The sequence below is a fragment of the Pseudomonas sp. H1_D04 genome, assembly GCF_054683855.1.
Map to the genome: position 1 here is coordinate 5,647,123 of NZ_CP162826.1, position 224,908 is coordinate 5,872,030.

230 protein-coding genes and 9 pseudogenes (1 of these 239 cut by a window edge) are annotated in these 224,908 nt (G+C 59.0%); 124 read left to right on the top strand and 115 right to left on the bottom strand.

Annotated elements, in window-relative coordinates; genetic code table 11:
* On the bottom strand, positions 1-307 hold the start of the coding sequence (locus AB4N82_RS26115) for an aldehyde dehydrogenase (protein WP_032891356.1). 1,142 nt of this gene lie to the left of the window's left edge; 307 of the gene's 1,449 nt are visible here — the first part of the coding sequence; its start codon is at positions 305-307; its stop codon lies beyond the left edge, outside the window.
* A 76-nt stretch (positions 308-383) separates the two neighbouring features.
* Positions 384-1,214: a p-hydroxycinnamoyl CoA hydratase/lyase gene (locus AB4N82_RS26120; RefSeq protein WP_032891354.1), complete on the bottom strand. Its 831-nt coding sequence runs from the start codon at positions 1,212-1,214 to the stop codon at positions 384-386.
* A gap of 188 nt (positions 1,215-1,402) precedes the next feature.
* Here AB4N82_RS26120 and AB4N82_RS26125 point away from each other — a divergent pair, with 188 nt between their 5' ends.
* Positions 1,403-1,888: a MarR family winged helix-turn-helix transcriptional regulator gene (locus AB4N82_RS26125; protein ID WP_032891352.1), complete on the top strand. Its 486-nt coding sequence runs from the start codon at positions 1,403-1,405 to the stop codon at positions 1,886-1,888.
* Between the two features lie 9 nt (positions 1,889-1,897).
* Here the strand turns inward: AB4N82_RS26125 and AB4N82_RS26130 are convergent, their stop codons facing one another.
* Positions 1,898-3,214, bottom strand: coding sequence for an OprD family porin (locus tag AB4N82_RS26130; RefSeq protein ID WP_122765078.1), 1,317 nt, complete (start codon positions 3,212-3,214; stop codon positions 1,898-1,900).
* A 309-nt stretch (positions 3,215-3,523) separates the two neighbouring features.
* On the opposite strand from AB4N82_RS26130, the gene mhpT reads away from it, so the two are divergent.
* Positions 3,524-4,756 (top strand): 3-(3-hydroxy-phenyl)propionate transporter MhpT, encoded by a 1,233-nt coding sequence (gene mhpT, locus AB4N82_RS26135; protein ID WP_032891349.1) that lies wholly within the window; start codon positions 3,524-3,526, stop codon positions 4,754-4,756.
* On the opposite strand, the gene AB4N82_RS26140 is transcribed toward mhpT, so the two are convergent.
* The 3 genes from AB4N82_RS26140 to AB4N82_RS26150 all read right to left on the bottom strand — a co-directional run bounded on the left by AB4N82_RS26140 (position 4,734) and on the right by AB4N82_RS26150 (position 8,050).
* Positions 4,734-5,681 carry a SphA family protein gene (locus AB4N82_RS26140; protein ID WP_032891347.1) on the bottom strand — a complete coding sequence of 316 codons (948 nt, stop codon included), beginning with the start codon at positions 5,679-5,681 and terminating at the stop codon, positions 4,734-4,736. The two genes, mhpT and AB4N82_RS26140, sit on opposite strands and share 23 nt — an antisense overlap.
* 81 nt (positions 5,682-5,762) lie before the next feature.
* Complete coding sequence (locus tag AB4N82_RS26145) at positions 5,763-6,530, bottom strand: coniferyl-alcohol dehydrogenase (RefSeq protein WP_122765077.1); 768 nt, start codon at positions 6,528-6,530, stop codon at positions 5,763-5,765.
* Positions 6,531-6,574: 44 nt separating this feature from the next.
* The gene (locus AB4N82_RS26150) at positions 6,575-8,050 is read right to left on the bottom strand and encodes a benzaldehyde dehydrogenase (RefSeq protein WP_122753237.1); all 1,476 of its coding nucleotides are present in this window, start codon (positions 8,048-8,050) and stop codon (positions 6,575-6,577) included.
* 269 nt (positions 8,051-8,319) lie between these two features.
* Here AB4N82_RS26150 and AB4N82_RS26155 point away from each other — a divergent pair.
* Both AB4N82_RS26155 and AB4N82_RS26160 read left to right on the top strand, forming a co-directional pair.
* Positions 8,320-10,061: pseudogene (locus tag AB4N82_RS26155) on the top strand (sigma 54-interacting transcriptional regulator).
* Positions 10,062-10,156: 95 nt separating this feature from the next.
* Complete coding sequence (locus tag AB4N82_RS26160) at positions 10,157-10,768, top strand: TetR/AcrR family transcriptional regulator (RefSeq protein ID WP_032891341.1); 612 nt, start codon at positions 10,157-10,159, stop codon at positions 10,766-10,768.
* A gap of 183 nt (positions 10,769-10,951) precedes the next feature.
* On the opposite strand, the gene AB4N82_RS26165 is transcribed toward AB4N82_RS26160, so the two are convergent.
* The 9 genes from AB4N82_RS26165 to feaR all read right to left on the bottom strand — a co-directional run bounded on the left by AB4N82_RS26165 (position 10,952) and on the right by feaR (position 20,243).
* A complete protein-coding gene (locus AB4N82_RS26165; protein WP_460103781.1) occupies positions 10,952-11,275 on the bottom strand; it encodes a hypothetical protein in 324 nt (107 codons plus the stop codon).
* Positions 11,276-11,589: 314 nt separating this feature from the next.
* Positions 11,590-11,910, bottom strand: a complete 321-nt coding sequence (locus AB4N82_RS26170; RefSeq protein ID WP_460103783.1) for a DUF3237 domain-containing protein — start codon at positions 11,908-11,910, stop codon at positions 11,590-11,592.
* 14 nt (positions 11,911-11,924) lie between these two features.
* Complete coding sequence (locus tag AB4N82_RS26175) at positions 11,925-12,077, bottom strand: hypothetical protein (RefSeq protein ID WP_460103785.1); 153 nt, start codon at positions 12,075-12,077, stop codon at positions 11,925-11,927.
* 44 nt (positions 12,078-12,121) lie between these two features.
* Complete coding sequence (locus tag AB4N82_RS26180) at positions 12,122-13,225, bottom strand: polyamine ABC transporter substrate-binding protein (RefSeq protein ID WP_122753234.1); 1,104 nt, start codon at positions 13,223-13,225, stop codon at positions 12,122-12,124.
* A 39-nt stretch (positions 13,226-13,264) separates the two neighbouring features.
* The gene (locus AB4N82_RS26185; RefSeq protein WP_099602390.1) at positions 13,265-14,602 is read right to left on the bottom strand and encodes an alginate export family protein; all 1,338 of its coding nucleotides are present in this window, start codon (positions 14,600-14,602) and stop codon (positions 13,265-13,267) included.
* A gap of 117 nt (positions 14,603-14,719) precedes the next feature.
* On the bottom strand, positions 14,720-15,982 hold the full coding sequence (locus tag AB4N82_RS26190; RefSeq protein ID WP_122763658.1) for a serine hydrolase domain-containing protein: 1,263 nt from the start codon (positions 15,980-15,982) through the stop codon (positions 14,720-14,722).
* 132 nt (positions 15,983-16,114) lie between these two features.
* On the bottom strand, positions 16,115-16,969 hold the full coding sequence (locus tag AB4N82_RS26195) for a transporter (RefSeq protein WP_095184865.1): 855 nt from the start codon (positions 16,967-16,969) through the stop codon (positions 16,115-16,117).
* Between the two features lie 87 nt (positions 16,970-17,056).
* Positions 17,057-19,171 (bottom strand): PQQ-dependent dehydrogenase, methanol/ethanol family, encoded by a 2,115-nt coding sequence (locus tag AB4N82_RS26200; RefSeq protein ID WP_122753230.1) that lies wholly within the window; start codon positions 19,169-19,171, stop codon positions 17,057-17,059.
* Positions 19,172-19,301: 130 nt separating this feature from the next.
* Positions 19,302-20,243 carry a transcriptional regulator FeaR gene (feaR, locus tag AB4N82_RS26205; RefSeq protein ID WP_122763659.1) on the bottom strand — a complete coding sequence of 314 codons (942 nt, stop codon included), beginning with the start codon at positions 20,241-20,243 and terminating at the stop codon, positions 19,302-19,304.
* Between the two features lie 196 nt (positions 20,244-20,439).
* Between feaR and AB4N82_RS26210 the strand changes: the two genes are divergently transcribed.
* The 6 genes from AB4N82_RS26210 to AB4N82_RS26235 all read left to right on the top strand — a co-directional run bounded on the left by AB4N82_RS26210 (position 20,440) and on the right by AB4N82_RS26235 (position 28,618).
* Entirely contained in the window at positions 20,440-20,856 is a 417-nt protein-coding gene (locus AB4N82_RS26210) for a VOC family protein (RefSeq protein WP_032891323.1), read from the top strand.
* Positions 20,857-21,070: 214 nt separating this feature from the next.
* Positions 21,071-23,503: a TonB-dependent receptor plug domain-containing protein gene (locus tag AB4N82_RS26215; protein WP_095184868.1), complete on the top strand. Its 2,433-nt coding sequence runs from the start codon at positions 21,071-21,073 to the stop codon at positions 23,501-23,503.
* A gap of 44 nt (positions 23,504-23,547) precedes the next feature.
* A complete protein-coding gene (locus AB4N82_RS26220; RefSeq protein ID WP_122763660.1) occupies positions 23,548-25,161 on the top strand; it encodes an ABC transporter substrate-binding protein in 1,614 nt (537 codons plus the stop codon).
* Complete coding sequence (locus AB4N82_RS26225; protein WP_122763661.1) at positions 25,158-26,108, top strand: ABC transporter permease; 951 nt, start codon at positions 25,158-25,160, stop codon at positions 26,106-26,108. Before AB4N82_RS26220 ends, AB4N82_RS26225 begins: the two co-directional genes overlap by 4 nt.
* A gap of 3 nt (positions 26,109-26,111) precedes the next feature.
* Positions 26,112-26,996, top strand: coding sequence for an ABC transporter permease (locus tag AB4N82_RS26230; RefSeq protein ID WP_032891314.1), 885 nt, complete (start codon positions 26,112-26,114; stop codon positions 26,994-26,996).
* On the top strand, positions 26,993-28,618 hold the full coding sequence (locus AB4N82_RS26235; protein WP_460103790.1) for a dipeptide ABC transporter ATP-binding protein: 1,626 nt from the start codon (positions 26,993-26,995) through the stop codon (positions 28,616-28,618). The genes AB4N82_RS26230 and AB4N82_RS26235 overlap by 4 nt, the downstream gene beginning before the upstream one ends.
* A gap of 3 nt (positions 28,619-28,621) precedes the next feature.
* Here AB4N82_RS26235 and AB4N82_RS26240 read toward each other — a convergent pair whose 3' ends face one another.
* Positions 28,622-29,962 (bottom strand): ABC transporter substrate-binding protein, encoded by a 1,341-nt coding sequence (locus tag AB4N82_RS26240; RefSeq protein WP_460103792.1) that lies wholly within the window; start codon positions 29,960-29,962, stop codon positions 28,622-28,624.
* A 275-nt stretch (positions 29,963-30,237) separates the two neighbouring features.
* Here AB4N82_RS26240 and AB4N82_RS26245 point away from each other — a divergent pair, with 275 nt between their 5' ends.
* The gene (locus tag AB4N82_RS26245) at positions 30,238-30,627 is read left to right on the top strand and encodes a DUF2946 family protein (RefSeq protein WP_122753223.1); all 390 of its coding nucleotides are present in this window, start codon (positions 30,238-30,240) and stop codon (positions 30,625-30,627) included.
* A gap of 84 nt (positions 30,628-30,711) precedes the next feature.
* Complete coding sequence (locus AB4N82_RS26250) at positions 30,712-32,775, top strand: TonB-dependent receptor (protein ID WP_122763664.1); 2,064 nt, start codon at positions 30,712-30,714, stop codon at positions 32,773-32,775.
* Between the two features lie 244 nt (positions 32,776-33,019).
* On the opposite strand, the gene AB4N82_RS26255 is transcribed toward AB4N82_RS26250, so the two are convergent.
* Positions 33,020-33,517, bottom strand: a complete 498-nt coding sequence (locus AB4N82_RS26255; protein ID WP_122763665.1) for an SgcJ/EcaC family oxidoreductase — start codon at positions 33,515-33,517, stop codon at positions 33,020-33,022.
* 164 nt (positions 33,518-33,681) lie between these two features.
* On the opposite strand from AB4N82_RS26255, the gene AB4N82_RS26260 reads away from it, so the two are divergent.
* From AB4N82_RS26260 to AB4N82_RS26325, 14 genes and pseudogenes are all read left to right on the top strand, one after another.
* On the top strand, positions 33,682-34,848 hold the full coding sequence (locus AB4N82_RS26260; RefSeq protein ID WP_122763666.1) for a sensor histidine kinase: 1,167 nt from the start codon (positions 33,682-33,684) through the stop codon (positions 34,846-34,848).
* Positions 34,845-35,498, top strand: a complete 654-nt coding sequence (locus AB4N82_RS26265; protein WP_095184875.1) for a response regulator — start codon at positions 34,845-34,847, stop codon at positions 35,496-35,498. The genes AB4N82_RS26260 and AB4N82_RS26265 overlap by 4 nt, the downstream gene beginning before the upstream one ends.
* Positions 35,495-37,810 (top strand): ATP-binding protein, encoded by a 2,316-nt coding sequence (locus AB4N82_RS26270; protein WP_460103795.1) that lies wholly within the window; start codon positions 35,495-35,497, stop codon positions 37,808-37,810. Before AB4N82_RS26265 ends, AB4N82_RS26270 begins: the two co-directional genes overlap by 4 nt.
* Positions 37,807-38,295 (top strand): response regulator, encoded by a 489-nt coding sequence (locus AB4N82_RS26275; RefSeq protein ID WP_095184877.1) that lies wholly within the window; start codon positions 37,807-37,809, stop codon positions 38,293-38,295. Before AB4N82_RS26270 ends, AB4N82_RS26275 begins: the two co-directional genes overlap by 4 nt.
* 39 nt (positions 38,296-38,334) lie before the next feature.
* Positions 38,335-38,850, top strand: a complete 516-nt coding sequence (locus AB4N82_RS26280; protein WP_032891301.1) for a sterol desaturase family protein — start codon at positions 38,335-38,337, stop codon at positions 38,848-38,850.
* A gap of 156 nt (positions 38,851-39,006) precedes the next feature.
* A complete protein-coding gene (locus AB4N82_RS26285; protein WP_032891300.1) occupies positions 39,007-40,374 on the top strand; it encodes a hypothetical protein in 1,368 nt (455 codons plus the stop codon).
* Positions 40,371-40,883 carry a sorbitol dehydrogenase gene (locus AB4N82_RS26290; protein ID WP_032891299.1) on the top strand — a complete coding sequence of 171 codons (513 nt, stop codon included), beginning with the start codon at positions 40,371-40,373 and terminating at the stop codon, positions 40,881-40,883. Before AB4N82_RS26285 ends, AB4N82_RS26290 begins: the two co-directional genes overlap by 4 nt.
* Positions 40,880-43,094, top strand: a pseudogene (locus AB4N82_RS26295) (GMC family oxidoreductase). Before AB4N82_RS26290 ends, AB4N82_RS26295 begins: the two are co-directional and overlap by 4 nt.
* 300 nt (positions 43,095-43,394) lie before the next feature.
* Positions 43,395-44,636 carry a multidrug efflux RND transporter periplasmic adaptor subunit MexE gene (gene mexE, locus AB4N82_RS26300; RefSeq protein WP_032891296.1) on the top strand — a complete coding sequence of 414 codons (1,242 nt, stop codon included), beginning with the start codon at positions 43,395-43,397 and terminating at the stop codon, positions 44,634-44,636.
* 15 nt (positions 44,637-44,651) lie between these two features.
* Positions 44,652-47,831: an efflux RND transporter permease subunit gene (locus tag AB4N82_RS26305; RefSeq protein ID WP_032891294.1), complete on the top strand. Its 3,180-nt coding sequence runs from the start codon at positions 44,652-44,654 to the stop codon at positions 47,829-47,831.
* Positions 47,828-49,243 carry an efflux transporter outer membrane subunit gene (locus AB4N82_RS26310; protein WP_095184880.1) on the top strand — a complete coding sequence of 472 codons (1,416 nt, stop codon included), beginning with the start codon at positions 47,828-47,830 and terminating at the stop codon, positions 49,241-49,243. The genes AB4N82_RS26305 and AB4N82_RS26310 overlap by 4 nt, the downstream gene beginning before the upstream one ends.
* Before the next feature lie 1,490 nt (positions 49,244-50,733).
* Complete coding sequence (locus AB4N82_RS26315) at positions 50,734-51,519, top strand: MFS transporter (protein WP_241089569.1); 786 nt, start codon at positions 50,734-50,736, stop codon at positions 51,517-51,519.
* Positions 51,516-51,998, top strand: coding sequence for a hypothetical protein (locus AB4N82_RS26320; protein WP_241089570.1), 483 nt, complete (start codon positions 51,516-51,518; stop codon positions 51,996-51,998). The genes AB4N82_RS26315 and AB4N82_RS26320 overlap by 4 nt, the downstream gene beginning before the upstream one ends.
* Before the next feature lie 184 nt (positions 51,999-52,182).
* Positions 52,183-52,560 (top strand): hypothetical protein, encoded by a 378-nt coding sequence (locus AB4N82_RS26325; protein ID WP_460103799.1) that lies wholly within the window; start codon positions 52,183-52,185, stop codon positions 52,558-52,560.
* A 290-nt stretch (positions 52,561-52,850) separates the two neighbouring features.
* Here AB4N82_RS26325 and AB4N82_RS26330 read toward each other — a convergent pair whose 3' ends face one another.
* The gene (locus AB4N82_RS26330) at positions 52,851-53,873 is read right to left on the bottom strand and encodes an AraC family transcriptional regulator (RefSeq protein ID WP_122763671.1); all 1,023 of its coding nucleotides are present in this window, start codon (positions 53,871-53,873) and stop codon (positions 52,851-52,853) included.
* 129 nt (positions 53,874-54,002) lie between these two features.
* Here AB4N82_RS26330 and AB4N82_RS26335 point away from each other — a divergent pair, with 129 nt between their 5' ends.
* The 6 genes from AB4N82_RS26335 to efeO (AB4N82_RS26360) all read left to right on the top strand — a co-directional run bounded on the left by AB4N82_RS26335 (position 54,003) and on the right by efeO (AB4N82_RS26360) (position 60,934).
* Positions 54,003-55,601, top strand: coding sequence for a J domain-containing protein (locus tag AB4N82_RS26335; protein ID WP_122763672.1), 1,599 nt, complete (start codon positions 54,003-54,005; stop codon positions 55,599-55,601).
* Positions 55,598-56,590 (top strand): hypothetical protein, encoded by a 993-nt coding sequence (locus AB4N82_RS26340; protein WP_122763673.1) that lies wholly within the window; start codon positions 55,598-55,600, stop codon positions 56,588-56,590. Before AB4N82_RS26335 ends, AB4N82_RS26340 begins: the two co-directional genes overlap by 4 nt.
* Before the next feature lie 115 nt (positions 56,591-56,705).
* Positions 56,706-57,551: an iron uptake transporter permease EfeU gene (efeU, locus tag AB4N82_RS26345; RefSeq protein ID WP_122763674.1), complete on the top strand. Its 846-nt coding sequence runs from the start codon at positions 56,706-56,708 to the stop codon at positions 57,549-57,551.
* A 10-nt stretch (positions 57,552-57,561) separates the two neighbouring features.
* Positions 57,562-58,764, top strand: coding sequence for an iron uptake system protein EfeO (gene efeO / locus AB4N82_RS26350; protein ID WP_122681567.1), 1,203 nt, complete (start codon positions 57,562-57,564; stop codon positions 58,762-58,764).
* A gap of 15 nt (positions 58,765-58,779) precedes the next feature.
* Positions 58,780-60,084, top strand: coding sequence for an iron uptake transporter deferrochelatase/peroxidase subunit (efeB, locus tag AB4N82_RS26355; protein WP_099602372.1), 1,305 nt, complete (start codon positions 58,780-58,782; stop codon positions 60,082-60,084).
* Positions 60,085-60,112: 28 nt separating this feature from the next.
* Complete coding sequence (efeO, locus tag AB4N82_RS26360; RefSeq protein WP_095184888.1) at positions 60,113-60,934, top strand: iron uptake system protein EfeO; 822 nt, start codon at positions 60,113-60,115, stop codon at positions 60,932-60,934.
* Here the strand turns inward: efeO (AB4N82_RS26360) and AB4N82_RS26365 are convergent.
* Positions 60,832-63,726, bottom strand: coding sequence for a hypothetical protein (locus AB4N82_RS26365; protein WP_460103803.1), 2,895 nt, complete (start codon positions 63,724-63,726; stop codon positions 60,832-60,834). The two genes, efeO (AB4N82_RS26360) and AB4N82_RS26365, sit on opposite strands and share 103 nt — an antisense overlap.
* Before the next feature lie 122 nt (positions 63,727-63,848).
* Positions 63,849-65,192, bottom strand: a complete 1,344-nt coding sequence (gene pssA / locus AB4N82_RS26370; RefSeq protein ID WP_122763678.1) for a CDP-diacylglycerol--serine O-phosphatidyltransferase — start codon at positions 65,190-65,192, stop codon at positions 63,849-63,851.
* Positions 65,193-65,315: 123 nt separating this feature from the next.
* Here pssA and AB4N82_RS26375 point away from each other — a divergent pair, with 123 nt between their 5' ends.
* Together AB4N82_RS26375 and AB4N82_RS26380 are read left to right on the top strand one after the other, a co-directional pair.
* On the top strand, positions 65,316-65,879 hold the full coding sequence (locus AB4N82_RS26375; protein ID WP_095185029.1) for a TetR/AcrR family transcriptional regulator: 564 nt from the start codon (positions 65,316-65,318) through the stop codon (positions 65,877-65,879).
* 41 nt (positions 65,880-65,920) lie between these two features.
* The gene (locus AB4N82_RS26380; protein WP_095184891.1) at positions 65,921-66,400 is read left to right on the top strand and encodes a nuclear transport factor 2 family protein; all 480 of its coding nucleotides are present in this window, start codon (positions 65,921-65,923) and stop codon (positions 66,398-66,400) included.
* A gap of 55 nt (positions 66,401-66,455) precedes the next feature.
* Here the strand turns inward: AB4N82_RS26380 and AB4N82_RS26385 are convergent, their stop codons facing one another.
* Both AB4N82_RS26385 and AB4N82_RS26390 read right to left on the bottom strand, forming a co-directional pair.
* On the bottom strand, positions 66,456-67,604 hold the full coding sequence (locus tag AB4N82_RS26385; protein ID WP_460103806.1) for a PQQ-dependent sugar dehydrogenase: 1,149 nt from the start codon (positions 67,602-67,604) through the stop codon (positions 66,456-66,458).
* 11 nt (positions 67,605-67,615) lie between these two features.
* On the bottom strand, positions 67,616-67,930 hold the full coding sequence (locus AB4N82_RS26390; protein WP_032891269.1) for a hypothetical protein: 315 nt from the start codon (positions 67,928-67,930) through the stop codon (positions 67,616-67,618).
* Between the two features lie 184 nt (positions 67,931-68,114).
* On the opposite strand from AB4N82_RS26390, the gene ku reads away from it, so the two are divergent.
* A complete protein-coding gene (ku, locus tag AB4N82_RS26395) occupies positions 68,115-68,942 on the top strand; it encodes a non-homologous end joining protein Ku (protein WP_122763679.1) in 828 nt (275 codons plus the stop codon).
* A 24-nt stretch (positions 68,943-68,966) separates the two neighbouring features.
* The gene (ligD, locus tag AB4N82_RS26400) at positions 68,967-71,429 is read left to right on the top strand and encodes a DNA ligase D (RefSeq protein ID WP_122763680.1); all 2,463 of its coding nucleotides are present in this window, start codon (positions 68,967-68,969) and stop codon (positions 71,427-71,429) included.
* Positions 71,430-71,448: 19 nt separating this feature from the next.
* Here the strand turns inward: ligD and lpxO are convergent, their stop codons facing one another.
* Positions 71,449-72,348 carry a lipid A hydroxylase LpxO gene (gene lpxO / locus AB4N82_RS26405; RefSeq protein ID WP_122763681.1) on the bottom strand — a complete coding sequence of 300 codons (900 nt, stop codon included), beginning with the start codon at positions 72,346-72,348 and terminating at the stop codon, positions 71,449-71,451.
* A gap of 240 nt (positions 72,349-72,588) precedes the next feature.
* Between lpxO and AB4N82_RS26410 the strand changes: the two genes are divergently transcribed.
* Entirely contained in the window at positions 72,589-72,975 is a 387-nt protein-coding gene (locus AB4N82_RS26410) for a TIGR03067 domain-containing protein (protein WP_032891263.1), read from the top strand.
* Positions 72,976-73,112: 137 nt separating this feature from the next.
* On the opposite strand, the gene AB4N82_RS26415 is transcribed toward AB4N82_RS26410, so the two are convergent.
* Positions 73,113-73,925 carry a class I SAM-dependent methyltransferase gene (locus AB4N82_RS26415; RefSeq protein ID WP_122763682.1) on the bottom strand — a complete coding sequence of 271 codons (813 nt, stop codon included), beginning with the start codon at positions 73,923-73,925 and terminating at the stop codon, positions 73,113-73,115.
* 157 nt (positions 73,926-74,082) lie between these two features.
* Between AB4N82_RS26415 and AB4N82_RS26420 the strand changes: the two genes are divergently transcribed.
* On the top strand, positions 74,083-75,321 hold the full coding sequence (locus AB4N82_RS26420) for an MFS transporter (RefSeq protein WP_099602364.1): 1,239 nt from the start codon (positions 74,083-74,085) through the stop codon (positions 75,319-75,321).
* Positions 75,322-75,375: 54 nt separating this feature from the next.
* On the opposite strand, the gene AB4N82_RS26425 is transcribed toward AB4N82_RS26420, so the two are convergent.
* The 4 genes from AB4N82_RS26425 to AB4N82_RS26440 all read right to left on the bottom strand — a co-directional run bounded on the left by AB4N82_RS26425 (position 75,376) and on the right by AB4N82_RS26440 (position 77,460).
* Positions 75,376-75,573, bottom strand: coding sequence for a hypothetical protein (locus AB4N82_RS26425; protein WP_095184895.1), 198 nt, complete (start codon positions 75,571-75,573; stop codon positions 75,376-75,378).
* Between the two features lie 145 nt (positions 75,574-75,718).
* The gene (locus tag AB4N82_RS26430) at positions 75,719-76,072 is read right to left on the bottom strand and encodes a hypothetical protein (protein WP_032891258.1); all 354 of its coding nucleotides are present in this window, start codon (positions 76,070-76,072) and stop codon (positions 75,719-75,721) included.
* Between the two features lie 60 nt (positions 76,073-76,132).
* The gene (locus AB4N82_RS26435) at positions 76,133-76,765 is read right to left on the bottom strand and encodes a hypothetical protein (protein WP_163034970.1); all 633 of its coding nucleotides are present in this window, start codon (positions 76,763-76,765) and stop codon (positions 76,133-76,135) included.
* Positions 76,766-76,857: 92 nt separating this feature from the next.
* The gene (locus AB4N82_RS26440) at positions 76,858-77,460 is read right to left on the bottom strand and encodes a hypothetical protein (RefSeq protein WP_460103810.1); all 603 of its coding nucleotides are present in this window, start codon (positions 77,458-77,460) and stop codon (positions 76,858-76,860) included.
* Between the two features lie 214 nt (positions 77,461-77,674).
* Between AB4N82_RS26440 and AB4N82_RS26445 the strand changes: the two genes are divergently transcribed.
* Both AB4N82_RS26445 and AB4N82_RS26450 read left to right on the top strand, forming a co-directional pair.
* Positions 77,675-78,241: an isochorismatase family protein gene (locus AB4N82_RS26445; protein WP_122757235.1), complete on the top strand. Its 567-nt coding sequence runs from the start codon at positions 77,675-77,677 to the stop codon at positions 78,239-78,241.
* Between the two features lie 434 nt (positions 78,242-78,675).
* Complete coding sequence (locus tag AB4N82_RS26450) at positions 78,676-79,236, top strand: fasciclin domain-containing protein (RefSeq protein ID WP_095184899.1); 561 nt, start codon at positions 78,676-78,678, stop codon at positions 79,234-79,236.
* 90 nt (positions 79,237-79,326) lie between these two features.
* Here the strand turns inward: AB4N82_RS26450 and AB4N82_RS26455 are convergent.
* Positions 79,327-79,527 (bottom strand): annotated as a pseudogene (locus tag AB4N82_RS26455) (phage tail protein); the annotation flags it as partial.
* A gap of 68 nt (positions 79,528-79,595) precedes the next feature.
* Here AB4N82_RS26455 and AB4N82_RS26460 point away from each other — a divergent pair.
* Positions 79,596-79,850: a Pathogenicity locus gene (locus tag AB4N82_RS26460; RefSeq protein ID WP_032891253.1), complete on the top strand. Its 255-nt coding sequence runs from the start codon at positions 79,596-79,598 to the stop codon at positions 79,848-79,850.
* A gap of 36 nt (positions 79,851-79,886) precedes the next feature.
* On the opposite strand, the gene AB4N82_RS26465 is transcribed toward AB4N82_RS26460, so the two are convergent.
* Positions 79,887-80,018, bottom strand: coding sequence for a hypothetical protein (locus AB4N82_RS26465; RefSeq protein WP_256583473.1), 132 nt, complete (start codon positions 80,016-80,018; stop codon positions 79,887-79,889).
* Positions 80,019-80,136: 118 nt separating this feature from the next.
* Positions 80,137-80,784, bottom strand: a complete 648-nt coding sequence (locus AB4N82_RS26470; RefSeq protein WP_095184900.1) for a hypothetical protein — start codon at positions 80,782-80,784, stop codon at positions 80,137-80,139.
* A 456-nt stretch (positions 80,785-81,240) separates the two neighbouring features.
* Between AB4N82_RS26470 and AB4N82_RS26475 the strand changes: the two genes are divergently transcribed.
* A complete protein-coding gene (locus tag AB4N82_RS26475; RefSeq protein ID WP_032891251.1) occupies positions 81,241-81,468 on the top strand; it encodes a DUF6555 family protein in 228 nt (75 codons plus the stop codon).
* A gap of 888 nt (positions 81,469-82,356) precedes the next feature.
* A pseudogene (locus AB4N82_RS26480) lies at positions 82,357-82,542 on the top strand (site-specific integrase); the annotation flags it as partial.
* Here AB4N82_RS26480 and AB4N82_RS26485 read toward each other — a convergent pair.
* The 6 genes and pseudogenes from AB4N82_RS26485 to AB4N82_RS26510 all read right to left on the bottom strand — a co-directional run bounded on the left by AB4N82_RS26485 (position 82,526) and on the right by AB4N82_RS26510 (position 85,803).
* Positions 82,526-82,719, bottom strand: a pseudogene (locus AB4N82_RS26485) (hypothetical protein). The pseudogenes AB4N82_RS26480 and AB4N82_RS26485 overlap by 17 nt on opposite strands.
* A 53-nt stretch (positions 82,720-82,772) precedes the next feature.
* The gene (locus AB4N82_RS26490) at positions 82,773-83,018 is read right to left on the bottom strand and encodes a hypothetical protein (RefSeq protein ID WP_095184902.1); all 246 of its coding nucleotides are present in this window, start codon (positions 83,016-83,018) and stop codon (positions 82,773-82,775) included.
* Positions 83,015-83,293, bottom strand: coding sequence for a hypothetical protein (locus tag AB4N82_RS26495; protein ID WP_095184903.1), 279 nt, complete (start codon positions 83,291-83,293; stop codon positions 83,015-83,017). The genes AB4N82_RS26490 and AB4N82_RS26495 overlap by 4 nt, the downstream gene beginning before the upstream one ends.
* Positions 83,294-84,178: 885 nt before the next feature.
* Positions 84,179-84,532 carry a gamma-glutamylcyclotransferase family protein gene (locus AB4N82_RS26500; protein ID WP_460103814.1) on the bottom strand — a complete coding sequence of 118 codons (354 nt, stop codon included), beginning with the start codon at positions 84,530-84,532 and terminating at the stop codon, positions 84,179-84,181.
* Positions 84,533-84,549: 17 nt separating this feature from the next.
* The gene (locus tag AB4N82_RS26505; protein ID WP_460103816.1) at positions 84,550-85,215 is read right to left on the bottom strand and encodes a M24 family metallopeptidase; all 666 of its coding nucleotides are present in this window, start codon (positions 85,213-85,215) and stop codon (positions 84,550-84,552) included.
* Between the two features lie 273 nt (positions 85,216-85,488).
* Positions 85,489-85,803 carry a hypothetical protein gene (locus AB4N82_RS26510; RefSeq protein WP_099602350.1) on the bottom strand — a complete coding sequence of 105 codons (315 nt, stop codon included), beginning with the start codon at positions 85,801-85,803 and terminating at the stop codon, positions 85,489-85,491.
* Between the two features lie 344 nt (positions 85,804-86,147).
* Between AB4N82_RS26510 and AB4N82_RS26515 the strand changes: the two genes are divergently transcribed.
* The 3 genes from AB4N82_RS26515 (at position 86,148) to AB4N82_RS26525 (ending at position 87,643) form a co-directional block, all read left to right on the top strand.
* Positions 86,148-86,750, top strand: a complete 603-nt coding sequence (locus AB4N82_RS26515) for a hypothetical protein (protein ID WP_015371108.1) — start codon at positions 86,148-86,150, stop codon at positions 86,748-86,750.
* Between the two features lie 29 nt (positions 86,751-86,779).
* Positions 86,780-87,094: a hypothetical protein gene (locus tag AB4N82_RS26520; RefSeq protein ID WP_460103818.1), complete on the top strand. Its 315-nt coding sequence runs from the start codon at positions 86,780-86,782 to the stop codon at positions 87,092-87,094.
* Positions 87,095-87,433: 339 nt separating this feature from the next.
* Positions 87,434-87,643 (top strand): hypothetical protein, encoded by a 210-nt coding sequence (locus tag AB4N82_RS26525; RefSeq protein WP_095184905.1) that lies wholly within the window; start codon positions 87,434-87,436, stop codon positions 87,641-87,643.
* A gap of 3 nt (positions 87,644-87,646) precedes the next feature.
* Here AB4N82_RS26525 and umuC read toward each other — a convergent pair whose 3' ends face one another.
* Complete coding sequence (umuC, locus tag AB4N82_RS26530; protein WP_122822554.1) at positions 87,647-88,921, bottom strand: translesion error-prone DNA polymerase V subunit UmuC; 1,275 nt, start codon at positions 88,919-88,921, stop codon at positions 87,647-87,649.
* Positions 88,914-89,339 (bottom strand): LexA family protein, encoded by a 426-nt coding sequence (locus tag AB4N82_RS26535; protein ID WP_032891241.1) that lies wholly within the window; start codon positions 89,337-89,339, stop codon positions 88,914-88,916. The genes umuC and AB4N82_RS26535 overlap by 8 nt, the downstream gene beginning before the upstream one ends.
* A gap of 101 nt (positions 89,340-89,440) precedes the next feature.
* Between AB4N82_RS26535 and AB4N82_RS26540 the strand changes: the two genes are divergently transcribed.
* The 3 genes from AB4N82_RS26540 (at position 89,441) to AB4N82_RS26550 (ending at position 92,760) form a co-directional block, all read left to right on the top strand.
* Positions 89,441-90,163: an SOS response-associated peptidase family protein gene (locus AB4N82_RS26540; RefSeq protein ID WP_460103821.1), complete on the top strand. Its 723-nt coding sequence runs from the start codon at positions 89,441-89,443 to the stop codon at positions 90,161-90,163.
* Between the two features lie 375 nt (positions 90,164-90,538).
* The gene (locus AB4N82_RS26545) at positions 90,539-92,164 is read left to right on the top strand and encodes a methyl-accepting chemotaxis protein (protein WP_460105175.1); all 1,626 of its coding nucleotides are present in this window, start codon (positions 90,539-90,541) and stop codon (positions 92,162-92,164) included.
* An 86-nt stretch (positions 92,165-92,250) separates the two neighbouring features.
* Entirely contained in the window at positions 92,251-92,760 is a 510-nt protein-coding gene (locus AB4N82_RS26550) for a GAF domain-containing protein (protein ID WP_122753962.1), read from the top strand.
* Positions 92,761-92,790: 30 nt separating this feature from the next.
* Here AB4N82_RS26550 and AB4N82_RS26555 read toward each other — a convergent pair whose 3' ends face one another.
* The 8 genes from AB4N82_RS26555 to AB4N82_RS26590 all read right to left on the bottom strand — a co-directional run bounded on the left by AB4N82_RS26555 (position 92,791) and on the right by AB4N82_RS26590 (position 101,217).
* Positions 92,791-93,309: a lysis protein gene (locus AB4N82_RS26555; protein WP_460103823.1), complete on the bottom strand. Its 519-nt coding sequence runs from the start codon at positions 93,307-93,309 to the stop codon at positions 92,791-92,793.
* Complete coding sequence (locus tag AB4N82_RS26560) at positions 93,309-93,734, bottom strand: cell wall hydrolase (RefSeq protein WP_460103824.1); 426 nt, start codon at positions 93,732-93,734, stop codon at positions 93,309-93,311. Before AB4N82_RS26560 ends, AB4N82_RS26555 begins: the two co-directional genes overlap by 1 nt.
* A 58-nt stretch (positions 93,735-93,792) precedes the next feature.
* Positions 93,793-94,005: a hypothetical protein gene (locus AB4N82_RS26565; RefSeq protein ID WP_460103826.1), complete on the bottom strand. Its 213-nt coding sequence runs from the start codon at positions 94,003-94,005 to the stop codon at positions 93,793-93,795.
* Positions 93,983-94,366, bottom strand: coding sequence for a hypothetical protein (locus AB4N82_RS26570; protein ID WP_460103828.1), 384 nt, complete (start codon positions 94,364-94,366; stop codon positions 93,983-93,985). The genes AB4N82_RS26565 and AB4N82_RS26570 overlap by 23 nt, the downstream gene beginning before the upstream one ends.
* Positions 94,363-95,514, bottom strand: coding sequence for a pyocin knob domain-containing protein (locus AB4N82_RS26575; RefSeq protein ID WP_460103830.1), 1,152 nt, complete (start codon positions 95,512-95,514; stop codon positions 94,363-94,365). The genes AB4N82_RS26570 and AB4N82_RS26575 overlap by 4 nt, the downstream gene beginning before the upstream one ends.
* Positions 95,515-96,570: 1,056 nt before the next feature.
* A complete protein-coding gene (locus tag AB4N82_RS26580) occupies positions 96,571-100,137 on the bottom strand; it encodes a TipJ family phage tail tip protein (protein ID WP_460103832.1) in 3,567 nt (1,188 codons plus the stop codon).
* 59 nt (positions 100,138-100,196) lie between these two features.
* Entirely contained in the window at positions 100,197-100,808 is a 612-nt protein-coding gene (locus AB4N82_RS26585; protein ID WP_460105177.1) for a tail assembly protein, read from the bottom strand.
* 58 nt (positions 100,809-100,866) lie between these two features.
* Positions 100,867-101,217, bottom strand: a complete 351-nt coding sequence (locus AB4N82_RS26590; RefSeq protein ID WP_460103834.1) for a hypothetical protein — start codon at positions 101,215-101,217, stop codon at positions 100,867-100,869.
* Positions 101,218-101,350: 133 nt separating this feature from the next.
* On the opposite strand from AB4N82_RS26590, the gene AB4N82_RS26595 reads away from it, so the two are divergent.
* Positions 101,351-101,656: an NIPSNAP family protein gene (locus tag AB4N82_RS26595; RefSeq protein WP_122681605.1), complete on the top strand. Its 306-nt coding sequence runs from the start codon at positions 101,351-101,353 to the stop codon at positions 101,654-101,656.
* A 104-nt stretch (positions 101,657-101,760) separates the two neighbouring features.
* On the opposite strand, the gene AB4N82_RS26600 is transcribed toward AB4N82_RS26595, so the two are convergent.
* The gene (locus AB4N82_RS26600) at positions 101,761-102,324 is read right to left on the bottom strand and encodes a hypothetical protein (RefSeq protein WP_460103836.1); all 564 of its coding nucleotides are present in this window, start codon (positions 102,322-102,324) and stop codon (positions 101,761-101,763) included.
* 213 nt (positions 102,325-102,537) lie between these two features.
* Between AB4N82_RS26600 and AB4N82_RS26605 the strand changes: the two genes are divergently transcribed.
* Both AB4N82_RS26605 and AB4N82_RS26610 read left to right on the top strand, forming a co-directional pair.
* Entirely contained in the window at positions 102,538-103,098 is a 561-nt protein-coding gene (locus AB4N82_RS26605; protein WP_122526843.1) for a fasciclin domain-containing protein, read from the top strand.
* Between the two features lie 261 nt (positions 103,099-103,359).
* On the top strand, positions 103,360-103,947 hold the full coding sequence (locus tag AB4N82_RS26610; protein WP_460103839.1) for a hypothetical protein: 588 nt from the start codon (positions 103,360-103,362) through the stop codon (positions 103,945-103,947).
* A gap of 145 nt (positions 103,948-104,092) precedes the next feature.
* Here AB4N82_RS26610 and AB4N82_RS26615 read toward each other — a convergent pair whose 3' ends face one another.
* From AB4N82_RS26615 to AB4N82_RS26690, 16 genes and pseudogenes are all read right to left on the bottom strand, one after another.
* On the bottom strand, positions 104,093-104,857 hold the full coding sequence (locus AB4N82_RS26615) for a C40 family peptidase (protein WP_460103840.1): 765 nt from the start codon (positions 104,855-104,857) through the stop codon (positions 104,093-104,095).
* Positions 104,858-104,859: 2 nt separating this feature from the next.
* Positions 104,860-105,612, bottom strand: coding sequence for a phage minor tail protein L (locus AB4N82_RS26620; protein WP_460103842.1), 753 nt, complete (start codon positions 105,610-105,612; stop codon positions 104,860-104,862).
* Between the two features lie 11 nt (positions 105,613-105,623).
* Entirely contained in the window at positions 105,624-105,962 is a 339-nt protein-coding gene (locus tag AB4N82_RS26625) for a phage tail protein (protein ID WP_181640073.1), read from the bottom strand.
* On the bottom strand, positions 105,962-109,309 hold the full coding sequence (locus AB4N82_RS26630) for a phage tail tape measure protein (protein WP_460103844.1): 3,348 nt from the start codon (positions 109,307-109,309) through the stop codon (positions 105,962-105,964). The genes AB4N82_RS26625 and AB4N82_RS26630 overlap by 1 nt, the downstream gene beginning before the upstream one ends.
* Positions 109,306-109,575: a DUF1799 domain-containing protein gene (locus AB4N82_RS26635; protein WP_181640074.1), complete on the bottom strand. Its 270-nt coding sequence runs from the start codon at positions 109,573-109,575 to the stop codon at positions 109,306-109,308. The genes AB4N82_RS26630 and AB4N82_RS26635 overlap by 4 nt, the downstream gene beginning before the upstream one ends.
* A 47-nt stretch (positions 109,576-109,622) precedes the next feature.
* A complete protein-coding gene (locus AB4N82_RS26640) occupies positions 109,623-110,003 on the bottom strand; it encodes a phage tail assembly chaperone (protein ID WP_032877397.1) in 381 nt (126 codons plus the stop codon).
* A 3-nt stretch (positions 110,004-110,006) separates the two neighbouring features.
* Complete coding sequence (locus AB4N82_RS26645) at positions 110,007-110,663, bottom strand: phage tail protein (RefSeq protein WP_181640075.1); 657 nt, start codon at positions 110,661-110,663, stop codon at positions 110,007-110,009.
* A gap of 185 nt (positions 110,664-110,848) precedes the next feature.
* A pseudogene (locus AB4N82_RS26650) lies at positions 110,849-111,498 on the bottom strand (DUF2625 domain-containing protein).
* 83 nt (positions 111,499-111,581) lie between these two features.
* Positions 111,582-112,001, bottom strand: a complete 420-nt coding sequence (locus AB4N82_RS26655) for a phage tail terminator-like protein (protein WP_460103847.1) — start codon at positions 111,999-112,001, stop codon at positions 111,582-111,584.
* Complete coding sequence (locus tag AB4N82_RS26660) at positions 111,998-112,654, bottom strand: hypothetical protein (RefSeq protein WP_122763707.1); 657 nt, start codon at positions 112,652-112,654, stop codon at positions 111,998-112,000. The genes AB4N82_RS26655 and AB4N82_RS26660 overlap by 4 nt, the downstream gene beginning before the upstream one ends.
* Positions 112,651-113,019 (bottom strand): hypothetical protein, encoded by a 369-nt coding sequence (locus tag AB4N82_RS26665; RefSeq protein WP_179179076.1) that lies wholly within the window; start codon positions 113,017-113,019, stop codon positions 112,651-112,653. The genes AB4N82_RS26660 and AB4N82_RS26665 overlap by 4 nt, the downstream gene beginning before the upstream one ends.
* A gap of 46 nt (positions 113,020-113,065) precedes the next feature.
* Positions 113,066-113,263 (bottom strand): hypothetical protein, encoded by a 198-nt coding sequence (locus AB4N82_RS26670; protein ID WP_179179077.1) that lies wholly within the window; start codon positions 113,261-113,263, stop codon positions 113,066-113,068.
* Positions 113,264-113,299: 36 nt separating this feature from the next.
* Positions 113,300-113,803, bottom strand: coding sequence for a DnaT-like ssDNA-binding protein (locus AB4N82_RS26675; protein ID WP_179179078.1), 504 nt, complete (start codon positions 113,801-113,803; stop codon positions 113,300-113,302).
* A gap of 59 nt (positions 113,804-113,862) precedes the next feature.
* Entirely contained in the window at positions 113,863-114,447 is a 585-nt protein-coding gene (locus tag AB4N82_RS26680) for a hypothetical protein (protein WP_460103850.1), read from the bottom strand.
* Positions 114,448-114,494: 47 nt separating this feature from the next.
* Complete coding sequence (locus tag AB4N82_RS26685; protein ID WP_042572010.1) at positions 114,495-115,460, bottom strand: major capsid protein; 966 nt, start codon at positions 115,458-115,460, stop codon at positions 114,495-114,497.
* 12 nt (positions 115,461-115,472) lie between these two features.
* Positions 115,473-116,201 (bottom strand): hypothetical protein, encoded by a 729-nt coding sequence (locus tag AB4N82_RS26690; RefSeq protein ID WP_093546469.1) that lies wholly within the window; start codon positions 116,199-116,201, stop codon positions 115,473-115,475.
* Positions 116,202-116,333: 132 nt separating this feature from the next.
* Between AB4N82_RS26690 and AB4N82_RS26695 the strand changes: the two genes are divergently transcribed.
* Positions 116,334-116,852 (top strand): hypothetical protein, encoded by a 519-nt coding sequence (locus AB4N82_RS26695; protein ID WP_139238014.1) that lies wholly within the window; start codon positions 116,334-116,336, stop codon positions 116,850-116,852.
* Between the two features lie 2 nt (positions 116,853-116,854).
* On the opposite strand, the gene AB4N82_RS26700 is transcribed toward AB4N82_RS26695, so the two are convergent.
* The 7 genes and pseudogenes from AB4N82_RS26700 to AB4N82_RS26730 form a co-directional block, all read right to left on the bottom strand.
* Complete coding sequence (locus AB4N82_RS26700; protein WP_460103853.1) at positions 116,855-117,940, bottom strand: minor capsid protein; 1,086 nt, start codon at positions 117,938-117,940, stop codon at positions 116,855-116,857.
* The gene (locus AB4N82_RS26705) at positions 117,915-119,333 is read right to left on the bottom strand and encodes a DUF4055 domain-containing protein (protein ID WP_460103855.1); all 1,419 of its coding nucleotides are present in this window, start codon (positions 119,331-119,333) and stop codon (positions 117,915-117,917) included. The genes AB4N82_RS26700 and AB4N82_RS26705 overlap by 26 nt, the downstream gene beginning before the upstream one ends.
* Positions 119,330-120,631, bottom strand: a complete 1,302-nt coding sequence (locus tag AB4N82_RS26710; RefSeq protein ID WP_460103857.1) for a terminase large subunit domain-containing protein — start codon at positions 120,629-120,631, stop codon at positions 119,330-119,332. Before AB4N82_RS26710 ends, AB4N82_RS26705 begins: the two co-directional genes overlap by 4 nt.
* Entirely contained in the window at positions 120,618-121,079 is a 462-nt protein-coding gene (locus AB4N82_RS26715) for a DUF2280 domain-containing protein (RefSeq protein WP_122681617.1), read from the bottom strand. Before AB4N82_RS26715 ends, AB4N82_RS26710 begins: the two co-directional genes overlap by 14 nt.
* Positions 121,080-121,110: 31 nt before the next feature.
* A pseudogene (locus AB4N82_RS26720) lies at positions 121,111-121,191 on the bottom strand (putative metallopeptidase); the annotation flags it as partial.
* Positions 121,190-121,711 carry an HNH endonuclease gene (locus AB4N82_RS26725; protein WP_427584162.1) on the bottom strand — a complete coding sequence of 174 codons (522 nt, stop codon included), beginning with the start codon at positions 121,709-121,711 and terminating at the stop codon, positions 121,190-121,192. The pseudogene AB4N82_RS26720 and the gene AB4N82_RS26725, both read right to left, overlap by 2 nt.
* Positions 121,711-122,343, bottom strand: a complete 633-nt coding sequence (locus AB4N82_RS26730) for a putative metallopeptidase (protein WP_460103859.1) — start codon at positions 122,341-122,343, stop codon at positions 121,711-121,713. Before AB4N82_RS26730 ends, AB4N82_RS26725 begins: the two co-directional genes overlap by 1 nt.
* 73 nt (positions 122,344-122,416) lie before the next feature.
* Here AB4N82_RS26730 and AB4N82_RS26735 point away from each other — a divergent pair, with 73 nt between their 5' ends.
* Positions 122,417-122,626, top strand: coding sequence for a hypothetical protein (locus AB4N82_RS26735; protein WP_320399541.1), 210 nt, complete (start codon positions 122,417-122,419; stop codon positions 122,624-122,626).
* A 31-nt stretch (positions 122,627-122,657) separates the two neighbouring features.
* Here the strand turns inward: AB4N82_RS26735 and AB4N82_RS26740 are convergent, their stop codons facing one another.
* The 5 genes from AB4N82_RS26740 to AB4N82_RS26760 form a co-directional block, all read right to left on the bottom strand.
* Positions 122,658-122,912: a hypothetical protein gene (locus AB4N82_RS26740; protein ID WP_460103861.1), complete on the bottom strand. Its 255-nt coding sequence runs from the start codon at positions 122,910-122,912 to the stop codon at positions 122,658-122,660.
* Positions 122,909-123,100 (bottom strand): hypothetical protein, encoded by a 192-nt coding sequence (locus tag AB4N82_RS26745; protein ID WP_032891197.1) that lies wholly within the window; start codon positions 123,098-123,100, stop codon positions 122,909-122,911. The genes AB4N82_RS26740 and AB4N82_RS26745 overlap by 4 nt, the downstream gene beginning before the upstream one ends.
* Positions 123,101-123,149: 49 nt before the next feature.
* Complete coding sequence (locus AB4N82_RS26750) at positions 123,150-123,482, bottom strand: phage holin, lambda family (protein WP_032891196.1); 333 nt, start codon at positions 123,480-123,482, stop codon at positions 123,150-123,152.
* A 649-nt stretch (positions 123,483-124,131) separates the two neighbouring features.
* A complete protein-coding gene (locus tag AB4N82_RS26755; protein WP_099602853.1) occupies positions 124,132-124,329 on the bottom strand; it encodes a hypothetical protein in 198 nt (65 codons plus the stop codon).
* A gap of 132 nt (positions 124,330-124,461) precedes the next feature.
* A complete protein-coding gene (locus tag AB4N82_RS26760; protein ID WP_099602852.1) occupies positions 124,462-124,695 on the bottom strand; it encodes a hypothetical protein in 234 nt (77 codons plus the stop codon).
* A 387-nt stretch (positions 124,696-125,082) separates the two neighbouring features.
* Here AB4N82_RS26760 and AB4N82_RS26765 point away from each other — a divergent pair, with 387 nt between their 5' ends.
* Both AB4N82_RS26765 and AB4N82_RS26770 read left to right on the top strand, forming a co-directional pair.
* Positions 125,083-125,889, top strand: a complete 807-nt coding sequence (locus tag AB4N82_RS26765) for a GAF domain-containing protein (protein WP_460103864.1) — start codon at positions 125,083-125,085, stop codon at positions 125,887-125,889.
* Positions 125,890-125,929: 40 nt separating this feature from the next.
* Complete coding sequence (locus AB4N82_RS26770; RefSeq protein WP_460103866.1) at positions 125,930-126,859, top strand: putative bifunctional diguanylate cyclase/phosphodiesterase; 930 nt, start codon at positions 125,930-125,932, stop codon at positions 126,857-126,859.
* 138 nt (positions 126,860-126,997) lie between these two features.
* On the opposite strand, the gene AB4N82_RS26775 is transcribed toward AB4N82_RS26770, so the two are convergent.
* The 6 genes from AB4N82_RS26775 to AB4N82_RS26800 all read right to left on the bottom strand — a co-directional run bounded on the left by AB4N82_RS26775 (position 126,998) and on the right by AB4N82_RS26800 (position 130,921).
* Positions 126,998-127,543 (bottom strand): hypothetical protein, encoded by a 546-nt coding sequence (locus tag AB4N82_RS26775; RefSeq protein WP_122681622.1) that lies wholly within the window; start codon positions 127,541-127,543, stop codon positions 126,998-127,000.
* Entirely contained in the window at positions 127,540-128,151 is a 612-nt protein-coding gene (locus AB4N82_RS26780; protein WP_421560683.1) for a recombination protein NinG, read from the bottom strand. The genes AB4N82_RS26775 and AB4N82_RS26780 overlap by 4 nt, the downstream gene beginning before the upstream one ends.
* Positions 128,148-128,663, bottom strand: a complete 516-nt coding sequence (locus tag AB4N82_RS26785; RefSeq protein ID WP_122681624.1) for a hypothetical protein — start codon at positions 128,661-128,663, stop codon at positions 128,148-128,150. Before AB4N82_RS26785 ends, AB4N82_RS26780 begins: the two co-directional genes overlap by 4 nt.
* Positions 128,660-129,457 (bottom strand): hypothetical protein, encoded by a 798-nt coding sequence (locus tag AB4N82_RS26790; RefSeq protein ID WP_122753982.1) that lies wholly within the window; start codon positions 129,455-129,457, stop codon positions 128,660-128,662. The genes AB4N82_RS26785 and AB4N82_RS26790 overlap by 4 nt, the downstream gene beginning before the upstream one ends.
* Positions 129,444-130,421, bottom strand: a complete 978-nt coding sequence (locus AB4N82_RS26795; protein ID WP_460103869.1) for a phage replication protein — start codon at positions 130,419-130,421, stop codon at positions 129,444-129,446. Before AB4N82_RS26795 ends, AB4N82_RS26790 begins: the two co-directional genes overlap by 14 nt.
* Positions 130,422-130,741: 320 nt before the next feature.
* Complete coding sequence (locus tag AB4N82_RS26800; RefSeq protein WP_460103871.1) at positions 130,742-130,921, bottom strand: Cro/CI family transcriptional regulator; 180 nt, start codon at positions 130,919-130,921, stop codon at positions 130,742-130,744.
* A gap of 109 nt (positions 130,922-131,030) precedes the next feature.
* Between AB4N82_RS26800 and AB4N82_RS26805 the strand changes: the two genes are divergently transcribed.
* From AB4N82_RS26805 to AB4N82_RS26850, 10 genes are all read left to right on the top strand, one after another.
* Entirely contained in the window at positions 131,031-131,687 is a 657-nt protein-coding gene (locus AB4N82_RS26805; RefSeq protein ID WP_179179093.1) for a LexA family protein, read from the top strand.
* A gap of 18 nt (positions 131,688-131,705) precedes the next feature.
* On the top strand, positions 131,706-131,939 hold the full coding sequence (locus AB4N82_RS26810) for a hypothetical protein (RefSeq protein WP_460103873.1): 234 nt from the start codon (positions 131,706-131,708) through the stop codon (positions 131,937-131,939).
* A complete protein-coding gene (locus AB4N82_RS26815) occupies positions 131,936-132,154 on the top strand; it encodes a hypothetical protein (RefSeq protein ID WP_122753989.1) in 219 nt (72 codons plus the stop codon). The genes AB4N82_RS26810 and AB4N82_RS26815 overlap by 4 nt, the downstream gene beginning before the upstream one ends.
* Positions 132,155-132,260: 106 nt before the next feature.
* Positions 132,261-132,581, top strand: coding sequence for a hypothetical protein (locus AB4N82_RS26820; protein ID WP_460103875.1), 321 nt, complete (start codon positions 132,261-132,263; stop codon positions 132,579-132,581).
* Positions 132,582-132,672: 91 nt separating this feature from the next.
* Positions 132,673-133,140 carry a hypothetical protein gene (locus AB4N82_RS26825; protein WP_460105178.1) on the top strand — a complete coding sequence of 156 codons (468 nt, stop codon included), beginning with the start codon at positions 132,673-132,675 and terminating at the stop codon, positions 133,138-133,140.
* A gap of 257 nt (positions 133,141-133,397) precedes the next feature.
* On the top strand, positions 133,398-133,829 hold the full coding sequence (locus AB4N82_RS26830) for a hypothetical protein (protein ID WP_460103877.1): 432 nt from the start codon (positions 133,398-133,400) through the stop codon (positions 133,827-133,829).
* 257 nt (positions 133,830-134,086) lie between these two features.
* Positions 134,087-134,263 (top strand): DUF2388 domain-containing protein, encoded by a 177-nt coding sequence (locus AB4N82_RS26835; protein ID WP_460105179.1) that lies wholly within the window; start codon positions 134,087-134,089, stop codon positions 134,261-134,263.
* 216 nt (positions 134,264-134,479) lie between these two features.
* Positions 134,480-134,890 (top strand): VOC family protein, encoded by a 411-nt coding sequence (locus AB4N82_RS26840; protein ID WP_460103879.1) that lies wholly within the window; start codon positions 134,480-134,482, stop codon positions 134,888-134,890.
* Positions 134,891-135,061: 171 nt separating this feature from the next.
* Entirely contained in the window at positions 135,062-135,313 is a 252-nt protein-coding gene (locus tag AB4N82_RS26845) for a DUF1654 domain-containing protein (RefSeq protein ID WP_122681634.1), read from the top strand.
* A 670-nt stretch (positions 135,314-135,983) separates the two neighbouring features.
* Entirely contained in the window at positions 135,984-136,367 is a 384-nt protein-coding gene (locus AB4N82_RS26850; protein ID WP_099601549.1) for a response regulator transcription factor, read from the top strand.
* Between the two features lie 75 nt (positions 136,368-136,442).
* Here AB4N82_RS26850 and AB4N82_RS26855 read toward each other — a convergent pair whose 3' ends face one another.
* On the bottom strand, positions 136,443-136,739 hold the full coding sequence (locus AB4N82_RS26855; RefSeq protein ID WP_095184960.1) for a cupin domain-containing protein: 297 nt from the start codon (positions 136,737-136,739) through the stop codon (positions 136,443-136,445).
* A 138-nt stretch (positions 136,740-136,877) separates the two neighbouring features.
* On the opposite strand from AB4N82_RS26855, the gene AB4N82_RS26860 reads away from it, so the two are divergent.
* From AB4N82_RS26860 to AB4N82_RS26900, 9 genes are all read left to right on the top strand, one after another.
* Positions 136,878-137,174, top strand: coding sequence for a hypothetical protein (locus AB4N82_RS26860; RefSeq protein ID WP_095184961.1), 297 nt, complete (start codon positions 136,878-136,880; stop codon positions 137,172-137,174).
* Positions 137,175-137,431: 257 nt separating this feature from the next.
* Positions 137,432-137,752 (top strand): hypothetical protein, encoded by a 321-nt coding sequence (locus AB4N82_RS26865; RefSeq protein WP_158234794.1) that lies wholly within the window; start codon positions 137,432-137,434, stop codon positions 137,750-137,752.
* Between the two features lie 160 nt (positions 137,753-137,912).
* Entirely contained in the window at positions 137,913-138,350 is a 438-nt protein-coding gene (locus AB4N82_RS26870; protein ID WP_460103883.1) for a hypothetical protein, read from the top strand.
* Complete coding sequence (locus AB4N82_RS26875; protein WP_260367165.1) at positions 138,347-138,538, top strand: hypothetical protein; 192 nt, start codon at positions 138,347-138,349, stop codon at positions 138,536-138,538. The genes AB4N82_RS26870 and AB4N82_RS26875 overlap by 4 nt, the downstream gene beginning before the upstream one ends.
* A complete protein-coding gene (locus AB4N82_RS26880; protein WP_460103885.1) occupies positions 138,535-138,729 on the top strand; it encodes a hypothetical protein in 195 nt (64 codons plus the stop codon). The genes AB4N82_RS26875 and AB4N82_RS26880 overlap by 4 nt, the downstream gene beginning before the upstream one ends.
* A 153-nt stretch (positions 138,730-138,882) precedes the next feature.
* On the top strand, positions 138,883-139,620 hold the full coding sequence (locus AB4N82_RS26885) for a hypothetical protein (RefSeq protein WP_460103887.1): 738 nt from the start codon (positions 138,883-138,885) through the stop codon (positions 139,618-139,620).
* Positions 139,617-140,180 carry a siphovirus Gp157 family protein gene (locus AB4N82_RS26890; RefSeq protein ID WP_460103889.1) on the top strand — a complete coding sequence of 188 codons (564 nt, stop codon included), beginning with the start codon at positions 139,617-139,619 and terminating at the stop codon, positions 140,178-140,180. The genes AB4N82_RS26885 and AB4N82_RS26890 overlap by 4 nt, the downstream gene beginning before the upstream one ends.
* A gap of 7 nt (positions 140,181-140,187) precedes the next feature.
* Entirely contained in the window at positions 140,188-140,778 is a 591-nt protein-coding gene (locus AB4N82_RS26895; protein ID WP_460103891.1) for a hypothetical protein, read from the top strand.
* 69 nt (positions 140,779-140,847) lie between these two features.
* Complete coding sequence (locus tag AB4N82_RS26900; RefSeq protein ID WP_460103893.1) at positions 140,848-141,216, top strand: hypothetical protein; 369 nt, start codon at positions 140,848-140,850, stop codon at positions 141,214-141,216.
* Here the strand turns inward: AB4N82_RS26900 and AB4N82_RS26905 are convergent.
* Complete coding sequence (locus tag AB4N82_RS26905; protein ID WP_460103895.1) at positions 141,211-141,558, bottom strand: hypothetical protein; 348 nt, start codon at positions 141,556-141,558, stop codon at positions 141,211-141,213. The genes AB4N82_RS26900 and AB4N82_RS26905 overlap by 6 nt on opposite strands.
* Before the next feature lie 99 nt (positions 141,559-141,657).
* Between AB4N82_RS26905 and yejK the strand changes: the two genes are divergently transcribed.
* A complete protein-coding gene (yejK, locus tag AB4N82_RS26910) occupies positions 141,658-142,665 on the top strand; it encodes a nucleoid-associated protein YejK (protein WP_460103896.1) in 1,008 nt (335 codons plus the stop codon).
* A gap of 125 nt (positions 142,666-142,790) precedes the next feature.
* Here the strand turns inward: yejK and AB4N82_RS26915 are convergent, their stop codons facing one another.
* Positions 142,791-143,597 carry a hypothetical protein gene (locus AB4N82_RS26915; protein ID WP_460103898.1) on the bottom strand — a complete coding sequence of 269 codons (807 nt, stop codon included), beginning with the start codon at positions 143,595-143,597 and terminating at the stop codon, positions 142,791-142,793.
* A 341-nt stretch (positions 143,598-143,938) separates the two neighbouring features.
* Between AB4N82_RS26915 and AB4N82_RS26920 the strand changes: the two genes are divergently transcribed.
* On the top strand, positions 143,939-144,115 hold the full coding sequence (locus tag AB4N82_RS26920; protein WP_460103900.1) for a hypothetical protein: 177 nt from the start codon (positions 143,939-143,941) through the stop codon (positions 144,113-144,115).
* Between the two features lie 580 nt (positions 144,116-144,695).
* On the opposite strand, the gene AB4N82_RS26925 is transcribed toward AB4N82_RS26920, so the two are convergent.
* A complete protein-coding gene (locus AB4N82_RS26925) occupies positions 144,696-145,439 on the bottom strand; it encodes a hypothetical protein (RefSeq protein ID WP_460103902.1) in 744 nt (247 codons plus the stop codon).
* A gap of 73 nt (positions 145,440-145,512) precedes the next feature.
* Between AB4N82_RS26925 and AB4N82_RS26930 the strand changes: the two genes are divergently transcribed.
* Positions 145,513-147,234 (top strand): DNA cytosine methyltransferase, encoded by a 1,722-nt coding sequence (locus tag AB4N82_RS26930; protein WP_460103904.1) that lies wholly within the window; start codon positions 145,513-145,515, stop codon positions 147,232-147,234.
* Between the two features lie 345 nt (positions 147,235-147,579).
* Here the strand turns inward: AB4N82_RS26930 and AB4N82_RS26935 are convergent, their stop codons facing one another.
* Complete coding sequence (locus tag AB4N82_RS26935; protein WP_460103906.1) at positions 147,580-148,674, bottom strand: hypothetical protein; 1,095 nt, start codon at positions 148,672-148,674, stop codon at positions 147,580-147,582.
* Positions 148,675-148,801: 127 nt separating this feature from the next.
* Here AB4N82_RS26935 and AB4N82_RS26940 point away from each other — a divergent pair, with 127 nt between their 5' ends.
* The 6 genes from AB4N82_RS26940 (at position 148,802) to AB4N82_RS26965 (ending at position 154,542) form a co-directional block, all read left to right on the top strand.
* Positions 148,802-149,125 carry a hypothetical protein gene (locus tag AB4N82_RS26940; protein WP_460103907.1) on the top strand — a complete coding sequence of 108 codons (324 nt, stop codon included), beginning with the start codon at positions 148,802-148,804 and terminating at the stop codon, positions 149,123-149,125.
* A 49-nt stretch (positions 149,126-149,174) separates the two neighbouring features.
* Positions 149,175-149,441 (top strand): hypothetical protein, encoded by a 267-nt coding sequence (locus AB4N82_RS26945; protein WP_179179115.1) that lies wholly within the window; start codon positions 149,175-149,177, stop codon positions 149,439-149,441.
* 273 nt (positions 149,442-149,714) lie between these two features.
* Complete coding sequence (locus AB4N82_RS26950; RefSeq protein ID WP_460103909.1) at positions 149,715-150,185, top strand: hypothetical protein; 471 nt, start codon at positions 149,715-149,717, stop codon at positions 150,183-150,185.
* A gap of 222 nt (positions 150,186-150,407) precedes the next feature.
* Entirely contained in the window at positions 150,408-151,601 is a 1,194-nt protein-coding gene (locus AB4N82_RS26955) for a tyrosine-type recombinase/integrase (protein WP_460103911.1), read from the top strand.
* Positions 151,602-151,621: 20 nt separating this feature from the next.
* Positions 151,622-153,208: an ABC-F family ATPase gene (locus AB4N82_RS26960; protein WP_081797888.1), complete on the top strand. Its 1,587-nt coding sequence runs from the start codon at positions 151,622-151,624 to the stop codon at positions 153,206-153,208.
* Positions 153,209-153,366: 158 nt separating this feature from the next.
* A complete protein-coding gene (locus AB4N82_RS26965; RefSeq protein ID WP_122754007.1) occupies positions 153,367-154,542 on the top strand; it encodes an MFS transporter in 1,176 nt (391 codons plus the stop codon).
* Here AB4N82_RS26965 and AB4N82_RS26970 read toward each other — a convergent pair.
* Positions 154,536-155,573: an alpha/beta hydrolase family protein gene (locus AB4N82_RS26970; protein WP_032891141.1), complete on the bottom strand. Its 1,038-nt coding sequence runs from the start codon at positions 155,571-155,573 to the stop codon at positions 154,536-154,538. The genes AB4N82_RS26965 and AB4N82_RS26970 overlap by 7 nt on opposite strands.
* A 211-nt stretch (positions 155,574-155,784) precedes the next feature.
* Positions 155,785-156,397: pseudogene (locus tag AB4N82_RS26975) on the bottom strand (FMN-dependent NADH-azoreductase).
* 125 nt (positions 156,398-156,522) lie between these two features.
* Here AB4N82_RS26975 and AB4N82_RS26980 point away from each other — a divergent pair.
* Complete coding sequence (locus tag AB4N82_RS26980) at positions 156,523-157,431, top strand: LysR substrate-binding domain-containing protein (protein ID WP_122754008.1); 909 nt, start codon at positions 156,523-156,525, stop codon at positions 157,429-157,431.
* Positions 157,428-157,784: an MmcQ/YjbR family DNA-binding protein gene (locus AB4N82_RS26985; RefSeq protein WP_012723994.1), complete on the top strand. Its 357-nt coding sequence runs from the start codon at positions 157,428-157,430 to the stop codon at positions 157,782-157,784. Before AB4N82_RS26980 ends, AB4N82_RS26985 begins: the two co-directional genes overlap by 4 nt.
* Here AB4N82_RS26985 and AB4N82_RS26990 read toward each other — a convergent pair.
* On the bottom strand, positions 157,773-158,156 hold the full coding sequence (locus AB4N82_RS26990) for a DUF1294 domain-containing protein (RefSeq protein WP_460103914.1): 384 nt from the start codon (positions 158,154-158,156) through the stop codon (positions 157,773-157,775). The two genes, AB4N82_RS26985 and AB4N82_RS26990, sit on opposite strands and share 12 nt — an antisense overlap.
* On the bottom strand, positions 158,153-158,983 hold the full coding sequence (locus tag AB4N82_RS26995; RefSeq protein ID WP_032891138.1) for an undecaprenyl-diphosphate phosphatase: 831 nt from the start codon (positions 158,981-158,983) through the stop codon (positions 158,153-158,155). The genes AB4N82_RS26990 and AB4N82_RS26995 overlap by 4 nt, the downstream gene beginning before the upstream one ends.
* 232 nt (positions 158,984-159,215) lie before the next feature.
* Between AB4N82_RS26995 and AB4N82_RS27000 the strand changes: the two genes are divergently transcribed.
* The 3 genes from AB4N82_RS27000 to AB4N82_RS27010 all read left to right on the top strand — a co-directional run bounded on the left by AB4N82_RS27000 (position 159,216) and on the right by AB4N82_RS27010 (position 162,109).
* Positions 159,216-160,850, top strand: coding sequence for a methyl-accepting chemotaxis protein (locus AB4N82_RS27000; RefSeq protein ID WP_122754009.1), 1,635 nt, complete (start codon positions 159,216-159,218; stop codon positions 160,848-160,850).
* A 177-nt stretch (positions 160,851-161,027) separates the two neighbouring features.
* Positions 161,028-161,591: a nicotinamide riboside transporter PnuC gene (gene pnuC / locus AB4N82_RS27005; RefSeq protein ID WP_032891136.1), complete on the top strand. Its 564-nt coding sequence runs from the start codon at positions 161,028-161,030 to the stop codon at positions 161,589-161,591.
* Complete coding sequence (locus AB4N82_RS27010) at positions 161,588-162,109, top strand: AAA family ATPase (protein ID WP_032891135.1); 522 nt, start codon at positions 161,588-161,590, stop codon at positions 162,107-162,109. Before pnuC ends, AB4N82_RS27010 begins: the two co-directional genes overlap by 4 nt.
* 111 nt (positions 162,110-162,220) lie before the next feature.
* Here AB4N82_RS27010 and ggt read toward each other — a convergent pair whose 3' ends face one another.
* On the bottom strand, positions 162,221-163,945 hold the full coding sequence (ggt, locus tag AB4N82_RS27015) for a gamma-glutamyltransferase (RefSeq protein WP_032891134.1): 1,725 nt from the start codon (positions 163,943-163,945) through the stop codon (positions 162,221-162,223).
* A gap of 217 nt (positions 163,946-164,162) precedes the next feature.
* On the opposite strand from ggt, the pseudogene AB4N82_RS27020 reads away from it, so the two are divergent.
* The 5 genes and pseudogenes from AB4N82_RS27020 to AB4N82_RS27040 all read left to right on the top strand — a co-directional run.
* Positions 164,163-164,378, top strand: a pseudogene (locus AB4N82_RS27020) (cysteine hydrolase family protein); the annotation flags it as partial.
* Positions 164,379-164,400: 22 nt separating this feature from the next.
* Positions 164,401-165,711: an MFS transporter gene (locus tag AB4N82_RS27025; RefSeq protein ID WP_122763748.1), complete on the top strand. Its 1,311-nt coding sequence runs from the start codon at positions 164,401-164,403 to the stop codon at positions 165,709-165,711.
* Positions 165,712-165,959: 248 nt separating this feature from the next.
* The gene (locus AB4N82_RS27030) at positions 165,960-167,408 is read left to right on the top strand and encodes a hypothetical protein (protein ID WP_460103917.1); all 1,449 of its coding nucleotides are present in this window, start codon (positions 165,960-165,962) and stop codon (positions 167,406-167,408) included.
* A gap of 47 nt (positions 167,409-167,455) precedes the next feature.
* Positions 167,456-169,663, top strand: a complete 2,208-nt coding sequence (locus AB4N82_RS27035; RefSeq protein ID WP_460103919.1) for a hypothetical protein — start codon at positions 167,456-167,458, stop codon at positions 169,661-169,663.
* A 182-nt stretch (positions 169,664-169,845) separates the two neighbouring features.
* Complete coding sequence (locus tag AB4N82_RS27040) at positions 169,846-170,991, top strand: MalY/PatB family protein (RefSeq protein WP_122763750.1); 1,146 nt, start codon at positions 169,846-169,848, stop codon at positions 170,989-170,991.
* Positions 170,992-171,035: 44 nt separating this feature from the next.
* On the opposite strand, the gene AB4N82_RS27045 is transcribed toward AB4N82_RS27040, so the two are convergent.
* Positions 171,036-171,251 carry a TOBE domain-containing protein gene (locus AB4N82_RS27045; protein WP_003173733.1) on the bottom strand — a complete coding sequence of 72 codons (216 nt, stop codon included), beginning with the start codon at positions 171,249-171,251 and terminating at the stop codon, positions 171,036-171,038.
* A 319-nt stretch (positions 171,252-171,570) separates the two neighbouring features.
* Between AB4N82_RS27045 and AB4N82_RS27050 the strand changes: the two genes are divergently transcribed.
* The 3 genes from AB4N82_RS27050 to AB4N82_RS27060 are packed head-to-tail and all read left to right on the top strand — an operon-like array spanning position 171,571 to position 174,093.
* A complete protein-coding gene (locus AB4N82_RS27050) occupies positions 171,571-172,542 on the top strand; it encodes an aliphatic sulfonate ABC transporter substrate-binding protein (protein ID WP_095184988.1) in 972 nt (323 codons plus the stop codon).
* A gap of 10 nt (positions 172,543-172,552) precedes the next feature.
* A complete protein-coding gene (locus AB4N82_RS27055) occupies positions 172,553-173,380 on the top strand; it encodes an ABC transporter permease (RefSeq protein WP_095184989.1) in 828 nt (275 codons plus the stop codon).
* Positions 173,377-174,093 (top strand): ABC transporter ATP-binding protein, encoded by a 717-nt coding sequence (locus AB4N82_RS27060; RefSeq protein ID WP_122763751.1) that lies wholly within the window; start codon positions 173,377-173,379, stop codon positions 174,091-174,093. The genes AB4N82_RS27055 and AB4N82_RS27060 overlap by 4 nt, the downstream gene beginning before the upstream one ends.
* Before the next feature lie 79 nt (positions 174,094-174,172).
* Here AB4N82_RS27060 and AB4N82_RS27065 read toward each other — a convergent pair whose 3' ends face one another.
* The 3 genes from AB4N82_RS27065 to AB4N82_RS27075 all read right to left on the bottom strand — a co-directional run bounded on the left by AB4N82_RS27065 (position 174,173) and on the right by AB4N82_RS27075 (position 176,635).
* Positions 174,173-175,087, bottom strand: coding sequence for a FecR domain-containing protein (locus AB4N82_RS27065; protein ID WP_099602833.1), 915 nt, complete (start codon positions 175,085-175,087; stop codon positions 174,173-174,175).
* On the bottom strand, positions 175,084-175,602 hold the full coding sequence (locus AB4N82_RS27070) for a sigma-70 family RNA polymerase sigma factor (RefSeq protein ID WP_122681659.1): 519 nt from the start codon (positions 175,600-175,602) through the stop codon (positions 175,084-175,086). The genes AB4N82_RS27065 and AB4N82_RS27070 overlap by 4 nt, the downstream gene beginning before the upstream one ends.
* A gap of 91 nt (positions 175,603-175,693) precedes the next feature.
* Positions 175,694-176,635: a LysR family transcriptional regulator gene (locus AB4N82_RS27075; RefSeq protein ID WP_032891124.1), complete on the bottom strand. Its 942-nt coding sequence runs from the start codon at positions 176,633-176,635 to the stop codon at positions 175,694-175,696.
* 115 nt (positions 176,636-176,750) lie between these two features.
* Here AB4N82_RS27075 and AB4N82_RS27080 point away from each other — a divergent pair, with 115 nt between their 5' ends.
* The 9 genes from AB4N82_RS27080 to AB4N82_RS27120 all read left to right on the top strand — a co-directional run bounded on the left by AB4N82_RS27080 (position 176,751) and on the right by AB4N82_RS27120 (position 186,110).
* Positions 176,751-178,046 carry an MFS transporter gene (locus AB4N82_RS27080; RefSeq protein WP_095184993.1) on the top strand — a complete coding sequence of 432 codons (1,296 nt, stop codon included), beginning with the start codon at positions 176,751-176,753 and terminating at the stop codon, positions 178,044-178,046.
* Between the two features lie 16 nt (positions 178,047-178,062).
* Positions 178,063-179,247: an L-rhamnonate dehydratase gene (rhmD, locus tag AB4N82_RS27085; RefSeq protein ID WP_095184994.1), complete on the top strand. Its 1,185-nt coding sequence runs from the start codon at positions 178,063-178,065 to the stop codon at positions 179,245-179,247.
* 10 nt (positions 179,248-179,257) lie between these two features.
* Entirely contained in the window at positions 179,258-180,058 is an 801-nt protein-coding gene (locus AB4N82_RS27090) for an aldolase/citrate lyase family protein (protein ID WP_122763752.1), read from the top strand.
* Between the two features lie 10 nt (positions 180,059-180,068).
* Entirely contained in the window at positions 180,069-181,502 is a 1,434-nt protein-coding gene (gene aldA / locus AB4N82_RS27095) for an aldehyde dehydrogenase (protein ID WP_122763753.1), read from the top strand.
* A gap of 69 nt (positions 181,503-181,571) precedes the next feature.
* Positions 181,572-182,447, top strand: coding sequence for an amidohydrolase family protein (locus tag AB4N82_RS27100; protein ID WP_122754017.1), 876 nt, complete (start codon positions 181,572-181,574; stop codon positions 182,445-182,447).
* Positions 182,447-182,767, top strand: a complete 321-nt coding sequence (rhaM, locus tag AB4N82_RS27105) for an L-rhamnose mutarotase (RefSeq protein ID WP_177326465.1) — start codon at positions 182,447-182,449, stop codon at positions 182,765-182,767. The genes AB4N82_RS27100 and rhaM overlap by 1 nt, the downstream gene beginning before the upstream one ends.
* A 39-nt stretch (positions 182,768-182,806) precedes the next feature.
* The gene (gene rhaT, locus AB4N82_RS27110) at positions 182,807-183,865 is read left to right on the top strand and encodes an L-rhamnose/proton symporter RhaT (RefSeq protein ID WP_032891118.1); all 1,059 of its coding nucleotides are present in this window, start codon (positions 182,807-182,809) and stop codon (positions 183,863-183,865) included.
* Between the two features lie 28 nt (positions 183,866-183,893).
* Complete coding sequence (locus AB4N82_RS27115) at positions 183,894-184,664, top strand: SDR family NAD(P)-dependent oxidoreductase (protein ID WP_032891117.1); 771 nt, start codon at positions 183,894-183,896, stop codon at positions 184,662-184,664.
* Between the two features lie 123 nt (positions 184,665-184,787).
* A complete protein-coding gene (locus tag AB4N82_RS27120) occupies positions 184,788-186,110 on the top strand; it encodes a carbohydrate porin (RefSeq protein WP_122763754.1) in 1,323 nt (440 codons plus the stop codon).
* A 21-nt stretch (positions 186,111-186,131) separates the two neighbouring features.
* Here AB4N82_RS27120 and AB4N82_RS27125 read toward each other — a convergent pair whose 3' ends face one another.
* Together AB4N82_RS27125 and AB4N82_RS27130 are read right to left on the bottom strand one after the other, a co-directional pair.
* Positions 186,132-187,577: a mechanosensitive ion channel family protein gene (locus AB4N82_RS27125; RefSeq protein ID WP_032891115.1), complete on the bottom strand. Its 1,446-nt coding sequence runs from the start codon at positions 187,575-187,577 to the stop codon at positions 186,132-186,134.
* A 169-nt stretch (positions 187,578-187,746) separates the two neighbouring features.
* Positions 187,747-188,613: a pirin family protein gene (locus tag AB4N82_RS27130; protein ID WP_122763755.1), complete on the bottom strand. Its 867-nt coding sequence runs from the start codon at positions 188,611-188,613 to the stop codon at positions 187,747-187,749.
* A 180-nt stretch (positions 188,614-188,793) separates the two neighbouring features.
* On the opposite strand from AB4N82_RS27130, the gene AB4N82_RS27135 reads away from it, so the two are divergent.
* Positions 188,794-189,537 (top strand): response regulator, encoded by a 744-nt coding sequence (locus tag AB4N82_RS27135; RefSeq protein ID WP_122763756.1) that lies wholly within the window; start codon positions 188,794-188,796, stop codon positions 189,535-189,537.
* 20 nt (positions 189,538-189,557) lie between these two features.
* The gene (locus AB4N82_RS27140; protein WP_032891494.1) at positions 189,558-190,877 is read left to right on the top strand and encodes an ATP-binding protein; all 1,320 of its coding nucleotides are present in this window, start codon (positions 189,558-189,560) and stop codon (positions 190,875-190,877) included.
* On the opposite strand, the gene AB4N82_RS27145 is transcribed toward AB4N82_RS27140, so the two are convergent.
* Both AB4N82_RS27145 and AB4N82_RS27150 read right to left on the bottom strand, forming a co-directional pair.
* A complete protein-coding gene (locus tag AB4N82_RS27145) occupies positions 190,874-192,811 on the bottom strand; it encodes a TonB-dependent receptor domain-containing protein (protein ID WP_122763757.1) in 1,938 nt (645 codons plus the stop codon). The two genes, AB4N82_RS27140 and AB4N82_RS27145, sit on opposite strands and share 4 nt — an antisense overlap.
* 78 nt (positions 192,812-192,889) lie before the next feature.
* On the bottom strand, positions 192,890-194,095 hold the full coding sequence (locus AB4N82_RS27150) for an MFS transporter (protein WP_122763758.1): 1,206 nt from the start codon (positions 194,093-194,095) through the stop codon (positions 192,890-192,892).
* A gap of 101 nt (positions 194,096-194,196) precedes the next feature.
* On the opposite strand from AB4N82_RS27150, the gene AB4N82_RS27155 reads away from it, so the two are divergent.
* The 4 genes from AB4N82_RS27155 (at position 194,197) to AB4N82_RS27170 (ending at position 199,642) form a co-directional block, all read left to right on the top strand.
* A complete protein-coding gene (locus tag AB4N82_RS27155) occupies positions 194,197-195,303 on the top strand; it encodes an efflux RND transporter periplasmic adaptor subunit (protein ID WP_122763759.1) in 1,107 nt (368 codons plus the stop codon).
* Positions 195,304-195,305: 2 nt separating this feature from the next.
* Positions 195,306-198,389 (top strand): efflux RND transporter permease subunit, encoded by a 3,084-nt coding sequence (locus AB4N82_RS27160; RefSeq protein ID WP_122763760.1) that lies wholly within the window; start codon positions 195,306-195,308, stop codon positions 198,387-198,389.
* A gap of 151 nt (positions 198,390-198,540) precedes the next feature.
* Positions 198,541-198,927, top strand: coding sequence for a hypothetical protein (locus tag AB4N82_RS27165; protein WP_032891106.1), 387 nt, complete (start codon positions 198,541-198,543; stop codon positions 198,925-198,927).
* Between the two features lie 301 nt (positions 198,928-199,228).
* Positions 199,229-199,642, top strand: coding sequence for a hypothetical protein (locus AB4N82_RS27170; protein WP_122763761.1), 414 nt, complete (start codon positions 199,229-199,231; stop codon positions 199,640-199,642).
* Positions 199,643-199,738: 96 nt separating this feature from the next.
* On the opposite strand, the gene AB4N82_RS27175 is transcribed toward AB4N82_RS27170, so the two are convergent.
* From AB4N82_RS27175 to AB4N82_RS27195, 5 genes are all read right to left on the bottom strand, one after another.
* The gene (locus tag AB4N82_RS27175; RefSeq protein WP_032891104.1) at positions 199,739-200,968 is read right to left on the bottom strand and encodes a M20/M25/M40 family metallo-hydrolase; all 1,230 of its coding nucleotides are present in this window, start codon (positions 200,966-200,968) and stop codon (positions 199,739-199,741) included.
* A 44-nt stretch (positions 200,969-201,012) separates the two neighbouring features.
* A complete protein-coding gene (locus AB4N82_RS27180) occupies positions 201,013-202,071 on the bottom strand; it encodes a diguanylate cyclase (RefSeq protein WP_460103927.1) in 1,059 nt (352 codons plus the stop codon).
* A 107-nt stretch (positions 202,072-202,178) separates the two neighbouring features.
* Positions 202,179-202,811, bottom strand: a complete 633-nt coding sequence (locus AB4N82_RS27185) for a LysE family translocator (RefSeq protein ID WP_032891099.1) — start codon at positions 202,809-202,811, stop codon at positions 202,179-202,181.
* Positions 202,812-202,881: 70 nt separating this feature from the next.
* Positions 202,882-203,751, bottom strand: a complete 870-nt coding sequence (locus tag AB4N82_RS27190) for a sugar phosphate isomerase/epimerase family protein (protein ID WP_122763762.1) — start codon at positions 203,749-203,751, stop codon at positions 202,882-202,884.
* Between the two features lie 26 nt (positions 203,752-203,777).
* Positions 203,778-203,942 (bottom strand): rubredoxin, encoded by a 165-nt coding sequence (locus tag AB4N82_RS27195; protein WP_016968943.1) that lies wholly within the window; start codon positions 203,940-203,942, stop codon positions 203,778-203,780.
* 158 nt (positions 203,943-204,100) lie between these two features.
* Here AB4N82_RS27195 and AB4N82_RS27200 point away from each other — a divergent pair, with 158 nt between their 5' ends.
* Positions 204,101-205,525: an aminotransferase-like domain-containing protein gene (locus AB4N82_RS27200; RefSeq protein ID WP_095185845.1), complete on the top strand. Its 1,425-nt coding sequence runs from the start codon at positions 204,101-204,103 to the stop codon at positions 205,523-205,525.
* A 1-nt stretch (position 205,526) separates the two neighbouring features.
* Here AB4N82_RS27200 and AB4N82_RS27205 read toward each other — a convergent pair whose 3' ends face one another.
* The 5 genes from AB4N82_RS27205 to AB4N82_RS27225 form a co-directional block, all read right to left on the bottom strand.
* Positions 205,527-206,951, bottom strand: coding sequence for a M10 family metallopeptidase C-terminal domain-containing protein (locus tag AB4N82_RS27205; protein ID WP_122763871.1), 1,425 nt, complete (start codon positions 206,949-206,951; stop codon positions 205,527-205,529).
* A 223-nt stretch (positions 206,952-207,174) separates the two neighbouring features.
* A complete protein-coding gene (locus AB4N82_RS27210; RefSeq protein WP_032891095.1) occupies positions 207,175-207,840 on the bottom strand; it encodes a methionine ABC transporter permease in 666 nt (221 codons plus the stop codon).
* A complete protein-coding gene (locus AB4N82_RS27215; RefSeq protein WP_122763763.1) occupies positions 207,837-208,583 on the bottom strand; it encodes a methionine ABC transporter ATP-binding protein in 747 nt (248 codons plus the stop codon). The genes AB4N82_RS27210 and AB4N82_RS27215 overlap by 4 nt, the downstream gene beginning before the upstream one ends.
* Positions 208,580-209,374, bottom strand: a complete 795-nt coding sequence (locus tag AB4N82_RS27220) for a MetQ/NlpA family ABC transporter substrate-binding protein (protein WP_095185847.1) — start codon at positions 209,372-209,374, stop codon at positions 208,580-208,582. Before AB4N82_RS27220 ends, AB4N82_RS27215 begins: the two co-directional genes overlap by 4 nt.
* A gap of 14 nt (positions 209,375-209,388) precedes the next feature.
* The gene (locus AB4N82_RS27225; RefSeq protein WP_095185848.1) at positions 209,389-210,426 is read right to left on the bottom strand and encodes an isopenicillin N synthase family dioxygenase; all 1,038 of its coding nucleotides are present in this window, start codon (positions 210,424-210,426) and stop codon (positions 209,389-209,391) included.
* A 337-nt stretch (positions 210,427-210,763) separates the two neighbouring features.
* Between AB4N82_RS27225 and AB4N82_RS27230 the strand changes: the two genes are divergently transcribed.
* From AB4N82_RS27230 to AB4N82_RS27250, 5 genes are all read left to right on the top strand, one after another.
* Positions 210,764-212,014, top strand: a complete 1,251-nt coding sequence (locus AB4N82_RS27230) for a ribonucleotide-diphosphate reductase subunit beta (protein WP_122681677.1) — start codon at positions 210,764-210,766, stop codon at positions 212,012-212,014.
* A 150-nt stretch (positions 212,015-212,164) separates the two neighbouring features.
* A complete protein-coding gene (locus AB4N82_RS27235) occupies positions 212,165-212,653 on the top strand; it encodes a DUF1289 domain-containing protein (protein WP_032886826.1) in 489 nt (162 codons plus the stop codon).
* Positions 212,654-212,703: 50 nt separating this feature from the next.
* Positions 212,704-213,630, top strand: a complete 927-nt coding sequence (locus AB4N82_RS27240; RefSeq protein ID WP_122764262.1) for a class I SAM-dependent methyltransferase — start codon at positions 212,704-212,706, stop codon at positions 213,628-213,630.
* A gap of 148 nt (positions 213,631-213,778) precedes the next feature.
* Entirely contained in the window at positions 213,779-214,495 is a 717-nt protein-coding gene (gene pcsA / locus AB4N82_RS27245) for a phosphatidylcholine synthase (RefSeq protein ID WP_032886829.1), read from the top strand.
* A gap of 195 nt (positions 214,496-214,690) precedes the next feature.
* Positions 214,691-215,470 carry a TSUP family transporter gene (locus AB4N82_RS27250; protein ID WP_032886830.1) on the top strand — a complete coding sequence of 260 codons (780 nt, stop codon included), beginning with the start codon at positions 214,691-214,693 and terminating at the stop codon, positions 215,468-215,470.
* On the opposite strand, the gene nudC is transcribed toward AB4N82_RS27250, so the two are convergent.
* On the bottom strand, positions 215,438-216,271 hold the full coding sequence (gene nudC / locus AB4N82_RS27255; RefSeq protein WP_032886832.1) for an NAD(+) diphosphatase: 834 nt from the start codon (positions 216,269-216,271) through the stop codon (positions 215,438-215,440). The two genes, AB4N82_RS27250 and nudC, sit on opposite strands and share 33 nt — an antisense overlap.
* A gap of 5 nt (positions 216,272-216,276) precedes the next feature.
* Positions 216,277-217,089, bottom strand: a complete 813-nt coding sequence (locus AB4N82_RS27260) for a crotonase/enoyl-CoA hydratase family protein (RefSeq protein WP_122764263.1) — start codon at positions 217,087-217,089, stop codon at positions 216,277-216,279.
* A 160-nt stretch (positions 217,090-217,249) separates the two neighbouring features.
* Here AB4N82_RS27260 and AB4N82_RS27265 point away from each other — a divergent pair, with 160 nt between their 5' ends.
* The 3 genes from AB4N82_RS27265 (at position 217,250) to AB4N82_RS27275 (ending at position 219,573) form a co-directional block, all read left to right on the top strand.
* Entirely contained in the window at positions 217,250-217,804 is a 555-nt protein-coding gene (locus tag AB4N82_RS27265) for a UPF0149 family protein (RefSeq protein WP_032886834.1), read from the top strand.
* Between the two features lie 90 nt (positions 217,805-217,894).
* Positions 217,895-219,151: a 3-phosphoshikimate 1-carboxyvinyltransferase gene (locus AB4N82_RS27270; RefSeq protein WP_122764265.1), complete on the top strand. Its 1,257-nt coding sequence runs from the start codon at positions 217,895-217,897 to the stop codon at positions 219,149-219,151.
* A 32-nt stretch (positions 219,152-219,183) separates the two neighbouring features.
* On the top strand, positions 219,184-219,573 hold the full coding sequence (locus tag AB4N82_RS27275; RefSeq protein WP_032886837.1) for a hypothetical protein: 390 nt from the start codon (positions 219,184-219,186) through the stop codon (positions 219,571-219,573).
* Position 219,574: 1 nt separating this feature from the next.
* Here the strand turns inward: AB4N82_RS27275 and AB4N82_RS27280 are convergent, their stop codons facing one another.
* Entirely contained in the window at positions 219,575-220,174 is a 600-nt protein-coding gene (locus AB4N82_RS27280) for an NAD(P)H-dependent oxidoreductase (protein ID WP_460103934.1), read from the bottom strand.
* A gap of 82 nt (positions 220,175-220,256) precedes the next feature.
* Here AB4N82_RS27280 and AB4N82_RS27285 point away from each other — a divergent pair, with 82 nt between their 5' ends.
* Positions 220,257-220,892, top strand: coding sequence for a TetR/AcrR family transcriptional regulator (locus tag AB4N82_RS27285; RefSeq protein ID WP_122764267.1), 636 nt, complete (start codon positions 220,257-220,259; stop codon positions 220,890-220,892).
* 43 nt (positions 220,893-220,935) lie between these two features.
* On the opposite strand, the gene AB4N82_RS27290 is transcribed toward AB4N82_RS27285, so the two are convergent.
* Both AB4N82_RS27290 and AB4N82_RS27295 read right to left on the bottom strand, forming a co-directional pair.
* Positions 220,936-221,613 (bottom strand): GNAT family N-acetyltransferase, encoded by a 678-nt coding sequence (locus tag AB4N82_RS27290; protein ID WP_122764268.1) that lies wholly within the window; start codon positions 221,611-221,613, stop codon positions 220,936-220,938.
* 56 nt (positions 221,614-221,669) lie between these two features.
* Positions 221,670-222,551: a LysR family transcriptional regulator gene (locus AB4N82_RS27295; RefSeq protein WP_122764269.1), complete on the bottom strand. Its 882-nt coding sequence runs from the start codon at positions 222,549-222,551 to the stop codon at positions 221,670-221,672.
* 113 nt (positions 222,552-222,664) lie between these two features.
* On the opposite strand from AB4N82_RS27295, the gene AB4N82_RS27300 reads away from it, so the two are divergent.
* Positions 222,665-223,879: an MFS transporter gene (locus AB4N82_RS27300; RefSeq protein WP_032886843.1), complete on the top strand. Its 1,215-nt coding sequence runs from the start codon at positions 222,665-222,667 to the stop codon at positions 223,877-223,879.
* An 81-nt stretch (positions 223,880-223,960) separates the two neighbouring features.
* On the top strand, positions 223,961-224,812 hold the full coding sequence (locus AB4N82_RS27305) for a CAP domain-containing protein (protein ID WP_032886845.1): 852 nt from the start codon (positions 223,961-223,963) through the stop codon (positions 224,810-224,812).
* Positions 224,813-224,908 lie beyond the last annotated feature (96 nt).

A 224,908-nucleotide genomic window follows, 5' to 3' on the forward strand; every position in this document is an offset into this window, starting at 1 on the left:
GGCGCACGTTAAAGCCATACCAGTTGGCCATGGCGCCGGTCTCGCCGGCGGCCGCGATAAATTCGTCGCTGCGCGCCTGCAACTGCTCGGCAGCCTTGAGCAGCCGGGTACGGCGTTCGTTGGGCGCCAGCGCCGCCCACGCGGGGAACGCAGTTTGGGCAGCGGCCACGGCGGCGTCAGCATCTTCCAGAGTGGCAGCGGCGACCCGCGAGACCACTTCACCGGTCACCGGGTTGCGACGCTCAAAGGTTCGACCGTCGCGCGCGGGGCACGACTGGCCGCCGATCAACAGGGGCACGTCCAGCATGGTGATTCCTCTTTATTGTCTTTATCGGGAATACGTTCAAGCAGGGTAAAACGGTGCGGCCCGCAGGCCGCATCCTTCAGCGCTTATACGCCTGCAGACCAGGCTTGATGCTCTTGTCGTCGAGGAATTGCTTCATGCCCTGCTCGCGACCGCCTTCGGTGTCGAGCAGGCGCGATTGGTCGAGCTTGGCGTAAAGGTAATCTTCGTTCTGCTCCCAGGTCAGCTCGCGGCAACGCTTGAAGCCATGCTTGGCGGCACGCAGCACCACCGGGTTTTTCTCCAGCAGGTTGCGCGCCAGGTCAATGGTGACTTCACGCAGTTGCGCCAGGGGCACGCTTTCGTTGACCAGGCCCATTTCAGCGGCTTTCTGCCCGCCAAAGGTTTTGCCGGTCATGATGTAGTACAGCGATTGGCGATGGCCCACGGTGTCGGCCATGGCCTTGCTGACCAGGTTTCCAGGCGGGATGCCCCAGTTGATTTCCGAGAGGCCGAAGGTGGCTTCGTCGGCGCAGATCGCCAAGTCGCACGCTACCAGAGGGCTGAAGCCGCCGCCGAAGCACCAGCCGTTGACCATGGCGATGGTCGGCTTGGCGTACATGCGCAGCAGTTTCCATTGCCATTGGGAGGCTTCGCGGCGGATTTTTTCCTGGAGGATTTCCGGGCCGGCGTCCACTTCGCGGAAGTATTCCTTGAGGTCCATGCCGGCGGTCCAGGCCTCACCGGCTCCGGTCAGCACCAGCACACCGGCGGCGGGATCCTGTTCCAGGGTTTCCAGCACGTCGATCATTTCCCGGTTCAGGGTCGGGCTCATGGCGTTGCGCTTTTCGGGGCGATTGAGAATGACCCACGCGATGCCTTCCTCAATCTCAACCTTGACGGTGGTCCAGCGGCCTTCGTAATTGCTCATGGCGGTGTGCTCTTGTTCTGGGTTTGAAGATGATTCGAAATTAAACCGCAAATATAGTTATGTCAATTAACTATTAATCTGAGTAACCAATATTTAACAGCTGTGAAAAACCGTCGTAGCCACAGCGCGCCAACCCCGGCAAACTAGATATCCTTGTTAACCGCTACCTTCTGAGGATTGCACTGCTAATGGCCAAGCCTTCCAACATCGCCACCAGCCAGGCCCTGCCCGACCATGACGAGGTACAGCCGCCGCTGGATTCAGCCCTGGACGATCTGATCGGTTATGCCATGCGCCGCGCCCAGCTCAAGCTGTTCCAGAACCTGATCGGCCGACTGTCCGACCACGACCTGCGCCCCGCACAGTTCTCGGCCCTGGCGATCATCGAGCAAAACCCCGGCCTGATGCAGGCCGACCTCGCCCGCGCCCTGGCCATCGAACCGCCCCAGGTCGTGCCGTTGCTGAACAAGCTGGAAAGCCGCGCCCTCGCCGTGCGCGTGCGCTGCAAACCCGACAAGCGCTCTTATGGGATTTTCCTGAGCAAACCGGGCGAAATCCTGCTCAAGTCCCTCAAGGACATTGCCGCGCAGAGCGACCTGGACGCCACCGCAGCCCTGGACGTCGAGGAACGTGCAGAGCTGCTGCGTTTGCTCAAGAAGGTGTATCAGGACTGATCCCGCGATCTACCACAGCGCCACGGTGTAGAGCACCAGGAAGCGGGTCTGGTTTTCATCGCGAAAGGCCGCGCCGCCTGGGAAGTCGTTGCGGTAGATCGACTTGCGTGCCATCAGCCCGACGTTCTTCAGCGGGCCGCTTTGGATCACGTAACCCAACTCCATCTGGAACTCGCGCTCCTTGCGGTCCTCGGCATTGAACGCCGCCAACTCGATGTTATCGCCGCGCACATAACGCAGCCGGCCCTTCAGGCCCGGCATGCCGGATGCGGCAAAGTCATAGTCGTAAATGGCCTGCCAGGTGCGCTCCTTGGCGTTGAGAAAATCCGAACTCATGGTCAGTTCGCTCATGCCCATCAGCTCCGTGCCGGAGATATAGGGCGTGGCAGTGTCGCCGCTGGAATGCATGTAACCCAGGCTGACGCGGTGCCCACCCAGGCGGTAGGCAAACAGCGCCGAGAGGTTACGGTTATCCACGTCCCCAGCCTTGGCACTGCCGTCCTCGCGGCTGAAGAAACTGCGCAGGTCGCTGGTGAATACCCCATCGCCCACCGGCAGGTTGTGCAGCAACGCCAGGGTGTCCTGCTGGTAAAGGTCCGCCACTTGGGAGTGATAGACGCGCAGGCTGAGGTCTTTATTGACCTGGTAATCCCCGCCGACATACGCCAGGTGTGAGGTGGTCGCCGTCGCATTGAACCGCCGGTTGGGCGATGCGATGGTCATAGCCTGGTAGTCAGTGGAATCACGCTTGTTGATACGGTCGATATAGCCCGTGTTCAGGGTCAGCCCGTCGATGTCCTTGGAGCTCAAGGTGGTGCCGCGAAAGGTCTGGGGCAGCAGGCGGGACGGGCTGGCGAAGGCGAATGGCAGGAAGATTGAAACGTCACCGGCCTTCACCGTGGTTTGTGCAAACCGCAATTTGGCGGTGGGCGCCAGGCGTGAGTATTCATCAGCGGCACGCTTGTCGCTGGCCGACACCGGCAATAGCTCGGTGCCGCTGCGGTCCGGCGACGAGTCGAGTTTGATCCCCATCAGCCCACGCACATCCAGGCCAAAGCCTACGACGCCAGGGGTGTACCCAGACTCCAGGTTGAGCATGAACGCCTGGGCCCATTCTCGCGCGGCGGTCTTGGCGCCGTCGTCCTTGTAGTCACGATCCAGGTAGTAATTGCGCAGCGTCAGGGTGCCGTGGCTGTCGTCGATGAACCCCGCCGCCCACAGCGGAGTGGGCAGGATGCTGAACATCAGCAGTGCACTGATCAGGCATGGAGTGCTGTTCGACACACAGCAGGCCGCCGCGACGGCGTCCGTGGGGAGTTTTGGCATGTTCGATGTCCATTTTTTGTTGTTGTTTTTGGGGGTGGCACAGGCGTGGCCCAGTGGGCTTCGCGGACAGAGAATGGAAACAGCTGGAGCCCTTCGTCAACCGCCACTGACCGATAATCGAACATTAATAAACCTATCTATTTTCATATTTTCGACTGACGTTAATCTCAAACACCTGCGTTAGACGGCTTGCGTCATGATTTTAGACTGGGGCCCGGCACCCTTCTTTTTATAGTTATATTTGTTATCTTAATTTCCAGCAGCCGGTCAGGCTCGCCACCAAAACAAAAACAACAACGAGGTTTGCCCATGAACAGTTCATCGCGTCGTTCGACGCTGACGATCGCTTTGTGTTTTATCGTTGCGCTGATCGAGGGTTTCGATCTACAGGCGGCCGGCACCACCGCTGCCGGGCTGCGCAACAGTTTTGCCCTTGACCCGAAAATGCTCGGCTGGGTATTCAGTGTCGGGATCATCGGCCTGCTGCCGGGAGCGTTTTTTGGCGGATGGATCGCCGACCGTATCGGCCGCAAGAAAATCCTGGTGATCGCAGTGCTGCTGTTTGGGCTGTTCTCCTTGAGCACGGCATTTGTACAGAGCTACTCAAGCCTGTTGCTGGTGCGTTTTCTCACCGGCCTGGGCCTGGGCGCCGCGTTGCCCAACCTGATTGCGCTGTGTGCCGAAGCGGTGAGCGAGCGCAATCGCGGCACCGCCATCAGTGTCATGTACTGCGGTGTACCGCTGGGGGGTGCATTGGCCGCCGTGGTGGCGATGTTTTCCAGTGAACACTGGCAGACCACCTTTATCATCGGCGGCCTGGCGCCGCTGCTGGCCGTGCCATTGATGATCCTGCTGCTGCCCGAATCCAACGTCTTTCGCCAACAGGTCGACCACACGCCAGGCGCCCGCCCATCCACGGGCCAGGCACTGTTCGGCGAGGGTCGCGCCCGCACCACACTGGCGCTGTGGCTCAGTTACTTCTTCACCCTGACCGTGATGTACATGTTGCTTAACTGGCTGCCTTCACTGTTGCTGGAACAGGGTTTCAGCAAACCCCAGGCGGGCATGGTGCAGATGCTCTTCAATATCGGCGGCGCCCTCGGTTCACTGCTCGGTGGCGTGCTGCTGGACCGTTGCAACGCGCTCAAAGTGGTGCTGTTTGTGTACGCCGGGTTGCTGGCGGCGCTGGCCGGTGTCGGCCTGTCGGTGGGCATCGTGCCCATGGCCGTCGCGGGTTTCGCTGCCGGGTTGTTCGTGATGGCTGCGCAATTGGTGCTGTATGCCAGCGCCCCGCCCTCCTACCCCACGGCAGTGCGCGCCACCGGCGTGGGTGCGGCCGTGGCCATCGGCCGTCTGGGCTCGGTGGCCGGGCCACTGGCGGCCGGGCAACTCCTTGCGGCAGGCGCCGGTACCGCCGGCGTGCTGCTGGCGACCTCCCCCGGCGTGGTGATCGCCGCACTGACCATCATCAGCGTGATGGTGCGTGCGGCGCCACTGAACCTGCCCGGCACCTCCACGTCTAGAACTGGTGCAGCCAGTTAAGCACCAGCTTATTGCCCTGGGTGCGGTTCTGCGCCTCCTGCTCAAAGTACGCGTTCACCGACAGGACATTCTCCTTGTTGAACGCGTACACCAGGCCCGGGCCAATGGCCCAGACCTTTTCCCGCCGACCACTCACCGCATGCCCCTCTACCTCGGTGTCGGTGATCTGCTTCAACCAATAGCCATTCAAGCCCACGCTCAACTGCTGGTCGATTGCGTATTGCAACGTCAGGTTGGCATGCAGCGCCTGCCCCGCCTGGGTGTCGGAGACATCGCCAAAACTGGCCGATGGTTGGTCATTCTTGCCATTCCACAGGTACATGAAGCGCCCGCTCGCCGACCACTTCGGGTTGAACCAGTAGGTCGCCGCGTAATACGGGTTGAATGACCAGAAGTTGCTGCCAGGGTTGATCGAGCGCTTGCGATCGTAGGCACCTACCGGGATCGCCACATCGACTTCGACCCGCTGGGTCAACAGCGGGCTGCCATCGGCGCGGTTCAGGGTCGGCAGTTGCAGGAAGGGGCCGACGACCACGTCGCCAAAGCCTGCCCGCGAACTCAGTGCCGCGTTATTCAAACCATCGTCCACATCCACATGGGCCAGGGACGTGTTGATCACGGTGAATCCGGGCATCGCACCATTGGCCAGGGGTTGGCCGACGTAGATGATCTGCGTGGTCGGCGCCACCACTTCCACGTCCTGCTTGGGCAGCGCCAGCTTGTTGCCGTTGGCGTCATTGAAGCGGCTGGCGCGCGAGTACGTCAGGTATTCCTCCAGGTACCAACCGGGTCCGGCAGGCGCTGGCGAGCCATCGTAGAAACTGGTGCTGCCCAGGTTGAGTCCGGGCAGGTCGTAAGCGTGTGCAGTCGATGACAGTGCGACAAATGTTGAGGCCGCAACGGTCCGCAAGATTGGCTTGAGCATCTTGTATGTCCTGTATTTTTGTTGTTGTTCAAGACCCCCGGCGCGGTGGATCCGCCCCGGGGTTTAACGCGGTTGCAGCGCCTACACGTAGGTGGCCGCCAACCCGCCGTCCACCGGCAGATTGACCCCATTGATCCATCGCGCAGCGTCCGAACAGAGGAAGGCAATCACCGACGCCACCTCATCGGCCAGGGCGGGACGCGTCATGCGCTGGCTGTCCTGGGCCACCCGTTCCGGGCCGAGCATGCTGACGAAATCCCCCAGAATCGGGGTGAACACCGGCCCCGGCGCGACGCAGTTGATGCGTACCGAATGATCGCGAAACCATCCTTGGGATTGCTGCAGGCTCCAGACGATCAGCGCCTCTTTGAAATACTGATAACAGGTGCCCTGCTCCACCGGATTGGCGGCCAGCCACTGCTGCCCGGCCCTGAAACATTCGGTCGCCGCCAGCGCCTTGTGCAGCGCCAACCGCTGCGGCCACTGCGCACCGAGTACCGAAGCGACATTGACGATGCTGCCGCCCGCCGGCATGCGCGGCAGCAGCGCTTGAGTCAGATGGCGCAGGCCCAGGTAATTGACCTCGGCCACCGTTTGCATCGGCGCCGTACCGGGCACGCCGGCAATGTTGCACAGGGCATCGACCTGCTGCGGCAGGCGCGCCACCAGCGCATCGATGCTGGTGGGATCGCTCAAGTCGGCATGGAAAAAGCCATCAAGCGTCAACTGCGGTTCATGGCGATCGATGCCGATCACCGTGGCGCCCTGGAAGCGCGCCAATCGCGCGACTTCCGCACCAATGCCCGACGCCACGCCGGTCACGATCAAGGTTTTGCGGTACAGGTTCATGGTCAAGCCCTCTTATTGTTGTATAGGCATGCGCGAGCCGGGGCTCAGAAGGGATAGGTCGGCGGCGTGTTTTTTACGGTGACCCATTGCCACTGGGTGTACTCGTCCCAGTCGGCCGGCCCACCCACACTGCCGCCATTGCCCGAGGCGCCGCGCCCGCCGAAGGGGTTGATGCATTCGTCCGCCACGGTCTGGTCGTTGATGTGCAGCAGGCCGCAATCAAGTCGTTCGCCAATGGCCATGGCGCGCCCCACCGAGGGTGAAATGATCGCCGCCGAAAGCCCGTACTCGGTGCGGTTGGCCAATTCGATGGCCTCCTCGTCCGTGGCAAAACTGACCACCGTGGCCACTGGGCCGAACACTTCGTCCTCAAAGGCGCGCATGCCCGGACGTACGCCACTGAGCACGGTGGGCTGGTAGAACAACCGGTCGTATTCGCCGCCCGCTTCCAACCGCGCGCCGGCTTGCAGGCTGTCGCTGACTATCTCGTGCACGCGCTGCAATTGGCGTTGATTGATCAATGGGCCGAGCGCGGCCTCACCCCGGGCGGCGTTGCCCACGGTGAGCGCCCGGGCCTTTTCCACCAACTTGCGCGTCAGGCTGGCGGCGATGGATTCATGGACCAGAATCAACCCGGTCGCCATACAGATTTGCCCTTGATGCAGCCAGGCGCCCCAGGCGGCATTGCTTGCGGCCAGGTCGAGGTTGGCGTCTTCGAGAATAATCAACGGGTTCTTGCCGCCCAGTTCCAGCGCGACTTTTTTCAGGTGCCGACCGGCCACCTCGGCGACTTTGCGCCCCGCCGCCGTGGAGCCCGTAAACGCGATCATCCGCACATTGGGGTCGCGGCACAGCGCCTCACCGGCCGCCGCGTCGCCGGGCAACACGTGCAGCAGGCCCTTGGGCAAGCCTGCTTCTTCGAAGAGTCGGGCAATGAGAAAACCACCGCTGACCGGCGTCTGTGGGTCAGGCTTGAGCACCACCGCATTGCCCGCCGCCAAGGCCGGCGCCACCGAGCGCAGTGACAGTATCAGCGGGAAATTGAACGGTGAAATTACCCCAACCACGCCATGGGGCTGGCGCCGAGCATAGGACAATCGCCCCGCCGCACTGGGCAGCACCACTCCGTGGGGTTGAGACAACAAGCCCGCCGCCTGATGCAGCAGCACAATCGCCTCGCGCACTTCGTGTTCGCCCTTGAACAGCGCGCCCCCGGTTTCCCGCGCGACGTACAGCGCCAGTTCGGCGAAAGACTGCTCGGCGACGTCGGCCGCCTTGCGAAACACCTCGGCGCGCTCCCGTGGACCGAGTGCGGCCCACGCCGGTTGGGCCAGGGCCGCGCTGCGACTGGCCAGGGCGACATCGGCCGGGCTGGCCATAGCGCAGCGCAGCAGCGGCTCGCCGGTGGCGGGTTCGATCACGGGGCTCACGGATCCCGAAGCGGGTATCCAATCGCCGTTAAACAGGCATTCGGACTCAAGGGCCCGCTGTAACAGGTGGGTGGTTTCAGACACTGACATGGCAACTCCCGGTTCTTGTAATTGTCATCGCCTGCACGAGTGCAAACGCCGCATTTGGCCTTGAGCAAAGGCTGTGCCGCTTGCACGTGCTGACGCAGACATAAACCGCCGAGGGCTCTGGACCGGGGCCTGACACGTGCCGCCCATTGACCACTCGCCCATCGGCCGCAAAAACCAGGGGCCTGGCACTTGTTCAATTGATAAGGTTATGTTTAGTAACTATCTGAGCAGTTACTCATATCGTTCATTCGCTTTGCAGGGGCATAACAATGACTAACCCCCACAGCGCGCCAGCCACCGCGCCCTATCATCCGCGCGGCGACAGTCGCCACCTCAGCGACAGCAGCTCGCCGACGCCTGCGGAACTGACCGACTGCCTGTTTTTTTCTCCCGAAGACGGAAGGATCTGGCTCAACGACCAACGCATGCTGCTGCTGCACAGTTCCTCGTTCGGCGCCCTGCGCAGGAAGTCATCGAGCGTCTGGGGCTGGAGCAGGCGCGCGGTCTGTTCACCCGTACCGGCTATGCCTCCGGAGCGCGGGATGCCCGGCTGATCCGCGAGCGCTGGCCAAACGCTGATGCCGCTGCGGTGTTTCGTGCCGGGACGCACCTGCACACCCTGGAAGGCATGACCAAGGTCGAGCCGCTACATTTCAAGTTCGACGCCGACTCGGGCTTTTATGAAGGCGAGTTTCTCTGGCACCACTCCTGCGAGGCCGATGAGCATGTGGGCGCCTACGGCATCGGCCAGGACCCTGTGTGCTGGACGGAGACCGGCTACGCCATCGGTTTTGTCAGTGGTCTGTTCGGGCAACTGGTGATCTTTCGCGAAGTAGAGTGCCGAGGCATGGGCCACAGCAGTTGCCGGGTGATCGGCAAGACCGCCGAACAATGGGGTGATGTTGAGCAGGACTTGCGCTACCTGAACGTGTCCTCGACCGTCACCCACACCGCCGACGCCTGTGCGCGCCACAGCCCGGTAGACCGCCTTGCAAGCACCAGCGCGCCCCGACCTTTGGTGGGCGCCAGTGCCGCGTTCAACGCAGCAATGCAGGCCCTGCAACGCGTCGCGCAGACGCCCGCCACCGTGCTGATCAGCGGGGAGTCCGGCGTGGGCAAGGAAATGTTTGCGCGCCAGTTACATCAACTCAGCCGTCGCCACGACAGCCCGTTTGTGGCGCTCAATTGCGCGGCCATCCCGGACAACCTGATCGAGGCTGAACTCTTCGGGGTTGAACGCGGCGCGTACACCGGCGCCACCCACTCACGGCCCGGGCGTTTTGAACGGGCCCAGGGCGGCACGTTGTTTCTGGATGAAATTACCAGCCTCAGCCTGGCCGGGCAAAGCAAACTGCTGCGGGCATTGCAGGAGCGCGAGATCGAACGCGTCGGAGGCATACGCGGCATCACGGTGGATGTGCGGGTAGTGGCCGCCACCAATATCGATCTGCGCAAAGCGGTGGCTGACGGCACCTTTCGCGAAGACCTGTTATACCGGCTGAATGTCTACCCCATCGCCCTGCCGCCGTTGCGTGAACGCCGCGATGATATCCCGCTGTTGATCAACGCGTTCCTCACCCGTTTCTGCCAGGAGTACGCCCGTACACCCGTGGGCCTGACCATGCGCGCCCTTAAAGTCCTGCTGCGCTACGACTTCGCAGGCAACGTGCGCGAACTGCAAAACCTGATCGAACGCGGCCTGATCGCCAGCGACGAAGGCCAGGCCATCGACTTGGTGCACCTGTTTCGCAACGAGCCACTGCCGGCGGATCCGTACGGCCTGGACGACCATGGCAGCCTGTCAAACACCGCACCTTTGCAGCGACCAGCACTGCTGGACACCCTTGGGCAGTTGGACCAGGGGTTTTCCATCGAGGGCCTTGAATCACGCCTGATCACCGAAGCGCTGCAACAGAACGCCGGCAACCTCGCCGCCGCCGCCAGACTCGTGGGGCTTAGCCGTGCTCAGTTTGCCTATCGGTTGAAGAAGCACCAGCGGCAACAGCCTTGAAGGGATTGCCTGAAAATGAGTGCTTTAAATGTTTTATCCGATTAAGTATTTTGCACGGGTACCGAGCCCCCTTTGAATCGTGACCAGGAGCACCCGTGACCGGACTGCGTGAACGTCAGAAAGCCGAACGCCGACAAGCCATCAGCAAGGCGGCCATCGAACTGTTTGAGCGCCAGGGTTTCCAGAACACCACCATCGAACAGATCGCCAGCCAGGCTGGCGTATCGGCGCCCACGGTGTTCAAGTATTTCGGCAACAAACAGGAAATCATCCTGGAAATCCTGCACCACGCTGATCAACGCGCGATCACCGACACTCGCCGCCTGATCCAGGAAATCGAAGATCCGGTTGACGCGCTGTGCCACCTTGAGCGGCTGCTGACCGGCTACGCCCTGGAAGTCATGCACCCCAGCCTGTGGCGGGAATTGCTGCCACTGATCCTGTTCGGCGGCACCAACGAACTCCCCGCCGGCTATCGCGCGATGAACGACGCACTCAGGGCTGAGATCAGCCAACTGCTGCGCGAACTGCAACTGGCCGGCAAGCTACGCCCGCAACTGGACGTGGAAATGGCTGCGTTTTTACTGAACGATTACTCACACCTGCAACTGTTCAGACTGGTGAATCAGGAACACCCGGATATAGAAGCGCACTCCACGCAGGTCAGGCGTATTACGGAGCTGGTGTTTTATGGCATGCAGGCCTGACTGAGGGGTTGCCCCCATGAGCATGGTTATCTGCACGATTCTTACAGGCTGACGCCTCACTCTGTGGTGAGCGGGCTTGTCCCGCGCTGGGGTGCGCAACGGCCTTAGAGCCGACCGGATTTTTGTCTCGTGTCCTCGGGTAAACGTGTGGGAGGGGGCTTGCTCCCGATGGCGGTGGGTCAGTTACAGCTCTGTTGGCTGACACACCGCCATCGGGAGCAAGCCCCCTCCCACATTTTGATCCCCATGTATCAGATAGGTATCAGCCTGCTTTTGCTCTGCTTTTGCCCTGCTTTTGCCCTGCTTTTGCCCTGCTTTTGCCCTGCTTTTGCCCTGCTTTTGCCCTGCTTTTGCCCTGCTTTTGCCCTGCTTTTGCCCTGCTTTTGCCCTGCTTTTGCCCTGCTTTTGCCCTGTTTTTGATCCGGCCCTTACATCCTCTTCGCTGACGAAGTCAGCGGTCTTTTGATCTGCGCTTTTGATTGTGATCTTGGGCGCCCCATCAAACACGCTGGCCGAACGCAGGCTTGAATCCGTGGGTAACCCGGCAGGACGCCGGGTTAGCCGCGCTGGGCCATGGATGGCCCATCGCGGCGGCCCACGGATTCAAGCCGGAGTGAGGGCACACCGAGCCTAGGCGAGGTGCCGAGTGTTGGGGCGAAGCGTTTTTGGTTACTTTTTGCGCTCTTCAAAAAGTGACCCGCTGTAAGAGCGGAACCCATAGCCGCCGTTACCCAAATAACGGATATGTACACCGACAAACCGCCATCGCGCTCGAACTCGGTACCCCGGACAGAGCCCGCACATCACTGAACCAAGCGCCCTCAGTAAAACCGATAACACCGAACCACCACCTGATCAGCACTGGGGTAATGCACCAACCCAATAAAACTCGCACGCCCAAGCCAATCCAACCGCCCCTTCGGCACCTGAAACACCGGCGTGCAGGTACACCGATACTCCGTCTCTGGAATCGGCCACTGCCCCTCACGCTCCAACTGACGCCCATACTCCGTCATGTTCAGAACCCCCCGATTACGCAGATTAATCAGCTCTCCCTGATCAGTCCTGAGGCTATAGCGAGCGTCCAGTTGACCCAGCCCATCCGGGCGCAGAACAAACAAATCCTCGCCGCCCGCCAGCACCTGACCGCGAATACCTACCCCCTCGAAATCCCCCCCACAATCGGGTAGTTGCAGCGCAAACCGTCAACACTGTCGCCCAGCATCACCCCACGCCCTATGGCCACGCGCAACGTCAGCACGCGCTGCAAATTAGGCGCAACGTCCATCAAGTCCAAATGCTCACTCATGGCACAACTCCAAACCCGGCGCGCACGCACCGGGTCGCAGGGGATCAGCGGTTGGTCTTGATGTTGGTCCAGGTGCGCGTACGGATTCGCTCGATCGCAGGCGGAATCGGCTCCAGGGCAAACAACGTCTTACGCACTTGCTCCGGCACATACATGTTGGGGTTGTCGCGGATATTGGCGTCTACCAGTGCAGTGGCGTCCTTGTTCGGGTTGGGGTAGCCGATCTTGTTGCTGATGCGGGCAATCACTTCCGGACGCAGGATGTAATTGATGAACGCATGGGCCTCGGCCACGTCGGGGGCATTGGCCGGGATCATCATCACGTCCGACCACATCGGCGCGCCTTCCTTGGGCAAGGCCATCTCGACCTTGACGCCCTTGCCGGCGGCATCCGCCAATTGCTTGGCCAGCGCGACGCCACCGGACCAGCCCACGCCGACGCAGATATCACCGTTGGCCAGGTCCATGCCGTAGCGCGATGAGTTGAAATAGGTGATGTAGGGACGGATTTTCATCATCGCCGCCTGGGCCTGCGCATAGTCCTCGCGCTTCTGGCTGTTGGGGTCCAGGCCCTTGTAGTGCAAGGCGATGGGCACGATTTCGTTGCCTGCGTCGAGGAAACCCACGCCGCAAGTGGCGAGTTTGGCGAGGTTTTCTTCCTTGAAGATGATGTCCCAGGTGTCAATCTTTACGTCGGGCCCCAGGGCCTTGCGCACCTTATCGACGTTGTAGCCGATCAGCGTGGTGCCCCACAGGTAAGGTGCGGCGTAGCGATTGCCAGTGTCACCCACTGCTTCCAGGGACTGCATGAATTGCGGGTCCAGGTGCTCCCAGTTCGGCAACTGCTTGCGGTCCAGGGGCTGGACGGCACCGGCGGTGATCAGGTGCCCCAGGTTGGCAGTGCCGGGGAAGACCACGTCGTACCCGGAGTTGCCCGTCAGCAGCTTGGACTCCATGGTTTCGGCGCTGTCGAACACGTCATAAATCGGGCGAATACCGGTTTCTTCCTGGAAGCTCTTGAGCACTTCCGGCGGCAGGTATTCGATCCAGTTGTAGATCCGTACGGTCCGTTCTTCCGCCAGGCAAAAGCCACTGATCAGAAGGGAGGCGACAGTGCCCAGCAAGGTGTGACGCAAAAACCTGTTCATGATTAAACACTCCAGCGCGGCCACGATGGCTCGCGGCACTTAGTAGCGATAGGTGAAATACAATTCCAGCGCGCTGAACCTCTGGTCATCGCCAAAGACTTGCTTGGCAGCGGCCAGTGGCTTGACCCAGTTGTAGGACAGCGATGTATAGAACGACGGCGTGGGCGTCCAGTCGAGGAAAACCACGCTCTCATCGGCAAAACGCCGGTCACTGACCGCCGCGCCCAGGTAGTTCTTCTCGTCCAGCCAGAACTGATAGTGAATCGTGCCGAGGGTCACGGTGTCGCTGAGGTGGGTCTTGAGCGAGAACTGCTGGACCTTTTCGTTGCTGTTGAACAGCAGGTAGTTACCGACCACGTCGCCGATAAGCCACGTGCTCCAGTCGACAAAGCCTTTGCTCAGCGGGTCCCAGGCTTTCTGGCGGTTGTCGGTGAGGTTGTCGTCACCGGAAAAACTCGCGTAGCGGTAGCCGATGATCGGTGTCAGCGGCAGCGTGCTGAAGGCATAGTCGGCCTGGCCATACCAGGCGTTGGCATCGTAGTCGGCACCCTCGCCGCTGCCGCGCTCAATGGCGTATTCGGCGTTCAGCGTCAGTGCCTGCACACCGGGCACCTTGGCGTTGAGCGCCCTGATGTTGTAGACCTGCATCCCGTCACGAAGACGCGGGAATGTGCTGCCTCTGGGCCCCAGGGCATGGACCTTCATGGCCATCGCCCCAAGGGTCACCTGGTCATCGACGTTGTAATCGAGGTTGACGCCAGTCATGCGGAAGTCGCCCAAATCGTCATCGGTGCGCAAGGTGAATGCCTGGGATTTGAGTGCGCCATGGTTCCAGGCCAGGACCGCCGAATCCTTGAACGCGGTTCGAGGGCCCAGCCAGTAGGCGGCGTCCTTGTACTGGTCGAGGTTGCCGTCCATGACGATGAACCCGGTGCCGATCATGTAGTTCTGGCGGCCTGCGGTGAAGGTCCACTCGCCGGCCCGAAAACCAGCGTAGAGCTCTTCAAACGCGGCTTTACCGTCGGAGCTGCGGGTGAAGCCGCCCGCATCGCCATCGCCGAACGTGCTGGCAGCCACCAGGGAGCCGCCCGCCAGCAGGCTGAAATCGGGCTGCAGCGCGTAGTCGAGTTTGACGCCGGGCTTGATGTAGAGCTCTTGCCAGTTGATGTTCGCGCCGCCGTTTTTACCGCTGCGTGCATCAACCTGGCCACTGCCAAAGTTAACGCCACGGGTAAACAGCGTCCCACCACCCGCCGTGAAGTTGACTTCGCCCTTGAGATTGCCGTCCTCAAAGGTGTAGCCCGCCAACGCGACGTGGGTGGTCAGGGGTAAGCCGACCGCTAAGAGCGCTCGTGAGAAACGCTTGGTGAAAACCATAAGAAGCTCCTGTGGAATTATTGTTGTTACAGGGCAGTCAATGGCGACGCAGCGCGCCGCCAACACCTGGCCGGGACCAGGTGAATAGAACGCAAGACTCTTATTGTTGGGCGTGTGTCAGGGGTTCAGGTGGGCCGCAATGGCACGCAGCATCCGCACGCTGTCGGCATCGAACGGGCCGACCGCTTCCGTCAGGGACGATTGCTTGACGATCACTACGCCGGACGGCTTGTCGATGAACAGGTACTGGCCGTGAATTCCGCCGGCCATCAGTGCCTGGCTGTGATCGTTGAACACGTACCACTGGCTGCGATAGGACGCACCCGGCGTCCAGCTGGAAAACTCCTCATTTTGCGCGTAGATCGCCGGATCGGAACCGGCGGCGATCCGGGCGACGGTCGCAGGGGACAGCAGTTCAAGCCCTTCGTGGCGTCCATTGTTGGCCAGCAGCCGACCGAAACGCGCCATGTCCCTCAAGGTGGCGCTGAAGCCTGCGCCCGCCACATTGCGTCCCCAGGCGTCGGCCATGAAGTAGCCGTCACGGTCGCAACCCAGGCGCTCCCAGATCGTCTCCAGCATCTGACTGCAAGCCTTGCCCGACGCACGTTCCATAACCCATGCCAAGGCTTCGGTGGTCGCGGTCACATAATGGAAAAATCCGCCATGGCTGCCGCGTTTCTTGAGGGATGGCAAGTACTGGTACAGGGATGCGAATTGCGCGTAAGCCGCCGGAGCCGGTTGAAAGCCGCAGGCATAACCGTACTGCGAACTCTCTGAGTTGGGATCGTCGTAGACCTCGCTGTAGTCGATGCCCACCGCCATGTCGAACAACTGACGCACCGTGGCATCGCCAAACGCACTGCCGGCCAGCTCGGGGACGTAATACGCAGCGAGCAACTCAGGTCTGAGCACGCCCTCGGTGACCAGTTGCTCACCCAACGTCCCAATCAACGACTTGGTCACCGAGAACATGATGTGTCGATCACCGGCGCGCTGTCCGTTGAAGTAACGCTCGAACAACACCGTATCGCCCTGCATCACCAGGAACCCGTCGGTCTGGCTGGCCACAAGGTGATCGATAACGCTGATGCTCAGCCCGCATTCGCTGTTGAAATACAGCGAATCCAAGGCTGTCGGGGCAACCTTGAGCGGGCTGGCAGGTGCTGCGCCCGCCTGCACGTCGATGGTGGGACGCAGTCGTGCGAGGTTGCGAAACCCCCATTGACTGAAGGGCGAACGCATCCAGTTGTCCCACGTAACGCGGCGTTCGGGCTCTGACGGGAAGCCCTGCATGAGTAAAGGTGCGAGGCGAGGCTTGGACAACGCCTCGTCAGTCTGGACATACAGGCTGGCCAATGACGGCGTGATTTTCTGACCCATGGTGTAACCCTGGAAATGACTCTGCATGCGAGCAGATGCGAAGCAATAATTAACCGGCAAATATTCTTTAGTCAATAAAAGATTTAACCGATCAAAAGCTTTCCAGGCCAGGGGCCGCCGATCACCTTGCCGTCAGTAGAAGTACGCCACGCGAAACTGCAGCGAATTATCGATCTTCACGCCCTCGCGCACCGAGGTGTCATGCATGAGCTGCCCCATCACCTGCACTTGCTTGCCCAGCATCGTGGCGACAGTGAAACCGAGCGTGCCGTTACTGCGGCTGGTGGCGAGGGTTTCATGGTCAAGCGTCTGGCGCGCGCCCCAGTTATGTCGATACGAAATCGCGGCGTAAGTGTCCGGGGTGAAGTTGTAGCGTAAATGGTTGTGCAACTGGAATAGCGGCGCTTTTTCGGCGTCGGTGGCGCGCTGCTTGTCGTAGAACTCCGTTTCGGCGATCACGTCCCAGGTGATTTTATCGGTGAGTCCCTTGATGTAGCCGACTTGAAAGTCCAAGGCCCAGCGGTTATCGCTCAACGCAAAACCCTGGTTTTTATCGCTGCCGGTGGGTGCCGTGACGAACACCGACCAGCCCAGGTGTTCATTTCTGGCAAGGTCTGCGATGGTCCATACCGTTCCACCGAAGGTGATATCCCCCAGCCCCGAGTTTTTGCTGTCGGTGGCGCCGATCTTCTGATAACCGAAGGGGATCACAATCTGTGGATCCCAGGTCAAGCCTGTGTTGAAGAACTCGGTGAAGTGGATCAATCGCAACACGCCGACAGTCAGGTCGAGGTCGAGGTTGTCGGCGACTTTCTTGCCGCCGGAATACACCTTGTCCCCTCGCGGATTCTGCTGGTATAGCACCACCACATCGGTGCCTTGGGGCAGCGCGGTGTAGTCGCCGGGGTCGGGTTTGACATCGGCCTGGGCCAAGGGCGCCAGACTGGCAAACAATGCGCTGAACGTCAGAGTGCTAAGTATTTTCATGGCGGGTCCCGTTATTTTTATTGGAGGCAGAGCTTCGCCATGACGACTCCGTGGGGAGTCGCCAGGCTTAGGTGAAACGGATTGGAATCAGTGCGCGGTGGTGTGTCCGCCAGCCTTGAGATCGGCTTGCAGATCCTGGGTCCGCTTGACGAGGTATTGACGGATCAATTCCATGTCTTCGCGCTGAAGGATGTCGGAAAAATTCGGCATCCCTCCATTGATCAGCGCCCCGCTGAGAAAGGCGGGAAACGCCGCGTGCTTGTTGTCATCCAGGTAACGCAGGTCTGGCACCACACCGCCGCTGATAGCATTGAGGCCATGGCAACCGGCACACAATCCATTGAACAGCCCGCGCGCCTGGGTCAGTTGCTCGGGGGTTGCAGTGAGTGCCTGATGGGTCGTCGGCATGACGGGTGCAGCTTTCGGCGCAGGCAATTCCCCGTGCGCACCCAGTTTGAAGGCGATCACCCGCGACTCTGCTCGCACCTTGCCTTTGTTGGTCAATGGGCCGGTCAGCAAAGGAATGATGCCGCCCCACCCCACAGAGAACGCCACATATTGCTCGCCATTGACGGTGTAGGTGACGGGCCCGGCCATTACTCCTGAATTGGCTCGATGCTCCCATAGCGGCTTGCCGGTGTCGGCGCGGTAGGCGACGACGCGCCCATCGGCGGTGCCCTGGAACACCAGGTTACCCGCCGTGGCCAACGTGCCGCCGTTGCCGGCGCTGATGTACGGTTGCTTCCAGGCGGCTTTCTGTTTTACCGGGTCCCAGGCGATCAGTTCGCCGCTCCAGGCGTCGCGGATTTTATTCAGGATTTTCGGGTCCTCAGGCAGGTCCGGCACATCCAGGCCGAAGTTCACCACGGACTTGTTCGATAAGAACATCGGCGCCTTGGCCGCTTTCAGTTCGGCCAGGGTGTATTGGGCCGGGATGTAGACATAACCGGTCTTGGGGCTGAACGACATCGGGTGCCAGTTGTGCCCGCCGAGGAAACTCGGCTGCACTACTTTCGGCTCCTTGGAATAGTCGGCCGCGCCGGTGAGGATCGGACGCCCGGTTTTCAGGTCGATACCGCTGGCCCAGTTGACCGGGACGAAATTCTTCGCCGAGAGCAATTGCCCGTTGGTGCGATCGAGGACATAGAAAAAACCGTTCTTCGGCGCCTGCATGATCACTTTGCGCAGGCTGCCGTCGATCTTGATATCGGCCAGGATCATGTGTTGGGTCGCCGTGAAATCCCACTGGTCCTGCGGCGTGATCTGGTAGTGCCACACGTATTCGCCAGTGTCTGGGCGCAGTGCCAGAATCGACGACACGTACAGGTTGTCACCTTTGCCATTGGTTCGGAACTGGTAGTTCCAGGGTGAACCATTGCCGGTGCCCACATAGAGAAGATCAAGCTGCGGATCGTAGGCCATGGAGTCCCAGACCGTGCCGCCACCGCCCCACTTCACCCAGCCGTCGCCATCCCAGGTTTTCATGGCCTTGGCCATGGCGGGGTTTTCCGCTGGCAGCTTGGGGTCACCCGGCACCGTATAAAAGCGCCACACCTGTTTACCGGTGTCGGCATCGTAGGCCGTAACGTAACCGCGCACGCCGAACTCGGCGCCGCCATTGCCGATCAGCACCTTGCCCTTGACGATGCGGGGCGCGCCGGTAATCGAATAGCTTTTTGTGCGATCGATAATGGTATCGACGCTCCACACCGGCTGACCATTAGCCGCATCCAGGGCGATCAAGCGTCCATCGAAACTGCCCACATAGACTTTGCCCTGCCACACCGCAACGCCCCGGTTGACCGGCCCACAACACCCCTGGCTTAGGTTTTCGGCGGGCACTTTCGGGTCGTATTTCCACAGCAACTCACCGGTGGCGGCATTGATGGCATACACGATGCTGAAGGCGCCGGTGGTGTACATCACACCATCGACCACCAGCGGCGTGGCCTCGGTGCCGCTGTCGATATCCAGCTTGGTCGTCCACGCCAAGCCCAGCTGTGCGACGTTGCCGGCATTGACGCTGTCCAGTGGGCTGTAACGCTGCTCGTCATAGGTGCGGCCGTGGCTCATCCAATTGCCGGGCTCCTGGTCGGCCGCGATGATTCGCTGGCCATCGACCTGCGCCGGGCCCGCCCACACAACAGAGCAGAACGTAGCCATCAGTAAGGGAATGCCTGGCAACAGGCTGCGTAATCTCATTATTATTTTTCTCCAGCGATAAGCGGCTCGGTATCACCCCCAGCCCAGGCAAGCTTATTAGAGGACTTGGCGCGCTGCGCGACTTGACTGACGCTGCCAAAGCGCTTGGCATTCTCTGCCAGGCGCGCACTTACGTAGCGTGCTGGCGAAAATCCCGAGGGGCGTGCTGAAAATGGCGCTTGAACGCGCGGCTGAAATGCGCGGCGTCGACAAAACCCCATTTAAAGGCGATCTGAGTGATGGATTCATGGCGCAGATCCTGGCAGCGCAGATCCTGGGCCACCCGCTCCAGGCGGCGCTGCTGAATGTAGCGAGAGATGCTTTCGTGTCGCTGCTCGAACAACCGATAGAGCTGGCGGACAGAGACGTTCAACTGCCGCGCCAGATAGTCAGGGCCCAATTCAGCCTCTTGCAGGGAAGACTCAACCAGGCGCGTGGCCAAGCCATACAGATCATCATGACCCACGCAGGCAAAGGCGGGCTGCCCGTCGGTGCGTTCATCCAGGCCAGCGACAGCCAACCGGATTAATGCATGTTCCAGCGCGGGCCCATCGCTCCTGCCGCCGGAGTCACCGCTCAACGCAACGTCACCCAACGAACGCACCAGAGCGCGAATCATGTGAGTGGCGACACTGTTGCGCGCGAGCTTGCCAAACAGCGGTTGCGGGCCAAGCTGATGGCTGACTTCCTGGCGTGACAGGTGAATCGAGATATTCTGCACCAGCCCTCGCGGCTCTATGTCGAAGGCCTGGGCCGAGTCCACCAGGGCGATGTCTTCAGGCCCTAACTCAATCACCTGATTTTGCCCGCGGATGCGCTGGTGGCCGCTGCTCTGAAGAATGAGAAAACAGTGACGATCGTCATCGCCGTCACACGAGGTGCGATGGCGGCTGATCAATCCTGCATTGGTGCGGATATGGGCCAACTCCAGGCCGCACACATCCTGAGCGTGGACGCTGCCGATAAACAGCGTGTGCTGTTCGGACAGGGCTGTGCTGAAATTACCGCACACCGCACGCAAGTCGCGGTTCCAGTTGGCGAACGCCTCACGAGTGCTCAACAAGGCAGGCATATCCTCGCTCCCACAGGTTATTTATAGTTATACCGTTAACATATTATCTATTTTTTCCGGGTGCAAGCGGGCTGGGCTTGATGAGCGTGAGCAACCGGCCGTTTCAAGACCGTCGCGCTATTGCTTTTGACCTCAAATCACCCGTCACACACACTGCCCGGGTACTAAAATCAAGGCTCAAACAGGAGTGGTGGTTATGCGCAATTTTTCAATTCAACGCCTCGACCATGTGGTTCTGCGGGTGCAGGACATCGAGCGCAGCCTGGCTTTCTATACCTCGGTGCTGGGATGTGAGGTCAAAAAGCGCCGGGAAGACCTGGGCCTGATTCACCTGAGCGCTGGGGCATCCATGATCGACTTGGTGGACGTGAATGGCTCCATCGGACGCCAAGGCGGGAAGCCGGCGGGCAAGCAAGGGCACAACGTCGATCACGTTTGCCTGCGGGTCGAGCCGTTCGATGAACAGGCCATTCTCGGCCACTTGGCTGACGCGGGTATATCCGCTGAAAAAGCCGAGATGCGCTATGGCGCAGAGGGCACAGGCTGGTCGCTCTATTTCAATGACCCGGACGGTAATCAAATCGAGTTGAAGGGACCGGCTGTGCAGCCTTGATGCAGGCTCGACCCCGTGACACAACATCATAAAAATAGATGATCTTAAAAATCCACATAATGACAATATCTAATAATTAGCTTATTCCAAAAAAGACTTTCCCTCGGGTTTTTTATAGGAATATCTTCACTTCACAGACCGACCCCATACCTGGCGGAGGACGTACCCCCGACCACCAGGAGCCTGCTATCAGGCTAAATGGACCGATCTCGACATGCCAGACCTCACCTCCCCGCTGCCCCTCAAGAACTTTCACCTGTCACTGCTGACCAGCTCCCTGCTGCTCGCCACTGCGCCCTCCTTCGCCGAAGCCGCGACGGAAGATGCCCAACTCGGCACCGTCACCGTGATCTCCACCGGCCTGCGTGGCCAGGAGCGCACCGTGGCCGACAGCCCGGCGCCGATCGATGTGATCAACAGCGAGCAACTGCTCAAGACCGGTCGCGCCGAATTGTCCGAAGCGATTGCCAAATTGCTGCCGTCGTTCAACTTCGGCACCAATATCGCCGGCTACAACTCGGTGACTCGCCCACTGAGTAACCGCAGCCTCGGCCCGGCCTACACGCTGGTGCTGGTCAACGGCAAACGTCGCCACAACGGCGCCACCGGTCAGCGCGGGTCCATCGACAACAGCGGCGCGAATGCGGTGGATATCGACCTGATCCCGGTCAGCTCGGTGGACCATATTGAAGTGCTCAAAGACAGCGCTGCCGCCCAGTACGGTTCCGATGCGGTGGCCGGGGTGATCAACATCATCCTCAAGACCGGCAACAGCGGCGGGCACCTGGAAACCAGTTACGGCCAGTTATTCTCCGGCCAGGGCGAAACTATCAAGGTGGCCGGCGACCAGGGTTTCAAGCTGGGCGACGGCGGCTTTTTCCACCTCTCCGCCGATGCACGCAAACGCGGCGAAGCCTCTTGGAACGACAAGGCCGACGGCAGCGTGAGGGCCTTCAACGATCCGGCCAAGGAAGCCGCTTGGGACCGTGTGGCAATCAAGAACGGCGACCCGGACCTCAAGGCCTTCAACCTCGCCTACAACGCCGAACTGCCCCTGGAAGACCTGACCCTCTACTCGTTCTCCACCTACGGCGAGCGTGATGCCGAGGCGGCCAACTACTTCCGCCTGCCCACCGGCCGCGCCGCCGTGCCCGAGGTGTTCCCGGACGGTTACTACCCCTTGAACAACATCAAGGACCGCGACTACCAGCTACTGTTCGGCGGCAAGGGCCAAGCGGCCGAGTGGAACTGGGACCTGAGCACCACCTACGGGCGCAACAATGTCCACCACTCCAGCGACCTCAACATCAACCCGTCCCTGGGCACCGCCTCACCGACCAAATTCGACAACCTGGCCACCTTCCGCTTTGAGCAGTGGGTCAACAACCTGGACTTCACTCGCCGCTACGACAGTTTGTTTAACCTGACTTCGCCGGTGCAGGTGTCGGCCGGCCTGGAACATCGCTGGGAACACTTCAGCACGTTCGCCGGCGACCCCGAGGCCTATATCACCGGAACGTACCCGGCGGCATCGGGCGCTCAGGCGGCGGTGACGATTCGCCCGGAAGATGAAGTCAGCCTGATCCGCAACAACTACGCCGGCTACCTGGATTTAGGCTTTGACCTGACCGAGCGCTGGTTTCTCGACGTCGCCGGGCGTGTCGAACATTACGACGACGACTCAGGCAACACCTTCGGCCTGAAAGTGAACTCGCGCTACGAACTCACCGACAGCGTGGCCGTGCGCGGCACCGTCGGCACCGGTTTCCGTGCGCCATCCCTGACCCAGATCGGCTACACCGTGGCCGACAACCGAGTCGCCGTAGACGTGAACGGCAACGTGGTGCCTGCCGTCACCCGCCTGACCCCGTCGGGCAGCAACCTGGCCAAAGCCTTGGGTGGCGATGACCTCAAGCCGGAGAAGTCACGCAACCTCGGGCTGGGCTTGACCTGGCAACCGGCACCGCGCACCAGCATCACCGCTGACGCGTACCTGATCGACATCGACGACCGTATCGCCTTGACCAGCAACATCTACGACCAAGGCAATGGCGTGATCAACGGCATCCTCACCGCCCAAGGCGTGCCCTCCGGCACTTGGGTCAACTACTACACCAACGCTTTCGATACCCGCACCCGTGGCCTGGACGTGGTCGCCGACCACACCACGCCGCTGGATGCCTGGGGTGATGTGCGCTGGAGCCTGGGTTTCAACTGGAACAAAACCACTATCGAAGGCAACCGCGATACCCCGAGTGCGCTGGCCAACTCCGGCGTCACCCTGGTAGGCCGCGACCGCGAAGGCGACCTGACCGAAGCCTCGCCCAAGACCAAATGGATCCTGGGCGCCAACTGGAAGGTCGAGGACCTGGCAGTAAACCTGCAAACCAGCCGCTACGGCGCGGTCAAGACCTTGGCGGTCAACCCCACGGGCGACCGCAGCTTCGGCGCCAAATGGATCACCGACCTCGACGTCAGCTACACCTTCGTCGACCAGATCACCGTGAGCATCGGCGGCACCAACATCTTCGACGTGCGCCCAGACCGGCACGCCGTCTACAGCAACCTGGGCCTGGCGCCATACGGCAACCCGCCGTTCTACCCCGGCGGCGGCTACTGGTACACCAAGCTGGCCTACGACTTCTAAGCCAATCGCCATACGAGGGCATCCCATTGAACACCTCCAACTTGATGAGCCGTCTATTGGCCCCGTGCGCCCTGGCGCTTAGCCTGGCCGCCTGCTCGCCTTCGGGCAGTGACGCCCAGGCCGGCAAGACCCTGAACATCGCCTTTTTTGGCGACAACACCACCCTGGTCAGCGTCGACCCGTTCCAGGTCTATTGGCTGGAACACCGCGTGCTGCTGCGCAATGTCGCCGAGTCCCTTACCGACCAAGACCCGGAGACAGGCAAGATCATTCCCTGGCTGGCCAAAAGCTGGGAAGTCAGTGACGACGCGCTCACCTATACCTTCCACTTGCGCGACAACGTCACCTTCAGCAACGGCGAGCGCTTCAATGCGGTGGCGGTCAAAACCGCCTTCGACAGCAACAAGGCGTTAGCCACCGAGTTGCCGGCCACCTTTGGCGCCACCTACCTGGCGGGGTTCGACCACGCCGAAGTGGTGGATGACCTGACCGTCAAACTGGTACTGGCCAAGCCCAACGCCGGCTTCCTGCAAGCCACGTCCACCACCAACCTGTCGATCCTCGCGCCGGCCTCTTACACACTCAGCGCCAAAGAGCGCTCGTTGGGCAAGATCATCGGCACCGGGCCGTTCGTGCTGGCCAGCTACACCCCGGAAGTCGGCGCGCACCTGACCAAGCGCAAGGGTTACGCCTGGGCTTCGGCGAATATGAAGAACCAGGGCGAAGCGCACCTGGATGCGGTGGACATCAGCTACATCCCCGAAGAAAGCGTGCGCAACGGCCTGTTCCTGCAAGGCAAGGCCGACATCCTGTGGCCGCGCAACCCGTTCTCCGAGGTGGACCTGAAGCTGTTCCAGTCCAAGGGCGCCACCATCCAGAGCCGTTCGCTGCCGGGGCCGGCCCTGAACCTGTATCCCAACACCCGTGATGGGCGTGCACTGAGCGACAAGCAAGTCCGCCTGGCCCTGCAAAAGGCCATCGACCGCAAGAGCTACGCCAGCACCGTCTACAACGCCGAATTTCCGGTGGTGGACGGCATCTACGACGTCACCACGCCTTATTTCAAGAGCCAGGGTGCCAAGTTGGCCTACGACCCGGCAGGCGCGGGGCAGCTGCTGGACCAGGCCGGCTGGGCCAAGGGCGCGGACGGCTACCGCCAGAAAAACGGCAAGCGCCTGAGCCTGAGCTACAACATCACCCCATCCGAAACCGCCGGTGACGTGCTGCTCCAGGACCAACTGCGCAAGGTCGGTATCGAGGTCAAACTCAACGTGGTCACCCGTGCCGAATGGGTCGCCAACAACTCGGCCGGCAACTATGACCTGACCAGCACCTACATGACCCGCGCCGACCCGATCATCCTGCAAACCATCCTCGACCCACGCACCGCCAACAGCTCGACCCTGGCCACCAACCTCTACGAACCGACGGTGCTGAACGCTGCCAAAGGCCTGTTCGATGCAGGCATCACCGCCACCCAAAGCCAACAACGCGCAGCGGCCTACGGCAACCTGCAAGACCTGCTGGTGGATGAAGGCTCGGCGTTCCCGGTGTATGAGCGCGTGTGGCAGGCCGCAACGTCGGCCAAGGTGAAAAACTTCCGCTGGACCGCCGAAGGTTTTGCGCTGCTGGGTGATATCGAGGTCGCCGCGCCATGAGTCGTTACCTGATTGGCCGGGTCGGCCAGGCGCTGCTGGTGCTTTGGGGGGCCTACAGCATCACCTACTTCATCCTCTATCTGCTGCCCGGCGACACCTTGTCGATCATGCTCAGTGCGTCCGGCATGGAAGCCGACGCGCTGTCGGTGGAAGACCTGGCCAAGGCGCGGGCCTATTACGGATTGGATAAAGGTCTGTTTGAGCAATACATCGACCTGCTGCTGGGCGCGCTGCGCGGTGACTTTGGGCAGTCATTGTCACTCAACCGCCCGGTGGCCGAGTTGCTCGCCGAGCGCCTGCCACAGACGCTGTCCCTGGCGGGGCTGGCGATTGTGCTGTCGCTGCTCGGCGGCATTGGCTTGGCGTACCTCACCGCGTATATCCGTTGGCAACCCCTGAAAAAAGCACTGGCGCGCTTGCCGTCCCTGGGCTTTTCGGTGCCGGTGTTCTGGATGGGTTTGTTGCTGATCCAGGTGTTTGCGTTTGGCCTGGGTTGGTTTCCCGCGACCGGCACCCGTGGCTTCGAAAGCTTGGTGTTGCCGGCGATCACCCTGGCGATCCCAAGTGCCGCGGTGTACGCCCAAGTGCTGCAACGCAGCTTCCAGGGCGTGTGGAAAGAGGCCTATATCGTCACCGCCTACGCCAAGGGCCTGAGCCGGGCCCACGTGCAGGCACGCCATGGGTTCAGGAATGCCGCGCTGCCCATCCTCACCCTGATCGGCCTACAGGTGGGCAATACCGTGTCCGGCGCGGTGCTGGTGGAAACCATCTTCGCCCGTTCCGGCATCGGCCGCCTGGCCCAGGAAGCCGTACTGCGCCAGGACATTCCGGTGGTGTTGGCCATCGTTGCAGTGTCGGCGGCAGCCTTCGTCCTCGTGAACCTGCTGGTGGACTTGCTGTACCCCTGGCTCGACCCGCGCATTTCCCACACGCCAAAGGTGTCCTAGACCATGACGACGCTCACCCAGAAACGCGTGCGCAGCGAAACCCTCTGGCACCGCCGCAGCCACTTGCAACGCGCCACGTCCACCCTGCTGCCCTTGCTGCGCCGGCCGGGGTTCAGCCTGGCCGTGGCAGTGGTGGTGTTCTCGCTGGTCGCCGCCCTGGCGCCGCACCTGCTGAGCAGCTTCGACCCCTACGCCACCGCGCCGCTCGCCAAACTCACGGCGCCCAACTTGACCCATTGGTTCGGCACCGATGAACTGGGCCGTGACCTGTTTACCCGCGTGGTCTACGGCGCGCGCCTGTCGGTGCTGGCGGCCTCGCTGGCAGTGGGGATCGCGCTGGTAGGCGGACTCGGGCTGGGCATTTTGTCCGGGTTTGCCGGTGGCCGTATCGATGCGGTGATCATGCGCGTGGTCGATGTACTGCTGGCTCTGCCTGGACTGCTGCTGGCCCTGGCGATCGTCACGGCCATTGGTTTCGGCACCGTACCGGTGGCCATCGCGGTGGGCATCGGCATTATTCCGGGCTTTGCCCGTACCACCCGCGCCGAAGTACTGCGGGTGAAAACCCTGCCCTATGTCGAAGCCGCACGGCTGGGCGGTGCCAGTTGGGGCCGCACGTTGTTGCGGCACATTCTGCCCAACGCCTGGGGCCCGGTAGCGGTACTGGCAACGTTGGACTTCGGCGCAGCCATCCTCGCCACCGCAGGCTTGAGTTTTCTCGGTTTCGGCGCCGCACCACCGGCGGCGGAATGGGGCACCTTGATCGCCAACGGCCGGCACTTTCTGATCACCGCACCTTGGGTGTCGTTGCTGCCCGGCCTGTTCCTGGTGGCCGTGGTGTTCAGCCTCAACCATATCGCCCGCACCTTCGAGGAGATCCAGCGATGAGCCCGTTTTTGGTCGATGTACGCCAACTCAGTGTCGATTACCGCTCCAGCGGCCAGGTCAATCCAGCGGTGCGTTCGCTGTCGTTTTCCCTCGCCCAAGGCGAAACCGTGGCGATTGTCGGCGAGTCCGGCTCGGGCAAATCCACCCTGGCCAACGCCATCCTTGGCCTGCTGCCAGACAACGCGCAAATCAGCGCCGGTCAACTGTGGGTGGATGGCCATAACTTGACCCACGCCAGCGAACGCCAGAAGCGCAACCTGCGCGGCCGCACCATTGGCCTGGTGCCCCAGGACCCGATAGTCAGCCTCAACCCTACCCTGCGCATCGGCCAACAGATCGCCGAGGCGTTGATCCTGGCCAAGGGCAAGCGCTACCCCGGCGTCGATGCGGATATTGTCGAGTTGCTGCAACAGGTGGGGATCGACAAACCGGTGCTGCGCGCCCGCCAATATCCCCATGAACTCTCCGGCGGCATGCGCCAGCGCGTGCTGATCGCCATCGCCCTGGCCGGTAATCCGCGCCTGATCATTGCCGACGAACCCACCAGCGCGCTCGACGTCACCGTGCAGCGCAAGATCCTCGATCACCTGCAACGGCTGGTCAGGGAGCGCGGCATTTCGCTGTTAATCATCACCCATGACCTCGGCGTGGCCACCGACCGCGCCGACCGCATTCTGGTGATGCAGCACGGCGAGGTGGTCGAACAAGGCCCGCCACAGCAGATCCTTTCCCGCCCCAGCCACGACTACACCCGCGCACTGATTGCCGCCGCGCCTGCCTTCGCCAAGCGCCGCGATCCGTTGATCAATCTCGATCTGGGGCGCCAGCCGATCCTCAGCCTGCACAACGTCGGCAAGACGTTTGCCCTACCCAAGGTCAAGGGCGAAGCCTCGACCTTCCTGGCCCTGGAAGGTCTCAACCTTGAGGTGTACCCCGGCCAGACCCTGGCCATCGTCGGCGAGTCCGGTTCGGGCAAGAGCACCGCGCTGCGCATCGCCCTCGGCCTGGAGAAGCCGAGCCAGGGCCGGGTCTGGTTTGAACAACAGGACGTTACAGACCTCAACTGGCGCGACTTCCGCCCGTTGCGCCAACGCCTGCAACTGGTGCAGCAAAATCCCTTCGCTGCGCTGGACCCACGCTTCACCGTGTTCGACAGCATCGTGGAGCCGCTGGTGTCGTTTGGCTTGCTCAAGGGTGCCGCCCTGGAACAGGCGGCGCGGGAGCTGATCAGCCGCGTGCACCTGCCGGTGAGCTTTCTGGACCGTCTGCCCCGTGAACTGTCCGGCGGCCAGTGCCAACGCGTCGCCATCGCCCGCGCCCTGGCGTTGAAACCCGACCTGCTGTTGCTGGATGAACCGGTCAGCGCCCTGGACGTGTCGGTGCAGGCACGCATTCTTGACCTGCTGCAAGAGCTGCAACGGGAGATGGGCATTGCGTATGTGCTGGTGTCCCACGACTTGTCAGTGGTGGCCAACTTCGCCCATGAGGTGCTGGTGCTGCGCAATGGTCGCGTGGTTGAACAAGGCTCGGTGGCGCAAATCTTCAACCAGCCGGCCACCGAGTACACCCGCGAACTGATTGCGGCCATCCCTGGCCGGCAAGTCGCGGCAAGCGCCGCCTGAGGTTTACTGCGCCGAGCAATCACGCGCCACGATGCCCTTTTCCTGGGCATACGCGGCGGACTTGGCTTCGATCAACGGACGCAAGGTGGCGCGGTCGGCTTGCAGCCAGCCGGTCACCAGCACCCACTTTTGCCCATCCCATTGCTGCACGCGGGCCGAACCGCCGCCTTCGTGGTCCGCGCAGGACAATTTCAACGGCGCCAACAGCCCTTCGAAGCCCATGGCCTTGAGGCGTGCCGCATCGATATTCAGGTGCTCGAACGCCCAGCGGGTTTCCTCACCGTTCAGCGCGCGGTTGCCGAATTTTGCCTGACCGGTGCGCAGCGCTTCGACAGCAATCGCGGCGTTGATCAGGCCGATGTTGTAGTAGACCTTGCCGAAGTAGCTGGCGTCCTTGAGGTTGCTCTTGCCGGGATCGAGGATGAACTGCTTGAGCTTTTTATGGATCTCGAAACCGTCGCCACCGGGGAACGGCGCCAGCGCCTGGTAGCCTTTGGCGGCGGTGCCGGCGGGAATCACATCGGCTTCAGAGCCTGCCCACACATCACCGATCAGACGGTCCACGGGAACGCCAAAACGCACGGCGGTCTTGATCGCCACCGGTGTCGAAACACCCCAAGTGCGCAGGAATACCCAGTCCGGGTTGATCTGGCGCACTTGCCGCCATTGAGTGGACTGCTCGTTACCCGGGTCTGCCACGGGAATCTGGATGTTCTCGAAACCGTACTTTTGCGCCAGCAACTGCATGGCCGCCTGGGTTTCGCGACCGTAGGCAGAGTCGTGATAGACAGTGACGATCTTCTTGCCCTTGAGCTTGTCCAGCCCACCTTCGCGCTGGGCAATGTAGTTGATGCCCACCGAGGCCTGGCCGTAGTAGTTGAGCAACAGCGGGAACGCGTAGGGAAACACGCGGCCATCTGTGGATTCGGTACGCCCGCCGGCGCCATCGATCAAGGGGATGTGATCGACGGCAGCACGGTCCATCAGCGCATAGGAGGCCGGGGTGCTGTGGGTAAAGAAGAACCCGGTGGGCGCACCGTCCAGGCCGCCTTTGTAGCGTTCGTAGCATTCGATGATGCGGTCGGTCTTCCACTCGGTCTCGCATTCCTGCCAGACCAGCTTCACGCCGTTCACCCCGCCTTCGACTTCGTTGATATAGCGAAAGTAATCAATTTCACCGGCCCACCACGGAATACCGCTGGAGGCGTAGGCGCCAACTCGGTAGGTGGCCAGCGGGATGAACTGTTGATCGTTGGCGGCCTGGGCGATGGTCGACAATGGCCCGCCCAAGGCGCCGAGTGCCAGCAGGCTGGCGATGACTGTGCGTTGCAAGACGTTGTGCATGGGTGTGGTTTCTTATGAAAGGTGAGGTTTCCCCTCCCGTTGTCGGGTCAGCGCCAATCGGGTCACAACACAATTCATGCCAAGCGCATAAGCCGTCTTATTCAAGGGGTTGCGCTGTACCGGTCACCCCGCACGGCTCGAATAATCGAACACTTTATTGAACCGCTGTTGCGCCACCAACACCGCGTTCGGTCGCCAGGCCTGCGGCAAAATAGCGCGTTTTACTTCATGCCTGAACTGCGGCTAAATACGCGCCCCTTTGCGTCGATGGCTTTATGGCTATGTTCAAACGCATCAGCCCCTGGATCGCCTGCCTGGCCCTGTTGCTCAACATGCTGGCCATGCCGTTGAGCCGCGCCCTGCAAACGCCGGATATTGGCCTGATGCTGTGGGGTGGATTCTGCTCGGGCGGCGCCTCCCAAGCCCTGCCACCAGGCTTTGACAAGCTGATCGACCCGCTCAAATCTGCGCCTTCGACTGCCGCCATGAAGCATGGCGACTGCTGCTGCGGGCATGCCGGCCTGGCCGCGCTGCCGTCCAACTATTACCGGCATTGGCTGCCGCGCTATGCGCCGGATGTCGCCCTCGCTGATCCGCTGTTACCCACGTTGCATCCCAGGGTTCGCTGGCCGAGCCTGAGCCCGCGCGCCTCCCCTGTTGCCTGACTGCCCCGAAACCCTGTGTTTTCTGCCGCCTCTTGAGGGTGGCTGAACGTCCTTGAAGTCTTTTGGTCATCAGGAAGCGTGCTCATGCCTGCTCCATTTACTCTGTCCCGCGCACAGCGTATCGCTGTGCCCTCCTCACTCTGGCCGCTGCTCTCAGTGTTTGCACTCACGCCACTGGCCCATGCAACCGAAAGTTCGGCCCTCACCCTTGGCACCGTCAGCGTCCAAGGCAGCACCAACGCCAGCGGCCCGCTGAACACCGCCAGCGTGCTCAGTTCGGTCGACATCCTCGGTGCCGACATCCTGGAGAAAATGCCGGTCAACTACAGCTGGGAGCTGTTCAGCCGTGCGCCAGGGGTCATGCTCACCGAATTCAACCAAGGCACCACCTCCGGCAAGATCTCCTTTCGCGGTTTCAACGGCGAAGGTGAAGTGAACGCGGTGAAGCTGTTGATCGATGGGATCCCCAGCAACAGCAACGACGGCAACATGCCGTTCATGGACATGATTTTCCCCATGGAGCTGGACAGTATCGAAGTGGTACGTGGTACCAGCGACGCGCGCTACGGCCTCAACAACATTGCCGGCAACGTCAACATGCTGACCCGCACAGGAGGCGACTACACCAAGGCGCGAATCCGCTACGGCAGCTACAACACCCGCGAGACGCAACTCGCCAAAGGCATCGAAGGCAGCAACTGGACGCAGAATTACTTCTTCGCCTACCAGAAAGCCGATGGCTACCGGGATCATGCCCAGGCGGATAAATTCTCGATGTCCGGCAAATGGTTCTACACCCCGGACGACAGCAGCTACCGTGTCGGCCTTATCGCTCGCCATTACGAAACCGAGGCGCAAGAGCCGGGTTATTTGAGTGAAAACGACGCCCGCCACCACCCCACCATGACCAACCGCTACAACGCCACCGACAAAGGCACGCGGCGGATGAACCAACTCAGTGTGCACTTCGATACCGAACTGGCCGAAACATTCGCCTGGGCGGCAAAAACCTACCTCAACACCTTCGACGACCGACGCTGGACGCAATACTGGCGCACCAGCTCCCAGCAGGAGCGCGACGCCTACGAAACCCAGTACGGCGCCCTCACCTCCCTGACCTGGCGGCCCGAGGTAAGCTGGCTCTACGCCTTCGCCCTGGAAGGCGGCGCGGACGTCCAGCAGCAACAGAACACCAGTGAACGCTACCGGACCCAGAACCGCACACGCCTGGCGCAAACCCGCGACCAGCAGTTCGACTTTGACACCTACGGGGCTTACATCCAGGCTGAGATCAAACCGTTTGAATCGCTGAAAATCATCCCGGCCTACCGCGTCGACAAAATCCACGGCGACTTCACCAACCAAATGACCGGCATGGATTACGCCATCAACGACTATGGTCTGATCAAACAACCCAAGCTCAGCGTGGTGTACTCGCCGTGGGACGTGGCCAGCGTGTACGCCAACTGGGGCCGTACCTTCCAGGTCGGCACCGGCGCCGCTGCCTACAAGATACCGCCACGGGATACGGACCTCGCGCCGTCGATCAACGAAGGCTGGGAAACCGGTATCAAGTTCACCCCCGCCGACTGGATCGACGGCCGCGTCGCCTATTGGCAGCAGGAAGCCAGCGGCGAAGTCAGCCGCCGGCTCAATGACCCGAGTGGCGAATCGGATAACGTCGGCGAAACCCGCCGCTGGGGTTACGACGCGCAGTTGAACCTGCACCCGAACGACCGCACCGACATCTGGATGGCCTATGCCTGGCAGTACTCGAAAATCCTCCAGCCCAGCGCCACTCTGCCCAACAGCAAAGGCCAGGAAATCGACCACATCCCCCATCACCTCTACAACGCAGGCATAAACTACAAAGCCACCCCCGCGCTGCAACTGACCGCGTGGATGAACGGCCAGACCCACTATTACCTGGAGCGCGAAAACACCAAGGGGACTTACGGCGGTTACGTGTTGATGAACCTGGGTGCGACGTACCAAGTGACTGAATCCGTCAGTGTCGACCTGCAACTGAAAAACCTCACCAACCGCTACTACGAATACGTCTGGTACGACCCGGACGGCGCGAAGGCGTCACTGCACTCACCTGGCGACGGGCGTGCGCTCTATACCGGCGTCACCTTGGACTTCTGAAAGACAACCCCTTGTTATCAACCATAAAATAAGTCACTGATTTTAAAGGGTTAACTATTTCCCTAAACGGGCCTGTTTTTGTGACGAGCGTGGCCTCTCACATTTGGATAGGGAGAGGTCGTCAAATGCCCATGGGTTCCGGGTCCGTCACAGGGGCACTCTCCCAACCACCACAAAAAAATGCCTACCCCCGCCAAGGGATAGGCATTTTTTCCTCCCATCGTTACTGCTTAGCGTGCTTGACCTACACCTCAGGCATCGCCGAAGAGTGGTGATTAAGAATTTTCCACTGGCCCCCCACCTGCTCATAAACGAAGGTGTAGCGCGCCTGCACATGGCTGACCTGCCCCTTCGCGTCGGTCAGGGTGAAGGTGTAGACCCCGCTGTCCATGGCTACGTTAGTGCCCAGTTGGCGGATCTCACGGTAGTTGATCTGGCCTACCGGCTTGAGTGCCAGGAAGTGATCGAAGTAGTCCTTGATCTGATCCGGCGTAGTGCGCACTTGGTTGGACACGGTGGGCTGCAGCACCGCGCCCGGCGCATACAGGTCGACCACCGAGGTGACGTTGCCGGTCTGCAAAGCGCTGTTCCAACGGTCAAACAAACCGGCAATCTCCCGGTCCTTCACATTGGCCGGCGCCTGGGCCACCTCACGGTAGACATACGGCGACGTTTCGGCGGCCTGAACAAACGGAACGCTCAAGGCAAACATCAGGGCGATTGCTGCGGGCTTGAATTGCATTGGGATACTCCAGTGGTGTTCGTTGAGCCCACTTTGCCAAGCCGACCGTGGCGCGCCATCGGCCAACCGGAGTCATTTACCTATGCCATTTGGCAGATAGCGCCCAAGGTGTTTAACCATGTTTAATAGAAGCCCCGCACGCCCGCAGCACTGGAGCATCACCCATGCATAACCCGCCCCATGACCCCGGCAGCGCCTTGGCCATGCGCGCGCATTTCCGGCAATCGGAAAGCCGCACGGCGCGGCTGCGGCTGTTAGTGGATACCGGGCAGGAGCTGAGCCAACTGGCCCCCGACGCCATGCGCGAACGCGTACTCGCGCGGGCTTGCGCGTTTCTTGCGATGGACCATGGCCTGCTGCAGGAATGGGCCGCCGACGGAGCTGTTCGCACCACGGCGAGCCATGGCAGCCCGGCACGCCTGACCAGCCTGGCCGCCCTCGCTGACCGCGATCTGCGCGCACCTCGCTGGAAGGAGCAACCTCACAGCGTGCTGCAAGTGCCGTTGCGAGGCAGTGACGGCAAAGCGTTTGGCCTGCTGGTGTTGGGCAATAGTGTCAGCCTGCGGGCACCGGAGCACGAAGACAGCGAATCCCTGCAACTGCTCGCCACCCTGCTGGCCACTCACCTGGAAAACGATCGCCTGCTGACCACCCTCAAAACCCGCGACAAGACGCTGTCCGACCTGGTCAACCGGCTGTTTCGCGCCCAGGAAGACGAACGCAAGCGCGTGGCCTACGACCTGCACGACGGCCTGGCACAGACCCTCGCGGGTTTGCACCAACGGCTGCAAGGGTTTGCCGGCCGCTGCCCCGTACTGCCGGACGCACTCGCCGCCGACTTGCAGGCGATTCTCACCCTGGCCCAGCACTCCGTCGGTGAAGGCCGTCAACTCATCGCAGGTCTGCGCCCCACTGTGCTGGATGATTTCGGCCTGTTCAAAGCCCTCGACAAAGAAGCCGACCGCCTGCGCGACGCTGGCATCAACGTGGTGTGGCTCGCCCACTGTGAAACGCGATTGCCCAGCCAGGTGGAAATCGCCCTGTTCCGGATCGGCCAGGAAGCCATCAACAATATCCTCAAGCATGCGCATGCCAGCCGGGTGACCCTGACCCTGGCCTTGCACGACGGCCAGGCTTCCCTGCGCATGGACGACAACGGCAGAGGCTTCACTTCGGCCCCCTCACGCGATGACGCCCAGCATCTTGGCCTCGCGACCATGCAGGAGCGTGCCAGCCTGCTGGGCGGCAGCTTCACCTGCGTCAGCGCAGTCGACTGCGGTACCCAACTGCACGCCCGCGTGCCAGCCCACTTGCCTGGAACTCCTCAATGACCGACGTCCTGCGTCTCGTGCTGGCAGACGACCATGAAGTCACGCGCACCGGTTTCGTCTCTCTGCTGGCCGGCCTTGCGCAGTTCGAGGTGGTCGGTCAAGCCAGCGATGGCCTGCAAGCAGTGGAGCTGTGTGAGCAACTGCTGCCGGATATCGTCATCCTCGACATCCGCATGCCCGGGCTCAACGGCTTGGGCGCCGCTCGGTTGCTGCAAGAGCGCCTGCCGGCGGTGAAAGTGGTGATGTTCACCATGGACGACAGCCCCGAATACCTGGAAGCAGCGATGAATGCCGGTGCGGTCGGCTACTTGCTCAAGGACGCCAGCCGTGCCGAGGTGATCCAGGCCCTGCAAAAAGTCGGGGCCGGCGGCGAAGCGCTCAACACAGCGGTCAGCACGCGGCTATTGCGCCGCATGACCGAACGCCAGGCCGGCGGCGCGGCCCCCACCGAAAACCTCACCCCGCGCGAGCGCCAGGTCCTTGGCCTGGTGGCCAACGGCATGAGCAACCGCGCCATCGGCGAACAGCTCGGGATCACCACTGGCACCGCCAAGGCCCATGTGGAGCGCGTGATCGGCAAGCTTGGCGCAGCCGATCGCACCCAAGCCGCCGTACGCGGCATCGCCCTGGGCCTGGTGACGTCACCATGAAGCGGCGTTGGGCCGATCTGCCACTGCGGGGCAAGGCGCTGGTGGTGATCTCGCTGCCGCTGGTGGTGCTGTTGCCGTCGCTGGTGCTGATCTACACCACCGAACGCCAGACCGCCCGCGCCGAAGAGGACGTGCGCCGGGTGCTGCGCGTGCAAGGCGATATCCAGGCCGTGCACACCCTGCTCGCAGAGGCCGCTGCCAGTGTGCGCGGCTACCTGCTCACTCGCCGCGAAGACTTCCTGCCCAGCTACCTCAACGCCAGGCCGCAGATCGAGTCCGCCCTACGCCGGCTTGACCACAACGTGCGTGATCAACGGGTACGCGAGCAACTCAGCGCCATCAAGCCGCTGATCGATGGCAAGGTCGACGGGCTGGAAGAGATGCTCAAGGACCGCGACGCCACGCCGCAATCGATCAGTGCCATCCTGATCAGCAACAAACACATCCTCGATGCGTTGCGCCAACACATCAGCACCATGCTCACCCTTGAGGCGTCGTTGCTGGCCGAGCGCAGCGCGGCGGCGGCCGAAACCCGTCAGCGTTTGTTGCTGTCCACCTGGCTGGCGGCGATTTGCGGCTTGTTTGGCGCCATCGTCGCCGTGCTGTTCCTGTCCAAAGGCATTGTGGCGCGGGTCCAGAATGTGCAGCGCAACGCCCAGCGCCTGGCCCTCGGTTCGCCGCTGCTGCCGCAACCGCCGGAGCACGATGAAATCGGCCAATTGGGCACCAGTCTGGTAGAAGCCGGGTTGCTGCTGGCCGAGCGCGAGCGCGCATTGCGTGACAACGAAGAACGCTTGCGGCTGATCATCGATGGGGTCAAGGACTACGGGATCTTCGCCCTCGACACCGCGGGTTATGTCACCAGTTGGAACAACGGCGCCGAGCGGATCAAGGGCTACACCGAACAGGAAATCATCGGCCAGCATTTCTCGGTGTTCTACTTGCCCGAGGAATGCCCTCAGCACCCGGACATGGCGCTGCGCGATGCCACCCGCAACGGCGATTACACCGAAGAAGGCTGGCGTTGCCGCCAGGACGGCACGCGGTTCTGGGCCAGCGTGGTGATCACCGCGCAGTACGACGGCACGGGCGCCTTGCGCGGTTTTTCGAAGATCACCCGCGACATCACCGACCGCCGCGCGGCCGAGATCGCTCTGCGCAAGGCCCGTGAGGAAGCCGAACGTGCCAGCCGTGCCAAAAGCGAGTTTCTGTCGCGCATGAGCCACGAACTGCGCACCCCGCTCAACTCGATCCTGGGCTTTGCACAACTGCTGGACATGGACGCGCCCAAGGCGCAAAAGGCCGACGTCGGGCATATCCTGCGTGCCGGCCAGCACTTGCTGACACTGATCAACGAAGTGCTGGACATCGCCAAGATCGAGGCGGGAAGCCTGGCGTTGAATATCGCGCCGATCCCTCTGGCGGAGGCGTTGCAAGAGGCGCTGTCGCTGGTGTCGCCGATGGCCGCCGAGGCGGGCATTCGGTTACAGCCATTGCCCGCCTTGGCGGCGGATGTGGGCATCGTGGCCGACCGGCAACGCCTGACCCAGGTGCTGCTGAACCTGCTGTCCAATGCGATCAAATACAACCAGCGCGATGGCGACGTCAGCATCGAAGTCAGCGTTGATGGGCCGCGTATCGCCGTGTCGGTGTGTGATACCGGCAACGGCATCGCGGCGGATCACCTAGGGCAACTGTTCAAACCGTTCGAACGTCTGGGCGCCGACCCCAATGTGGAAGGCAGCGGCCTGGGCCTGGCCCTGAGTAAAAGCCTGTTGGAAAACATGGACGGCCACCTCAACGTGCAAAGCCAGGCCGGCATTGGCTCACGCTTCACGCTGGAGCTACCGTTCGCGCGCGTAGCGGCATTCCAGCGCAGTACCACGCCCGTCATCGACACCCAGTTGCCGCGCCCTGTCCCCGCCGCCTGCACGTTCCTGGGCAAGGTGTTGTGCATCGAAGACAATCTCTCCAGCCTGGCGCTGATCGAAACCCTGCTGCAACGCCGACCGGGGATAAAACTGCTGTCGAGCATGCAAGGCCAACTGGGCCTGGACCTGGCCGCGCAGCACGCGCCACAGTTGATTCTGCTGGATGTCTGCCTGCCGGACCTCGACGGATTGAAGGTGCTGCAACGCTTGCGCCATTCACCGATCACCCGTGACACACCGGTACTGATGATCACCGCCGACGCCAGCGACCTTACCCGCCAGGCTCTGCAAGACGCCGGCGCAACCGCCGTGTTGAATAAACCGATCAACGTGCCCGCGTTTCTCGCCCACCTCGACCAGTCTTTCCCGGAGCCCGCGTGAACCTCGACCTGCGCATTCTAATCATCGACGACCAACGCCCGAACCTCGACCTGGTGGAGCAACTGCTGGCGCGCGAAGGGCTCACCAACGTGCTGAGCAGCACCCAGCCGCTGCGCACCCTGGAGCTGTTCAACAGTTTCGAACCGGACTTAGTGATTCTTGACCTGCACATGCCGGAATTCGACGGTTTTGCAGTGCTGGAACAACTCAACCGGCGCATCCCCCAGGGTGAATACCTGCCGATCCTGGTACTCACCGCCGACGCGACCCGCGACACCCGCCTGCGCGCCCTGGCCCTGGGCGCCCGGGACTTCATCAGCAAACCCCTGGACGCGCTGGAAACCATGCTGCGGGTGTGGAACCTGCTGGAAACCCGGGTGCTCTACAAGACCTTGCGCACCCTGGTACCCGCGCAGCACATCGAGTTGTTGCAACGGCGTGAATCAACGGGCAATCTGCCCGCCGCCGGGGAGGACTCGGCTTAACTTCCCCCTCGGTTCATGCACCTCAAGGACGATCCGCACATGGCGGCTTCAAACAAATGGCTGATGTCGTCAGTCGCGTATTACCTGGATTTCTTCACCGTTCCCCTGTTTATCGGCCTGGCGCTCTGCCTGGCGCCACTTGATCCGCTGCAACTGCTCGCGGGCTTCATGGCCTGGACGCTGGTGGAGTATTCGGCACACCGCTTTCTGTTCCACTCGCTGTATCGCCACGAGCACTGGACCCACCATGTGGATGTGCTGGCCTATATCGGTGTGTCGAGCTGGAAAACCAGCTCCACCTTTGCGGCATTGCTGCTATTGGCCTGGTACGCCGGTTTGACCTCGGCGTTTGTCGGCGCGGTGACGGGCTACTTTTATTACATCTCGGTGCACTACGTGATGCACCGCCCGGCGCATTGGGCCTATCGGTTTATACCGGGGCTGGTGGCCAACCACGACCTGCATCATCGCAAAGGCATCGAGAAGAACTTCGGCGTGTCTTCACCGCTGTGGGACCATGTGTTTCGCACCTATATCCGCGCAGAGCGTGCCTGAAGCGCCTCTGAGCGATTGTTTTTATTACGAATAAATCTAGCGTCCCGTACACCGGCATTTCCAACCTTATCTACGCTCAAGCCCGTGCCAGGAGGCGCATTGAAGAGTCCATGACGGACCCACTGTCTCCTGGCGTCTGATGCCTAGGAGATACCGATGAGAATGGAAACCCATCGCCCCCGGCCCGGGTTCGGCTGTGCGCTGTTTGGCGCGTTGCTGAGCCCCCTGGTCGTCGCGGCCCCCACGTTGTCTACGCAAATACCCTTCGATGTCACGGCGACCCCGCCCTTCTCTCTCGACAGCCTGCAAGCCAACTTCGATGAAATGTCGTGGCAGACGTTCATTGCGCTGAACTGGCCGGTCCTGGCCGATGGCAAGCCCAATACCGGCGTGCAGATCGGCCAGCAGGACGCGGCCACGGTGTGGGAAAGCTACAAGGAGAGCTACCAAATCTTCCTGCCCCAAGGGCAGAAACCAGCGGCCTGGCAGGCGCCGGCCAGTGTACCGGCGGCCTGTGAAGGCAAGGGATCGGGGCGCTTGTTGCAGCAAATGGGCAAGGTCCCGGATGTGCTGGACGAGTTTATTCAGCCGTTTCAAAGCGGCCCGTTGGTGGACCAGAGCGGCGTGTACACGCGCAATGAAATCGTGGTTAACCAATCGATGTTCGACGGCATCGTCAACAATGGCCTGTACAGCATCCAGGGTCAGCAGGCATTTTTTGCCGCCAGTGCGACCAATGCGGTGGCATTCAGTTGCGGCAACCCGGCCACCAGTGACGTGGGTTCGTTGATGGTCAAGGCCTCGTGGAAGGTGCTGGACGGCAACGACAACCCCAGCAGTTTCCACACCGTCGATGCCCTGGTGTATACGCCAGGCAACAGCGACCCGAGCAAAGGGCCGGTGGTGGCCGAGTCCTGCGTTGCCGAGCCGGTGGGGCTGGTGGGGCTGCATATCGTGCATAAGACCACCAGTGCGCCGCAGTGGGTGTGGTCGACCTTCGAGCACGTTGACAATGTCCCGGAAAAAACCACACCGCCTGCCGAGCGCAAAGGCCCGTACCTGTTCTACAACGCCAGCAGCCATGCCGAGGTCAACCAACCGCCGCCACGGCCCTGGAACCCGGCGGTAAAGGCCACGCCATCGCAGATCGTGCGCGAGATCCCTTTGACCGATGAAACCAAGGCGCTCAACAGCACTTACCAGAACCTGCTGCGTACGGTTAACCCCAACAGCGTCTGGGCCAATTACCAGTTGATCAGCACCCAGTGGCCTACCCTCAGCGGCCAGCCACCGTGCCAGATTTCGGCCACCAAACCGTTGGGCAATCCAGCGCCTTCGTTCCTCGCCAATGCAACGCTGGAGACCTATATCCAGGGCACGGTGCCCCAGGCGTCCTCCAGTTGTATCGCCTGTCACGGCAATGCCGCCACCCACGTGACGCAATCACCGCGCACCAGTTTCGCCGACTTCACTTACCTGCTCGAACGCGCTCAATCCACCGGTGTGACAAGGAGTCAGCCATGAGTACCGACTTGGACAATTTTACCGGCCTGAGCGTGGTGCTCACCGGCATCAATCAGGAACTGCTGGCGCCGTCGGTAGACCCCATCGGCCTGCCCACCCTGTTTCTGAATTTCGTTGGCCCTCGCGTGGGCCAAGACGTGCTCAGCGCCCTGCTCGCCCAATACGCCGCGCTGGCGAGCGAGCAGCAGACGCCGCAGCAAATCGGCAACGCAATCCTGATGCAGAACGGCCAACCCGCCGCCACGCAAACCGCCCAAGCGGCGCGCGCGATCATGAAACTGTGGATGCTCGGCGTGTGGTATCAGCCGTACACCCAAGGCGCGTTCCCGGTGAACGAGCAAACCGTGGTCAGTGCCGAGGCCTACACCCAGAGCTGGGCGTGGAACATCGCCCAGGCCCATCCGATGGGCTACAGCGAGTTCTTCTTCGGTTACTGGAACAGCCCACCACCGAGCCTGGAAGACTTCACCGGGGTTACCGCCAGCCCACAGCCTGGAGCATCGTCATGAGTACCGAACAAGCAGACGTAGTGATCGTCGGTGCTGGCCTGGCGGGCAGCATCATTGCCTATCAATTGGGCTTGGCGGGGGTGAAGGTGCTGGTGCTGGAATCCGGCCCGGAAGTCCCGGCCAACCGAAACCAGTACCTGGAGCGTTTCTACACCGCCACGCTGAAGACCCCCGAGTCCCCCTATCCGCCGGTGAGCACCCTCAGTCCGACGCGCAACCCGGCCGAACAGAACGCACCGCGCGCGACCATCGCTGACCTGCTCGATGACAACTGGAAAAATCCCGAGGTCAGTTACCTGGTGCAAAAAGGCCCGTTGCCGTTCACCAGCACCTATGAGCGCGTCGGCGGCGGCACTACCTGGCATTGGGTCGCCACGTGCCTGCGCATGCTGCCAAATGATTTTAAGATGAAGACGCTGTACGGCGTGGGCGTGGACTGGCCGATCAGCTACAACGACCTGCAAAGCGCTTATTGCCGCGCCGAAGCAGAAATAGGTGTGGCGGCCAACGTCGCCGACCAGGCCTACCTGGGCATCACGTTCCCAACCAACTATGAATACCCGATGACCAGCATTCCGCTGTCGTTGGTGGATGGCAGCTTCGTCAGCGCGGTGCAGGGCCAATCGTTCCAAGGACTGCCGCTGGTGGTGAGCCCCACTCCAGCCGGGCGCAACTCGCAGCCGTATGCCGGGCGACGGGTGTGCGCAGGCAATACCAACTGCACGCCGATCTGCCCGATCCAGGCCAAGTACGACGCCACGGTGACCCTGAACAATGCGCTCAACACCGGCAATGTGCGGGTGCTGTACAAGACCGTGGCGAGCAAGGTCACGGTGGCAGCGGACAAGACTGTCAGCGGCATCGAGTTCATTCAGTATCAGTTGGGCGATGGGCCGGCCACCGGCACTGGCGTCGCGATCGGGCAGCGCTATGTGATCGCCGCCCATGCCATCGAAACGCCCAAGCTGCTGCTCAACTCCACCAGCAGCGCCTGGCCCAAGGGCGTGGCCAACAGCAGTGGCCAGGTCGGTCGTAGCCTGGCGGACCACCCGATCTACCTGGCGTGGGGCTTGATGCCCGAAGGCAAGACGGTGTTCCCGTACCGTGGCCCGGTATCCACCGCCGGTATCGAAAGCCTGCGCGACGGCGCCTTTCGCAGCCAGCGCGCGGCCTGGCGGATCGAGATAGGCAACGAGGGTTTCAACTGGCCGATCGGCGACCCGTACACCACCGTGGCCGACCTGATCGATGGCACCAACGTCAGCCGCACCAACCCACTGCCAAAGTCCACGGACGCGTCCCAGGTGCTGTTCGGCACGGCACTAGTGCAACAGCTGAACAACCTGCTCACCCGGCAGTTTCGGGTGGGGTTTCTGGTGGAACAAGTCGAGGACGATCCGAACAAGGCCAACTGCTACATCGTGCCGTCCAGTCAGTACAAAGACCGTCTGGGCATCCCGCGACCGGAAATCCATTACAACCTGTCGGACTACACCAAGGAAGGCTTCAAACAGGCGCGGATTCTTGCCAGCCACGTCATCACTGAGCTGCTGGGCGCCACCGAACTGACCACCGATATCAAACCCGGTTTGTTTGAATACCAGGGCGAGTCGTACTCCTTCCAGGGCGCCGGGCACTTGATGGGCACCTACCGCATGGGCGCCGACCCGGCCACCTCGGTGGTCGACAAATACCAACGCAGTTGGGACCACAACAACCTGTTCCTGGTGGGCGACGGCGTGATTCCCCACCACCGGCACCTCCAACCCGAGCCTGACCATTGCCGCGCTGTCGATCCAGGCCGGCGACACCCTGTGCAACGACCTCAAAGCCGTCACCGTGCAGGTGCAAGCCAACCAGCCATGGCAAGGCACTGGCGTGCAAATCAGCGGCCCAAGCCCGCGTGTGGTGCGGTATGTCAGCGGCCATTGGCTGGCCAGCCCGGTCGGCGGCATGGTTGATGGCAATGGCAGTCCGGGGTTGATCGCCAAAGCGGGCTACACCCTGCCGGGCGCAAATGAAGGCGCGCTGGTTGGGCGTGTGGGCAGCAGCGGGACACCGTTTCTGGTGGGGGATCTGGCCGAGATTCCGCCGGGGCAGACGGGGGAATTGCAGCTGTGTATCAACGATGATCTGGAGGGGCGCTATGGCATTGGTTTGGGGGATAACCAGGGGGCGCTGACGGTGCAGATCGGGTTCGGTACAGCGTAGGGCCCACGGCCAAAAACCGTCCGGTCGTTTTGACTGGACGGTTTCACCCGTCCATACGCCCACCTCAATGCAATGCCTGACACCCCAACCGCCACACCCTCTCAGTGCTTGTTGCGAACCACGCAACAGTCCTTTGTCATCACGCCCATTGATAGCACCCTAACGAAACCCCCATCCTAGAGGGCTAATCTCGCGCTTATATCATTCGCAATGATAGTTACCTTTGCTTCATTCGATTCGTGACATACCACCCCGCCGCGCATGATCCGCCCATCTCAAATACATTGGCGGATGCACCTCATGGAACAGTCACTCAAACATTTGCGCTTCCCCCTGGCGATTTTGGCCGTGGTGGTGATGAGCGCGTGCGGCAAGACCCCGGAACAAGCGGCCGCCATGCCAGCCGCCAAAGTCAGTGTGGCCAAGGTGCTGGAACAACCGGTGAACGAGTGGGATGAATTCACCGGCCGTTTGGAAGCACCGGAAACTGTGCAGATCCGTCCACGGGTTTCTGGCCAGATTGACCAAGTCGCTTTCACTGAAGGCGCTTTGGTCAAGAAAGGCGACCTGCTGTTCCAGATCGACCCGCGTCCGTTCCAGGCTGAAGTGCGCCGCCTTGAAGCCCAGTTGCAACAGACCCGCGCCGCCGCCACCCGCAGTGACAACGAAGCCCAACGCGGCGAGCGCCTGCGCCAGAGCAATGCGATCTCCGCCGAACTGGCCGACTCGCGCACCACCGCCGCCCAGGAAGCCCGCGCCGCCGTCGCCGGGATCCAGGCGCAGTTGGACCTGGCCAAGCTGAACCTGAGCTTTACCCGCGTAACCTCGCCAATCAGCGGCCGCGTCAGCCGTGCCGACATCACCGCCGGCAACCTGGTGACCGCTGACGTCACCGCGCTGACCAGCGTGGTTTCCACCGACAAGGTCTACGCCTATTTCGACGCCGATGAGCGCGTTTACCTCAAGTACACCGAGCTGGCTCGCCAAGGCCGCCGTGGCGCTACCACCCCGGTTTACCTGGGCCTGTCGAATGAAACCGGCAACCCGCACCTGGGCCAGATGAACTTCGTCGACAACCAGGTCAACCCGGCCACCGGCACCATTCGTGGGCGCGCCGTGTTTGACAACAGCAAGGGCGAATACACCCCTGGCCTGTACGCACGCCTGAAGCTGGTGGGCAGCGGCACCTACTCCGCCGTGCTGATCAACGATGAAGCCGTGGGCACCGATCTGGGCAAGAAATTCGTACTGGTGATGGACGGCGACAAGCCGGCCTATCGCGCCGTGGAACTGGGGCCGAAGATCGAAGGTTTGCGCATCGTACGCAGCGGCCTGAACAAGGACGACACCATCATCGTCAAGGGCCTGCAGCGTGCACGCCCCGGCTCGCCGGTCGCCCCGGAAACCATTCCGATGGCCAGCAAAGAAACCCTCGCCGCCTTGGCCCAACAACGACAAGCGCTTGAAGCCAGCAATCTGGAACAAGTGGCGCCGGATAAAGCCGCGCCCAAACTTGCCAGCGTCGCGACTCCACGCGGTTAAGGGATACGACTCAAGATGAATTTTTCCAAGTTCTTCATTTCGCGGCCGATCTTCGCAGCGGTGCTGTCGCTGCTGATTCTGATCGCTGGCGCGATTTCGCTGTTCCAACTGCCGATCAGCGAGTACCCGGAAGTGGTACCGCCGACCGTGGTGGTGCGCGCCAACTTCCCCGGCGCCAACCCCAAGGTCATCGGCGAAACCGTGGCCGCGCCGCTGGAGCAGGCCATCACCGGCGTCGAGAACATGCTGTACATGTCCTCGCAATCGACTGCTGACGGCAAGCTGACCCTGACCATCACCTTCGCCCTGGGCACCGACCTGGACAACGCGCAGGTGCAGGTGCAAAACCGCGTGACGCGGACTCAGCCAAAACTGCCTGAGGAAGTGACGCGCATCGGTATTACCGTGGACAAGGCCTCCCCCGACCTGACCATGGTGGTGCACATCACCTCGCCGGATCAGCGCTACAACATGCTCTACCTGTCCAACTACGCGATCCTGAATATCAAGGATGAGCTCGCGCGGCTCGGTGGCGTGGGCGATGTGCAGTTGTTCGGCATGGGCGACTACTCGTTGCGTGTATGGCTGGACCCGAACAAGACCGCCTCGCGCAACCTGACCGCCACCGATGTGGTGACGGCGATTCGCGAGCAGAACCGCCAAGTCGCCGCCGGTGCCTTGGGCGCGCAGCCTTCACCTAACGACACCAGCTTCCAGTTATCGGTCAACACCCAGGGGCGCCTGGTCACCGAAGAAGAGTTCGAGAACATCGTGATTCGCGCCGGCGATAACGGTGAAATCACGCGACTCAAGGACATTGCACGGGTCGAGCTGGGCTCCAGCCAATATGCCCTGCGCTCGTTGATCGATAATCAGCCAGCGGTGGCGATCCCAATCTTCCAGCGTCCTGGCTCTAACGCCATCGACATCTCCAACGATGTGCGCGCCAAGATGGCGGAGCTGAAAAAAAGCTTCCCCGAAGGCATGGACTACCGCATCGCCTACGACCCGACGGTGTTCGTGCGCGGCTCCATCGAGGCGGTGGTTCACACGCTGTTCGAAGCACTGATCCTGGTCGTGCTGGTGGTGATCCTGTTCCTGCAGACCTGGCGCGCCTCGATCATCCCGTTGGTGGCGGTGCCGGTCTCGCTGATCGGTACGTTTGCGGTGATGCACCTGTTTGGGTTCTCGCTTAACGCACTGTCGTTGTTCGGATTGGTATTGGCGATTGGTATCGTGGTGGACGACGCCATCGTGGTGGTGGAAAACGTCGAACGTAATATCGAGTTGGGGCTTGAGCCCTTCCCCGCCACTGAAAAAGCCATGAGCGAAGTGACCGGTCCGATCATCGCGACGGCGCTGGTGCTTTGCGCGGTATTCGTGCCAGCAGCCTTTATCAGCGGCTTGACCGGGCAGTTCTACAAGCAGTTCGCGTTGACCATTGCGATCTCGACAGTGATCTCGGCGTTCAACTCGCTGACCCTGTCCCCTGCACTGGCAGCGGTGTTGCTCAAGGGCCACAACGCGCCGAAAGATGGCTTCTCCAGGTTCCTCGACAAGCTGTTGGGTGGCTGGTTGTTCCGTCCATTCAACCGCTTCTTCGAAAAAGCCAGCCACGGCTATGTCGGCACCGTTCGCCGGGTGATTCGCGGCAGCGGCATCGCACTGTTCCTGTACGCAGGCCTGATGGTCCTGACCTGGCTGGGCTTTGCCCACACACCGACCGGCTTCGTACCGGCCCAGGACAAGCAATACCTGGTGGCTTTCGCCCAACTGCCCGACGCCGCCAGCCTGGACCGCACTGAAAACGTGATCAAGCGCATGTCTGACATCGCCTTGAAACAGCCCGGCGTGGAAAGCGCTATCGCCTTCCCGGGCCTGTCGATCAACGGGTTCACCAACAGCCCGAACAGCGGCATCGTGTTCGTGACCTTGAAGCCATTCGATGAGCGCAAAGACCCGAGCATGTCCGCCGGTGCGATTGCCGGCGCGTTGAACGGCAAGTACAGCGACATCCAGGAAGCCTACATGGCGATCTTCCCGCCACCACCGGTACAGGGCCTCGGCACTATCGGCGGGTTCCGTCTGCAGATCGAAGACCGTGGCAACCTGGGCTATGACGAACTGTACAAAGAAGTGCAGAACGTCATCACCAAGAGCCATGGCGTGCCGGAACTGTTCGGCCTGTTCACCAGCTACACGGTCAACGTGCCCCAGGTCGATGCCGCCATCGACCGCGAAAAGGCCAAGACCCACGGCGTGGCGATCAGCGACATCTTCGACACCCTGCAGATCTACTTGGGCTCGTTGTATGCCAACGACTTCAACCGCTTCGGCCGTACCTATCAGGTCAACGTGCAGGCGGAGCAGCAGTTCCGCAATGATTCGGACCAGATTGGCCAACTGAAAGTGCGTAACAACAAGGGCGAGATGATCCCGTTGGCAACCTTCATCAAGGTCAGCGACACCTCAGGCCCGGACCGCGTGATGCACTACAACGGCTTTATCACCGCTGAAATCAACGGCAACGCCGCTCCGGGCTATAGCTCCGGCCAGGCAGAAGCGGCGATTGAAAAACTGTTGAAGGATGAACTGCCCAACGGCATGACCTATGAGTGGACTGACCTGACTTATCAGCAAATCCTCTCGGGCAACACCGCGCTGTTCGTGTTCCCGCTCTGCGTACTGCTGGCGTTCCTGGTACTGGCTGCTCAATACGAGAGCTGGAGCCTGCCACTGGCGGTGATCCTGATCGTACCGATGACGCTGCTGTCGGCCATTACCGGGGTGATCATCTCGGGTGGCGACAACAACATCTTCACTCAGATTGGCTTGATTGTACTGGTGGGCCTGGCGTGTAAGAACGCGATTCTGATCGTCGAGTTCGCCAAGGACAAACAAGCCGAGGGCCTCGACCCGCTGGCCGCGGTGCTGGAAGCCTGCCGCCTGCGTCTGCGGCCGATTCTGATGACCTCGTTCGCCTTCATCATGGGTGTGGTGCCACTGGTGTTGTCCAGCGGTGCCGGTGCCGAGATGCGTCATGCCATGGGCGTGGCGGTGTTCTCCGGGATGATCGGTGTGACCTTCTTCGGTCTGTTGCTGACGCCAGTGTTCTACGTACTGATCCGTCGTTATGTGGAGCGCAGCGAAGCGCGCAAAGCGGCCAAGGCCTTGAAGCTGGAGACACAGCAATGAGTGTGAAAGTATTCCTGCCGAGCTTGCTGGTACTGGCGCTGAGCGCCTGTGCCGTGGGCCCGGACTACAAGACCCAGACCCCGGAGGCGGCGAACATCACCGCCGCCGCGGACGCCAAGCAGTATGACCACGCCAAGTTCGAAGGCATTTGGTGGCAACAGTTCGAAGACCCGACGCTTAACCAGTTGGTGACTCAATCGCTGCAAGGTAACCGCGATTTGCGCGTAGCGTTTGCCCGCCTGCGCGCTGCTCGTGCAATCCGCGATGACGCCAGCAACGACGCCATGCCGACGATTACCAGCCGCGTCAGCAGCGACCAGGGCAAGGGCCAGATCCCGGGCCAGACCACCCGCCGGGTCAAGACCGAGCGTTACGACCTGGGCCTGGACATGGCCTGGGAACTGGACCTGTTCGGCCGCATCCAGCGCAACCTGGAAGCCACCGACGCCGACCAGCAGGCCGCCGAAGCCGATCTATACCAGTTGCAAGTCACCCTGATTGCCGAACTGGTGGACGCCTACGGTCAACTGCGCGGTGCCCAACTGCGTGAAAAGATCGCTCTGGACAATCTGAAGAACCAGCAAGATTCACGCACCATCACCGTCAGCCTGCGCGACGCCGGTGTGGGTGACCAACTCGACGTGGAGCGCGCCGACGCACGCCTCGCAGCCGTTGAAGCCAGCGTGCCGCAACTGCAAGCCGAACAAGTGCGCGAACGTAACCGCATCGCCACCCTCCTCGGCCAGCGTCCGGACAAGTTGAGCGTGGACCTGGGCCCGAAAGACCTGCCGGCGATTGCCAAAGCGTTGCCGATCGGTGATCCAGGCCAACTGCTGCAACGTCGCCCGGACATTCTCAGCGCCGAACGCAAACTGGCCGCCGCCACCGCACGTATCGGCGTGGCCAAGGCCGACCTGTTCCCACGGGTCAGCCTCAGCGGCTTCCTCGGCTTTACCGCCGGGCGCGGTTCACAGATCGGTTCGTCCGCCGCGAATGCCTGGGCCCTCGGCCCGAGCATCACCTGGGCCGCGTTCGACCTGGGCAGCGTGCGCGCCCGTTTGCGTGGCGCAGACGCCGAAGCCGATGGCGCCCTGGCGACCTATGAGCAGCAAGTGTTGCTGGCACTGGAAGAATCCGAAAACGCCTTCAGTGACTACAGCAAGCGTCAGCAACGCCTGATCTCACTGATCCGTCAAAGCGAATCCAGCCGCGCCGCCGCCGACCTCGCCGCCATCCGCTACCGCGAAGGCACCGTGGACTTCCTCGTCCTCCTCGACGCCCAACGCGAACGCCTCGCCGCGGAAGACTCCCAGGCCCAGGCCGAAGTGGACCTGTATCGCGGGATCGTGGCGATCTACAAGGCACTCGGAGGTGGATGGAAGCCAGATACCGTTGTAGCAACGGCGAAGTGATGTAAAGAGCTCCTTTGGTTGGTCGCATCCAACCAATTTTTAGACCCGTGGCCTGTTTGGTCATGGGGCTTTTTTTGATTAATGTCTCAGCCATCTATATAGGGTGTCGGCTATGGCAACCGTTAAAAAAACCACTCCCCCCAGCATCATGCTTTGAAGTACACGCTTAAGGCCGCGAGGAAAGTCCTGCACTTGCTGCCTGTCCACGACACCACGCCGTATGTTCCACCTCGGCATTGATACCGTCGCCATGACGGCGCATAGCCGAATCACCCTCCCCAGTATCCCGTCACCCCAGATGCGCTTGTGAGAAGTAACAAGACGGCACTTGTTTAATCGATCCTCCATCTGATCCAGTCGCGTATACGCCAGAACAATGCCTGCCACATTGAAGGCAAGGGCCAGACACATGACTCCTACATCAAACCAAAATTTTTGAGGGTGATTGAACAAGTAATCAATACTCATAGATTTTCTCGCCTACGGTTTCCCCGAGCGCGACCCTATCGCCAACAGCGTCCCCGACTTGAGTACTTAGACTGTTTTGGTGGTTCACCCGGCGAATTTGCCGGCTATTTTTAACTTTGGTAAATGAGTTACTGGGTGAATTCATGAGCCTATCAGGCACTGCAATAGTGGACGCAATCAGGTTAGCCAAATAATAGCGAAATAGGCGAAGAAAATTATGCTAGTGAAATATATCCCTAGGAAGAGGGTTCTATAGCGCTTAGGAAGCGCCTCAGTTTGCTGCCAGTCGATAAGACCACGTTTCAGAAATCTCATGGGTAGTAACACTACCGCTGCAACTGCAGCGAGCCGCATCATCCTGCCGCCGGGCCGCCTCGATTTATGTATTGCGGTGAGCACAACTGGCGTATTCGGCTTTACCCACAGGGGTGGTTCGCAGATTGGGTCGCCGGCCTCGAATGCCTGGCGCCATTCAGAAATCGACCTGTATCGCGGGAACATGCCGATCGACAAGGCGCTCGCAGGTGGATGGGAGCCGGACACGGTTGTGGCAACGGCGAAGAGATGTAAAGAGCTCCTTTAGTTGGTCACATCCAGCCATTTTTAGTCCCGCGGCCCGTTTGGTCATGGTTCTTTTTGTTTGGAGCGTCCTAAAATGTTGAAGGACACTTTTGTAAGCCAAGTTAGAAGTCCTATGTAAGTAATTTCCTAGTACAGCGCTGTTAGTGGTGACAAGCCCAAACTGTTTACTGTCTCGGGCATATCGCACTAGCCTTCCCCTGCAATCGACTCATTGATGCATGAGATTACAAGGCGTACATTTTCGCGACAGCGGCAACTCAGTTACTACTACAGAGAACGCTGATTCACCTAAGGCAATCACGCGACCACCGTTAACCGAGCTAATCAATCAATGCTTATTACATCTGCACCTTGCCGAATAAAAATAAAAGCATTTACTACCAAAACCATGTTTCTCGACAGTTCTTGCGCGAACCCATAAACGCAGGCATTCAAATACGATGAGCACATTAGGTTTTTATAGGGCCAAAAACAACAAGCCATACTATCTCTTATCAATATTTATGAACCTGGACGTTCAGAGAAGCTTGTTTGTACTTTACTTGCTGCAGCTTGGTGTCACACAAGGAGAAATAGGCGTTCTTCAATCATTTTTATTTTTCTCCTCAGTAGCATTAGAAATCCCATCCGGATTAATCGCAGATCGATACGGTCGCAGACTCTCTCTTATAATCGGATTCTTAGGTTTATCCTTAAGTGGTATTGGCTTCTTAATCTTTACCTCCTTTATACCTTTCGCAATTATATTTTGTCTATTTGGCGCTAGCATTGCCATGGGTTCCGGGTCAGACAGAGCGCTACTTTATGATAACTTATTAGCTGAACACCGAGCTGAAGAATTCCCTAAAGTATTATCGCGTGCCCGTGCCATTGGGGCTGTATCATTAGGGTTGTCTATGATCCTCGGAGGTATCTTACAAGACAGTTGGTCTTGGAACAGTGTGTATATTGCTTTTGTAGCTTCAAAGCTTATAGGAGCGCTTATCGCAACACTCACCCCAGAGCTAAAACTGCCATCTATTTCACACCAGAAAAATAAGATACCCAGCATCAGCAATCATAAAACCGAATCAACTTCCACCTCGCTCGTTAATTTTTTCGCACAAAAAATGGCGCCTTTCTTATACCTTTATTTATTGGATACGCCTTATTCGAGCTGTCAACGATTCCATTATTTATATACGAACAGCCATTTTTTTCTATGCGCGGTTTGGAAGCACCTATGATTGCTGGTATTTATGCAGCGGTTGAAGCTATATCAGCAGGGGTGTTCATAGCTGCTGGCTTCATTTGTTCCAGACTATCTCTAGGCATAATTGCGCTAACTACTACCTGCATTACTACCTTTCTTCTTTTTATCCTTTCATTAGATTTGGGCATAACCATTTCGATTGCTGCTTTTGTCCTGACCATGTCCCTCCCTGCGATCTACGAGACTGCATATGAGACATACATCCATGAAAATGTCGAATCACGCATCCGCGCATCCTGCGTCTCTTTTGCAAATCTAGTTAACTCAGTCATTATCGGCATTTCCTATACGGTTTTTGGAGGACTATTGGACAGGCATGGTTTTTCGCTGACGTTAATTATAATTGCAGTCTGCTGCTTTACTGGTTTACTTGGTGTAAATGCAACATTACTGCTAGGCAGGCAAATAGCTAACTCAAAGAATAAGAAACTTGATTCTTCTCGTTTTTTTTAGAGCCTCCTAGGGCTCGCGCCGATTTTAGCTCTGCGCCTAGCAGACGAACGCTTTAAGACATTGCCCTCACGCCGCCCAGCAGTATCTGTCAGACCATTCTGAAATTACAGCGCTGACTAAGGTTGGCCGGTCCTAGGTCGATAAGGGATGGAATGCTTAATACAAACAGCAGATTGATATGGGAATGCTCGTTACGAATGCCGCAGCCACGCTATCGAAGCAAACTGATGCTCGCGTAATCAGAAATCCGACGATGGTGACAAATGCGTTCACTGTGAATGAAGAGGCCAAGGCGGCGGAGACACTGAAGCTGAAGGATCAGGAAAAAATCAATGACTTAAGGGCATTCTTAAAAAATTATGACATGACATCTATTAGCACGTACGAACTGAAAGCTGTAGGAGGAAGGCTATACGAGGCAGGTCTGATAGATGGAAACACATTTAGTATGTTCATTTCCGGCGATGGCGCATTCGATGAAAATGGGCACCAGACAAAACAGGACGTTAAGTTCAATGCTATAGCGCTATTCAATGAGACATATGAAGATCAACTGGCATAATTCAGTACCGACCGCTACTCTAAACCCGAAGATGTCACCTATATTCTTGGTGGAATGAAAAGTGCAAATCAAGTGATCAATGCCCTGGCCTATTTTGTAAACTCTGAAAATAACAACCTGTCGGTAGATGAGCGTGCCTGAGCCACGGCTCGTAGAATTGCAGTGCAATCAATCGCGCATGAATTATCAATCCAAGTAAGTCGGGCACTTCCTAAAAGTTCGAAGGATCATGCTGTCAGACGCAAACGCAAGACACAGCCAGTTATTTCTTAGTCCCTTGCGCCCCGAACTTAAACGCGAGTGACTTCATTCAAAATCAAACTCCGATAATGCCCAGGATTGGACCCCGCCCACTTCCGAAACGCCTTATAAAACGAGCTCGTGTCCGCAAACCCTAACCGCGCGGCAATCTCGGCGAAGCTGATCTGCGGTTCCGCCAGCCACACTATCGCCAGTTCTTTGCGCACGCTGTCCTTGAGGCCTTGGTAGGTTTGCCCTTCTTCCGCCAGACGGCGGCGCAGGGTTGAGGCGGAGATGCATAAGGTGGCCGCAAGGCCTTCGGTTTCCGGCCAGGTGTCGGGGGGCATTTGGCGCAGGTCGTGTTTGATCCGTGTGGCGAGGCTGTCGGGGTCGCGGTATTTGACCAGGATGTTGGCCGGCGCGTGGGCGAGGAAGCGCTTGAGTTCTTCAGGGCTGCGCTTGATGGGCAAGTCGAGGCAGTCGGCGGAAAAGATCATACGGGTGCGCGGTCGGTCGAAGCGCAGGTTGTCGGAAAACATCACTTGGTAGTCGTCGTAAAAGTCTGGCTGTGGGCAGCGCAACTCAATAGCCAGGATGGGAATGCGCCGTCCCGCCAGCCAGCAGGCGACGCCGTGCACGATCATCCAATAGGTAAAATAGGTGAACGCGCGCTGCGGCTTAGGCTCGGGCTCGTGCAGGACAATCTCTGCCAGGCTCTGTTGGCGCACCAACTGGGCGGGCATGCGTTCCAGCATCAGAGAGAGGAACCCCAAACCGGTTTCCAGGCTGGTAGCAAGCGTTGGTTGCGCCACGCAGGCATGGCACAAAAACGCCAGGCTGCCGGACTTGAGCTTGCGCGGGTCCATGCCGAAGAATTCGTCGTCCATGCGCCGTGCCAGCAAACGCCACAGCCGCGCATAAGCGGTAGCCGAAATGCGTGCGGTCGGCAGTTCGAGCAACCCAGGGTCAATCCCGACTTTGCGCAAGACTTCAATCGTGGCCGCACCGCTTGCACAGCTCTGCAACAAGGCCTCGCGCACGAGGTGGATGGAGATGGTGTCTTTTTCCAACATTGGCGCCGCCGTGCCCTGTGTGGCGTGAAGTGCGGCCATCTTAGGCAGTCGCGCGGCAAAAGAGTAGGCACCGAGGTATTGGTCTCGGGTATTCTGCGCCGGGATTTTTACCGACAGGGAGTGGAATCGATGAGTTGCTGGGAAGTACTTGGGCTGCCGTCCGACGCCGATGCTCGCAGTATCAAGCGCCAATACGCGGTGTTGCTCAAACAGCATCGCCCGGATGAAGACCCTGTCGGCTTCCAGCGCCTGCGCGAGGCCTATGAGCACGCGCTGCAATGGAGTCGTTATGAAGCGCCCGTCGAAGTGCCGCAAGCGCTCCCGGTCGACACAGTGCAGCCCGCTACGACCGAGCCCGACACGCGCTTGGACCAGGCGCAAGCCTTGGTGGACGACGCCACACCGGCCAATCTTGCGCGTCTCTATGAGCAAGCCCAGCACATTGGATGCGCCGAGGCTTTTGAGGCCCTGCTGCTGCAACGCTGCCTGAATGGCACGGAACCCGCGATTGCGGCCTGGGCCGTCACTCATCTGCACTGGCTCACGCCCTGGCAACGGGAAACACCCGTGCGACTGCCCGACTATCGTCTGGCTGCCTTGTTGGAGCAGATGTTTACCGACGTCGAGCACACGCTCACCGAATTACTCAATCAACAACAGGTCGAGGCCTTCACGGCGGCCTTGATCGAGTTGCATAACACCGAATGGCTCAAGCCCCTGGCGCGCCATGCGCGGCTCAATGACGTACTCGCGCGCACGCTGCTGGCCAGCACCTTCTGGTCCGAGCCGCTGTTCGAAACCCTGTGCACCGAGCAGGCCTGGTCCGATCAGTACCTGGAAAATCACTGCCCCGAGCCTGAGTGGTCGGCGTTAAAGGAACGCAATGTACTGGAGCGTTTCAGTGCACAGGTCTACCACCAGGCCAGCCTGGACAGCCGTGACCCCAAGGCGCGCGCGGCCAGGTTGCTGTTCGGCGACATGACGCTGGAACAACGCCAACGCTTTGCCCGGCGCTTCGGCGAATCCGACTGGAACGCCTGCCGCACCCTCAGCGAAACCCTGCTCAACCAGTACCCGGCCCTGTGCGCACACATGCCCGGTGAGGATCCCTACTTCTGGCGCGACTGGGAACGCATCAGCCGCCCCTGGCCGATGTTTGTGGCGTTGCTGGGCATGGCCGTCGGCTGGGCGATCCACGACCAGCAAATGACCGACCACACCCTGATGGAATCCCTCGGCATGGCCCCTACCTGGGCCTTCCTGATCGCTATACCGGCGCTGCTCATCCTCGCGATCTGGCGTCCGGCCACCGACGGTTTTGGTGAAATCGATGAGCGGCTTGCCGTGCACCTGTCGCCCTGGCTGAGCTTTCGCCGGCCGCCACCGTTGGTGATCCGCGAGATTCTGCCGTGCTGGGTGCTTGGCCTGTTGATCTGGATGATCCTCGGCAACTACGCGTTGGCGGGCTATGTGTTGACGTTGCAGGGCCTGGGCCTGGCGCAGCGCGTGCTTGGTCGGCCGGGATTACGTGCAGCACTGAGGTGGCGCTGGCCGGCGCGACCGTCGACGCGCCAATGGGCCATCGGCCTGGGCCTCGGTGCCCTGCTGCTGAGCGCCGCGCAGATGTACGAAAACAATCAACGTATCCACCGTGATGAGGGCTTGCAGCCGTTCTTGATGAGCCGTTGCAGCGGACTCAAAGCTGGCGCGCCGGGGTGTACACCATGAACCGCATCACCTTTGCTGCCCTCTGCACCTTCGTGCCCCTGGCGCTGAGCACCGTGGGCCTGCTGACGAATACCGATATGCTCGCCCCGCTGAAAACCTGGGCCAACCGCCCGGCAGCGCTTGAGCACCAGCAAGCCCAGGCGCTGCGTCCGGTGATCGACTGCCTCAACCGAGTCGACAGCAATTGGCGAGTGGCGTACTTCAACTACCGCAGCCGCAGCCCCCGCGCCAACGACCCGAATCTGGCGTTCATCGAGCGTTTCCCCGAGCTGTATCAGCGCACACAAGGCCCGCAATTGAGCCTGCTGGACTACGACGCCAAACGCCCGGACCTGTGCCTGCTGACGTCCTCGCAAAGAAGCGCACTGCAAAAATACTTGCCGCAGATCGCCGCGCTTCGCAACGACTATATGGACCACCTGCTGCAGGTCTATTCATCGGTGAAAGCGTTCGACTTCTACCCCAGCGCAACCGTCCCTGGCCTCACCCCTGCGCAGCGGGCGATCAGCGATGCGCAGTTCTTCCCTGTGGCGGAAAAATTCCTCACGGTCTCATCCGAACTGCGCGCCGCCGTGGACGTAGCCGACCGCCGGATACGCCTGCAACAACTGCAGCACTTGCAGGTACGTGACGAACACCAGATGGCGCTTATCGCCGGCCTGATCCTGCAGACCCGCGACACGATGCACAGCCTTGACCCACGATCCCCCAAGCAATTGGCGGACGCATTGAGCGACATACAGCAGACCTGGGATTACGCCCAGCGGTACCTGCGCCCCAACCTACCGACCTCCGAAGCCAAGGCCCAACAGTTGTGGCAGCGGATTAAACAACCCGGTTACGACTACCTTGGCGCGCTCCAAGCACTTGCCCAGCATTCCAGCGAAACCCCCGATCCAGACAGGCTAAACGCTGATTACTTTGAAACACAGCGCCGCTTTGACTTGCTGGTGGACGCCTATAACCAGGCCGTCGGACAGGACTACTGAGCGGCCTTCTCTTGGTCGTTCAGCCACTGTTCAGCAAACGTCAATATTTCCTGTTTAGCAATGAGTATCATTATGTTACAACTTAGGCTCCTATCTAGTTACGCTCTGGTGCCGAATGCTTGTCCCCTTTCTCATCATGCTGCGCGAAGGCATTGAAGCAGCATTGATCGTTGGCATCATCGCCAGTTACCTGCAACAGACTGGCCGCGGCCAATGGATGCCGGCGGTGTGGATCGGGGTGTTCCTCGCCGCCGCGTTGGCTTTGTTGGTGGGCGGTGGCCTGGAGCTGGTCAGCGCCGAATTCCCGCAAAAACAACAGGAACTGTTCGAAGGCATCGTCGGCTTGGTCGCCGTGGGTATTCTCAGCTCCATGGTGTTCTGGATGCGCAAGGTCGCGCGCTCCATCAAACATTCCCTGCATGCCTCCCTTGAACAGGCTCTGACCGGTTCCAAACACCAGGTCACGGCCCTGATCCTCATGGTGTTCTTCGCCGTGGCCCGGGAAGGCCTGGAAACCGTGTTTTTCCTGCTGGCGGTGTTCCAGCAAAGCGAAGGCCCGGGCGCGCCGATTGGCGCCTTGCTCGGCCTGGTCCTGGCGATCATCGTGGGTTTCCTGATCTACACCGGCAGCATGCGCCTCAACCTCGGCGCGTTTTTCCGCTGGACCGGCCTGTTCATCCTGGTGGTCGCCGCCGGCATTCTGGCCAATTCGGTGCAGGCCCTGCACGAAGCAGGCGTGTGGAACCACCTGCAAACGGTGCTGTTCGACTTCAGCGCCGCATTGCCGATGGACAGCCCTCTGGGTTCGGTGCTCGCCGGCATGTTCGGCTACCAGGAAGCGCCGACCGTCAGCACCCTGGGTGCCTACCTGATCTACCTGGTGGTCGCGCTGGTGATGTTCTTCCTGCCTGCCGCACCGGCCAAACCCGCCAACATGCCCTCTTCCGTTTCCAGCCAGTAAGGACCGTCTCTTGTCCAACCCAACGCCTCAACCCGCCTCGCCACCCCGCGCCCTGCGCTGGGCGGTGGCCGGCTCGGTGGTCGTGATGATCGCCGCCGGTGGCCTGTTCTATTACGCATCGCAATTGGCCGCCGCCAAGCGCCAGACCAACAGCAATGAGATCGCTGTAACGATTCATGGCCACGCCTGCGAGCCCAACGCGTTGACGGTTCCGGCCGGGCGCGCGAGCTTTCGTATCATCAACCGCTCCGACCGCGCGGTGGAATGGGAAATCCTCGACGGCGTCCTGGTGGTCGAAGAGCGGGAAAACATCGCCCCTGGCCTGAGCCAGGTGATCAACGCCAACCTGCTGCCGGGCGACTATGCGATCACCTGCGGCCTATTGAGCAATCCTCGTGGCACCCTGCATGTGACGCCAACGGCAGCCTCCGATGCCCAGGCCAAGGCCAAGCCGTCGATGGTGGCGTTTATCGGCCCGCTGTCGGAATTCCGCGTGTACTTGAGCGGCCAGGGCAGCGCGCTGGTCAAGGCTGCGACCGCCTTGCAACAAGCAATCGACGCCGGTGACCTGGCGCAGGCCCAGGCCCTGTATGCGCCGGCCCGTGAGGCTTACCAACGACTGGCGCCGGCGTCCCAACGCCTGGCAGAGCTGGACAACGCGATCAACGCCCGCGCCGATTACTTCGAGAAACGCGAACAGGACCCGGCCTTCAGCGGCTTCCATCGCCTCGAATACAGCCTGTTCCAGCAACGCAGCCTCGACGGCCTGGCCCCGGTGGCGCAGCGCTTGGTGACCGATGTCACCACGCTTAAGCAGCAACTGCTAGCTCAATCGCTGCCACCGGAGCAACTGGTGAGTATCGTGGTGCGCAACCTCAACAGTCTGGCCGATGTGCGCGCCATCAGCGGTGAGGAAGAGCGCTACAGCCACCTAGACCTGAACGGTTTCGCCGCCAATCTGCAAGTGGCGCACAAAGTGGTCGAGTTGATGCGTCCACTGTTGACCAAGTCCGCTGCCGACCTGTTGCCTGACATCGACAACGCCCTCGCCGCGTTCGATGCCGAGCTCGCGGGGTTCAAGGTCAATGACAGTTACAGCACGTACGACAGCGTGACCGCCGATCAGCGCAAGCAGATCGCCGACAAGGCCAAGGCTCTGGCCGATGCACTCGATGGAATCGACCCCGCCCTTGGCCTTTCCGGCCTGCAGTGAAGACGACCGAATTTTATGAGTGACTCAGAACAGTTTTCAGCCCAACGTCGCCGTGTCCTCTTGGGCATGGCCGCCACCGGCGCGGCCATCGCCGGCAGCACCCTGACCTGCCCGGCCATGGCGGCCGCCGCCGAGCAAGTCACTACCGCACCGCGCAGTGACAAGACCCAGGACCACCACGATTTTTTCGGCAAGCACCAAAGCGGTATCGTCACCCCGCGCCCGGCCTGCGGCATGCTGGTGGCGTTCGACGTATTGGCCAGCGACCGTGAAGACCTGGAGCGCCTGTTCCGCACCTTGAACGAACGCATCAGCTTTCTGATGACCGGCGGCACCGTGCCCCAGGTCGACCCGAAGCTGCCGCCCACCGATTCCGGGATCCTTGGCCCGGTGGTCACACCGGACAACCTGACCATCACCGTGTCTGTCGGCGAATCGCTGTTTGATGAACGCTTCGGCCTGGGCGCCGCCAAACCGAAGCGTCTGAGCCGCATGGTCGGTTTTCCCAACGATGCGCTGGAGCCGGCGCAGTGCCACGGCGACCTGAGCCTGCAATTCAGCTCTAACACACCGGACACCAATATCCACGCCCTGCGCGACATCGTGAAGAACCTGCCCGACCTGTTGCTGGTGCGCTGGAAACAAGAAGGCAGCGTGCCGCCACAGGCGCCGGCCAAACCCGGCGAGCCGGCGCAGAGCGCGCGTAACTTCCTGGGTTTCCGTGATGGTTCGGCCAACCCGAATTCCAACGACAACAAGGCGATGGACCAGATTGTGTGGGTCCAACCCGGCAGCGACGAACCGGCCTGGGCCGCCAATGGCAGTTACCAGGCGGTGCGCATCATCCGCAACTTCGTCGAGCGCTGGGACCGCACGCCCCTGCAGGAGCAAGAAAGCATCATTGGCCGCGTCAAGACCACCGGTGCGCCCATGGATGGCCAGAAAGAATCCCAGGTGCCCGACTACAGCAAGGACCCGGAAGGCAAGCTGACCAAGCTCGATGCCCATATCCGCCTGGCCAACCCGCGTACCCCGCAGACGCAGGCCAACCTGATCCTGCGTCGACCGTTCAACTACTCCAACGGCGTCAATAAAAACGGTCAGCTGGACATGGGGCTGTTGTTCATCTGCTACCAGGCTGACCTGGAGAAAGGCTTTATCAGCGTGCAGACCCGACTCAACGGCGAGCCCCTGGAGGAATACCTCAAGCCCGTCGGCGGCGGGTATTTCTTCACCTTGCCGGGAGTCACCGGGCCCAAGGATTTCATCGGTCGCACGCTGCTTGCCGCCACGCACCCTCAAACCACTGCCAACACCTGAAACCAACCCCCACAGCGGAAACTGCCCTATGAAGAAGTCGACCCTCGCGTTGTCGTTGTTAGTGACCCTCTCACCCCTGGCCGCCTTCGCCGCCACCACGGCGCCGCTGGATCTGGTAGGGCCGGTGTCGGACTACAAGATCTACGTCACCGAAGAAATCGGTGAATTGGTCACCCAAACCAAGGCATTCACCGACGCCATCAACCAGGGCGACCTGGCTACCGCCAAGAAGCTCTACGCGCCGACCCGCGTGCATTATGAGTCCATCGAGCCGATCGCCGAGTTGTTCAGCGATCTGGATGCGTCCATCGACTCCCGTGTCGACGACCACGAAAAAGGCGTGACAGCCGAAGACTTCACCGGCTTCCACCGCATCGAATACGCGCTGTTCTCGCAGAACTCAACCAAGGGCCTGGAAGCGTTGACGGCCAAGCTCAACACCGACGTCAACGACCTCAAGACCCGGGTCGACGGCCTGACCTTCCCGCCGGAAAAAGTCGTGGGCGGCGCCGCAGCCCTTCTGGAAGAGGTCGCCGCAACCAAGATCTCCGGCGAAGAGGACCGCTACAGCCACACCGACCTGTATGACTTCCAGGGCAACATCGACGGTGCGAAGAAAATCGTCGACCTGTTCCGTGGCCAGATCGACAAACAGGACAAGGCCTTCCTGGCCAAGGTCGACAAGAACTTCGCCACCGTGGACAAGGTTCTGGCCAAGTACAAGACCAAGGACGGCGGTTTCGAGACCTACGATAAGGTCAAGGACAACGACCGCAAGGCGTTGGTAGGCCCGGTGAACACGCTGGCTGAAGATCTGTCGACGCTACGCGGCAAGCTGGGCTTGAACTGATCAAGACCTGACGCCATGTCCCGCGCTCCGGCGCGGGGCATCACCGGCTCGGCGCTGCTCGCCTGGCCCCCCGCAACCATCATGTACGTACGCAATTTTTCTTCAGCCGTGAGCAGATGCGGCGCCGTCTTGCCCCATTTCGTCGCTCCCCCCGCCAGCAGCACCGGCAGTTTTACCAGGCCCTTCGTCGCGGCATGGATCATCTGCGGATAACCATCCAGCGGGTTTAACGCGGCATTGGCAAACAGGCCGGAGTGTTTGATGAAGTCAAACGCGCGCTCGCTGAAACTGGCCGCGACTTTAGCCGTATTCGCCGTAGCGGCCGCGGGTCTGAACCGCGTGGCAAGTCGCTGCACCGGGTTGGGCAGCAAGGCCTTGGCCGAACGCAGCATGCCACTCGCCTGACCGCCGGCGCCGATGGCCACGCCGATCATATCCACGGTCAAATTGCCCAGGCCCTGGGCGATATCGCCGCGCTTGAACGCCTGGTACGCACCGAGGAATGGCACAAACCCCAATAGAAACTCGTGCTCGCGGGCCCGGGCTTCCCGGCGTTTTTCAAGTGGTAACGGATCACGCGCGCGCTGCAAGAGAGCCTCGGCGGGCTCATAGAAATTCTCCTGAGCGATTCTGCCGGCAATGGCCGCGATCTTGCGCGAGCCATAAGTGTTGGGCACGAAGCTTTGCAGCGTGTGGTTGGCAGGCAACTCGCCTGGCGCAATCGCTCCCCCCAGCGGTTCAACGATAACCGACGACGCCATCGCCTCCGGCCGTGGCGCAGAGCCGGTCGTGTAGGCAGCAAGATCGAAGGGCATCTGTGTGCCACGGACTATCGGCACATACACCGAACCATGGGGCGCGCTGATGCGCTGCTTGCGAATCACGCCGTGTAGCTCGATGGCGTCGGGCAGGTCTGTACGCTTGATCAGCTCGCCGCTGGCGAAGACCTCGTAATAGGCCACCGTCTGGTCATGCTCCACACGCATCAGGGTTGCGTGGCGACCGCGCTGCGCATCTTTGCGGGCCTGGGTCTCCTCGACCTGAACGACGCCAGTTTCGCCACGCAGGGTGAACAATTCGACCTTGCCCAGCTCGATCAACGTGCGCTCGGCAAGGGGTAACTGGGCAAACATCAACTTGAGCTTCGTGGCATAGGCGCCCTGGAGCTGTTTGAGGTGACGGTTGACGGTGCTTTTGAGTAACGGTTCAAGCTCGGGCAGATGACGAATGCGTCGATCCAGTAACTCCAGGGCGCCCTCCGCCACCTGCGGCGCGCGGTCTGGCTGATAGGGCGTTTGCGCAGACGTCGGCGGTGCTAGCAAATGCTTGCTGAGCACCCACTTTCCCGGTGTGAGGTCGCCGGTCATGTAGGTTTCCACCAGCGAACGGCTGCGCGGTTCGGTGACCGGTGCGTTGCGGCGATCTTTGCCGTTGGCCAGTTCCAGGCTCATGCGCTCAAGCTCAGACGCCGTGCTGTCGGGGAATACTCGCAGCAACTCCCGGATGGCCAGCGCCTTGCGCGTCGGCAGTTCCACGCTGGCGCTGGCGAAGGCCTCGGCCGTCTCTTCTTGCTGCTTGAACAGTGCCCGCGACGCCTCCTGGAGGTCGTGTTGCGAATACTCGCCGTCACTGCGCAGCCTGACGGCGCCGTTCAACACGCCCCAGTCGGCGAGGATTTTCAGTGCATTGAGTTGCATCAATTCTGCTTGCGCCTCACTGGTGGGCACCAGGGTCGTCAGTGCACGGACCTGGTGTTCACTCATCATCCGTGACGTGCCCGGCGCAGCATGATCGGCCAGCGTGCAGCCCAGGCGTAGCTCCATCCAGGCCAGAGTGCCGATACGCAACGTGTCCGGCACTTCCTTGACCAGCATTTCCGGCGCCGCTTGCGCCAGGTATACCGGGGTGACCAGCGCCGCCAGGTCGGGCGTCAGCTTTTTATGTTGCTGCAGGTGCTGCTCGATATCGCGCCGCACCTCGCTCAACGAACGGCCCATATTCGCCGGTTGATAGATCGAATAACCACCGATGTGGCCAGGTTTGACGTCGTCCAGGTTGATCCGCGCAACTTTAGTCAGTGTGGCCTTATCAGCCTCGCTCAACGTGTCGGGGGAATATGGCCCGGTGTAGTCACCCACTGCGGGCGCCGGCGGCAGCGACAGCCGTAACCAGCGGATGACATTGCGTGTCTCGGCCACGGTGCGTGGCGACCCCAGCCCCTTCAATTCGAGGAGCTGGCGTGCGTCAACCCGTGGCGTCGAGTACACGGCATTCCCCAGTGGTTCGGTCAGTGGGGTCAACGCCGCAAGCTCATCACGCAACGTGTCTACGTCGTTGACGTAATGGGTCAGATTCACCCAGCCCCCCACCGGGCTCAAGCGTTCAAGGCGGCCTTCAGATACTCGAAAGGGCTTACCGTCCCAATCGAACCGCTCGCGCTGCAGCAGGGCGAGCATTTGCGGGCGAGACACAAATGCCTGCAAACGCTCCATCGCCGCTTGGCTGCGCGCGAGCAGTGGCGATGTGCGGGGAACGTCCCAGGCCTCGGCGGACCAGTCGGTGCGTGCGCCGTCTGGCAGGTCTTCAAGCCCGGCTTCAAGGCGCTCGGCCAGCGCGTCCCGCTCCACCAGCTCGGGACTCAGGCGCGGCGCCTGGGCAAGGTTGGCGACGTTTGCCGGGGCGGCCCATAGGCGCGGCTGCTGGACCGTGGGCTTGGCACTGTCCTCTCCGACTACGGGAGCCTGCACAGCATATTGAAGGGGCGAGCCGGTGCTCGACAGTGGCGTCAACATATTCAATCCTCTCTGCGCTAGGCCGTGGAATACGGCTTCGTCTGGAGAGGCAATCTAAGGAAAGCTTAAACGCGCTGAATGTAAGCCGAGTCTTGCCGCCTTACGCGTTGCGTTGCGGCGGATTACAGGATCCGGTAAAGCAGTCGCTCGATCCGCACGCGGCTCACCCGACGCAGAAACTTGCCGACCGCCGGGGGGTAATCCACCAGTGTCTGCAACTGCGCGTACCCGTCGATGCGGGTGGTGTGCTGGAAAATCTGCTCAAGCTCGGTCCGCCGTGGGTCCAACCATTGCCCCTGGGGATCGTCGATCAACAAGGCGTTTTCCAAGTCGAGACGGAACGCCCGAGGGTTTAGGTTGTTGCCGGTGAGCAAGGTGTAACGCTGGTCGATCCACATGCCTTTGAGGTGGTAGGTGTTGTCGCCATCGCGCCATAGGTGCAGGTTCAATTGGCCGCTGTCGATCATCGGCTGGTGGCGCTTGGCAAAGCGACGCAGGCTGATTTCGTACAGGTATGGCAGTGCCGCGATGACCTTGAAAGGCTCGCTGGGTGGGATGTAGAAGTCGTTGGCGGTCTTGTCACCGACGATGATGTCGATCTTCACGCCACGCGCCAGGGCACGGTTGATCTCGCGCGTGACCGCCAATGGCAGGTTGAAGTACGGCGTGCAAATGGTCAGTTGCTGCTGGGCGCTGGCGATCAACTCCAGGATCACCCGGCTCAGCGGGTTGTTCTTGCCGACGCCGAGCAACGGGCTGACTGACAGGTGGCCATTGGGCAACTGCCCGGCCGTGGTGTCGTAGGTCGCGTGCTTGAGGCGGCTGCGCAGGTCGCCGATGTCGTTGCGCAGGCTGCGGGTGGTGGGCGGGTTGGGCAGGTCGAGGCGGTGCACCGCTTTGGACGCTACCAGGCCGTGTTCCACCAAGTGCTGCATCGAATCGGCCAGGGGCTTGCTGTGGATCAGGTGATAACGGTCAAACCGGTATTTGTCGAACTTGTGCAGGTACACATTGTTCAGGCTGGCGCCGCTGTACAACACGCTGTCATCGATCACAAAGCCCTTGAGGTGCAACACGCCAAACAGCTCGCGGGTTTGTACCGGAACGCCGTACACCGGCACTTCGCTGGCATGGCTCTGTGTCATGGCCTGGTACCAGGCGCTGTTGCCGGGCTGTTTGCCCGCACCAATCAACCCGCGTTGGGCGCGTAACCAGTCGACCACCACCACGATGTCCAGCTCCGGCCGTGCAGCCTTGGCGGCGTGCAAGGCGTCGTAGATCTCCTGCCCTGCTTCGTCCTGCTGCAAGTACAGCGCCACGATGTAGATACGCCGGGTGGCCTGGGAGATTTTTTCCAGCAGGCAGCGGCGGTACGCATCCGCACCGGACAGCACATCGAGCGCGTCGGGAGTGAGGGGGAAACCACGCAGTTTGGGCAACAGGGAGCGTTTGAAGAACGACGGCATAGGGCTCGCAATGGGTCGAATCCGAAGAGGCCCCGAGCTTACACCATGGGGTTGCTCAGGTCTCGTTGCCTCGTAGGAAAAAGCCCATTGACCATGAAGAACGATCGTTCTACTGTGTGCGACATGAACGACATTACTGGCAATGAAACCCGCGACATTATCCTCGACGTCACCGAGAAGTTGATCTATCGCCACGGCATCGCCGCCACCGGCATGGACTTTCTGGTGAAAACCGCTGGCGTCTCGCGCAAGAGTATTTACCGCTACTTCGCCAATAAAGACGAGTTGGTGATCGCGGCCCTGCAACGCCGCGATGAACGCTGGATGCACTGGCTGCGCGGCGAAGTGGAACGCGTCGACGGCAGCGGCGAACGCCTGCTCGCGCTGTTTGACGCGCTCAGGACGTGGTTCGGCTCGGCGGATTTTCGCGGCTGTGCCTTCATCAACACCAGCGGTGAAACCGGCGACCCGCACAGCCCGGTGCGCCTGCTGGCCAAAGCGCATAAACAGAAACTGTTCGAGTACGCACTTGAACTGTGCCAAGCCCATGGCACCTGCGACCCCGAACGGCAGGCAGCACACCTGCTGATCCTGATCGATGGCGCCATTACCGTTGCCCTGGTCATGGGCGATACAACCGCTGCTGATAACGCGCAATGTATGGCGCGAACGTTATTAGGGCTTTGAATGCACTGGCCGAGCCACTTTGTCTAAACAGGAGCGTTGAAATGTCATCCACCCCAGAAACACGCCCGCCGCTGCCGCCATTCACCCGCGAATCAGCGATTGAAAAAGTCCGCCTGGCCGAAGACGGTTGGAACTCCCGCGACCCACAACGTGTGTCCCTGGCTTACACCCTGGACACCCAGTGGCGTAACCGCGCCGAATTCGTCCATGGCCGCGAAGAAGCCAAAGGCTTTCTCACGCGCAAATGGGCCAAGGAGCTGGATTATCGGCTGATCAAGGAATTGTGGGCCTTCACCGACAACCGCATTGCCGTGCGGTATGCCTATGAATGGCATGACGACTCCGGCAACTGGTTCCGCTCTTACGGCAACGAGAATTGGGAATTCGACGAAAACGGCCTGATGGCCAACCGTTTTGCCTGTATCAACGACAGGCCGATCATGGAAAGCGAGCGGCTGTTCCATTGGCCGCTGGGCCGACGCCCGGATGAGCATCCGGGGTTGTCCGATCTCGGCCTGTAAAACCTGGTGCGGTTCAAATGTGAGAGGGGCAAGCCCCCTCCCTACGCTGAGTGCCTCAGTCCTGATTAAGGCCGACCCGATACAACGCACCATCATCCTCATCCGTCAGCACATACAAAAAGCCATCCGGGCCCTGCCGCACATCGCGAATACGCGCCTTCAAACCTCCCAGCAAACGCTCCTCGTGGATGACCTTGTCGCCCTCGAACTGCAACCGAATCAGCTCCTGGCTGGCCAGCGCGCCGATGAACACGTTGTACTGCCACGCCTTGAACCGGTCACTGTCGTAGAACGCCATGCCGCTGATGCCTGGTGACTTTTCCCACACATGATGGGGCGCCACGGTACCTTCCGCCGTCTTGCCTTTGGCCTCCGGAATCGGCGTCAGGGAGTAGTTGATGCCGTGCGTCGCCAGGGGCCAGCCATAGTTTTTGCCACGTTCGACGATGTTGATCTCGTCACCACCACGGGGGCCGTGCTCGTTTTCCCAGATCGTGCCGCTCCAGGGGTTCAGTGCCAGTCCCTGTGGGTTGCGTTGGCCGTAGGACCAGATTTCGGGGCGTACGCCCGGCTGACCAACAAAGGGGTTGTCATCCGGCACGCGGCCGTCGGGGTAGATCCGTACGACCTTGCCTTGCAGCTTGTCCAGGTCCTGGGCAGTGGGTCGGTCGTTGTTTTCGCCCAGGGTCACAAACAGGTACCCATCCTGGTCGAAGGCCAGGCGCGAGCCAAAGTGATTGCCGGTGGAGAGCTTCGGCTCCTGGCGCAGGATGACTTTGAAATCGATCAGGCCGCTGAGGTCCGCCGCCAAACGTCCACGTCCCACCACAGTGCCGGCCGTGCCGCCTTTGCCGCCGCCTTCGGCGTATGACAAATAGACCGTGCGGTCCTCTTTGAAATCGGGCGACAGCACCACATCGAGTAAACCGCCCTGCCCCTTGGCCCACACCTCAGGCACGCCGCTCAGCGGAGCCGAGAGTTTGCCATCCGGGCTGACAACGCGCAGGTGGCCAGGGCGTTCGGTAACCAGGAAACCTTGCTGGTCCGGCAGAAACGCCACGGCCCATGGGTGGTCCAGGCCTTTGACGATCGAGGTGACAGTGAGGCTGCCTTGTTCACTGGGGAACTGCTGCGAATCGGCGGCGTAGACCGTCGTCAGGGTCGTCGCGCACATAACGGCTAACAGGGTTTTGCGTATAAACATAAGACGAGTCCTTACCGGCGATTGCCGTTGGCATCAAACGTGGGGGCTTTAGTGTCGGTGGCCGGGCGGCTGGGCGCGGCCTCACGCTGGGGGTAACGGTTGCCGATGCCGCCGTTTTCCAGGGTCGGCGGGCGCGTGGCCGGCACGGTCTGGATACCGCGAATCGCCGGCGCATTGGGCTGCGTGCCCTGCATGCTGTTGGGGTTGGCCCGGTGAATGGGGCCATTGTTGGTGTTGTTGCCGCCAGGCAGGTTCTGCGCTTGAGCGGTGGCTGCAAGTGCCAGGCTCAGCGCCAGCACTGCAAGATGACGCACGCGGGTGATCATGACAAAGCCTCTCTGGGACGAGGAGTACCTGCTTTCGATACCACGCTACGCCTGGGGTTCGGCTTTGGTAACTAAATACTTCCTCATCAGGTGTAACACGATCTGTCCGCGCATCCATCCAGGGAAACTTTTTTAACCGCCCGCGAGTCACCCGAACACAGTCTCTTCTCAAGGAATCGCACTTATGCCACGGGCCATCTGGAAAGGCGCCATCAGCTTCGGTTTGGTTCATATCCCTGTATCGCTGGTCTCCGCCACGTCCGCACAGAGCGTGGATTTCGACTGGTTGGACAAGCGCAGCATGGACCCGGTGGGCTACAAGCGCATCAACAAAACCACTGGCAAGGAAGTGACCAAGGAGCACATCGTCAAAGGCGTAGCGTTTGAGAAGGGACGTTATGTGGTGCTCAGCGAAGAGGAGATTCGCTCGGCCCACCCCAAGTCCACTCAGACCATCGAAATCATCGCCTTTGTCGCCAGCGACCAGATCCCCTTGCAGAACATCGACACGCCCTACTTCCTGGCGCCGGACAAACGCGGCGGCAAGGTCTACGCGCTGCTGCGGGAAACCCTCAAGAAAACCCGCAAGGTCGCCCTGGCCAATGTGGTGCTGCACACCAAGCAGCACCTGGCGGCATTGATGCCCCTGGAGTCCGCACTGGTGCTGGTGATGCTGCGCTGGCCCGCCGAGGTGCGCAGCCTGGATGAATTGGAACTGGGCAGCGACGTAACCAAACCCTCCCTGGCCAAAGGTGAACTGGACATGGCCAAGCGCTTGGTGGAGGACATGAGCGCCGACTGGCAACCGGATGCCTACCGCGACAGCTTTCAGGAAAAAATCATGGCGCTGGTGGCGAAGAAGGCCAAGGCCGGCAAGATTGAAGATGTGGAATCCAAGGAAGGCAGCGAAGAGCGCAAGTCGGCCGATGTGCTAGACCTGACCGAACTGCTCAAGCGCAGCCTGGCGGGTAAGCCTGCGGCGAAAAAAACCGCCAAGAAAAAGGCCTCTTGAGCCTGGCATTACAGGGAGAACGCCATGGCAAAGCCGCTGAGTGAATACAATCGCAAGCGCGATTTCGAGATCACCGCAGAACCTTCCGGCAAGGCGACCACGGGCAAACGAAAGACGTCGGCACTGTCATTCGTGATCCAGAAGCACGACGCACGCAACCTGCACTATGACTTTCGCCTGGAACTCGATGGCGTGCTCAAAAGCTGGGCCGTGCCCAAGGGCCCAAGCCTCGACCCCAGCCAGAAGCGCTTAGCGGTTCACGTGGAAGACCACCCGCTGGGCTACGGCAGTTTCGAAGGCAGCATCCCGGCAGGTCAATACGGCGCCGGTGATGTGATTGTCTGGGACCGTGGGGTCTGGCAACCCCATGACGACCCACACAAGGCTTACGCTGCCGGCAAACTCAAATTCACGCTGGTAGGTGAAAAACTCTCGGGCGATTGGGCGCTGGTGCGCACTCGCTTGAAAGGCAGCGGTGACAAGGAACAGTGGCTGCTGATCAAAGAGCACGACCAACAGGCGCGCCCTGCCGCCGACTACGACATCGTGCAGGCTGAGCCTAAAAGCGTGCTCAGTGATGCCTCCATCGCCCCCACCAAGACCCAGCCGAAAGCCAAGAAAGCAGCCGCTGCACTGCCCGAGCAATTCACACCGCAACTGGCAACCCTGGTAGACCGCGCGCCCGACGGGGAATGGCAGTATGAAATCAAGTTTGATGGCTACCGCATGCTGGCGCGGATTCGCGACGGCGAAGTCCGCCTGTTTACCCGCAACGGCCATGACTGGACCGAGCGCCTGCCGCGGCAGGTCAAGGCCCTGCACGCCCTCAAGCTCAAGGACAGTTGGCTGGATGGCGAAGTGGTCAGCCTCAACCCTGAAGGTTTACCGGACTTCCAGTCCCTGCAAAATGCCTTTGACAGCGGCCGTAGCCTGGACCTCGTCTATTACCTGTTCGATGCGCCGTTTCTGGATGGCGCGGATCAGCGCCAGGCCCCCGTAGAGGATCGCCGGGCCATGCTCAAGGCGGCGCTGTCTGGAAGCAAAAGTAAGTTACTGCGGTTTTCTGAAGCCTTCACCGCCCATCATCAGGACATTTTACAGAGCGCCTGCAACCTGGCCCTGGAAGGGGTAATCGGCAAACGCATGGGCAGCCCCTACACGTCCGCTCGCAGTACTGACTGGATCAAGCTCAAATGCCGTTTGCGCCAGGAGTTTGTGATTGTCGGACATACCCGTCCCCAGGGTTCGCGCAGCGGTTTTGGCGCATTGCTGCTGGCGGTGAATGACGACAGCGGGTTGAGGTACGCCGGTCGCGTCGGCACCGGTTTTGATCAAGCGTCGTTGGAGGCTATCTACACGCAGCTCAAAGCGCGGGCGCGCAAAAGCTCGCCTTTGCACAAACCTCTGACCAGTGCCCAGGCGCGAGGCGTGCAGTGGGTGGAGCCGACGCTGGTGGGGGAAGTACAGTTTGCCCAGTGGACCCGTGACGGTGTGGTGCGCCACGCCACTTTTATGGGCCTGCGCAGCGATAAACCGGCCGCGCAGATCGTGCACGAACAGCCGCAGGTGGCTGAATCCAAGAAAGCCCCGCAAGCCAGGACCGTGTTGAAGATCACCCACCCTGAGCGAGTGATCGATCCACTAAGCGGCACGCAAAAGCAGCAATTGGCGCAGTTCTACGAAAGTATCAGCGAGTGGGTCCTGCCCTTTCTGCGCCATCGCCCGGTGTCCTTGCTCAGGGCTCCGGAAGGCATCGAGGGCGAGCAGTTCTTTCAGAAGCACTCGGAACGCCTGGCGATTCCCCATATCAAGCAATTGGACGCCGCGCTGGACCCAGGCCACGCGCGGCTGATGGAGATCGACAGCGTCCAGGCACTTGTCGGCGCTGTGCAAATGGGCGCCGTCGAATTTCATACCTGGGGCGCCACCTCAGACAAGATCGAAACCCCTGACCTGTTTGTGCTCGACCTCGACCCGGATCCCGCGCTGCCCTGGAAAAGCATGCTGGAAGCGGCACAACTCACCTTGTCGGTACTGGACGAACTGGGCCTCGATGCGTTCGTCAAAACCAGCGGCGGCAAAGGCCTGCACCTGGTAGTGCCGCTGGCGCGACGGGACGGTTGGGAGCCGGTAAAAGCCTTCGCCAAAGCCATTGCCCAGTTTATGACCGAGCAACTGCCGGAACGCTTTACCGCCACCTCCGGGCCGAAAAACCGCGTGGGCAAGATCTTTATCGATTACCTGCGCAATGCACGGGGCGCGAGCACCGTGGCCGCCTACTCGGTACGGGCTCGGCCAGGGCTGCCGGTGTCGGTGCCGGTCAGTCGTAAGGAGTTGCAGGGGTTGCGTGGCGCGCAGCAGTGGACGGTGGCCAATCTGCACCAACGCTTACAGGGACTGAAGGAGGATCCGTGGGCGGGTTATGCCCATCGGCAAAAGATCAGCAAGAAAATGTGGGACAAACTGGGCGCCCAGCCACCGCAGTGAGGGGCGCCCTGGCCGGGCGTTAGATGAGCACGAAGATCAGCGCCAAGGCCGCGAAAATCGCCCATTTTTCCAGGTAGTAACGGGTGCGGTTGCGTTTCTTCAGCTCTTTGCCGCGCAGGCGGATCTTGTACAGACGCGTAAACGCTCGGTTCAGTCCGCCGGTCTTGTCGCCAGCGTCGTTGGGCGAACCCGCCGCCGCCATCACTGTGCGGCTGAACCAGCGATTGAACGCAGCAGCCCAGCGGTATTTCATCGGTCGCTCGACATCGCAGAACAGGATGATGCGGTTCTGCTGCGTGGTGTTTTCGGCGCAGTGAATATAGGTCTCGTCGAACATCACCGGTTCACCATCACGCCAGTAGTAGCTCTCACCGTCCACATTGATGTAGCAGCCAGGATCATTCGGGGTATCCAGGCCCAAGTGATAGCGGTAAGAGCCGGCGTAGGGATCGCGATGGCGTACCAGTTTGGAACCCGGCGGCAGCTCGGCGAACATCGCAGCCTTGATCGAGCCGATGCTCTGCACCAGCTCGGTGGTGCGCGGGCAGAGCTTCATTGCGGAAGGATGGCTGTCGCCGTACCACTTGAGGTAGAAACGCTTCCAGCCCGACTTGAAAAACGAGTTGAAGCCCACGTCGTTGTAATGGTCGGAGCGCTTGATCGCCCCTGCCCTCATGAGGTTCTGGCCTTCCTGGCGAATCTCTTCCCAATGCTCCTGCAACGGGCTTAGGTCAGGGAAGTCGCTGGGCGAGAGAAACGGTCGACCGGGGAGTTTGGAGAACAGGTATAGAAAACAGTTGATGGGTGCCAGGAAGGTTGAATGGTCACTGAGCTGGCGACCCAGCTTGTGTCGCACCCGGCCACGCAGGTGTACATACGCAATGGAGGCGACATAGAGAACAACAATGATGAGCTTCAAGGGATTTCGTCACACGTCAGTAGAGAACAGGCTGCTCCTGCGTGCCCACGACGGCCGAGGATGAATAGCAGCACCTGAAATCACAATTCACAGACAGGCAACATGAGCGGCTTGATGACAAGCGGTTACATGGCCATTGGCAGTTATTTAGCCATATTCTGTAACGAAAAGTTAACTAAGAATTGTGAAAAGCTGTCTACTTAGGCAGGGTTCGCACCTGCACAACTACAAGGAATGGTTATGTCGCCCACTTTAGATCCGGATCATCAGGCCCTTCAGGGCGCCTGGGAGCAAACGTCACTTGAGGACAACGGTGTCCTGAACCCGGTAGACGCTCACACTGCTCCCGGTGCCATCACCACCATTTCTGGCGACCGCTTCGAAGTGAAAACCGTGCAGGGCGACCTGTTGCTGGCCGGCCGATTCTCCCTGGACAGCAGCACTACACCAAAAAGCATTACGTGGGTCGATTCCATGGGCGATGACGCCGGCAAGCCGTTGCCTGCCAGCTACCGCCTTGATGGCGACGAATTTGTATTTATCGCGGCCGATGAAGGGATGCCCAGGCCCACCGTCTTCAGCACCGGCCCCGGTCAGACCATGCGCAGCTTCGTGCGGCGCGCTTGATCAATACGCCGTCCGAACCTGCGACATGCTTTTCACACAGCCTTCACTTTCGGCGCGATAGGGTAAAGCCTACCTACTCCAGTGAATCCCTTGGCCCGCCTCTTTAAGCGGGCTTTTTTTTGCGTGGACAAACCGTATCAGGCAGGCCTTTTAGTGGCGGTCAAGGTAAAGCACAGCGGCAATTGCGCCGCTTGGTGCTCGTACTGATCGTAGAGTTCTTCACGATTGGAATGCGCGTATTCCTGCAAGTGACTGATCTGCAGGTCTGCGCAAATCGCGGCGCTCACCACATCGCCCAACGTGTGCACGTACCAATAGGAAGTCGGTCCGACTACCTCACCCTGACCTTCATAGACAATCGACTCCTGCAGCACAAAGGGTTCAAGCTGAAAGTACGAGCTGGCAGGTAGCAGCGGGTTCTGCGCCCTGGGGTCGAACACTTCCAGGAACGGATGGGTTTCGTACATCACCAGCGAACCGCCGGGCTTCAGCGTGCTGGCGACATGGCGCATGAACAACGCCACATCCGGCATCCAGCCGAGCACGCCGATGGTGACCAAGGCGATATCAAAGCGCTCGTGTAACCGCTGCGGCAACTGGTGGATATCGCTTTCGATAAATTCAGGAGCATGAGGCGACACATCGGCAAGCTCACGCGCTTGCCGGAGAAACGCGGCGGACTGGTCCACCCCCACCACCGAGCGTGCGCCGAGGGCGAACAGCGACAGGCTTTCTCGACCGTTGTTGCAGCCCAGTTGCACCACGTCCTTGCCGGCGACACCCAGGTCCTGCAGAACCCCTGTAATGGTTGGGTCCAGGCAGGAAAAATCGGCGTTACCAACACCGGTCAGCAATGCGCTCCAGGTGTCGGTGGTTTTATGCAGGCCGGCAGATTGGTCCCAGGCGTCCTTGTTGCTGGCAATCGCCTGTTGAGCTGAGGGCATGTCCATTGCGTCTCCAGATAAGTCTTACGGCGGGGCACCGAAGATAAGCCACATGCCGGCGTATTGAAACTCCAGGCAACTGCGGAAACTTAACGCTCACCGCGCAGGTCATTAACGCAATGAGTGTTCAGCCGTTGAACGCCCCCTCTGCGAAGCCGTCATCGTGGCCAATCACTCCGACCTGCGAAATGCCTTGTCCCTGGACAGCCTGAACTTCTTTCTGGCGGATGTGCGCGACGGCCTCGGCCCGTACCTGGCCATCTACCTGCTGGCCGTGCACAAGTGGGACCCGGCCAGCATCGGCGTGGTCATGACCCTGGCGGGCATCGCCGCGCTGCTCACCCAGGGCCCGGCGGGCGCACTGATCGACCGCACGCGCAGCAAACGCGCCGTGGTTGCGCTTGCCGCCATCCTGGTGACCGCCAGCTGCCTGGTGCTGCCCTTCGTCAGCTCCTTCAGCCTGGTGGCGTTGACCCAAGCTGCCAGCGCCGTCGCCGCGTCCGTGTTCGCCCCGGCGATTTCCGCTATTTCCCTGGGGATCACCGGCCCGCGAGCATTTACCCGCCGCACCGGACGCAATGAAACCTTCAATCACGCCGGCAACGCCGTGGCCGCGCTGCTCGCCGGTGGATTGGCCTACCTGTTCGGACCGGTGGTGGTGTTCTACCTGATGGCGTTTATGGCGGTGGCCAGTGTGGTCGCGGTCAGTTGCGTGTCAGCCAAGGCCATCGACCATGAAGTGGCCCGCGGCTTCGACCCTGCCCACGCCACCGATCATGAACAACCGTCGGGCCTGAAGGTATTACTGGCCAACCGTCCGCTGCTGCTGTTTGCCATTTGCTGCGCCTTGTTCCACCTGGCCAATGCCGCCATGCTGCCGTTGGTCAGCCAGAAGCTGTCCCAGATCAACCTGCAGATGGCCACCCCGCTGACCTCGGCCTGTATCGTCGCCGCGCAATTGGTGATGGTACCGATGGCCTGGCTGGTAGGGGTCAAGGCTGACGTGTGGGGACGCAAGCCGCTGCTGATATTCGGTTTCATGATTCTGCCGCTGCGTGGCGTGCTCTACACCGTGTCCAGCGATCCCTATTGGCTGGTGGCTGTGCAAATGCTCGACGGCATCGGCGCAGGGATCTTCGGCGCGCTGTTCCCGGTGATCGTCAAAGACCTGACCCAGGGTACCGGGCGTTTCAATGTCAGCCTGGGTGCGCTGTCCACCGTGTTTGGCTTGGGCGCGGCACTGAGCAACAGCCTGGCGGGGTTCGTGGTGCAACAGGCGGGCTATAACGCGGCCTTCTTAACCCTGGCGGGCGTGGCGGGCGCTGCGTTGGTGCTGTTGTGGGTGGCGATGCCGGAGACGTTGGAGAAACCGCTCTATGCGCCCCATGCGCCTGCTGCATGATAGAAGCGACACAGAAAACCCGGCACATGGCCGGGTTCCTTTCTCTACACATACTCAGTTGTCGGGATGTTCGCTGGCGACCGAATCGGCAGCATCGACATCGGACATGTCCTCTTCTAGAGGTGCATCATCGTCCGGCGGCAGAGGGATATTGTCCTCATCATTTCTCGGGTCGTGGCCTGTCTCGTTGTCTGTGCCACGTGTTACGGCCTGCTGTGAAAGATTGCCGGGGGCGTTCTCATTGATGTCCATGCTGGCTCTCCGTTCTTACGCTCGGGATATCCGCGCTTAAAGATGTGAGGCGGCAGATCCTGGCAAGTGCCAAGCATTAGACGAATGGCGAAAAAATACAGGCATCGTGTGCGGACCTTTTAGCTACCAACTGCGTACGCACTGATTACCGATAGCCGTCCGGACTCGTCTTCCTCAGGTTTTCACAAATATCACGCAGGACATCCGCAAGTGGAGGTTGGAGCAGAAAGGACTTCATTTCCGAGACTGCCGCTTTGTATGAAGGATCAGCGTTGACCCTCCGGAACTCGGACTTTCTCTCTTCGCTGAAGGTGGGATCACTGACCAGTCCTTCTAGGGTCAAGCCACGCTCGGGATTTCGCTCGTCGCATATCTCAAGTGCAGCGATGAAGCTGACGGCGACCTTTTCTTCGCGTATCGGGTGAGTTGCTGTAGCTGCCTCGACTGCAGTGGCAGCGGATAGAAGCCCCCACAACGCTGCGCTTTTTCCTGAGAACACTTATTTACTCCTGATTTGGGCAACTGAAACTGCCTCTCACTTATGGACCGTATGAGTCGTTCATTTGTCCAGATTCAGTAGTTCGTGCATCCGCTCGCCAATTATTCCTCGCAGCCAGGCAGCATGAAACTCCATCTCTTTCAGGGAAGTACCCTCAGCAAATTGGTATTCGAACACCTTGTCCTTCGGCCCCCGATACACAACGCTGAAATGACCATCGCGATCATACGAAGCGACTACGTAGGGGCAGATGTAAATAATGTCGCTAAACAGCACGCGCACTTGGGTGGGTTTACGTGCGCGACGGATGACAGTGAGGGTAAGCAGTTGCTGGTTTTCGTCGAACGTAAAGGCCTGCACCCTAGGCTCAGAGAAAATCCACGCGAAGACCAATCCCATAACCACGACAGAGCCGAGCAGGAACAGGATGAGCGACGACGTTGTAAAACTCGACTCATCGCTGGACGGCACATCCTGCATCGCACCGAGCCCGATAACGAGCAAGATCGCCAGCCCGAAGGCAGGCAATAACATAATCACCGCAGCGCAAAAGCCCAAAATGGCCGAACCCGTGCTGCCAATGATCGGTAAGTCCGGACCACCCTGCCAAATAGATGGGTGGGCGGCGGGATTTTCAGTGCGTGGTGCGGCGGGTGGTGCGGCGACGTGGTGAGGTGGACTTGGACGATTCATTAGGCAGGCTCAAGGGTGCTGTATAGACGGTACCACTACTGCCACTTCTCTAACCCGCAGAGCGTATTGATTCAACGGGTATGAAGGCAGGGCTACAGAAGCTGTTTCATGAACTCCTGAGTCGGAACATCAAGCCCCATGCTCTCACCGAACACCACCTTGATCCCATCATTGGCAATTAACAGCATCTCGCAGTGCATACCAATGGCAGTCGTCAAATGGTTGAAATCACGCAGTTCTTCCACATACTTGTCTTTATAGGATTGCAGCCGATGAGAGGTCAGGTCTCTGAGACTCGGGTCAGTTTCTTGAGCTAAAGCGCCCTCTTCTGCTAACAGACGTCGCTTAGTCAACCCCACTTGTAAGTTGGACATCCGAAAGCGCGTGTATGTGCGTATGACGCTTATGGCGCGAGATGTGAACTCGATTGCCGCGTCTTTTTTCGTCTCAGCACCCGACCAATCGGCAGATTGCATCTCCAGCAAATCCGCTGTTAGCGCCTTCTCGGCATCTTCACCGCGTGCCAAGAAGCTAGACAGGTCTAATGCCGGCTCAGCGTCAAAAGCAAGTAGGTGCGAGGCGACTAATGATGACGCTTTAGCCACATTGTCACGGCCCTGATATGCGCTCCATCCAGAACCGGCTATTCCACATCCAAAAACAATCAGCAAAAGCGCGACGGTAATTTTTCTCATGGATCCCTCCAAATCATCCAGAAAGGCTATCACGGCGACTTTCAAAAGCGGAATTGAGCCAATTGGCATCATGACAATGACTAGAGCGCGGGGCTTCTTGAGCGCGCGCAGTAAAGCCTAGGGCGCTCAGAACATCTTTCCTGTAATGCGTTGCTGGTGGAGGCCAGGTCCAGCACACTAAGTCCGCGCTTTTCACTTGAAGGAGTAGGTTCAAATGACAGCTCTACTAGGCTCGATCCCGCTTGTTATCCTGGACGTTCAAGATGCGATTGATAGACCAAACTGGGATGAAAAAAGTAATCCTGAATACTTGGCAGTGATCCAGCGCCTTCTAGGCCACTGGCGATCAAACGGCTGGCCAGTTATTCATGTGAAGCACGATGAGCGCACTCCTACATCCAGCTACTTCGTCGACGGCCCTTGGAATGGCATCAAGAAAGAGGTCGCCCCGATACAGGGAGAAGCCGTCATCATCAAACAGGAAAACTGCGCCTTTATTGGCACCGAATTGGATGCCACTCTCACACAGATGCAAGTAAAACGGTTGGTGCTGACGGGCGTTGTTATTCACAACAGCATGGACGCCACCGTCCGTGCGGGGAAAGCGCTCGGATACAGCATCATCTTACCGTCAGATGCAACGACCGCCGTGCCCGTTGTTGGGGCGAATGGAAAGTCTTGGGACGCGACAACCGTTCATGAACTGACCCTAGCAATACTCAATGATGAATACGCCGACGTAATGTCATCGGACGAAGTGATCGCACAATTCACGCTATGAACTATGAAGGTACCCAGTGCCGCAGAAGCATTTGACACGCATCAATCGCCAGCTATTTCGACAGGCGTATGAGCATGTCCTTTGGGTGCCAAAAATACCTAGCGCATATCGCAATTGGAGTGACCTTTATCTTTTCCCCCCAACGCTGCTCCAAGCCAAACACCGGAGCAGACGATCATTCCAGCGTCTGCCAGTAATAGGGATGGCAACTTGCGCTTCATTGCGTGATCCCTCACAACAGAGTCGAACCCCTAACATACCGTCCTGTCCAGGCATCCAGCGTGGGTGGCATTCCAGTGAAAGTAACCGACAGGTTTGAACAGGCAGGCACTGCGCTTAAAAAGTTATTTTATGAGGAGGTGCATCCACTTTGATCGTTGGCTCGTAGATTCAATACCCTCACCCGGAGGGCATAAGAGCCAAGGAGATACATCATGCACGCTTTTTTCAAAAAACTTGCTGCAACAGCCTGCTTCGCGATTCTCTCCGTAACTGCAACGTTCAGCTTTGGTGCCGACCCCGTAATGGTCGGAGGTGCAGCTATGTACCCGACCAAAACCATCGTTGAGAACGCGGTCAACTCGAAGGACCACACGACACTGGTAGCCGCTGTCAAAGCTGCCGGCCTGGTTGATACGCTCAATAGCAAAGGTCCGTTCACCGTGTTCGCCCCCACAAACGAAGCCTTTGCAAAGCTGCCAGCGGGCACCGTCGATACTCTGGTCAAGCCTGAGCACAAAGCCGACCTAACTAAAATTCTGACCTACCACGTCGTGCCGGGCACTCACACATCGGCACAACTGATGGCCGAAGCCAAAAAGAACGGCGGCACCGTTGTGTTGAAAACAGTTCAAGGTGAGTCACTCAATATCAAGCTGCATGACGGCAAGCTTTGGGTGGTGGATGCCAAAGGCGGTAAGGCTGGTATCAGCATCGCAGACGTAATGCAGTCCAACGGCGTAATCCATGTTGTGGACTCAGTGTTGATGCCTTAAGCGCTCTTTAAGCCCGGCAGACGCAAAGCTTGCCGGGTATTGGCAACCTGCATAGACACTTCAGTTAATCCGAATTCAAGGTATGGAAATTTCGCCGGGTGGCGCTGGGTGAGAGCCTAGGTAAATCCCGGCATGATGAGGGTGAACCGTGTGCCCGACCTGCATCACGATCATGTCGCCACGCTGCGGCCGTCTAAGTGAACGAACCTGCCAGCAGTCCCAGGCACCGTGAACAAACGAACGCTTGAGCAGCGGCGTCTGTCCGTTCGGCATGATCGTCCAAAGGTCACCGACCTGTTGAGGCACCCTGTAGCGTCAGGCACACTTGCGCGGACTCATCGCCCAAAAAGGAATTTACGATGCCGTTTTCACCGGAGGAAAGAGCCGCTTTGCTCGCGCTCAAAGGCGTAGGACCAACCGTCATTACTCGGCTTGAGCAAATGGGTATCGAATCGCTCGCCGAACTCCGCAAATCAAATGTTAGTGACATCCTGGCTCAAGCATCCGCGGCATTAGGCTCGACTTGCTGGAAGAATAGCCCTCAAGCCAGAGCGGCCATCACCGCTGCAGTGGAGCTTGCGAAGCGCTCTACAGAGCAAATCCCGGCCCGGTAGGCACGTTCGATTGACTCCCAGTCGGGTTGCTTTTGGTCATGGAGAATCCCCTACCATCTGATGGGTCTGTGCATGGGCATGGAGCAAGCGTTGGGGCAGACCGGAAGCCTTTGCAGCGTCCACAGCATCGGCAATTGCCTTGTCGAGCAGGCGCAGCAGACAGTCCATGCGCTCGTCTCCGCGGGCCATGATTGAACAAAATGTCTTCTTAGCCAAAAACGAAAAAGCCCAGCAGTCGCGCTGGGCTCAGATATGAAAACTCAGTAAAAAATATGAGCCGTGCTACTTAATCCTTGCAACGCGTTTGCGGCGACTCCGTACCTGCGAGCCTTTTTGGCAATGCAAACGGCAGGTTAGGGATAGAGGTAAGCTCGACTACGCCAAACATGCACATAAGCACCGCATTCCCATCCGCGTTTGGTGCGCTGCTGAGTCCAACCAGGGCCTCATAGTCTTTCCCGGGCTCCAGAGTGAATACTTTCGCCTGGCCTGGGCAAACAGCGTAAGTGCTGCCGTAGCTGCCGGCGGACGCACCCAATGTTGCGATCTGAAAGGGTGCATCCGTTTTAACGCGGTACTCAGCCACAATCTCGGTGTATAAGCCTTCGGCCATCCGAACAGATCCGATGTACTGCTGAAGCTTGGGTGAAACCCTTCCCGGCATTCCAAGACTGGCGGGCTTAAGTGGGTACTGGGGGTAGTTAATGCTCGGCTGCCCTTCCTCTGAGAAGCGGCCAGCTTCAGCCATTTTGTGGCGAGTATCCGGGGCGCAGCTGCCCGTCACACTATCGCCAAACACATTAGAATTGGTGATCACACGAACGCGAGCCGTATTGTCGGCCTGAGGTGGATCGACATAGGGAACAGAGGGGAACCCCCCACAACCAGCAAGGGCGATAGACGAAGAAAACAGGAGCAACCAGGTATTACGCATGTACTACATCCTTGAACTTACCTAAGCGCCATCGTGTGCGAATCAGACTAAAAACTCTAGACATTAATCCTCAGTAAAAACCTGACAACGCGCTTTATATTTTCTTGCTTGCCCGGTTTGTCCCGCCTCTTGGGCATCTAAAGTATCTGCGCTGCGACGGCAATAACAGTTTGCGTTTTTGAATCAGCTCAGGCATCACTCCCTGCTCAGAGCGGAAGATGTGGTGGGGTCGAAAAAGAAAGGACCTTAGTGACGGCTAAAGCCTCAAAAGTCTGCATGAAATTGATAGACCGAACGATCGGAAGGCTAACTAGTCCAACGCTTACCGGATCAGATAACGCAGCGTCCGCAGTTCGGCCATCACCCTATCTCTCGGTATCACCACCCGACAGACCTCTCTGAATTCCAGTTTCCAGGATTGACCCTTTTGGGTATGGCTTCGGCCAAGAGGCTCTAATGGAAAATTTAATACCCTATAAAATTCATTATCTACACGATGGGAAGCCGGAGCACTTCTATACGAATGCAACGGCGTTCAGCGAAAGCGATGCGATTCGCATGGCCACAAGACACGCTGGTGAGGGCCCTGAATATTGGATACCGATAGGTCTGTCTCGGGACTCAATATTAAAAATTGCCGACAAGCTGGGTATTACGAAGGTCCGTTGGAATAAAGCCGGGTAAAACCACCGGCGCCGCCGCAGTTCTAACTCGCAAAGTTCGCGAATAAAAAACCCGGCGCGGTGGCCGGGCTTAGTTGGATGATCTCCAGCGCAAGCTCGGCCGTTGAATAAGCCCGAACCGCCCTTGGACGAGATTGAAAAAGAGACGAAGACGGCCCACGTCTGTCGCGGCGTCGCCTGGGGGGGGAAGTGGTGGAGCGTACTAAAACGGGTGCAGACCGCTTGGTTTTGTGGAATGCCCCTGCCATGCCACCCCTTAAAATCGTCGGTGAATACGCAGAGCGTCAGAAAAAGGGAAAGCCACAGGGCCTTGAGACGCCTTTTATTTTCCTGCCGTCATGGACTCCAGAGCCCCCTAACTCGAACGTTACCTGCAAAGGCATTAATAGGGGCCCGGCGCCGAAAGTTCTTAATACCCGTCGTCCTCTGCCATACAACTGTCGTCACACATATGCGACAATGCGCGCCAAATTCCAACACACATCCCCATTTTTTTGCTCAGCGACCGGGTTTCGCGCCTTGATGTCGCTGTTGATGCATGCCTGACGGCGCCTGCTGCCATGCTCGCAACCCATTGATAGGTAAAGTAATTGATCTCCACAGCTAACATCACCATGCGGTATGAAACGCATTCTGATGATTACTGCTGATCAGTGTTTACTGGGCCAAGTCGTCATGAGTAATCAACGATAAAGTACAGAAATGCACCCGTTGGTCCCAAGATTGGTCCCAACGGGCAAATTTCAGCCCATGCCGAAACTGCATAACCCTTCCCCGGCGGCCTGCCGACTGAACACAAACCACCAAATAGCCCCACTACTCCTGAGACATCTCACATCGCAGCATTCGGTCAAAAGCGGACCTTCGCGATGACTTCTCCAATCCTGAAACCCACGCAAGTGCGTTGCTGGCCACAGGTATTGCCTCAATCGATTGGATCGCTGAACAAATGGGGTATAGCAACGGGAACATGATTCGCCAGCACTATGGAACGTTGATCAACGAGGATGGGCCTGACGTGGTGGGGATGCTGCAGTTGGCCCTAAAGCTTTCGCCGGTCACAGCTCTACACTGAACCCAGTGATACCCACCGTTCGGCAAAGCGGCCCACCGCCGTCAGGCTTGCCCAGGTGCGCAATGGCTCACGCCGCGAGCGCACCGGTACCAAGCTCGCAGTTGGGCCGCCCAGTCGGATAGACAATGTCCACTTGCTGATTTGGCCGGCAACACGGCCGACGACGGCTTGCCGGATAGCCTACTGGCTTGCTAGAGCCTTTAGCGTGTCCGATTGGATCGCCTCGCCGATCACGGTGCCAGCTCCTTACGGCGCAAGTCGGCGGCGACATCTACCGCAATAAATAGCGCCTCGACGGTGGACGGGGTCAGCGTGCGCGACGCTTGTACCCCCTCCACAAAGCCTTCGGCGCGTTCCTGGGCCAGTTCTAAAGCGCGCAAATCTGCAACACGCCCGAGGCGTGCCAGGTGACTGGCCAAATTGACACGGATCAAGTCCGGTAGGCTGACCCCGTTAAGGGAGAACACGTCGCTCATATGTTTTTCGCCGCTGTATTGACGCCCAAGCGATCCGCGCCAGTCTTCCAGACCTCGGCCAGAGTGGCTGTCATGGCCAGTTCTGTTTCGTTTGCAATCAGTTCAGCATCCCGCAAGGCCTGCGTATAACCGACGGCGTTATCGTAAGCCCGTATAGCAACAGCCTCGTCTCTAGCTGCATGTAGAGCGCTCAAACGCAAATACCAGGCTCTTTGGACCCTCTCGTTTGGTAAACCGGGCTGATCGGTGTTGACGAATACGTTGGTGACTGGCATGCCCGATTCCTAAATGTTAAGCGCAGCTTGTGCGCTAACCAGTACAAGGGGCACCGGTACGCCAGTATAGGGGGGCGTGGTTACCGCAGCCAACGAAAAAGGCCCCCGCACCGGGCGAAGGTGTGGGGGCCTTTTCAACATAAGCGGTGTATGTCGAGCTAGGCAATACCGAAATTTCTTACTCGCTCAAAATTTGGCAGAGTCGCTTTTCAAGCGCGGATTTGAACAAGATTCGTAGATTGCATGCATCGAGATCTGAAATAGTCCCATCTAGTCGAAGCCTAAAAATCAGGTCATGCGTCCGAATCTCACGGCTCCGTGCTTCAAGTGCGCTGGGTGCGTACGCAATCCCGGCGAGCAAATGAGCCGTCACGCCCTTCGCGGGATGAACATTACTCCTGGCAACAGACATAGCTTCTTTCCCTCGGTCGCAAACGGTTGAATAAACGCTTACGAATCTGCGCTTACCTGTACTGAGTAGTGGGTCCAACACTAAGTTCATGAAGAAACGATGTGCACCCCATCTTGCCAGTAAATACGCACCAAAAAGAAGCGCCAGTCCCATGGTGGTCCCATGGAGCTATTTTTTGAACGCCAAAAACCACAAACCCCCGACTTTCTCTAGTAAAATCAGTGGTTTGCGTTTTCAGAATGTGGCGATGAAGGAGAGATTCGAACCTGCAACAAGTCAATCAGCTAAACAATTCACTCGGTATCCGCGCAATGACGGCTTCCGGCCAGAAGCAGTCATTAGTTGACGCCTATGTCCGGTGGTATAACAGCGCCACCAGACATAGTTGTCCCACAACATCCCGGCACCAAGCTTAGCGCTGTGTACTAACAACCATAGCGCTCAACGCCTCTTTCATTTCCGATTCGTTGAATTCAGGCTTGCACGTAAACCCAGGCACTGGCTCCAGACTTCAGTACAACCCCTACCCGCCGATAGTCGGCCACCTCATATTTATCGGCCGCGAACAGCTCCTGCTCCGAAATCTCAAAAACAGTGCCGACGATTTCATCCGACAGATCCCAGCTCTCTTGCACTATGGGGTGGTTGGTTTTCCCACTCGCGGCCAGCACTGCCGGATCGGTTATCTCGACCCAGTTCTGTTTGTACCCCGGCAGGCTATCAACTCGCCCTTTCAACTCGCGCCCGAAGGTGGCCAACTGGACTGCTTGATCTTGCAGGGTGCCATATGAGAACAGCAGCACCGTTTGCTCGGTTACATGGGGCATTGGAACTCCTAAGTTGTTCAGATCAGCAAGTCTTCATAAAACGCGCCAAATGGACGCTCGGGATGGGCCAGCTGAATTTCCAGAATCCACAGGCCGGTGTTCGGATATTGATCCAGATCCCCGAGGTCGCCGCCCCGATAAATCGCGTGGGGAAAATCGCTGACCCTGTGACCCTTGATGTCGAGGTTAAGCGTCCAGCCCATGGCCTGCGCTTGAGCGGCCGCAAAGTCGTAAAGCGCCACCCCCGAAACCCGCTCACTGCGCCAGAAGCTTTCGACCCGATTGAACAGCTCCTTGACCGCCGCGGCACAGGCGATCATTTCCGGATCGGAACCCGTGGTGAACGTCGCGCCGGCATCACCTTCATGTCCCTGCCACACCACCCCCATGTCGATGAAGAAAATGTCGTCGGCCCCCAGCTCGGGATCGCCGTCCGAACGCTGCTTGAAGGTTTTGAGCGTGTTACCGCCGAAACGGATTAGCAGCGGATGCCAAATCCGATCCATACCCAGTTCCGCCAGTATCTCTTTGCCTCGCAACTGCGCCTCGGATTCGCGCATGCCGGGCGTGATGACACGTGCGATCTGATCGATGGCCTTCCAGGTCATCTGCTGTGCGTGACGCATCGATTCTAGTGCATAACGCTCACCAACCGCTTCTTTGCTGATCAAGACTGTACTCATCATTCGTTCTCTTGGTAGGAAAGCGCAGGTTAAGGGCTATATAGTTTTGTATATTGCGATACTCAATATCAAAGATAAAGCCATGACCCAGGCCTCAACCTTATGAAAATCGCTGGCACCTAGACCGGTGATCAATGCAGCGCGCTGGATCGCTCGGGAACGGCCGCTTAGGGTCGGAAGCAGTCAGTCGCATGTACCTATAAATACTTGGGCCAATTCACCCTAAAGAGTTCAATGCCGACTCCCTCAATACCGTGCGACGCCTTTATGGCTTCATTGCGCCGACTCACAGGCCTTCAACGGCTCCTTCGGGTGCAATGCACAGATGTCGAAACCGTCACGCCGGGTATAGCCCGCACGCTTCATACATACAAATCGCTGGGCCATCTCTTGGAAGCTGGCATTAGGATCGATGCCGGAGCCATTTTTCTCACCGCAAGCTAGCATGGACGCCAAGACATCATTCCTGCTCGCTCCCGGCTTCTCCCATAAGTCAGCATCAGCCGTAGGGGGCTGAAAAGGCTCGCTGAAACATGCGGTGACGAGGGGGCAAATCAACAGCGCAAATGCCACATGTTTGAGCCACATGATCAATCTCCTTATTTTCTGGTGCTGACGGGCATCAGCGCGGGCTCGCCTTCCGGCTAATAATCTTGCACAGGCTCGTGTATCACTTTCATAACAGCTGTGCATAGTCGTGACACCGATGAAGATGTTACCCAACTCCTTTAACAAGCTACTGCCCTCAGGTAGCACGCTGAATCGTCCAAAATTTCGTAGGGACGACTGACCGCTTTTGGCCGATTTCTGCCTGTCGCGACCGGTTGAAACCGATATCGTCGCGACGATTCAGCCACAAAATTTTCAGCTTTTACGCAATGCGCCTCCTCTTTTGCTGTCTGTAACCCTGACTCCGCAAAAGGAAAGGCTTCATGTCGATACGCCCTCTGCTCTGCCTGCTTGCATTGCCGTTGTTCGCAGGCTGCCAGTTTTTGCCCCATACCAACTACTTTACCGCGCCCGAAAACGAGCCCAACCCTGCCTGGGTACGTATCGTCGACTACACGCAGCACGCCGAAATTTACCAATACGAAAACGGCAAACGTTCGGGCGGCGCCGTTCGCACCGGCCCCCTGCCGTTCACCCACACACAGGACGTGGGCATGCCAAAGGCAGGGCAAGACCTTACATGGGACTATTACGAAACGCAGATCCGACCCGGTATCGAAACGCAAGTGGATCTATTCTGGGAGGGGACACGCACTCGTTCCTGCTATGTCTCGACTAAGTTCACGCCCCAAGCCGGACGCTATTACCAGTTCAGGCTGACATCCGGCTCATCAGGCAACTGTAGGTTATACGCATCACTGATCGAGCGCGACAAGGAAGGAAGCGGTTGGCATCTCACGCCAAACCCGCAGGTGACCTATAACGGCGATGGACCGACGGCCAAAACCCATTACGAGAACAGCCGCTTTGAGAACCCCAATTATCGTCCACCCGCGGATCTCTATCCGGGGATAGACGTTTACTAAACAGGTAAACGACTACAAGGAATCGTTGATTGGCTAGCGCAAAATACTTCCGAATGATCGGTGAGCGAGCCTCAGAGGATCTGTTTGCATGGTCGGCATTTGTCGTGCAAACAGAATTCCTATGGCAAGACACGGCGTCACTCCAGGACGCCGTCGCTTGGCAGCGTGTTTGGTTCGAGCTGGAAATACTCAACGGGCTTGCATTGGCGCAATGGGAGGATGAGGGAAAGCCTGATAACTGGTCGTGCCGCTGGAACGCCGACTATCGACAAGAAGCGGCGGTCCTGGCGAATGAGTTGTTGGAGCTGCTGTGCGATGCAGTCTGTTCAAAACATGCCGAATAGAAACTCGGCTGCTCAATGAACCTTTGTCTTTGGGGACTTGTCATTACGAAAATGGGCATGACCCGGTATATCCGGCTAGACCTGTCGCAAGGTGAGTATATGGAAGACATAGATGATTTTAGATTTAGATGCCACGAGCTACTAGTTGAGCTTGATGCCGCCAGTACCAAAATGATGATGATTGAATCGCCCCGATTTTCATAGACGCTTTCAAGTTTCTAGGAAGGGCTGCTAACCCTGCGTAACTGTCCGCTTTTGGCCGAGAGTGAACACTCATAACTTTGCAGCTGGTTACAAAACACCTGCTGCTACGCTGTTGACTCCAACAGAGGAACGCCGATGCCAAACTCAGATCTACTCCCCTCCCTGCTCTCGAAGCTATACGAAAATCAATTAGCCCTTGAAGCCTCCATCATGGAGCTATCGAACTGGGTTGAGCAGCGTGGCTCTGCCGAGGTCGCAGAAAATATCCGGGGAGCGCTGCACACCATCGACGACAACGAAGAGTTCATCAAATTGACGCTCGCAGTTCTCATGGCACCGGAGTAATCGCTACTTGCAGGCCACTGACCAGAGCTGGTCCAGCTTGGTGGTGTAGCTCTGGCTCATCATCTCGCGCCGCATGCCCCAATCGGGGTTCGTAGGCACGCTGGCCGACCTTAGCGTTCCCCTTCCCCACCTGTCATTGATCTGGTCCAGTACGGTCATCACTCTGGTCGCCTCGGTCGGCTGAGACACCGCGAATAGATCATCCGTGTATTCACCTGGCTGGCACAGGTTGAGCAACATCACCTCGGCCTTGCTGTAGTTGAAGCCTGGACGGTAGATATGGTCGAGCGCATCAACCGCCGCCTTGGTGAGTAATCGCACATCGTCGGTTGGATACGGCATGTCCACCACAACCCCGTTCGCGTATTTCGCCTCGTCCGGATTGAACATGCCGGTGCGGATGCAGACCCGGACTTTCTTGCAGAGCGAGTTCTGTGCCCGGAGCTTTTCCGAGGCTCGCATCATGTAGGTGGCCACCGCCTCCTTGATCGGCGCAAGCTCGGTAAGGCGCTTTCCAAACATGCGGCTGCAGCAGATTTCCTGCTTGGGTGGGTCGGGCTCATCCAAATCGAGGCAGGAGGTGCCTGCCAGTTCCCGCGCGGTCTTTTCGATCACCACGCTGAATTTCTTGCGGAGCGTCCAGGGGTCGGACCTGGCCAAGTCCATCGCGGACTTGATGCCTAGAGCGTCCAGATGGAGCTTCATTTTTCGGCCAACACCCCAGACCTCGGCCACATCAGTATTGCGCAGCACCCAGTCCCGCTTAATCGGATCGGTGATGTTCACCACACCGCCCGTCTGCGCTTGCAGCCGCTTCGCGGTGTGGTTTGCAAGCTTGGCGAGCGTCTTAGTGTTCGCGATTCCCACGCCGACGGGGATACCGGTGCACCGCAGCACCTGGGCGCGGATCTGCCGGCCGAGAGCGTCGAGCCCGCCAATTCCGGTGAGGTCGGCGAATGCTTCGTCGATGCTGTAGATCTCGACGGCGGGCACCATCGATTCAATAAGCGTCATCACGCGCTCGCTCATGTCGCCGTAGAGCGCATAGTTCGAGGAAAACGGGATGATTCCGTGTTGCTTGAGCTTGTGCTTGATCTGGAAATACGGCTCGCCCATCTTGATAAAGGGCTTGGCGTCGTAGCTTCGAGCAATAACGCAGCCGTCGTTGTTGCTCAGCACTACAATCGGCGTTTTGGCGAGATCTGGACGGAACACACGCTCGCAACTGGCATAGAAACTGTTGCAGTCGATCAGGGCGAAGACTGGGGAGTTAGACATGGCTGCGGACTGTGCTCGTGATCACACCCCAGATCGATAGCTCGTCGCCTTCCAGTACATAGCGCGCCGGGTACTTCGGGTTTTCGGACAGTAAGATCACTTCCTTTCCGCGCTTGCAGAGGCGCTTGCACATGGGGTCGTTGTTTAGGAGGGCCACCACAATGTGGCCGTGTGCAGGCTCAATTGAGCGATCCACCACCGCCAGATCACCCTCGAATATCCCAGCGCCCTGCATGCTCTCACCTGTGATCATCACCAGGTAAACATGGGGCGCCCTGATGTTAAGCACTTCATCCAGAGAAATATGCTGCTCAATGTGATCGGCCGCAGGCGATGGAAAACCAGCCGGTACATGAAACGAGCAAAGAGGCAGTTTTGCGCCTCCTTCAGCTATTGGACCCAGGATGTTGAAGCTCATGGCGGTGCCTTATGCGGATACTGTACGAATATACAGTTAACTTTGTAAGCGGCTTGCGGTCAATTTCTCTATGGGGGATTTCGACAGGCGGAGGCGTATCTATGTGCGGTCGATTCGTGCAGTACGAGGGAATGGCGATCTACATAGAGGAATTGAGCCCTCAGATCGAATTGTTCAGTGGCTACGATGCACAACCGATCAATCGGTTTAACGTGGCGCCCACGACGCGTGTGCATCTGCTGCACAGCAAAGAGGATGAGTTGCACATTGACGCTGTGCAATGGGGGTGGGCGCCGTTCTGGGCGAAAGGAAAGCGCCCTGATCCGATAAATGCTCGGGTCGAAACCGTGACCACTGGCAAGTTCTTCAAACAGCTTTGGCCAACTGGCCGCGCGATTGTACCCAGCGAAGGCTGGTATGAATGGGTTAAAGACCCGGACGACCCGAAAAAGAAACAGCCCTACTTCATCCGACTGAAAAGCAGAAAGCCGATGTTCTTTGGAGCCTTGGCTCAAGTAAACCCAGGTCTTGAACCGCATGAGGGCGACGGCTTCGTCATCATCACTGCTGCCAGTGACCAAGGCATGGTGGACATACATGACCGTCGGCCACTGGTACTTGCCCCGAAACACGCCAATGAATGGCTTGATCCAGATCTTTCACCGGCACGCGCAGAGGAAATCGCGAAAGAGCTGTGTCAGCCGACCGAAGAGTTTGAGTGGTTTCAGGTTGGGAGGGCTGTTGGCAATGTCAGGAACCAGGGATCGGAGCTTATCGAGCCGTATCCATCAACTGAAAAACCACATGACGAACACGACGGCTGAGACCCAGCCGAGGGTGAGCAGGAATGAAATGCCTGCAAGCCGCTTATCCATTGTGCCCTGTCCATATCCAATGATACCGGAGAGTTCTGCTGTGCGCTCTGCCTGTAATCGCTCGCACATAGCATGGCACGTCCCGGACGTGGCGCTACCAAAACGGGCCAAATTCAGCGGACAGAGTGCAAACGCAATTACTTAGCGCGCAATTATTTAGCGCTTCTATCACTCCAATGCATTCTTTTGCGTTCCTCGTTTCTGCCTTAAGCCTGCAAGCTGTAAATGGAATTCACTGTGCCGCATGAAAAGGCTGCCTTTGTTCGTGATCAGCAAAATGACGTGGAAATGCCACGCCACCAAATCCGGCCTTCGGAGGCCTATATGAAATTGAGATCCTTAAGTATCGCGCGAAGAGCCTTCGTCTGTTTTGGCCTAATCACATTCCTGCTAATCAGCTTGGCAGGCTTCTCTTATCTTCAAATTGATCGGCTGCGTGCTACAGAGCAGGACATTGAGCAAAACTCCCTCCCAAGTATCCAAGTCATTGACGACATCCAGATCGCCCTCCTTCACGCCCGCCTTGAAAGTATCCGCATGCTCTCAAGTACCACGAAAGATGTGCATGATTTCTCACTGTCAAAGGTCGAAGAATCTATGCAGACACTTCAGGTAAAAACTGATTTTTATCGTGCACATTTAATGTCTGGTGAGCAGGACGAAATCCAGTTCGCGAAGTCTAACCAGGCTATGCATGCGTACATCGAAGGTCTCAAAAAAGTAATCGCTTTAGATTCATCCGATCATGATCAGGCTGTCATTTTTGCCAACACAGAGCAGGCAAATAGAGCCAACACCTATCAAGAGCAGCTGACGCTTCTGCGAGACCAAAATACACGCCAAGCCGAGGTATCTGGGGTCGACGCGACCGACGTATATAACCATAGCGTCAAAGTTTTGATAGCGGTGCTAATCGTGGCATTTATCTTAACTATAGCGCTGGCGATTTTGTTCACTAATAGCATCACTATTCCAATCAGCTCATCACTAAAATTGGCGGAGAATATCGCTGCTGGCGACCTTACTCATGATCTTGAAGTAACAGGTTCAGATGAAGCTTCGCGCTTGATGCATGCATTGAATCTGATGCAGAAAAATTTGCGACACACAATTCTAGAAATCTCGGGAGCTTCATCCCAACTGAGCACTGCTGCCGTCGAAATGACGTCGATCACTGAAAGCGCTGATCGCACACTTCAGCAGCAGAACAGTGAGATAGAGCAAGCTGCTACCGCAGTAACTGAGATGAGTGCGGCGGTTGAAGAGGTTGCACGAAACGCCAACTCCACGTCTGAAGCAGCGATGCAGTCGAGCATGGCTGCAGATCTCGGCAATCAAAAAGTCACTGAAACTTTGACGGCGATGCGTGGCTTGACGGGTTTGGTTGAAGTGTCATCAGATCAGGTAAGAGAACTTGCAGGCCAAGCGCAAGACATTAGCAAAGTTCTGAGTGTGATTAGGGCGATTGCTGAGCAAACCAACTTGCTTGCTTTGAACGCCGCAATTGAAGCGGCTCGTGCAGGAGAACAGGGTCGCGGTTTCGCAGTAGTCGCAGATGAAGTTCGAGCGCTGGCGCACCGAACGCAAACATCGACGCAAGAAATTGAACAGATGATATCCACGATTCAAGCAGGCTCATCTGCCGCGGTCGAATCAATGAAAAAAAGCACATCCGAGGTTTATAGCACGCGAGACACTGCGGAACAGGCGGGCCAGTCGCTGCGCCAAATCATTGATTCCGTGCTCGAAATTAACGATAGGAATATCCAGATTGCAACCGCTTCTGAGGAACAGGCTCACGTGGCGCGGGATGTCGATCGCAGCCTGATAAGCATCCGCGACCTTGCAGTGCAGAGCAGTGAAGGCACTCGGCAAACGCTTACAGCCAGCAACGAACTTTCTCGTCTGGCCGTCAACCTAAACGATTTAGTTCTTCGATTCAGAACATAGGAAATGGGTCAGCCAACTCTAGCTTTGTTGCCCAATCTCTCATAAGCCAATACGGCACGCCCAGCTAAACACAGCATAGGTGGAATATGGTTAGCCCTGAAGTCACCTTGCACTCTATGCTGAGTTTAGATGAACGATCAGCTTTAGCTGAAATTGAGGCGATCTCCAGCATTTTAAAACTCGTAACACGCCTTACGGGAATGCGATTTGCTGGGATCGCGAAGTTCACCGAAACAGACTGGGTGGTCTGCTCAGCTCACGACCCGTTGCATATGGGGATAGAGGCTGGTGACACGCTAGAGCTGGAAATCACGCTCTGCAGCGAGCTCAGGAGAGACCCTAAGGCACTATTTATTCCTAAAATCAGCGAAGACGGCAGATACTCCAGTCGTGCAGTGGTTAAACGGTATGCGATAGAAAGTTATGCTGGTGTTCCTATCTTCCTTCCCGATGGTAGGTTATATGGTGCTCTATGCGCCCTAGATTCGCGCTCGATACTATTTGAAGACCCGGAGCTGGAAGAAACTTTAGCTTTATTTGCAACGTTGATAGGGTGCGTTTTTTTCACTAACCCGCTGCTGAATGAGTCCGAATAACACGGCTTATCTCATGCGAACTATTCAATTTCAATGAGTTTGGTTTATAGCTCGGACGTAATCTTGGCATGCTCGTAATGCTATCAACCCATTATCACCTTCATCGGTTATGGCGATAATTCTTTGAGCATGCGCTGGGTCAAGTTGGGCTCGACGGGTTGCATGAACCACGCTGAAGGCGCCGGGGGCGCAAGGCACGTCGCAGCCACTGGCTGGATCCTCGAGGAGGACTGACAGCCGGACATCAGCAGTGGCAAGGCGATCGCGCATGCGAGCCTGATCACGTTGGGCATCGGATAATTCCTTTATGTGTTTTTGGTCCTGCGCGGCCAGTTGCCGCTCAGTGGCCAGGCGTTTGTCCTGTTGAGTTCTGGCCTGGGCGGCCGCGGCATTGCTGATCGCCGCCAGGTCATCCTTATGCAAGCCTGCCTGCTCGGCGAGTTTCTTGCCCATTCGCCAGTCCTGGACCTGCCAGGTGACGCCGGCGGCGCTGGCCATTAGCACAAGGATCAGCAGCACCAGCCCGGCTAGCTTCTGCACGGGCGTCATCACGGTACATCCTTGAAGAAGACGTGGTGCCCGAGGCGCAGCGTCTGCTTGGCCTTCGCCGCCCAGACCGGCGCCTTGGGCATCGTGGTTGCGTAGTAGTGCGTGGCACCGCCAGTTGGATCCGGTACCGAGCCAGACATAACTTGGTCGGCAGCCCGCTGGGCCTGAGTGAACTGCGCAGCAGGGATCGGTTTGGCGCCGCAGAGGTAGGCATGGTTCGGGTCGTTCTGGTTCCAGCAGCTGAACTGCCATGGCTTCAGGCACACGCCCGCGTAGCCCTCCCCCCACCAAGACTTGTCGTTGCCGTCGAACACACGGTTGCGGATGGTCCAGGCCACAGCGACTTGGCCGTCCAGCCCTTCGCCGCGTGCCTCGCCCCATAACGTGCGCGCCAGGATGTCCCGGTCTTTTTCGGAATTGGTCATACTTTTCTCCAGGCAATAAAAAACCCGCTCGTGGCGGGTGTGGGTGTCGCGCCATAACTCAATTGAGCGGAGCAGGTGCAAGACGTGAGATCGTCGCCCGTGCAGCAGTGCGCGCCATGGAAATTTCGCTAGGAATGGGCGTGCCATCCTCAAGCAGCGCAAAGGCGTGCCAGTTGGTTTCGCGCAGGTAAGCACGCGCCTGCTCAAGATCCAGTTGGTCTGCAACGTCCTGAGCAGTCTTCACCGGCTCAAGCTTGGATAGATCCACCATCCTGAGGTACCTCCAATAATTCGCTCGCTTCGACAGCCACAAGGGCCGCAGGTGGCGCGGTATCGGGAAACTTTACCGGGCCGCTGCGCGCGTCCAAGATTAATGGTTGCGCCGGGTTTCGGTACTCTTCAGGACTTTCCCAGGTGACAGGGAGACGGAGAGTGAAGTGCAGTGTCTTGCCTATACGCTCCACGTAATCCGACTCTACAAAAAACTTATTGCCGACGGCGCTGCCTGGCAGGCGGTAACCACTTGGGATGCCGGAGAGGTCGATAGCCTCGCCGTTGATAGTGATAACGTCGCCCTGCACGCTGGCCTCCAGCGTGTCGCCCATGAGCGCTGCCCAAAGTCTGATCTTCATTTCCAAGTACCCCGCACCGATACGTTTATTTCAAATGCCTGGGCGGTTGCACCGTTCCTGACCGCGTACAGTATTGAACTAGTCGACGCTGCCCGCTGGAAAACTACTCCATACGAGTCACCCGTAGATTGGGCGTTACAGGTCAGCCCCGGCACCATGTTTGCGGTGTTGAGAAACGTGACAGGCAAGGTCAGAGTTTGGTATCCAAAACTGTTGGCAGCCTGACTTGCTAAGGCCATCTTTCCGGTTACACACATCGTGCCGTTAGCAAACTTTTCAACACGGAAGCCGCTAACCACCGCGCTGGAGATGACTCCACCCGCATCTGACTGCGGGTCATTGCTCATATTGAAGCCAGTAACGTAAGGAACCCATCCGTTCCAGTCAGCCGCGGCAGCAGTAGGGTTAGCTACTTTGGCACTCCGTTGCCAAAGAGCATTACCGTAAATTGGACGAACTTCCTGGTATGGGTAGAGACCTCTCCCCTTAACAGAAATCAAGTGCGCGGGGACAATTGGGGCATTCGTCGGGGCAGTGCCGGAACCGTAGAAGTACTCACCGGGCTGGGTAAGAGTGTTGTAATCCTGCCCCGGCGTGATTGGTAGAGCATCCCCAAGACCCAGCCACCCAGGAATCAGTAGCCGTCCTGCAGTGCGGTCTGTAAGTGAGGTTGCGGGAACCAGGGCCAATTCTGCCTGCATACCTGCGATATCGCTCCGGGCAAGAAGTGCGCGGGCTTTGCTTGTGATTACTGCAAGGGATAGAGCCCCCGCCCCAGTAAAGTACGGGAGGCGATCAGCGGCACCAACAAGGCTCGACAAGGCAGCAAGGTTGTTGTTCTTGTCCTGCTTAGTTTCAGGAATTGTTGCAATAACTTTTGTTGCTGCGCGCAACTGGTCTGCGGAATCTTTGTTGTAGCCCTGCACGGGCATCACGGCATAGATACCGCTACCGAGGGTGGGCCCCAGATAATTGGTGGCAATAGATAGCGCCGTATCGCTTGCGATGTTGTTGATCTCGTACCACGCACCATCTGGTCCACGGAATCCATCGCCTACACGAGCATTGGCGATAAAGGCCGTACCCGTACCGATAACAGCGGTCGAGCCATTCGTGACGGCAACAGTGCCAGCCCTATACCAACCCATAATTTTCTCCAGGCAATAAAAAACCGCACATGGCGGCTATAGAGTTCTACTAATTATTCCAGCAGCTAAGAGATTGGCTTAGCGAAAACAACAGGAATATAAAGTGATGTTGTCAAATCAACTCCCACAGACTGAATTACAAGTCTGTCGTTCTGATAATCCCAGACAGCATACATATTGCCTTGCCGGGAAGTGCCGCCAGCAATATCCATTGCAATATTATTGAGTAGCATATAATCCCCGGACGCGAGACTCGATGCGGCAGTCCAGCTCAGACGAGAAGTCCCTTGCCCAGTGGAGGATGAGCCGAGATAGGTCCATCCGGTTATCGTTCTCGTAAACTGTGCGCAGGGAGTACCGCTGTCAAATAGAAGATTCGCTGACCCATCCCAAATTCGGAATCCAAACTTTGCAGTTGGTTCTGACTTAAAGGCAGCGGCAAACCAATTTCCAGAAGTGCCATGACCCACAATCCCTGAAAAAGAAAATCCCGTCCAAGCTCCAGCCGATCCCTGCACCACACAAAAACATAGAGTTACCGATAGGTTCGGTCTTACGAAAACTAAGGGAGGCTCATTTGTTGTAATTGCTTTAGAGAATGGTACGTAGACGCCAGATCCGTTACCGCTCCACGCCCCCTTCTCCAGAACAACAAGTCTCGCAAACTCAGAATCAAGGGTTACGACGTCGCTGTTGTTTGTGAACGTTACACCAAACGTCATTAGCGATACCTCATGACCAAAAGCCGCTGAGGAGAAAGCCCAAGAGGACCGCTCGATCTTGCTGGATTGCCGAAGTATATGACCACTCCATCCACCCCAACGACGGGGGTATATTGAATCGCGTAGTAGCTCTGTCCGGACGTGTCGTAAGCAGCGACCGGAACGCAGACGGCGGAATGTGTGGCGGGGTTAACACCTGGAAGAGATATGTAGCGAGTACGACCAGGTGCTGGAACACCAACTTGAACAATTTCCGAGTAAACGATCCGAACGGTGAACGAGTTTTCATCCAGTTCAAGGAGGCCGGTCGGCCCCCAGACTCTTACCCCGTAGTTCATGCGGAAAGGTCTCCCCACTGGTAGCGTTTGATACCGTTCTCGTCGAAGACCTTACCTCCCGCGCTATTGATTACTTGCCGAGCTTGGCCACCGAAAGAGCTGTTGATTTCAAAGGTCCCGTCGAAGAACAGCTTCCAGCCAGAAACACCCGCAACATAGTTGTTGGACGCAATGTAGTTGCCGATTTTGGCGTTGGTGATCGTGCCGTCTTGGATGAAAGCCGAGTTTATGAAAACCTGCCCGCCCTGCACTGCGAACGGGATGCTTACAGCGCCGCCCTCAATTGTGTTGACCAAAGCGAACCGGTCAGCACTCACCAGGAACTGGCTTTGCAACTGACCATCTACGTTCTCGATGCCGAGTCCGACTCCCGCATAAACGTACTGCCCATTTTGGTTGAGCTGCATCTTCACCGACCACATGGTGGAGAGCTTGTCGTCCGTGTCGGCCTGAGCCTGGCTCACGGTTTGAACCGCCGCTGAGGTCTCGCCGAGCTCTACGCCGATCTGCTGGATGGCCTGGGCCGTGGCCTGGCGATCCGTAGCTACGACACTCTCCAACTCTGTCACGGTACCAGCGACGTCGCCCACCGACGCGGTGAGTTCGGTCTGACGCTGCACCATGGCTTCGTTCTGCGAGGCGCGAGTCTTAACCTCCTCCAGGAAACTGGCCGTAGCGTTGTAACCCTGGAGCGCGTCGATCTGGTCGCCCTCCCCGTTATCGTCCCGGAAAGACGCCTGCAATGCCTGAAGGCTCGACGCTGAAGCCGTCACGACGCCGCCGAGCTTGGTGATATCGGTGGTGTTGGTGGAGACCTGCAGTGCCAGACCGTTCGCCGTCTCTACCGACTGGCCAACATCCAGCCAGTAAGTGGCATTCGGTGCCGGCTTGTTGGTCGGCACAGCCTGAGCGGCTTGGTAGATCCGCCCCCCTACCACCACCATCTGGCCTTTGAGGTAGGTGAGGTCCTTGTTGTACCCCTTCAACCCTCCCAAAGCGGTGATCTGATCTTGCAGGCCAGGGATCTTGTCGATCTCGCCAATGATGTCTTGGCCAAGCGACGAGCGGCCGACCTGGCCCTTGATCAACTCCAGCACCGGAGCAGCATTCGAGCTGGCCTTGCCCATCACGCCATTGCTCACCGGGAAGAACGGTCCCACGTTGCCGGTGCGGTCCACCAGGCGCGCCCAGAAGAACAGGGTTGCGCCAGCCAACAGTGATTGCATGCGATAGTCGGCCTGTGGATGCGCCAGGTCGGCAAGCTTGGTGGCCACCGACAAATCATTGGCCGGGCCATACCAGAGCTCGGTGCGCTGGGTGTCCTCTGCACCTGGTGGGAAGCCCCACTTGATGCTGATGCCGAACAGTTCGCTGGAGGTGCGCAGGAAAGCCACCGCCGGCGGTAAGCCAACCTTCCCTTCCAGGTTGGTCAGGTTGGAGCTTTTCCAGATCGACGATATTTCAAACGCGCTCACCGAGCGCACCCGGGCCAGATAGGCGCCCGAGTAAATGCCGGTGACGTCAACGCTCGTCGCGCCAGTGCGCTGCAGCTTGATCCAGTTGCCGCTGTCCTTACGCCACTCCACGTCATACGCGACCGCGCCGTTCACAGCGGGCCACGAGATGTTCATGGTGCTGATCGCCAGGCCCTGATCCACGGAGTAGTTCGACGTAATGTCTACGCTCGCCGGAGCAGGAACGACAGTGATCGGCACAACGCTGAATGGCCGCTCTTCCAGCCGAGCACCGGTGTCGATGTGATCGAACTTGCTCGGGTCGTACTGAACGGCCGAGATTTCAAACACGCCAGGCTCTGGCCGAGCAACGCTGACCACGCGATAAAGCGGGATGGCCAGGTCGTCAGCATCCAACGCCCATACCAGTTCGCGCTCTGGCGTAACGGAGTAAGCCACCGTGACGGTGACCTGCCGGCCGCTGACCAGTTGCACTGTACGGCCCTCACACTTGCCGTCTGGCAGGTTGAGGATCAGCCGATCGCCGGGCTTGGCCTGGGTGTCGCGGTCCAGGGTGAAGACCTTGCCATTAACCGCCGAGATGCGCCCGCCCACCGGCCGGCCCGCAAGTAATTCGTCAGCGATCGGGATCACGTAGCCAGGCAGCGGAATGCGTCCATCGAGGCCGACCTTGAAGGTAACGGCCCGATCCTTCGAGTTGGTAAGCAGCGCCCACTTGCCGCGGCGCTGCGCCTCGGATTCACGGGTGCAGCCAATGGCGCTGATCTCAAGCGGATTGTCGCCGTAGCGCCGCTGCAGCTTCTGGTCGGTCACGGCCGTGACGTCGGTGTCGTAGTTGTTCGCCGGATTGTCGTAGCTGATCAGCGCCCGCGTGTAGCGGGTGCGCTCCGACGCGCTCGAGTAGGTGAACTTGCCATCGATGACATTCGCCCGGGTGTAGGCGAAGTCGAAGTCAGTGGCGCGCGGCATATCCGCGAGTGTGAACACCTGGCCTTGGGCCCAGTAGGTCATGCCCCGGTAGATCGCGGAGATATCGCGCAGCAGTGACCAGGCATCAGCCTTGCTCTGCAGGTTCAGGTTGCAAATGAATCGCGGCTCCTGGCCACCCTTCCCGTCTGGCACCAACTGGTCGCAGTACTGCGAGATGCGGTAAAGCTCCCACTTGTCGACCATCCAGGGTTTGATGCGGCGGCCAAGGCCGAAACGGTCGGCCGTGGTGATGTCGTAGGTCATCCAAACCGCGTTGTCGGTCCAGGCCTGCTTGAATGTTCCGTCCCAAACGCCCGAGTAGGTACGAGACACAGGGTCATAATTGCTCGGCACCTGCATCTTCTTCAGCTTAGTCTCGACGGTTACCGCCGGGATGCTACGGAACTGCTCGGCAGAAAATTCAATGTAGAGCAGCGCGGTGTTCGGGTACCGAATCTTCGCGTCGATCACCTCGGTGAAGCCAGCGATCTGCATCGTGTCGGAGATTTTGTTGTTGTTCTGGTTGATGGTCACCCGGGTAATACGCATCAGCCAGCCGGTGGTGGCCCTGGGCAAATCGATACGGCGGGTGCGCTCGTAAAGGCTGGTGTTCTTGCCGTCGACCGCTTCGCTAAGCACCTGCTGGTAGGCGCCGCCGTCGGTGGCCAGCTCAACTTTGTACTCGATCCGGTAACCGTTGATGTTGCCGCTGGCATCCACAGACTGGAGCGCCGGCCAAGCGAAACGCACGCGCACGGCCGAAAGCTGGGTATTGGTGATCGCCCGAACCCACGGTGTGCCGCTGCGCAGCTCGATACTGATAGTGGTTTCGTTCTCGATCGAGGGGATGCCCTGGATATAGGTCTGATCCACCGCCCCCGTGCGCCACTCCCACTTCACGTTCGGGAAGTTCATATTGCCTTGGGGGTCTTGCAGCGGAGTGTTATCGAGGTAGATGTCGCGCGCGGTAGGGGTGCCCTCGAACTCGCCCTCCCCGATGGCGATGAGCATCTTAGCGATAGCGACCGAGCGCAGGCTGTCAGGGGCTTCCGTTGGCGTTTTTTGTTTCTCTTCGCCGCCCTTGGCACCATGGATGTCGATTTTGCGAGCTGCGCCCATGCTTTCCTCCAGGCAATAAAAAACCGCCTAATGGGCGGCTGCGGTGTTTGAGTTGTTCACTACATCTGATCTTCGGCGTAGATCGCGGCACTGATGATCGCGCCGCCAACCCGGCGCTTTCCGTAGCAGAGCGGGACCGGGTTACCCGACGCTGTGGTGTTCTTGGCGCTGCCGAAGGCATAGCTAGGCGTATTTTCTGGCGCAGCGCTGGTCTTTAGTCCGCCGGCCTGGGGGCTGAGCATCTGGATCACGCCGCCCAGCACCATCGAGCCGCCCATCATGATCAGGGCGGAACCGAAAGGTGCCATGGTGCCGAAGCTGCCCCCGGTGATCACTAAACCGACGACGATAAGGACAGCTCCAATGATGGTCTGCAACGCTCCAGCACGCTTGCTACCGGTAATTACCGGGGCAATACGAATGTCGCCAACACCGGCAAACCCAAGTTCATTTTCACCAAGGTTTGTCGCGCCCCGGAAGACGGCGAACTCAACGCCCCTCGACTTGGCATTGGACAGAAACCGTTCGAGCCCTGGGATCTGAACGCATAGCGCCTTGATTGCTTCGGCTGGCGATCTCACGGCCATTCGAAAAGAGCGTCCGAACTGCCGAAGCTGGCCATAGAGCAAAATCGTAGTCATGGGTTGATAGTTGATTGCCAGTGCTGCCATAAAAATCTCCGGATAAGAAAAAGGCCCGCCGAAGCGAGCCTTGTAAGCCATTTAGTTGCTATAGACAGGCCTGAAGAACCGCCAATCGTTTGTTTGCAATCCAGTTGGGCAGCACTACGTAATATTTTGAGACCGAGCCAGCCCCTTCAGGCTGCACGTCCACAAAATAAGCAGAGGCCTCTGTGAAAACGGTGTAGCCGCTAGGTCTTCCAGCTTGAAGTGTTGCACCTGGCGTGCCGCCGAAAATTGCCTGATTTTGCCATTCGTACTGAACGCATTCCGCGACGTCTTTATCCGACTTTTTTGAATGCAGAACCTTGTAGGGACCATCTTGGCGAGCCTCGTTCATCGTCGGAGGCATACACCCCGCCAACATCACCACCGCTACCGCAGCTATCAAAATCCGCATGTCGTTCCCTCTATGGTTTGGCGGGACTGTAGCACTGGGGGGCAGATGCAAAAAGCCCAGCACCTTGTCGAGTTTTACCAATCACATGGATGTCCAGTAAGCTGCGCATTCAAACTGGACAAGGACGACTCGCGTGATCACCTGCCACCTGAAGTATCAGATTGACCCTTATCAAATCGAAGCCTTTGAGCACTATTCGAAACTGTGGATTGGCATAGTCAACCGCATGGGAGGAACCCACCACGGTTACTTCCTTCCTGCCGAGGGCGCCAGCAACGTCGCCTATTGCCTTTTCAGCTTTCCGAGCCTTGCGGAGTACGAGCGTTATCGCGAAGAGTCCAAAACTGACCCCGAATGCATCAGCACTTTCGCCTTGGCAGCGGAGAAGAGATTCATTGTCAGCTCCGAGAGAAGCTTCATGCGTCCAGTGCTTGACTGAAAACAGCAAGCCCGGCCAGCCGGGCGTTTTCATGCCCGCCAGATGCAAAAAGCCCAGCGCGGGGCTGGGCTGCCAGATCTGCCATCGACTTTCTCGGAAACCTGCTACTTCAAAATCTCATACCAGATCTGGGCATTAACCAGCATTCTGACAGCGTTAACTTTGTCGATCGCATACTGCGGGGCTGTCTCCCAAGGTAGCGAACTGCCTGTAAAAACAAGCAGCGGCTCCCCCGTGCCGCGCTCAAGAACAAGTCGAGCTTTAATCGACGTGAACTCAGGCTTGGCATTCAACGTATCGCGCATATTCAGGCGCTGCATTGGCGGAAGCTGACTCCAGGCAACAAACTCTTTGATCGGCTCCAGTCCAGCTGGAAATGTGTCGCGATGTAGAGTATTTCCAAACGTCTTTATGACTCGCCCCATGTCATCAGTGAAGTCTATCCACTGATTGTTGTCGGCAATCCGTGCGGGCAGCATTCTATTCCGAAAGTTGGGATTAGAACTCAGCATGCCTGACTTGCCATCAAAGTAATTGTACTGAACGTTCGTTCGAGTCAATTCATAAAAGCGCAAGGATGCATACTTGTCGAACGTCGACACAGCTGAGCAGCCAGGCAGCAGGAGCGTGGGAATAGTTAGCCACAGGGCTATCAAGATTTTACGCATTGGGCATCCTTGCGATTCAGGTGGATAGTGAAACTTGGACTTCAAGCACTGTACCCCGGACTTGTCCAGGCATCCTGCGTGGATAGAATGCCAGTGAAAGCGACAGGCGTTGAGCTGTAAAAGCTATTTTTTGAAAAGGTGCATCCACTTTGATCGTTGGCTCGTAGATTCAATACCCTCACTCGGAGGGCATAAGAGCCAAGGAGATACACCATGCACGCCTTTTACAAAAAACTTGCTGCTGCAGCCTGCTTCGCGATCCTCTCCGTCACTGCCACGCTCAGCTTTGCCGCCGATACAGTGATGGTCGGAGGTGCAGCGATGTACCCAAGCAAAACCATTGTCGAGAACGCGGTCAATTCTAAGGACCACACGACGCTGGTAGCTGCAGTCAAGGCTGCCGGATTGGTCGATACGCTTAACAGCAAAGGCCCTTTCACTGTATTCGCCCCAACGAACGAAGCCTTTGCCAAGCTGCCAGCAGGGACCGTCGATACACTGGTAAAGCCTGAACACAAAGCCGATCTGACTAAAATTTTGACCTATCACGTCGTGCCTGGCACTCACACATCGGCGCAACTGATGGCGGATGCCAAAAAGAACGGCGGCACCGTGGTGTTGAAAACAGTTCAAGGTGAATCGCTAAATATCAAGCTGCATGACGGCAAGCTGTGGGTGGTAGATGCCAAAGGCGGTAAGGCTGGCATCAGCATCGCAGACGTGATGCAGTCCAACGGCGTGATCCACGTTGTAGATTCGGTCTTAATGCCTTAATAGCTCGTCAGTCCCGGCAGACTCCCAGTTTGCCGGGTGTTTAAACACACAGGCACCTCATTACATGAAACTTCATGGTTCAGAAATGTCGTAGCACTGTTTTACATCAATGCGAAACCAGCTGTACGAATCCTCAGTAACGCCAACAATCCTTCCGATAGTAGCCTCCTGCCTTCATGCAAGGATTTCCCAGTCCTTCGCCTGCAAGCCCAAGGACTGGGGTTGCGCCAATATCGGCGCACCTATGACAAGGAGGTTGATTTGAGCGACAGCGATTTTGAGCCAAGAGAGCCCTTCACTATCGACTGGAAGCGCCAGTACGACGTAGGGCCTTCGGATGAACACCTGCACGCGATGGGACAGTTCATCGTGAATTACTCCGCGGTCGAATGGCAAATATCGGACCTTTTTGCCTTTTACCTCAAGATGCCAGCGGCAGAAGCACAGAAGCTATCAGTTGAAGCCAATATCTCAATGGCGGGGATGATCAGATACGTTCAAGGGCGAATATCTGACTCTAAAGCCCAGGACCAACAAGCAGCAGACGACCTGCTTTTCGCGCTGAAGGCGTTCGACAATGTCAGCAGCCTTAGACATAAAATAGTGCATTGGCAATGGGGGCTAAATGAAGGTCCAACAGCGTCGTTAACCGATTTGATTAAGCCAAAGAGCGACAATAGATCCAACGCAACACTCAAAATCAGCGAGCTAAGAGATCAGTGCCTGAAGCTCATGAGAATTCTGCAGGCGATTTCAGCAAATGGCGAAATCCTCCGAGGTGTCAGGACGCGCGCTCAGATTCTAAAAATCCGCACAGGCACATCTCCTGAAAAGCTCTTTCGACCCTAGACCTGGAAATCGGCCAATCATCTGTCTCCTCAAGTACGGCCAGGCCAGCGTCGACCATCGCTACTGATACGGGAATATCCTCGGCGCAAAAGGTTGGCCTGCAGTTGCTCAAACGAACGTCGTCCATCGCAAGTCTCCGTTCAAATCATGTTGGTTCTCTTGCGTCTTTATGCCTGAGGATCAGGCACGTTCGGTCATACCAAGGGCCGCCGTAGACGATGATCTCGGACGATCTGCCGTACAGGTGGTGCAGCAGGAACGGGCCTGGACCGAACGCGCCCGACTCTTCGCCAGGTAGCGCCGGATCAGTGCCCAGGTAGATCCCGGCATGGTTCGGGTGAACGGTGCGGCCAACCTGCATAACGATCATGTCGCCGCGTTGCGGTCGGTCGACGCGTACAAATCCGGCCGCCTCGTAGTTCTGCTCGTATAGGCTTGCGTTCTCCGCGCTCTCCCACCAGCCATCGGTGCGCTGGAAGGCTTCGAACTCTAAACCCCATTCACGCTGATACCAGTCAGCGCAGACTTGCCAGCAATCCCAGGCCCCATGCACGAACGGGCGATTGAGCAGCGGCGTGCTGCCCGTGGGCGTGATCGTGCGCATGTCGCCCTCGGGCCAGGACAAAATGTGCCAGGGCAAGGCCGTGGTCTCGCACATAGCCAAGTCATGCGGCGAAGGCCGGCTGGTAGCGTCCGGGTGCGAGTGAACGATGCCGATCACCTCACCCAGGTCTTCCGCCGCGGCGTAGTCCTCTGGATCCATCCGGAACTCTTCGTTCGGCTCCGTGGCGATGTTCCGGCACGGGAAATACTTCTGCTTGCGTCCGATGGCCAGCAGCAGCCCGCAACACTCTTTCGGGTACTGAGCTGCCGCGTGATCCTGGATGGCCGCAATGATTTGCTTACGCATGGTCAACTCCGGGCAATCAGGGAAACGGCAGGGAATCCACCGAAGGACAGTTCGTTGTTCTCGCCGAAGCGCAGCTTGCAGGACGACAGGCAGCCCTTGCACTGATCCTTCGACGGATCGTCTGTTGGGTTGTCCTCGTCATCGAACATGGCCGCGCCGGTGTAGCCACAGTCCGGCCCCCGGTAACCGTTGGTCATGGCCCAGTGGCAGAACGTGGTCATTTGCCGCCCGGGAAGCCCGTGGTTATCGATCTCGCCAGGGGAGGAAAGCTCCCAGACCACTGCCTCGCCGTCCTCACTGGTTTTCTGGTCGATGTACCAGATCTCCAGCGCCTCCTGGGTCGGGTCCGCAGTTCGGTTGCCGTCAGGGTAGTTCGCCGCGTCCAGGTATTGGGTCAACGTCTCACGGACCGTCAGCTTGAACTTGAGCATGTCCTCGAAGGCCAGGCAAAGCGCAGTGACACGCCCGTTGACGTTGCCGGCGGCGAAGGTCGGTCGAGAGGCGGTGCCATCGCTGCTCGAAGAGATCCCCTCAATCTGAACCGGCCAGGCGGCGTACTCCTGGCCCTGCCAGATGATCGACTTGGCGGGCAGATCCTCTTCAGAGCCTTCGTAGGCCAGCAATTCCTCTGGCGTGTGCGGGATAGCGTGACCGTGGAAGCGCAGGTAATCGGCGCCGTATTCGGTACCGTCAATTTCGAACAGGCGAATCTCGCCGCCGGGCTCCAGTTTCTGGATGTCCGTGATCAGTGCCATGGGCTGTTATCTCAAGGGTGAAAGGTTTGCTGGAAGGTCGCGGTGATGGCGTAGACCTGGCCGCCACGGTGCACAGGTTTGTAGCCGTTGCATTTGTAGAGGCCAAGCTCACCTAGGGGCGGCTCCCACAGGAAGCCCTTCGCCCCTTTGTGCCGGTCGAGAAACGCCATGATGTCCTTGATGCGCCCCTTCAAACCGGTGAAGGTCACCGGCCAGGACTGCGACCGGTTGTTGAGGCCATCCTCGACCGACTGCTCGTAGCCATCGCCAAACTGCTTGGAGCGAACGCGGTGGGCTATATCACCCTCCGCGCCCTTCTCCGTCGCCCAGGTGAATCGTTCGATAGCCATCAGCGCCCCTTAATTGCTTTGTTGATGACGCCACCCTGGCCCATGTCTTTGTTGCGCATCTGCTGGTATTTCTGCTCAACGAACGCGGCCAGCTCCTTGCCGAACAGGTCATAGCCGGGAGCATCAGCCGAGGACGAGGCGTTACCCTCGCCATCGATGTGCACCTCGACATTGATCTGCGTACCTCCCGTAGCGCCCCCGCCCATGGCCATAACGCCAAGCTTTCCGCTGGATGTTCGGGTGAGAGGCATGATCGCCTCTGGTCCGGCCTCGCCTGCTATCCCCATGTCACCGTTCGCCATGCCAAACGAGGTTGGCTTACTCACGATGGAATTCGTGAACGCGCCGCCGTCGGCGAACATCTGCACACCGCCCGACCATGCGCCGCCCAAAGCCTGGGGAAAGTAAGTGCTGGAGTAGCCAGCCGAGGACGCGCCGAGGTTCGACGATGTAGCGCCAGCGGAACCGGCAGCCATGCCATTACCGCCGCCAGCAACGCTACCACCGAAGTAGCTTGCCGCTGCGCCAACCAAGCTGCCAAGCAAGGCCGAACTCGCCTGACGGGTCGCGATACGCGCCATATCCGCCAAAATCGACTTGGTGAAGTCCGCAAAGGAAAGCTTCCCAGTCATGGCGAAGTTGACGATCGAGTCCTCCATGGAGCTGAAGGCGTTGCCGAAAAGGCTCTTGGTCTGGCCGGCGATGTCACGCGCAGAATCCAGGTAGTTTTCCCACGCAGCAGTTGCGCCCTTCGTCCAATCGCCCTGGGCATTCTCCACATCCGCATAGTTCTGCCGGATCTGGTCCGTCGCGGCCTTGTTCGCATCAGCAAGAGCCTGCGACTTCCGCTTGAACTCTTCCTCCGACATGTTGCGCGACGGATCGGACTTCTGGTTGGCAAGCTCCAGCGACTGCTGAGCAAAACGGTCCTGCTGGCTATTCAGCTCGCCGCTGAGCGCGTTCTGTCGATCGCCCTGCCCTACGCCGAGCACTGCGCGCTGGCCCGCCAGCTCCAAGGCTCTCTGTTGCTGACCCAGCGCCTGCACGTACGTACTGATCGCCCGCTCTTGCTTTGCCAGGCGCCCGGTCTCATTGGTTGCGAGCACTTCAAGCTGGCTGTCAGCGTCCTTCTGCGCCTTGACCATGCCTGCGCGCGCGTCGGCGATCTTCTGGTCCAGCTGGATGCTTTGCGCAGCCGACGTGGACCTCTTGCTCTTGGCCGCTTCCAGTGCGGCAATCTCAGCCTCGTATGCTGCCGTGGTTTGGTCGAGCTGATTGCCGATCAGAGCCTGGCGCCGCAGCAGATAGTCTTCCTCAGAAAGCAGGCCAGCCTTCTGTGCCGCATCCAGTTCCTTCTGGTAGTTTTTGTAGGTGTCGTTGATCGCCGCCAGTTCGTTCTTGGCGTCGTTGAAGCTAGTCAGGTCGACCTGCGTGCCGCCTTTAGGGTCCTTGTTTTTATCGTCGAGGCCTTTCAGCAGCTTGTCATAGGCACCACCGGAGAACTTGGCACCGTCGAAGCTGACGCCATCGAGCAGCGGCGACTTCTGACCAGTCTTCTCAGCGTTTTCGTATAGCGCTTTGAACTGGTCATTGAGTTTTTTCAGGCCGGCTTGGCGTTTAGCCAGAGGGTTCACGTTATCGAGCTGAGCATCCAGTGCCCGCTGGGCTTCGATGGCTTTCTGGTTGGCATCCGTAGCCTCGCCAGTTGCAGCAGTCTGGGCAGAGCTCGTGGCAAGCCGGGATTTCAGTCCCGCAAGCTTCTTCTCCAGAGCCTCGGTTGAGTCGTCATGCTCGCCAGTACCAAGACCAAGTGCGCTGTTGAGCGTGCTGAGACCATTGGAAATGGCACCAGCCAAACCACCGCTTTTGCGCGTATCAAGCACCCGCTGCGTAATCTCGATCTGCTTTGCCAGGTCGGGGAATATCTCCGAACGGACTTCGGCGTATGCTCCTTTGATGGCGGTTTTGATGTTATCCCAGTCGCGCTCTACGTCAGATAGCGACTCGCCGTAGGTTTTCAGGCGCGTAAGTGCGGCCTGGTTCAGATCTTCGCTGAGAACATCCAAAGCGCGCTGACTGTCGCCCTGATCATCCAGCCCTTTGATCACCTGGTACTGCTCAAGGGTGAGCAGCCCATACTGACTGCTGATCTTGCCTGCCGCTTCGGTTGCGGTCTCGCCGGCGGTTGCAAAGGATTTGGCGAGTTCGCCCGCGCCCTGTCCGGTGACTTCACTCACGGCCGCTGCGGCTTCAGCCAGGTTACGCATCTGCGTGCCGCTGGTAGCTGCTCCGGATGCAAGCGAAACCACTGCCTCACGCGCGCCGGACAGGTTACCGGTGACGCGCCCGGCGCCTTCGGCCATGTCCTTCAGGCTGGCGATGGTCTGCCCGGCACCATTCGTACCGCCATTGATCGCGGCGTTGAACTCGCGAGCCTGCTTCATTGCATCGAAGTAGGCGTAGCCCAGCGACCCAATGACAGCAACCAAAAGGCCGGCCGGGATCAGCATCCCTGCGAGGCTTTTCGCCGATTCACCGGCGCCAGCGCCCAGTTGAGCGATCGCGCGCGCACCGCTGCCCAGATCACCCGCCTGAATGGCATTGGCGAGCTGCAAGACGTTCTCTTGAGCTTGGCGAGTGCCTAGCTTTAGCTTGTCGAACGCGCCCGTGGCTTCAGTCAGGCCCGCTCGGTCCTTGCCGATCTTGGCCAGCGCTTCGTTATAGCGCTCGGCATCAATCTGCCCAGCTTTGTGCAGGTCGTTTAGCGCCTTCTCCTGAGCCTCCAGCTTCGCCAACTTGGCGGTCACTGGATCAATACCGTTAACGGTGCGCTTCAGTGCCTCAATCTGGCGATTCTCAGCCTCGATCAGCTTTTGCTTCTGAGTCAGCTCTTTGGCTTCCGCCTTTTCAATCTTGTCGTAAGCCTTTCCCAGTTGATCCTGGTACTTCGCCTGCTCCTCGATGGTGACCAAGCCGCCCTTGCGGGCGCGCTCCAGCAAGCCTTCGGCCTGAACCAGCGACTCCATGCTCGAGATATTGCCCGTCATCGCCTTGTCGAGCTGACTGATGACGGAGATTTCCGCTACTGCGCTGTCAGCTGCCTTGCGACTTGCTCCAGCTTGCCGATCCCTGGCCGCCGTGGATTTATCGATGCTTTGCGCAACGTCCGCTTCAGCCTGGGAAACCTTTTTACCGGTGTTGGCCAGGCCTTCGCCCGTTTTGCCCAGGCCATCAATGGCCTTCTGGGCGCCTTCAGCGGAATCGACCAGCTTATCCAGATCATCAGCAGCCTTTGCGGCCTGCGACGACTCGACCGCAATGCCCAGGGAAGCGAAATTGGTGCTCATTTGTTTTCTCTCTGTTCCGCCATCACCTGCAAGGCTTCAGCCTCCATCCGCCGGAAGTCGCTGAAAATAGTTTGTCGCTGGCTGAGCGGTACGCCACACATCCGAATCACACCGGAGAGAACGCTGTAGTCCATGCCTGTTGCGCCGCACGCGCCTGTGCGCCACTGGGTGCTCATGGCCTCGAAGACTTTGAAGGCCTCCCAGTTGTCCGGCCAGATGCCGACTTCCTTGTCGGGGATGTCCTGGCGCGATAAACCGAAGGCCATCAGATCTGCATCTGACGGCCCGGGTTCATACAGCGCGCGGGAGGCGCTTAGGAGTTTCCCAGGCGGGCTTCGCTGAAGGCTTCGGCGTACGCATTCAGTACCGCCTTGGGCGCCGAGTTGATCGAGTTGACGAGGATGCGCACGTTTTCAGGCGTGAATTCCTCTTCGATATCCCAGCCCACCACCACATCCAGCAACTGGTCTGCTTGCAGTGCGATCTGGGCGGCGGTGAAAGCTTTGAGGTCCATGTCGCCGACCTGCTTGCCCAGTTCGTCGTGCCGCTCGTTCCAGCCGGTGTACAGCTCGGCGAGCGCAGTACGGTCCAAGTACTTAAACTCGAACTCCACCTTTTCGGCGTTGTAGCCGGCGCGCTGAATCATCACCGGCGCCTTGAAGGTCGGCTTCTGGATCAATTTGAACTTGGCCATGGATTACACCGTGGCCGCGTAGCGGGTTGGGCGACCGGTCAGTGCCAGGCTGATAACACGGGTCATCAGGTTGTTCCGGGACATGGTCGGCGTTGCGGTAATCGAGACATAGCCGTTGTAGATGATGCTGCTGCCGCCCGGCAGGTTCAGGCGAAGCAAGCGAGCCTGCTTGTCGTCGTCAGCAGCTTCACACACCGCCACGTAAGGTTTGGACGGATCATCAGCGACTGTGAAGGTCAGCGTGATTGGGTTCTTGGTGGTCGGCATCTGGCGATCATCATCGTCAGCCAGGAAGCCGAAGGTTAGGAACTGCTGATCACCACCACTGGAATTCATCTCAGTAATCTGCGAGATCTCGGTGAAGGCTGTTACCTCGCGAACGGAACCAATCCCCGAGCCCGCGGGATACTGTTGAATGCTGGTCGTATTGACGCTCTCCAGCGCGAATGTGCCGCTGGCGATCTCCCCAACCCGGACGCCGCGACCGTCGAGGCGAGTCCAGCCGGAATTGACGGCTACTACATCGCCCTCGGCCAGGCCATGGGCTGCAGCAGTTGCGATTGCCGGATTGGCATTGGTCAGCGCAGTGAACGGGATTGCAACGCCGTAAGTCGATGCAATCTCAAGGGTGGCTCCGTTGGGCATTTGGATGCCGGCCATGGGTGTTTCCTCTTTTCAGAAATGACAAAACCCGCACAGAGGCGGGTTCATTGGTAAACCGTAGGAGCGGAGGATGCCGATACAGCTGACTAGCTATTCTTCGTAAGGCAACATCCCAGAAGCTGAATGTTCTATGTAGGAGTAGCACTCGTTGAGTGAAGGACGCAGGGAGCTCAGTTTACCCCTCAATCTGGTTTGTCGAGTTTGCGAGCCAACTCGACGTTTATCTCAAACTGCTCACCGACATCGATCAGCGTGCGGCTGCTTTCGTCGATTGAGCCTTCCCGAGTCCAGAGAAACGGAAAGAATGAAAAGCACTGATCTGCTCTCAGTTCCTGCAGGTCACTACGCCAGCCATCCCAGCGCAGGCCGTCGTAAAAAGTAGCGAGCCGATCGCTTAAGGCCCAACCAAGAAAGTCGGTATAACCGATGTCCAACTGCTCCCACCGTAATGTATCGGGTGCCCAGTAATACATCGCTCCTACATCATCGCCCAGACCGCCGCCATTAATGGAAAAGAACCCTCCAGCAGCATCGTCGGCGACCAGCAAATAAGCATCGGCACGCCCGTTGTTCCAATCGACAAGATTTCGGGACAATTGGGGATGCCCGGAGCCGAGCACGCGCAACCAACCATGGTCGATGAGTAGACCACCTGTCTCGTAGGCAATCGCCCCCAACGTCGATCTAGTCGTGACTTGTAGGCTAGAAAGAACGCGGCCACTCTCGGTGGACGGGGGAGTAACTGATAGCTCAAAGTAGCCGCTCCCAACATTTTTTCAATGAGGGGTAGCGCGGGGTCTCGGCTGTCTATTAGGTCTTCCAAACTTGTCATCTGCCGGTCCTTGGAAAAAGGAACCGATTATAGCCACATAGGCAATACCGAGGATTGAGGCTCGGTGGGCACTAACAAACCAGCTATAAGCCGGTATCGGCTCGATACTCGAAAGAGACCGGAACCATGTATGTCGCTGCGTCGGTAATCCCAGGCCCCTGCTCCACTGGCGACATTGTGACCACTGTGACGCCGCTCTTCGTGTCTCGGGCATACAGCCGGAACAGACCAACCAACTCAACCACAAGCGGGTTCGTCTTGGTCTTGCCGGTGCCGGCCGGGACCACAATGCTGATCTGGTAGACGCCGATGAAAGCCCGGTGGTCGCCGGCGAGCGTGCTGCTCGCAGTATCGCCCGGGAGCAAGAACGCCCGCAGATAGGTCTCTCCGTCGGCCGGGTCGTATTGGACGTTTTCGAACACAACTTTGATCGGCTCCACCCGGGTCTTGCTCCAGGCAATCAGCTTGGCCTCGTAAATGGACGCGATAATGGCGTGGCTCATACCTGGTTGTTCCTTGTGGCTTCGTCGACGATTTGCTGGAAGCGGGCAAGGGTTATCCGGACCATTCCGCCAGGGGCCTGGGTCGAATGCCCGTACTCCAGCGGGATGCCGTACGGAAGATTGTTCACGATGTAGGCTGTCTCGCCAGCCGTGAGCGCCTGCACTTGCAAGCGGAGCTTGGCCAGGGTCACACCGCCGGCCGGGTCGACTTGATCAAGCGTGCCTTCAGCCGGAGTGCCGATAGAGAATTGCCAGTTCCCTCGAAACCTCCCGCCGACGTAATCCTTGCCGGCCACCAGGCCGTTCACGTTGAAGTTGTGGTCGCGCTCGGTCTTTGTCAGGGGTTTGGCATATTTCACGCCGCGCCGCAGCTTGCCAGCTTTGGTGAAGTTCGATTCGTTGAGGTTGATGATCGTGTTGCGCACTGCGACCTTGAAGTCGTAGTCATCGGCTGCGCGGGTGTTCGCCTGACGGTGAGCGACGTTCGCCGCCCAGATCTCAGGGTTGCCCACCGGCGACATGCGGATGACGCTGCTGCCGATCTCGATGACGATCTCGCGAATGGTCGCATCTATGCCGCCCTTCGCTCGCTCGGCGAAGTCGCGAATGTTCTCGGCGAAGCTGCCGTTCATGCTGGCGTACTTGTTAGTCATGTGCGCACCTGCAGCTCATACAGGATGGGCGTGCCGGCCGGGTTGATCTCTTTCAGCGGAGGCACGATAGACCAGGTGCGGCCTTGGGCGACCACCTTGTCGAGCAGGCCAGGCACCCAGGCCAAGCCCTTCGCGGCGATCTTGAGCTTCTTGTCGCCCTGTTTGATCAGGCTGTTGTTCTGGAATTCTTGGCCGGTGAAGTCGAGCAGAATGCCCTGGGCAATTTGCTTGACGGTTGCGCCTGGCGCTTCGCCGCCCGTCTCCGGGTCGTACTCTCCCGGCTCAGTCTTGCTAATAGTCACAGGCTGGCCGAACTCTGTGATCATCTCCAGAGCCATCACGGCTATTTCGTCGTAGAAGGCCATGGTGGCTCCAGATATGAAAAACCCAGCGCGATGGCTGGGCTTCGATTTACTCGGTTTTTCTTGAAAGGTAGTCTGAAGCCGCCTTCGTCCGCTTCGTACGCTCCTCTAGGAGCTTGTCTGCAAGAAGAGCAGCTGCTGTCGCCGCTTGATCAGGCGATTCGTTACCGTCGACTACTACGGATAGCGCAGCAGCAGCAAATCTGTCCCATGCGGCGGTATCACTATTAAACAACTTGGCAGTCATAAGTCACTCCTCCATAAGCGAGGCAAAAAGCTACCACTACGCACGTACCGCAAACAAGCCCCGCCTAAGAAGGTAATCAGCAAACTGCGTAGCGCTCGGGCGATCAGGCGCCGCCGGCAGCAGTCGGCCGCTGGTGTTCGGAATAGTCGCGTACTCGCGAGTCACCGCGCCTTCGACACGCTCCAGCGTTACCGCGCCTTTGCGCTTGTCGATCGGGTCTATGTCGTCCTGATGAATCTCAGCAGCCAGGGCCATTTGGCCGTATTGGATACGCGCGGGCAGGTAGTTGTTCGGCTTGATCTCATGATCCAGCAGCACTTCCCGGCGCGGCCAGGATAGACCCTGCTCGCTACTGGTCTTGCGCCCCTTCCAGGTCATGCCATCCATCGCCAGGGCGGCCCGGCGCAGCAGCGCTTCCTGCTCGGGAACACCAGCGGGGATGACCGTGCCGAACTTCACGGCATACATGGCCAGATCCTCGGCGCTCGCGTAGCTTTCGGCGTCAGGCTTGCCGGTGCCGTCCTCGATGATGAGTGTCATGCGTTAACTCGCTGGAATGGTTTGAAGATTAGCCGCCGGATCACCAACAGCCAGCAGTATTACTCCTTGGGCAGCTCAGCGACGAGCTTTTCCAGGGATTCTTTCGAAGCGTTGGCCCGGTACTGGACATTGGCTTCATCGAGTTTGGCTTTCAGCGCCTCGATTTGAGTGGCCTCATCCGCCGGCGGTGTGGTGGCGGCCTTCTTCAGCGCTTCAACCTCGCCGTGCAGTGCGTCGACAGTCAAGGCAAGGCCGTCACGCTCAGTAGTCAGGTCACCTACTGAGGCATGGATGGTTCCCAGCACTTCGAACAGGCGCAACGCCAGTTCACCAGCCTCTGGACGGTGGATTTCGCCAGCCTCAAGGCCACCAATCAGGATCTCGATCGTTCCATGTTCAGCCCGCAAAGCCGCGATCACCTTTTCCAGTTCGGCCTGGTTGCCCGCACCAACAATCTGCACCCGCTTGGCTTCCTTCACCGACACGTCAATGCCGGCTGCTTCGTATGCGTCGACCACGCTTGGCCAATCGCCAATCACCAGCACGCTGGTCACGCCGGCTTCGGGCTTATCGAAGTGTTCCGGATTGCGGTAACGCTTCTCCGGGTCGAAGCCGCTCAGCTGGTTGCTGTAAGTCAGTTCCATGTGTTTCTCCAAGGCGGCCATCGCTGACCGCGCGTTGAGTTCGATGCTTAGCCGCCAGTAACCGGAGGCGTTGCAGTGAGCGTGATCATCACGCCAGCGGTGACCTTGTTGCTGCCCGCGTGCTTGACCCAGTTGGCAGCGGAACCGACCGCGGCCAGGGTCGGGTTGGAACCGCCAGTGGTGGCTTTCCAGCTGTAACCCAGCACATCGATGTTCACAGTACCTTCAGCGCGGTAGCCGATGCTCAGGTTCTCTTCGTCGTTCACTTCGTATGAACGGAAGCCCGGGGCCTGGGATTCGGTAATAGTTACGGCGTTTGGCAGCAGACCGAAGATCACGTCCGCCGGTGCGGTGTCAGTCACAAGTACAGGCTTGCCCAGGGTGCCAGGCAGGCCGCCGTAGATCACGACACCAGCTTCTTCGTAGATCTTGTTGGTGATGGCTTCGTCAACGATGTCGAAGTAGGCGCTGGAGTGCATGACCCACAGTGCGATCCGACCGAACTTATCGCCGAACTTGCGCATGCCGCGAGTCAGCGTCTTCTTGCCGTCGGTTTCGATGTTGGCCGAAACCACCATGTCAGCGTTGGAGCCGATGGCCGCGCGCAGACCAGCAGTTGCGTATTGGATGAAGCCTTCAAGGGTCGCGTCAGCAACGTCGGCGCCGACAATCTGGGAGAACTCCTCGACCGGACGACCGCGGCGCTTGAACGCCTCTTCGGTGGTCTGGTACGGACCGTACTTCCATGGAGCCTTGACGCCCACAGCTTCGCCGGCGCTGATCTTCTTGGCGGTAACCTTTCCGTCAGAGTTGACGTCACGGTGTTCAAGCGATCCGTTCAGCTTGTAGAGAGCACGCTTGCGGAAATCGCCTTCGATCAGTTCGTTGTCCAGCACCATCGCGCCATTCGACGATGCGTTGAACACATCCAGGTTGTCCTGGACACGCTCCAGGTATGCGGTTTGCGCCTCATCGTTGTAGATGATCAGGTCGCTATTTACGGTTGTAGCCATGGGTCAATCCCCTTACTTGGGCAATTGCAGATATGCGGTTTGGCCGTGCTTGCGCTGGAAGTCGCGCTTCTGCTCGGAGGTCATTTCGGAGCGCTTGAATGCAGCCTTGCCGCCACCCCCGCCCGGGGCAAATGTCCCTGAAGCCCTGGGCCACAGGTGGGGTGCGCTTTCGCGCAGAGATTCCGCCCATTCGAGCGGAGTCAGAGGGGTCTTGCCGTCTTTACCGAGGATGACCTGGCCGGATTCATCGACGGCGACTGCATCGCCATCTTCGTTAAGGGTGAACACGCCTTTGGCGCGCAGGATGATGTCGTCGGTTGCTTCGGGCAGCGCGCCCGCCTTCAAAGCAGCACCACGTACCGAGTCGCCCAGGACTTTGCCCTGGAACTTGGCAGCGAAGGACTCAGCTTTCTCGGCACGCTCGCTGATGGTCTTCAGCTGCTTGTCGTAGTCACCGCGAAGGCGCTCAGTGCGGCGGTTGAAGACCTCGTCGACCTTGCCCTCGGTCAGCAGCTTGGTTTCTTCGTCCTGGCCAGCACGACTGAGCAGGCCTTTCACTGCATCAATGTCGATGCCTTCAAACTGAGTTTCGAACTGGGTGAGCTTGCCAGAGGTTTCCTTCAGCTTGCCCAACAGCTCCGAGTTCTTGGTTTTCAAACCCGAAACGGATGCTTCAACGGCAGTCGCGATAGCGGCCTTGATTGCCGGGTTTTCCAGGTCGATTTCGTTTTCTTCTGCCACGTTGATGCACCCCTTGGGTTGAGTCGGCCCACTTTGCAGGCAATAAAAAAACCCGCCGAAGCGGGTTGTGTTCAAAGTTTTGGGCTGTGAATATCCGCCCGAAGCCACTTGGCAATATGAATAAGGATGACGATGGGCCAGCCTCTTTTGCGGAAAGGTCGTTTCTTTTCTCTACCAGAAACGATAACGGTAGCGGTCGTTACTTCAGTAATCGCGCTTATCGGAGCCCTTGGTAGCTCCGCAATTACACTGATGGCGAGCAATGACACCCTCAATCAGAACCGCATACAGAATTGCGTTCAGCGAGTGGATAAGCACGAGGACACTCTTCGAGCCAAAGGAGATGCATTTCTCAAAAGCATCGCAAGCATTACAACCTACGCCTATAGCCCTTTGAGGGACGACGCTGGCTGGAACGAGCGAGCTGAGACCCTTATGAAAAACGCATTTATGGTTTCTGTATATGCACCAGAAATCTCCGTACAAACCCTCGAGGTATCCAACGCAATGCGTGAAACCCTCAATGTGTCCGACGAAGAAAAGGCAAGTGTTTATAAGAAATTAGAAAGCGCGGCTCGCCATTGGCCAAAACTGTATTTCGAACTTATGAAAACCCTTGAGGCCGAGAGATCGAAATGCGTCAGCTCTTGACATTACATTCCTGCCGCTTCGAATGCTAAAGGCTCTAGCCCCTTCATCTGCGCCAGAGTTAGCGGTGCGAAGTTGCGATCAAGCTGCAGCTCGGCGAAACGCTCAACGGTCAACCCGCCCTCCCTGAACAGCTTGCCCCGGACGGGGCCGATGGCGACGTCCTGGAACGAAGCAGGCTGCTGCTGAAGCCAGTGGTAGTAATCGAGGTCGGCACTCACCTGTAGACCGCCATTGGCGCCCACAGAGGCGCGCGTAGCGCCCTTGGCGAACATCAAGCTGAGCTTGGTCAACAGAATGAAGGTGGTGCGGCAGTTCGGGTGGAATGGCGGCCGTGGCCCGGAATCGACCGGAAACTTGCGCTTGTCCATCGAGCGGCATTGCTGGCTGGTCTTGCTGTCCAGCGTGGCCACCATCTGGATCTCTTGCACGATATCCGTGTTGGCCTTGGCGACCTCCATGCGCGCCTGGGACGACACATGCTGAATCGCGGTGTGCACGACCGTGCTGGCGTTGCGGTTGGTGGTAGCGAGAATACCGTCTTTGTACCCTGCCGCCTTGGTACCGCGAATGTTGCGGATGACCTGAAAGTTCGTCTGCCCTTCGAAGAACCCCTGCCGGATTGTGCCGGTGACACGCTCACGCTCGGCGCTGGTCCAGCCCTTGATAAAGGCCTTCAGCAGCTTCCCGCCGCCGTTGCCACGCACGCTGAGCGGGTTCGTCAGCACTGCGGTCCGGATTGCAGCGGCCGTCGGCGCGACTACATCCAGCGACACACCTACCGGCGCCGATCTGGCAATGCTGGTCGCCTCAAACTCAGCCTCGTAGTTGGCGATATCTACCAGGTCGAGGTTCAGTTGCGCGCTGTAGCGGTCGAAGATGCCCAGCAGCAGACTATCCACTTCCTTCAGCAGCGCTTTGAGGCGTTTGACACTGTACCCGGTCAGGTCCGACTGGGTCAGCCGGTCGCGAATTGAGCGGTCAATCTCCTTGAGAAAGGGAGCGAACTTGCCGACCTCCCCAGCCTTGAGCTTTTCGAGAAAGACCGCGTGCCGGATCGTGGCATCAAGTACTGCCGGATTTACCGCCATTTGGTTTGTCCTCGTCGTCCAGGTCCAGGCCGTCGCCCTGCTCTTCCAGCTCGCCATCGATTTGCAGGTCTGTTCGCTCTGGCGCAATCAGCCCAAGCTTGCGTAGGTACGCCCGAAGATCCGCCTTCGCGAAGCCGCCGTTCTGCCACAAGCCAACCAAGGCTGTGATCATCTGCGGATCAGCCGTGAGCTCGACGAACTCCTGATTCACCTGGTAGGTGACCTTCTTGTCAGCAACGCCCATGTAGGCGCAGCACCACATGATGGCTCGCGTGTATGCCTCGCTGACGTTTGCCACACAACCAGCGAGCACCGATGTGGATGCCGACTGATCGCCGCGTGACTCGGTAGCTGTCTTGGTGGCAAGTGACGCCACCACCATCCGTGCGCCCAGTTCAATCATCATCTGGTTCTTATCGGCCATCGCCTCTTTGACCAGCGTATTGGGTAAGGGCTGCGCGTAACCGAACTGGCCGCCAGCTGGCAGCATCATCGGTGCCCGGGAGCCTACATAAACACCGTTCTTCTCCATCCAGTCGCGCCACTGCTCATCCAAACCAGAGATCCACGGCTGAGCCTGGCCACACCAGAAGACGCTGTCTTCGTAGTCGGCGCTGTTCCGGTAATGACCCAGGTTGATCATGGCGATGTCGTACAGCGGCGACTCGTCGATGCTTGGGTCGTTGTTCTGTGCGCCGACGAAGGTGAACGGGATTTCTTTGAAGCGCCCAGTGACACCTTCAGGCCTAAATTCTTCAATGACCTCTAGTGGGCCGCCACCCTTTGGTCCGGACCGGCGCCAAACCCGGCAAACAAAGCCGTCTTCCTCCAGCGCCAGTTCCCGGTACTGCTCAGCTGTCTTGTAGCCAAAACCTTCCGGTATCTCCGGCGACTCGCGCAGCACCACCAGCGTCAGCACGCTGTGGCCGTTCACCATACCCGTGCGCCAGTTGATGATGTCTTCTGCGCAATAGGAAAGGATCACAGAGTGACCGCCGATGCCGTCGTCTTGGTGATAGTCGACGTACAACCCGTGGCGCCCAGCCTCAAGCACCTTCTCCAGCGTGCCTTGGGAGTGCTGGTAAATGCTGACACCGGAGCCGTTTGCATTGTCCTGCAGGTATTCCAGCTTCTTCGGTACCGCGAGGGTCGGATCTTTATGGAAGGCCAGACCCAGCAGCCCGTTTCGGGTGTGCCCGGTGGCGTTCTTGAACACCGCCCGCTCGCGGTAAGCCCTGTTCCGGTCTACGTTCTCCGGCGACTTGTCGTGCGCGTTGATGTAAGGCAGCCGATCGACTACCCGGTGCTGGCCGGCGCAGACGTCACGAACGGTCGCCCAGCGGTCCAGCACTGCAGTGTATTCCGCCCGCTTGAAGGAGACGTCATTGCTCATCGGGCGTATCCCATTTTGATAGCGGTGACCGGTTTGATGATCGGATACTCGCGGTGGATGAAGTAGCCGCCGGCGTCGTTCGCGTGATCGATGCCTGCGGTTTTATCTGGCTCCCCGTTCGCGCCCCACACCTGTTGCTCCAGGCCATCGGCATAGGTCGGACAGGTGAGCGAATTGATCAGGTAGCGGCGCTCGCCCTGCGCATTGCAGAAGACGGCGTTCATTGCGTTGATTCGATCCTTCACCGGCGGGTTTGCAGCTGGAGCGATGACCGCGAACCCGGCCTGTTTGAGCATGGCAAGGTCGGTGATGCTGGCGTTCACGGACTTGCGCGAGTCGCCCGAGGCATCCGGGTAGATCCTGATCTCGCAGGTCTTCTTGAAGTCGTTGCCGTCGTGCTGCCAGTAGCGCTCTTTGATCCGACGGATCATGTCGGGCGTGTCGTAGCCATCGATCAGCTCATCTACTGCTCTGGGCAGCCCCTGGTCACGTTTGACGTGGGTGATTGCCGCCATCTTGCCGACGTTGAAGTCCATCCCAATAAACAGCGGCTCGCCGGGCTGCACGGTGTCGAAGCATCCGTTGAGCTTGCGGTCATAGGCCGTGTAGATCGTGCCGGACGTCAGGTTGACGAACTGGCCTTTGAGGTACGCCATGATCAGCTGCGGCGGATACGACTCCATCAGGGAGGCGATGTAGTCATCCGGCAGATTGAGCTCGTTGTCGAAGGTGCTGGCCTGCACCAGGCCGTACATCTCCTTGAGCGACGGCTTGTCGCGGAGCTGCTTCACGAACTGCAGGAAGACGAACTTAAAGCCTTCCGGCGTCGTGGTGACGTCCACCCCGTTCTTCAGCCCGGGCAGGTTGTAGCGCATCCGGGCGATGATCTTGCGCCAGGCCTGCTGTGCCTTGACGGCCGTCAGCACGTCCAGCTCATCCACCAGAGCGTGACCGATCTTGAAGCCAACGATGGTCTGAGGCTTCTCCATAGACCTACAAATCACAGTGCCGCGGCACTGCCTGCCGCTGTAGATGTGAACCTCGTGGTTCGCCTGGTTGATTTTGGTCTTCAACCCCCAGTCATAGGCCACTTCATCCATGGTCGGATAGAAGATGTCCCGGATCTGCGGGTAGGTCGGCGCGAAGTACCCAGCGTTGACGCCGGGCCACTCCATGAAGTGCTTGCTGAGTGCCGAGCATCCCACCCATGTTTTCCCCGAGCCGAACCCAGCAACGAAAGCACGAAACTTGTGGGGCAGCGTGAGGAACTGAGCCTGCGGAACATTAAGGCTCGGCATTCGGTTTCCTCGCATCAACCACGTCGACCTGAATCCGAGTCGGAATTACCGGTTCGTCGCCCGCCTCCTCCTTCCGCGCTCGATTGACGTAGATGTCGCCGGTTTCTTTCGCGGCCTGCTCCAGGATCTGCATAGCCAGACCAATGTTCTTCATCGACTCGGCCCTCTCCACGAAGCGGTTCATGGCACGGAGACGGAAGGCGCGGTTGGCGATCGGGATGTCAGCTGTCTCTTCGCGGAACCGCTTACGGGTGTCGTGAAAGAGGGTCTGCCACTTGAGCGCCAGATGGGAGCCGGCGCGCTTTGTCGGGTCATGCTGCTCAACCTGCTGGCGGGTTACATCTACATCAAATTCTTGCTTCACCGCTTGTGAGACCTGGCTTGGGGTGTCGAAGCACGCCAAAGCCTGAACGATGAAGCTCTTCACCTCATTTTTCAGGGCTGCCATAAGTTAGATTCCGTCTCACGCCTGTCTTACATCAGGCCAACTTGAGCAGACAGGTTCCGCAGGCCCTCGCAATGTTCAATTTCCCCACCTCGGCAGGATTGTGTGCAGCATCAGATGTGCGCCCACGACTTGCGGCGAACCACATCAAGGGCCGTTCTCTTATGGATGCCGTAGAGCTCAGCAAGAGTTTCAACATCAACGCCTGATGTTGAGTGAAGCGCTCGCATTTCCAGCACCTCACCCTCTTTCAGTTTGGCTTGTCCGTTAGATTCGCCCTTTGCCGTCTGCAACCCATGCTCATAGGAGTGGTGTTGATTGTCCGAAGACGTAACCCATTCCAAGTTGAAGACGGCTGCGTTTCCCCTGTCGGCGTCAATATGATTAACCTCAGCGCCATGAAACGGCGGCTCACCCAGAAATGCGATCGCTACGAGCCGATGAACAAGCTCAGTGCGCTTGCCTCCCGGGTAGCAGAGATCGACACTCAGGTATGGTCGAGCCTTACTGCGGCCAGGTGTCTTTAATATTGTGCCTGCCTTCGCGCACGTCCTGGTCGTGAGGCGCTTGATTCGACCCAGGTTGCTTACCGCGTAGTCCGGGTAGTTTTGAATCGTCTTCCACTGCTCTTCCACTACACAGCCCTCATCAAGCAGGTACCGCAAGCACTCGCTATAGAGGCCCGGTTAACGGATGGTGGTTTTTTGGCCGCTTCGACCATTCGCGCAACATCGCTATCTGGCGCGCCAACGCCATATCGCTCAACGATGGCAACGAACTCGTTGACGTCGTGGCCGCGCATCTCAAGCTTGGGCGCGCCTTCCTTTGTGAAGGCTGGCTGGCCGCACTTATCGTTGGCGTGAGCGATGTGATAGAGCTCATGCTCAACCAAGGTGCAGAAGTCGGTATCGCTGCACTGGGCGCAGTAGTCAGCAGCCAAGGTGATGATGAAGGCCGGCACATCGCCGAACCAATCACGCATCTGTTGCTCCATCCGTGCTTTCTGCCAGCCGCCGGCGCGGAACGCTACCTGCTCGGCCTGGCCCAGCACCGTACGACCCTGCTTGGCGAAGCTCGAAGAAGCCCACATGACCCGGATGTCTGCATCCAGTAGATGGGCATGGTCTTCGTTATGAATGCTGCCGGTGTCGGCAAGGATCTCGGATTGGAGCCATTCCCACACCTCAGGGGCCGGCGTTAGGCGAATGCCGAAGTCGGATAAGTCGCTCAGCTGAAGCAGCGACGGCGTGGGCATTGGCCTATCCATCGTTCAACCTTGACTTGAATTAGTGGCAGGTTGCCGGTATTTATGCAAATCCAATTGACGCAAGGAAAGCAACATGTCTGAGCCTACCAAAGTCGGTTTCCCTTCAACGGCCTACTCGCAAGCAACTGACGCTTCGGCAAAGCGAGCGTATGCCGTTTCCGCAGCACTTGAGTTGATCGCCGTCCGTGTCCTCAACAACACAACTGGCGGCGTCTTGAAACTGGAGCTTGACAATCTGTCTGCGTACGCAGACACCATTCAGGCAGCACTAGACAAAAAATGATCCATCAGTGCCGCACTCACCTGCGGCACACTTACCCTTCCGCGTTATCCAGTAGCACATCAATCAACTTCTGCTCGCCCAAGCGCATGGCACCGAGGCATTGCAGGTCGTCGCACTTAGGTCCGAGGCCGAACACGGCCACCTCCCCCTTCGCGCCGATCAGCGTCAAGGCACCTACCGTGCACTCGGGATGCTCCCCGGCATCGAGGTCATCGGCGATCTTGCGCAGGGTTTTAGCAGCGTCTCGCCAGTCCTCCCGCTTGAACTCCAGTACCTTGACGGTCATTCGGTCACCATTTGGTGTGTCTGTGCATGGGCGTGCCCGTGAAGCAGGCTGACGACCAGGCCCTGAGGCAAACCGGCAGCCTTGGCAGCATCCACAGCATCGGCAATAGCCTTGTCGAGAGCGCCGACCGCAGCGTTGATGTCCGGGCTCATTGGTAGCACGTGTCGCAGCCGGCTGACGTTGCTCATTTACTAAACCTCGCGCCACGATTTGGCGCATTCGAAAACGTGGCGCGGATTAATCGACCTTGCGACCTGGCAGCTTGAAGTCAGTCACGCGGTCAGCAATTGACCGGATCTTCTCCACACCCAGGAAGCCTACCCATCCACCTGCGAAGGTGGCCATGCTTTGGGGCAGGCCGAAGAAGTCCAGGCCGCTGATGATCGTCAAGGTGAGGCCGCCACAAATAGCGCCCTCCACCAGCATCTGGCGTCGTGTACCACCACCGTAGGTGATACGCAGGACAGCCATGGCGCAGGACAGCGCAGCCGCATAGAGGATTGGCGAATGCTGGCTCAACCACGCAAGCGCAATCGCCCATGTGTCTGGTTTGTCTGGCATGTTGGACATCTCGGTTCCTCCCCGTCAGGGAGTTATGAATATTACAGGCCATGACCTGCAGATTTGAATCATCCCCGGCGGCACTCCCTGCTCAGTGCGAAGGGTGTGGCGGGGCCGAAAACGAAAAGACCCCGATCAATGTCGAGTCCGTGAAAATATAGATTGATCGTAAAGCGCACGAACCGTAGGCCTAACGGTCATAATTTAACCAGCAAGAAAATAGAACCACCCGCAGTTCAGGCGCCACCATCTCTCTCGGCCTCATATCCCGGCAGACCTCTCTGAATTCCAGATACTTAGGATCGACCCTTTTTGGGTATGGCTTTGGCCAAGAGGCTCCAATGAAAAAGTTAGTACCCTATAAAATCCACTATCTACACGATGGGGAGCCGGAGCACTTCTATACGAACGCAACGACATTCAGCGAAGACGCTGCGATTCGCATGGCCACAAGACACGCTGGTGAGGGCCCTGAATATTGGATACCGATCGGCCTGTCTCGGGACTCAATATTAAAAATTGCTGACAAGCTGGGAGTAACGCAGGTCCGCTGGAATAAAGCTGGATAAAACCGCGGGGGGGCTGCCGCAGCTCTAACACGCAAAGTTTGCGAATAAAAAACCCGGCGCTTTGTCCGGGTTTTTTATTGATATTTCAATCAGTTGTCGGGGTGCTCGCTCGCCACTGAATCGGCCGCGTCCACGTCCGACATATCCTCTTCGAGGGAGGGATCGTCATTCTGAGGCGGCAGGATCTCGCGCTCGCCACGACGAGGGTCGTAACCCGCTTCGTTGTCCGTGCCGCGCGTCACTTCCTGCTGCGAAATATTGCCTGGGGCACTCTTATTAATGTCCATGCTGTCTCTCCCTTCAAACGCTCGAAACAACCGCGCATAATCAGAGTAGTCGGCATGTCACAGCGCTTGCCGAGCACTGGACGAACGGTGGAAAGCAAAAAGCCCCGCTGTAGGCGAGGCTTAGTAAAAACTTCAGTTAATTGAGGCTTGAGGGACCGGGGCCTCGTCGATGCTAATGCAGTGCTCAATGTCAGTTATTTTCTCGAGCGCTAGCTCGGCCGTTGAATAAGCCCCGAACATTCGGCCCTGATAAAAAACAACCCACGCAAACTGAATATCCGCGTTGCCAGCCTGCCCTACAACCAACTTCTTGAACCGTTCCGCCAAGTCGTCGACATGCATCTGTGCCATGCCACGCAAAACCATGACGCTCTCCCAGCTTATAGTCGGAATCTCTATTTTCGACTCTGGACAAACTGAGAGCAACAAAAAGCCCGACATATTAGCCGGGCTTTGCAGTGCAATTCCCTAACGCGCAAGATCGATAGGATGAATAAATAATCTCTCATTTTCTCACTCAGTGCAACATTTTTTGGATATCCGAATTTTGCTTGTAGCTCCGCCGATTAAAACCTATCCAGGGCTTTCCAAATTTCTGCCTACACCCTTTCGAACGGTAAAACAGTCGTATCCGGCGTATGCGCCATACGTGTGACCGGGTCTAACCTATTGGAGCGATAGGTAAATGAAGTCGTAGGCCTGCAGGGGATCTGATACCGTTTAGCCATATGGTCGTGATACACGAGGTTAATTATGGACGTAAACGCCCATTTTCCTGAGTACGAAGCAGAACGCTTAAAACGCGTTGAGGCCCTGTGCCCGCAAAATGAACAAGACGATGAAGTCTTCGAAAAAATGATTTCGATGACTTCAGAATACTTCAGTGCTCCCATCGCGCTAATTTCTATTGTCGATAAGCACCGCCAATGGTTCAGGGCTCGGATTGGGATTGAAGAACACACTACACCACGGGACGTTTCGTTCTGTGCCCACTCGCTACGCGACAGAAAGCCGTTAGAGGTTTTGGACGCGCGAGATGATGAGCGCTTCAAAGATAACCCTATGGTCACCGGCCCGCCCTTCATTCGCTACTACGCTAGCGCACCACTTCTCACAAGTGATGGTTTCTCCTTGGGCAGCCTATGCATAATAGATACTTCAGCTCGAGAACCAATGAGCAAGCGAGATGCGGGAATGCTCGTTTATTTTGCTCAAATCTTTGTAATGAGGATCACAGGCTTACGGTCTCGGAATTTTATTGATCAGCCTACTGGACTTTTCAATCGACTTAGATTGGAAGAAGATATCCGCCTGGCAAGCTCCAGCGGCATTCAGCATTACCTTTTTGCGGTGGACGTAATATCGCCGAAATTTTTGAATGACGTAGTAAAAGCACTTGGTTACAGCTTCTCTCAAAAATTAATGCTCGACGTAAAGACTCGACTTCAGTCTTTACTACCTAAAGATTATCTTCTTTACAAAATTAGCCCCACACGTTTTGGGTTTCTTTTTGAAAGCTGGCGAGCCGGTCGAGCGCCTCTGCCTTGGGATTCTTTCTAACTTTGGTGAACCGGTTGATTGTCAAGGAATTCCAATACCTATGCAGCCAGGCATTGGAGTTTTGAAGATCGCTGATGCAGAAGAGAGAGACTGGCTACGCTTGGTGGTAGGCGCTGCCGACGACGCCAGAGTTCGAAACTTGGGATGGACAATGTATCAGCCTGAGTTGGACGCAGCTCAGCAGCGAGCATTTGTGCTACTGAGTTCCTTGCCTGACGCCGTTCGATCTGGAAATCAACTGAGCCTAGTTTTCCAGCCCAAAGTCAGGTTACCTAGCCTAGCATGTGAAAGTGTTGAAGCCTTGATCCGGTGGAATCACCCTACGCTCGGACCTATCAGCCCTGCAGAATTTATACCATTGGCAGAGAAAACTGCATTGATGCATTCGATTACCTTTTGGGTACTTCATGCCGTAGTTTCCCAAGCGAAAGTATGGAGGAGCAAAGGTATTGAGTTACGAATCTCCATGAATGTGACTGTCAGTGATCTTGAAAACTCAAAATTCGTAAACAAAATCACAGAGTACATAAATGAAGGTGCACTCCTACCAAAAAATCTAGAACTTGAATTTACTGAAAGTATGCACATGTCAGACCCAAAGGCAGTTATTACTCAGCTAGAGCGCGCCCGTGGGTTAGGCATTGATATTTCCGTGGACGACTTCGGCACTGGCTACAGCAACTGGACATACCTAAGGCAACTTCCGGTAAGTACGGTAAAACTAGACCAGTCACTGATCAGTAATCTGGACACAAACGAAAAAGATAAGAGGTTAGTTGAGACACTAATCGAGCTTGCGAGAGGGTTAGGGTATCGAGTCGTAGCAGAGGGAGTCGAGACAAAAAGTATCTTAGATCTAATCACGCTCTGGGGGTGTTCAGAGGCGCAGGGATACCTATTCACACCTCCCCTGAAAGCGAAACCACTAGAAGAATGGCTGGAGCAAGGTGGTTTTAACGCGGCCATGTGATCGGATTACAGAGCCAGGTACTGAGTCCTTTTAATTCATTAGAACTTGTCGGCGGGAAGCTCGTTTCCAGCTCCCGCCCATCTCACAAAGCTGTGGGTCAGATAGGCCATCTTTCCAGTTCATCGCCGCGGCAATTTATTATGCAGCGAACGTCTCAATTAGCCCCTCCGCGTCAAGGAGCTCTTGAGCGGCCACCAGCGCCTCATTCATCTGACGATCCAAAGCTTTTCGTATGGATGACCGCCACCGATACCGAGTCGATTCCGGCTTGCCGTCGTTATCCCAGTTGGCTATGTCGTACCAGGCAGCCGGCAGCACCGCGGCGGAGCGCTTGCCCTCAGCCCCCGCCACTTGCGGAATGGCCCAGGTCAGCACAGCGCATTCCCGGAAGCGTTTCGGCGCCGGCGTGCGCACCGAGTTAAGCATCTCCAGAATGGCGTCGTGCTTGCGCTCCTGGTGCGTCGAGTACTTCGCAACGAGCACCCGCCAGTGAGCCGGGGTCAACGCCTTATGTAGCCGACCGAACACCCAGCAGTCCTGCAGAAATGCTGCCTCCTTGCCAACGATCTCCCCCTTCTGCTTGGCGCACTGCACCTTGGGCTCAAAGTCGCAGCCGCCGGCGGAAGTGATGGTCTCGGCCGCGAGGGCTCGAACTACTGCTGAAACAACGTTGCGATAGGTCATGCGACGGCCCTCTTCAGTTCTCTAGTCTTTGCCCGGTAGTCGGCTGTCATCGCCTTCAACTCTTCCACGGTGTACTTCTTGGCCTCATGAGGGCCTTCCAGCCACTCGACAGCCTCGGCGCCGATACGCTTCACCAGCTCAATGCGGTAATTAACGATGTTCCCGGAAAGCCGGGTGTTGCACGGCGAACACTGGCGGTGGCAATTCTTCGGCTCGAAGCGCAGGGCCGGATTGCTCCCCACGGTCCGGTAATGGCCAGCGTCATACTTGCCCTGGTGGTGGCGGCCGCAGCTCACGCATGGAAGCTCAGCGTCACGGGCGCGCACCCAGGCGTTGAAGGCCTGCTGCGTGTCTTTGAGGTGATCCGCCCTACTCTTCAGCTTCTCCTTGCGGACCTTAATCTGCCGGCGCCCTACTTCTGCCAGGGCCTTCCCGGCGATAGCTCGCCCCTTCTCGGACTTGCCGTATGCGATCGCGCACTCGATCTCCCCGCACACAACCTGCGATTCTCTGGAGCGCGTGAACATTACTCGGCACTCTGGGCAGCGCTTGCGCCGCGGTAGACCGGATTGAAGTGGGGTTTTTCGCTGTAGTGGGGTGCGCTTCATGCTGCCTCCTTGAATGCTTCGAACTCGGCCATCTCGGTCAGTCGCTCTTCCGTGAGGGTTGGCCAGTCGCGCAGCACCAAGTACGCGCAGCACTGACGCCAGAAGTCTTGGAATGTCTCCTCCCCCATCGAGTCGTAGGAAAGGCTTCGGGGTGTCTTGCGGGTGAGCTGGCCCAGACCTGGAATGTCGAACAGCTCCTCGTCGCAGTACACGCCCGACTCCAGCTGCAGGGCCTTGATTGCGTCGTGGGACTGCTTGCCGGAAAACCGGTCAATGTTCTGGCTCAGTACCCGGCCCAAGCCGTGGACCAAGCCATTGAACCGTGGGTTACGCGGCTGCTTGAGGTCGGCGCGGATCTTCGTGTTGATCCGGAAATCCCGCTCGCGGAGGATCGAACGGTCAGCATCGGAGGACGGCACGAACGCGGCGACCTCCTTGCCGGTGGCGGGATCTACCAGGCGGCGCAGAACCAGGTAAACGGGCATTGGGCGCGGCTTCGCTGACTTGGTCATTGTGCTGCCCTCTTCGCTTCCAGTTCCTGGGCCTGCTTGATCAGTAGCGCCCGGCGATCCGCCAACTCATTTGCCGCATCAATCCGCATTTCAGTTTTCCGCTCAGCACTGGCCTTCCGCATTTCCATCATCGAGCTCTTCACCAGCTCCAGCTTCTGGCGAATGGCCGGCTCTGGCCGGGTAACGTTGCCAGTGAGCAGGCCGGCGATAGCACGTCCGCCCTCGGTAATGGGCTCGGCGCTAAGGTCTGCCAGGTACTTCTGGCCGTGCTCACGAGGAATGCGTTTCAGCTCCATCGCCTTGGTCACAGCCTGGATACGGCGGTTGGCGTCGAAGCCTACGGACACATGCCAGTTGACCGGCTTCGCGTCCTCGCGGGCTTGGCTCACAAACCGCTGGTAGGCGTCGATGAACGCCATGCGCGCGCCGATTTTGTCGCCGCCATCCAAGATGGGTTTCGCAGCGGCCAGGGCCAGCTGGATCTCGTCGGTCAGCACCACGGTTTCAAATTCATCGTTGGTGGTCATGGCGATGGCCCAGGCCTCATCCTTCCCAGGGCGGCCGTCGGAGGTCTGGACACGCTGCAGGATGTCAGCCATCGCCAGCTTGCCCTTCACTTCGAAACGGCAAGCCTTCAGCGCGGCTTTGACGACTGGCACCGGGTAAGCACAAAGGTCTTCGGCCATCATGGCGGCGGTACCAGGGTTCATTTCCTGGCCCATGGCCTCGGCCGTCGCGCATATGGCGGCGGCAAGACCGGCGACCTGTTGGTCGTTCATTTCAGAGGTATTCATTGCGGTCACCTGCTTGGCGTTTGGCCAGAACAATCTGGGCTGCCTGCTCGGCTGCGGAGAGGTTTGCCTCGGTCCTTTCCATCTGGCGGGCGGTTGTGCCGTTGACACGCTGCCCGGTAACCCACTGGGTGTGGTAGCTCTCGGCGTTGGCCAGCAGCTCGTTGAGGCTATGGCACTTGCGCAGGACGGCGGCATCGCTGGTTTTCAGGAAGTGGGCCGCGACGTGGTGGGCAACATCGGAGCCGAGGCGGTCGACGAGTTGGCCTAGCTGGCCACCGACCTTGGCGTTCCACACCGGCCAGGCGCTGTAGCGTTTGCGGTATGCCATGGCGTAGTTCGCCCACACCTTGAAGGTTTTGCAGGTCTGGTCCTTGGGCCCCGGCATATCGGCGGGAATCTCAACCCGTGGAGCGTCGGTACGATCAACCACCAGCACCAAGCCGCGGGACTGAGCCGGCTTGCCGGTAGCGTCCTGCAAGTCCTGACTGGTGTCCTGACTGGTACCCTGATGATTGGTATCCTGATTTGTCGGAGATTTATCCGACCCTTGCTCGGATTTTTTTCCGACCTTGCTCGGAGATTTATCCGAGGTAGATCGGATATTTTTCCGACCTTTGTTTTTTGGCGGGGTCGGATATTTTTCCGACCCATCAAGCTTTTGGTTCCACTCGACGGCCTTCTCGGTGAGACGAAAAAGCGTGATGTTCGAAGTGCAGGAAAGCTCAATCAAACCGGCCTCTTCCAGGGCCTTCAGCATGCGGTAAGCGGTGTCCGGCTTATCAGTGAGAAGCGGCAGTTCCTCAATGATCTTGGCCTTGCTGAGCACGAAGAAGATCCCGTCATCGGTCTTGATTGGCTTGGTCCAGCTCGGGCAGCCGTAGACGAAGGCGAACAGCAGGGCCTGTTGAGAATTCAGCCCCCACTCCAGCGCCTTCACCTGGTTAATCGTGACGGTGTATTGCATGTCAGACCGCCGGGAAAAAGATATACGAGCAAATGCGCGCCACGTTTTCAGATTGCGCAAAACGTGGCGCGAGATTGGTAGAGCTATTGATATGTGGCTGGGTTTCCATATAATCGGCCTCACAACGTGTTATCGAATTAGCCGACCTCGACCGTCGGCTTTTTTGTGGCTGTAATTCAGCGCCGAAGCGCCAACCTCCCCGCCCTACTCCCCGTTTCGCCTTTTCAAAAACTACTGGATAAAACTCCAGCGACATCAGGTTTCTTACCTCGCAGACCGCATGGGCCGATACTGGCTACATGGGCAGCAGGGCTTGCCTGTCAGGCGGCTTGGTCTTTCTTTGTCGCCTTGAACTTGCCCTTGGAAAGGACTTGGATCTGGTACTGCCGGGATTCGGGGATCGTTTCCCCCCACATGCTCACTGCGCTTGGACGGATGCCCAAAGCGAGTGCCAGCTTCGTCTTGCTGCCGAAGAATTCGGCGACCTCATGCGTATTCATTGCGCATCCTCGTTCGAGCCTGTCGCAATTTAAGCATGCTTAAGTTGTGGCATCAACGGCGTTTTTCCCCTACTGCATGCTTAAATTCAGTTAACTTAATATTGAGTACATGGAAAGACACGAACGCATCGCCCGCGCCATACAGGTCAGCGGTAAAAAGAAAGGGGAAATTGCATCGCTTTGCGGCGTTGCAAATTCGGCCGTCACTCAATGGATCACCGGTGAGAGCAAAAGCCTCAGGCCGGAGAACCTTTATTCTCTGGCGAAAGCGACTGGCTTCCGAGCTGAGTGGCTGGCCATTGGCGAAGGTGATGAGCGCGATGCTTCTGAATCAAACATTTCCCCCGCCGCCCAGCCCACCAAATCATTCCGCTACCCGGTAGTGAGCTGGGTTGCCGCCGGGGCTTGGGCGGAAGCAGTGGAGCCTTACCCGGCGGGAATCTCGGACACCTACGAGTTTTCGGAGTACGACTCCAAAGGCCCTGCATTCTGGCTGACAGTCAAAGGTGACTCGATGACAGCGCCCGCCGGCCAGAGCATTACCGAGGGCACGCTGATCCTTGTGGACACTGAGGCTGAAGTAGCACCAGGTAAGCTGGTGGTGGCCAAGCTCCCAGCTAGCAATGAAGCGACATTCAAGAAGCTTGTCAGCGATGGCGGACGGCTGTTCCTGAAGCCACTCAACCCTAGCTACCCAATCGAAGCGGTAGACGAGAGCTGCCGGATCGTGGGCGTGGTAGTGCAGGCGCTGCAGAAGTTTTACTGATGCGTTCCAGGAGGCCCCATGTCCCTCACGAAACCTAATCAACTACTGCGCCGCGACCTTAAGGCGATAGCCTCCAACCTTGAGCAGTCCTGTGTCGACCTAGGCAAGATCGCTGAAAAACTCAGCGATGCCGACGCCATAGCCCTGATGGGGCTGGTGGGTACGCTTTACGAAGAAGCGGACAGGCTGGTGGGCTATGCGGATGAGGTGAAGGCCGGCCTGTTAAGCCGGGCTTCGAGCCAGACCAAATGACTGCATGGCGAAAGCAAAGCTTTTGGAGCAAGTATTGGGTCTGGGCTTGGTTAGCGTTCCTCATGGTGCTTCCTTTCATTTCCGACGCGGGTCCTAGTTGTTGGGGCTCATCAGGTCGCAAGCGAGTCTTCAGCCCTGGCTTCGTTGTGCTCTGCACCATCGTGGCTGTGGTTGAGCTGATAGCGCTGAACCACTTCTATGGTGCGCGCGGATGAGGTCAAGCAGAGGTAAATAAATCGAAGCAAGCCCGAGTAGCCGTGTGGTTGTGCGTGCCGGGATGCTGTAGCAATTTAATTGAGCGCCTAGCGCATGGAGATACATGTGAGCGAGGATAAGACGGTGGCATCGCATGACGGTGCTAAGCCACTGAGAATATCATTTGACGAGGCGGTAAGCTTTTTCGAGGCGGTCTGCGAGGATGCTTTGTGCTCGGCTTGCGGCACGGCCGAATGGGAAATACCAACCATTAAAGGTGACGATGACACCTGCGCCCTTAAAAAATCAGGCCTAAGCGTTAATGGAAAATCGATTCTTAATCTAGAAATCGAATGCCTGAACTGCGGCCTACTGCGTGCACACCGAGCTCTCAGAATCAAAGAGTGGGTCGACAGTCCTGAATCCGTAGAAATCGACGATGAGTAAATTTGAAAAAGGAATTTTCAATGAGGCGCATTTACCAAGAGCACAGTTCGTCAGGGGTGACAATCACGCCAAAACGACCAATACTGCAGCCATGAATGACATCACTCGCGAAGAACTCAGCTCTACCCTTTCTGCTATTGAAGAGCGGATGGATAAGCGTATCGACAGAATGGAGCGATCCGAAGAGCGTCGCTCTGATGAATTTCGCAAGGAGATTGCGCTTCGTGATACACAGTTGCAGCGCGAACTTGATATTCGTCAAGAATCATTCCGCGCCGAGCAGGCGGCCCGTGACGCCGCTCTGTCTGAGAAATTTGCAGGCTTTTTAGCGGCCCAAGCTGAACGCGACAAAGCATGGGAAAAAATTTCAGAGTCTCGATTTGAGCGCATTGAAAAAGATGTGGGCAGTATCAAAACTGACACTAAAAAGGTTAGCGATGATGTCAACGGCATCAAGGTCACCATGGGGAAATACCTTGGGGGTGCCATCGTAATAGGTGCTATAGCCTCCGCGCTTCTGGGACTGGCGCTGAAGTATGTATTCAGCCTCGCGAACTGAAGCATCTTTTAGATCATAAGCCCGGCCCAGCGCCGGGCTTCTTTTATCTGCCCATTCACACTCGGCCTCCTATGGTCATCTGAATTCCTAGTACCCGCTAAAGCTTACCTCCGCAGCCGAATCCATCACGGCATATCTTGTTACAACCATTCACCTGCAGGCACCTCCCGCAAAGAACTTCAAACTTTTGCACTAGTCTTAATGCTAGGCGTGCTTTAACCGTGAGCGCCTGCTGACAACCCATAGAGGTTCACAAAATGAAAATGACACTGCCCGCCCTATTTTTGGGTGCCCTCATTTCGCAAGGAGCACTAGCTGCAGGAGATGGCACAGCCGCTCTTGGAGGCGGCGTTGGTGGTGCACTTGGCAATATCGTAGGTCAGCAACTCGGCGGCTCAACTGGTGCGGCGGTAGGAGCAGGCGTGGGTGGTGCAGCCGGCAGTGCTGTCGGCGCTCAAAAAGGTAACAGAGCGGAAGCCGCGTTAGGTGGCGGTATCGGCTCGGCTGGTGGCTCACTCATTGGTAACCGCCTCGGCGGCACGACTGGCTCGACGATCGGTGCAGGTCTCGGCGGCGCGGCGGGTGGCGCGCTAGGAAACAACCTGGCGGATGATGAGAGCGGTCATCGATCGGATGGTAAGAAGCACAGAGGCAACAACAAACATAAACACAAGAACAAGCATCGTTAGTCCCTGACGCTCCTACATCGAAGCCCGGCCCAGCGCCGGGCTTCTTGTATCTGGCGAGCGCTCTGCTCTGCTATGGTGGCGCACTCAGATCGCAATGGAAGCATCGAAGAATGGACTCATGGAAGATTGTAGCTGCAGCCCTTATGGTATCGATCAATGCTCATGCTTCAGAGGGGTCCGATGACTCCTATAACAACTCGATGCTATCAGTGCTAATGGCTCCAACCTACACCGTTGCGGGAACCACCGGGTTTACCATGCTTGCATCGAACAACTTCAAGCCTGCTAAGGCTGACGCGCTCGCATTCATTGGGTCAGAAGGTCAGATTCGCGGAGCCCAATTTGAACAGGCAGTTCGCTTTTATCGCACGACATACCTGCCGCCTCTAATGACCGACCGGCAGTTGGCACAGGCAATCGCTACCTCGTACTGAGCACGAGCATTCACGAACTTTTCACAGTAGGGCGCCTATGGTTATCCCAGCTCCTAGTGAAACCCTTTAAGCCCGCTACCCCCCCATCGCGGGCTTTTCTTTGTCTGAGATTTGGAGGGCCGAAACTCGCCCTCCCCAACTTACCCAACGACGGCTATACACGCCCACCGTCAAAATGACACGATAACGCCTCGCCTTCGTAAGTAGGAATACAGGATGTTCAGTCACGTAACCGTTGGGACAAACGATCTTGATAAGGCCTCTACCTTCTATGACGCGGTGCTGATCCCCCTGGGGCTCTGTCGTAGGCCTGTAACGCCTGATGGCGGGCCACCCTCGGCATGCTGGATTAAGCCAAATAGCGTCCTCCCTCGCTTTTATGTGTACAACCCTTATGACCGAAATGAAGCCGGAACAGGGAATGGCAGCATGGTGGCTTTCACCGCACCATCTCCAAATGCGGTAGACAGCGCCTATGCAGCTGGGCTTCTTGCGGGCGGATCTGATGAAGGTGAACCTGGCCAACGTCCCCACTATGGTGACGGCTACTACGGTGCGTACCTACGTGATCCAGATGGCAACAAGGTACATATCGCTCATCGTGGTGATTTGGACTTGGCGGGGTAGCCGACGCTCACCGTATTCGCTTAAAGCCCGCCCACCGCGGGCTTTTTCATTCCTGCCGGAAAGCACCCATCATAAAATATGCATTTATGCATTAAACTTCTTGCTGCCCTCTTGCCAATACATGACAGCACAAATACTGTGTATACATACAGTATTCGCAAGGAGCTACACATGAACCAGGAACCCTACCCCGCACCAAAACCGAGAAATTCCTACGAGCTTGTTGGCCGCCGCCTGCAAGGGTTGATCGCCTCTCCCCGGGTACAGCGGATTCAGTTGGTCGAGGTCTCCAGGCGCGACGATGAAAGCCCTGAAGCCTGGCACCAGGTCATCCAAGACATTGGCGATACCGCCGGGATAAGAGTCGAGCATCTGGAAGACGGAGCCGTCAGGATCGGTTGGCGCGAGTACTGCGACGCATAAAGGAGCCCGCCACTGAGCGGGTTTTTTATCGACTTGAATTTCAGCAATCTGAACTATTTATTTCAGCATGCTTGACACTTTTATTTCAGCTTGCTTAAATTCAACTCAAGCCAGCAATGAACATCGCCGGCCAGCAGCGAGAGCTGCGCCGCTCTTTAACAGTCAGCGCAATACAGAAATACCAACAGACCGCATTGCCTCTACTGGCGACCGGCGATCAGACGGGTCAGATAGCCCGCCCACGACAGGGACACCCTGTACGGCTGATCGAGAGCGAAACGCTCGAACCGTGCGAATGACCTGGCAAGCAATGCGCCCCGCGAATCCCAGCGGTAGAAGGGAGACTCAACTGAACAGAATTAGCGGTCCCGATAGCCTCGGCTGGGAACGCCGGACCTCATGCACCCTGCCCACCTAACCGGGCAAACGAGCTGCAGCGTGCATGTTGTAGGGACCTGTGATCCAAGGCGAACAGATGCTGATTGATGCCCTGGGGAGGAAGCTCACCGCCAACCTACGAAGACGAACGGCCAGCCCTGCAATCAGCAGCGGGCAACGGGCCTCACCGCTGACGCAACAACCCCGGCCTGACGCCAGTAGCGAGGTCGGGGGTTTCACCGATAGTCCTTGGCAACAGGGCCTAACGGGAAACCAACCGAGGGTAACGACGATGGAAGCAACAATCATCAACGGCGCATGGAAGGGTCACCTCGGACGTGGCCTGGCGCCGCGAGAGCTTCAGTTTCTGCTTTGGATTGCCCAGGGCTTCACCTCGAAAGAGATCGCCCGAGAGGCAGGCATAGAGGCAGGCACCGTGAAGAAGCGCCTGACCAATGCGATGTTCAAGCTGGGCGTGACGAAACGCACGGCCTTGGTGGCTGAGGCCATGAAGCGCCAGATTATCACGCCGGTGTGCTTTGTACTGGCGGCGCTGATCGCCATGCACTCAACGATCAGTGACGACTCGCTGCGTCGTGATCGCCGGGCGCCGGAAAGACGGATGGCTCAGGCTCGGATGGTGCGCCGGGCGGAATGTCCTAGGCTGACCGCTTAACAGAAACAGCCACGACAGCCTTTCGTTAACTGTCTGGTCAGCTGCGTGCCGGCCAGTTCCGGCACCTGCGGCCTTTCAAACATCAATGATGACAAGTGTCCCGTAGCTTCCAGACAAAACTGCATGCGGAACACCAGCTTCAGCCAGATAAATTTGTCCCTCTCCCACGCGCACGCACTCACCATCGACTCCCAGCAATAACTGTCCGGAGATGACTAGCAAGCCCTCGGTGTAGTCATGCACCTCTGCCTCAACGGACATTTCATCCATGCGCAGGACTTTGATATTGGAGCCGCCTACCCGTCCTAGAACGGTGGACTTCCAAGCTTGAGGCAAGGCCTTCGAGGTCAAATCAAGATCCACCAGGGACATAGAAAACTCCTTATTTCGAACTTCCCTACTTATACCCCTCCTCACCTCTACCCGTCAGCACTCACCCCGCGCCCATCGGCAACCAGCGGGAGGCATGAGTGTTGACGAATACAGGTGAACCAACGAACGGAGAGAGTCATGGCCAAGAAGGTTGGCGTAAAAACCAGGAGCGCCCAAATCGGCGTTCGAATCAGCCCCCGCGTTAAGTACATGCTCGACGTGATGGGTCGCATCCAGCGCAGAACCATGAGTGGAGTTATCGAATCGGCTCTTTTGGCTTATGCCAAGTACGACGAAAAACGCTTAGCCGACCAGACATGGTCAACGGATGAAAGCGAACGATTGCTCAACCTTTACCTAGTAGCGCCTCACCTTCTGTCATTCGACGAAGAGATTGAGGCCAAGCGGCTAATCGCAGCCAAAGCCACCGCCTAACCCCAAGCAATGGAGGACGCCAATCGTCAATACGCTCTGGGTCGAGATCGATGCCAGCAAGCGCCGGTAACGGTGGGCGGCACCCGGCTCCGGTTGCGGTCAGCTTAGGCTGACTGTGCGATGAGAGCCTTCTAACGATGTCGGACGCCAACCCCGCAGGTGCGAGACACCTAGCATAAAGTATGCGTTCTCACTTCTTGGGGAGGTAGTACGAGCACATATCTGGAAGCTTAGATACGACGACAGAGTTGCTCATATTGAACGCCAACGATTGGATTTTTGCTTTGGAAGCTGGATCAGATTTGACTCGGCGAACTTCTGCTCTAAGCGACTCGGTCGTCTCCGGATCGCTATTTAAAGCGTTCTCAACGCTGCTATTCGAATCTGGATTGGCCTTGACGCAAAGGCTTTCAATGGCCAGCAAATTGACGGCGTTTTCGGTGTCGTCCTCTGCTGCGCTTGCCAAGGTACTTGCGACCGAAGAAACGCTCAATAGCAGAAGCGCTGCAGAAATTCGCTTTAAAAACATCATTGATCTCCCTGAAAAAACTGAAATTTATCATAGCGCTATTGATTGACGATTTTCCAGTTATCCCCCGCATAGACACCTCCCCACCCACTACCAACAACCTTACCGGTCAGGTGCCCGACAGGCCTATTTATGCCGGGATTCAAAGACGGCCACTTCAAATACGTCGCTTACACCGACTAACCCACGCAGCCGCCTCGGAGGCGACCATGAGCGCAGTATTGAAATTATGCCAAGAGCGATTCGACGCTCAGTTGCCTCCAGATGTCAGCGACGCGAATCCGGAACAGGATTGGCTTGAACATTCGGCGGAACAGCTGGTTTGCGGCATGGACATCAAGTGGAAGCGTCGCAACGGCCAAACGCAAGTGGTGACGTTTGATCGGTACTGCACTTACCTGCAGGGCCACCTGAACCAGCGCCAAATCGACGGCCTGGACGAGCGCGACTCACTTGCTCGGCTGTTCCTGTCCTCAATCCTTGGCAGCCAAGCGGACTCACGCGGCCACGCCGCGGACCTGATGGGCGAACAGCGCCCCATCGAAGCCGCGGAACGGATCGCTATGGACTTGCTCAGGCCCTACGCCTCCGACGCGGTTGCAGCAGAACGGGAAGAGCGCGAAGACGACGTGGATGGTGACCTATGAGCGCTCACATCCTGATCGACGAGGCCCTTGAATGTCTGGAGCACCCCGCCAGCGAGCCAGGCGCCCAGGTCGTCGTACAGCGGATGATTACCCGAATGCTCACCAGCGAAGTGATCACCGTCGAAGAATTCAATCACTACTGCCAGCGCCTGCTGAAAGTCACCAGGCAGCGCAAGGAGTCCGCATGACCACCGCACCGGTTAAATCACTGGTCGACGAGCAACTCGACGATATAGAACGCCGCATCGCGATCTTGGGCTTCGGCCTTCCCTTCAACGAACTAATCGGGCGCAAGCGTGAAGACTTGGTGCGGGATCTGCCGCAGCGGCTGGCGCCGACAATGAAGGGTGGCCGAATCGCGGTGAGGGTTCGGCCGTGACCGCACGCCAGCGTACCCGGCGCCTGCTGATCTGGCGCGGCGCCTTCCCTGTCCTTGCCCTCTTCACCTTTCTGATGTTGCTCAGCGCTCTCGCTGATCAGATCACCTCCTAAACACTTACAGCGCCCCTCTCCGGTGGCGCGGAGAGCAATCATGTCCGAACAGAACATGCATATCTGGAACAAGGTCGATAAGACCGACACTAGATTCACCAAGAAAGCCAAGGTCAACGGCCAGGACATCACCAGCCTGAGCGGTACCGCGATGGTCATGAAGGCCACCGAGTTGTTTGGTCCGGTCGGCATCGGCTGGGGCTGGAGGATTGTCGAAGAGCGCTTCGATGAGGGCCACGAAATTTTCATCGGCGAAAGCGACAAACGCACATGCATAGGTCGCGAGATTGGTCACACAGTCAAAATCGCCCTCTGGTTCATGCAGGACGGCCAGCGCGGTGAGATCGAGCAATACGGCTGTACTCGATACCAGTACAAAACTACCTACGGCATGACCACTGACGGCGAAGCGCCAAAAAAATCGCTTACCGACGCCATCAAGAAATCGCTTTCGATGCTCGGGTTCAGCGCCGACGTGTTCCTCGGGCTGTTCGATAACGACGCGTATGTCACTCAACTCAAAGAAGAGGAAGCAATCGCAAACGCCGACGACAAGGACGCTGAAATCCTTCGGCAGAAGCAGGAGCGTGTGGACTGGCTCGCGTCAGCAATTGAGACCATCGGCAAGGCCGTCACTACGTACGAACTGAAAACCTTGAATGTGAAATACATCCGCGAAGCTACCCGCCGTAATGAACCAGCGTTCATCGCCCGTATCACTCGCGCATTCGAAGAACGCAAAGCCAGCCTTGAGAAAGGCAAGGAGGCAGCAGCATGACTCAACTCTACGCACTCACCGGCAAACTCGCCGAACTCCAGGCCATGGCCGACACCGATGATGAAGGCTTGAAAGAGGCTTTGCAGCACGCCATGGACGAGGTTCAAGGCGACTTCAACATCAAAGCCGACAACATCGTCATGCTGCGCCGCAATATCGAGAGCGACGTGACGGCCATCGAAAATGAGATTGAGCGCCTGGCTGAGTTAAAGCGCATCAAATCCAACAGCGTGTCGGAGATCAGCGACTACCTGCGCCGCAGTATGGAGGCCGCCAACATCAAGTCGATCAAGCGTCCGCTATTCACCATCACTCTGGCGATGGGCAGCGAACGAGTGATCGTTGATAACGAAGATGCGGTGCCGGACGAACTGACGTCTGTGAAATCCAGCATCACCCCCGACAAAAAAGCCATCGCTGCCAAGCTCAAGGAGATCCGAGAGCATAACGAGGCGGTCCGCAAGCGCATGGCTGCCGGCGAGGATGCCGAACACGAACTGCTTGAGGAGCCGAAATGGGCTCACCTCGAACGCGGCGACAGCTCAATCCGCATCAAGTGAGGCCGACATGATCAGCAACCACCTAAGCCTGGTCGAGGCGCTGCGCCCGGCCTCGGATGAACTGGCGGCCCAGGTCGCCGAGTTCGTAGCCGCGGGCGGCGAAATCGAAGTGGCCGAGCCTCCCCCGCCACCGAAGCCCGTCGTATATGTACCCCAGGTGCCGCCCGCGCCGAAGCCGTTTGTTCGGCGCAAATCTGACGCAGATGCCCTGCCCCTCGACAAGGACGACATCCGTACCCAGGCCCGCCTGAAGCTAGTAGAGCAGATACGCCAGCTAGGTATCACACACACCCAGACCGAAGTCGCCGCAGCCTTGGGCGTAAGTCGCCGGCTGATCTACAACCACGCCGCGCGGTACGACATCACATTCAAGGCGCCCACCCGCGGCGGTGCTCGAAACCTGGTGCACAACGTGGTTGATAAGGAGCGGGATGCGAAGTTCGCCGAGCGGATAAGGGCATTCATGGAGCTGGGCATCAGCCGGCGCAAGTGCTGCGGAAAGCTGGCAATCGGCAGCAAAGCCTTCGAACGCATCATCGCCATCCACAGTATCGACTACCCCAAAGCGCGCCAGGGCGGAACTTCATGCGCCGCATAGCCCGCACCCAGCAACGCAAACGACAAACCTGGCTCGCTCTGCCGGCCAGCGGAATAGAAGAGGTAGGCAATGGCCGAGGAACAGCAGGAGCCGACGGCGGAAGCCCTGAAGCAGCGCCGCAAGCGCGAGAAGGCGAACGAAAAGAACGCCGTATTGGGCGTCGAGAAGTTTACGGTTGAAGTCGCCGGGGTGTTCAAGGCCGACCTTCGCAAGGTTATGAAAGCCCACGGCATCAACAGCCAGCAGGATATTCACCAGCGGCTGATTATCAACCTGATCGCCGCTGACTTCGAAACTCAGGCCCAGATGCTCAAGTGTGTCACGACACCTTTTGTAGTCACTGAAAAGGTGTCACGGATCATAAGGGCCGCCGGTCTGAAGTCGCTCGCCGACGACCCGACCGAGTCTGACGACGAAATCGTAGATCCAGATTTATAAACCTTCCTCGACTCGTTTTTTATGCATATCCATCACAGAGCGATAAATCTCAGCATTTTCCTGTGAAATTTTCATCAACTTATCGCTCGAGAAATTTCCACTCTCAATGAGGCGAAATAACTCTCCATGGTAATGCGCAAATACCGCAACTGGGGCCACTGGACCACCCTGTTTAACTTCTTTGGCATGAGCAATCAGGTCTTTCCGATCTTGCACAGCGAATTCCATGACCATTTTTACGCGTTCCCTTCGCGCCTGAAAATGGTTCTGGATCCAAATACCAGCCACTGAACCTATGGTTCCCAGAAGAGTACCGAGCAGTCCAGCTATCCAAGCTTCCATGTAAGACCCCTTCTCTAGCGGCTTCAGAATTTGAAAACGAAGCTTTGCACATCTGTCGCATCCGGTCACGGAGAGCGGCGCTCACCTGAGGTAAACGAAATGCCTGTACGCCATAGCGTCATCCACAAGATCGACAAGAAGCCCGACGGCAGCCCGGCCATTCTGTTCCTGCGCGCATCCGAGCAGGTTGAAAGCCAGGCCCGCGACGACCTGATGAGCCAGCTCAACGAAAGCTACAACGCCACTTCCGGTAAGGGCTGGGGGTTCTTCCATCAAGAGTCAGGCGCTTACCCATTCAGCGGCTGGCTCGGCAAGTATCTGGCCGGCGTAACCGACTTCCTGGCATTCAGCGCCAGCGCCGTCGAACACCTGACCAAGCTGATGGAAGAGTCGAACCTCACTACCGGTGGGCACGCCCTCTTCTGCCACTACCAGCAAGGTCTGACCGATTACCTGGTCATCGCCCTGGTGCAGGAAACCGAAGCGGTGACCATGACAGAAGAGCTGGCCCTGATGACGGTGAAACGCCTGGACCTGGACCACATCCGCCTGGCCGCACGCATCAACATCAGCGAATGGCAGACCAACCGCCAGTCGAAGCAGTACATCTCGTACCTGAAGGGTAAGCAGGGCCGCAAACTCAACGACTATTTCCGCGATTTCATCGGCTGCCAGGAAGGGATCGACGCACCGAGCGAAACGCGCACGCTACTGAAGGCGTTCAGCGACTTTGTTGAAAGCGAAGATCTTGGAGAGGAATCGGCGCGGGAGAAGACGAACACCCTTGTCAGCTACTCAATGGCCCAAGCCAAGCTTGGCGAGCCAATCACCCTCGACGAACTGTCGGGACTGATTGACGAAGACCAGCCGCGCAGCTTCTACGACTTCATCAAGGCCAAGGACTACGGGCTTTCCGAGACTCTGCCGCCGGACAAGAAGACGCTCAACAAATTCCGGCGTTTCACCGGCCGGGCTGAAGGCATGTCGATCAGCTTTGAAGCGCACCTGCTGGGCGACAAGATCAAGTTTGACGAAGCAGGCGGCACGCTTATGCTGCGCAACCTTCCGACACACCTCACCGATCAGCTCAAGCGTGCAGGCGCCTGATTAGAGTTATCCGCGCCACGAAATCGTTATTAACGAAACGTGGCGCGGGAGTTTAAAACTAGACCCTACTTACAATAAGAAAGAATGCGAAACATAATACTGCCGCTCTCAACGTATGAAAACCATCATGCCCGGTCGTAATATTTAATTAACTCCTGATAATACTCAACACTATATGCGTGACCGATATCATTTCCAACGCATTTTTTATACGCTTTAACAAAGCCTTTATCCCTCGACTTCGACTGTTTACTACTAACTAGAAAATGGTGAAAATGATTAATCTCTTCAAATCTACCTATATGATTATCCCGTAAAACCTCATCAACCGACTTAGCCACCTTTGACATTACACCCATCCACTTCTGAAGTCGTCGCTCGCTAATGCTGCTTATATCCTCCACATCTCTAGTCAATAAATTTGGCACATCGACCAATGTTCTACCAAAAGCATGACCGACACCATTTCTATAAACTCTAATCTTATCCAGCTCACTGAGATTATCGCGAAGATTATTTATCTCTCCAAAAACTTTCTTAATCTCAGAATAGCGCTGATCCCAAGGCCCTTTTGCAAAACCAGATAACAACTTTGAATGATCGACATCTATCCCAACCTTAAGCCAATTTACACCATCTATCGCGCGAGTCTTTCCATATATCAATGCAGGATCAGACTTTAACGCCGTCAAAGCTACTCGATTAATATAGCTCTCAAATGCACCTGCAGCAGCCATGACAAAGCTTGCCCTTGTCCATTTCCGCATATCGTTCAGTTGCCGATTATATTCGGCCATTTTCTTTGGAAATCTAGTTGCATTTATACCAGTAGACTTCAAAATGGCCTGCGGCGTTGCCCCCACCGGTGAATTACGTAGGTTAAACATAGAAAAATGCAAGGCCGCCTCACCTGACCAATACATATTATTCATCTGTGTCTCGTATTCATTAAACTGTCTGAATGCCCAAGTGGAACCATCAGACTTTACCCATCGACCAAATACCATAGCCATTCTCCTTTTCGACTTAAAGATTATTTTTCAACAATTTAACTTCACGACTTGATTGACACGCCAACTTATCATTTTTTCCTTGCAAATAGTATCTGACAAATAAAATAAAAATCAAAAACATTACTGCTTTGGATAAAGCCATGATCTATAACTGCAAAAACTCCAGCAGCACTGTCAGATGCCCGCCGTAATCAGTCACAAAAATCGACGATGGCAAGACAGGTATCGTCCTGGCAGATTGAGGCCACTACATAGACGTGGTGCTGGACGAAGATCTGAAGACGCGGATCGGCAACTACCACCCCACGCACGAAATGCAGTACGGCGAAATGGCCAAGGCCCTACCGCTCAAAGAGTGGTTGGTCCTGCCGCTCAAGCATGACTGGGATAACCTCGATTGGAACCGGGAAGCCCGCGAAGGTCTGGTCCGAGTGTAAGCGGCAACCTGAAGCCAGGCCAAGTATAAGGCCTATGAGAATCTTCAGGATTACTGCCGCGGCATCAAGGCGATGCTCCATTTCAAAGTCCAACGCGCCTAATCTGCCATAACCTCAAAACAGTAAGTCTCCGTAGCCCCACACTATCGCACCCAAAATGATCAGGGCAAAAGCGCACGTTCTCGGGTACACAAGCCATCGGACTTTACGTTGAATACCGTTGTGCATCCGAGCAAGCATTCTTGAAACTATCTGCTCTGCAAATATCGCAAGCACGGTAATAAGCGCTCCAGACCGAGAGAACCATGCGCCTGGCTCGTTTGGTCGGGGGTTGAGCAGCCCAGCGTATGCAGCGGCAGCGATGCCAAGCGCTGCGACCACTAACACCCATGCGTAGAAAACCTGTCGATAAAACTCAAGGTTGGTTGCAGCGTCTGGAGAGCTGGGTGAAATCCCAAAATTCAAATTGATCTCCTTCCGGCTCCATGCCGGTCACCCGTAATACCCCATATCAACGAATCACGCCAGCCGGCGAGGATCGCCATCCCCGTAAAAAACACCGCGGTAGCGGCGACAATCCCTACCAGTCATGATCGTTCTCGTTGGGGGTCTTGACGAAAATCCAGCGCTTCTCAGGAAGGGCCTCATAGCTAAATAAGGCCGACCTTGCGACTTTATCGAGATCGATATACTTGACCACACATTGACCTATTTTACGGCCGGGCTCTACATTCTTAAAATTTACACTAATAGTTCTGCTTTGCTCCGGCCTAAAAAATGGGTAGTAGGATTCACTAGTCCCATCGATCGCGGGTAAAAACTGAAGATAAACGTGATTTGCCCAACCACCAAAATTTGTCATTTTTAGATGAGCCATATTCGGGAAATTACCGCTTGGATCATCGATAAAATCAAACGAAAATAACGCAGACATTGATCTCTCACGTTCTTGCAACTGCATATCGAAAGCTAATGACTGCGATTCAATTTGTTTTATTGCTGCAGAAGCCATTATTGATTGTTGCTCCACAGATTTTTTCAGCTCGTCAGCCTGTAAGCGCAAAGCGTCAGAGCTGAGTTTAAGCTCTCGCCCCTGCTGTAGAAACCCGAGAACCAGCCATAGAAATGCGACAGGTCCAAAAGCACCAGCTAAAAAGTCCCCCAATTCATTTAACTTTAAATCAAACAACTCATCGAGTTTTGCAGCAATCACCAGAATAATGATACCGATATAAATAACGGTTCCATAAGCCGCATACCATTCGACTTTCTGAGCTTTCCACCAACCAATTGTTTCTTCCAACCAAGCGCACAATCGCTTCATATCGGTTCCGTCCAAGATAATCGCGCCAAGCTATCTCACTTCAATCACTCACGCCAGCCGGCGACGATCCCCTATGCCCGATATCACCTATGGCTCTGTGTGCAGCGGCATTGAAGCCGCTACCCAGGCCTGGCACCCGCTAGGCATGCGCGCAGCCTGGTTCGCCGAGATTGAGCCGTTCCCCTCGGCGGTCCTGGCCCACCACTACCCCGACGTGCCGAACCACGGCGACATGACCAAGCTGGCCACCCTGGTGCTGGCCGGCAAGATCCCGGCGCCGGACGTGCTGGTCGGCGGCACCACGTGCCAGGCCTTCTCGGTTGCCGGTATGCGCGAAGGCCTTACCGACCCGCGCGGCGCCCTCACCATCAAATACGTGGAGCTTGCAGATGCAGTTGACTATGTTCGAGCCATCAACGGCAAACCCGCCAGCGTTATCGTCTGGGAGAACGTCCCCGGCGTCCTCAGCGACAAAGGGAACGCCTTCGGATGCTTTCTTGGCGCGCTTGCTGGGGAAGACTGCGAGTTGCAGCCTCCAGGGAAGAAATGGCAGGACGCTGGTTGTGTGTATGGACCCAAAAGAACAATCGCGTGGCGGGTCCTGGACGCCCAATATTTCGGCCTGGCCCAACGACGCCGCCGTGTGTTCGTTGTCGCAAGTGCTCGTGACGGATTCGATCCCACCGAGGTACTTTTTGAGCGCGAAGGCGTGCGCCGGGATACTGCGCCGCGCCGAGGCCAGGGGCAGGACGTTACCGGAACAGCTCCTTTCGGCCTTGCGCTCCAGTGCGGAGAAGGATGCGAATACGTCTTTCCCGAGCAGTTAGGTGCCTATGGCTGCCCGAGCTGCGAAGGCGACTTCGGCCCAGCCGTATCGATGTTCGGCGGCATCCCCGCCTTCGGCGCCGGGCGCATGTCTGGCTCTATCGAGAAGTCCGGCACTCTTACCCACCACGAAGGCCGCAATGACCTGGACAGCGAGACGTTCTTTGTTCAGGACAAGCCAGTAGCTGCGCTGACAGCGAACGGTGTTGGCACTTGCGGGGCTGACGACAACCAGGCCCAGGCCGGGCACTTGATCGCAGGAACACTCAACGCCAACGGCAAGGCTGCTGGCAGCGCTACCAATCAAGATGCCGAGTCGGGGTTGCTGGTGGTGCACGCATTAGGTGGTGATCAGGCCTTTATCGCTGATGACTATAAAGAGGGCACTTTCACCAAGAGTGAAACAGCCAGGCCGTTAACCACAAGCGCTGACAGGTCAAGGGCGGCACCAATCGTTGTTACCGCCTTCTCCTGCAAGGATCACGGTGCTGACGCTGGTGAGATAGCACCCACCCTTAGGGCTATGAATCACTCAGGCAGCCACGCCAACGCCGGTGGCCAGGTCGCCGTCTGCATAAATGGGGATATCACGCACACGCTGAAGGCAGAGGGTTTCGATGGCAGCGAGGACGGTACCGGGCGCGGACAGCCAATCGTCCCCGCCTACTCCACCAAACTGCATCACACAGCAGCTCTTGGGGCTGGCAAATGGTACGAGGAATATACGGCCTCTCTGGACGCTTGCAGCCCGCCTCCGGCCCTGCTTGCGCCAACCCAGGTTCGCCGTCTCGTACCTGTGGAGTGCGAGCGCCTCCAGGGCATGGCCGACAACTACACCCTGATCCCCTGGCGCGGCAAGCCTGCCAGCGAATGCCCGGACGGCCCTCGCTACAAGGCAATCGGCAACAGCAAGGCCATCACCGTGGTTCGCTGGATCGGCAGACGTCTACTGCTCCAATTGGTGAACTGATCAGCTTGAACCAGGCGGAATGCCGTCCTTGTTGAAGTCCTTCAAGCGTTCGCGCTCTTCCTCAGTGGAGTGAGCCGGCGTTTCTTGCACGGGTTCTTTCTTCTTTTCTTCAGTCATCGCTATGTCCTCTGGGTGGTAGCTGTTTCGGCAGCTGATGGAATCAGCAGTTCAAATCAATCAACTCCACCGCCTGGGCATGGCCCGGCAAGGACTCCCCATGGCTGAGTAAATCATCAAGGCCTGCCACACCGGCTCATACTCCGATGGCGATCGGATCCTACCATCCCGCCAGCAACACACAGCTCGAGATAGAAACGTAAGACGCGAGTTGGCCTAATGGCGGAGCTATTTACCCCTTACTTTATCTATCAACCCCCCAAGTTGCTCTAGCCCGTCGAAGGTCGAGGGTATTGACCCGTCGTTATTTACAATCCCGCTGAAGATAATTTGATCGAATCGTTCAAGAAGCTCAGGACTGCCATTGCGCACTTCTTTTGCATACCTTGCATAATCTTGGATAAACTGGCAAAGCGTCATACGCAAATCTATCTGTAATAGCTGAGTCTTAACCGATCTGAAATTGTGCAGTGCAACTCTGAAAAAGTACGCTAACACCAATTCAAAACCAATCAACCCAATGTAAAACTCCCCATCCAACGAAACATCCTTTACGGGATTGAAAGTCAAATAAAACTTCACAAAAAAAGGTATCATCATTAAAAGGCCAAGAGCCGAAAGCAAAACAAGCCCTACAAACCCTTCTCTGCCTTTTTGAGTTCTTAAGTTTTTGAATCCATCATACAAACCGAAGAAATTAAAAGCATCTCTATACTTATCAAGGCTATCCTTAAGCAGGTCTACTTTCTCTTGCCTAACCGTCAAGTCTTCCTCAGTACGCTTTTTTTGCTCCACAACACTCTGAAGCAACAGCTTCAAGTCACGTACATTCTCTAGGCCAGGATGATAAACATACCTCTTTAAAACTAATATGAGCATTTGATGCTCTGCAAACCTGACAGACAATTGAGTTTGATTATTGAACAACTTCTCATTAATCGAAACCTGAATCACTAATCCCTGCAACTTTTCTGGGAGTGCATCAGGTGAGCTCGCCTGATACTCTATCGCAAACCTGTAACAAATAGAGAAAAGCTCTTGTATCAAATCCGAATTCTGAATATTAAAAAGCCTCAAGAGCTCTAAAAATCGAACGCCACTATCCTCGATATTAAAACCACACCTATCATCAAATTTTAACGGCAAACTCCCCATACAACGCAGAGTCTCGCAAACAAATAACACAAAAAAATCTTTTCCACCCTCATTCGATACTTTAATTAAATGCTCGCTGAGTCGATCACCTAGATTATCAATTAACAACTTATTATCAGAATTAGAAAAAAATGATACCCCACCATCTACGCCACTCCATTTTTCCATTTTTATCGAATCCTTGAGCCTCGTTTTCGGATAATAAAAGTCTACTTGAAAATACAACACCAAGCTCAAAATAATCCTTTACCCGCTCTCCTTCCAAATCAGCCGCTATAGCGGCAAGGACGAAGTCATGCCTGAAGAAACTGTTTTGATCCAGCCGCTACCAGTTGAGCGTGACGAACATGGCTACTGGACCCACCCGGCCTGGCCGTCCACTGATGACGAACTGATCCCATACGCCTGGTTTGACGCGCGCGGCCTGGAAGTTCGAGAGCTGGCCTTCGAGTACGACGCGTCAGAAGAGGTGCAAGCGTCTTGGCTTGCTGAGGGTATTGCCGACTGTGCGGCCTGGCATCCGACCACGCCTGATGGTGAAGGCTGGTTCATCTTCTCGATCCACGATACCGACGACGGACCTATCTGCGTGTGGGTGCGCAAGCGGGTGACGCCATGATCGCCACCCTCTGGTTCACCTACGTCTTCATCTACAAGGGGCCGAGGCCATGAACGATGCACCGAAAAGCATGGGCTTCATGGACCATGGCAAGACGAATTGCGGTCTTCTAGTGATGAGTCGGTGGGACGAACCTGATCGCGACGGAAACGCGAAAGACCTGCAGCGCTTCGTAAAAGACGTGAAGCGCACCGGACTAAGCCACTCCTGCATTGAGCGCTTCGAGGGCGACCATTTCCCTGAATGGGTTGGCGAGTTGCACTGCGACGATCCGCAATGTCAGTGCCGGCGCTATCTCCGCACCCAGCAAGCCTAACCCCAATCCCCCTCCATGCCTGCCGGTGAGCATCAAGGCTGTTTATTGCCCTTCGCCCATCCACACACCATAAATACCAAGCCGGTTATCCAGAGGGCAGGCGCAGTTATCGCGAGCCCGCAGACTGCCAATGGGAGCCCAGTCAAAAACAGCGGGTTTCTAAACGCCTTATCCATTTCGCGTCACCTTTAAGAATTCATTTCATTAAATCACAAGTGCCTGCCGGTGAGCGGCGGGCGAGGTATTCGTATGCCTGCAAACTGTGAATACAGCATGGATAAAAGTGATGCCTCGAACCTGGCGGGCATGGCTCAGCTGGATCTGGAAGGTCGGCGCTCCGCGCTGGAGGTTTACCTGAAAATCCATGGCCAGCGCCGTTTGGTTGAGTTCACGGCGCAACTGATTGGCATGGCCAACTCGGTCGCGGAAAACTGCGCTGAGATGTGCGACCAGGTGCTGATCGAGGAATGTGGCGTCCACCCCGACAAGTTCACCAGCGTGAATCTGCCAACGCTCATCGGTGCGTGCCAGGGCGTGATGATCGCCAGCAAGTGCGACCCGGCCGGTGCCTGTCACGGGTGCGCATATCGCTTGGGGTCGATTGCCAATCAGTCGCCCATCACCACTTGCGATGCGGAGTTCATGGCTCACCACCGAAAAGGGTTCATGTGTCATGCCCACCTGGACGCAGAAGGCGAGCCCACAAAAGTGTGCGTCGGGCACGCGAAAGCAGCAAAACCCTAACCCACCTTCTGCCGCCCAGCGCGGCGCGGAGCATCCAATGTCAGCAGCGGAACAACTCAACGACGGGATCACGGGCGACAAGGTGCCCGAGGCGCAGATGGCCGAGCTACTCGGTACCACCCTCGCCGCCCTGCGCTCAAAGCGCGCCCGCAATCAAATCCCCCTCGGCGTCTGGAACAAGCAAGGCAGCCGCGTCATGTACAGCATCAGGAGATACTACGAATGGCTCGAAAGCCAATGGGTTTGCCCGCAGGAATGGACCTCCACCACGGATCGATCCGCATCCGCTTTATGTGGAACGGCAGCCGGCGCAGTGAAACGCTCCCCTATCCCCCGACACAGAAAGGAATCAAGTCTGCCTCACAGGTTGTTGATCAAGTAAAAGGCCTGATTAAGCTGGGGCTGCTCGACGATGATAAGTACGCCGAGCTTTTCCCCAGTTCCAGCAACGTCGCTGGGGGGAAGATCAACTTCGGCGAGTATGCCCAGCTCTGGCTAGACAGTCGCGAGGTGGTCGGTGGAACGAAGGCGAACTACAAGGGTGCACTGAACCGGTACTGGATGCCCGGCCTGGCCCTGGTGCGAATCGACCTGATCACCACTACGCTGCTCCGCCGGGTAATGGCAGCCAGCGAATGGAAGTCCCCCGGGGTGAAGCGCAACGCGATCTCAAAGCTGTCGACCATCCTGAACTCAGCAATGTCCGAAGAGCTTATCCCGAAGAACCCCGCAGCGATCCTGGAGTTACCCAAGCGCAGCAAGAAGGAAATTGACCCGTTCACTTTGGAGGAGGCAAACCTGATCATCGCCAAGATGTACGAGCACGATCATTGGCCCAGCACGATTTATGCGGCATTTTTTGAGTTTGTGTTTTTTACAGGAATGCGCCTGTCCGAGGCCCTGGCAATGCGCTGGGATGCGGTAGACGAAGAGAAAAGGACGGCCCACGTATGTCGTGGGATCGCCCTGGGGGAAGTGGTAGAGCGTACAAAAACGGGTGGAGACCGCTTTGTTTTGCTGAATGAACGCGCCATGCATGCGCTGAAATTCGCGAGGGAATACTCAGAGCGTCGGAAAAAAGGTAAAGGGAGGGTGCTGGAAACGCCTTTCATTTTCCCGCCGTCAAAGAACTCGGAGTACGTGAAACAGACATCTGACCTGCACAAGCAGTGGATTCCGACCCTGAAGGCTCTGAATATCCGTCGTCGGCCGCCATACAACTGTCGTCACACCTATGCGACAATATGCATTATGTCTGGCATGAACCCCGCCTTCATCTCCCAGCAGCTCGGCCATAGTGTGCAGATGCTGCTCTCGACTTATGCGCGTTGGATCAACTCAAGCTCGGACTGGAGCGAAATGCAAAAGCTCCAGATTGGTCCCAAATTGGTCCCAGTTCAAATAAGCGCACCCTAAGCTATTGATAGGTAAAGTAATTGATCTCCACAGCTAACATCACCATGCAGTTCGGCGCCAAGCCGCTCTTCGAGAACGTCTCGGTCAAGTTCGGCGCCGGCAACCGGTATGGTTTGATCGGTGCCAACGGTTGCGGCAAGTCGACCTTCATGAAAATCCTCGGCGGCGACCTCGATCCGTCGGGCGGCCAGGTCATGCTGGAGCCTAACGTTCGCCTGGGTAAATTGCGCCAGGACCAGTTCGCCTACGAAGAATTCACCGTGCTCGACACCGTGATCATGGGCCACGAGGAGCTGTGGAAGGTCAAGGCCGAGCGCGACCGTATCTACTCGCTGCCGGAAATGAGCGAAGACGACGGCATGGCCGTGGCCGAGCTGGAAACCGAGTTCGCCGAGATGGACGGCTACACCGCCGAATCCCGTGCCGGCGAGCTGCTGCTGGGCCTGGGCATTCCTCTGGAACAACACTTCGGCCCGATGAGCGAAGTGTCCCCTGGCTGGAAACTGCGTGTATTGCTGGCCCAGGCGCTGTTCTCCGATCCTGAAGTGCTGTTGCTCGACGAACCGACCAACCACTTGGACATCAACACCATCCGCTGGCTGGAAAACATCCTGACCCAGCGTAACAGCCTGATGATCATCATCTCTCACGACCGTCACTTCCTGAACAGCGTGTGCACCCACATGGCTGACCTGGACTACGGCGAGCTGCGCCTGTTCCCGGGCAACTACGACGAGTACATGACCGTGGCGACCCAGTCCCGCGAGCAGCTGCTGTCGGACAACGCCAAGAAGAAGGCGCAGATCTCTGAGCTGCAATCCTTCGTCAGCCGCTTCTCGGCCAACGCCTCCAAAGCCAAGCAAGCGACTTCCCGCGCCAAGGCGATCGACAAGATCCAACTCGCTGAGGTCAAGCCTTCGAGCCGGGTGAGCCCGTTCATCCGTTTCGATCAGAACAAGAAACTTCACCGCCAGGCTGTAATGGTCGAAAAAATGGCCAAGGGTTTCGACGGCAAGCCGCTGTTCAAGGATTTCAGCTTCCAGGTTGAAGCGGGAGAGCGTGTTGCGATCATCGGTCCGAACGGTATCGGCAAGACCACCCTGCTGCGCACCCTGGTCAACGAGTTGACCCCGGACGCAGGCTCCATCAAGTGGACCGACGCTGCGGAATTGGGCTACTACGCCCAGGATCACGCTCACGACTTCGAAGACGACGTGACGCTGTTCGACTGGATGGGTCAGTGGACTCAGGGCGAGCAGATGATTCGCGGCACTTTGGGCCGCATGCTGTTCTCCAACGACGAGATCCTCAAGTCGGTCAAGGTGATCTCCGGTGGTGAGCAAGGTCGCATGCTGTTCGGCAAGTTGATCCTGCAAAAGCCGAACGTGCTGATCATGGACGAACCGACCAACCACTTGGACATGGAATCCATCGAAGCGCTGAACCTGGCGCTGGAAAACTACCCGGGCACGCTGATCTTCGTCAGCCACGACCGTGAGTTCGTATCGTCCCTGGCCACCCGCATCATCGAGTTGAGCGCTGACGGCGTGATCGACTTCAGCGGTACTTATGACGACTACCTGCGTAGCCAAGGCGTCGTGTTCTAAATAACGCCCGCTGCACCCAAGAGCCCCGTCCACTGTGACGGGGCTTTTTGCATGTTGTGGCAAGCGGGCCTGTTCGTCAGACCAAGTAGTTAGGCTGCTTCCTTTTACCCCGGGCCCTTGCCATGATGCCCTCACCGCCCGCCCGCGAACGAGTGCCCATGTCTACCGCCACCCCCTCCTCCCTGTCGATCACCCTGCAGATCGTCTCGATCGTCTTCTATACCTTCATTGCCTTCATCTGCATCGGCCTGCCGATTGCGGTAATCCCAGGCTACGTGCATGAACAATTGGGGTTCAGCGCGGTGGTGGCCGGGATCACTATCGCTTCGCAGTACCTGGCGACCCTGCTTAGCCGCCCCATGGCCGGGCGGATGTCGGACAGCGTTGGCACCAAACGAGCGATTGTGCTGGGGTTGGCGGGCATTCTCGTGAGCGGTTTGCTGACGTTCTTCGCGACGTTGCTGGAAAGTACGCCCAACGTAAGCCTGGGCATTCTGATCGTCGCCCGGCTGCTGTTGGGCGTGGCCCAAGGTCTGATCGGCGTGGGCACCATCAGTTGGTGCATGGGCCAGGTCGGCGCCGAGCATACGGCGCGGTCGATTTCCTGGAACGGCATTGCGTCCTACGGTGCCATCGCCATCGGCGCGCCGCTGGGGGTGGTGATGGTGGCCGAGTATGGCTACAACAGCCTGGGGATCGCCCTGACCGTACTCGCAGCGCTGGGCCTGATGCTGATCCGCAACAAACCGTCGGTGCCGGTGGTGCGCGGCGAGCGCTTGCCATTCTGGGCGGTGTTCGGGCGTATCGCGCCGTTTGGGGTCAGCTTGTGCCTGTCGTCGATTGGCTACGGCACGCTCACTACCTTTATCACCCTCTACTACCTCAATCGTGGCTGGCAAGGCGCGGCGTACTGCCTCACGGTATTTGGCGTGTGCTTTATCCTGTCGCGCCTGGTATTTATCTCGGCGATCAGTCGTTTTGGCGGGTTCAGCGCCGCCATCGCCTGCATGCTTATCGAGACCCTCGGCCTCACCTTGTTGTGGCTGGCGCCCTCCACCGGTGTGGCGTTGATCGGCGCAGGACTGACGGGCTTTGGTCTGTCGCTGGTGTACCCGGCGCTGGGCGTGGAAGCCATCAAGCAAGTGCCCAACAGCAGCCGTGGCGCGGGATTGAGTGCGTATGCGGTGTTTTTTGACTTGGCCCTGGCGATTGCCGGGCCGTTGATGGGTTTTGTGGCGCTGAACCTGGGGTACGGCTGGATCTTCTTCTGCGCGGCGTTGCTGTCGGTCACGGCGCTGGGCGTGACTTTACTGCTCAAGCGCCGCGCTTACTGATCAGCCGTCTGCAAACCCGCACGGGTGGACGTGCCAAGGGTACGAGTGAAAAAGCGCCCGGCTTCGGAAATCAGGTCGCGGTGAATGCCTTCGCGGTCGACGCCATCGGCGTCAGTGCAGATCGCCGGCATGGCGGCCAGTTGGTCACTGTCGCACGGCGCCATGAACACGAAGTGCCCTGCCCCGGCCAGCAGCTTGAAATTCGGCGGCTCAGGTAATTTGCGCGCGAGTGCTGCGGCGTTCTTGTCCACGGCCACCAGCTTGTCGCCGTCGCCGCTGTAGAGCAGCACCGGCACATGCACGTCGGCCAAGGTGTGACGGCCGAACATCAGGCTCAACGGCGCCATTAGCATCAAGGCGTGGATACGCGGGTCGGATTGGGGCTGTAAGTCGTCACGGTCCACCACCAACTCGCCTTTGGTGGTGCAGGCGTCGCGGTCTTCCGGGCGTTCCTGGCAATAGCGGCGCAGGCGATCGAAATCCGGCTTGGCGCCAGCCAGGATCAACGCGGTTTCGCCACCGGCGGAATAGCCGATCACCCCCACCTGGTTGATGTTGACGAACGGAGACAGCATCGGATCCGCCAGGGTGGCGGTGATCGCTTCGGATATCTGGATCGGCCGCCCGTACAGGTTGCTCAGCGTGCCCAGACGGCTATGGTCCTTGTAGTTGTCGCCAGGATGCAGCACCGCCACCACCACAAAGCCTTTGCGCGCCAGGGACGTGGCCAGGTCGTGCAGGGCCAGCGGCGTGCCGGTGTTGCCATGGGACAGCATCAGCATCGGGAAACGGCCGATGGCGATCTTGGAGTCCTCGGTGGCGGCGACGTGATAGGCACCCAGCTGCGTGGTGTGCTCAAGGCCGGTTGACGGATAGAACGCCACGGCCTTCATTGGTTGCAAGTCGAGCGGATCGAGAAACGTCATGCGATGAAAGCCGACGCTCCAATGGGGGTGCGGCGCAGGCGCGGCGTGCACTGAAATCAGGCCGCCCAGCAGGGAAAGAACCATAACAGCACAAAGACGCATCATGGGGATGTCCACCTTTGCTGCGTGAGAACCGACATGTCGAATGAAAAGTCCAGGGCATTGACCCCATGCTTGCACAAGCTGGGCCACATCAAAGAAGACAGCGGGAAAACGAAAAAACTCCGTACTCCGGTCGCGTTCAGACGATCAGAATACAGAGTTTAGACACTCGGCTTCAGATTGAAACCGAGAGGAGGCGATATTTACTCAAGCCTTACGCGGCAGCGAACAATTGTTCGTTGATCAGTACGTTAGCGTCGCTCAGGGACTTGCTGCGCACTTCATCACCATAGGCCAGGCCTTCGGCCCGCACGATTTCGATGTTGGTGATGCCGAGGAAGCCGAACAGCAGTTTCAGGTAACCTTCATGGGCAGCGCCCGACGCTTGACCGGCATGCAGGCCGCCGGCAGTGGAAACGATGATGACTTTCTTGTTGCCGCACAGGCCTTCCGGACCGGCTTCGGTGTAACGGAAAGTTCTGACCAGCGACCGCGATACGGTCGATCCAGGCTTTCAGTTGGGTCGGGATAGTGAAGTTGTACATCGGCGCACCGACCACAATGGCGTCGGCAGCGAGGAATTCAGCCAGGGACGAAGCGCTCAGTTCAGCTTCGTGTTTTTGCGCAGCGTCGCGCAGTTCAGCGGCCGTGCCCAACGCACCCAGGGTGGCGCCGGAGAAGTGGTTGATGGCGTCGCTGGCCAGGTCGCGGTAAGTCACTTCCACACTCGGCTCAGCCGCTTGCCAGGCTTTAACCACACCAGCGCTGAGCTGACGGGAAGCCGAGTTGTCGCCGAGGATGCTGGAATCGATATGCAACAGTTTCATGATGGATCTCCGAGATGGGATCGACTAGGGCGATCAGATGGCGGTGATGCTACACATGAAACGAATAGTCGATAAGCCGCCTGTAATGCGATAGTTTGTCCCACTGACAGGACAATAGGCTCACAATGCAAGATCTCAACGACCTCTATTATTTTGCCAAAGTCGTCGAAGCCGGCGGTTTCGCAGCCGCCGGTCGGCTGCTGGGCATCCCCAAGTCACGGTTGTCGCGGCGCATTGCCGAGCTCGAAGAGCGCCTGGGCGCACGCCTGCTACAACGCACCACGCGCCAGTTGACCCTCACCGCCGTCGGCGAACGCTACCTGCGCCACTGCCAAGCGATGCTGCTGGAAGCCGAGATGGCCGATGAGGCCGTGGCCAGCATGTCCAGCGAACCCCGTGGACGTCTGCGGGTGACGTGCCCGGTGGGGCTGGCACAGAACATGATGCCGGACGTGGTCGCCGGGTTTCTGGCAGCACATCCTCAGGTGCAGTTGGAAATGACCCTGGTCAACCGCCGAGTCGACCTCGTGGCCGAAGGCATCGATGTGGCGCTGCGAGTGCGTGAGCAAGGCGATGAAGACCCGCTGCTGGTCACCAAGCGCCTGCGCCCGGCCCAGACCGTCCTGGTTGCCAGCCCGAACTTCATGCATGGCCGATCTATCAGCACCCTTGATGACCTCAAGCAGCTGCCGATACTCGGTGCATTAGAGGCGGACCGGATGGTGCACCAGCGCATCCTCGATCCCCAGGGCAACCCCCACGACCTGATTATGGAAGCACGTCTGGGCGTTGATGACTTCAACGTGCGCAAGGCCAGCGCCATCATGGGCCTGGGCTTTACCGTACTGCCAATGATGTACTGCGAGGAAGAATTGGCCAACGGCCACTTGGTGCAACTGCTGCCGGAATGGTCACTGCCCGGCGGTTGGTTGCAGGCCGTCTACCCACACCGGCGCGGTGTGCTGCCGGCCATTCGTGCCTGGATCGATTACCTGGAAGAAGGCTTTAAAAGCTGCGGAGACCGCCTGCTATGAAGATGACCGAAGCGCAAGTCGCCACCTTTTGCCTGAGCCTGCCCGGCGCACGGGAGGACTACAAATGGGGCGGCGTGCGAGTGTTCTCGATTGCCGGCAACAAGATGTTCGCCCTGCAAAACCTGCGCGGCGACTCGTTGGCGTTCAAGGTCGACAAGGAACTGTTTCTCGGCCACGTGGACCGCCCCGGTATCCACCCCGCGCCATACCTGGCGCGTGCGCAGTGGATCATCATGAACACGCCCTACCCGCTGGGCGCCGAGGAACTGCGTGGCTTGTTGCAGCGCTCCCACCAACTGGTGGTGAGCAAGCTACCCAAGCGCACGCAGATTGGTTTGTTGCTAGAGGACTGACAGTAACGTGCCGCCAAGGAACAACTGGTCCAACCAGAACACTTGGTGCAACAGCACAATCACCCAGAACAGCAGCTGGAAAGACACCTTGCGCGTCTTGTGCCGGAACACCTGCTGAGCAATCAACGCCCCGGGCCAACCGCCGGCCAACTCAACGGCGTGCAGGATGTTTTCCGGGGTGCGCCAGCTGTCGGTGCGCGCCTTGCGTTTATCACTCCAGTACAGGAAAAACGCGATCACGCTGACCACGCCATAGGCCACCAGCGGGATCACGGTTTCGCCGCGCTGCCACACCAGCACCGACCCCAACAGCGGCGCGGCGCACAGCAGCACAAAGATCGCCGCCTTCAAGCGCGGGTGCTGGATGATCATGCCGTTGCCGCCGCCCAGTCGATCCAACCGAACTGCCAAGTCGCCAGGATCAGTAGGCCAAACCCGATGCGGTACCAGGCAAACGCCGCGTAGCTATGGCTGGCGATGAACTTGAGCAGGCCCTTGACCGCGATCATCGCGAAGATGAACGAGGTGATAAACCCAATGGCAAAGACCGGCAGGTCCGCTGGCTGGAACAGGTCGCGGTACTTGTAGCCCGAGTACACCGCAGCACCGACCATGGTCGGCATGGCGAGGAAGAACGAGAACTCGGTAGCAGTCTTGCGCGACAGGCCGAACAGCAGGCCGCCGATGATGGTCGAGCCGGAGCGCGAAGTGCCCGGGATCATCGCCAGGCACTGGGCAAAGCCTACCTTGAGTGCATCTTTCCAGGTGATGTCGTCGACGGTCTCGGCATGCACTTCATGCTCGCGGCGCTCGGCCCACAGCATGATGACGCCGCCCACCACCAGCGCTGTGGCGACAGTGATCGGGTTGAACAGGTAGTGGTGAATCAAGTCGGCGAAAATCACCCCAAGGACCACGGCCGGCAGGAACGCAATCAGCAGGTTGATCGTGAAACGCTGCGCATTGCGCTGGGTTGGCAAGCCGGTGACAACGTCGAGAATCTTGCGCCGAAACTCCCAGACCACCGCCAAAATGGCGCCGAGCTGAATAATGATGTTGAAGGCCATCGCACGTTCACCGCCGAAATCGAGCAAGTCGGCAACGATGATCTGGTGGCCGGTACTGGAGATCGGCAGGAACTCCGTCAACCCCTCCACTACGCCGAGAATCAATGCCTGAATGGCGGTCCAAAAATCCATGCTTCCCCCAAAGGTCATGCGCTATGGCACGCCTTGTTAGTCTTTTTTAATGGTTCACTGACGACGAGCGCGCTGAAGGCCCAGTGTTGATGATGATCAACACCAGTCTGCAAAAATTCTGTGAAAATCAGGCAGTACTCAGGTTTTTCGATTACGGGCCGAAAGCCTATCAGACAAGGCGTAAAAGTCGATGCGACGCCCACAATTATAAAAAGCCCGGAGTGACAGGACGATGAACAGTTTGCGCAATATGTCGATCAGCCGACGCCTATGGCTGATCCTGATAGTCGCCCTGCTGATGCTGCTGGCCCTGGGTTTGCTGATGCTCAAGCAGATCCATGACGACCTTTACCAAGCCAAACGCCAACAGACCCAACACGTGGTCCAGACCGCCAGCGGGATCCTGACGTTCTATCACGGCCTGGAAACCACCGGCGTGATGACCCGTGACGCCGCCCAGAAACAAGCCCTGAGCGCGGTGCGGGGGTTGCGTTACGACCATGACGACTATTTCTGGATCAACGACCTCACGCCCGTGATGATCATGCACCCGGCCAACCCCAAGCTCGATGGCCAGAACCTTTCGGCTATCCGCGATCCCGATGGGTTTGCTGTGTTCAACGAGTTCGTCAGCCTGGCAAAAGCCAAGGGCGCCGGGATCGTCAACTATCGCTGGCCCAAGCCCGGCGCACAGGCCCCCGTGGCCAAGACTTCCTATATCCAGCTGTTCGAGCCCTGGGGCTGGATTATCGGCTCCGGCGTCTATGTGGACGACGTGCAGGCCGAGTTCAGCGGCCAAGTGTGGAAAGCCTCCATGATCGGCCTGGGCATTGCGCTGGTGATGGGCCTGCTAGTGTCGCTGATCGTGCGCAGCATCGTGCGCCCGTTGCAGGCGGCGGTGAATGCCATGGGCAATATCGCCAGCGGTGAAAGCGACCTGACCCGCAGCCTCGACACCCACGGCCGTGACGAAATCACCCAACTGTCCCAGCACTTCAACAGTTTCACCGCCAAGCTGCGTCAGGTGGTAAGCCAGTTGCAGGTGTGCGCGAACGCCTTGGGTCAGTCCTCTACCGACCTGGGCAACAACGCCAGCTCGGCCCATGACCGCAGCCAGCAGCAGTCGCAGCAGATGGAGCTGGTGGCCACTGCCATCAACGAAGTCACCTACGGCGTGCAGGACGTGGCCAAGAACGCGGAACATGCCGCCAGCGAAATGCGCGATGCCCAGGCCCAGGCGCACCAAGGCCAGGTCAATATCGACAGCAGCCTGCAACAGATCGACCAACTCTCCAGCACCATCAGCCAGGCGGTGGAAGTGATCCGCACGCTGTCCAGCGAAAGCACCCAGATCGGTGGCGTGCTGGAAGTGATCCGCTCCATCGCCGACCAAACCAACCTGCTGGCCCTGAACGCTGCCATCGAAGCGGCTCGCGCCGGGGAGCAAGGCCGAGGGTTTGCGGTGGTGGCCGACGAAGTGCGCCTGCTCGCCCAACGCACGCAAAAGTCCACCGCCGAAATCCAGGTGATGATCGAGCGCCTGCAAGGACACTCGGAAGCGGCGGTCAAGGTGATCAGCGACAGCCACAGCGCCTCCCAACTGACCATTGAGCAGGCAGGTCAGGCCGGTGCCAGCCTCACTGCGATTGGGCAGGCCTTGCACAACCTCAACGGCCTGAACGCGTCCATCGCCAGTGCCACCCTGCAACAGGCCCATGTGGTGGAAGACATCAACCAGAACGTCACCCAGGCGGCGGGCTTGTCCCACAGCACGGCACTGGCAGCGGAACAGTCCAGTGTGGCCAGCGCGCATTTGCGCGGGTTGAGCGAGCAGCTCGACGGCCTCTTGCGCCAGTTCAAGGTCTAATACTGCTCCAAATGTAGGGGGGGGCTTGCCCCCGATGGCGATATATCAGTCTGCATAGGTGCAACTGACCTTTCGCTATCGGGGGCAAGCCCCCTCCTACATTTGCCCTACTGTGTTTTGAAGATTGCTGGCCTGTGGTTACAATCCCCGCCCTCTCCCACTCCCCAAGGAACCGCCATGTCCGGGCTTGAATTGTTCGCCGCTGCCCTGGGGGTGATCGCTGTCTGGCTGACGGTCAAGCAAAACCCATGGTGCTGGCCCATCGGGCTGGTGATGGTGTTGCTGTACACGTGGGTGTTCTACGACGTGAAACTCTATTCCGACATGCTGCTGCAGGTGGTCTACGCCGCGCTGCAAGTCTATGGCTGGTGGCAGTGGACCCGCGCGGGCGAGGTCAAGCAAGGCCGCCAGGTCACGAGCCTGGGGGTGCCGGCAATCATGACCAGCCTCGCGATCGGCGCGGTGGGCAGCCTGCTGCTCGGTGCCGCCATGGCCCACTGGACCGATGCTGCGCAACCCTGGCTCGACGCGGCCCTCACCGGCTTCAGCCTGGTGGCGCAAATGTGGATGGCGCAGAAACGCGTGCAATGCTGGCCGTTGTGGATTGCCGTGGATGTGATCTTCGTCGGGCTGTTCCTCTATAAAGGCCTGTACCTCACCGCCGGGCTCTATGCCTTGTTCACCGTGATCGCCGTGCAGGGCTGGCGTGAATGGCGCGCCGATCCGGCGTTGCGCACATGAAAGTAGTGGTTTTGGCGGGGCCTGAATCCAGCGGCAAAAGCTGGCTCGCAGCGCAGTTGCACGCGCACTTTGGTGGGTTGATGGTCGGCGAGTATGTGCGCTATTTCATTGATCACCATCAGCGCGATACCTGCCTGGCGGATATCCCGGCCATCGCCCACGGCCAACTGGCCTGGGAAGACGCGGCCCGCGCCGAACAACCTCGCCTACTGGTTCTCGACACCCATCTGCTCACCAACAAGCTGTGGAGCCAGACCCTGTTCGGCGACTACCCGGCGTGGCTCGACGATGAGTTGTTGGCACGTCATTACGACCTGCACCTGTTGCTCTCCCCCGAAGATGTGGAGTGGACGGCCGATGGCCAACGCTGCCAGCCGGAACTGGAGGATCGTCGCGCGTTTTTCCAGCAAAGCCTGGACTGGATGCACCAGCATCAGCAGCCGGTGGTGGTGATTCGCGGGAATTGGGAGGAACGCTGCAAAGCCGCGTTTGCTGCGGTAAAACAGCTGTTGCAGTGAGCGAGCTTGTCGAATCGTCGCATCGCGCGAACCGGGTGGCGAAGCCGCCCAAAAACAAACACCGCGATCTGCCTGGCAGACCGCGGTGTTTTTTATTGGGAACCGAGGCGTTTAGTAGCCCAGGGAAAGCCCAGTATTACGACGCGGGTCGTTAGCCCCGTAGAAGCGATTGTTACCCACCGGCTTGCCACCCAGGGACGGCGCACCTACCAGGATCGCCGCCAAGTGGTTGGCATCCTGCGGCCCTGCAAACTTATGGCCCCAGCTTTCCAGAAGCTTCTGGGTATCCGGGCTGACCGCGAAGGTCTCAAGGTTGGTGGTTTCCGGCATCCACTGCTGGTGGAAACGCGGCGCATCCACGGCTTCCTGGATGTTCATCTTGTAGTCGATCACGTTCAAAATGGTCAGCAGGGTCGCGGTGATGATGCGGCTGCCACCCGGCGTGCCCACCACCATGACGGCCTTGCCATCCTTGGTCACGATGGTTGGGCTCATCGACGACAACGGCGCCTTGCCCGGGGCGATGGCGTTGGCTTCACCCTGCACCAGCCCGTACATGTTCGGCACGCCGACCTTGACGGTGAAGTCGTCCATTTCATCGTTGAGAATCACCCCGGTCTTGCTCGCCATCACGCCCGCGCCAAACCAGTCGTTGAGGGTGTAAGTGACGGACACCGCATTGCCCCATTTGTCGACGATGGAGTAGTGGGTGGTGTTGTTGCCTTCATGGGGCGAGACCCCCGGTTTGATCGCCTGGGAATCACCGGCCTTTTGCGGCTCGATAGCATCACGCAGCTTGGCGGCGTAGTTTTTATCCAGCAGATGCTCGATCGGGTTCTTCACGAAATCCGGGTCGCCGAGGTAGCTGTTGCGGTCCACATAGGCGTGGCGCATGGCTTCGATCTGGTAGTGCAGGCCTTGGGCCGAGTGATAGCCCAGGTCGGCCATCGGGTAGCCTTCGAGGATATTCATGATCTGGCAGATCACTACACCGCCCGAGCTCGGCGGCGGCGCGGAAACGACGTGGTAACCCCGGTAGTCGCACTCGATGGGCGCCAGTTCGCGGGTCTTGTACTTGTCGAGGTCGGCCTGGGTGATGATGCCTTTGCCTGCCTGGCTGGAATCTACCAGGGCCTTGGCGACCCAACCTTTATAGAAACCGTCCGAACCTTTGGCGGAGATTTCCTTCAGGGTCTTGGCCAGGTCTTTCTGCACCAGTTTCTGTCCGACCTGCATCGGCTGGCCGTTGTGCAGGAAGATAGCGCGCAGGTCCTTGTCTTTTTCGAATTCGCCGGTTGCGGTGTGCAGCAGGTCGATGTCGCCTTGTTCCAGGGCGAAACCGTTTTCTGCCAGCTTGATCGCCGGGGCAATCACCTGGGCGCGCTTGAGGGTGCCGTACTTGCTCAAGGCCAGTTCCATGCCCGACACGGTCCCCGGCACGCCTACAGCCAGGTGACCCTTGGCGCTGAGGCCTTCGATGACGTTGCCGTCCTTGTCCAGGTACATATTGGCGGTAGCCGCCAGCGGGGCTTTTTCGCGGAAGTCGAGGAAGGTCTTGCGCCCGTCCGCCAGTTGCACGGTCATGAAACCGCCGCCGCCCAGGTTGCCCGCCGCCGGGTACACCACCGCCAGCGCATAGCCTACGGCCACGGCCGCATCCACCGCGTTGCCCCCGGCCTTGAGCACATCCACGCCCACATGAGTTGCCAAATGCTGAGCCGTCACCACCATGCCATTTTCACCGGCCACCGGGGCTTGGGAAGCAGCTTGTACACCACTGACCGTCAACACCAGGGCAGTGGCAATCAAGGTACGGCTGAAGGGTTGGTATTTCATCCATGGCTACTCGGGTTGTTGAGATGCACCAAAATAGCTCGTCGGCAATTTAATCCCCAGCGCAATGGCGTTTTTATTACAGAACTTGTCGGTCATAGAACGGACCGAAAAAAACCAATCTTTAGCTGACCCACTGCAATCGTGGGACAAGCTCCCCTCCCACACTTTTTTAACCGCGTTTAATCAGTGAGCGCCGGGGTTGGCTCGCAGAGTTGCGGTGGTGCACACCAATATCCGCTACCATCCCGGCCACTTCGTCGAGGGCGGGATCTAGGTCAAGAAGGCCTCGGTGATGAAAGACATGGTCGAAGGCAACCCATTGGCAGCGTTCTGCGCCGAGGTGTTGCCTCTGGCGCATGAAGCGGTGATTACCAAGCAGTACGCCAGCGCGCAGCTCGCGCCTACAACAACTGCCGACTGTATAAAAACCATAAGTCACCGCCAGGAGACACCCAATGCCCAGTGCGAATCCAGTGCCCGCGAACACAGTCGCCGACCCGGTCAACACGCTTTACCACAAGATCACTTGGAAGCTGATTCCCTTCCTGTGCTTCTGTTATCTGGCCGCGTACCTGGACCGAATCAACATCGGCTTCGCCAAGCTGCAGATGCTCGACCAACTGCAGTTCAGCGAAACCGCGTTCGGCCTCGGCGCGGGCCTGTTCTTTGTCGGCTACATCATCTTTGAAGTGCCGAGCAACCTGGTGCTGGAGCGGGTCGGCGCGAAGATCTGGATCGCACGCATCATGATCACCTGGGGCCTGCTCTCGGCCTGCACCATGCTGGTTACGTCCACGACCCAGTTCTACATCCTGCGTTTTTTTCTCGGCGCCGCCGAAGCCGGGTTCCTGCCGGGCGTGCTGTACTACCTGACCACCTGGTTTCCCACCCATCGACGCGGGCGCATCATTGCGCTGTTCATGATCGGCCTGCCGCTGTCCAGCGTGATCGGCGGCCCGCTGTCCGGCTGGATCATGGGCCACTTCGACCACGTGGGCGGCCTGCGCGGCTGGCAGTGGTTGTTCCTGATCGAAGCGGTGCCCAGCGTGTTGCTCGGCGTGCTGACCTTCTGGACACTGCCGAACACCTACCAACAAGCCAAATGGCTGTCGGATGAAGAAAAAGCCCTGCTGGAAAGCGAACTGCGCAAGGACGACGCCGATGGCGCCGGCAGCAAGCACAGCTTCCGTGACGGCTTCTTCAACCTCAAAGTGTGGATGCTCGGCGGTATCGACTTCTCGATCCTGCTCAGCGCCTATGCCATGGGTTTCTGGATGCCGACCTTTATTCGCAACGCCGGGGTCACCGACACCTTCCATATCGGCGTGCTCACCGCACTGCCGAGCGTGGCCGCGCTGCTGGGCATGCTCTTGATCGGCGCCAGCTCCGACAAACACCGCGAACGCCGTTGGCACATCATCGTGCCGTTTTTCATCGGCGCAGCGGCGATGGCCGCCAGCACGTTCTTCACCCATAACGTCGCGGCCACCGTCGCCCTGTTCGCGGTTGCCTCGGCCGCAATCATCGGCGCAGTGCCGGTGTTCTTCAGCCTGCCGACGACCTTTCTCAAAGGCACTGCGGCAGCCACCGGCTTTGCCCTGGCGTGCTCGTTGGCGAATATCGCAGGCCTGGTGAGTAACTCGTTGATGGGGGTGGCGATCGACGTGACCGGCAGCAGCGCGGGCGCCTTGTGGTTCTTTGCCGGCTGCCTGATTCTCAGCAGTTTCCTGGTCATCGCCTTGCCGGCGAAACGGGTGAATCGTTGATAACACGGTCGCGTAATGACTAGCAGAAAGGCGCAACGCTGGGCACGCAAAACGCTAAAGCGGTGTTGAGATAGATCGACAGTGATTTCGGGCTGGCTGCCCTCACATGGATCACGCGGCCAGTATCGTTAAAACCAGTGAAATAAAATGCATTTTAAACCGTAGGAACAACCCGAACTCTCGGACCACACAGGGAAGACTTCGCCTGTCAGAAGCCTCCCTACTTCTTATCCGAGAGATCAGTGTTCATGCCATCTACTTCCGCCGTCGTCGATCACACCTCCCGCGCCCAAGCACCTTTGCTGCATTCGCAAGCTGTGCAGCCTATTCAGCGTTTGCGGCAAGCACGCCCTGAAAATCAGAGCCCCCTAAGGCAGGAAAAATCGGAGGAACACGCCAACCTGGACGACCGAAAATCATTGCTGGATGCCTTGGGCAAAACCCTGAACAGCGCCTCCACTGATATGCCGGATCTTGATCTGACCCGCTTTGCAGTCTCGCCAGACTCTTCGATGGGTCGCGAACTTAAACTCATCAACCCGACGCACGTCAGCTTGAACTGGTTTATCAAACACCAAGGCTGGATAGCCCCAACAAACAAAGAAGCGCTGCAGAATCTCTACGACGCAATCACCTACGCGCCCCCTCCACAACCCGCTCACCGGGACTATTGGGGAATGTTGTCGCGCGAGGTGCCCCTGACACTGGAGCAGCGCCAACGAATCAATGAGATTGTCGAGGGCTGGCTGGACAAAACCAAGGGCGGACTCATCGAGAACCTGGTGGGGCTTGCGACGACAGATGCACACACGCTTGACTCGTTATCCAAAATGACCGGTGTTCAAACCAGGATTGGGAGTACCACCCAAACCACGAAAACCTTCGGGCCCTACACCCAAACCGAAACATGCACCGAGTCCCCCCTATACGCCCAGACTTATCCCGCCTGGGTAATGGGCACTAATCGGTCGTGCTCAAAGAAAATCACCGCTGAGCCACGCTACGCGTTGTATCGACTGCTGTTGGAGCCCAAAGCCATTGAGCTAGGCAAAAAGCTGGAGGCCGAACTCGGCGTCTTGCCCACAGTGACAAGTGCCGCTGAACTGGTCCTTAGCGCACTGGTGTTATCCGTGATGCCTCAGCTCCCCACCACACGCAACTTGATCGGCAATGATTTTGCCCTTGATGCGCCTGATCATTTACGCAAGTCACCAGAAGCCATCGTCGAAGCACTGGACCTCTACCTGCTGCGCACCCATCAACATCTGAAGGCCGATAACGTCCGCACAGTCAGCTACTTGATGCTGTCCCGTATCGCCCCACAGTTTCTAGTCAAAGACCTGCCTGACTCGTTGCTGTATGGAACCCATCAGTGGGCCACATTCAGCGCCGCTGTCTCACGCATCGAGCACTCCGCGCCTGGCACAAGCGCCACTATGAATTATCAACAAGTGATGAACTATGACGCGACGACACCGATCACGGAGCAGGACAAGGCCTTCGCCACCATTGCTCTAAGAGACGCCTTAGTGGACTGGGCGATTACCAACGGTCGACTCGACAAGCGCGCCGATAACAACTATTCAGAGTCCGAGATACAGCAGGCACACCAGGATTTTCAACATCAGCCCTCATCTCTGGTCCGAGCGGGCCAACAACTGGCCACCCCCTCCCAAACCGCGAACAGATTGCCCTGAATGACCTTAAACGGGTCTTTGGCAATCAAATCGATTTTACCCGCAAAGTGCTGCAAGCCACGCCGGACAATCTGGAGTCCGACAAGAACCATTTCTACAGCCTGCTGGACGTGCATATGTCGGGAAAACTCCAGGCAGGTATGTGGCGATCAATCAGTTCCGACTTTTCCATGGCCCCCATCGAGAAGGAACTCCATCGACTTCATAGCATTGAGTGGCTGTTCACCCAGACATTCAACAACTACTACACCGACCTGCTACAGGGCCACACCGCGGTGGTCCGAAACCTGCTCTCGCAGCTTCCAGAGGAACACCGGAGCAGCCTGCAATGGGGCGAGCAGAAATTTTATGCGTTGAGAAAAGCCGTTACCTCGCACTATGCCCACCTCATCCCCAAGGCCGAAAAAGAAGCCAGCAAAGGTCGACAAGGGTTCATCATTCGCTCCGAACACCAGTCAAAAGTCACCTACTATGAAGTCTTCCCACAGCAAGGGAAAATCCAGATCCGCACCGATCTTCCAGCAGAGTGGCCTGAAGGTATCAACACCAGGGCCGTGGGTAACGTGGAGAACAATATCCGGCAACCGTTTGATTGGGAGGCTTACAACAGTGGGACTCCCCCTCGCGAGAATGAATTTTCTGAGGTGGTGATCGAGCACATACCAACGCCGGATAAGTGGCAACGTGGCGCCAGCGACAAGACACCCGACCTCTCCTTCCTCGGCGGAAAAAGTTTTGATCTGGCCAGGACAGCCGCGTCCAAACATCTGGCCTACGATGAGGAAACCCTGCGTCAACAGGCTAGTGGCGAAAGTGCCGTCGAATTAACAGAGCGCTATCAGAAGACCGGAGCGGCAGCGGTGCTGAGCTTGGTACCGTTTGCAAATACGTTGAAGCACGCGATCAATGGTGAAATAGCAGAAGCCTTCACCGGTTTTATTATCGACGGCGTATCGACCGCCATTCCTGTTTCGCAACCACTTCGTGCATTCGCCCACAGCATCAAGTCCAGCAAAACCCTGTTTAACATGCTGAGAAAAGCCAGCCACTCTACAGATGATCTGGTCGGGTTGCTGGGCAGCGCAGGCAAGACAGCGAAACCCTTTTATTCCACCATTCCGTCGTTTGGCGGCTTGCGACCGACAAGCAATGGCCTGGTCCAGAGCTTGGGTGTCAGCACGGCGGTCAGGATCGGAAGAACCGAGGGGGTGGACGCCGCCGGTGGTGGTGCACGTACCCTGGCCAAAATCATCGACGAGAAGTGGTACCCCGTGGACGCAGCCTCCGGCAAGGCTTACGGCACCCCCATAGAAGGCTTTGCACCGGAGGGTGGCATTGGCTTTTTTGAGCGCCCCGCTTCGCCACAACGCGATCCGGATGCGCTGGCACAATATGAAGCCAACGTCATCAACGCTAAGTACTCGGAACCAACCAGCTTCCCGGAAGGTTTCAAACACCTGAGCCCCTATACGGTTCCTGGCTACAAGCCGTCCATGGGGGTACAGGAAATCGAGGACCTTATTGCAACGTCCAACTTTTCAACAGAGCAAATCGGCAGTCTTGTGCGCCAGCGAGAAAGACTTTTGTTGGCCCATACTCAACGCAGCGCACAGATATTCCAGCGTGAAGTCACCGCCGCCGGTGGAACCACCCGAGGCATGCCGCAAACGTATTACCTGAGCCAGACCAGCCCTGACATTGCCGGTGAATGTGCGGCCCTTTCCACCGCCATGGGCCTGGCGCTGCTCGAAGGCAATGAAGACACGCTGCTCGACAACCTGGTATTTGCCATGGCAAACCCGGAAGCTGAAAACTCAGCCAAATTCATCAGAAACCTTTCAAGCCTGCAGTCCACCGTCGGCAACGAGCTGGGATTTCATAGCAGTGCCGTGGGTAACCCGATTTCTTATAAGTCGATCATTAAAGAATTGAGCGAAGCCACTTCCTCAAAGACGCTGATGATCAGCAGCACTAACCATGGAATGCTTGCGGGCGTGAAGGTCGACCCCACCGGCACCACCCCGAAGAGCTGGTTTTTTTACGACCCCAACTACGGCAAAGCGATATTCCCCACACAAGAGTCAATGGCCAAGGGCCTGGAAAAGACCCTTAGCAACGGCATCACCGGCAAAAACCTCGATGCATTTGGTACGATCCTGACCGGAAAAAAATACAAAGTCAGTGCCTTTGATGCCGACGTGGTTGCCAGCAAATTCAATATCGATCGTGTCAGGGGATTAACCCAACCTATCTGATAAAACCCCGTCTATTTGCGCACGGCCAGGCAAAACGTTTTCAACACCATGGCCGTCGCGCAGGGCATATGACTTGATTGGGAGAACCACGGCCTTTGGGCCCGGCCTCCATACAATTATTCAATTAATGGCGCTAGAATCAGCGCCATTCTTGCACCCGCCCCCCTGACACGAGCCCCTCCATGAGCTTTGATTTCGACACGATCCACCCTCGCCTCGGCACCGGCAGCACCAAGTGGAACCGCTACCCGGCCGACGTGCTGCCAATGTGGATCGCCGACATGGACATCGCAGCGCCGCCCGCCGTGCTGCAAGCCCTGCACGAGCGCCTGGACCAGCAGATCCTCGGCTACAGCGTGGCCGGCCCGGATGTGCGTGAAGCCGTCGTGGCCGACCTGTGGGCCAAGTACGCCTGGCGCGTGCAGCCCGAAGAGTTGCTGTTTTTGCCCGGCGTCGAACCCGGTTTCAATATGGCGCTGCATGCCTTTGTAAAACCGGACCAGCCGGTGGTACTGCAAACCCCAAATTATCGTCCGATTCGCTTGGCGCCAGGCAACTGGAACCTACCGCGCATCGAAGTGCCGTTCCAATCGACCGCCGGTGAATACATCACCCCAATGCCCGCCATGCGCGAAGCACTGACCGGCGCCGGCGCCTTGCTGTTGAGCAACCCGCACAACCCCATCGGCAAGGTCTTCCCCCGCGAAGAGCTGCTGGCATTGGCCACTGCCTGTCTGGAAAACGATGCGCTGATCATCAGCGACGAAATCCACGCAGAACTGTGCTTCGACGGTCGTCGCCACATCCCCACCGCGAGCCTCAGCCCGGAGATTGCACAGCGCACCATCACGCTGATGTCGGCGAGCAAGGCCTACAACGTGGCCGGCTTGAAGACCTGCTTTGCCGTGATCCAGAACGCCGAGATCCGCGAGCGCTTCAACCAGGCCCGCTGCGGCATGGTCGACAGCGTCAGCCCCCTGGGCCTGGAAGCCACCCGCGCGGCCTACAGCCAATGCGGCCAATGGCTGGAAGCATTGAAGCAGTACCTGCAAGCGAACCGCGATTACCTGCTCGACGCCGTGCAAACGCGCTTGCCGGGCGTTGTGATGCATGCGCCGCAAGGCACCTTCCTTGCTTGGCTCGACTGCAGCGCCCTGGGCTTGGATGACCCGCAGCAGTTTTTCCTGGAACAGGCCAAGGTCGGGTTGAGTGCGGGTATCGAATTCGGGGATGACAGCCAGCAGTTCGTGCGCCTGAACTTCGGTTGCCCGAGGGCGATGCTGGAAGAGGGTCTGCAGCGCATGGAGCGCAGTTTGCGCAACCGCTGAAGCGCGCAAAAAATGGCCCCCGCTGCAAAGGCGGGGGCTGGCGTTTACAACTTGGCGATAGACACTTCAGTGGACTTCACGAAGGCAATCACTTCGCTGCCCACTTTCAATTCCAGGTCACGCACCGAACGGGTGGTGATGACGGACGTCACGATGCCGGACGCGGTTTGCACGTCGATTTCCGACACCACTTCGCCCAGCAGAATCTCTTTGATCACGCCCTTGAATTGGTTGCGCACGTTGATCGCTTTAATGGTCATGTCGGGTTTCCTTTTGGCTGTTGGGTCAATCCGCACGAATGCGCAGGCCCTCAAAGTGCGCTATCCGAGAGAACATTAAAAGGAATATATAACTCTTTATTTATTCCATAAAAACATATGAAAACTGTTGCCCAGGAAACATCGGTTCAACAATTTGCCACCTCCTGCAACAACCGCACATGCCCCTGACCCGGTAAATCCGGGCTCCTGCCCAATGGCACAGAGACTGCATATTCCTGTAAAGCATGATTGAGCGCACGCAATCAGTTTTCTGAATATAAGAAAAACCTTCTCTCAACGCCTTGTCCGGAGCTGTTCCATGAAACCCTTCACCCAACGTCTACTCGGCGCCTGCGCCCTCGCCCTATGCCTGCAACCGCAGGTATTCGCGGCCGAAACCGACCCCGCCGAAGTCAACCTCGACTACGCCTACTACTCGCCGGTCAGCCTGGTGCTCAAGCACTTCGGCTGGCTGGAACAGGCCCTGCCCCACAGCAAGGTCAGCTGGGTACTGAGCCAAGGCAGCAACCGGTCCCTGGAATACCTCAACAGCGGCGGCGTGGATTTCGCGTCGTCCGCCAGCTTGTCCGCCGTACTGAGCCGGGCCAACGGCAGCCCGATCAAATCGGTGTATGTCTACAGCCGCGCGGAATGGACCGCACTGGTGGTGCGCAAGGACTCGCCACTCAACAGCGTCAACGACCTCAAGGGCAAGAAAATCGCCGCCACCAAAGGCACCGACCCTTACCTGTTCACCCTGCGCAGTCTGCAACAGGCCGGGCTGAAAAAAGACGACGTGGAGTTGGTGCACCTGCAACACCCGGACGGCCGCACCGCTCTGGAAAAGGGTGACGTGGACGCCTGGGCCGGTCTCGACCCACACATGGCCGCCAGTCAAATCCAGGCCGGTTCGCGCCTGCTTTACCGCAACAAGGACTTCAACAGCTATGGCGTGGTGAGCGTCACCGAGAAGTTCGCCAAAGCGCACCCACAGACCATCACCAAGGTGTTGGGCGCTTATGAAAAAGCGCGTGACTGGGCAGTGAAGCACCCGGATGAATTCGCCAAGTTGCTGGCCGACGAATCCGGGCTGCCATTGGAAGTGGCCAAGCTGCAATTGTCGCGCACTGACCTGAGCACGCCGTTGTTGAGCGCCAAGGATGTGCAGTCTTCCAAGGCGGCGGCGCCGATTCTGGTGTCCGAGGAATTGGTGCGCCGTGGGGTGAATGTGGACCAGGTGATCGATCAACTGATCGACCCTTCGTTTGGCCAAACCCTGCCGCAGCAGTAAGGGGCGTTTGATGAGCAGCAAAAGCCAAGCATTGCCCCTGCCGGCACCCGTGGTCAGCCAGCGCAGCGCCTGGCCACGGCGGTTAAAAGGCCTGGTCTTGCCGGTGCTGATCCTGTTGATCCTGGAAGTGGTCGTACGGGTGGGCTGGCTGCCTTCCTACCAGATGCCCGCGCCCAGCGAGATCGCCGTGACCCTCACCGACCTGGCCGAAGGCGTGTTGTGGAAACACATCAGCGCCAGCCTCGCACGGGTGCTGCTGGGCTTTGCCATCGGGGCTAGCCTAGCCCTGGTGTTCGCCGCCTGGGTCGGTTTGAGCCGTGAAGCCGAAGCCTACCTGGAGCCGACCTTTGCCGGCCTGCGTTCGATCCCGAGCCTGGCCTGGGTACCCCTGTTGCTGCTGTGGTTGGGCATCGATGAAACCTCCAAGGTTGTGCTGATTGCCATTGGCGCGTTTTTCCCGGTGTACCTCAATGGCGTCGCGGCGATTCGCGACATCGACCGCAAGCTGGTGGAAGTCGGGCAAATGTACGGTTTCAGTCGCCGCCGCCTGGTGCGGCGCGTCCTGCTGCCCGCCGCCCTGCCCGGCCTGTTCACCGGACTGCGCAGTGGTTTGAGCCTGGCGTGGATGTTCCTCGTGGCGGCCGAGCTGATAGCGGCGACTAAAGGTTTGGGTTACCTGCTCAGCGATGGGCGGGAAACCTCGCGACCCGACATTGTGCTGGCCGCCATTATCGTGTTGGCGCTGCTGGGCAAGATCAGCGACGGCCTGCTCGCGGCGCTGGAGAAACGCTGCCTCGCCTGGCGCGACACCTTCACTGGCCAAGGAGCGGAACAATGAGTGCGCCGTCGTTATTGGACATCCATGTGGTGCGTAAAAGCTTCGCCAGCACCACCGTATTGAAAGACGTGCGCCTGGCCTTGCAGCCTCGCGAAGCGGTCAGCCTGCTGGGCCCCAGCGGCTGTGGCAAAAGTACCTTGCTGCGGATCGTCGCCGGTTTGGAAACGGACTTCCAGGGCGAACTGCGCAGCCCCGACGGCCAAGTGGCCTTTGTGTTCCAGGAACCGCGGCTGATGCCATGGCTCTCGGTAGAACAGAACATCGGCTTCAGTGATGACAACCACTACGACAAAGCCTGGGTCTCACAGTTGATCGAGGAAGTCGGCCTTAAGGGCTTCGCCCAGGCGCTGCCCAAAGCGTTGTCAGGTGGGATGGCGCAGCGGGTGGCGATCGCTCGCGGCCTGTATTCACGCCCCCAGGTGTTGTTGCTGGATGAGCCGTTCAGCGCGGTGGATGCCTTCACCCGCATGAAACTGCAGGACTTGCTGCTGCAACTGGCGGCGCATCACGCCATCGCTTTATTACTGGTGACCCATGATGTGGACGAAGCGCTGTACCTGAGTGACCGGGTGCTGGTGATGGACAACCGGCCCAGCAGCATTCGCCAGGAACTGGCGGTCGACTTGCCGCACCCGAGGGATCGGCGTGACCCGCTGCTGGCGCAGCTCAAGGCGCTGGCCTTGACCGAGTTGCAGCGGGCCCATGTGATCTGAGGACTACTCGTAACCCGAGACGAGCGAGGTTTTCATGGCCCACAGGTTGTTGTGGCGAGCCCGCTCGCCACAACGCGCATCACGCCTTGCGCAGGCTTACCCAATAACGCGTTCGGTATTGCACGTCGAGCGCCAGGGTCGAGGCCAGCAGGTTGAGAATGCGGTCGGTGTCATCCAGGCGGAAACTGCCGGTCACCCGTAGCGTTTCCAGGCGCGGCTCCCAGCGCAACACGCCAGGGCGATAGCGCTCCAGCTCCCTGAGGAAGTCCCCCAGTGGCTGGTTCTGCGCGGTCAGTACACCGTCGCGCCAGCCCAGTTGCAGCACATCAAACAACGCCCGGGCACCCAGGCCGCCGGCCTTGAGCGGCGCTTGCTGGCCTGCTTGCAAGGTCGCCATCTGGCCGCTCAGGTCGCGCACCTGAACCGTGCCCTTGAGCACCGAGACCAGACAACCGGACGCCAGTTGCCGTATGCACACGTCAGCGTGACTGACGAGCAATTGGCCGTAGCGGGTTTGCACCGTCATCGCCGCCGCGCCCGGCACCGTCAGCGCCAGTTCACCGTCGACCAAGCTGACCCGTCGCTGGGCCATATCTACGTCTACCGCCGTCGCGGTGTTCAGTTGCAGGCTGGCACCATCGGCCAGCGGCAGGCGCTTGCGCTCGCCAGTAGCGGTACGCAGGTCGGCACGCCAAGTGTCGATGGGTAATTGGCGGCTGATCAGCCACGCCGTCGGCAACAGCGCCGCCACACCCAACGCGCGCTTGAGCACCGCACGCCGTCCAGGTTGCGGGCGGTCGAGGCTGGCCATGGCCAGAGCCTGGGGCAAAGCGCTGAAGCGTTGGCGCAGGGATTGGGCTTTCTGCCAAGTCTGTTCATGCTGGGGATGGCTGTCGCGCCAGTGCTGCAACGCGGCGTGGTCACGCTCGGTAGCCGCGCCGGACTCCAGCAGCGCCAGCCACTGGGCAGCAGCGCGGGCGACGTCGCGGCTCACAGCTCCACCAGCAGGCAATGTTCATACGCCTGGGCCATGTAGCGCTTGATCGTGCGTTCGGACACCTCAAGCCGTTCGGCAATCTCGCGATAGCCCAGGCCCTCCAGCTGGCTCCATAGAAAGGCGCGGCGTACAAGCACCGGCAAGCCATCGAGCAACTCATCCAGGGCTTGCAGGGTTTCCAGCATCAGCCAGCGCTGTTCGGGGGACGGCACGCAAGCTTCGGGCAAGCTGGCCAGGGCGTTCAAATACGCCTGTTCCAGGCTGCGGCGCTGATGGAAGTTCACCAGCAGGCGCTTACCGACCGTCACTAGGTACGCCCGCGGCTCCTGCATCTGTGCAATCGGCTGCGCACTGGCCAGTACGCGCAGAAACGTATCCTGGCTCAGGTCGGCCGCATCCCAGGCATTGCCCAGGCGCCGCCGCAGCCAGCTTTCCAGCCAACTGCGATGGTCGCGGTATAGGCTCGATAGCGTCAGTTCGGGGGCGTGCGTGGGGACAACAGCATCATTCATGGCAACAACCTGCACGGCGCGATTGAATCTCAAATGAGATTCATTCTATTTAATATCGTGCCGGGACACCATGATCTTTTCAACCTCGCGTTTACAGCATCGCCGCCCTCTGCCGCAGCAGGTCAATAAACAAGCCCAGTTCGCGGCTCACCCCCTCGCCCTTGCGCAACAAGATGCCAAACGGCGCCAGCCGCACGTCCAGGGCCACCGGCAGCGCGACCACCAGGCCCATTTTCAGATAATCACGCAAGGCACTTTCCGACAGCACCATCACCGCGTCCGTCAGTTGGATCAACTGCTGCATGGAGTACACCGAGCTGCATTCGATGATGTCCGCCGGGCTTGGCAGCGCCAGGTCTTGCAGGGCCTGGTCGAAACCGATGCGCGCCGGGCTGGTTTGCGGTTGCAGGATCCACGGCCAGTCGCGCACCAGCTCTGCCAGGGATAGCCGGCCGCGTCGGACCAATGGGTGGCCGGCATGCACCACCACCAGCAGGCGCTCGTTGCCCAGGGGTTCGAAGCTGTAGTGCTCGCTGTCGGTGGCGGCGGTGCGCCGAGAGATGGCCAGGTCGATGCGCCCCTGCTCCAGCAGTTGGATCACCTGGTCGCTGGTGTCGCCCATGATGCGGATACGCAGTTGCGGGTTGAGCGCCTTGATCTGCGCAATGCAGTCCATCACCAAGTCCGGCGCGGCGCCCATGATGGTGCCGATGGACAAGTAGCCATACCCGCCCTGCTGGCGCGCCATCAGGTCTTCGGCGCAACGGTCGAGGCCACTCAGCGCCGATTCGGCAAAGTTGATCAGTTGCTGGCCCAGCGCCGTTGGCCGCATCCCCCGTGGCAAGCGCTCGAACAGGTCGCAGCCGAACATGTCTTCAATCTCGCGCAGCATGCGCGTGGCCGCCGGTTGCGACATGTTCAGGGCCTGGGATGCACGGTGCAGGTTCTGACTGGAACTGAGCGCTACCAGCATATGCAGATGCTTGTAGCGCAGGCGGTTGAACAAGCTGCGGGAGAGGACGGGACTACTCATAAATTCCTTATTACCGATACCCTGAGGGTATCACTTGTAAGCGAGATTCGATTTGTAGCGTATTGCTCGGCCGCCGTACAGTCCGTTCCATAAGAACAAAACAACGGACTCCATCATGAAAACCCTGCCCGCGCCCCTGCTCGCCAAGATTTCCTGGCGACTGCTGCCCTTCCTGCTACTGATGTACATCATGGCGTTTCTTGACCGTGCCAACGTCGGCTTTGCCAAACAGGCCTTCCAGGCCGATACCGGCTTGAGCGATGCCGCGTTTGCCTTCGGCGCCGGTGTGTTCTTCGTCGGCTACGCGCTGCTGGAAGTGCCGAGCAACCTGATCCTGCACCGTGTCGGCGCCCGCCTGTGGATGTGCCGCATCATGGTCAGTTGGGGCCTGATTTCGGCGGCGATGGTGTTTGCCCATAACGAAACCAGCTTCTACGTGCTGCGTTTTTTGTTGGGCGTGGCCGAAGCCGGATTCTTCCCCGGCGTGATCCTCTATCTCACCTACTGGTTCCCCCAGGCCGTGCGCGGCAAGGCCATGGGCTTCTTTTACTTCGGCGCCCCCCTGGCATTCATTGTCGGCAGTCCGTTGTCCGGCCTGCTGCTGGAGATGGACGGTTTCGGCGGTATCCACGGCTGGCAATGGCTGTTCGCCGTGGAAGGTTTGATGGCCAGCGCCGTGGGGATCTGGGCCTACTGGTACCTGGACAACCGCCCCGCCGACGCCAAGTGGCTGAGTGTGGATGAGCGCCAGCAAATCCAGACCTTGCTGGACACGGAAGACCAACACAAAACCTCCCACGGCCGCAGCCTGCTCAACGTGCTGTGCCAGCCGTCGGTGCTGTACCTGTGCCTGGTGTATTTGCTGATCCAGGCCAGCGTGTACGGCGTGGTGTTTTACCTGCCAACCCAAGTGGGCGGCCTGCTCGGCACCAAGGTCGGCTTGATGGTTGGGCTGGTCTCGGCGATTCCCTGGATCTGCGCACTGTTTGCCGCCTGGTGGATTCCCGGTTATTCCGACCGCACCGGCGAACGCCGCCGCACCGCTTGCCTGACCTTATTGATGGCCGCCGCCGGCATTGCTTGCTCGGTGACCTTCGCCAACCCGCTGCTGGGCATGCTCGCCTTGTGCTTTGCCGCCTCGGGTTTTATCGCGGTGCAGCCGGTGTTCTGGACATTTCCTTCCAGCTACCTGGCCGGCAGTGCCGCTGCTGCGGGCATTGCGCTGATCAACTCATTCGGTGCCCTCGGCGGCTTCATCGCGCCGGTCATCAAGCACTGGGCCGAAGGCGCCTTCCATTCTCCGGCAGCCGGTTTGTACCTGCTGTCCGCCACCACGGTACTGGCTGCATTGCTGGTACTGGGCATTCATTCACCCGGCCGCACTGCATCGAACACGCCGGCCACTGTTTAACGTCAGGAGTCACACCATGGGTCATCTCACCATCAAACACGTGCGCGCTTTTGTATTGCGAGGCGGCGGCGCCGATTACCACGATCAGGCCGACGGCCACTGGATCGACGATCACATCTCGACGCCCATGAGCAAATACCCCGAGTACCGCCAGAGCCGCCGCAGTTTCGGCATCAACGTACTCGGCACGCTGGTGGTGGAGATCGAAGCCAGCGACGGCACTGTCGGGTTTGCCGTGACCACTGGCGGCGAACCGGCGGCGTATATCGTCGAGAAACACCTGGCGCGCTTTATCGAAGGCGCCCGCGTCACTGATATCGAAAAGATCTGGGACCAGATGTACCAGTCCACCCTCTACTACGGTCGCAAGGGCCTGGTGATCAACACCCTTTCCGGCGTCGATCTGGCGTTGTGGGACTTGCTCGGCAAAATCCGCCAGGAGCCCGTGCATCAGTTGCTCGGCGGTGCGGTACGCGACGAATTGCAGTTCTACGCCACCGGCGCCCGCCCGGACTTGGCGCAGAAGATGGGTTTTATCGGCGGCAAGATGCCCCTGCACCACGGCCCCAGCGAAGGCGAAGAAGGCCTGCGCAAAAACCTCGAACAATTGGCCGACATGCGCGAAAGGGTCGGCCCGGACTTCTGGCTGATGCTCGATTGCTGGATGAGCCTGGACCTCAACTACGCGACCAAACTCGCCATCGGTGCCCATGAACACGGGCTCAAATGGATCGAAGAAGCCCTGAGCCCGGACGATTACTGGGGCTACGCAGCCCTGCGCAACAATGTGCCCAAGGGCATGCTGGTGACGACCGGCGAACACGAAGCCACTCGTTGGGGCTTCCGCATGCTGCTGGAAATGGGCTGCTGCGACATTATCCAGCCGGATGTCGGCTGGTGCGGCGGCCTCACCGAGCTGGTGAAAATCTCGGCCTTGGCCGATGCCCATAATGCGATGGTCGTGCCCCACGGCTCGTCGGTGTACAGCTACCACTTCGTCGCCACCCGCCATAACAGCCCGTTCGCCGAATTCCTGATGATGGCGCCGAAGGCCGATGAAGTGGTGCCGATGTTCCACCCGCAACTGCTCGGCGAACCGGTACCGGTGAATGGCCGCATGCGCTTGTCGGTGCTCGACAAGCCCGGTTTCGGCGTAGACCTGAACCCGGATTGCCAACTGCACCGTCCGTACAATCGCTGAGGAAAACGCCATGAATATGCCCCGTAATGGCTTCAAGGCTGCCCTGGCCAAGGACGCCACCCAATACGGCATCTGGGCCGGTTTCGCCACCGGCTACGCCGCCGAGATCGTCGCTGGCCTCGGTTATGACTGGATGCTGATCGACGGTGAACACGCGCCCAATACCGTGCCCAGCGTGCTCAACCAACTGCAGACGGTGGCGCCCTACGCTACCGCGCCGGTGGTACGCGCGGTGAATGGCGATGCCAGTCTGATCAAGCAACTGCTCGACGTCGGCGCCCAGACGCTGATGATCCCCATGGTGGAAACCGCCGAACAGGCTCAAGCCCTGGTGCGCGCCATGCGTTACCCACCCCATGGCATTCGCGGCGTCGGCGGCGGTTTGACCCGCGCCACACGCTGGGATGGTGTGGCGAACTACCTGCAAACCGCCCACGAGGAGCTTTGCCTGATCGTCCAAGTGGAATCACGCCTGGGCGTGGAAAACGTCGCCGCCATTGCCGCCGTGGAAGGCGTGGACGCGGTGTTTATCGGCCCCGCTGACCTCTCCATCGGCCTCGGCCACGCCGGTAACCCCGGCCACCCCGAAGTGCAGGAACGCATCAAGTACGCGGTGGACGCCACCCTCGCCGCCGGCAAGGTCAGCGGCATCCTGGCGCCCAACGAAGACGACGCGCGCCGTTACCAAGCCTGGGGTTGCCGTTTTATCGCAGTGGCCATCGACATCAGCCTGTTACGCCAGAGCGCGTTGGCCACCCTCGCCCGCTATCGCCCGGTTGCCGACACGCCCACACCATCACGTACTTACTGAGGAGCTGCCCATGTCATCCGTTCCCGTGTACCAGAACTTCATCAATGGCCGCTTCGTCCCCAGCGAAGCCCATCTGGATGTACTCAATCCGGCCAGCGGCGCCTTGCTGTCCAAGGTGCCCGCCTCTACCGCCGCTGACGTCGACCAAGCCCTCGCTGCGGCGCGCGGTGCGCAAAAAGCGTGGGCGCGCAAGCCGGCCATCGAACGCGCCGGGCACTTGCGCCGCATCGCCGCCAAGTTGCGGGAAAACGTCGCGCACCTGGCGCGCACCATCACCCTGGAACAGGGCAAGGTCACTGGCCTGGCCGAAGTCGAAGTGAATTTCACCGCCGACTACCTCGACTACATGGCCGAATGGGCGCGGCGCATTGAAGGCGAGATCATCACCAGCGATCGGCCCAACGAAAACATCTTCCTGTTCCGCAAACCCTTGGGCGTAGTGGCCGGCATCCTGCCGTGGAATTTCCCGTTCTTCTTGATCGCCCGAAAACTGGCCCCGGCGTTGCTCACCGGCAACACCATCGTGATCAAGCCCAGCGAAGAAACCCCGAACAACTGCTTTGAGTTCGCCAAGCTGGTGGCCGAGACCGACCTGCCCGCCGGTGTGTTCAACGTGGTCTGCGGCGACGGCCAGGTCGGCGGCGCACTCACCGCCCATAAAGGCGTGGACATGATCAGCTTTACCGGTAGCGTCGCCACCGGTTCGCGCATCATGGCCGCCGCTGCGCCAAACATCACCAAACTCAACCTGGAACTGGGCGGCAAGGCTCCGGCCATCGTGCTGGCAGACGCCGACCTGGAGCTGGCAGTTAAAGCCATTCGCGACTCGCGCATCATCAATACCGGGCAAGTGTGCAACTGCGCGGAGCGGGTATACGTGGAGCGCAAGGTCGCCGACCCGTTCATCGAGCGCATCAGCGCGGCCATGTCAGCCACGCGCTACGGCGACCCGATGGCCATGGCCGACGCGGAAATGGGCCCACTGATCAACCGCCAGGGCCTGGAAAACGTCAACCGTAAGGTGCGCACCGCACTGAGCCAGGGTGCCACGCTGGTAAGCGGCGGACAGATTGCCGACCTCGGCGCGGGCTTTCACTTCCAGCCGACGGTATTGGCCGGGTGCCGCGCCGACATGGAGATCATGCGCGAAGAAATTTTTGGCCCGGTGCTGCCGATCCAGATTGTCGACGACCTCGACGAAGCCATCGCCATGGCCAATGACTGCGACTACGGCCTGACCTCATCGATCTACACCCGCGACCTCGGCAAGGCCATGCACGCGGTGCGCGAGATCGACTTTGGTGAAACCTACGTCAACCGCGAAAATTTCGAGGCCATGCAGGGCTTCCATGCCGGGGTGCGTAAATCCGGGATCGGCGGCGCCGATGGTAAGCATGGCCTGTACGAATACACCCATACCCATGTGGTGTACCTACAGAGCTGAGGTGGTGAAGCGGGCCCGTGCGCGTTAGCGTGCTGGCCCTTCCTGAGAAAATCCCACAAGGATTGCGCAATGCCTCTGATGCCTTACAGCGGCCCCATCATCGATAGCCACTTGCACCTGTTCGACCCGCGTCGCCCCCAAGGCATTCCGTGGCCCGAGCCGGGCAATCAGCTGTATGCCGCCCATTTACCGAGCGATTATTGGGCCTTGGCCAGCTCACACAATGTGGTCGGCGCCATTGCTGTGGAAGCCAGCCCATGGCGTGACGACAACCGCTGGTTGCTCGAAACCCTACGCAGCGACCCGCGTATGCTCGGGTTTGTTGGCAATCTGGACCCGCTGCACGCCGACTTCGCCGCCGACCTCGATGCCCTGGCGCAAGAGCCGCTGTTCCTCGGCTTGCGCTACGGCAACCTGTGGGACCGCGACCTGCTGCAGGACCAGACGCGCCCCGGTTTTATCGACGGTCTGCGCCAACTGGCCGCCTGTGGTCGGGGCCTGGACAGCGCCAACCCGAACCCGCGTTTGATCAAGGGTTTGTTGCACCTCAGCGATACGCTGCCCGAGCTGCGCATCATCGTCGACCACTTGCCCAATGCTCAGGTGCCGGCCGGTGAAGAGGCGGCGTATCACGCCGACCTGTTGCGCCTGGCGCAGCGGCCGAACGTGTTCGCCAAACTCGCGGAAATCCCCCAGCTCGGCCCCCAAGGTCTGATCGTCGATACGGCGTTCTACAACGACCGCCTGGCGGTCTTGTGGGAGGCGTTTGGTGACGAGCGCTGCTTCTTCGGCAGCGACTGGCCCAACAGCGATCACCTGGCCGATTTCGCCACCACCCTGGGGCTCGTAAAAAGCTGCATGGCGGACAAATCCGAGGCGGTGCAAGGCCAGTTTTTTCTGCACAACGCAGTGCGTATCTACACCCCGACCCATGGAGCGCCGTGATGCAGACCCGTGCCTTTCGCATGAACCTCAACCCGGGGCAGGCCGATGAATATCGCCGACGCCACGACGAAATCTGGCCGGAACTGGCCCAAGCCCTGCTGGACGCCGGCGTGGTGGACTACCGGATTTTTTTTGACGAGCCCGCCAACACGCTGTTCGCCGTCCTCACCCATGAAGACGCCCACGGCCTGGATGAGCTGCCCGGCACCGCGCTGATGCAACGCTGGTGGACTTACATGCAGGACATCATGCCCAGCCACGCGGATGCCTCGCCGATCAGTGTCGACCTGCTGCCCATGTTCCACCTGGCCCGCCCCTGATCTAACTGACCCACACAACAATAAAAAGGATTCGACTACGTGGAAATCATTCTCCTCGGTGTGATTCTGCACTTCATCGGCGGCTTCGCCTCCGGCAGTTTTTACATCCCCTACAAAAAGGTCCGCGGCTGGGCCTGGGAAAGTTATTGGATCACCGGCGGCCTGGTGTCCTGGTTGATCGTGCCGCTGATCGCCGCGCAACTGACGGTGCCGGGCTGGGTGGACATTCTGCGCAATGCCGACACCAGCACGCTGCTGTGGACCTATATGTTCGGCGTGTTGTGGGGCATCGGCGGGCTGACCTTCGGCCTGACCATGCGCTACCTGGGCCTGTCTTTGGGCATGTCGCTGATCATGGGCCTCACCTCGGCCCTCGGAGCGTTGATGCCGGCGCTGTACCGCGACCTGTTCACCGATGCAACCGAAGGCACCTTGACCTCGATGCTGGCCTCCCAGGGCGGGCATTGGGTGTTATGGGGCGTGGCGGTGTCGCTGGTCGGTATCGCAGTGTGCGGCAAGGCTGGATTGATCAAGGAACGGGAAGTGTCCCAGGCGGTGAAGTTCGCCAGTGTCAGCGAATTTTCCCTGGGCAAGGGCATGCTGGTGGCGGTGATTTCCGGGGTGCTCAGCGCCTGTTTCAGCTACGGCATTTCTGCCGGACGCCCGCTGGCCGCCGCGGCGGTGGAACATGGCGCCAACAGCCTGTTCCAGAACAACGTGACCTTTATGGTGATCATGTGGGGCGGCCTGACCACCAACGGCATCTGGTGCCTGTGGCTGAACTGGCGCAACCGTACCTTCCATAACTACACCGATCGCAGCACGCCGCTGCTGGGCAACTACCTGCTGGTGGCCATCGCCGGCACGCTGTGGTTCTTGCAGTTTTTCTTCTACGGCATGGGCGAAAGTCGCCTGCAGAACGACGCCAGTTCCTGGGTGCTGCACATGTCATTCATCATCATCGTGTCCAACTGCTGGGGCCTGTATTTCCGTGAATGGCACGGCACCAGCGCCGCCAACAAGGGCGTACTGGTGGCCGGGATCGCGGTGATCCTCGGCGCCATCGCCATGGTCGGTTACGGCAATTACCTCGGCTGATGCCGCTAATTTTTGAAGGAGTGTTTTTATGTTGCTTGCAGACAAAACCGTGATCATCACCGGCGCCTCCCGTGGCATCGGCCGCGCCGCCGCCCGTGAATGTGCGCGCCAGGGCGCCCGTGTGGTGATCGGCCACAGTGGCAGTGGCCAAGGCACCGAGGCGGCGTATTCGCTGATTGAAGAGATCAAGGCGTTTGGCGGCCAGGCCGTTGAAGTGGGAGGCGATGCGGCCGACCCGGACACCGGCGACAAGCTGGTGGCCGGCGCCGTGCAAGCCTTCGGCAGTGTCGACGTGTTCGTCAACAACGCCGGCATCTGCCCGTTCCACTCGTTCCTGGATATGCCCCGCGAGGTCTATCTGAAAACCGTCAACACCAACCTCAACGGCGCCTACTTCGCCGTGCAGGCGGCGGCCAACCAAATGAAAAACCAGGGCCGTGGCGGCGCGATCATTGCCGTCAGCTCCATCAGCGCGCTGGTCGGCGGCGGCATGCAAACCCACTACACGCCGACCAAGGCTGGCCTGCATTCGTTGATGCAGTCCTGCGCAATTGCACTGGGGCCCTATGGCATTCGCTGCAACTCGGTACTGCCGGGGACCATTGCCACCGACATCAACAAGGAAGACCTGGCCGACGAGGAAAAGCTCGCCTACATGACCTCGCGCACGCCGCTGGGTCGCTTGGGCGAACCGGATGATGTGGCAGGGCCGATCGTGTTCCTCGCCTCGGACATGGCGCGCTATGTGACCGGCGCCTCGTTGCTGGTGGATGGCGGGTTGTTCGTTAACCTCCAGTAAAACCGCACTCTCAAACACCCAAGAACCAATGTGGGAAGGGACTTGCTCCCTCCCACAGGGGGTCTCTGTGTGCCTGAAATTTGTGTTGTACCTGATAAAAACAACAATCCCAGGAGTACTTCCATGCGCACCACCCTCCCCCTGGCCCTGCTCTGCAGCGCCATGTCCACCTGTGCCTTCAGCGCCGGCCTGCTCGATCCCAACTCCCCGGCCATGCTCGGCGACTGGAGCGGCCTGCGCCCCCAATTGGCCGAACAAGGCTACGACTTCACCCTCAAATACGTCGGCGAAGTCGGCTCCAACCTGGGCGGTGGCTACAACTCCCACACCACCGCGCGCTGGAGCGACCAGTTGATCCTGGGCGTGAACATGGACCTGCAAAAACTCCTCGGCTGGCAGGACGCGACCTTTCGCATCGGCATCGGCGAGCGCCATGGCAAGGACATCACCAACGACCGCGTGCATCAACCCAACGCCACGGGCCTGACGTCCACCATGGAAGTGTTCGGCGGCGGCAACGCCTGGCGGCTGTCGCAGTTCTGGTACGAGCAAAAGTTCTTCGACCGGAAATTAGCCCTCAAACTCGGTCGCTTTGGCCATGGTGAAGACTTCGATCAGTTCCCCTGCGAATTCCAGAACGTCACCCTGTGCGGTTCCCAGGAAGGTAACTGGAACGGCGTGTGGAACAGCTTCCCGATCAGCCAGTGGGCAGTGCGCGCCAAGTACCAATTCACCGATGAGTTCGCCATGCAGGTCGGCGCCTACGACAAGAACCCTGGCAACGCCGAGGCCAGCAATGGCTTCAAGCCGTTTATCAGCGGCTCCCAGGGCACCAGTTTCCCTATCGAAGCCATCTGGAAAGGTCAGATCCAAGGCCTGAATTCGGAGTACCACGCCGGTTACTACTACGCCAACGCCGACACCAAGGACATGCTCAAGGACGCAGACGGGAACTACGCTGCCAGCTCGAAAAAGCCCTATCGGATGTATTCCAGCAACAGCGGCTGGTGGCTGTCGGGACAGCAACAATTGACCACCGTCGACGGCAACAGCGCGCGCGGGCTCAACGTATTCGCCAACCTGACGGTGAATGACCCGGACAAAAGCGTGATCAAGAACCTGATCCAAATCGGCCTGATCTACCGTGGCCCGTTCGATTCACGCCCGAACGACACCATCGGCCTTGGCGCGTCGAAGTTGCAGGTCAGCGACCGCTATACCCGCAACACGCAGACGCTCAACGCGGCCAATGGCGTCAGCGATATCGACGATCCGCTTTACGTGCCCGAGCAGCGCCGCGAGTACAGCTACGAGATCAACTATGGCGTGCAGGCGACCCAATGGCTGATGGTGCGGCCTAACCTGCAATACGTGAAATACCCCGGCGGGCTCACACAAACCAGCGGCGCGGTGGTCGGTGGCGTGCAGTTTATTGTTGATTTCTAGATACCCGTGCCAGCGCGCACCTCAAAGACCGCGCTGGCGAAGCCATTGCAAAAAGCCCTTCTTGACCGGTACCACTGGCGCGTCTTGGGTCAGCACCTGAGCGGCGTGCAAGCGGAAATCCAACAGGGTTTTCATGGCGTCGGCGATGTCATGTCGCGCGTCCAGGCACGGCGTCAGGTACGCCTTCTCGATGCGGTACAACGTGCAGAACGTCTTGGCGGTGAAGTCCGCCAAGGCCGCTTGCTCAGTCAGAATCCCCGCTTCGCCGATCACCTCGCCGGGGCCCATGCGCCCGGCTTCGAACGCGTGGCCGCCCTTGATCAGCATCACCGACACCACACCCGACTCGACGATAAACAAATGATCGCTGACCTCCCCCGCCGGCAGGATCATCTCGCCGGCGCGATAGGTGTGCAGGGTCATGTTCTGGCTGAAGGTGTCCTTTTCCTCCTGGCGCAAAGTGGAGAAAATCGACGAACTGTCCAACAGTGCCCGCGCCGGAGAGGTCGGCACTGGGGTCGCGCTTTCGACGGCGGACAACAGGCTCACGCCCGCTGCCTGCAGGTGCCGGAACGCCAAGTCGTAGAGTTGGTTGCGCACTTCGCGCTTGAGGGTCATGGTCGGCACGAACCCGCTGATTTCATACTCCACGCCGCCACTGGCGGAAGTCTTGAACGCCACACTCGGCGCCGGTTTGGCCAGCAGCGGACGGCAACCCTGCATGGCCCGCTCCAGCGCTTCGATCACCGTTTGCGGCCGTGCATGGGGGCTGACCTGCAGGCTGACCGCCAGGCCAAACATATCGGCCGGGCGCGAAAAGTTGATGATCTTGGCCTTTGCCGCCAGGGAGTTGGGAATCACCGCCATGCTGCCCTGGGAGGTTTGCAGGCGCGTGGCGCGCCAGTCGATGTCCGTGACCCGGCCTTCAGTGCCGTCGATGGAAATCCAGTCATCCAGTTGATAGGGCTTGGTGGTATTGAGCACGATCCCGGAAAACACATCACTCAAGGTGCTTTGCAACGCCAGGCCGACAATGATCGCCACCGCGCCGGACGTGGCCAACACGCCCTTGACCGGCAGATCGAGCACATAGGCCAGCGCGGCAATGATCGCGATCAGGAAAATCACCGCGCCCATCAAATCCTGCAACAGCCGCCCGGTGTGGCCAACCCGCTGCATCATCAACGCACCGAGCAATACCGTCAGCGTGCGCGCCGCGAACAACCACCAACCAATCTGCAACGCCGTGGCGGCCATGTGCAACGCGGTGTTGTCGGCGTAGGGCGCGACGAGCATGGGGTTCATGCCGTCGTTGAACAGCACGGCACTGAAGACTGCAAAGATCACCAACCGCGCTGCGAGTTTCCAATTAGCCAGGTTGGCGGAGATAAGTCGCCACACGGCGATGTCGATAAGGATCAGCGCCAGGGCGCACAGCATCGGGTGATCGGAGATAAATGAGGGCATCCAGGCGACTCCAGGGCGAATGACGGGAAGATCGCATGAATTGAGAACACTGGAAAACAAAATGTAGAAGCCGGCTTGCCAGCGAAAGTATCGACTCGGTGTGCCAGGGACACCACGGTGATGCTATCGCCGGCAAGCCGGCTCCTACCCTTTTGTTTACGGCTAACTGTCAGGCATGCATCTGCCCAAATTTACCCGATTGGAAATCCGCAAACGCCTGATGAATCTCCTGCTCGGTGTTCATTACAAACGGCCCGTGACCCACGATGGGCTCGTCAATCGGTTCGCCGCTGAGCAGCAGCACCTTGGCGGCGTCGTTGGACTCCAGGACCAGTTGCGTGCCATCGCGCTCAAACAACGCCAGTTGGCCTTGGCGCGCGACTTCTTCGCCATTGACCAGCACGGTGCCGCGCAGGATCACCAGAGCGGTGTTGCGCCCGGCGTGCAAGTCCAGGGTCACGGGCTTGCCGGCGTTAAGACGCAGGTCCCACACGTCAATCGGCGTGAAGGTGTGTGCGGGCCCTTTGGCGCCGTCGAACGCTCCGGCGATCAGGCGCAGGTGCCCGGCGTCATGGGGCAGCGCAAGCACGGGAATATCGCCATCGACAATGGTCTGGTAACCGGCGTCGGCCATTTTGTCCTTGGCGGGCAAGTTGACCCACAGTTGCACCATCTCCAGCGCGCCGCCTTTACGGGCGAACGCTTCGGAGTGGAATTCTTCATGGAGAATGCCTTTTGCGGCCGTCATCCATTGCACATCGCCGGGGCCGATGGTGCCGCCTGCGCCGGTTGAATCGCGGTGCTCGACTTCACCGTCGTAGACGATGGTCACGGTTTCAAAGCCACGATGGGGGTGTTGGCCTACGCCGCGACGTTGTTCGGTGGGGGAAAATTCGGCCGGACCGGCGTGGTCCAGCAGCAGGAATGGGCTGATGTGTTTGCCCAGGTTGTCGTAGGAAAACAGTGTGCGCACCGGGAAACCGTCGCCGACCCAATGGGCGCGAGGGCTGGTGTAGATGCCGATGAGTTTTTTCATGGTGATCCTCCAAAGTGCATACACCTTAAAACCGATAACAATTGAGCGGTAGACGGCTAAAACACCCTAGAGCGTCCTACTGATGGAACGGAGTACCAGTGCCCCACCATAAAAACCGCGTTAATGATAATGACTCGTAGTAATATCCGCCCTCTCCCGCTCAACCTCCCGAGGGCTGCAATGCCGTTTGCCCCTGCGCCTGTCGCACCGCGCGTGCTGGTGGTGGATGACCACCGCAAAATCCGCGAACCCTTGGCCACTTACCTGCGTCGCCACACCTTCGATGTGCGCACCGCCGAAGACGCGGCTGGGATGTGGCAATTGCTCAAGACCCAGGCGTTCGACGTCGTAGTGCTCGACGTGCTGCTGCCGGATGGCGATGGTTTCGAGCTGTGCAACCAGTTGCATCGGCGCAGCAATACCCCCGTGATTCTGTTGACCGCCCGCGATACCGCCGCCGACCGCATCCGCGGCCTGGACCTCGGCGCGGACGATTACGTGACCAAGCCCTTCGAACCCCGCGAACTGGTCGCACGCATCAACAGTGTGCTGCGCCGCCAAGGCCGCAACACCGGGCCGGCCGCGCCCAGCGGTGGCCCACGGGCTTACCGGTTCGCTGGCTGGCAGTTCAGCGTGAGCAGCGCCACGTTGTGCCGCGACGCCAGCCCGGCAATCCAGCTCAGTACAGCGGAAAGCCGTTTGCTGCAGGTGTTCCTTGCCCACCCCAATACGTTGCTGCCCCGCGAACGTTTGATCGACCTCACCGCTGCCGCCGACAGCGACGTCAGCGACCGCGCCATCGACCGCCAGGTCAGCCGCCTGCGCCGCAAGTTGGCCCACGGCGATGCCACGCCGGACCTGCTGCGCACTATCTGGGGCGGCGGCTATCTGTTGGCGGCCGAGGTCAGTGAATGCGCGCCCTGAACAGGCTGTGGCCGCGCACCCTGGCGCGGCAGTTGAGCCTGTTGTTGCTGCTGGCCTTGCTCGCATCCAACGGCATCGCGATGTTGTTTTTGCAACGCACCGGCAGCCTGATCCACCCACTGTCGCGCAGTTTCAGCCTGGAGCGCCTAGGGATTGCCCACCACACGGCAATCGACCTGACGCCCACTGAAACCGAGCACCTGCTGGCCGGGATGAGCCACGACGACACGCGCTTCTGGATTGCACCGACGCCCGAAGTGGCGCCGTTTGAACTGCGCCCGGAGGAGCAGAGATTGGCCAGTGAGCTGCGTCGCCAATTGCACCTGGATGACGCGGCCGCCATCGGCATGCAGTTGGAACGCATCAGCGGTGCCGACGCCCGCACCCATGTGTTCAGCCCCGCCGGCTGGGCGCCGTTGCGCTTGCGCAGCAGCGTGCCACTGCCGAACGGTACCTACCTGAATGCCGTGCAATACCCCGCCGGCGCCTATGAATGGGGCCGCGTGCTGGCCTACAGCCTGCCGGTGACAACGCTGCCAGTGCTGCTGATCGTGATGTTTTTCATTGCCCGCGTGGTGCGCCCGATCAAGACCCTGGCCCAGGCCACGGAGCGCGTCAGCCGTGGTGAATGGATCGCTCCGCTGCCGGAAATCGGCCCACAGGAAGCCCGCGACCTCACCGCCGCCTTCAACACCATGCAGGCCAATCTTGCCCGGCACGTTGAAGGCCGGACGCGGATGCTTGCAGCGGTCAGCCACGACCTGAACACGCCGATCACCGAACTGCGCCTGCAAGTGGAATTGCTGGAGCCCGGCGACGCCCGGGATGACATGCTCGAAAGCCTCGCGCAATTGAGTGCGATGGTGCGTGAAACCCTGAATTTCGTGCGCGATGACGCGGTACAGGAAGCGACCGCCACGATGTCGATGAGCGGCCTGTTGGATGACCTGGCCAAGCGTTATCAGCGCATGCGGCAACCTGTCAGTTGGGCGGGTGCGCCACACCTGATGCTGACCTGCCGGCCTCTGGCGCTCAAGCGCGCGCTGACCAACGTGATCGACAACGCCCTGCACCACGCTGGGGATGCCCACCTGAGCTTGATCCAAGAAGATAACGGCTGGCTGCGCATCGAGGTGCTCGACCACGGCCAAGGCTTGCCCGAGGCCTGGCTGGACAAAGTCTTCGAACCCTTTGTGCAACGCGGCGTGAGTGACGGTGGCGTGGGGTTGGGCCTGGCGATTGCACGTTCGTGCATCCAGGCCCATGGCGGCGAACTGGTGTTGCAGAATCGCCCACCGGCCGGCCTGTGCGCGGTGGTGCGATTGCCGGCGGCACTTTAGAAGTTGAGCGTGGCCCCCATCCACAGCGTACGACCGTAGTTCACCGTGCCGTAGGTTTCATCGTCCAAACGCTTGTCGGTGAGGTTGTTGAGGGAGGCGTTGAGGGTCAGCGAGTCGCTCACGTCGTAAGAGCCGCCCAGGTCGGCGGTGGTGTAGCCCGGTGCGGGTTCGTCGGTGATGGTGTTGCCGGTTTCTTCGCCGTAGTAACTCAGCGACGCCCAGGCCTGGGTGCGGTCGTTGATGCTCCACTCGGTGCGCACATTGGCTTTCTGCTTCGGCGTGAGAGCCAATGGTGCACCTTTGTTGGCGCCGCTCTTCTGCTCGGAATCGGTGTAGGTGTAGTTGGCCTTGAGCAGCACGCTGGCGTTGATATCCCATTGGCCGTTGAGCTCGACGCCCTGGATGATCGCTTTGTCGACGTTGACCCGTTCCATGATGGTGTAGCCGTTCCAGCGCTGGTCGGTGGTGACGGTAGACAGCTTGTCCTGGAAGTCGTTGTAGAACAGCGTCACGCCGCCCGACAGGTCATCGCGGTTGCTCCACAGCGCAGAGACTTCGTAGTTGGTGCTGGTTTCGGGCTTGAGGTCCGGGTTGCCGAACATCACGAAACGGTTGCGGCGCAGGTAAGCGTAATCCTCGACCACGGCACGCAGTTCCGGCGCCTTGAAGCCACGGGCGATGCCGCCCTTGAGGGTCCACTGATCGGTGGCGCGCCACACGCTGTAGATCCGCGGGCTGAGGTGCGCGCCGTACTCTTCGTGCTCATCCAGACGCAGGCCGGTGGTCAAGGCGAAGCTGTCGGTGACTGACCATTCGTTTTCGGCGAACAGGGCTTTTTGCACCACCGAGAATTTATAGTCGACGCGATCACCCAGGCCCTGGTTCCAGTCGGTCAGCTCGCTTTCGTTCCATTGCACGCCCACGGTGCTGACGTTTTGAGCGGTGGGCACCACCAGTTTGGCGTCGAATACGGTGTTCTTGATTTCGGGTTTGCGCCCGTAGATATCGGTCTGGGCCGGGGTGGCCTTGCCTTCGCGGGTCGAGGTTTCCTGGGACAGGGCGATGTCCGAGGTTGCCCAGCCCCAGCGGCCTTGATGGGACAGGGACCAGTGATCGCGGTTGTTTTCCTGCTCGCGAGTGGCCCAGTTGGCGCTCATGCCGTCGCCGTTCTTCAGGCGCGTGGCACCCGCTTCCAGCAGGATGTCGTGGTCAATATTAGGAGTGAAAGCCAGGCGCGCGGTGAGGTCGCGGTGGTCGGCCTTGCTGAAGCCATTGGTCTGTTCGATGTCATCGTCGGCCTGGCGATCGAGGTAACGGCCCCACACCTGCAAGCCAAGGAAATCTTCCTTGAGCGGGCCGCTGAGGTAGAACTGCGTCTGGCGCGCATTGCCCTGGTCGCTGTGCTGGCGGGCCGAGTAGTCATAGCCGATGGAGCCGCCCCAGGTCGGCGAGACCTTGCGGGTGATCACGTTGATCACACCGCCGATCGCATCCGAGCCGTACAGCGACGACATCGGCCCCCGCACCACTTCAATCCGCTCGATGGCGGCGGCTGGCGGTACAAAGCTCTGTTCATAGCCACTGTTGCCGTTGACCCGTGACTCCCGCGCGCTCTGGCGTTTGCCGTCGACCATGATCAAGGTGTAATCGGCCGGCATGCCACGGATGGAGATGTCGGTTTCATTCGCCCCACCGTTGACCGTCACGCCCTCCACATCCCGCACCGCGTCGCCGAGGTCGCGGTAGGACTTGCGGCGCAATTCCTCGCCGTCGATCACCGTCACCGAGGCCGGCGCATCCTCCACACTCTGGGCATAACCGGCGGCCGTCACCACCACGTCGTTAAGTTCCAGGGCAACAGGTTCGTCGGCATGGGCGCTGAAGCTGCTGGCGACCAGCAGAGCCAGGGGCGTAACGCGAAAGGCAGGAAGCATGGGCGTAGACCTTAGGATTAGACTCAAAAGAGAATCGTAATCATCTAGCCCCGATTAAATTGGACAAAGTGTGACAGCTCAAGCCACCGGCACCAGCGCCACACGCCGTTCACGCAGTAGATGAAACGCCACAAACGCCATCACCGCAAAACCCGCCTGGATCATGATCATCGGTAAGGCACTGCCGTCGCGCAGTTGGCTCAGCAGCAGGCCACTGCAGGTGGCGCCGAACATCTGCGCAAAGCCCATCAGGCCTGCCGCCAACCCGGCGCGGTGCGCGTTGGGCATCACCCCGCCCGTGACCGCGCCGGGCAACACCAGCCCGCCGCCGAGCGTCGCCAGGGCAATGGGAATATCCAACCCCAACACCGACAAGCCGAACAGCCCGTAAATCACCGCCGCCAATACCCCGCCGAGGGCTACCAGCGTCACCCCCATCGCCACAATCCGCTGCGCCCCCAGGCGCAGGATATTGCGCCGGGTGTAGGTGGACCCGACGATCAGCATCGAGACGATCACGCCAAAATTGATGCCGTACTCCAGGCTGCTCAAGCCGAGCAGGTTGATAAACACCGCAGATGATCCGGCAATCACCGCGAACATCGCACCGTAAGTGCACGCCAACGCCACGGCGAATGCGCGGTATGGGCGGCCCTTGAGCAAATCCAGGTACTGCCCGCCGAGGGTGCGCCAGTGGCCGGCCTTGGGGTCGAGGTAAGGGTTGCTTTCGCGAAAGAACAGCAGCACCAGCAGCAACACCACACTGCCGATCACCAGCGCCAGTAGGATCGGCGCACGCCAGCCCACCACGTTGATCAGCAGTCCGCCGACCATTGGCGCGACGACGATCGCGTAGAGCATGCCGATCATCGTCAGCGCCAGGGCCGGACCCGCTTCGACCTTCCACACATCGCGCACCACCGTGCGCGCCAACACCAGCGCCGCACAGGCGCCGAGGCCTTGCAGCACGCGGGCGGCGATAAATTGATGCATGTCGCTGACCAGCAGCATCGAAATAGTCGCCATCACATACAGCACTAACCCGCCGATCAATACCGGACGCCGGCCGATGCGATCCGACAATGGCCCAAACAGTAATTGCCCCAGTCCAAACGCTGCGACAAAGGCAGACAGCGCCATCAGTGCCGACCCCGGCGGCGCCACCAGCGCCTGCTCAATGGCGCCGAGGCCGGGGATGATTAATTGGGTCGAGACTTCGCCGAGTGCCGTTAAGGCCACCAGTAGCAACAGCAAGCTTCGCGACGGAACCGGGGCATTCGACATGGGGATTATCCGGGGCTGGCTTAATTTATATTTCGACCATAATATGCGTAAAAAATTATGTCCATAATTTTTTGCCCACTGGTCAGCCCCTGGAGCCCGACATGAACCCTCTTCCCCTGCGTCTTTTCTCGCCCCTGGCTTTGCTGATGATCCTCAGCGGCTGTAACAGTCAGGCCGACACCGCCGCCCAAGCGCCCCAACCGCGCCCGGTACTCGTCGCCAAGGTCGAAGCTGCCGGCACGCAACAAAGCGCCTACACCGGTGTGGTCGCGGCGCGTACGGAAAGCGACTTGGGCTTTCGCGTCAGTGGCAAGGTGATCGAGCGCAAGGTCGATCCCGGCCAGCATGTCTCTCGTGGCGACACCTTATTGGTACTGGATATCGGCGACTTCGAATTGGCCCTGCGCTCGGCCAAGAACCGCGTGAATGCCGCCCAGGCACAACTGCGTCAGCGCCGCGATGATGCCAACCGCTATGAACGCCTGGCGAGTACCGGTGCTGTGTCGCGGCAGATTTTCGACCAATCGGCGACCAACCTGCGCGTCGCCGAAGCGGAATTGGCCTCGGCTCAATCCGACGCCAGCCAAATCGAGAACCGCCGCACTTATTCAGTGCTCAAGGCCGACGGCGACGGCATCATCACCGACGTACGCGTCGACCGCGGCCAAGTGGTCGCCGAAGGGCAGATCGTCGCGCGTCTGGCCCGTGATGGCGCCCGCGAAGCCATCGTTAACCTGCCGGAAAACCAGCGCGACCTGGCCTCGCAAAAAGCTCTGGCCTTCCCGTTCGGCGCCCCTGACCAGGCGGTAGCGGCCACGCTGCGCGAACTCTCCGCCAGTGCCGATCCCGTCACTCGTACGTACCGCGCGCGCTATGTGCTGCACGGCGCAGTCGACCGCTTCGCCCTCGGCTCAACCATCACCGTGCGCCTTCAAGGTAACGGCCAGATGCAACAGACCCGCGTGCCCATTGGTGCGCTGCACGATACAGGGCAAGGCACCGGAGTGTGGGTGGTCGGCGCCGATAACACAGTCGCCTTTGCCCCCGTCAACGTCGCCAGCCTCGGCCAGGAAGATGCCCTGCTCAACAGCGGCGTGAACCCGGACACCGTCATCGTCGCCCTCGGCGCCCACCTGCTGCACAGCGGGGATGCGGTGCGCCTGCTGCCCGCCCAGGCGCTGGCCCTCAACCGCAAACAGGAACAATGAGCATGCGCGGCATCAACCTCTCTGAACTAGCGGTCAAGCACCGTGCGGTCACGTTGTTCCTGATCATTGCGATCCTTGCCGCCGGCATTTTCTCGTTCGGCAAACTGGGGCGAGCCGAAGACCCATCCTTCACCGTCAAGGTGATGACCATCACGGCCGCCTGGCCCGGCGCCACTGCCCAGGAAATGCAGGAGCAAGTCGCCGACCGCCTGGAAAAACGCCTGCAGGAGTTGGATTACTACGACCGCGTCGAGACCATCGCCCAGCCAGGTTTTGTGTCGATGCGCATGACATTCCTCGAATCCACCCGCCCCGGCGAGATTCAGGACTTGTTCTACCAGACCCGCAAAAAGCTCAGCGATGAAGCGTCGAGGCTGCCCAAGGGAGTGATCGGGCCGTTTTTCAACGATGAATATTCCGATGTGTACTTTGCGCTGTACGCCCTGGAGGCCGAACACCTGCCCCATCGCCAGCAGGTGCAAATGGCTGAAGAGCTGCGCCAGGGTTTCCTCAATCTGCCGGGGGTGAAGAAGGTCAATATCCTCGGCGAGCAGGCCCAGCGGATTTTCGTCGAGTTTTCCTATGAGCGCCTCGCGACCCTGGGCATCAAGCCCGACCAGATCTTCGCCGCCCTCGCTGCGCAAAACGCTGTGGCGCCGTCGGGCTTTGTGGAAACCGCCGGTGCCCGCGCCTATATCCGTATCGACGGTGCCTTCGAAAGCCTGGCGCTGATTGAAAACGTGCCACTGGAAGTCAACGGCCGACTGCTGCGCATTGCCGATGTGGCGACCGTCAGCCGAGGTTATGAAGACCCGCCCAGCTACCGTATCCGCCATCAGGGCGACCCGGCGCTGATGCTCGGTGTGATCATGGAGAAACACTGGAACGGCCTGGAACTGGACAAGCGCCTCAAGGACCAGGAAGCCCGAATCCAGGCAGACCTGCCACTGGGCGTGAACTTCGCCAAGGTCTCCGACCAGGCGAAAAACATCAGCCTGGCGGTGAATGAATTCATGCTGAAATTCTTCGTCGCCCTGGCAGTGGTGATGATCATCAGCCTGTTGGCCTTGGGCTTTCGCGTGGGCCTGGTGGTGGCGGCGGCGGTGCCACTGACGTTGTCCGTGGTGTTCGTGATCATGCTGGTCACTGGGCGTGAGTTCGACCGCATCACCCTCGGCGCGCTGATTATCTCCCTCGGCCTGCTGGTGGACGACGCGATCATCGCCATCGAGATGATGGTGGTGAAACTGGAAGAAGGGTTTGACCGCATCCACGCCGCCACTTACGCCTGGAGTTCCACCGCCGCGCCGATGCTGACCGGCACACTGGTGACCATCATCGGCTTTCTGCCGGTAGGATTTGCGCGCTCGGGCGCCGGGGAATACGCCGGCAATATCTTTTGGATCGTCGGCTTCGCGCTGATTTCATCGTGGCTGGTGGCCGTGGTATTCACCCCGTACCTGGGCGTCAAGCTATTGCCGAACATCAAACCGGTACCCGGTGGCCACGACGCCATCTACGCCGGGCGCTACTACCAGAAACTGCGTGCGGTAGTGGAGCTCTGCGTGCGCAGGCGCTGGTTGGTGACCGGGCTGGTGGTGACGGCGTTTGTGCTGTGCGGACTGGGCATGGGGGTGGTGAAGAAGCAGTTCTTCCCCAACTCCGACCGATCCGAGCTGATTCTGGAGGTGTACATGCCGCCCGGCAGCGCCTTCAAAAGCACCGAGGCAGTCGCGGCGCAACTGGAAAAAGCGCTGATGCAAGAACCCCAGACGAGCATGGTCGACACCTACGTGGGCGGCGGCGCGCCACGGTTTTTCCTGTCGCTGAACCCTGAATTGCCCGATCCGGCCTTCGCCAAACTGATCGTGCAGACCCCTGACTCCCACGCACGCGATGCCCTCAAACTGCGCATGCGTGAGCGTATCGCGGCAGGCGAATTCCCTGCGGCGCGGGTGCGCGTCACGCAATTGCTGTTCGGTCCACCGGTGCCCTTCCCGGTGGTATTCCGTGTGTCCGGCCCGAATCTGGAAGTGTTGCGCGGCCTGTCAGAAGACGTGCGCAAAGTCGTCGCCGCTAACCCGTTGACCAAGGACGCCTTCCTCGATTGGGGCGAGCGCACCAGTGGTTATCGCCTGGTACTCGATCAAGACCGCCTGCGCCTGCTGGGCTTCACGCCCAACGAGGTCAAGTCCCAGCTCAACGCCCTGCTCAGCGGCAACCCGATCACCGAGGTGCGTGAAGGCAACCGCACCGTGTCCGTGGTGGCCCGCGCCCAGGGCAACCAACGCGAGAACCTCGGCAACCTCAACAACATGACCCTGACCAACAGTGCCGGCACCTCAGTGCCGCTGGCCCAGGTCGGGCATTTCCAAGCGGTGATGGAAGAGCCGATCCTCAAGCGCCGTAACCGAGCGACCACCGTGGAAGTGCGCGCCGACATCATCGACGGCGTGCAACCGCCCGACGTCGAAATGGCCGTCTACAAAGACCTGCAACCGCTGATCGCCAAGCTGCCAGCCGGCTATCAACTCAACATCGGCGGACCGGTGGAAGAAAGCGCCAAGGCCAACGTCGCCCTGGCCGCACTGTTTCCGATCATGATCCTGCTGACCCTCACAGTGATCATGTTTCAGGTGCGCTCCTTCGGCGTGATGTTCATGGTCTTCGCCACCGCGCCCTTGGGCTTGATCGGGGCTGTGCCGACGCTGCTGCTGTTCAATCAGCCGTTCGGGTTCAACGCGATATTGGGGCTGATCGGCATTGGCGGCATTCTGATGCGCAACACATTGATCTTCACCGACCAGATTCGCCAGAACCAGGAACACGGCATGGCGATTCGCGAAGCCATCGTCGAGGCCACGGTGCGACGTGCCAGGCCCGTGATCTTGACCGCACTGGCCGCGGCGCTGGCGTTCATTCCGCTGACGTTGTCGGTGTTCTGGTCATCCCTGGCCTACGTGCTGATCGGCGGAGTGCTGGTGGGCACCGTGTTGACGCTGCTGTTTTTACCGGCGCTATGCAGTTTGGTGCTGGGGCGGCAGAAGATAAAAGCTGTCGAAACTTCCCACGCAAGCGCCGGATAAGCGCTACTCCCCGCTGCGGAAAACGCCTGCAAAGTCCCTCGCCTGAATACACAGTGCGAGGGATTGCAGATGGTTTTTTTCGTTAAGGCCCTGATTATTGCGACGGCTCCTCCAAGGGATACACACTATTAAACCCCCAGAGGGAATACCCATGAAGTCACGTGAAATAACCATTATCAATAACGGTATACGTGAATGCGCAGTCGTCGAATACGCGGGAGGAAAGCCAACGCTTAGTCTATTGCTGAGTAATGGCGAACGGAAAACGTACACCGCATTAGACCTGTTCGAGAGCTTTGGCTTATTGAGAGCAGACTTGAAAGATATTAGATTTTTGTGCAAAGGCGCAAAAATCAATGTTCACACGTCTGGAATGTCTTCACAGATGTCGAATGGTCTTGTTGCCTACGAGATGACTATGGGAAACCCTGATGGTGAACTCACCAGTATTTTTGCTTATGAGGAAAGCGACCTCACCAACGATATTCAGGAGCAACGCGATTTCTGCCAGCGCTGGTCCGAGTCAATTAAAGACTAAAAGCCCCCAACCCCTGTGGTGAGCAGGCTTGCCCTGCGCAGGGCAAGCCTGCTCACCACAAGGGTTCACTCATTAAAATGAACCCTTTGCGTGGCAGTCCGAGCTTGAGGGAGGTGGTTACTTCAGTTCCGGGGTCAGATTATTCGCGCAAACCCGTATCAGGTTTTTCTCGATCTGCTCAAACAAAAAAATTCGCTGCCTATCATAAAATATGACCCCGAAGACATTTCGGACGTAACGCCTTTTAAGTTCGGCGGTAGTTATTTAGGACATTCAGTGCCTAACCCAAACAGGAAATAAAATGGACGCGCAAGTGATAAAGGTAGTCATCGGCGAGCAGAAATTGGAGGTCACGGTAAGATACGACCTCGACAAACGGATAATGACATTTTCTGAAGCCGATAACTTTAATAAGGTTTACCGTGAAAAAGACATTTATGCTTGCTTTGCTAAAGTCAGAACCGATTTCCCTCATATCGTATTTCTCTGCAAGGGCGCAAAGGTAAACGTTATGCCATCGAGGATGGCGTCTCAAATGAGTGCCGGGCTTGTCGCCTATGAAATGACACTGGGCAAACAGGCATCTCGTGAAGACATCGTTCATATATTCGACTATGAGGAAAACAATCTTACGAACAACCCAAAAGAGCAAATCGATTTTTTTAAAATGTGGTTGGCGTCCTTAAATTCGCAAGACTATGAAAAATTCAACTGAGCGTTTTTTCATCTGGCCACTCACATTTCAGGTATCGCAGCCACTCTCTGGTGAGCAGGGGTTCACCGATCAAAACGAACCCCGTACCGGGTCAAATCACCGCTTCGCCAACTCCATAATCATCCGACTCAACAAGTAAACCCGAGGCGCCACGCTCTCCACCTCCGCGTACTCGTCCGCCGTATGGATATTGCCTCCCACAATCCCAAACCCATCCAACGTCGGCGTCCCTACCCCGGCTGACAAACTCGCGTCCGCCGCGCCGCCGCTGCCCTCAATCGTCAGCTTCTTACCCAACTCCCCGTAAATTCCTTGGGCAATCGCTACCAGCTTGTCCGACTCCGCCGTCTGCGGCATCGGCGGCAGGCCGCGTTTGAGGGTGGTGGTCACTTCGGTTTCCGGGATCAGTTTGTTCGCGGAAACCCGCACCAGGTCTTTCTCGATCCGATCAAACTCTTCCGGCAATGCCGCGCGGACATCTGCCTTGGCGGTGGCTTGGTCAGGAATCACGTTGGTGCGGTCGCCAGACTTGATTACGGTGAAGTTGATGGTGGTTTTCTTTTCTTCATCACCGAGCTTGCCCAGTTGCAGGATCTGGTGCGCGGCTTCCATGGCGGCGTTGCGGCCCAGTTCGGGGGCGACGCCGGCGTGGGCGGCTTTACCTTTGACTTCGACCACCGCGGTGGCGCTGCCTTTGCGCCACACCACCAGGCCGTCGGCGGGGCGGCCGGGTTCCAGGTTCAGCGTGACGTCGTGAGCCTTGGCGGTGTTGCGAATCAGCTCGGAGGCGATGTCGGAGCCGGTTTCTTCGCTGGCGTCGAGGAGGAAGGTGATGCGCTCGTAGTCTTTGAAGCCCTGATTCTTCAGGACTTTGAGCGCGTAGATGCCGGCGACGATGCCGCCCTTGTCATCCATCACGCCGGGGCCATAGGCGCGACCGTCTTTGATATGAAACGGGCGCTCGGCCGCGGAGCCTTCCTTGAACACGGTGTCCATGTGGGCCATCAGCAGAATCTTCGCTTTGCCGGTGCCTTTGAGGGTCGCGATCACATGGCTACTGTTGGCGGCGGCATCCGGTATGCGTTCGATGTTGAAGCCCAACTGCTTCAACTCATCCACGGCAATGTCGCTGACCTGGGTCAGGCCCGGTCCGTAGCCGGAGCCCGAGTCGATATTCACCAGGCGCTCCAGCAGTTTCAGGGCCTCGGCCTTGTACTGCTCGGCATCCGCCTGGATCTGTTTGTGGGGTTCGGCGCTGTAGGCCGGAAGTGCGAAGGACAAGGCCAGCGTGGCGGCCAGGAGGGTACGGGGGAAGGCGAAGCGCATAGACCGATCCTTGTTTTTTGTTGAGGTGCAGCCACCCTACCCCACTAAACGGAGCGCAACCAACTCCCGTGCACCGCGCTGACACGGTTGCGCCCGCTGCTCTTGGCTTCATACAGGGCCTGGTCGGCATCGTTTAGCCAGCCGGTGGAGTCGACATGTTCCGGTTGATACCGCGACAGGCCGATGCTCAAGCTGGCACGCAACGTCGGGTCCTGGGCGTACGCCAAGGCATTGAAGCGGTCACGCAAGGCATCCATCACTTCGGTGGCATGGTTGAGCGGCATTCCCGGCAGGATCACGCAGAACTCATCGCCGCCATAGCGTCCGGCCAGATCGGTGGCGCGCAGGTTCTGGCGCAGTATTTTGCTGAGTTGGCGCAGGACGATATCGCCCGTGACGTGGCCGTAAGTGTCGTTAATGGTCTTGAAGTGGTCGATGTCGATCAACGCAACCGCGGCGCCCTGCTGCTCGCGACGGCAGCGTTGGAACTCGATTTCCAGATGATCTTTCCAAGCGCCGTGGTTGAGCAGACCGGTCAGGCTGTCGGTGCGACTCAGGGCGAGTAATTCACGTTTGTGCTGGGACAGATTCACGGCCTGGCGGTAGCAGATCCAGCCAAGCGCCAGGGGATAGAGCATCAAAATCGGCAAGCATGCATAGACTTGAGCTTGGGTGGTCGTGGCTACAAAGGCCGGCGCGAAGATCAGCAACGAGGTGCCGATGCCAAGCGCTTGCGCCACCCACCCCGCCAACATAAGGCGCGGGCCGCCGAGGGCGACGTTGTTCATGGTCATCATCGACAGCGTGGTTATGCTGGGCAGTGGGTTGAAGTGCATGGCCCCAACCCAGAACCCGCCGCAGAACGAATCGAACAACACGTTGCGGTGTTCACTGCGCAGCATGTTGGCGGTTCGTAGAGACAGTCGGTACGCCAGATGAGGCCAGACGACGGCGTTAATCAGCATCCACGCCCATACCCACACAGAGGGGTTAAGTGGATACATGCCAAACACCACACACACCAAACCGAGCGTCAGCCCCAACGTGCGGGATTTATACAAGCGGGTAGCGAGCGGAAGTCCCTTTCCTCCGGCGGCTGGCATGGTTGGGTGTCATCCTGGATGAATGCCTGGAGTCTATCAGGGCGCCAGTAATTCGCCACTACCACTCATAAGCTCATTCCACGGCGCAAATGCACGAGCCAAAGCGCTTAGTGAGAAAAGCCCCGGGCCAGCATCAACGCCACACCCAGCAGCAACACCGCCGTGACCCGCTGCAACAACACGCGGCGTTTGGGGTTTTCCAAGACGTGCTTGATGCGTTGGCCGAAGTAGCAATACAGACAGCCACTGGCAAATTGCAGCATCAGGAACGTCGCGCCGAGGATCGCGATATCTGCCGCCGAACTGTGCTCCCCTGCCCCGGCAAACTGCGGGAACACAGCGCTGAACATGATGATGGTCTTGGGGTTGGAAAACCCGGTCAGCAGCCCTTTGCCGAACAGGCTGCGTGAGCCCTCCACGGCGCCGGCCTTACCGATCGCCACACCGCTGCTGGTCCACTGCTTGTAGGCCAGGTAGAGAATGTAGGCCACACCGACAAACTGGATGGTCTGGGTAATGGCAAGGTTGCCCTTGATCAGCTCCGAGAAGCCCACGGCAAAAATCAGGATCGAAATCAGGTAAGACACGCTGGCGCCGATCTGCGCCGGGATCGAGCTGCGCAAACCGTCCTTCAAGCCCAGGCTCAGCAGCAACAGGGTCATGGGGCCAGGGCTGAAAGTCATGGTGGCGCAGAACAGCAAGAAATAGAGAAACGAAGACAGCGTTAACGCAGTGGTCATGGGCCAGGGCCTTGAGTAGGTAGAAACGAAAGCCGTGGGACGGGCACACCGGCGCCCGCCCCGGTATCCATCAGGCGACAGCGATCTCGGTGGTCAGGGATTCGCGGTACATCACCGCCAGCTCACCAAGGGCGGCCTTTGCGGTCTGGTTGCGGGTTTCGAAGGCCACCAGGCCTTTCCAGTTGGTTTCGACAATGGCCTGCACCACGTCGGCGTAATCGCAGTTGCCGTCATGAATACCAAAGTGCTGGTCCTGCACGCCATTGTTATTGCTGAAGGAAATACCCTTGATCAGGTGGTGATACTTACGCACCACCTCGGCCGGCAGACCGTTTTCGATATTGGCGTGGCCCGCATCGAGGAAGAAGTACACGTTGGGGTGGGCTTGCAGACGCTCGAACACAAAGGCGTATTCCGCTTCATGGGTGAAGATGTAGTGGAACGGCCGGTAATTGACGTAGTTCGACAGGTTTTCCAGGTAGATGTCCACGCCCTTGGACTCGGCGTAACGCGCCAGTTCCTGGACCGACTTGAGGTAGTGCTCCAGGGCGACTTTCTTGGCCATCAGCACCATTTTCGGCTCGACGATGCAGCCACCGTGGATGATCAGCGGCGCGCCCAGGCGGCTGGCAATATCAACTTCTTTCTTCACGTATTCGACGGCCGCCACGCGAAAGGCGTCCACATCACTGCCCAGCGGCGCCTTGAAGTTGCCGTGGTACACCGGTTTCACACCAGTGGCCGCGATCTGCTCACGCAGGCTGGCGATGCGCTCATCGGTCCAGTCATCGACCATTTCGCCGAACAGGCTGCCATCGATATACCAGTGGGTGCACCCGCCTTCGATGGCAGTGTCCAGGCCCTTCTCGGCGGCCAGGTATTTCTGGTGGGCCACACCGGTACAGAACGGCACGGCGGCGTTAATCAGTTTGCTTTCCATGAAGCGATTCCTTTCGTGATGGAGCGTTACAGTTCAATGGCCATGAAATCGGCCTTGGTCACGCCGCAATCCGGGCATGTCCAGTCTTCCGGCACCTCTTCCCAAGGGGTACCGGCCGGGATTCCGTCTTCAGGAATGCCCAATTCTTCTACGTACATAAATCCGCAGGGCGCACACATATAAGTCTTCATGAGAATGCGAAATCCATGGTTCGCTGGTAGGAAAGTTCGCCAATTCCGGGCGAGATGGCGCGCAGTCTAGGGGAGCGGCATTGCACAAGGCAGGTGAAGTGATGCCTAATCCGGCCTAACTTCACCGGTAAAATCACCAGCAAACACAAGGAAGGTTTATGTTTGTATCCGCCATCGCCTTTGTGGACGGCACGCCGAAGGTGCAGCAGATCGTCGAGGCGTTCAGCCAAGCCATCGAAAACGGCGAATGGGCGCCCGGCAGCAAATTACCGTCGGTGCGCGAACTGACCCAGACCCTGGGCGTCAGCAAGTTCACCCTCAATGAAGCTTTGGACCGCCTGCGCGGGCGCCACCTGCTCACCTCCAGCCAGGGCCGTGGCTACTTCGTGGCGATGGACAGCGCGCGCCCGGCCTCGGTGGCGTGGGTCGACCTGCTGCCCCAGGACCTGCTTAGCGTCTTGCGTCGCCCGTTGGTCACCGCAAGCGGCGAACTGCGCCCTGGCGGCGGCCACCTGCCGGAAGAATGGCTGGACGCCGACGCTATCCGCCAGGCCATGCGCAGCGTGGTGCGCGCGCCGTCGCTGCGCATCGCCGGGCTGGGCACACCGGCCGGACTACTGCCGTTGCGCCAAGCCCTGCAACAGAAGCTGCACGGCGAAGGTTTGTCGGTGCCGGTGGAGCAGATCATCACCACCCCCAACACCGTGCAGGGCCTGGACATGCTGATGCGCCTGCTCGCCCGTCCCGGCGACACGGTGCTGCTCGACGCGCCGTGCTACTTCAACTTTCACGCCAACCTGGCGTTGCATGGGGTCAAGGTGGTGACGATCCAGCGCCGTCCCGATGGTTTCGATTTCGTCGCCCTCGAACAGCTATTGGCCGAACACCGTCCCAGCCTGTACCTGACCACCAGCGTGTTGCATAACCCGACAGGTCACTCCTTCAGTCCCAGCCAGGCGTTTCGGCTGTTGCAACTGACCCAGCAGTATCACTGCCATATCGTCGAGGATGACCTCTACGGCGACCTGCACCCCAACCCGCCACCGCGCCTGGCTGCCGTCGCCGGCCTGGAGCAAGTCACCTATCTGTCGGGGTTCTCGAAGATTCTGAGCGCCAACACCCGCGTCAGTTTTGTGGTGGCCGCACCGCAACTGGCGGCCAATTTGACCAATATGAAGTTAATGAGCGGCGGCGTGACTTCGGAGCTGTTCGAGCAGATCGTCTACCGCATGCTCAGCGAAGGCAGCTACGCCAAGCACCGCAAGCGCATGGTCCAGCGCTTGATGGAAGCCGGTGGCCGCGTCGAGCAATGGCTCAAGCGTTGCGGGTGTGAATTGCCGATGGCGTATGAAGGCGGGATGTTTATCTGGGCGCGGCTGCCGCCAGGGGTCAACGGCGAGCTGTTGGCTCAGGAGGCCTTGAAACGCAGCATGGTGCTGGCGCCGGGCGCGCTGTTTGGCTACGACCCGGCCCATCGCGATTCGATGCGTTTCAACGTGGCCCACAGCGATGAGCCACGGGTGCAACGGGTGTTTGAAGCGCTGTTGCGCCAGAGTATCGGGCAGGATCACGCCCCTGCCTGAATCAACCTACGATATCGCCGCGTTGCAGTTTGCCCTCCACGACAAGGACAAAGTTCGCCTCACCAGGCTTGCCGGTAATCTGTAACGCGCTCATTTCCAGAACCGGGTCATACACAAGCTTTGCCTCACCGACGGCGCCGGAAAATTCGCTGACAAAGCTCAGCGCTGACTTGCCCAGTGCTGCCGTAAGGCCAGACACATCGACCCGGTCTTCGCCACTGACAAAGTCCATGATCCGGTCGAGGGCGACCTCAGTCGATTCACGGGTATGCCCATAGACGAATACGTCCTTGCCCTTTTCTCCCCACAGTATGTCGGCCCCTTCTGCTCCGTATAAACGGTCGTCGCCCTCGCCGCCTTTCAGCGTGTTGGCAACTTCATTGCCCACCAGCAAGTCATTGCCGGCACCGCTGATGACGTTCTCAAGGGTTGTCCCGTACGCGATAGCGATATTGCCCTTGAGGCCGCCCACATCGGAGAAGGTCCCTTCTTTCAAGCTGATTTGCTGATCTTGCCTGTAGCCGGAGAAGTCCAGCGTATCAACGCCACCGCCATCCCAAATGGCAGCCACCATCTTGTTTTCAGGGGCATGAACACTCAGGAAGTCTCGATCCGAATTGGCGTTGAAACCATAGGTAGTGTAATTTTTGCGGGTGTCACGGTTGGCACCGTATTTCTTCTGGTAAGCGCTGATATCGTCCAGTTGCGGCGCCGACGACATAAAGCCGCGATGGTGCATGTAAGTACTGCGCTCGCCTCTGTAGCTCATGACGGTATGACTACGAGAGTCCTCTGAGGAATCGACCTGCCCTGGTTTCAACCCCGCGGCACCGTACGCCCCTGGATGGCTAAGGCCCATAGCGTGTCCCAGCTCATGAACAACGGTGCGCCGACCGGAATTGCCAAGGGCCGCGTTGGCCACCGCAGACTGGGTTTTTGTGTTCACAAACCAGACATCACCACTGTTTTTATTGCCGGGATAAGGCAAAAAAGCATGGTTGGTGTAGGAATAGGGACGGCCATTGCGATCGATCATATGGCCGTAATTGCCGATCGTGATATGCCCCTCGCTGCTGGGACTTCTCGCCCCTTGGGTAAACCTGACGTTGGCGACATCTTCGATAGATTGCAGGCTGAGCCGGGTCTGTTGCCGCTGGTGCTCGCCAATCGGAGTAAACCCGACTCTGCCGAACCGTCGTGTATCCGTGCCGGCAGGCGGGACACGAAATTCGTAGGTCACATCGGTACGACCGTCACCATTCTTGTCCGGCCAACCAGGGCTCTGTCGCCAGAGCTGTTGGGTGGCGTCCTCCGACGACTTGGACGGCAATCCGTTGTGCTCGATGCCCTCACCGCGTTTATCGCGCTGCAGGAAGTGTTGGAGGTTCTGGAAGGTAGTGCTGGTGTGGGGGGAAATAGTCGTCATGCTCATACTCTGATCAGGCGAGGAAGGTCCCCGGATCATCAGCATTGCGCCTGAGCTGCGATGTCAGGCTTGTGCGCAACAACCAAGCGTTCGCGCTGATAACAGCCTGGCAATCGACGCTCCAGACGGTAGGAAATAATCACCGCCCCGCGCATCCCTTGAGCATGCAGTGATTGACCCGCACGACGCTGGCGTGCGGCACACCCCACCCGGCGCAGCACCTCTATCGGCGATGGGCCAATGACCGCACGCAACGATCCCCCAGGCTCTGCACGCCCTGCACCAACACCACCAGCACAATCACCGTGACTACCATGATCTGATTGTTGAAACGTTGGTAACCGTAGCGGATAGCGAGATCGCCCAAGCCGCCACCGCCGATCACCCCGGCCATGGACGAAAAACCGATCAGCATCACCAGGGTCAAGGTCACTCCGGCCACCAGTGCAGGCAAGGCTTCGGGCAACAGGACCTTGAGGATCACATGGCGAATATCACCGCCCATGGCCACGATGGCTTCGATACGACCCTTGTCCACTTCATCCAGGGCGGTTTCGACAATGCGCGCGAAGAACGGAAACGCGCCAATGGTGATCGGCACCACGGCGGCGGTGCTGCCCAGGGTGGTGCCGACGATCAGGCGCGTCAGTGGGATCAGCGCGATCAACATCACCACGAAGGGCAATGAACGCCCCAGGTTGATCACCCCGCCCAATACCCGGTTGAGGCGCGGCAACGGTAACAAGCCATCGCGTCGGCTGATAAACAGCAACACGCCCAGGGGCAGGCCGATCAACAGGGTGAATAGCCCGGCCAGCAGCACCATATAGAGGGTTTCGCCGGTGGCGTTGAGCAGCAACTGCAGGATGTCGTTCCAATCGGTTTTCATACGGCCCTCACCACTTGCGGGCTCGGCGTCAGCGAGCGGCCCAGGCGCGAGGATGGGTCGGCCTGCAACTGCAGCAGCGTGCCACTTTCCACCACGCGGCCATCCGCCAGGGACACCGCGCTGTCACAGATCGCCTTGACCACGTCCAGTTCGTGGGTGATCAGCACGATGGTCACGCCGAGCTGTCGGTTGATGTCGCGCAACAGCTCAAGAATCGAGGTGGTGGTTTCCGGGTCGAGGGCGCTGGTGGCCTCATCCGACAGCAGATACGCCGGCCGCGCCGCCAATGCACGGGCAATGCCCACGCGCTGCTTCTGTCCGCCAGACAACTGTGACGGAAACGCCTGGGCCTTGTCGCTCAACCCCACCAACGCCAGCAGCTCTGCAACTCGCGCCGAGCGTTCGGCCTTGGGCACATTGGCGATTTCCAGCGGCACCGCGACGTTATCCGCCACGTTGCGCGAATGCAGCAGGTTGAAGCCCTGGAAGATCATGCCGATGCGTTGGCGTTGCTGGCGCAGTTGCTTGTCGCTCAGCAGGGTCAGGTCCTGGCCATCCAGTAGGATGCGCCCGGATGTGGGCCGTTCGAGCAGATTCAGGCAGCGCAGCAAGGTGCTTTTACCTGCGCCACTGCGCCCCACAATGCCAAAAATCGCGCCGTCGGCGATCTGCAACGACACGTTATCCAGCGCCGCTGGCTGGCCGTCGGCGTAGGTTTTGCTGACGCCCTCGACAACAATCATTCGACGGCCACCGGAATCACCGAACCGGCGTATTTATCAGTAATGAACTTGGCCACCGCTGGCGAACGCAGATCGTTGGCCAGTTGTTGGATGCGCGGGTCTTGCAGCAGCTTCGGTGTGGTCACCAGGATATTGGCGTAGGGGTTGCCCTTGGCCTGCTCCAGGCCCAGTGCATCCTTGGCCGGTTCCAAGCCAGCTTCGAGGGCGAAGTTGCCATTGATCACAGCCAGGTCTACATCGTCCAGAGCGCGAGGAATCTGCGGCGATTCGATTTCCAGAATCTTCAAATGCTTGGGGTTTTCAGCAATGTCCTTAGGTGTGGCCTGGTCCTTGGAAGCGTCGTTGAAACCGGGCTTGAGCTTAATCAAGCCATTGGCTTGCAGCAGGTACAGGGCACGGCTGAGGTTGGTGACATTGTTCGGCACAGCGACGGTGCCTTTGTCCGGCACCTGAGCGAAGTTGGTATGGCGGCGGGAATAGATGCCCAGTGGCTCGATATGCACGGTGGCGGCCACCGCGAACTTCTGGCCCAGGGCCTGCTCCTGGGAATTGAGGTACGGCAAGTGCTGGAAGTAATTGGCGTCCACATCGCCATGGGCCAGCAATTCGTTGGAATTCACGCCGCTGGGGATTTCGATGATCTTCAGGTTCAGGCTCGGGTCGAGCTTCTGCACGTATTCAAGGATCTGTGCATGGGGAATCGGGTCAGCGGCCACGCGCAATGCATCAGCGGCCGACACACTGAATGAGGCCAGCAACGCCGCCAGGGTAAGGGTGGTGGTTTTCAACATGGATGATCTCCTGATCAGGCGGACAGTGCGTGGGGTAACGTGGCGTCGGCGTAGAAGCGTTGGGCCACATCGGGGTGGGAGCGCAGGCGGCCCTTGAGGTAATTCCAGCCCACGTCACGCAGCAACGGGTTGCGCGGATCGCTCTCCGGGCCATGGGCGTCGCGCAACAGTTCGGGCGTCAGTTGGTACACCGGCACCACCGCGTCCAGTTGCGCACCAAGGAAAAACGCCAGGGACAAGCGCTCGCTGCCCACCGGCGGCGACACCACCCGGTGCACGGTGGCGCGCAGGTAACCGTTACTGGCCAGTTCAAGCAGCTCGCCGATGTTGACCACGAGGGTGTCGGGGCGCGGCGCGGCATCGATCCAACGGCCCTCTTCCACTTCCACCTGCAAACCGGCCTGCTGGTCTTGCAGCAGAAAGCTGAGGAAACCCGAGTCCTTGTGTGCGCCCACGCCTTGGCGACTTTGCTGGGCGTGGCGGCCGGGGTAGCGGATCAGCTTGATGTGTTCGTTGGGTTTGTCGCCATACAACGCGTCGAAAGCGTTTTCCGGCAGGGACAAGGCCTGGGCGAAGGCGCGCAGCAGGCGCAGGGCCATTTGTGTCATCGCCTGTTGCCAGCCCAGTACCAGCGGTTTGAGTTGGGGTAACGCGGTAGGCCATTGGTTGGGGCCTTGCAGGCGTGCCCAGGCGGCCGGGTATTGATCCACCGCCAACGGCTCTCGTTCTGCGCCGACGTCGAACTGTTCACGCAGGTCCGGCTGGCCACGGGTGATCTCGGACGCCGCGCGGTTGTAACCGCGAAAATGCGGCGAATTGAGCATGCCCACCGCCAGCTTGTCGGCCTCGGGCAAGGCAAAAAATGCGCGCGCCTGCTGCTGCACCTCGGCCAGCAGCGACGGGTCGATGCCGTGGCCGGTGAGGTAGAAAAATCCGATATGCCGCGCTGCCAGGCGCAGCTCATCGAGAAACTGCTGGCGCTGCTGCGGGCTGCCGTCGAGTTGCGACAGGTCCAACAGCGGCAAGGTGGTGATTGACTGCACGTGGGCCATCGGCGGCTCGCTCCTTGAACAGAATCCGTTAGAAGCATCCAAGCTAAACGATCTTAAAAACCTCCAATAAATATCTTTTTGGAATTAGCTTAGGCGCGCCGTAGAGCCTTCCCGCGGCCCATGGCCCCTGCGACAGTCAAGCCATTGTTGTTCGTTGACCAACCTTGTTACACACCATATAGTGTGCCCACAAACAGAACAGACCACTACATAGTGTGCAGTATCGGTATTTACCGACCACACTATGCGCACTATTTCAATGCCTAGTAGCCTGCAAATCGCATATTTTTTGGACGGCTTTACAGGCCGTCAAAACAGAACAGAAGGGAGTATTTCAATGCTGAGTTGGGATGAAGTCGACAACGAAGACACCGGTGCAGCGGTGATCAAGGGCGCCAACGCCGGCCACGCCAGTGAAGCCAACATGGACCGCCTCGACGGTGCCGGCGCCGCTGCCGCGCTGGAAGCACGCCATGTGACTGCCAACGACTCCGCCGCCATCGTGCGCGCCAAGGCTGCCCTGGACAAACTCGACGTCGCCGAAGGCCTCGCCGAACTGGAAGGCGCCTCCGCCCGCGTCGCCGTTGACGAAAAACGCATGATCAACTGCCGCGCCGACCTCAACCAACTCGTGCCCTTCAAGTACGACTGGGCCTGGCAGAAGTACCTCGACGGCTGCGCCAACCACTGGATGCCGCAAGAGGTCAACATGACCGCCGACATCGCCCTGTGGAAAAACCCCGAAGGCCTGACCGACGACGAACGCCGCATCGTCATGCGCAACCTGGGCTTCTTCTCCACCGCCGACTCCCTGGTTGCCAACAACCTGGTGCTGGCCGTGTACCGCCTGATCACCAACCCGGAGTGCCGCCAGTACATCCTGCGCCAGGCCTTCGAAGAAGCGATCCACACCCACGCCTATCAGTACTGCATCGAATCGTTGGCCATGGATGAAGGCGAGATCTTCAACATGTACCACGAGATTCCATCGGTCGCCAAAAAGGCAGCCTGGGGCCTGAAGTACACCCGTTCGATCTCCGATCCGAAGTTCGAAACCGGCACCGTTGAGACCGACAAAGAACTGCTGCGCAACCTCGTTGCTTACTACTGCGTGCTGGAAGGCATCTTCTTCTACTGCGGCTTCACCCAGATCCTCTCCATGGGCCGCCGCAACAAAATGACCGGCGTGGCGGAACAGTTCCAGTACATCCTGCGCGATGAGTCGATGCACCTGAACTTCGGTATCGATGTGATCAACCAGATCAAAATCGAAAACCCACACTTGTGGGATGCCGAGATGAAAGAAGAAGCGACCCAGATGATCCTGCAAGGGACCCAGCTGGAGATCGAATACGCGCGCGACACCATGCCTCGCGGCGTGTTGGGCATGAATGCGGCGATGATGGAGGACTACCTCAAGTTCATCGCTAACCGTCGCCTGTCGCAGATCGGTCTTAAAGAAGAGTATCCAGGGACCACTAACCCGTTCCCGTGGATGAGCGAAATCATGGACTTGAAGAAAGAGAAAAACTTCTTCGAAACCCGTGTGATCGAGTATCAGACTGGCGGCGCGCTGAGCTGGGACTAACTATCCGCACAGATCCAACGTGTGGGAGGGGGCTTGCTCCCGATAGCAGTGGCTCAGTTAAAACACCTTTGACTGATACACCGCATTCGGGAGCAAGCCCCCTCCTACATTGGGAATGCGGTGTTCCATCAACTTTGCAAATTGCCTTTTATGCCCAACCAAACCATTAAAACCCCGTGCGTCGGCCTGTGCTCCACCGTTTACGGTGACCTGGTCTGCCGAGGCTGCAAGCGTTATCACCATGAAGTGATCCAGTGGAATGGCTACAACGCCGAGGAAAAGCAGGCGGTATGGCTGCGCCTTGAGCAGTTGCTGGTGCAAGTGATGACCAGCAAGCTCGAAGTGTTCGATCCGCAGCGCCTGCGCCAGCAACTCGAAGACCGCAAGATTCGGTTCATGCCGCATCAGTCGCCGTATTGCTGGGCTTACCAGCTAATTGCCCGGGGTGCGCGGGTGATTTCCAAACTCGACGCTTACGGGTTGGCGTTGTTGCCGGAGTTTCGTGAGCGACACCTGGCGGATTTGCGCGATGCGATCGACCGCGAGTTTTTTCTGCTGTCAGAAGCGCATTACGAGCGGTATATCGCCCCGGGTTTTATCCGCGAGGCATTTGGTCCACCGTTGATCGCTGCCTTTTAAACCCTCAATTGTGGTTAAAATGCCGCCCGCTCAACGACCGACGCTCAACGATGACCCCAGAAGCACTTGCCACTCTGCACGCCCACCTGCTTACCGCCCTGGCCAGCGCACCGGCTGAAACCCGACGCCTTTTCCATGGCCGTGGCCGCTGCTGGCCTGGGCTGGAACAGTTGACGGTGGACTGGCTGCAAGGGGTTATTCTGGTCGCGCTGTTCAAGGAACCCGAGCCGGCGCACCTGCAGGCGTTGCATCAGCTGCTGATCGACTTCGACTGGGCTCGATTCGGCGCCCACACCGTCGCGCTGCAACACCGCTACCTGCCGCAAAGCACCACCGAATGGCTGGTGGGCGAGGCCATCGACGAATTGACCATCACCGAAGGCGGCCTGCGCTACCTGATTGACTTGGGCAAAAAGCAGAACAGTGGGCTATTCCTCGACATGCGCTACGGTCGCAACTGGGTGCGCGAACAAGCCAAGGGTCAGCGCGTGCTCAACCTGTTTGCCTATACCTGCGGTTTCTCAGTGGCAGCCATCGAAGGCGGCGCCGACCACGTGGTTAACCTCGACATGGCCCGTGGCGCCCTGAGCCGCGGCCGTGACAACCATCGCCTGAACGGTCATGACTTGAGCAACGTCACCTTCTTGGGCCACGACTTGTTCAAGTCTTGGGCCAAGGTCACCAACAGCGGTCCCTACGACCTGGTGATCATCGACCCGCCGTCCTTTCAGAAAGGCAGCTTCCTGCTGACCAAGGACTACCAGCGAGTACTACGTCGCCTGCCGGATTTGCTCACGGCGCAGGGCACGGTGCTCGCCTGCATGAACGACCCGGCCTTTGGCGAAGACTTCCTGATCGACGGCGTGACCCGCGAGGCTCCAGGCCTGCGATATGTAGAACGCCTGGAAAACCCGCCGGAATTTCCGGATATTGACGCGCAAAGTGGCCTCAAGGCCCTGGTGTTCCGTCAAGGCTGATGCCGAAACGTCCTACGCTTGCTACGCTAAGTGATACGCCGGGCGGTGAACCTTATGACCCCCTTCCCGGTCGATACCTGCATTCCCCGGCCAGACTCGACGGCGTCACGTTGTCGGCTGCCCCGTTTCACCCTTTGGAGAACCGCCCGTGATATCGACCCTGCATGTAGCCAGAATCAAAGCCTGGGGCGCCCACGGCTTCACCGCCACCGGCGTGGTGCTGGCGTTTTTGGCCACTCTGGCGCTGCTGGAGAACTCACCCAAGGCTTGCCTGCTGTGGCTGGGCCTGGCGCTGGTGGTGGACGGCGTCGACGGCTCCCTGGCGCGACGGTTGAATGTCAGCACGGTACTGCCCAGCTTTGACGGCTCGGTACTGGACCTGGTGATCGATTACCTCACCTATGTGTTCATCCCGGCACTGTTCATCTACCGCTACATCGACCTGCCGGAATTCACCCATCTGTTCACGGTGTCGGTGATCCTGGTCTCGTCGCTGTTCTGCTTCTGCAACGTCAACATGAAGAGCAAGGACAACTACTTCGTCGGCTTCCCCGCCGCCTGGAACGTGGTTGCCCTGTGCGTATACATCATCCAGCCGGAGGCCTGGGTCACGCTGCTGACCGTGATCGGCCTGGCCCTGCTGACTGTGACGCCAATGAAGTTCCTGCACCCGTTCCGGGTCAAGCGCTTCATGCCTATCAATATCGCCGTGACCACGATCTGGTTGCTGTGCAGCTTTTTGATGGTGGTGGATTACCCCAATACCAACCCGTGGACGTTCGGGTTGTGGTCGGTGATGTCGGCGTATTTCCTGGGGATTTGCATCTGGCGCACGGCGCTGGAGTGGTTGGGCACCCACAAATAGCCAACCGGACACGGTAAAACATGTGGGAGGGGGCTTGCCCCCGATGACGGTGCATCAGTGACAGATAAGCTGACTGGCACACCGCAATCGGGGACAAGCCCCCTCCCACATTTGGTTCTGCGTCCCTCTGGGAGGTAAGATGGCGGCCCTTCGCACAGCGCTTTGCTGCGCACTGCCAACCATAAGCCCTGCCCAATGCCTTTCGAACTTAGCGTAGACCTCACCACCCTCGCCATTCTCGCCGTCGTGGCCTTTGTCGCCGGTTTCATCGACGCCATCGCCGGTGGCGGCGGCCTGCTGACCACGCCCGCCCTGCTCACCGCAGGCATGCCACCGCACTTGGTATTGGGCACCAACAAGCTCAGTTCCACCTTCGGTTCCGCCACCGCCAGCTTTACCTTCTACCGCCGCAAGCTGTTCCACCCACGCCAATGGGTTCATGCCATCGTCGGCACGTTGATCGGTGCATTGACCGGCGCGGTCGTCGCCCACTACCTGCCCGCCGAAACCCTGAACAAAATGCTCCCGGTGATCGTCTTCGGTTGCGGCCTGTACCTACTGTTTGGCGGCACGCCCAAGGCAGCGCTGGATAACGACGCGCCAATCAAGAAGAAATGGCAGTCCACCCAAGGCTTCGGCCTGGGTTTCTACGATGGCGTGGCCGGCCCCGGTACCGGCGCGTTCTGGACGGTCAGCACCATGTTGCTGCACCCCATTGACCTGGTGAAGGCCAGCGGCGTTGCGCGCAGCATGAACTTCGTCAGCAACGCGGCAGCGCTGTCGGTGTTTATATTCAACGGGTCAGTGGACTGGATAGTCGGGCTGGCAATGGGCGTGTCGGTGATGTGTGGCGCATTCTTTGGCGCACGCAGCGCAATCAGCGGCGGCGCCAAATTCATTCGCCCGGTGTTCATCACCGTAGTCCTCGGCCTGACGGTGCGCCTAGCCTGGCAGCACTGGTTCAGCGTGGCCTAAGCGACGGGCCAGGTAGAGGTCGATCAGGTAGCGCGCAATCGAACGTGAAGCGGGCAACGGCGGCAGATCGTGGATGTTGAACCACTGCGCGTCCTCGATCTCGTCAGCCTGGGGCACGATATCGCCACCGGCGTACTCGGCGTGAAAGCCCAGCATCATCGAATGGGGGAACGGCCAGCACTGGCTGCCCATGTACTGAATGTTCTTGACCTCCACCTGCACTTCCTCGCGCACCTCGCGAATCAGGCAGTCCTCGGCCGACTCGCCCGGCTCGGCAAACCCCGCCAGCGTGCTGTACACGCCAGTGACAAAACGCGGTGAACGCGCCAACAGAATCTCGTCGCCGCGGGTCACCAGCACGATCATGCTCGGCGAGATCCGCGGGTAACTGCGCAGGTCGCAGGCCTGGCAGAACATCGCTCGCTCCCGCGGCACCTGGACCATGGCCTGGCCGCAACTGCCGCAAAAACGATGCTCCCGCGCCCAGGTGCCGATCTGGGCGGCGTATCCGAGCACTTTGTACAGGGTGTGATCGCCTTGCAGCATAAAGCCGCGCAGGCCTTGCCAGCCGCAGCCCGGCACGTCAGCGGCGGAGTTCAGTTCCAGCAAGTACACCGGCTCCCCGTCGAGGTGTCCGATGCCGTGCTCGGCGAACACCGACAAGTCCTGGCGCTTGAGCCATTCCCGAGGGAACAGCGGGCCATTGGTGTCATGTAAAAAGCCGTCGCGGCTGCGGGCGACGGCCCAGCCGCCGGGAGTGTCGTTGTCCAGCAACGTTGTGGTAATCCAGCCTTGGGTCATGTCAGTCAATCCACGAATTCGGGTTTCTGCTTACTCATATGGGCCGCGATGGCCACGCGCAGGTCGTTGGATTGCAACATAGCCGAGTTCCAGGTGGCAACGTATTCGAGACCATCATTGACCGTATGGTCACGCATATAACTGATCATGGACTTGGTGCCGGTCACAGCAATCGGCGACTTGGCGGCGATCTGATGGGCGATTTCCAGTACGCCGGCCAGCAGTTGCTCGTGATCGGGATAAACGCGGTTGACCAGGCCAATGCTGCGCGCTTCCTCGGCACCGAATTGGCGACCGGTATAGGCCAGCTCACGCAGCATGCCGTCACCGATGATGCGTGGCAGCCGTTGCAGGGTGCCGACGTCGGCAGCCATGCCGATGTCGATTTCCTTGATGGAAAACTGTGCGTCTTCAGCCGCGTAGCGCATGTCGCAGGCGCTGATCAGGTCGATAGCGCCGCCGATGCAATAGCCGTGGATCGCCGCCAATACCGGCTTGCGGCAGTTGTCGACCGCGTTGAACGAGGCTTGCAGCTCCAGGATTTTGCGGCGCAGCAGCCGCGCGTTGCGGCCCACGTCCTTGCCAAAGGCGTTGGCCACGGAGGCCAACATCATCAGGTCGATACCGGACGAGAAATGCTTGCCGGCGCCGCTGAGCACCACGGCACGCACGGCGTCGGTGTCTTCGACCCATTGGAAAATGTCGATGATCTCGGTCCAGAACACCGCGTTCATCGCGTTGATCTTTTCCGGGCGGTTGATCTGCACATGGGCAACGTTGCCAGTGACTTCGACGACGAACGCTTGGTATTCGGACATGGCAGTGATCCCTGACTGGCGAGTGATAAGGCCCGAACTATAACAAGGGTCCACCACGGCGCATCGGCCAAAAGCGGGACTGGCAAAAAACCCTGCCAGGCGCCATCCTTGGCGCTTTAAGCCGCCTTCTGTGCGGCGCTCGACGTTTTAAGGAAATGCCATGCACGCCCAACCCCTTGCCCCCGCCGATTTCGACTTCATCGAAGAAACCCTGCTCAAGTACGGCGATGACCATTCGGTGCTGAACTTGGCGGAGCTCGACGGTTACTTCACCGCATTGGTGTCCAGCCCGGCACAGGTGGATGTAGCCGAGTGGTTCCCGGCAATCTGGGGTGGTCAGAACCCTGAATGGGACAGCATGGACGACGCCCAGCGCTTTCTGGAGTTGTGCGTACGTCACAGCAACACCCTGGCCGCCCAACTGGCGACCGACGCACAAGGCTTCAAAGCACGCTTCGACGACACCGAACATCAAGGCCAAACCGTAACCCTCGCGGAAGAATGGTGCTTTGGCTATATCCGAGGCGCAGCCATCGGCAACTGGCCGCAACTGCCTGCCGAACAGGCCGCGCAGTTGGAGAAAATCTCCTGGTGCGCCGAGCAGGACAACTTCGAGTTGCCGGCCGACTTGGATGTGCAGGCTCACCAGCAACGCGTCAGCGAGATCGAACCGGCCGCGCGGGCCCTGCATGATTACTGGTTGAGCCGGCGCTAAACCTCGACAAGCACTGCACCTTTGGCCGATTATTCGGGTCCGCCCGTCGGCCACTCCGTCCCACCTTGCCTTGATCAGGAGCCTTGTACCTTGAGTTCGCAGAAAACCGTGACCGTTACACCGCCCAACTTCCCCCTGAACGGCAAGGTCGCACCGCCCGGCTCCAAGTCCATTACCAACCGCGCCCTGCTGCTGGCCGCCCTGGCCAAGGGCACCAGCCGCCTCAGTGGCGCGCTGAAAAGCGACGACACCCGCCACATGTCGGTGGCCCTGCGCCAAATGGGCGTTACCATCGATGAGCCGGATGACACCACCTTTGTCGTCACAGGCAGCGGCAAGCTTCAGTTGCCTGCGCAACCGCTGTTCCTGGGCAATGCCGGCACGGCGATGCGCTTTCTCACCGCCGCCGGCGCAACCGTCGAAGGCGCCGTGGTGCTGGACGGCGACCACTATATGCAGAAGCGCCCGATCGGCCCGCTGCTGACCACCCTCAGCGAGAACGGCATCCAGGTCGACAGCCCGACCGGTTGCCCACCGGTGACCGTGCACGGCGTGGGCAAGGTCCAGGCCAAGCGTTTTGAGATCGACGGTGGTTTGTCCAGCCAATACGTCTCGGCCCTATTGATGCTGGCCGCGTGCGGTGAAGCTCCGATTGAGGTGGCGTTGACCGGCAAGGACATCGGCGCCCGTGGCTACGTGGACCTGACCCTGGACTGCATGCGTGCCTTCGGGGCGCAGGTTGATGAGGTCAACGACACCACCTGGCGTGTAGCCCCCACTGGCTACACCGCCCATGACTACTTGATCGAACCCGACGCGTCCGCTGCCACGTACCTGTGGGCTGCTGAAGTGTTGACCGGTGGCCGTATCGACATCGGCGTGGCCGCGCAGGACTTCACCCAACCGGACGCCAAGGCCCAGGCCGTGATCGCCCAGTTCCCGAACATGCAGGCCACCGTGGTCGGTTCGCAGATGCAGGATGCGATCCCGACGCTGGCCGTGCTGGCCGCGTTCAACAACACCCCGGTGCGCTTCACAGAGCTGGCCAACCTTCGGGTCAAGGAATGTGATCGCGTGCAGGCACTGCATGACGGCCTCAATGAAATCCGTCCAGGCCTGGCGACCATCGAAGGCGATGACCTGCTGGTGGCCGCTGATCCTGGACTGGCCGGTACATCGTGCAACGCGCTCATCGACACACACGCCGACCACCGCATCGCCATGTGCTTTGCCCTGGCTGGTTTGAAAGTGTCGGGGATCCGCATCCAGGATCCGGACTGCGTGGCCAAGACCTATCCTGAGTACTGGAAGGCCCTTGGCAGTCTTGGGGTCGCACTGAGCTACTGAGTCAGCGGCGCCGAAATGGGGAGGGAATGCACATGACAATTCGCCAACCCTGCCCACCCGGCGCCTGTGTCTGCGACCGCGAGCAATTGCTTGAAGCCCCCGGCGCCGACCTGCGCATCCTCAACCTCACGCGCCAGGAAGAAAAACGCCTGCTCGACCGCCTCGAAGACCTCAAGAGCCTGCAAGACCTGGAGCGCATGCAACAGCTGATGTACCAGCAACTGGGCATTCGCGTGCATATTGCGCCGGGACACACCGAGGTCAAAAGCATGCGCGGGATCCAGATCGTTATCGACGAACTACCGGGCATGTGCCGCAAGACTCGGCAATCGATCCCGGCGGCGATTCGTCGAGGTCTTGAGAAACGCCCGGAAATCGCCTACCGCCTGCTGGATGCCCACGACCTGTTTCGCGAAGGTTGACTCAACCGGCGACTGTCTCGGCTTCGAACAGCCGCTGCCCGACGGCCTTTGCCGTTTTCAGATGCGCCTCGGCTGCTCCGCCCTCTGAGTCCAACAACAGCTCGGACGTCACCACCTTCGCCCCACAGTAATCAAAGATGCCGTAGTCGATCTGCGTGCGCATCGCCGTGGCATAGCCGTGGCGGTCAAACGCGCCGGTATCCGCAGCGCCGAGGGCCAACAGGTGCACCCGCAAATGCCGCAGTTTTTTCACCACTGGGGTATCCGGGCCATAGTCGATCGCCCAGCCATTGACGAACACCCGATCGACCCACCCCTTGAGCAGCCCCGGCAGCGACCACCAGTAGATAGGGAAAGCGAGCACCAAGGCGGCGGCGCGGTCGAGGCGCGCCTGTTCAGCGAGCACATCAGCCGGTGGCGTGGCGTGGTTACGGTGTACGCGGTGGTCGGCGGCGGTGTAGCGCGGGTCGAAACCTTCGGCGGCGAGGTCGGCGATTTCGTAGGTGTGGCCGCAACCGCTGAGGCCTGCAGCGACTTGCGTGGCGATGCTGTGGGTGAGGGATTGTGGGTCGTGATGAGCAACAACGATCAGTGCGTGCATGACATTGACTCTCTTTCGGTTTAGGCTAGGCTTAGTTACTTTTGGTAAGTTAATTCAAATAAGTTACTTTTGGTATATAAGCATGTCAAGCACTGAATCCCCTGCCCCACGTCGTCGTTTGTCCCGTGAGGATCGCCTGCATCAATTGTTGGAAGTGGCCTGGCAACTGGTGCGCGAGGAAGGCACCGACGCCCTGACCCTGGGCCGCCTGGCGGAACTGGCGGGCGTGACCAAACCGGTGGTCTATGACCATTTCGTCACCCGTGCGGGGTTGTTGGCGGCGCTGTATGAAGACTTCGACGGGCGTCAGAACCAAGCCTTCGCCGATGCCATCGAGGCCAGCCGTGCAACCCTGCAAGACCGCGCCTGGGTCATCGCCGCGTCCTACGTGGACTGCGTGTTATTGCAGGGTCGGGAAATTCCGGGCGTGACCGCCGCGTTGAGCGGCTCACCGGAGCTGGAAGCGCTGAAGCGTAAATACGAGGCCATTTTTCTCGACAAATGCCGTGACGCCCTGGCGCCCTTCGCCCCCAACGGCACGCTGTCACAAGCCGGCCTGCGGGCCATGCTGGGCGCGGCGGAAGCCTTGTCCCACGCAGCGGCCGACGGCGAAATCAGCCGAGAAGAAGCCCAGCACGAATTGTTGGCGATCCTATTGGCGATGGTTAACCGCGCGCCTGTTTTGTCGCCTGACCCACTGCAATCGCTGCCTCGCTAAAGCTCGGGAGCACCTACAGGGGATCGGTGGTTGGCGCTCTGTTTCAGCCCCGCTCCTGCACGAACAACCGGACTTTGCGCGTCAATTGGTCAAGATGCCGATCCCGCTGCTTCTCCGCGTCGACCATCGCCCGCTTGCCGTGTTTTTGCAGCAGGTAGGTATGGATCTGCCGCACTTCGAGGGAGCTGTAGATCGCGGCTACGTCCAGCACGCCCATCAAGCCATTCGTGCCGTAGTCGCGGGTGTTCATCAGCACCTGGGTGCCACGTGCGGCGCGTACTTGAAAGCCGAGGGCTTCGAACGCAGGCACCTTTTCCACGGCACACGCTAATTCGGCATAGGGATAGCGCGCCAGCACGTCTTGCATCATCCCCCGTGCCACGCCCTGGCGGCGCAAACCGGCTTTTACAGCCATGAAGGCAATGCCACAGGCTTCGGGATCATCCTTCACCGGCAGGCAGAGCAGAAAACCGATGACGGTCTCCGAGTCCTCGGCGTCGGTAGCCACGATCAGTTCGACGTCAATGCCCTTCTCCCCATTCAGCGCCTGCAGGTAAAGGTGCACTTCAAAGCCAACCGCATACTGGTAGATGTTGTAGAGCAGGTTGCTCGGCGGCAACGCGACGCTGCTGATGTCAGTGAGGTTGTCCACCACCATCTGCAGGATCTGGCCATTGATGGGCTCGGGGCATGGTGTGGTGTAGCGGGTAAGGCTGAACATGCAAATTCCTGGGGGTTCACGTCTAGGCAGCGGGGATTGTACCTGTTGCGCACGGTCTATTGCCCGCAGACCTCACGCAGGCACCCGCGCAGCCAGCGGTGCGCCAAGTCCGCGTCCAGCCGTGGGTGCCAGAGCATCGCCACAGTAAAGGTCGGCAACGTCAGCGGCAGGGCAAAACAAAACAGGTCGCGACGGTGGGCGGTGTAGCGTTCCGGCACACTAGCGATCACGTCGGTGTCGCGGGCCAGGGAGATGGCAGTAGAGAAACCCGCGACAATGCTGGTGATCTGCCGCGTGAAGCCCAAGGTTTCGAGCGCATCGTCGATCTGACCGCGCGCCTGCCCACGCCGCGAGACATAGACGTGCTGGCCCTCGGCATAACGCGCGACGCTGATTTCACCCAGGCTCAGGGGATGGCCGTTGCGCACTACGCCAATCAAGCGGTCGCGGAACAACGCCTGGGTCAGCACTTCAGGGCTGGCGGTGGGATCGACCACGCCGGTTTCCAGATCGACACTGCCGTCGCGCAGCAGCGTGCTGTCCTTGTCGTTTTTATTGATAAAACGCAGGCGCACGCCGGGCGCCTCTCGGGCGATGCGTGCCAGCAGCGCCGGGCCAAAGTTTTCGACGAACTCTTCACTAGTGCGCAAGGTGAAGGTACGCGCCACCACCGCCATGTCCACAGACTGCGCAGGCCGCAGCACCGCGTGGGCAGCCTGAACCAAATCACTGACCTGTTCACGCAGCTCCACCGCCCGTGGCGTGGGCACCAGGCCGCGACCGGCGCGCACCAGCAAGGGGTCGCCGGTGGTTTCACGCAGGCGGGCCAAGGCGCGACTCATGGCCGAGGGGCTCAAACCCAGGCGCTTGGCCGCGCCGGCGACGCTGCCTTCGGCGAGCAGCACATCCAGGGTGATCAGCAAATTCAGATCAGGCATGAGAAGTTCTCATCAGGCGTTTGGTGCAGGTATTCACTGCAACTCCTGCGTCTTCCGCCATGTTAGGCGACGCCGTAGATTTGTGACAGTTGCCTTCATTCAAGGAATTGCCCATGTCTACGTCCCCGCGCGGCAGCCTCATCAGCCTGTCGCTGTCCATGCTGCTGGCCTCACTCGGCACCAGCATCGCCAATGTGGGCCTGCCCAGCCTGACGCAGGCGTTCGACGCGTCCTTCCACGCCGTGCAGTGGGTGGTGCTGGCGTATCTGCTGGCGATCACGGCGGTGATCCTCAGCGCCGGCCGCCTGGGTGATCGCCTGGGGCGACGTCGGTTGCTAATAGGCGGCTTGCTGCTGTTCAGCCTGGCCTGCGGGCTGTGCGGCGGCGCGTCCTCGCTCAACGCGCTGATTGCCGCGCGCAGCCTGCAAGGCCTTGGTGCAGCGATCATGATGGCCATGGCCTTGGGCATGGTCGGCGATACCGTGCCCCAGGGCCGCACCGGCCGGGTGATGGGTTTGCTGGGCACCATGTCGGCGGTCGGAACCGCTATGGGCCCCAGCGTCGGAGGCGTATTGCTGAGCCTGTGGGGCTGGCGTGCATTGTTTCTGGTGGGCGTGCCGCTGGGCCTGCTGGCCGTCGCCCTTGCCTGGCGTTTTCTGCCGGTGGATCAGCGACACACGCCGGCATCCAGCGACCTGGGTATCTGGGCGTTGTTAAAGGATTCGTCATTGCGCACGGGCTTGGCGATGAGCGCGCTGGTAGCGGCGGTGATCATGGCCACCTTTGTTGTCGGGCCGTTTTACCTGTCCCGTGGTTTGGGGCTCGACCCAGCCTCGATGGGCCTGGCCATGGCGGTCGGGCCCTGTGTCGCAGCAATCACCGGCATACCGGCGGGCCGCCTGACCGACCGCCTGGGCAGCCAACGCATGACCTGCAGCGGGCTCGGCATTCTGCTGTGCGGTGCCCTGCTGCTGACGTTGGCTTCGGAGTTGTTCACCTACCTGGGCGCGCTGATTGTTTTGACGGCGGGCTACAGCCTCTTCCAGGCGGCGAACAATACCGCCGTGATGCGCAATGTCGCAGCGATTCGGCGCGGCACGGTCTCGGGTCTATTGAACCTGTCGCGCAACCTCGGCCTGATTGTCGGTGCTTGGGCACTCAGCGCCGTATTCGCCTGGACTGCACCCGATATAACCCACGCCACCCCACAATCACTGGCGAATGGCCTGCACGCCACCTTCGCCGTCGCGTGCGGCCTGATCCTCCTGGCCGCAGTGATGGCATCGGGCCGCAACCGTGCCGTGAACGGCCTTCATAACCCCCACTGAGGCAAAAAAACAAAAAAGGCGTTGCGCCAGATGGGGTTACATCGCGCATCATGGGCACTTTCAAGCTCAAGGGTAACGTCCATGCGCGTTCTGTCATTGATGATGGGTCTTACGACGCTGGCCGCCAGTACGGTGTTCTGCGCCAGCGCGATGGCGAATGAAGAAAGTCAGCTGGTGCAACAGATCAACGAGTACCGCAGCCAGGTGCAGCGCTGCGGTGACCAGGGTTCCCAGGAACTGCCGCCACTGGCGAGCGACACACGGCTGGTGCTGCCGGCCACTAACGTCGGCGACCTTCAGCAGGCGCTGGCCCGGGCCGCGTATCCGATGGTGAACGTGCAGGCCATCAGCCTGTCCGGTCCCAAGGATGCTCAGTCCGCCATGAAGGCGGTGCGCGAGAGCTTCTGCCGGGTGGTGCTGGATCCGCAATTTATCGACATCGGCGTGAGCAACAGCGGTCAGGACTGGCGCATCGTGCTGGCCCGGCCCTTACTGTCCAGCGGACTGGGGGATTGGCAGACTGAAGGCCGGAAACTGCTGGACTTGATCAACGCCGCCCGTACACAACCTCGCCAATGCGGCACCCAGGCATTTACCGCGACCACCCCGTTGTCGTGGAACGACACCCTGGCCAGCGCCGCCAACAGCCACACGCGCAACATGGCCAACGGCAATTTCTTCGACCATCTGGACCACGACGGCCGCACGCCCGGCGACCGCGCCGAGCTGGCCGGATACATCGCCAAAAACATCGGCGAAAACATCGCCGCCGGCCTGGACACCCCGCGCAAGGTGGTCGATGGCTGGCTCGCCAGCCCCGGTCATTGTGCCAACCTGATGAACCCGCAATTTCGAGAACTGGGCGCGGCCTACGCCATGGACCCGAAGAGTGATGCGGGCATTTACTGGACCGGTTTGTTCGGCACGCAATGAAGGTTGGGCAAGCGCCCAACCTCGGCGGATCCAAACGACTCAAATGAGTAAAGCATCAAAACGCCATCTATCGGATAATTGCGCTGAACTGGCAGC

Coding starts and splice junctions, on each gene's coding strand:
- AB4N82_RS26545 (WP_460105175.1), top strand. CDS start 90,539: ATGAAATTGAGATCCTTAAGTATCGCGCGAAGAGCCTTCGTCTGTTTT.
- AB4N82_RS27235 (WP_032886826.1), top strand. CDS start 212,165: ATGCCCAACCAAACCATTAAAACCCCGTGCGTCGGCCTGTGCTCCACC.
- AB4N82_RS27115 (WP_032891117.1), top strand. CDS start 183,894: ATGTTGCTTGCAGACAAAACCGTGATCATCACCGGCGCCTCCCGTGGC.
- AB4N82_RS26810 (WP_460103873.1), top strand. CDS start 131,706: ATGTCCCTCACGAAACCTAATCAACTACTGCGCCGCGACCTTAAGGCG.
- AB4N82_RS27045 (WP_003173733.1), bottom strand. CDS start 171,251: ATGACCATTAAAGCGATCAACGTGCGCAACCAATTCAAGGGCGTGATC.
- AB4N82_RS26735 (WP_320399541.1), top strand. CDS start 122,417: ATGTCTGAGCCTACCAAAGTCGGTTTCCCTTCAACGGCCTACTCGCAA.
- AB4N82_RS26125 (WP_032891352.1), top strand. CDS start 1,403: ATGGCCAAGCCTTCCAACATCGCCACCAGCCAGGCCCTGCCCGACCAT.
- AB4N82_RS26700 (WP_460103853.1), bottom strand. CDS start 117,940: ATGGCGGTAAATCCGGCAGTACTTGATGCCACGATCCGGCACGCGGTC.
- AB4N82_RS27300 (WP_032886843.1), top strand. CDS start 222,665: ATGTCTACGTCCCCGCGCGGCAGCCTCATCAGCCTGTCGCTGTCCATG.
- AB4N82_RS26490 (WP_095184902.1), bottom strand. CDS start 83,018: ATGAGCGACGTGTTCTCCCTTAACGGGGTCAGCCTACCGGACTTGATC.
- AB4N82_RS26120 (WP_032891354.1), bottom strand. CDS start 1,214: ATGAGCAATTACGAAGGCCGCTGGACCACCGTCAAGGTTGAGATTGAG.
- AB4N82_RS26630 (WP_460103844.1), bottom strand. CDS start 109,309: ATGAGCACCAATTTCGCTTCCCTGGGCATTGCGGTCGAGTCGTCGCAG.
- AB4N82_RS26575 (WP_460103830.1), bottom strand. CDS start 95,514: ATGGGTTGGTATAGGGCTGGCACTGTTGCCGTCACGAATGGCTCGACC.
- AB4N82_RS26915 (WP_460103898.1), bottom strand. CDS start 143,597: ATGAATAATATGTATTGGTCAGGTGAGGCGGCCTTGCATTTTTCTATG.
- AB4N82_RS26935 (WP_460103906.1), bottom strand. CDS start 148,674: ATGGAAAAATGGAGTGGCGTAGATGGTGGGGTATCATTTTTTTCTAAT.
- AB4N82_RS26185 (WP_099602390.1), bottom strand. CDS start 14,602: ATGGTTTTCACCAAGCGTTTCTCACGAGCGCTCTTAGCGGTCGGCTTA.
- AB4N82_RS26615 (WP_460103840.1), bottom strand. CDS start 104,857: ATGCGTAAGCAAATCATTGCGGCCATCCAGGATCACGCGGCAGCTCAG.
- AB4N82_RS26830 (WP_460103877.1), top strand. CDS start 133,398: ATGAAAATGACACTGCCCGCCCTATTTTTGGGTGCCCTCATTTCGCAA.
- pssA (WP_122763678.1), bottom strand. CDS start 65,192: ATGCCGTCGTTCTTCAAACGCTCCCTGTTGCCCAAACTGCGTGGTTTC.
- AB4N82_RS26840 (WP_460103879.1), top strand. CDS start 134,480: ATGTTCAGTCACGTAACCGTTGGGACAAACGATCTTGATAAGGCCTCT.
- AB4N82_RS26605 (WP_122526843.1), top strand. CDS start 102,538: ATGCACGCCTTTTACAAAAAACTTGCTGCTGCAGCCTGCTTCGCGATC.
- AB4N82_RS27125 (WP_032891115.1), bottom strand. CDS start 187,577: ATGCCCTCATTTATCTCCGATCACCCGATGCTGTGCGCCCTGGCGCTG.
- AB4N82_RS26550 (WP_122753962.1), top strand. CDS start 92,251: ATGGTTAGCCCTGAAGTCACCTTGCACTCTATGCTGAGTTTAGATGAA.
- AB4N82_RS27130 (WP_122763755.1), bottom strand. CDS start 188,613: ATGAAAAAACTCATCGGCATCTACACCAGCCCTCGCGCCCATTGGGTC.
- AB4N82_RS26425 (WP_095184895.1), bottom strand. CDS start 75,573: ATGGACATCAATGAGAACGCCCCCGGCAATCTTTCACAGCAGGCCGTA.
- AB4N82_RS26965 (WP_122754007.1), top strand. CDS start 153,367: ATGTCTACCGCCACCCCCTCCTCCCTGTCGATCACCCTGCAGATCGTC.
- ligD (WP_122763680.1), top strand. CDS start 68,967: ATGGCAAAGCCGCTGAGTGAATACAATCGCAAGCGCGATTTCGAGATC.
- AB4N82_RS26475 (WP_032891251.1), top strand. CDS start 81,241: ATGGAAAATTTAATACCCTATAAAATTCATTATCTACACGATGGGAAG.
- AB4N82_RS27195 (WP_016968943.1), bottom strand. CDS start 203,942: ATGAAGACTTATATGTGTGCGCCCTGCGGATTTATGTACGTAGAAGAA.
- AB4N82_RS27240 (WP_122764262.1), top strand. CDS start 212,704: ATGACCCCAGAAGCACTTGCCACTCTGCACGCCCACCTGCTTACCGCC.
- AB4N82_RS26555 (WP_460103823.1), bottom strand. CDS start 93,309: ATGACGCCCGTGCAGAAGCTAGCCGGGCTGGTGCTGCTGATCCTTGTG.
- AB4N82_RS27175 (WP_032891104.1), bottom strand. CDS start 200,968: ATGCGCTTCGCCTTCCCCCGTACCCTCCTGGCCGCCACGCTGGCCTTG.
- AB4N82_RS26740 (WP_460103861.1), bottom strand. CDS start 122,912: ATGACCGTCAAGGTACTGGAGTTCAAGCGGGAGGACTGGCGAGACGCT.
- AB4N82_RS26285 (WP_032891300.1), top strand. CDS start 39,007: ATGAGAATGGAAACCCATCGCCCCCGGCCCGGGTTCGGCTGTGCGCTG.
- AB4N82_RS26750 (WP_032891196.1), bottom strand. CDS start 123,482: ATGTCCAACATGCCAGACAAACCAGACACATGGGCGATTGCGCTTGCG.
- AB4N82_RS26705 (WP_460103855.1), bottom strand. CDS start 119,333: ATGAGCAATGACGTCTCCTTCAAGCGGGCGGAATACACTGCAGTGCTG.
- AB4N82_RS26130 (WP_122765078.1), bottom strand. CDS start 3,214: ATGCCAAAACTCCCCACGGACGCCGTCGCGGCGGCCTGCTGTGTGTCG.
- AB4N82_RS26625 (WP_181640073.1), bottom strand. CDS start 105,962: ATGGCTATCGAACGATTCACCTGGGCGACGGAGAAGGGCGCGGAGGGT.
- AB4N82_RS26495 (WP_095184903.1), bottom strand. CDS start 83,293: ATGCCAGTCACCAACGTATTCGTCAACACCGATCAGCCCGGTTTACCA.
- rhmD (WP_095184994.1), top strand. CDS start 178,063: ATGGGTCATCTCACCATCAAACACGTGCGCGCTTTTGTATTGCGAGGC.
- AB4N82_RS27135 (WP_122763756.1), top strand. CDS start 188,794: ATGCCGTTTGCCCCTGCGCCTGTCGCACCGCGCGTGCTGGTGGTGGAT.
- AB4N82_RS26925 (WP_460103902.1), bottom strand. CDS start 145,439: ATGAAGCGATTGTGCGCTTGGTTGGAAGAAACAATTGGTTGGTGGAAA.
- AB4N82_RS26415 (WP_122763682.1), bottom strand. CDS start 73,925: ATGGACATGCCCTCAGCTCAACAGGCGATTGCCAGCAACAAGGACGCC.
- AB4N82_RS26945 (WP_179179115.1), top strand. CDS start 149,175: ATGAACGATGCACCGAAAAGCATGGGCTTCATGGACCATGGCAAGACG.
- AB4N82_RS26380 (WP_095184891.1), top strand. CDS start 65,921: ATGTCATCCACCCCAGAAACACGCCCGCCGCTGCCGCCATTCACCCGC.
- AB4N82_RS26995 (WP_032891138.1), bottom strand. CDS start 158,983: ATGGATTTTTGGACCGCCATTCAGGCATTGATTCTCGGCGTAGTGGAG.
- AB4N82_RS26140 (WP_032891347.1), bottom strand. CDS start 5,681: ATGCTCAAGCCAATCTTGCGGACCGTTGCGGCCTCAACATTTGTCGCA.
- AB4N82_RS27205 (WP_122763871.1), bottom strand. CDS start 206,951: ATGACGACTATTTCCCCCCACACCAGCACTACCTTCCAGAACCTCCAA.
- AB4N82_RS26510 (WP_099602350.1), bottom strand. CDS start 85,803: ATGTGGCTCAAACATGTGGCATTTGCGCTGTTGATTTGCCCCCTCGTC.
- AB4N82_RS26385 (WP_460103806.1), bottom strand. CDS start 67,604: ATGTTTATACGCAAAACCCTGTTAGCCGTTATGTGCGCGACGACCCTG.
- aldA (WP_122763753.1), top strand. CDS start 180,069: ATGTCATCCGTTCCCGTGTACCAGAACTTCATCAATGGCCGCTTCGTC.
- AB4N82_RS27090 (WP_122763752.1), top strand. CDS start 179,258: ATGAATATGCCCCGTAATGGCTTCAAGGCTGCCCTGGCCAAGGACGCC.
- AB4N82_RS26940 (WP_460103907.1), top strand. CDS start 148,802: ATGCCTGAAGAAACTGTTTTGATCCAGCCGCTACCAGTTGAGCGTGAC.
- AB4N82_RS26825 (WP_460105178.1), top strand. CDS start 132,673: ATGAATGACATCACTCGCGAAGAACTCAGCTCTACCCTTTCTGCTATT.
- AB4N82_RS27290 (WP_122764268.1), bottom strand. CDS start 221,613: ATGTTCAGCCTTACCCGCTACACCACACCATGCCCCGAGCCCATCAAT.
- AB4N82_RS26590 (WP_460103834.1), bottom strand. CDS start 101,217: ATGCGGATTTTGATAGCTGCGGTAGCGGTGGTGATGTTGGCGGGGTGT.
- AB4N82_RS26985 (WP_012723994.1), top strand. CDS start 157,428: ATGAAGATGACCGAAGCGCAAGTCGCCACCTTTTGCCTGAGCCTGCCC.
- AB4N82_RS26600 (WP_460103836.1), bottom strand. CDS start 102,324: ATGCGTAAAATCTTGATAGCCCTGTGGCTAACTATTCCCACGCTCCTG.
- AB4N82_RS26505 (WP_460103816.1), bottom strand. CDS start 85,215: ATGAGTACAGTCTTGATCAGCAAAGAAGCGGTTGGTGAGCGTTATGCA.
- AB4N82_RS26745 (WP_032891197.1), bottom strand. CDS start 123,100: ATGAGCAACGTCAGCCGGCTGCGACACGTGCTACCAATGAGCCCGGAC.
- AB4N82_RS26955 (WP_460103911.1), top strand. CDS start 150,408: ATGGCTCGAAAGCCAATGGGTTTGCCCGCAGGAATGGACCTCCACCAC.
- AB4N82_RS26525 (WP_095184905.1), top strand. CDS start 87,434: ATGCCAAACTCAGATCTACTCCCCTCCCTGCTCTCGAAGCTATACGAA.
- AB4N82_RS26460 (WP_032891253.1), top strand. CDS start 79,596: ATGCCGTTTTCACCGGAGGAAAGAGCCGCTTTGCTCGCGCTCAAAGGC.
- AB4N82_RS26315 (WP_241089569.1), top strand. CDS start 50,734: ATGAGCACATTAGGTTTTTATAGGGCCAAAAACAACAAGCCATACTAT.
- AB4N82_RS26895 (WP_460103891.1), top strand. CDS start 140,188: ATGATCAGCAACCACCTAAGCCTGGTCGAGGCGCTGCGCCCGGCCTCG.
- AB4N82_RS26560 (WP_460103824.1), bottom strand. CDS start 93,734: ATGACCAATTCCGAAAAAGACCGGGACATCCTGGCGCGCACGTTATGG.
- AB4N82_RS27190 (WP_122763762.1), bottom strand. CDS start 203,751: ATGGAAAGCAAACTGATTAACGCCGCCGTGCCGTTCTGTACCGGTGTG.
- AB4N82_RS26365 (WP_460103803.1), bottom strand. CDS start 63,726: ATGTTGACGCCACTGTCGAGCACCGGCTCGCCCCTTCAATATGCTGTG.
- AB4N82_RS26225 (WP_122763661.1), top strand. CDS start 25,158: ATGAGTCGTTACCTGATTGGCCGGGTCGGCCAGGCGCTGCTGGTGCTT.
- AB4N82_RS26250 (WP_122763664.1), top strand. CDS start 30,712: ATGCCTGCTCCATTTACTCTGTCCCGCGCACAGCGTATCGCTGTGCCC.
- AB4N82_RS27040 (WP_122763750.1), top strand. CDS start 169,846: ATGAGCTTTGATTTCGACACGATCCACCCTCGCCTCGGCACCGGCAGC.
- AB4N82_RS26375 (WP_095185029.1), top strand. CDS start 65,316: ATGAACGACATTACTGGCAATGAAACCCGCGACATTATCCTCGACGTC.
- AB4N82_RS26980 (WP_122754008.1), top strand. CDS start 156,523: ATGCAAGATCTCAACGACCTCTATTATTTTGCCAAAGTCGTCGAAGCC.
- AB4N82_RS26780 (WP_421560683.1), bottom strand. CDS start 128,151: ATGAAGCGCACCCCACTACAGCGAAAAACCCCACTTCAATCCGGTCTA.
- AB4N82_RS26470 (WP_095184900.1), bottom strand. CDS start 80,784: ATGCGTAATACCTGGTTGCTCCTGTTTTCTTCGTCTATCGCCCTTGCT.
- AB4N82_RS26755 (WP_099602853.1), bottom strand. CDS start 124,329: ATGGACATTAATAAGAGTGCCCCAGGCAATATTTCGCAGCAGGAAGTG.
- AB4N82_RS26265 (WP_095184875.1), top strand. CDS start 34,845: ATGACCGACGTCCTGCGTCTCGTGCTGGCAGACGACCATGAAGTCACG.
- AB4N82_RS26540 (WP_460103821.1), top strand. CDS start 89,441: ATGTGCGGTCGATTCGTGCAGTACGAGGGAATGGCGATCTACATAGAG.
- AB4N82_RS26905 (WP_460103895.1), bottom strand. CDS start 141,558: ATGGAAGCTTGGATAGCTGGACTGCTCGGTACTCTTCTGGGAACCATA.
- AB4N82_RS26240 (WP_460103792.1), bottom strand. CDS start 29,962: ATGCACAACGTCTTGCAACGCACAGTCATCGCCAGCCTGCTGGCACTC.
- AB4N82_RS27150 (WP_122763758.1), bottom strand. CDS start 194,095: ATGTCGAATGCCCCGGTTCCGTCGCGAAGCTTGCTGTTGCTACTGGTG.
- AB4N82_RS26870 (WP_460103883.1), top strand. CDS start 137,913: ATGAGCGCAGTATTGAAATTATGCCAAGAGCGATTCGACGCTCAGTTG.
- AB4N82_RS26685 (WP_042572010.1), bottom strand. CDS start 115,460: ATGGCTACAACCGTAAATAGCGACCTGATCATCTACAACGATGAGGCG.
- AB4N82_RS27230 (WP_122681677.1), top strand. CDS start 210,764: ATGCTGAGTTGGGATGAAGTCGACAACGAAGACACCGGTGCAGCGGTG.
- AB4N82_RS26450 (WP_095184899.1), top strand. CDS start 78,676: ATGCACGCTTTTTTCAAAAAACTTGCTGCAACAGCCTGCTTCGCGATT.
- AB4N82_RS26815 (WP_122753989.1), top strand. CDS start 131,936: ATGACTGCATGGCGAAAGCAAAGCTTTTGGAGCAAGTATTGGGTCTGG.
- AB4N82_RS27260 (WP_122764263.1), bottom strand. CDS start 217,089: ATGTCCGAATACCAAGCGTTCGTCGTCGAAGTCACTGGCAACGTTGCC.
- AB4N82_RS26730 (WP_460103859.1), bottom strand. CDS start 122,343: ATGGATAGGCCAATGCCCACGCCGTCGCTGCTTCAGCTGAGCGACTTA.
- AB4N82_RS26785 (WP_122681624.1), bottom strand. CDS start 128,663: ATGACCAAGTCAGCGAAGCCGCGCCCAATGCCCGTTTACCTGGTTCTG.
- AB4N82_RS26855 (WP_095184960.1), bottom strand. CDS start 136,739: ATGTCCCTGGTGGATCTTGATTTGACCTCGAAGGCCTTGCCTCAAGCT.
- AB4N82_RS27160 (WP_122763760.1), top strand. CDS start 195,306: ATGCGCGGCATCAACCTCTCTGAACTAGCGGTCAAGCACCGTGCGGTC.
- AB4N82_RS26330 (WP_122763671.1), bottom strand. CDS start 53,873: ATGTTGGAAAAAGACACCATCTCCATCCACCTCGTGCGCGAGGCCTTG.
- AB4N82_RS26235 (WP_460103790.1), top strand. CDS start 26,993: ATGAGCCCGTTTTTGGTCGATGTACGCCAACTCAGTGTCGATTACCGC.
- AB4N82_RS26270 (WP_460103795.1), top strand. CDS start 35,495: ATGAAGCGGCGTTGGGCCGATCTGCCACTGCGGGGCAAGGCGCTGGTG.
- AB4N82_RS26150 (WP_122753237.1), bottom strand. CDS start 8,050: ATGTCAGTGTCTGAAACCACCCACCTGTTACAGCGGGCCCTTGAGTCC.
- AB4N82_RS27100 (WP_122754017.1), top strand. CDS start 181,572: ATGCCTCTGATGCCTTACAGCGGCCCCATCATCGATAGCCACTTGCAC.
- AB4N82_RS27210 (WP_032891095.1), bottom strand. CDS start 207,840: ATGAAAACCGATTGGAACGACATCCTGCAGTTGCTGCTCAACGCCACC.
- AB4N82_RS26670 (WP_179179077.1), bottom strand. CDS start 113,263: ATGACTGCCAAGTTGTTTAATAGTGATACCGCCGCATGGGACAGATTT.
- AB4N82_RS26260 (WP_122763666.1), top strand. CDS start 33,682: ATGCATAACCCGCCCCATGACCCCGGCAGCGCCTTGGCCATGCGCGCG.
- AB4N82_RS26465 (WP_256583473.1), bottom strand. CDS start 80,018: ATGGACTGTCTGCTGCGCCTGCTCGACAAGGCAATTGCCGATGCTGTG.
- AB4N82_RS27010 (WP_032891135.1), top strand. CDS start 161,588: ATGAAAGTAGTGGTTTTGGCGGGGCCTGAATCCAGCGGCAAAAGCTGG.
- AB4N82_RS26835 (WP_460105179.1), top strand. CDS start 134,087: ATGCTTGCATCGAACAACTTCAAGCCTGCTAAGGCTGACGCGCTCGCA.
- AB4N82_RS26900 (WP_460103893.1), top strand. CDS start 140,848: ATGGCCGAGGAACAGCAGGAGCCGACGGCGGAAGCCCTGAAGCAGCGC.
- mexE (WP_032891296.1), top strand. CDS start 43,395: ATGGAACAGTCACTCAAACATTTGCGCTTCCCCCTGGCGATTTTGGCC.
- AB4N82_RS26795 (WP_460103869.1), bottom strand. CDS start 130,421: ATGCAATACACCGTCACGATTAACCAGGTGAAGGCGCTGGAGTGGGGG.
- AB4N82_RS27285 (WP_122764267.1), top strand. CDS start 220,257: ATGTCAAGCACTGAATCCCCTGCCCCACGTCGTCGTTTGTCCCGTGAG.
- AB4N82_RS26640 (WP_032877397.1), bottom strand. CDS start 110,003: ATGGCCAAGTTCAAATTGATCCAGAAGCCGACCTTCAAGGCGCCGGTG.
- efeB (WP_099602372.1), top strand. CDS start 58,780: ATGAGTGACTCAGAACAGTTTTCAGCCCAACGTCGCCGTGTCCTCTTG.
- AB4N82_RS27155 (WP_122763759.1), top strand. CDS start 194,197: ATGAACCCTCTTCCCCTGCGTCTTTTCTCGCCCCTGGCTTTGCTGATG.
- AB4N82_RS27050 (WP_095184988.1), top strand. CDS start 171,571: ATGAAACCCTTCACCCAACGTCTACTCGGCGCCTGCGCCCTCGCCCTA.
- AB4N82_RS26710 (WP_460103857.1), bottom strand. CDS start 120,631: ATGCCGAGCCTTAATGTTCCGCAGGCTCAGTTCCTCACGCTGCCCCAC.
- AB4N82_RS26655 (WP_460103847.1), bottom strand. CDS start 112,001: ATGAGCCACGCCATTATCGCGTCCATTTACGAGGCCAAGCTGATTGCC.
- AB4N82_RS26200 (WP_122753230.1), bottom strand. CDS start 19,171: ATGAGATTACGCAGCCTGTTGCCAGGCATTCCCTTACTGATGGCTACG.
- AB4N82_RS26580 (WP_460103832.1), bottom strand. CDS start 100,137: ATGGGCGCAGCTCGCAAAATCGACATCCATGGTGCCAAGGGCGGCGAA.
- AB4N82_RS27170 (WP_122763761.1), top strand. CDS start 199,229: ATGGACGCGCAAGTGATAAAGGTAGTCATCGGCGAGCAGAAATTGGAG.
- AB4N82_RS26145 (WP_122765077.1), bottom strand. CDS start 6,530: ATGAACCTGTACCGCAAAACCTTGATCGTGACCGGCGTGGCGTCGGGC.
- AB4N82_RS27060 (WP_122763751.1), top strand. CDS start 173,377: ATGAGTGCGCCGTCGTTATTGGACATCCATGTGGTGCGTAAAAGCTTC.
- mhpT (WP_032891349.1), top strand. CDS start 3,524: ATGAACAGTTCATCGCGTCGTTCGACGCTGACGATCGCTTTGTGTTTT.
- AB4N82_RS27280 (WP_460103934.1), bottom strand. CDS start 220,174: ATGCACGCACTGATCGTTGTTGCTCATCACGACCCACAATCCCTCACC.
- AB4N82_RS26680 (WP_460103850.1), bottom strand. CDS start 114,447: ATGGAACTGACTTACAGCAACCAGCTGAGCGGCTTCGACCCGGAGAAG.
- AB4N82_RS26230 (WP_032891314.1), top strand. CDS start 26,112: ATGACGACGCTCACCCAGAAACGCGTGCGCAGCGAAACCCTCTGGCAC.
- AB4N82_RS26440 (WP_460103810.1), bottom strand. CDS start 77,460: ATGAGAAAAATTACCGTCGCGCTTTTGCTGATTGTTTTTGGATGTGGA.
- AB4N82_RS26675 (WP_179179078.1), bottom strand. CDS start 113,803: ATGACACTCATCATCGAGGACGGCACCGGCAAGCCTGACGCCGAAAGC.
- AB4N82_RS26645 (WP_181640075.1), bottom strand. CDS start 110,663: ATGGCCGGCATCCAAATGCCCAACGGAGCCACCCTTGAGATTGCATCG.
- nudC (WP_032886832.1), bottom strand. CDS start 216,271: ATGACCCAAGGCTGGATTACCACAACGTTGCTGGACAACGACACTCCC.
- AB4N82_RS26340 (WP_122763673.1), top strand. CDS start 55,598: ATGAACCGCATCACCTTTGCTGCCCTCTGCACCTTCGTGCCCCTGGCG.
- AB4N82_RS27000 (WP_122754009.1), top strand. CDS start 159,216: ATGAACAGTTTGCGCAATATGTCGATCAGCCGACGCCTATGGCTGATC.
- yejK (WP_460103896.1), top strand. CDS start 141,658: ATGCCTGTACGCCATAGCGTCATCCACAAGATCGACAAGAAGCCCGAC.
- umuC (WP_122822554.1), bottom strand. CDS start 88,921: ATGTCTAACTCCCCAGTCTTCGCCCTGATCGACTGCAACAGTTTCTAT.
- AB4N82_RS26695 (WP_139238014.1), top strand. CDS start 116,334: ATGGGCCAGCCTCTTTTGCGGAAAGGTCGTTTCTTTTCTCTACCAGAA.
- AB4N82_RS26215 (WP_095184868.1), top strand. CDS start 21,071: ATGCCAGACCTCACCTCCCCGCTGCCCCTCAAGAACTTTCACCTGTCA.
- AB4N82_RS26775 (WP_122681622.1), bottom strand. CDS start 127,543: ATGACCTATCGCAACGTTGTTTCAGCAGTAGTTCGAGCCCTCGCGGCC.
- AB4N82_RS26515 (WP_015371108.1), top strand. CDS start 86,148: ATGTCGATACGCCCTCTGCTCTGCCTGCTTGCATTGCCGTTGTTCGCA.
- AB4N82_RS26390 (WP_032891269.1), bottom strand. CDS start 67,930: ATGATCACCCGCGTGCGTCATCTTGCAGTGCTGGCGCTGAGCCTGGCA.
- efeU (WP_122763674.1), top strand. CDS start 56,706: ATGCTTGTCCCCTTTCTCATCATGCTGCGCGAAGGCATTGAAGCAGCA.
- AB4N82_RS26860 (WP_095184961.1), top strand. CDS start 136,878: ATGGCCAAGAAGGTTGGCGTAAAAACCAGGAGCGCCCAAATCGGCGTT.
- pnuC (WP_032891136.1), top strand. CDS start 161,028: ATGTCCGGGCTTGAATTGTTCGCCGCTGCCCTGGGGGTGATCGCTGTC.
- AB4N82_RS27080 (WP_095184993.1), top strand. CDS start 176,751: ATGAAAACCCTGCCCGCGCCCCTGCTCGCCAAGATTTCCTGGCGACTG.
- AB4N82_RS27265 (WP_032886834.1), top strand. CDS start 217,250: ATGCACGCCCAACCCCTTGCCCCCGCCGATTTCGACTTCATCGAAGAA.
- AB4N82_RS26535 (WP_032891241.1), bottom strand. CDS start 89,339: ATGAGCTTCAACATCCTGGGTCCAATAGCTGAAGGAGGCGCAAAACTG.
- AB4N82_RS26760 (WP_099602852.1), bottom strand. CDS start 124,695: ATGGTTTTGCGTGGCATGGCACAGATGCATGTCGACGACTTGGCGGAA.
- AB4N82_RS27025 (WP_122763748.1), top strand. CDS start 164,401: ATGCCCAGTGCGAATCCAGTGCCCGCGAACACAGTCGCCGACCCGGTC.
- AB4N82_RS26620 (WP_460103842.1), bottom strand. CDS start 105,612: ATGGCACTGATCACGGACATCCAGAAACTGGAGCCCGGCGGCGAGATT.
- AB4N82_RS27275 (WP_032886837.1), top strand. CDS start 219,184: ATGACAATTCGCCAACCCTGCCCACCCGGCGCCTGTGTCTGCGACCGC.
- AB4N82_RS26180 (WP_122753234.1), bottom strand. CDS start 13,225: ATGAACAGGTTTTTGCGTCACACCTTGCTGGGCACTGTCGCCTCCCTT.
- AB4N82_RS26210 (WP_032891323.1), top strand. CDS start 20,440: ATGCGCAATTTTTCAATTCAACGCCTCGACCATGTGGTTCTGCGGGTG.
- efeO (WP_095184888.1), top strand. CDS start 60,113: ATGAAGAAGTCGACCCTCGCGTTGTCGTTGTTAGTGACCCTCTCACCC.
- AB4N82_RS26990 (WP_460103914.1), bottom strand. CDS start 158,156: ATGATCATCCAGCACCCGCGCTTGAAGGCGGCGATCTTTGTGCTGCTG.
- AB4N82_RS27075 (WP_032891124.1), bottom strand. CDS start 176,635: ATGAGTAGTCCCGTCCTCTCCCGCAGCTTGTTCAACCGCCTGCGCTAC.
- AB4N82_RS26790 (WP_122753982.1), bottom strand. CDS start 129,457: ATGAATACCTCTGAAATGAACGACCAACAGGTCGCCGGTCTTGCCGCC.
- AB4N82_RS26435 (WP_163034970.1), bottom strand. CDS start 76,765: ATGAATCGTCCAAGTCCACCTCACCACGTCGCCGCACCACCCGCCGCA.
- AB4N82_RS27185 (WP_032891099.1), bottom strand. CDS start 202,811: ATGACCACTGCGTTAACGCTGTCTTCGTTTCTCTATTTCTTGCTGTTC.
- AB4N82_RS27070 (WP_122681659.1), bottom strand. CDS start 175,602: ATGAATGATGCTGTTGTCCCCACGCACGCCCCCGAACTGACGCTATCG.
- AB4N82_RS26890 (WP_460103889.1), top strand. CDS start 139,617: ATGACTCAACTCTACGCACTCACCGGCAAACTCGCCGAACTCCAGGCC.
- AB4N82_RS27145 (WP_122763757.1), bottom strand. CDS start 192,811: ATGCTTCCTGCCTTTCGCGTTACGCCCCTGGCTCTGCTGGTCGCCAGC.
- AB4N82_RS27225 (WP_095185848.1), bottom strand. CDS start 210,426: ATGGCCCACGTGCAGTCAATCACCACCTTGCCGCTGTTGGACCTGTCG.
- AB4N82_RS26325 (WP_460103799.1), top strand. CDS start 52,183: ATGCTCGTTACGAATGCCGCAGCCACGCTATCGAAGCAAACTGATGCT.
- rhaM (WP_177326465.1), top strand. CDS start 182,447: ATGCAGACCCGTGCCTTTCGCATGAACCTCAACCCGGGGCAGGCCGAT.
- AB4N82_RS26585 (WP_460105177.1), bottom strand. CDS start 100,808: ATGGCAGCACTGGCAATCAACTATCAACCCATGACTACGATTTTGCTC.
- AB4N82_RS26805 (WP_179179093.1), top strand. CDS start 131,031: ATGGAAAGACACGAACGCATCGCCCGCGCCATACAGGTCAGCGGTAAA.
- AB4N82_RS27200 (WP_095185845.1), top strand. CDS start 204,101: ATGTTTGTATCCGCCATCGCCTTTGTGGACGGCACGCCGAAGGTGCAG.
- AB4N82_RS26445 (WP_122757235.1), top strand. CDS start 77,675: ATGACAGCTCTACTAGGCTCGATCCCGCTTGTTATCCTGGACGTTCAA.
- AB4N82_RS26885 (WP_460103887.1), top strand. CDS start 138,883: ATGTCCGAACAGAACATGCATATCTGGAACAAGGTCGATAAGACCGAC.
- AB4N82_RS26665 (WP_179179076.1), bottom strand. CDS start 113,019: ATGGCCTTCTACGACGAAATAGCCGTGATGGCTCTGGAGATGATCACA.
- AB4N82_RS26320 (WP_241089570.1), top strand. CDS start 51,516: ATGATTGCTGGTATTTATGCAGCGGTTGAAGCTATATCAGCAGGGGTG.
- AB4N82_RS26770 (WP_460103866.1), top strand. CDS start 125,930: ATGCAGCCAGGCATTGGAGTTTTGAAGATCGCTGATGCAGAAGAGAGA.
- AB4N82_RS26800 (WP_460103871.1), bottom strand. CDS start 130,921: ATGAATACGCATGAGGTCGCCGAATTCTTCGGCAGCAAGACGAAGCTG.
- AB4N82_RS26195 (WP_095184865.1), bottom strand. CDS start 16,969: ATGAAAATACTTAGCACTCTGACGTTCAGCGCATTGTTTGCCAGTCTG.
- AB4N82_RS27055 (WP_095184989.1), top strand. CDS start 172,553: ATGAGCAGCAAAAGCCAAGCATTGCCCCTGCCGGCACCCGTGGTCAGC.
- AB4N82_RS26970 (WP_032891141.1), bottom strand. CDS start 155,573: ATGATGCGTCTTTGTGCTGTTATGGTTCTTTCCCTGCTGGGCGGCCTG.
- ku (WP_122763679.1), top strand. CDS start 68,115: ATGCCACGGGCCATCTGGAAAGGCGCCATCAGCTTCGGTTTGGTTCAT.
- AB4N82_RS27215 (WP_122763763.1), bottom strand. CDS start 208,583: ATGATTGTTGTCGAGGGCGTCAGCAAAACCTACGCCGACGGCCAGCCA.
- AB4N82_RS26565 (WP_460103826.1), bottom strand. CDS start 94,005: ATGGTGGATCTATCCAAGCTTGAGCCGGTGAAGACTGCTCAGGACGTT.
- AB4N82_RS27180 (WP_460103927.1), bottom strand. CDS start 202,071: ATGCCAGCCGCCGGAGGAAAGGGACTTCCGCTCGCTACCCGCTTGTAT.
- AB4N82_RS26335 (WP_122763672.1), top strand. CDS start 54,003: ATGAGTTGCTGGGAAGTACTTGGGCTGCCGTCCGACGCCGATGCTCGC.
- AB4N82_RS26245 (WP_122753223.1), top strand. CDS start 30,238: ATGGCTATGTTCAAACGCATCAGCCCCTGGATCGCCTGCCTGGCCCTG.
- AB4N82_RS27220 (WP_095185847.1), bottom strand. CDS start 209,374: ATGTTGAAAACCACCACCCTTACCCTGGCGGCGTTGCTGGCCTCATTC.
- AB4N82_RS26190 (WP_122763658.1), bottom strand. CDS start 15,982: ATGGGTCAGAAAATCACGCCGTCATTGGCCAGCCTGTATGTCCAGACT.
- AB4N82_RS27165 (WP_032891106.1), top strand. CDS start 198,541: ATGAAGTCACGTGAAATAACCATTATCAATAACGGTATACGTGAATGC.
- AB4N82_RS26765 (WP_460103864.1), top strand. CDS start 125,083: ATGGACGTAAACGCCCATTTTCCTGAGTACGAAGCAGAACGCTTAAAA.
- AB4N82_RS26570 (WP_460103828.1), bottom strand. CDS start 94,366: ATGAAGATCAGACTTTGGGCAGCGCTCATGGGCGACACGCTGGAGGCC.
- ggt (WP_032891134.1), bottom strand. CDS start 163,945: ATGAAATACCAACCCTTCAGCCGTACCTTGATTGCCACTGCCCTGGTG.
- AB4N82_RS26930 (WP_460103904.1), top strand. CDS start 145,513: ATGCCCGATATCACCTATGGCTCTGTGTGCAGCGGCATTGAAGCCGCT.
- AB4N82_RS26220 (WP_122763660.1), top strand. CDS start 23,548: ATGAGCCGTCTATTGGCCCCGTGCGCCCTGGCGCTTAGCCTGGCCGCC.
- AB4N82_RS26875 (WP_260367165.1), top strand. CDS start 138,347: ATGAGCGCTCACATCCTGATCGACGAGGCCCTTGAATGTCTGGAGCAC.
- AB4N82_RS26290 (WP_032891299.1), top strand. CDS start 40,371: ATGAGTACCGACTTGGACAATTTTACCGGCCTGAGCGTGGTGCTCACC.
- feaR (WP_122763659.1), bottom strand. CDS start 20,243: ATGCCTGCCTTGTTGAGCACTCGTGAGGCGTTCGCCAACTGGAACCGC.
- AB4N82_RS26880 (WP_460103885.1), top strand. CDS start 138,535: ATGACCACCGCACCGGTTAAATCACTGGTCGACGAGCAACTCGACGAT.
- AB4N82_RS26410 (WP_032891263.1), top strand. CDS start 72,589: ATGTCGCCCACTTTAGATCCGGATCATCAGGCCCTTCAGGGCGCCTGG.
- AB4N82_RS26660 (WP_122763707.1), bottom strand. CDS start 112,654: ATGACTAACAAGTACGCCAGCATGAACGGCAGCTTCGCCGAGAACATT.
- AB4N82_RS27295 (WP_122764269.1), bottom strand. CDS start 222,551: ATGCCTGATCTGAATTTGCTGATCACCCTGGATGTGCTGCTCGCCGAA.
- AB4N82_RS27305 (WP_032886845.1), top strand. CDS start 223,961: ATGCGCGTTCTGTCATTGATGATGGGTCTTACGACGCTGGCCGCCAGT.
- AB4N82_RS26635 (WP_181640074.1), bottom strand. CDS start 109,575: ATGGCCTTCGGTTTATCGCGCCAGGACATCCCCGACAAGGAAGTCGGC.
- AB4N82_RS26310 (WP_095184880.1), top strand. CDS start 47,828: ATGAGTGTGAAAGTATTCCTGCCGAGCTTGCTGGTACTGGCGCTGAGC.
- AB4N82_RS26850 (WP_099601549.1), top strand. CDS start 135,984: ATGGAAGCAACAATCATCAACGGCGCATGGAAGGGTCACCTCGGACGT.
- AB4N82_RS27120 (WP_122763754.1), top strand. CDS start 184,788: ATGCGCACCACCCTCCCCCTGGCCCTGCTCTGCAGCGCCATGTCCACC.
- AB4N82_RS26845 (WP_122681634.1), top strand. CDS start 135,062: ATGAACCAGGAACCCTACCCCGCACCAAAACCGAGAAATTCCTACGAG.
- AB4N82_RS26950 (WP_460103909.1), top strand. CDS start 149,715: ATGGATAAAAGTGATGCCTCGAACCTGGCGGGCATGGCTCAGCTGGAT.
- AB4N82_RS26255 (WP_122763665.1), bottom strand. CDS start 33,517: ATGCAATTCAAGCCCGCAGCAATCGCCCTGATGTTTGCCTTGAGCGTT.
- AB4N82_RS27250 (WP_032886830.1), top strand. CDS start 214,691: ATGCCTTTCGAACTTAGCGTAGACCTCACCACCCTCGCCATTCTCGCC.
- AB4N82_RS26280 (WP_032891301.1), top strand. CDS start 38,335: ATGGCGGCTTCAAACAAATGGCTGATGTCGTCAGTCGCGTATTACCTG.
- AB4N82_RS27030 (WP_460103917.1), top strand. CDS start 165,960: ATGCCATCTACTTCCGCCGTCGTCGATCACACCTCCCGCGCCCAAGCA.
- AB4N82_RS26715 (WP_122681617.1), bottom strand. CDS start 121,079: ATGGCAGCCCTGAAAAATGAGGTGAAGAGCTTCATCGTTCAGGCTTTG.
- AB4N82_RS26305 (WP_032891294.1), top strand. CDS start 44,652: ATGAATTTTTCCAAGTTCTTCATTTCGCGGCCGATCTTCGCAGCGGTG.
- AB4N82_RS26500 (WP_460103814.1), bottom strand. CDS start 84,532: ATGCCCCATGTAACCGAGCAAACGGTGCTGCTGTTCTCATATGGCACC.
- AB4N82_RS26175 (WP_460103785.1), bottom strand. CDS start 12,077: ATGAGTGAGCATTTGGACTTGATGGACGTTGCGCCTAATTTGCAGCGC.